At 39.7% G+C, this 197446-nt stretch carries 177 protein-coding genes, 3 tRNA genes, 1 rRNA gene, 1 other RNA gene, 2 pseudogenes, 1 riboswitch and 1 other annotated feature (1 of these 186 running past the window's edge); of the genes and pseudogenes, 100 read left to right on the forward strand and 84 right to left on the reverse strand.

What is annotated here, in order from left to right:
* Positions 1-1020, forward strand: the 3' end of a protein-coding gene (gene gyrA, locus BUB71_RS08665) for a DNA gyrase subunit A (RefSeq protein ID WP_073154452.1). It extends 1431 nt beyond the left edge of the window; the window shows 1020 of its 2451 coding nt (coding positions 1432-2451); the start codon falls outside the window, past its left edge; it ends in the stop codon at positions 1018-1020.
* Here the strand turns inward: gyrA and BUB71_RS08670 are convergent.
* A complete protein-coding gene (locus BUB71_RS08670) occupies positions 1013-2068 on the reverse strand; it encodes a YaaC family protein (RefSeq protein WP_175552321.1) in 1056 nt (351 codons plus the stop codon). The genes gyrA and BUB71_RS08670 overlap by 8 nt on opposite strands.
* Before the next feature lie 326 nt (positions 2069-2394).
* Between BUB71_RS08670 and guaB the strand changes: the two genes are divergently transcribed.
* From guaB to BUB71_RS08690, 4 genes are all read left to right on the forward strand, one after another.
* Entirely contained in the window at positions 2395-3849 is a 1455-nt protein-coding gene (gene guaB / locus BUB71_RS08675) for an IMP dehydrogenase (RefSeq protein ID WP_073154617.1), read from the forward strand.
* Between the two features lie 96 nt (positions 3850-3945).
* Positions 3946-5181, forward strand: coding sequence for a D-alanyl-D-alanine carboxypeptidase family protein (locus BUB71_RS08680; protein ID WP_084731322.1), 1236 nt, complete (start codon positions 3946-3948; stop codon positions 5179-5181).
* An 81-nt stretch (positions 5182-5262) separates the two neighbouring features.
* Positions 5263-5481 (forward strand) — a binding site (T-box leader).
* A 41-nt stretch (positions 5482-5522) separates the two neighbouring features.
* A complete protein-coding gene (serS, locus tag BUB71_RS08685; RefSeq protein WP_073154619.1) occupies positions 5523-6797 on the forward strand; it encodes a serine--tRNA ligase in 1275 nt (424 codons plus the stop codon).
* Between the two features lie 223 nt (positions 6798-7020).
* Positions 7021-7626, forward strand: a complete 606-nt coding sequence (locus BUB71_RS08690; protein ID WP_073154454.1) for a hypothetical protein — start codon at positions 7021-7023, stop codon at positions 7624-7626.
* Positions 7627-7845: 219 nt separating this feature from the next.
* Here BUB71_RS08690 and BUB71_RS08695 read toward each other — a convergent pair whose 3' ends face one another.
* The 6 genes from BUB71_RS08695 to BUB71_RS08720 form a co-directional block, all read right to left on the reverse strand.
* Positions 7846-8769, reverse strand: a complete 924-nt coding sequence (locus BUB71_RS08695) for a cation diffusion facilitator family transporter (RefSeq protein ID WP_073154455.1) — start codon at positions 8767-8769, stop codon at positions 7846-7848.
* Positions 8770-9061: 292 nt separating this feature from the next.
* Positions 9062-9598 carry a hypothetical protein gene (locus BUB71_RS08700; protein WP_073154456.1) on the reverse strand — a complete coding sequence of 179 codons (537 nt, stop codon included), beginning with the start codon at positions 9596-9598 and terminating at the stop codon, positions 9062-9064.
* A gap of 21 nt (positions 9599-9619) precedes the next feature.
* Positions 9620-9799, reverse strand: a complete 180-nt coding sequence (locus tag BUB71_RS08705; protein ID WP_073154457.1) for an AAA family ATPase — start codon at positions 9797-9799, stop codon at positions 9620-9622.
* Positions 9796-10560, reverse strand: coding sequence for an AAA family ATPase (locus BUB71_RS08710; RefSeq protein ID WP_073154458.1), 765 nt, complete (start codon positions 10558-10560; stop codon positions 9796-9798). Before BUB71_RS08710 ends, BUB71_RS08705 begins: the two co-directional genes overlap by 4 nt.
* Before the next feature lie 445 nt (positions 10561-11005).
* Complete coding sequence (locus BUB71_RS08715) at positions 11006-11800, reverse strand: alpha/beta fold hydrolase (protein WP_084731324.1); 795 nt, start codon at positions 11798-11800, stop codon at positions 11006-11008.
* A gap of 71 nt (positions 11801-11871) precedes the next feature.
* Positions 11872-12336 carry a MarR family winged helix-turn-helix transcriptional regulator gene (locus BUB71_RS08720; RefSeq protein WP_084731326.1) on the reverse strand — a complete coding sequence of 155 codons (465 nt, stop codon included), beginning with the start codon at positions 12334-12336 and terminating at the stop codon, positions 11872-11874.
* A 267-nt stretch (positions 12337-12603) separates the two neighbouring features.
* Here BUB71_RS08720 and BUB71_RS08725 point away from each other — a divergent pair, with 267 nt between their 5' ends.
* The 5 genes from BUB71_RS08725 (at position 12604) to BUB71_RS08745 (ending at position 17295) form a co-directional block, all read left to right on the forward strand.
* On the forward strand, positions 12604-13185 hold the full coding sequence (locus BUB71_RS08725; RefSeq protein WP_073154460.1) for a hypothetical protein: 582 nt from the start codon (positions 12604-12606) through the stop codon (positions 13183-13185).
* Positions 13186-13359: 174 nt separating this feature from the next.
* Positions 13360-14049, forward strand: coding sequence for a response regulator transcription factor (locus tag BUB71_RS08730; RefSeq protein ID WP_073154461.1), 690 nt, complete (start codon positions 13360-13362; stop codon positions 14047-14049).
* A 2-nt stretch (positions 14050-14051) separates the two neighbouring features.
* Positions 14052-15539 (forward strand): HAMP domain-containing sensor histidine kinase, encoded by a 1488-nt coding sequence (locus tag BUB71_RS08735; protein WP_073154462.1) that lies wholly within the window; start codon positions 14052-14054, stop codon positions 15537-15539.
* Positions 15536-16609, forward strand: coding sequence for a TolB family protein (locus BUB71_RS08740; protein WP_073154463.1), 1074 nt, complete (start codon positions 15536-15538; stop codon positions 16607-16609). The genes BUB71_RS08735 and BUB71_RS08740 overlap by 4 nt, the downstream gene beginning before the upstream one ends.
* Positions 16610-16773: 164 nt before the next feature.
* Positions 16774-17295, forward strand: a complete 522-nt coding sequence (locus tag BUB71_RS08745; protein ID WP_073154464.1) for a DUF4309 domain-containing protein — start codon at positions 16774-16776, stop codon at positions 17293-17295.
* A 93-nt stretch (positions 17296-17388) separates the two neighbouring features.
* Here BUB71_RS08745 and BUB71_RS08750 read toward each other — a convergent pair whose 3' ends face one another.
* Positions 17389-18558 (reverse strand): MFS transporter, encoded by a 1170-nt coding sequence (locus tag BUB71_RS08750; protein ID WP_084731371.1) that lies wholly within the window; start codon positions 18556-18558, stop codon positions 17389-17391.
* Positions 18559-19043: 485 nt separating this feature from the next.
* Between BUB71_RS08750 and BUB71_RS08755 the strand changes: the two genes are divergently transcribed.
* Positions 19044-19619, forward strand: a complete 576-nt coding sequence (locus tag BUB71_RS08755) for an NAD(P)H oxidoreductase (protein ID WP_073154466.1) — start codon at positions 19044-19046, stop codon at positions 19617-19619.
* A 154-nt stretch (positions 19620-19773) separates the two neighbouring features.
* Here BUB71_RS08755 and BUB71_RS19070 read toward each other — a convergent pair whose 3' ends face one another.
* A complete protein-coding gene (locus BUB71_RS19070) occupies positions 19774-20496 on the reverse strand; it encodes a hypothetical protein (protein ID WP_139279040.1) in 723 nt (240 codons plus the stop codon).
* Between the two features lie 418 nt (positions 20497-20914).
* On the opposite strand from BUB71_RS19070, the gene BUB71_RS08770 reads away from it, so the two are divergent.
* Positions 20915-22180 (forward strand): hypothetical protein, encoded by a 1266-nt coding sequence (locus tag BUB71_RS08770; RefSeq protein ID WP_073154469.1) that lies wholly within the window; start codon positions 20915-20917, stop codon positions 22178-22180.
* 319 nt (positions 22181-22499) lie between these two features.
* On the opposite strand, the gene BUB71_RS19075 is transcribed toward BUB71_RS08770, so the two are convergent.
* Positions 22500-22841, reverse strand: coding sequence for a hypothetical protein (locus BUB71_RS19075; RefSeq protein WP_139279041.1), 342 nt, complete (start codon positions 22839-22841; stop codon positions 22500-22502).
* A 385-nt stretch (positions 22842-23226) separates the two neighbouring features.
* Here BUB71_RS19075 and BUB71_RS08780 point away from each other — a divergent pair, with 385 nt between their 5' ends.
* Positions 23227-23952, forward strand: coding sequence for an MBL fold metallo-hydrolase (locus BUB71_RS08780; RefSeq protein ID WP_073154471.1), 726 nt, complete (start codon positions 23227-23229; stop codon positions 23950-23952).
* Complete coding sequence (locus BUB71_RS08785; RefSeq protein ID WP_073154472.1) at positions 23930-24529, forward strand: TetR/AcrR family transcriptional regulator; 600 nt, start codon at positions 23930-23932, stop codon at positions 24527-24529. The genes BUB71_RS08780 and BUB71_RS08785 overlap by 23 nt, the downstream gene beginning before the upstream one ends.
* A 255-nt stretch (positions 24530-24784) precedes the next feature.
* Here the strand turns inward: BUB71_RS08785 and BUB71_RS08790 are convergent, their stop codons facing one another.
* From BUB71_RS08790 to BUB71_RS08820, 6 genes are all read right to left on the reverse strand, one after another.
* Positions 24785-25495, reverse strand: a complete 711-nt coding sequence (locus tag BUB71_RS08790) for a YczE/YyaS/YitT family protein (RefSeq protein ID WP_073154473.1) — start codon at positions 25493-25495, stop codon at positions 24785-24787.
* Positions 25496-25780: 285 nt separating this feature from the next.
* Positions 25781-27508: an amidohydrolase family protein gene (locus tag BUB71_RS08795; protein WP_073154474.1), complete on the reverse strand. Its 1728-nt coding sequence runs from the start codon at positions 27506-27508 to the stop codon at positions 25781-25783.
* Positions 27509-27690: 182 nt separating this feature from the next.
* Entirely contained in the window at positions 27691-28668 is a 978-nt protein-coding gene (locus tag BUB71_RS08800) for a LacI family DNA-binding transcriptional regulator (protein WP_245815558.1), read from the reverse strand.
* Positions 28669-28937: 269 nt separating this feature from the next.
* The gene (locus tag BUB71_RS08810) at positions 28938-29357 is read right to left on the reverse strand and encodes an ester cyclase (protein ID WP_073154475.1); all 420 of its coding nucleotides are present in this window, start codon (positions 29355-29357) and stop codon (positions 28938-28940) included.
* A gap of 42 nt (positions 29358-29399) precedes the next feature.
* On the reverse strand, positions 29400-29747 hold the full coding sequence (locus tag BUB71_RS08815; protein WP_073154476.1) for an ester cyclase: 348 nt from the start codon (positions 29745-29747) through the stop codon (positions 29400-29402).
* An 83-nt stretch (positions 29748-29830) separates the two neighbouring features.
* The gene (locus tag BUB71_RS08820) at positions 29831-30382 is read right to left on the reverse strand and encodes an NADPH-dependent FMN reductase (protein WP_073154477.1); all 552 of its coding nucleotides are present in this window, start codon (positions 30380-30382) and stop codon (positions 29831-29833) included.
* Positions 30383-30713: 331 nt separating this feature from the next.
* Here BUB71_RS08820 and BUB71_RS08825 point away from each other — a divergent pair, with 331 nt between their 5' ends.
* A complete protein-coding gene (locus BUB71_RS08825) occupies positions 30714-31196 on the forward strand; it encodes an anthrone oxygenase family protein (RefSeq protein ID WP_245815559.1) in 483 nt (160 codons plus the stop codon).
* 99 nt (positions 31197-31295) lie between these two features.
* Here BUB71_RS08825 and BUB71_RS20200 read toward each other — a convergent pair whose 3' ends face one another.
* Entirely contained in the window at positions 31296-31418 is a 123-nt protein-coding gene (locus tag BUB71_RS20200; RefSeq protein ID WP_281248194.1) for a hypothetical protein, read from the reverse strand.
* A 266-nt stretch (positions 31419-31684) separates the two neighbouring features.
* Between BUB71_RS20200 and BUB71_RS08830 the strand changes: the two genes are divergently transcribed.
* On the forward strand, positions 31685-32461 hold the full coding sequence (locus BUB71_RS08830) for an ArsR/SmtB family transcription factor (protein ID WP_073154479.1): 777 nt from the start codon (positions 31685-31687) through the stop codon (positions 32459-32461).
* A gap of 118 nt (positions 32462-32579) precedes the next feature.
* Here the strand turns inward: BUB71_RS08830 and BUB71_RS08835 are convergent, their stop codons facing one another.
* The 3 genes from BUB71_RS08835 to BUB71_RS08845 form a co-directional block, all read right to left on the reverse strand.
* A complete protein-coding gene (locus tag BUB71_RS08835) occupies positions 32580-33170 on the reverse strand; it encodes a TetR/AcrR family transcriptional regulator (protein WP_073154480.1) in 591 nt (196 codons plus the stop codon).
* 77 nt (positions 33171-33247) lie between these two features.
* On the reverse strand, positions 33248-33685 hold the full coding sequence (locus BUB71_RS08840) for an SgcJ/EcaC family oxidoreductase (RefSeq protein ID WP_073154481.1): 438 nt from the start codon (positions 33683-33685) through the stop codon (positions 33248-33250).
* Between the two features lie 44 nt (positions 33686-33729).
* Complete coding sequence (locus BUB71_RS08845; protein ID WP_073154482.1) at positions 33730-34479, reverse strand: SDR family NAD(P)-dependent oxidoreductase; 750 nt, start codon at positions 34477-34479, stop codon at positions 33730-33732.
* A gap of 230 nt (positions 34480-34709) precedes the next feature.
* Between BUB71_RS08845 and BUB71_RS08850 the strand changes: the two genes are divergently transcribed.
* Positions 34710-34928: a TetR/AcrR family transcriptional regulator gene (locus tag BUB71_RS08850; RefSeq protein ID WP_084731330.1), complete on the forward strand. Its 219-nt coding sequence runs from the start codon at positions 34710-34712 to the stop codon at positions 34926-34928.
* Between the two features lie 208 nt (positions 34929-35136).
* Here BUB71_RS08850 and BUB71_RS08855 read toward each other — a convergent pair whose 3' ends face one another.
* Positions 35137-35898: a M15 family metallopeptidase gene (locus BUB71_RS08855; RefSeq protein WP_073154484.1), complete on the reverse strand. Its 762-nt coding sequence runs from the start codon at positions 35896-35898 to the stop codon at positions 35137-35139.
* A 616-nt stretch (positions 35899-36514) separates the two neighbouring features.
* Here BUB71_RS08855 and BUB71_RS08860 point away from each other — a divergent pair.
* Positions 36515-37750: an MFS transporter gene (locus BUB71_RS08860; protein WP_073154485.1), complete on the forward strand. Its 1236-nt coding sequence runs from the start codon at positions 36515-36517 to the stop codon at positions 37748-37750.
* A gap of 318 nt (positions 37751-38068) precedes the next feature.
* Here BUB71_RS08860 and BUB71_RS08865 read toward each other — a convergent pair whose 3' ends face one another.
* Both BUB71_RS08865 and BUB71_RS08870 read right to left on the reverse strand, forming a co-directional pair.
* Complete coding sequence (locus tag BUB71_RS08865) at positions 38069-42049, reverse strand: Pls/PosA family non-ribosomal peptide synthetase (protein WP_073154486.1); 3981 nt, start codon at positions 42047-42049, stop codon at positions 38069-38071.
* Between the two features lie 607 nt (positions 42050-42656).
* Entirely contained in the window at positions 42657-43088 is a 432-nt protein-coding gene (locus BUB71_RS08870) for a protein-tyrosine phosphatase family protein (protein WP_073154487.1), read from the reverse strand.
* Positions 43089-43483: 395 nt separating this feature from the next.
* Between BUB71_RS08870 and BUB71_RS08875 the strand changes: the two genes are divergently transcribed.
* Positions 43484-43879, forward strand: a complete 396-nt coding sequence (locus BUB71_RS08875) for a hypothetical protein (protein ID WP_139279042.1) — start codon at positions 43484-43486, stop codon at positions 43877-43879.
* A gap of 296 nt (positions 43880-44175) precedes the next feature.
* On the opposite strand, the gene BUB71_RS08880 is transcribed toward BUB71_RS08875, so the two are convergent.
* From BUB71_RS08880 to BUB71_RS08925, 9 genes are all read right to left on the reverse strand, one after another.
* Complete coding sequence (locus tag BUB71_RS08880; protein ID WP_073154489.1) at positions 44176-46449, reverse strand: M20/M25/M40 family metallo-hydrolase; 2274 nt, start codon at positions 46447-46449, stop codon at positions 44176-44178.
* A 33-nt stretch (positions 46450-46482) separates the two neighbouring features.
* Positions 46483-47103, reverse strand: coding sequence for a DedA family protein (locus tag BUB71_RS08885; RefSeq protein WP_073154490.1), 621 nt, complete (start codon positions 47101-47103; stop codon positions 46483-46485).
* Positions 47084-49000, reverse strand: coding sequence for an FtsX-like permease family protein (locus BUB71_RS08890; RefSeq protein WP_073154491.1), 1917 nt, complete (start codon positions 48998-49000; stop codon positions 47084-47086). Before BUB71_RS08890 ends, BUB71_RS08885 begins: the two co-directional genes overlap by 20 nt.
* Positions 48960-49745: an ABC transporter ATP-binding protein gene (locus BUB71_RS08895; RefSeq protein WP_073154492.1), complete on the reverse strand. Its 786-nt coding sequence runs from the start codon at positions 49743-49745 to the stop codon at positions 48960-48962. The genes BUB71_RS08890 and BUB71_RS08895 overlap by 41 nt, the downstream gene beginning before the upstream one ends.
* A gap of 101 nt (positions 49746-49846) precedes the next feature.
* Positions 49847-50821 (reverse strand): sensor histidine kinase, encoded by a 975-nt coding sequence (locus tag BUB71_RS08900; protein WP_073154493.1) that lies wholly within the window; start codon positions 50819-50821, stop codon positions 49847-49849.
* Positions 50818-51519 carry a response regulator transcription factor gene (locus BUB71_RS08905; protein WP_073154494.1) on the reverse strand — a complete coding sequence of 234 codons (702 nt, stop codon included), beginning with the start codon at positions 51517-51519 and terminating at the stop codon, positions 50818-50820. The genes BUB71_RS08900 and BUB71_RS08905 overlap by 4 nt, the downstream gene beginning before the upstream one ends.
* A 195-nt stretch (positions 51520-51714) precedes the next feature.
* Positions 51715-51903 carry a hypothetical protein gene (locus BUB71_RS08910; protein ID WP_073154495.1) on the reverse strand — a complete coding sequence of 63 codons (189 nt, stop codon included), beginning with the start codon at positions 51901-51903 and terminating at the stop codon, positions 51715-51717.
* 96 nt (positions 51904-51999) lie between these two features.
* The gene (locus BUB71_RS08915) at positions 52000-52284 is read right to left on the reverse strand and encodes a DUF3817 domain-containing protein (protein WP_073154496.1); all 285 of its coding nucleotides are present in this window, start codon (positions 52282-52284) and stop codon (positions 52000-52002) included.
* 723 nt (positions 52285-53007) lie between these two features.
* Positions 53008-53097, reverse strand: a tRNA-Ser gene (locus BUB71_RS08925).
* Positions 53098-53263: 166 nt separating this feature from the next.
* On the opposite strand from BUB71_RS08925, the gene BUB71_RS08930 reads away from it, so the two are divergent.
* Positions 53264-53965, forward strand: a complete 702-nt coding sequence (locus tag BUB71_RS08930; RefSeq protein WP_139279043.1) for a YetF domain-containing protein — start codon at positions 53264-53266, stop codon at positions 53963-53965.
* Positions 53966-54106: 141 nt separating this feature from the next.
* On the opposite strand, the gene BUB71_RS08935 is transcribed toward BUB71_RS08930, so the two are convergent.
* From BUB71_RS08935 to BUB71_RS08960, 6 genes are all read right to left on the reverse strand, one after another.
* Positions 54107-54499, reverse strand: a complete 393-nt coding sequence (locus tag BUB71_RS08935; protein WP_073154498.1) for a hypothetical protein — start codon at positions 54497-54499, stop codon at positions 54107-54109.
* Between the two features lie 521 nt (positions 54500-55020).
* Complete coding sequence (locus BUB71_RS08940; protein ID WP_073154499.1) at positions 55021-56166, reverse strand: ABC transporter permease; 1146 nt, start codon at positions 56164-56166, stop codon at positions 55021-55023.
* Between the two features lie 2 nt (positions 56167-56168).
* Positions 56169-57275: an ABC transporter permease gene (locus BUB71_RS08945; RefSeq protein ID WP_073154500.1), complete on the reverse strand. Its 1107-nt coding sequence runs from the start codon at positions 57273-57275 to the stop codon at positions 56169-56171.
* A 21-nt stretch (positions 57276-57296) separates the two neighbouring features.
* A complete protein-coding gene (locus BUB71_RS08950) occupies positions 57297-58232 on the reverse strand; it encodes an ABC transporter ATP-binding protein (protein ID WP_073154501.1) in 936 nt (311 codons plus the stop codon).
* A gap of 122 nt (positions 58233-58354) precedes the next feature.
* Positions 58355-59458: a sensor histidine kinase gene (locus tag BUB71_RS08955; protein WP_073154502.1), complete on the reverse strand. Its 1104-nt coding sequence runs from the start codon at positions 59456-59458 to the stop codon at positions 58355-58357.
* Positions 59455-60096: a response regulator transcription factor gene (locus BUB71_RS08960; RefSeq protein WP_073154623.1), complete on the reverse strand. Its 642-nt coding sequence runs from the start codon at positions 60094-60096 to the stop codon at positions 59455-59457. Before BUB71_RS08960 ends, BUB71_RS08955 begins: the two co-directional genes overlap by 4 nt.
* Positions 60097-60201: 105 nt before the next feature.
* Between BUB71_RS08960 and BUB71_RS08965 the strand changes: the two genes are divergently transcribed.
* Positions 60202-60939, forward strand: coding sequence for a class I SAM-dependent methyltransferase (locus BUB71_RS08965; RefSeq protein WP_073154503.1), 738 nt, complete (start codon positions 60202-60204; stop codon positions 60937-60939).
* Positions 60940-60944: 5 nt separating this feature from the next.
* On the opposite strand, the gene BUB71_RS08970 is transcribed toward BUB71_RS08965, so the two are convergent.
* From BUB71_RS08970 to BUB71_RS08980, 3 genes are all read right to left on the reverse strand, one after another.
* The gene (locus BUB71_RS08970; protein WP_073154504.1) at positions 60945-61646 is read right to left on the reverse strand and encodes an N-acetylmuramoyl-L-alanine amidase; all 702 of its coding nucleotides are present in this window, start codon (positions 61644-61646) and stop codon (positions 60945-60947) included.
* 19 nt (positions 61647-61665) lie between these two features.
* Positions 61666-62505, reverse strand: a complete 840-nt coding sequence (locus tag BUB71_RS08975; protein WP_073154505.1) for a divergent polysaccharide deacetylase family protein — start codon at positions 62503-62505, stop codon at positions 61666-61668.
* 70 nt (positions 62506-62575) lie between these two features.
* Entirely contained in the window at positions 62576-63322 is a 747-nt protein-coding gene (locus tag BUB71_RS08980) for a PIG-L deacetylase family protein (protein ID WP_084731335.1), read from the reverse strand.
* Positions 63323-63444: 122 nt separating this feature from the next.
* Here BUB71_RS08980 and BUB71_RS08985 point away from each other — a divergent pair, with 122 nt between their 5' ends.
* On the forward strand, positions 63445-63885 hold the full coding sequence (locus BUB71_RS08985) for a GNAT family N-acetyltransferase (protein ID WP_073154507.1): 441 nt from the start codon (positions 63445-63447) through the stop codon (positions 63883-63885).
* 101 nt (positions 63886-63986) lie between these two features.
* Positions 63987-64961: a superoxide dismutase gene (locus BUB71_RS18835; RefSeq protein WP_084731337.1), complete on the forward strand. Its 975-nt coding sequence runs from the start codon at positions 63987-63989 to the stop codon at positions 64959-64961.
* A gap of 52 nt (positions 64962-65013) precedes the next feature.
* Here BUB71_RS18835 and BUB71_RS08995 read toward each other — a convergent pair whose 3' ends face one another.
* From BUB71_RS08995 to BUB71_RS09015, 5 genes are all read right to left on the reverse strand, one after another.
* A complete protein-coding gene (locus BUB71_RS08995) occupies positions 65014-65763 on the reverse strand; it encodes a polysaccharide deacetylase family protein (protein ID WP_073154508.1) in 750 nt (249 codons plus the stop codon).
* 90 nt (positions 65764-65853) lie between these two features.
* Positions 65854-66435 (reverse strand): YhcN/YlaJ family sporulation lipoprotein, encoded by a 582-nt coding sequence (locus BUB71_RS09000; protein ID WP_073154509.1) that lies wholly within the window; start codon positions 66433-66435, stop codon positions 65854-65856.
* A gap of 178 nt (positions 66436-66613) precedes the next feature.
* Positions 66614-67663 (reverse strand): FUSC family protein, encoded by a 1050-nt coding sequence (locus BUB71_RS19080; protein WP_139279044.1) that lies wholly within the window; start codon positions 67661-67663, stop codon positions 66614-66616.
* 626 nt (positions 67664-68289) lie between these two features.
* Positions 68290-69345 (reverse strand): glycoside hydrolase family 16 protein, encoded by a 1056-nt coding sequence (locus BUB71_RS09010; protein WP_073154511.1) that lies wholly within the window; start codon positions 69343-69345, stop codon positions 68290-68292.
* An 841-nt stretch (positions 69346-70186) separates the two neighbouring features.
* A complete protein-coding gene (locus BUB71_RS09015; RefSeq protein ID WP_073154512.1) occupies positions 70187-72229 on the reverse strand; it encodes a hypothetical protein in 2043 nt (680 codons plus the stop codon).
* Positions 72230-72371: 142 nt separating this feature from the next.
* On the opposite strand from BUB71_RS09015, the gene thyX reads away from it, so the two are divergent.
* Complete coding sequence (thyX, locus tag BUB71_RS09020) at positions 72372-73088, forward strand: FAD-dependent thymidylate synthase (RefSeq protein WP_073154513.1); 717 nt, start codon at positions 72372-72374, stop codon at positions 73086-73088.
* A gap of 21 nt (positions 73089-73109) precedes the next feature.
* Here thyX and BUB71_RS09025 read toward each other — a convergent pair whose 3' ends face one another.
* From BUB71_RS09025 to BUB71_RS09040, 4 genes are all read right to left on the reverse strand, one after another.
* Positions 73110-73409, reverse strand: a complete 300-nt coding sequence (locus BUB71_RS09025; RefSeq protein ID WP_073154514.1) for a DUF1294 domain-containing protein — start codon at positions 73407-73409, stop codon at positions 73110-73112.
* A complete protein-coding gene (locus BUB71_RS09030) occupies positions 73406-73912 on the reverse strand; it encodes a DUF456 domain-containing protein (protein ID WP_073154515.1) in 507 nt (168 codons plus the stop codon). Before BUB71_RS09030 ends, BUB71_RS09025 begins: the two co-directional genes overlap by 4 nt.
* 80 nt (positions 73913-73992) lie before the next feature.
* Positions 73993-75159 carry a hypothetical protein gene (locus BUB71_RS09035; protein WP_073154516.1) on the reverse strand — a complete coding sequence of 389 codons (1167 nt, stop codon included), beginning with the start codon at positions 75157-75159 and terminating at the stop codon, positions 73993-73995.
* A 385-nt stretch (positions 75160-75544) separates the two neighbouring features.
* On the reverse strand, positions 75545-76693 hold the full coding sequence (locus BUB71_RS09040; RefSeq protein WP_073154517.1) for a hypothetical protein: 1149 nt from the start codon (positions 76691-76693) through the stop codon (positions 75545-75547).
* A 149-nt stretch (positions 76694-76842) separates the two neighbouring features.
* Here BUB71_RS09040 and BUB71_RS09045 point away from each other — a divergent pair, with 149 nt between their 5' ends.
* Positions 76843-77739, forward strand: a complete 897-nt coding sequence (locus BUB71_RS09045; protein WP_073154518.1) for a DMT family transporter — start codon at positions 76843-76845, stop codon at positions 77737-77739.
* Positions 77740-77760: 21 nt separating this feature from the next.
* Here the strand turns inward: BUB71_RS09045 and BUB71_RS19845 are convergent, their stop codons facing one another.
* From BUB71_RS19845 to BUB71_RS09060, 3 genes are all read right to left on the reverse strand, one after another.
* Complete coding sequence (locus BUB71_RS19845) at positions 77761-80184, reverse strand: hypothetical protein (protein WP_073154519.1); 2424 nt, start codon at positions 80182-80184, stop codon at positions 77761-77763.
* A gap of 80 nt (positions 80185-80264) precedes the next feature.
* Positions 80265-80456, reverse strand: coding sequence for an LPXTG cell wall anchor domain-containing protein (locus BUB71_RS09055; RefSeq protein WP_073154520.1), 192 nt, complete (start codon positions 80454-80456; stop codon positions 80265-80267).
* 74 nt (positions 80457-80530) lie between these two features.
* The gene (locus BUB71_RS09060) at positions 80531-81463 is read right to left on the reverse strand and encodes an alpha/beta hydrolase (RefSeq protein WP_139279045.1); all 933 of its coding nucleotides are present in this window, start codon (positions 81461-81463) and stop codon (positions 80531-80533) included.
* Between the two features lie 92 nt (positions 81464-81555).
* Positions 81556-81643, forward strand: a riboswitch (ZMP/ZTP riboswitch).
* Between the two features lie 20 nt (positions 81644-81663).
* Here BUB71_RS09060 and BUB71_RS09065 point away from each other — a divergent pair.
* From BUB71_RS09065 to BUB71_RS09075, 3 genes are all read left to right on the forward strand, one after another.
* Positions 81664-82503: a bifunctional 5,10-methylenetetrahydrofolate dehydrogenase/5,10-methenyltetrahydrofolate cyclohydrolase gene (locus tag BUB71_RS09065; RefSeq protein WP_073154522.1), complete on the forward strand. Its 840-nt coding sequence runs from the start codon at positions 81664-81666 to the stop codon at positions 82501-82503.
* A 45-nt stretch (positions 82504-82548) separates the two neighbouring features.
* Positions 82549-82875, forward strand: coding sequence for a hypothetical protein (locus tag BUB71_RS09070; RefSeq protein ID WP_073154523.1), 327 nt, complete (start codon positions 82549-82551; stop codon positions 82873-82875).
* A gap of 355 nt (positions 82876-83230) precedes the next feature.
* Positions 83231-84346, forward strand: coding sequence for an MFS transporter (locus BUB71_RS09075; RefSeq protein WP_073154524.1), 1116 nt, complete (start codon positions 83231-83233; stop codon positions 84344-84346).
* 148 nt (positions 84347-84494) lie between these two features.
* On the opposite strand, the gene BUB71_RS09080 is transcribed toward BUB71_RS09075, so the two are convergent.
* The 3 genes from BUB71_RS09080 to BUB71_RS09090 form a co-directional block, all read right to left on the reverse strand.
* On the reverse strand, positions 84495-85697 hold the full coding sequence (locus BUB71_RS09080) for a macrolide family glycosyltransferase (RefSeq protein ID WP_073154525.1): 1203 nt from the start codon (positions 85695-85697) through the stop codon (positions 84495-84497).
* A gap of 91 nt (positions 85698-85788) precedes the next feature.
* On the reverse strand, positions 85789-86322 hold the full coding sequence (locus tag BUB71_RS09085) for a PadR family transcriptional regulator (RefSeq protein ID WP_245815560.1): 534 nt from the start codon (positions 86320-86322) through the stop codon (positions 85789-85791).
* Between the two features lie 490 nt (positions 86323-86812).
* A complete protein-coding gene (locus BUB71_RS09090; protein WP_073154526.1) occupies positions 86813-88132 on the reverse strand; it encodes a helix-turn-helix domain-containing protein in 1320 nt (439 codons plus the stop codon).
* Between the two features lie 217 nt (positions 88133-88349).
* On the opposite strand from BUB71_RS09090, the gene asnB reads away from it, so the two are divergent.
* Positions 88350-90200: an asparagine synthase (glutamine-hydrolyzing) gene (gene asnB, locus BUB71_RS09095; RefSeq protein WP_073154527.1), complete on the forward strand. Its 1851-nt coding sequence runs from the start codon at positions 88350-88352 to the stop codon at positions 90198-90200.
* On the opposite strand, the gene holB is transcribed toward asnB, so the two are convergent.
* The 3 genes from holB to BUB71_RS19540 all read right to left on the reverse strand — a co-directional run bounded on the left by holB (position 90157) and on the right by BUB71_RS19540 (position 92146).
* Positions 90157-91176: a DNA polymerase III subunit delta' gene (holB, locus tag BUB71_RS09100; protein WP_073154528.1), complete on the reverse strand. Its 1020-nt coding sequence runs from the start codon at positions 91174-91176 to the stop codon at positions 90157-90159. The two genes, asnB and holB, sit on opposite strands and share 44 nt — an antisense overlap.
* 118 nt (positions 91177-91294) lie before the next feature.
* A complete protein-coding gene (locus BUB71_RS09105; protein ID WP_073154529.1) occupies positions 91295-91936 on the reverse strand; it encodes a hypothetical protein in 642 nt (213 codons plus the stop codon).
* A gap of 45 nt (positions 91937-91981) precedes the next feature.
* Positions 91982-92146: a hypothetical protein gene (locus tag BUB71_RS19540; RefSeq protein ID WP_175552322.1), complete on the reverse strand. Its 165-nt coding sequence runs from the start codon at positions 92144-92146 to the stop codon at positions 91982-91984.
* A gap of 186 nt (positions 92147-92332) precedes the next feature.
* On the opposite strand from BUB71_RS19540, the gene BUB71_RS09110 reads away from it, so the two are divergent.
* Positions 92333-92409: transfer RNA gene (locus BUB71_RS09110), tRNA-Arg, on the forward strand.
* Positions 92410-92834: 425 nt separating this feature from the next.
* Here BUB71_RS09110 and BUB71_RS09115 read toward each other — a convergent pair.
* Together BUB71_RS09115 and BUB71_RS09120 are read right to left on the reverse strand one after the other, a co-directional pair.
* Positions 92835-94058, reverse strand: a complete 1224-nt coding sequence (locus BUB71_RS09115; protein WP_073154530.1) for an MFS transporter — start codon at positions 94056-94058, stop codon at positions 92835-92837.
* Positions 94059-94535: 477 nt separating this feature from the next.
* Entirely contained in the window at positions 94536-95786 is a 1251-nt protein-coding gene (locus tag BUB71_RS09120) for a serine hydrolase domain-containing protein (RefSeq protein ID WP_084731349.1), read from the reverse strand.
* 194 nt (positions 95787-95980) lie between these two features.
* Here BUB71_RS09120 and BUB71_RS09125 point away from each other — a divergent pair, with 194 nt between their 5' ends.
* Positions 95981-96667, forward strand: coding sequence for a response regulator transcription factor (locus tag BUB71_RS09125; RefSeq protein ID WP_073154531.1), 687 nt, complete (start codon positions 95981-95983; stop codon positions 96665-96667).
* Positions 96664-97791: a sensor histidine kinase gene (locus BUB71_RS09130; protein ID WP_073154532.1), complete on the forward strand. Its 1128-nt coding sequence runs from the start codon at positions 96664-96666 to the stop codon at positions 97789-97791. The genes BUB71_RS09125 and BUB71_RS09130 overlap by 4 nt, the downstream gene beginning before the upstream one ends.
* Positions 97792-98182: 391 nt before the next feature.
* On the opposite strand, the gene BUB71_RS09140 is transcribed toward BUB71_RS09130, so the two are convergent.
* The gene (locus BUB71_RS09140) at positions 98183-98443 is read right to left on the reverse strand and encodes a hypothetical protein (RefSeq protein WP_073154534.1); all 261 of its coding nucleotides are present in this window, start codon (positions 98441-98443) and stop codon (positions 98183-98185) included.
* Between the two features lie 214 nt (positions 98444-98657).
* Between BUB71_RS09140 and BUB71_RS09145 the strand changes: the two genes are divergently transcribed.
* The 14 genes from BUB71_RS09145 (at position 98658) to tadA (ending at position 114813) form a co-directional block, all read left to right on the forward strand.
* Positions 98658-100070, forward strand: a complete 1413-nt coding sequence (locus BUB71_RS09145; RefSeq protein ID WP_175552323.1) for an alpha/beta hydrolase family protein — start codon at positions 98658-98660, stop codon at positions 100068-100070.
* A gap of 58 nt (positions 100071-100128) precedes the next feature.
* On the forward strand, positions 100129-100485 hold the full coding sequence (locus BUB71_RS09150; protein ID WP_073154535.1) for an ArsR/SmtB family transcription factor: 357 nt from the start codon (positions 100129-100131) through the stop codon (positions 100483-100485).
* A gap of 14 nt (positions 100486-100499) precedes the next feature.
* Complete coding sequence (locus BUB71_RS09155; RefSeq protein WP_073154536.1) at positions 100500-100793, forward strand: hypothetical protein; 294 nt, start codon at positions 100500-100502, stop codon at positions 100791-100793.
* Between the two features lie 178 nt (positions 100794-100971).
* The gene (locus BUB71_RS09160; RefSeq protein WP_073154537.1) at positions 100972-101721 is read left to right on the forward strand and encodes an MBL fold metallo-hydrolase; all 750 of its coding nucleotides are present in this window, start codon (positions 100972-100974) and stop codon (positions 101719-101721) included.
* Positions 101722-101913: 192 nt separating this feature from the next.
* Entirely contained in the window at positions 101914-102690 is a 777-nt protein-coding gene (locus BUB71_RS09165; RefSeq protein ID WP_422785139.1) for a class I SAM-dependent methyltransferase, read from the forward strand.
* Positions 102691-103168: 478 nt separating this feature from the next.
* Positions 103169-106294, forward strand: a complete 3126-nt coding sequence (locus tag BUB71_RS09170) for an MMPL family transporter (protein WP_073154538.1) — start codon at positions 103169-103171, stop codon at positions 106292-106294.
* 57 nt (positions 106295-106351) lie between these two features.
* Entirely contained in the window at positions 106352-107806 is a 1455-nt protein-coding gene (gene gltX, locus BUB71_RS09175; protein ID WP_073154539.1) for a glutamate--tRNA ligase, read from the forward strand.
* Between the two features lie 170 nt (positions 107807-107976).
* A complete protein-coding gene (locus BUB71_RS09180; RefSeq protein WP_073154540.1) occupies positions 107977-110346 on the forward strand; it encodes a right-handed parallel beta-helix repeat-containing protein in 2370 nt (789 codons plus the stop codon).
* Positions 110347-110504: 158 nt separating this feature from the next.
* Positions 110505-111113 (forward strand): class I SAM-dependent methyltransferase, encoded by a 609-nt coding sequence (locus BUB71_RS09185; protein ID WP_073154541.1) that lies wholly within the window; start codon positions 110505-110507, stop codon positions 111111-111113.
* Positions 111114-111324: 211 nt separating this feature from the next.
* Entirely contained in the window at positions 111325-112260 is a 936-nt protein-coding gene (locus BUB71_RS09190; RefSeq protein WP_139279047.1) for a metal ABC transporter solute-binding protein, Zn/Mn family, read from the forward strand.
* Positions 112257-112982: a metal ABC transporter ATP-binding protein gene (locus BUB71_RS09195; RefSeq protein ID WP_073154542.1), complete on the forward strand. Its 726-nt coding sequence runs from the start codon at positions 112257-112259 to the stop codon at positions 112980-112982. Before BUB71_RS09190 ends, BUB71_RS09195 begins: the two co-directional genes overlap by 4 nt.
* Complete coding sequence (locus BUB71_RS09200) at positions 112979-113806, forward strand: metal ABC transporter permease (RefSeq protein ID WP_073154543.1); 828 nt, start codon at positions 112979-112981, stop codon at positions 113804-113806. The genes BUB71_RS09195 and BUB71_RS09200 overlap by 4 nt, the downstream gene beginning before the upstream one ends.
* A gap of 79 nt (positions 113807-113885) precedes the next feature.
* Positions 113886-114341 carry a Fur family transcriptional regulator gene (locus BUB71_RS09205; protein ID WP_073154544.1) on the forward strand — a complete coding sequence of 152 codons (456 nt, stop codon included), beginning with the start codon at positions 113886-113888 and terminating at the stop codon, positions 114339-114341.
* Positions 114334-114813, forward strand: coding sequence for a tRNA adenosine(34) deaminase TadA (gene tadA, locus BUB71_RS09210; protein ID WP_073154545.1), 480 nt, complete (start codon positions 114334-114336; stop codon positions 114811-114813). The genes BUB71_RS09205 and tadA overlap by 8 nt, the downstream gene beginning before the upstream one ends.
* A 28-nt stretch (positions 114814-114841) precedes the next feature.
* Here tadA and BUB71_RS09215 read toward each other — a convergent pair whose 3' ends face one another.
* A complete protein-coding gene (locus BUB71_RS09215; RefSeq protein ID WP_073154546.1) occupies positions 114842-115093 on the reverse strand; it encodes a hypothetical protein in 252 nt (83 codons plus the stop codon).
* Between the two features lie 730 nt (positions 115094-115823).
* On the opposite strand from BUB71_RS09215, the gene BUB71_RS09220 reads away from it, so the two are divergent.
* The 7 genes from BUB71_RS09220 to BUB71_RS19545 all read left to right on the forward strand — a co-directional run bounded on the left by BUB71_RS09220 (position 115824) and on the right by BUB71_RS19545 (position 121453).
* Complete coding sequence (locus BUB71_RS09220) at positions 115824-116639, forward strand: ABC transporter ATP-binding protein (RefSeq protein ID WP_073154547.1); 816 nt, start codon at positions 115824-115826, stop codon at positions 116637-116639.
* A 20-nt stretch (positions 116640-116659) separates the two neighbouring features.
* Entirely contained in the window at positions 116660-117583 is a 924-nt protein-coding gene (locus tag BUB71_RS09225; protein WP_073154548.1) for an iron-hydroxamate ABC transporter substrate-binding protein, read from the forward strand.
* Between the two features lie 22 nt (positions 117584-117605).
* The gene (locus BUB71_RS09230; protein ID WP_245815561.1) at positions 117606-118619 is read left to right on the forward strand and encodes a FecCD family ABC transporter permease; all 1014 of its coding nucleotides are present in this window, start codon (positions 117606-117608) and stop codon (positions 118617-118619) included.
* Entirely contained in the window at positions 118616-119620 is a 1005-nt protein-coding gene (locus tag BUB71_RS09235; protein ID WP_073154549.1) for a FecCD family ABC transporter permease, read from the forward strand. Before BUB71_RS09230 ends, BUB71_RS09235 begins: the two co-directional genes overlap by 4 nt.
* A 15-nt stretch (positions 119621-119635) precedes the next feature.
* On the forward strand, positions 119636-120640 hold the full coding sequence (locus BUB71_RS09240) for an NAD(P)/FAD-dependent oxidoreductase (RefSeq protein WP_073154550.1): 1005 nt from the start codon (positions 119636-119638) through the stop codon (positions 120638-120640).
* Positions 120641-120998: 358 nt separating this feature from the next.
* Positions 120999-121090: transfer RNA gene (locus BUB71_RS09245), tRNA-Ser, on the forward strand.
* Between the two features lie 207 nt (positions 121091-121297).
* Positions 121298-121453 carry a hypothetical protein gene (locus BUB71_RS19545; RefSeq protein ID WP_175552324.1) on the forward strand — a complete coding sequence of 52 codons (156 nt, stop codon included), beginning with the start codon at positions 121298-121300 and terminating at the stop codon, positions 121451-121453.
* A gap of 1038 nt (positions 121454-122491) precedes the next feature.
* Here the strand turns inward: BUB71_RS19545 and BUB71_RS19090 are convergent.
* Both BUB71_RS19090 and BUB71_RS19095 read right to left on the reverse strand, forming a co-directional pair.
* On the reverse strand, positions 122492-123136 hold the full coding sequence (locus tag BUB71_RS19090) for a hypothetical protein (RefSeq protein ID WP_139279048.1): 645 nt from the start codon (positions 123134-123136) through the stop codon (positions 122492-122494).
* Positions 123137-123294: 158 nt separating this feature from the next.
* The gene (locus BUB71_RS19095; protein ID WP_139279049.1) at positions 123295-123534 is read right to left on the reverse strand and encodes a hypothetical protein; all 240 of its coding nucleotides are present in this window, start codon (positions 123532-123534) and stop codon (positions 123295-123297) included.
* An 827-nt stretch (positions 123535-124361) separates the two neighbouring features.
* Between BUB71_RS19095 and BUB71_RS09255 the strand changes: the two genes are divergently transcribed.
* The 13 genes and pseudogenes from BUB71_RS09255 (at position 124362) to BUB71_RS09315 (ending at position 140855) form a co-directional block, all read left to right on the forward strand.
* Complete coding sequence (locus BUB71_RS09255; RefSeq protein WP_073154552.1) at positions 124362-125546, forward strand: MFS transporter; 1185 nt, start codon at positions 124362-124364, stop codon at positions 125544-125546.
* 540 nt (positions 125547-126086) lie between these two features.
* Positions 126087-126599: pseudogene (locus BUB71_RS09260) on the forward strand (ATP-binding cassette domain-containing protein); the annotation flags it as partial.
* Positions 126600-127137: 538 nt separating this feature from the next.
* A complete protein-coding gene (locus BUB71_RS09265; protein WP_073154554.1) occupies positions 127138-127653 on the forward strand; it encodes a TetR/AcrR family transcriptional regulator in 516 nt (171 codons plus the stop codon).
* A 41-nt stretch (positions 127654-127694) separates the two neighbouring features.
* Positions 127695-128681, forward strand: a complete 987-nt coding sequence (locus BUB71_RS09270; RefSeq protein ID WP_217653542.1) for an NADP-dependent oxidoreductase — start codon at positions 127695-127697, stop codon at positions 128679-128681.
* Positions 128682-129170: 489 nt separating this feature from the next.
* Positions 129171-129386 (forward strand): hypothetical protein, encoded by a 216-nt coding sequence (locus tag BUB71_RS09275; protein ID WP_139279050.1) that lies wholly within the window; start codon positions 129171-129173, stop codon positions 129384-129386.
* 92 nt (positions 129387-129478) lie between these two features.
* Positions 129479-130654, forward strand: a complete 1176-nt coding sequence (locus BUB71_RS09280) for an MFS transporter (RefSeq protein WP_073154556.1) — start codon at positions 129479-129481, stop codon at positions 130652-130654.
* A gap of 632 nt (positions 130655-131286) precedes the next feature.
* Positions 131287-131778 carry a hypothetical protein gene (locus tag BUB71_RS09285; RefSeq protein WP_073154557.1) on the forward strand — a complete coding sequence of 164 codons (492 nt, stop codon included), beginning with the start codon at positions 131287-131289 and terminating at the stop codon, positions 131776-131778.
* Between the two features lie 519 nt (positions 131779-132297).
* The gene (locus BUB71_RS09290) at positions 132298-133518 is read left to right on the forward strand and encodes a peptidoglycan-binding protein (RefSeq protein WP_073154558.1); all 1221 of its coding nucleotides are present in this window, start codon (positions 132298-132300) and stop codon (positions 133516-133518) included.
* 772 nt (positions 133519-134290) lie between these two features.
* Positions 134291-135277 (forward strand): carboxymuconolactone decarboxylase family protein, encoded by a 987-nt coding sequence (locus tag BUB71_RS09295; protein ID WP_175552325.1) that lies wholly within the window; start codon positions 134291-134293, stop codon positions 135275-135277.
* A 241-nt stretch (positions 135278-135518) separates the two neighbouring features.
* Positions 135519-136217 (forward strand): ABC transporter ATP-binding protein, encoded by a 699-nt coding sequence (locus BUB71_RS09300; protein WP_073154559.1) that lies wholly within the window; start codon positions 135519-135521, stop codon positions 136215-136217.
* On the forward strand, positions 136217-138457 hold the full coding sequence (locus BUB71_RS09305; RefSeq protein ID WP_073154560.1) for an ABC transporter permease: 2241 nt from the start codon (positions 136217-136219) through the stop codon (positions 138455-138457). Before BUB71_RS09300 ends, BUB71_RS09305 begins: the two co-directional genes overlap by 1 nt.
* A 150-nt stretch (positions 138458-138607) precedes the next feature.
* Positions 138608-139324, forward strand: coding sequence for a TetR/AcrR family transcriptional regulator (locus BUB71_RS09310; RefSeq protein ID WP_073154561.1), 717 nt, complete (start codon positions 138608-138610; stop codon positions 139322-139324).
* Between the two features lie 349 nt (positions 139325-139673).
* Positions 139674-140855, forward strand: coding sequence for an MFS transporter (locus BUB71_RS09315; RefSeq protein WP_073154562.1), 1182 nt, complete (start codon positions 139674-139676; stop codon positions 140853-140855).
* A gap of 251 nt (positions 140856-141106) precedes the next feature.
* Here BUB71_RS09315 and BUB71_RS09320 read toward each other — a convergent pair whose 3' ends face one another.
* A complete protein-coding gene (locus BUB71_RS09320) occupies positions 141107-141646 on the reverse strand; it encodes a TetR/AcrR family transcriptional regulator (RefSeq protein ID WP_073154563.1) in 540 nt (179 codons plus the stop codon).
* Between the two features lie 209 nt (positions 141647-141855).
* Between BUB71_RS09320 and BUB71_RS09325 the strand changes: the two genes are divergently transcribed.
* Positions 141856-142401 (forward strand): DUF1697 domain-containing protein, encoded by a 546-nt coding sequence (locus BUB71_RS09325; protein ID WP_073154564.1) that lies wholly within the window; start codon positions 141856-141858, stop codon positions 142399-142401.
* Between the two features lie 244 nt (positions 142402-142645).
* Positions 142646-143101, forward strand: coding sequence for a hypothetical protein (locus tag BUB71_RS09330; RefSeq protein WP_073154565.1), 456 nt, complete (start codon positions 142646-142648; stop codon positions 143099-143101).
* 339 nt (positions 143102-143440) lie between these two features.
* On the opposite strand, the gene BUB71_RS09335 is transcribed toward BUB71_RS09330, so the two are convergent.
* The 5 genes and pseudogenes from BUB71_RS09335 to BUB71_RS09350 form a co-directional block, all read right to left on the reverse strand.
* Positions 143441-143887, reverse strand: a complete 447-nt coding sequence (locus BUB71_RS09335; RefSeq protein WP_073154566.1) for a hypothetical protein — start codon at positions 143885-143887, stop codon at positions 143441-143443.
* 181 nt (positions 143888-144068) lie between these two features.
* Positions 144069-144437 carry a DoxX family protein gene (locus BUB71_RS09340; RefSeq protein WP_073154567.1) on the reverse strand — a complete coding sequence of 123 codons (369 nt, stop codon included), beginning with the start codon at positions 144435-144437 and terminating at the stop codon, positions 144069-144071.
* Between the two features lie 47 nt (positions 144438-144484).
* Positions 144485-144883 carry an SRPBCC family protein gene (locus tag BUB71_RS19985; RefSeq protein ID WP_245815563.1) on the reverse strand — a complete coding sequence of 133 codons (399 nt, stop codon included), beginning with the start codon at positions 144881-144883 and terminating at the stop codon, positions 144485-144487.
* A 3-nt stretch (positions 144884-144886) separates the two neighbouring features.
* Positions 144887-145210: pseudogene (locus BUB71_RS19990) on the reverse strand (ArsR/SmtB family transcription factor); the annotation flags it as partial.
* A 772-nt stretch (positions 145211-145982) separates the two neighbouring features.
* Positions 145983-146309 (reverse strand): VOC family protein, encoded by a 327-nt coding sequence (locus BUB71_RS09350; RefSeq protein ID WP_073154569.1) that lies wholly within the window; start codon positions 146307-146309, stop codon positions 145983-145985.
* A 607-nt stretch (positions 146310-146916) separates the two neighbouring features.
* Between BUB71_RS09350 and BUB71_RS09355 the strand changes: the two genes are divergently transcribed.
* Together BUB71_RS09355 and BUB71_RS09360 are read left to right on the forward strand one after the other, a co-directional pair.
* Positions 146917-147585 carry a Crp/Fnr family transcriptional regulator gene (locus BUB71_RS09355; RefSeq protein ID WP_073154570.1) on the forward strand — a complete coding sequence of 223 codons (669 nt, stop codon included), beginning with the start codon at positions 146917-146919 and terminating at the stop codon, positions 147583-147585.
* Between the two features lie 67 nt (positions 147586-147652).
* A complete protein-coding gene (locus BUB71_RS09360) occupies positions 147653-148216 on the forward strand; it encodes a peroxiredoxin family protein (RefSeq protein ID WP_073154571.1) in 564 nt (187 codons plus the stop codon).
* Between the two features lie 97 nt (positions 148217-148313).
* Here the strand turns inward: BUB71_RS09360 and recQ are convergent, their stop codons facing one another.
* Positions 148314-150482: a DNA helicase RecQ gene (recQ, locus tag BUB71_RS09365; protein ID WP_217653543.1), complete on the reverse strand. Its 2169-nt coding sequence runs from the start codon at positions 150480-150482 to the stop codon at positions 148314-148316.
* A gap of 662 nt (positions 150483-151144) precedes the next feature.
* On the opposite strand from recQ, the gene BUB71_RS09370 reads away from it, so the two are divergent.
* From BUB71_RS09370 to BUB71_RS09385, 4 genes are all read left to right on the forward strand, one after another.
* Positions 151145-152194, forward strand: a complete 1050-nt coding sequence (locus BUB71_RS09370; protein ID WP_245815562.1) for an alpha/beta fold hydrolase — start codon at positions 151145-151147, stop codon at positions 152192-152194.
* A gap of 13 nt (positions 152195-152207) precedes the next feature.
* A complete protein-coding gene (locus BUB71_RS09375) occupies positions 152208-152801 on the forward strand; it encodes a TetR/AcrR family transcriptional regulator (RefSeq protein ID WP_073154574.1) in 594 nt (197 codons plus the stop codon).
* Between the two features lie 169 nt (positions 152802-152970).
* The gene (locus BUB71_RS09380; protein WP_073154575.1) at positions 152971-154161 is read left to right on the forward strand and encodes a DUF4097 family beta strand repeat-containing protein; all 1191 of its coding nucleotides are present in this window, start codon (positions 152971-152973) and stop codon (positions 154159-154161) included.
* A gap of 386 nt (positions 154162-154547) precedes the next feature.
* Entirely contained in the window at positions 154548-155903 is a 1356-nt protein-coding gene (locus BUB71_RS09385) for a basic secretory protein-like protein (protein WP_073154576.1), read from the forward strand.
* 298 nt (positions 155904-156201) lie between these two features.
* Here the strand turns inward: BUB71_RS09385 and BUB71_RS19100 are convergent, their stop codons facing one another.
* The gene (locus BUB71_RS19100; RefSeq protein WP_139279051.1) at positions 156202-157683 is read right to left on the reverse strand and encodes a hypothetical protein; all 1482 of its coding nucleotides are present in this window, start codon (positions 157681-157683) and stop codon (positions 156202-156204) included.
* Positions 157684-158296: 613 nt separating this feature from the next.
* Here BUB71_RS19100 and BUB71_RS09395 point away from each other — a divergent pair.
* From BUB71_RS09395 to BUB71_RS09410, 4 genes are all read left to right on the forward strand, one after another.
* Positions 158297-159139, forward strand: coding sequence for an alpha/beta fold hydrolase (locus BUB71_RS09395; RefSeq protein ID WP_073154578.1), 843 nt, complete (start codon positions 158297-158299; stop codon positions 159137-159139).
* Positions 159140-159628: 489 nt separating this feature from the next.
* Positions 159629-160243, forward strand: a complete 615-nt coding sequence (locus BUB71_RS09400) for a TetR/AcrR family transcriptional regulator (protein ID WP_073154579.1) — start codon at positions 159629-159631, stop codon at positions 160241-160243.
* Between the two features lie 41 nt (positions 160244-160284).
* Positions 160285-162921 (forward strand): phosphoenolpyruvate synthase, encoded by a 2637-nt coding sequence (gene ppsA / locus BUB71_RS09405; RefSeq protein WP_073154580.1) that lies wholly within the window; start codon positions 160285-160287, stop codon positions 162919-162921.
* Positions 162922-163373: 452 nt separating this feature from the next.
* Entirely contained in the window at positions 163374-164342 is a 969-nt protein-coding gene (locus BUB71_RS09410) for a C40 family peptidase (protein WP_073154581.1), read from the forward strand.
* Between the two features lie 372 nt (positions 164343-164714).
* Here BUB71_RS09410 and BUB71_RS09415 read toward each other — a convergent pair whose 3' ends face one another.
* On the reverse strand, positions 164715-165128 hold the full coding sequence (locus BUB71_RS09415; protein WP_073154582.1) for a VOC family protein: 414 nt from the start codon (positions 165126-165128) through the stop codon (positions 164715-164717).
* A 455-nt stretch (positions 165129-165583) separates the two neighbouring features.
* Positions 165584-165994 carry a hypothetical protein gene (locus BUB71_RS09420; RefSeq protein WP_073154583.1) on the reverse strand — a complete coding sequence of 137 codons (411 nt, stop codon included), beginning with the start codon at positions 165992-165994 and terminating at the stop codon, positions 165584-165586.
* Between the two features lie 440 nt (positions 165995-166434).
* Between BUB71_RS09420 and BUB71_RS09425 the strand changes: the two genes are divergently transcribed.
* The 5 genes from BUB71_RS09425 to BUB71_RS09445 all read left to right on the forward strand — a co-directional run bounded on the left by BUB71_RS09425 (position 166435) and on the right by BUB71_RS09445 (position 172526).
* Positions 166435-167070: a hypothetical protein gene (locus BUB71_RS09425; protein ID WP_073154584.1), complete on the forward strand. Its 636-nt coding sequence runs from the start codon at positions 166435-166437 to the stop codon at positions 167068-167070.
* Positions 167071-167361: 291 nt separating this feature from the next.
* The gene (locus tag BUB71_RS09430; protein WP_073154585.1) at positions 167362-168285 is read left to right on the forward strand and encodes a sugar ABC transporter substrate-binding protein; all 924 of its coding nucleotides are present in this window, start codon (positions 167362-167364) and stop codon (positions 168283-168285) included.
* An 81-nt stretch (positions 168286-168366) separates the two neighbouring features.
* Positions 168367-169884 carry a sugar ABC transporter ATP-binding protein gene (locus BUB71_RS09435; protein ID WP_073154586.1) on the forward strand — a complete coding sequence of 506 codons (1518 nt, stop codon included), beginning with the start codon at positions 168367-168369 and terminating at the stop codon, positions 169882-169884.
* Positions 169877-170851 carry an ABC transporter permease gene (locus tag BUB71_RS09440; protein ID WP_073154587.1) on the forward strand — a complete coding sequence of 325 codons (975 nt, stop codon included), beginning with the start codon at positions 169877-169879 and terminating at the stop codon, positions 170849-170851. The genes BUB71_RS09435 and BUB71_RS09440 overlap by 8 nt, the downstream gene beginning before the upstream one ends.
* A gap of 187 nt (positions 170852-171038) precedes the next feature.
* Positions 171039-172526: a xylulokinase gene (locus BUB71_RS09445; RefSeq protein WP_073154588.1), complete on the forward strand. Its 1488-nt coding sequence runs from the start codon at positions 171039-171041 to the stop codon at positions 172524-172526.
* Positions 172527-172748: 222 nt separating this feature from the next.
* Here the strand turns inward: BUB71_RS09445 and erm are convergent, their stop codons facing one another.
* Positions 172749-173588 carry a 23S ribosomal RNA methyltransferase Erm gene (erm, locus tag BUB71_RS09450; RefSeq protein ID WP_073154589.1) on the reverse strand — a complete coding sequence of 280 codons (840 nt, stop codon included), beginning with the start codon at positions 173586-173588 and terminating at the stop codon, positions 172749-172751.
* 275 nt (positions 173589-173863) lie between these two features.
* On the reverse strand, positions 173864-174766 hold the full coding sequence (locus BUB71_RS09455) for a trypsin-like serine peptidase (RefSeq protein ID WP_073154590.1): 903 nt from the start codon (positions 174764-174766) through the stop codon (positions 173864-173866).
* 211 nt (positions 174767-174977) lie between these two features.
* Here BUB71_RS09455 and BUB71_RS09460 point away from each other — a divergent pair, with 211 nt between their 5' ends.
* Positions 174978-175487, forward strand: a complete 510-nt coding sequence (locus BUB71_RS09460; protein ID WP_073154591.1) for an RrF2 family transcriptional regulator — start codon at positions 174978-174980, stop codon at positions 175485-175487.
* A gap of 55 nt (positions 175488-175542) precedes the next feature.
* A complete protein-coding gene (locus BUB71_RS09465; RefSeq protein WP_073154592.1) occupies positions 175543-175983 on the forward strand; it encodes a carboxymuconolactone decarboxylase family protein in 441 nt (146 codons plus the stop codon).
* Positions 175984-176031: 48 nt separating this feature from the next.
* Here BUB71_RS09465 and BUB71_RS09470 read toward each other — a convergent pair whose 3' ends face one another.
* Positions 176032-176679: an anthranilate synthase component II gene (locus tag BUB71_RS09470; RefSeq protein ID WP_073154593.1), complete on the reverse strand. Its 648-nt coding sequence runs from the start codon at positions 176677-176679 to the stop codon at positions 176032-176034.
* Complete coding sequence (locus tag BUB71_RS09475) at positions 176672-178123, reverse strand: anthranilate synthase component I family protein (protein ID WP_073154594.1); 1452 nt, start codon at positions 178121-178123, stop codon at positions 176672-176674. The genes BUB71_RS09470 and BUB71_RS09475 overlap by 8 nt, the downstream gene beginning before the upstream one ends.
* 272 nt (positions 178124-178395) lie before the next feature.
* On the opposite strand from BUB71_RS09475, the gene BUB71_RS09480 reads away from it, so the two are divergent.
* Positions 178396-179130 carry a PIG-L deacetylase family protein gene (locus tag BUB71_RS09480; RefSeq protein ID WP_073154595.1) on the forward strand — a complete coding sequence of 245 codons (735 nt, stop codon included), beginning with the start codon at positions 178396-178398 and terminating at the stop codon, positions 179128-179130.
* A gap of 288 nt (positions 179131-179418) precedes the next feature.
* A complete protein-coding gene (locus tag BUB71_RS09485; protein ID WP_073154596.1) occupies positions 179419-179841 on the forward strand; it encodes a hypothetical protein in 423 nt (140 codons plus the stop codon).
* Positions 179842-179884: 43 nt separating this feature from the next.
* Here the strand turns inward: BUB71_RS09485 and BUB71_RS09490 are convergent, their stop codons facing one another.
* The 3 genes from BUB71_RS09490 to BUB71_RS09500 form a co-directional block, all read right to left on the reverse strand.
* On the reverse strand, positions 179885-180841 hold the full coding sequence (locus BUB71_RS09490) for a glycosyltransferase family 2 protein (RefSeq protein ID WP_073154597.1): 957 nt from the start codon (positions 180839-180841) through the stop codon (positions 179885-179887).
* 20 nt (positions 180842-180861) lie between these two features.
* Complete coding sequence (locus tag BUB71_RS09495; protein ID WP_073154598.1) at positions 180862-181251, reverse strand: GtrA family protein; 390 nt, start codon at positions 181249-181251, stop codon at positions 180862-180864.
* Positions 181252-181342: 91 nt separating this feature from the next.
* Entirely contained in the window at positions 181343-181573 is a 231-nt protein-coding gene (locus BUB71_RS09500; protein ID WP_073154599.1) for a hypothetical protein, read from the reverse strand.
* Positions 181574-182022: 449 nt separating this feature from the next.
* On the opposite strand from BUB71_RS09500, the gene BUB71_RS09505 reads away from it, so the two are divergent.
* Positions 182023-184632, forward strand: coding sequence for a YfhO family protein (locus tag BUB71_RS09505; protein ID WP_175552326.1), 2610 nt, complete (start codon positions 182023-182025; stop codon positions 184630-184632).
* A 322-nt stretch (positions 184633-184954) separates the two neighbouring features.
* Here BUB71_RS09505 and BUB71_RS09510 read toward each other — a convergent pair whose 3' ends face one another.
* Complete coding sequence (locus BUB71_RS09510) at positions 184955-185863, reverse strand: PIG-L family deacetylase (protein WP_073154601.1); 909 nt, start codon at positions 185861-185863, stop codon at positions 184955-184957.
* A gap of 193 nt (positions 185864-186056) precedes the next feature.
* Here BUB71_RS09510 and BUB71_RS19550 point away from each other — a divergent pair, with 193 nt between their 5' ends.
* Positions 186057-186221: a hypothetical protein gene (locus tag BUB71_RS19550; RefSeq protein ID WP_175552327.1), complete on the forward strand. Its 165-nt coding sequence runs from the start codon at positions 186057-186059 to the stop codon at positions 186219-186221.
* Here BUB71_RS19550 and BUB71_RS09515 read toward each other — a convergent pair.
* Entirely contained in the window at positions 186218-186820 is a 603-nt protein-coding gene (locus BUB71_RS09515; protein WP_073154602.1) for a DedA family protein, read from the reverse strand. The genes BUB71_RS19550 and BUB71_RS09515 overlap by 4 nt on opposite strands.
* Before the next feature lie 132 nt (positions 186821-186952).
* On the opposite strand from BUB71_RS09515, the gene BUB71_RS09520 reads away from it, so the two are divergent.
* The 11 genes from BUB71_RS09520 to BUB71_RS09575 all read left to right on the forward strand — a co-directional run.
* Positions 186953-187783 carry an aldo/keto reductase gene (locus tag BUB71_RS09520; RefSeq protein WP_073154603.1) on the forward strand — a complete coding sequence of 277 codons (831 nt, stop codon included), beginning with the start codon at positions 186953-186955 and terminating at the stop codon, positions 187781-187783.
* A gap of 109 nt (positions 187784-187892) precedes the next feature.
* Complete coding sequence (locus tag BUB71_RS09525) at positions 187893-188543, forward strand: hypothetical protein (RefSeq protein WP_139279053.1); 651 nt, start codon at positions 187893-187895, stop codon at positions 188541-188543.
* Positions 188544-188562: 19 nt separating this feature from the next.
* Positions 188563-190899 carry an RNA polymerase recycling motor HelD gene (helD, locus tag BUB71_RS09530; protein WP_073154605.1) on the forward strand — a complete coding sequence of 779 codons (2337 nt, stop codon included), beginning with the start codon at positions 188563-188565 and terminating at the stop codon, positions 190897-190899.
* Positions 190900-190944: 45 nt separating this feature from the next.
* An RNA gene (gene ffs / locus BUB71_RS09535) (signal recognition particle sRNA large type) lies at positions 190945-191210 on the forward strand.
* Positions 191211-191619: 409 nt separating this feature from the next.
* Positions 191620-192987 (forward strand): ATP-binding protein, encoded by a 1368-nt coding sequence (locus BUB71_RS09545; protein WP_175552328.1) that lies wholly within the window; start codon positions 191620-191622, stop codon positions 192985-192987.
* A gap of 106 nt (positions 192988-193093) precedes the next feature.
* Complete coding sequence (gene dnaX, locus BUB71_RS09550; RefSeq protein WP_073154606.1) at positions 193094-194797, forward strand: DNA polymerase III subunit gamma/tau; 1704 nt, start codon at positions 193094-193096, stop codon at positions 194795-194797.
* A 21-nt stretch (positions 194798-194818) separates the two neighbouring features.
* A complete protein-coding gene (locus BUB71_RS09555) occupies positions 194819-195127 on the forward strand; it encodes a YbaB/EbfC family nucleoid-associated protein (RefSeq protein WP_073154607.1) in 309 nt (102 codons plus the stop codon).
* A 28-nt stretch (positions 195128-195155) separates the two neighbouring features.
* Positions 195156-195752, forward strand: coding sequence for a recombination mediator RecR (gene recR / locus BUB71_RS09560; RefSeq protein WP_073154608.1), 597 nt, complete (start codon positions 195156-195158; stop codon positions 195750-195752).
* Positions 195753-195880: 128 nt separating this feature from the next.
* Positions 195881-196855 (forward strand): CPBP family intramembrane glutamic endopeptidase, encoded by a 975-nt coding sequence (locus BUB71_RS09565; protein WP_073154609.1) that lies wholly within the window; start codon positions 195881-195883, stop codon positions 196853-196855.
* Between the two features lie 73 nt (positions 196856-196928).
* Positions 196929-197198, forward strand: coding sequence for a pro-sigmaK processing inhibitor BofA family protein (locus tag BUB71_RS09570; protein ID WP_073154610.1), 270 nt, complete (start codon positions 196929-196931; stop codon positions 197196-197198).
* A gap of 154 nt (positions 197199-197352) precedes the next feature.
* Positions 197353-197446 (forward strand): 16S ribosomal RNA (locus BUB71_RS09575); the annotation flags it as partial.

The following is a 197446-nucleotide window of genomic DNA, read 5'->3' on the forward strand; positions in this document are numbered from 1 at the left end:
GCGGACGAACGCCGTACAAAGATCAAATTAGACGCAAGCAATATTGAGGATGAAGATTTGATCCCAGAGGAAGAGATGGCAGTTTTGCTTACACATCGTGGATATGTTAAGCGGATGCCGCTCACAACTTACCGAGCACAACATCGGGGTGGAAAAGGCGTAGCAGGAATGGGGACAAGAGAGAATGACTTTGTTCAACATCTATTTGTTACCCATTCGCATAATCATCTCTTGTTCTTTACAAATAAAGGAAAAGTGTATCGCTTAAAAGTATATGAGATTCCTGAATTGGGTCGGACAGCACGGGGAACACCGATTATCAATCTGATTCAGATCGACCAAGATGAACATGTACAAGCGTTAATTCCTGTGAAGACATTTGCTCCTGATCAGTTCCTCTTCTTTGCTACAAAGATGGGTGTCATTAAGCGAACCAGTTTATCCGAGTTCGAAAACATCCGTCGAAACGGACTTTTTGCGATTAATCTGCGAGAAAATGATGAGCTAGTAGGTGTTCATTTGACAGATGGTGAACAAGAGATCATCATGGGAACAACGCTTGGTATGTCGATTCGATTCCATGAAAAAGATGTACGTGAAATGGGTCGATCTGCAACAGGTGTAAAGGGAATCACTCTTGAAAAAGAGGACAAAGTGATTGATATGGATATAGCTGTTCCTGGAAAAGATGTGCTAATTGTAACGAAAAATGGTTATGGAAAACGGACCACTCTGGAAGAATACCGTATTCAATCCAGAGGTGGAAAAGGAATTAAAACCTTGAGTGTTACAAAGAAAAAAGGTCCAGTGGTCGGGCATAAGGTTGTATCAGAGGAAGAAGATTTAATGATTGTGACGCAATCAGGCATGGTGATTCGAATGAACATTTCGGGAATCAATCGAATGGGTCGTTATACACAAGGTGTAAAATTGATGAATACAGATACAGACGAAGTTGCAACAGTTGCACGTGTTGAAATCAATGATGAAGAGGAAACATCCGAATCATCGTCTAGTTAATTTGTAGCAATGTATGATGATTATATAGATGGTCATACACCCAATGTGGAAGCCAACGTTTTACCCATTGAAATAATGGCTGAATCAAAGCTGACTCTGGGGAGTCAAGTAATAGTTCTCCCCAAAGAGGCGAGTCATAGCGTGCTAACATGCTAAGTGAAAAAAGAACGAGATAGATGACTGCGATCATCGGTAAACTGTCGCGATACGGGCGTTCATTATCGATCCAGAGGTAATGAACGCCTTTTTGATTTCGGTAAATCCAAGGATGATCCATCGACCAAACTTTTGCTTCTTGTATGTTTGTGAAAGACCATTGGATATAGATTTTTTTGTTTTTTTGAAATGATTGTTTTGGCTTATTCTCCTCAGATACATAACGTGAAAATTGATGCAACCAGCTTTGAAGTGATAAATGTACCTGATCTAGCACATCTTCTGAAACGATTAGCCAGATGGAATCGTGCTCTTGATGCAGATGGATTGGAAAAAGAGTCTTTTTTTTCGTAATCAGGGAATAGGGTGTTTGTAGCTCAGGAACCATGCCAAATAGAGATTGCGGGGTAAATCGTTCCCCCTCTTTTGATGATGACGTTAAGAAATGAAGTAAATGAGGTAACAATCCTTCTTTCTGAATCCTAACTTCATCTTGTAGAAAGCGATAGGGTTGGCGCTTTTTTTTACGTGTGGAGCAACCATGACGCATCAATGATGTAAGCGCAGGATATGTTGGATCAAAGGTGATCAGGACTGCTTTTAGCAGATTTAACATGCCATAATACAGAGTAAGTGGTTCCACCCATCCTTCTAGAGCTGATGTTGTTTGCAGACAAGCTCTCCCCTGACGAAGATAGTGGCTAAATGCTTGGACATTGTGAAATGAAAGTTTCTCTACTTCCTCAAATCCAAAATGTTGATACCTTTTCGTTAAGAATGGTTTTGCTAGATATTCATTTTCAAGATATGTAAGTTGTTCCCACAACCAAGTTTCTGGATGTTCGACATCAATGATTTGTAGTGGTGTAAACAATGGTAACGGTCCCTTCACCTTTTTAACCATCGTTGCCAGTTTATAAGCTCTTTATAGCTTATCGAGCGAGAAAACCCGAGCTTCATCTATGGGGAGAGTGAGCGTCAAGTAACATAAGTCATGTCAAGTGACTTGTTTCGATAATCTAATATGGGAACAGTCGTAAGGTCGTTTGATTCGACTTATCCACAGGTTATCCACAGTTATCCACAAAGTTATCCACAGTTTTATGTGTATTCTGTTGATAAAGTGTTTATATTGAACTTTCTTGACACATGTAAAACCGCCTGTTACACTTGCTAAAATATAAAAATCGGAACATCCTAGAGAGGACGATGGATGAGATGTGGAATGATAAATTTACAAAAGAAGGACTTACTTTTGATGATGTTCTCCTGATGCCTGCCCGTTCAGAAGTATTGCCACGTGATGTAAGCGTGGAGACGAAACTTACTGATCGAATCCGTTTACGAGTTCCTCTTCTAAGTGCAGGCATGGACACTGTAACTGAGTCAGAATTAGCTGTTGCAATCGCTCGTCAGGGTGGCATTGGTGTAATTCATAAAAATATGACAGTCCGTGAACAGGCTGAAGAAGTAGATCGCGTGAAACGCTCAGAAAGCGGTGTGATCGCAAAGCCGTTCTACTTAAATCCAGATCATAAAGTTCATGATGCAGAGGCACTAATGGCAAAATATCGTATCTCAGGCGTGCCGATTGTTGATGAACAGCAACGATTAGTAGGTATTCTTACCAATCGTGATCTTCGCTTTATCCGTGATTACTCAACTCCAATTTATCAAGTAATGACAAAGGAGAACTTAGTAACAGCTCCTGTAGGAACCACTTTAGCGGAGGCTGAGTTAATTTTACAACAACATAAGATTGAGAAGTTACCGCTTGTGGATGAGAACGGTATTCTCAAGGGGTTAATCACCATTAAAGATATCGAAAAAGCTACACTATATCCCAACTCGGCCAAGGATGATATGGGTAGACTGCTTGTTGGTGCAGCTGTTGGTGTTTCTGACACGATGAACCGGGTTTCAGCTTTGGTTGAAGCAGATGTTGATATGATCGTCCTAGATACTGCACATGGTCATCAACGTAATGTCATAAATAAAGTTGCTGAGGTTCGTGCTGCTTATCCTGACTTAGTGATTGTTGCTGGAAATGTTGCTACGGGAGAAGCAACGCGAGATCTAATCGAAGCAGGTGCATCGATTGTCAAGGTAGGAATCGGTCCTGGTTCAATCTGTACAACTCGTGTGGTAGCAGGAATTGGCGTACCACAAGTTACCGCAATTTATGACTGCGCTACTGTTGCTCGAGAGTATCAAGTGCCGATTATTGCCGATGGTGGCATTCGCTACTCAGGTGATATTGTAAAAGCATTAGCGGCAGGTGCGAATGCTGTCATGCTTGGTAGTCTATTTGCTGGAACTGAAGAGTCACCAGGAGATACGGAGATATTCCAAGGTAGACGATTTAAAGTATATCGTGGTATGGGTTCGATTGGCGCAATGCAGGCTGGAAGTAAGGATCGTTATTTTCAGGAGAATGAAAACAAACTCGTTCCTGAAGGAATTGAAGGGCGTGTTCCCTATAAAGGACCTCTAGCCGATACTGTCTATCAATTGGTTGGCGGTATCCGTTCAGGTATGGGTTACTGCGGTACACAAAATTTGCATGATCTCCGTGAAAATAGTCGCTTTGTTCGTATTACAAATGCCTCTCTTCGTGAAAGCCATCCACATGATGTGCAGATTACGAAAGAAGCACCTAATTACCATATGTAAATATTTAAATGGGTTGGATCATGTCCAACCCTCCTTTTTTTATGTAGAAAAAGATATAATAAAATATGACTTTATAAAAAGATTGGAGCGAATCATTTGCATAGTTTTTACCGTTATCTGCTGCAATCCTTTTTGCTTATAACGGTCTTGCTCCTTAGTACTTCAACAAGTTGGGCGGATAATCTGTTACCACCACAGATTGAGGCAAAGGCTTATATCCTGATGGACGAAAAGTCGGGAGCGATATTGGATCAAAAGAATATTGATCAAGCAAGACCACCAGCAAGTATGACCAAAATGATGTCAGCTCTCGTTATTTTGGATCAGATTAAAGCAGGAAAGTTAAATTGGACTGATATAGTGACTGTAAGTGATCGAGCTGCCAAAATCGAAGAGGCTCAAATTAAAGTTGCACCAAATGATAAGTTGACCGTTCGCGAATTGTATACAGCCATGCTTGTCTATTCAGCTAATGACGCGACCGTTGCTTTAGCGGAGTATGTAGGCGGTGGAAAAGAAGAGAACTTTGTATCCATGATGAATGCAAAAGCAAAAGAGCTTGGCATGACACAGACACACTTTCGTGTAAGTACAGGGCTAGATATGAAAGATTATCCACAGCCACCACAAGTTCCAGGTGAACATGTTATGTCCGCAAGAGATACAGCGATTTTGGCAAGAGAACTAATGACACGTTACCCAGAAGTATTATCAACAACGAAAATTGGGCATTACACTTTCTTTAAAGGAACCAATCGCGCTTTGACCAAGCCCAATTGGAATCTGATGTTGAAAGGCTTTCCTTTCTACTTTCCTGGGGTAGATGGAATGAAAACGGGTCATACAAATGCAGCGGGTTACTGTTTTACTGGTACTGCATTACGTAACCAAATTCGCTATATCACTGTAGTGATGGGCGCACCGATCGAGGCTAAAAGGTTCACAGAAACGAAGAAGCTACTGAAATATGGTTTTGAAGGATTTGAACAAAAAAAACTGGTTCCCCAAGGAAATGGTATTCCGAAATATGGTCATCTGCCATTGCCAAACGGGGTGGATCGAACTGTGCCCATTGTGAGTAAATCAGCCATTGAGCTACCCATTCAAAAAGGAAAAGAAGATCAATACACTTTCCGAGTTACTTATAAAAAAGGACTACAAGCTCCTTTGTTAAAAGGAACAGTTGTCGGTCAAGTTGAATTGCTCTTTCAAGGCAAGCCGGTGGAAGGGTTAAAACCGTATGACCTGATTACATACCAGCCAGTTGAGGAAGGCAGCTGGATTCGTCTCTTTTCCCGTCAAGTAGTGGATCAGGTAAAGAGTTGGTTTTAGTTGATTTTTCTTGTAAATGGGGATAAATTAGTAGTTACGAATTAGGAAAAATGGGATATAATATACTACAATATGAATCATACAAGCGCGATGAAAAGTCTAGTACCTATGAACTGGATTTCAGAGAGGCGATGGATGGTGTGAATCGCCACCAGGAGTAGCGAATCCAACTTGGAGCGGAGCGGTGAGGTCGATTGGAGACCAGAACGCATACGGGAGCGAGCCGTTATTGCGCAAGCGAGTGGATCGATGATCAGTCGATCAACAAGGGTGGTATCGCGGAAACCTTCCGTCCCTTAGGGGATGAAGGTTTTTTATTTTGGAAGAAAGTAGTGATAAAAATGTTAGATATTAAGCAACTACGGAGTCAATTTGAAGAAGTAAAAAGAAAGTTACAACACCGCAATGAGGATTTAAGTGGACTGGATTCCTTTCTCAATCTAGACCAAAAAAGACGTGAATTGATTCAGGCAACAGAGCAATTAAAAAATCAACGAAATGTTGTTTCTCGAGAAATTGCAGAAAAGAAGAAAGCAAATGAAGCAGCAGATGACAAAATTAAAGAGATGCGTCAAGTTGGGGACAAAATTAAAGAATTGGATGAACAATTACGAAAAGCTGATCAACAAATTCAACAGATTCTGCTCTCTGTACCCAATATCCCTCATGAATCAGTGCCAATAGGAGATTCTGAAGCAGATAATCAACCCATTCGCTTCTGGGGAGGTCAACCAAAGTTTGACTTTGAGGCAAAACCTCATTGGGAGATCGCCCAGACTTTACAATTGCTCGACTTTGAACGGGCTGCAAAAGTGAGTGGTTCTCGGTTTGTTTTTTATCTTGGATTAGGTGCGCGACTTGAGCGTGCGTTAATTAATTTTATGCTTGACCTCCATACAAATGAGCATGGTTACCAAGAGATGATTCCCCCATATATCGTGAATCGACAAAGTATGATTGGTACTGGGCAACTGCCTAAGTTTGCAGAAGACTCTTTTGCGATTGCTGGTGAAGAGATGTATTTAATCCCTACTTCTGAAGTTCCTGTTACGAACTATTTTGCAGGTGAGATCTTTGAAGCAACTGACTTGCCACAAAAATGGGTTGCTCATAGTTCTAATTTCCGTTCTGAAGCTGGTTCCGCAGGACGTGATACCCGTGGTATTATTCGTCTGCATCAATTTAATAAGGTCGAATTGGTCAAGTGTGTTCGTCCAGAAAATTCGTATGATGAGCTTGAGAAACTAGTAGGAAATGCGGAGAAAGTATTGCAGAAGTTAGAACTTCCCTATCAAGTTTTAAATATGTGTACAGCAGACCTCGGCTTTACTGCGGCCAAAAAATACGATATCGAAGTCTGGATGCCTGGCGCAAATCAGTATCGAGAGATTTCTTCCTGTAGTAATTTTGAAGCATTTCAAGCACGTCGTGCCAACATACGCTATCGCCCAGAACCAAAAGCAAAACCAGAATTTGTGCATACGTTAAATGGATCTGGTCTAGCTGTCGGAAGGACAGTTGCGGCGATCCTAGAAAATTATCAGCAAAAAGATGGCAGTGTCCAGATCCCTACTGCTTTGCAACCATATATGGGAGGATTAACGGAGATTCGTTAATGTAGTCTTACGGGAGGGAATTTCCCCTTCCCGCTTGGTCGATATCTTGCATCTATCTATTACTATTTTGAAATTGGATGGCAATGGGTAATAAATTTGGACAGTGGTGATAATCCATCACGTTTTATATTTGTATGAAATGAATCTATTGTATAAAAATAGGTTGTTTTGTTAACTCTTCATCTTAGAAGGATTACTCATCAGCGAATTGAGGTGATTGATCTTGCGTCTTCCTATGTTTATGGCTAAAAGGCGACAGATGATTGCGATGGGGATTGCTGCTAGTGCCGCCGCTTTTCTAACGGCCTGTTCGACTCAAGGTCAAGAATTTAGCAGTGCTACACCACCAGCAGTAAATGTAACAAGCTCTGCAAATCAAGATCTTGATTCCCATCATCAATATGAGGCAATTCCGATTCAATGTGATGACCAAGGAAATGGGATCGCTCAAAAATCAAAGGTACTTGATCAGTTGCCAAGTGACTTGGGCAATGAAAGAAGTAAAAAATTGGCTGATGGTACTGTCGTAACCTATGTAAATAGTTTGCCAAACGCCGATGAGATGAGTCGAAACTTTTTTTTAGAGCAGTTACATTGTGCGAAAGGGAGATTTTCAGTAAGTCTCATATTGAATTTGAATAAGCAGCAGACCATTCCTGAAGAGCCAATTGTCATTGGAAAGCCAGTTGATCATGGGAAAGTTGAACTGGGAGATGATCAAATCCGCTTAGTTTATAACACTGATAATCCCAAACATTTTCCAGGTGGTCATCATGTGAATTATGTGGTAACTGAAACAGATCTTTTATATAATCGGTCAGAACGTTAATTGCTCGCAAGGAAAATTTCAACTGCCATACCACTAAGTTCGCCCGAAATAGAGCTGTGCCGATCATCTCTCCCACTCGCTCGATCAATCTGTCTACACGTCTTAACTGCTCATGATCGAGATTTACGGCGACGCTCCGATCTGGATTGCAGGTATCAAGTGTTATCGCTTGATGCCTTTTTATGTATAAAAGGTAGTACAGACTTAAATTGCTTGAGGTTATTTTTTATCTAGATTTTTTTTATGTTGGTCAACCCAGGGGTTAATATGGACAAACACTTCCTTTACATTGGGGAAATCATTCATTAGTTCTGTTTGTATTTGTAGGGCAATATCGTGGCCTTTCTGTACGGACAAATAACTCGGTACACTTACTCTTATATCAATGAGTATATAAGAGCCATGTTCACGTGCACGGATGCTATCAATCCTCTTAACCTGTGGAATTTGGAGGATTCTCTTTTCATATTGCTGAATGATCTCTTCCGCAACATTCTTGTCCATTAATATATCAATTGATTCTTTTCCCATCTGATATGACATTTTAAGAATAATAACGGATACAATGATCCCTGCCAGTGAGTCTCCATAGAGTAGGAAAGAGAGCTGAGATATATCAATGAGTTGTGCAAGCAAGGCACAACCGATTCCAACGACTACAGCGATAGAAGCGTAAACATCGGATAGATGATCATAAGCTGTTGCAATGAGACCTTTACTATTCTCTTGTCTGCCAATTCGAATCGTGTATAGATAGAGCCATTGTTTCCAGATCAGTGACAGCAGACCTGCTAAAAATGGTAAGAGATGTATCTCGGGAGCTGGAGAGAAAAAAGTTTTACATGATTCGATAATCATATAGAAGGATGCAAATACCAAAATGATTGCCACCAGCGCTGAAGCGATCACCTCAGCTTTTCCATGACCGTATGGATGATCATCATCGGGTGGTTGTTGAGAGATCTTCATAGAAAATAGTGAAGCACCTGATGCAAGTACATCTGCTGCATTATGAATGCCATCTGCTAAAAGTGATGGACTTTTAAAACCAAGACCTACAGTGATCTTACCTACTGTTAGGAAGATATTGCTGAGGAGACTAATCCATGCTGCAAATAATGCTTTTGATTTAGTTAGGCTCAAACTATTCACCTCAGGTAGCTTTTTTGACTTAGGGAAACATCAAAAATCCCTTGATCCATCAGGATCAAGGGATTTTTTTAAAATTTATGTGGGTAGGTGTTTGTCTCAATTTACTCACTCATTTTTAATAAGTTTAACCATCTCCATTATATTCGTTAATCAATATTCGTCAATAAGCATTATGCTCCTTCACACAAATACAAAAGGAGTATACGAGTTCATTGGTTTGTTTATCCATAGGGAATCGCATTTTGTTTATGATATGTTTTGTCGCCCATGTTTGTGAGCACAATTATCTTGTCCGATCCTCAAATGTAATTTTAGATACTGTATTTGTATTTTTTGCAGCCCAATGAATTCGGTCTCTTAGGGGGATGAGATTGAACGGAACTTGAGCTGACCAGCAGGAGGCAATCGGAGCAAAAAACAGCTTTGTCACAGATAATGTCTGTGCATTTGGTTGTTTGATATAGTAACCTTTTGTATCTGATGTTGAGTTATCGATCATTCCTACAATACCTGTCCCATAAGAAAGCGCACGTGGAAGGTTTTGTTTAAAGCAATGCTCATTTTCTTTTAACACATGTGTAGGAATCTCAGCTCTCCCTTCCAGTTCAGCACGTATTTGAATTCGTCGGTGGTTTTCCATAATTCCACTTGATACAATGATCCCTAACAAGTGAATGAGCATGCTTTGTTGTTGACTTGCTTGTAAGATTGCCTCCCAAACAGGAGTTTCAGTAGGCTCTAATGACGGAGGTTGGTATAATGTACCTTCTAATACTGCTACTCTGCCCTCTTGCCCTATGTTCTGTATCTCATGTATCATTTGCTGATTTACAAAATTTTCTTATTCTTTGGTAGGATTTTCTGGGTCTATGTGGAATTTTTCGAATATTCGACTAGGTTTTAGGTTTATATAAGGAATTGACTGTTTATGTAATTCTGCTCTTAATCGATTTGCTATTGTTGTCTTTCCAGAGCCAGGAATTCCAAAAAAACCATATAATGTTCCCTTTTCTTTATTCATTTATCTCGATCCAAACTCTTTTTTTGTTTAAAAAAGTCATCAGCTACCACGAATGAAGACGGATTCATGATTTTGTATACCCATGACTTTGGGGAAAGTTGGGGGATTAGTACTCGCTTGTGGTTTTTGATATATACAAGATTTGGAGATTTGAATGAATTATCAAATATAGCTTGTACTCCATTTGCATAGGACATCGCTTTTGATGCATTCATAAAAAAATGATCTACGTTTTGTTCCAGATTTTGAATGGGTACTTGATGTCCCTGAGTCAACTTTGCCCTCAGTTCTGTTCTATTGTGGTAATCTTTTGTCTTAGTAGAAATACCCACTAGGTATACATGGGTGCTTGCATTGTTTTTTTGACAGATTTGTAACATCTGCTCCCAGATGGGAGGTTCGTTTTGAGGTAGATGGCTGGGTGTAAATAAGCTGCCCTCGATTGTGGCACAGAGATTGTTTTTTGTAATAAAGTCTACTTGTTGCAGTAATAGACAATTCACTTTTTCTTCGTCTGCTTTTGTCGCACCCTCATGATTAATATGGAGTTTTTCAAAAATAATATCTGGATTAATCTGAAAGAAGTAGACCCCATTACTCTTGTAACGGTTTACAAAAGATTGAGCCACCGTTGTTTTCCCTGCTCCTGGTACACCAAAAAAACAGATGATGATCGCTTGCTTCATTTGAGGGGGGCGAAATTCGCTTATTTCCTCTGGTGATAATAATGCTAATCTGATCAAATCCTTTATGATGGACATATCTGACACCCTTTATTTCTATTATACAGAGTAGCAATACAATAGAGAAATATGTATTCCATCTCGATGGATATCCTTATTTGAGCAAAGGCAACAATTCTCATTCACCAAGATTCCACCAAATAATCCAAAACAAAAGGAAAATAAACCAAAAAGAAAACGAAATTATACACATTTTAATATGATTATCACAATTGATTCGAGAACGTTTTTAGTGAATTCTATATCGAACCAGATTGATTTTCAAGAGATCGATCCTACTGGTAAAACTGTATTAAAAATGTATTTTTCTGAGTTGCAATACAATCGTTTTTCAAATATCACCATTCCTGAGTCAGTCAAACAGAATTCACTATAAGTTCTATTGTTTGGTGTCACACTCTCTTCATTGTGATAATCAGATTGTGAGAGGGTAAACCCTCCCTCATCTGACAATTAGGTTTCGCTATATGGATGGGCTTTTGATAAAATTTTCTAATGCTGATAGCAATGATTCTGGTGCTTCATACATACTCATATGGCCTACGTCCTGTAATAAAACATGTTGAATATTGGGTCGGTCAGTTGTAAAAGCCCTTTTTGGAGGTACAACACCATCGTCGCTTCCAGCAACAACGAGAACAGGTAGCTGGGTATCTTCAAGTACTTTTACGCGATTTGGGCGATCTCTCATCGCATATAGCGCTGAAATTGCGCCTGCTTCACTGGTGTGATAACCAATTTCTTTCGCATATTGAATAGCGTCAGCATTGCGTTGATGGTGGTCTTGTGCAAAGAGTTTTGGAATTAACCCGTCGACAAATGGATGAACGCCATCTTTTTGAATAGCATTTATTCCAGCTTCTCGATTTTTCTTTGATTCCTCGGTATCTGGTAAGGCAGTAGAATGAATGAACGCAAAACGTGCTAATCGATGTGCGTATAATTCGGCAAATGCAGCCGTAATATATCCTCCTAAGGAATGACCGATTAAAGTTACTTGTGATAATTGAAGTTGTTCAAGAAACGAATCAATTTCAGCTGCATATTCTTCTATACTCAGGTTTTGGTTAGGCATTGAAGATGAACCATGACCAGGTAGATCTAGGACAATGACACGACTGTGGTTCGTTAACGATGAAAAGAGAGTGTCCCAATATCGATGATCACCCATAAATCCATGAATGAGGACAATAGGGTGTCCGTTTCCTTCGTCTTTATATGTGATTGTGGTATTGGATGAGGTTTTGATCGATTTCATTATAATAGTATCCTTTCAATATGTAATTTTGGACTTATATCTTAGTATATCAAGTTTAAGGATCATTACTATCATAGATCCTCCTTGGATGATTGATTTATGATTTGTCTGCGTTTTTCCATCGCACGATTCAATCTTGTCAGTAGTTGAGCAAACATCGTAACTTCTTCCGATGTCCAATCATGTGTCAATTCATGATATGCTTTTAGCCTTTTTTTCTGTGTTTTTTGAAGCACTTCTATTCCATTCTTTGTAATTTCAATCAGCTTGATTCGAGCGTCTTGAGGATGTACAAAACGACGAATATAGTTATTCTTTTCTAATATCCGAATTTGTCGGCTAATGGTAGACAAGTCGAGTTGAAAGTGCTCTGCCAATTCGCTAAGCCCTCTTACTCGAGATTCCATTAATTCTTTTAAAATTAGATATGAGGATCGCTCTAAACTCTCTTTATTTCGGTCTAATGCTTTTTTAAAATCAGCACGAAGCATGAGCATGACAATTTCGTGATCAATTTGATTGAGATTTTCGCTCAAATTTCACTTACCTCCCTTTCTTCGACCTTTACTTGTATGATACAAGTGATTGTTTGTATGACGCAAGTAAATGATCTGTTGAAACATAACCTAAATTCTATATTACGATCAAGAAAAAGATGGTTTATTTACAACTTGGAAATAATTTAGATCATTGATGGAAACAACCTATATCTAGAATGAACAGAGATATCAAACATGATCCACATAGTTGAGCTTTATTTTACCTAGGTAGGTCACCAAATTTTATCCAAAGGAATGATAGCAGTGTTTAGATTTTCCAGCGTTATTTTTTGTTTGCTTTTATTTCAATTTATATTAAGTGGTTGTTCAATCGATGTTGCTCCCAAAAACGACTCAAAACCAATCGAAAAAAATAATCAATCTACTGCTTTAAATGATTCTTCTTCGAATGATCAACTGGAATCCCAGCCAAAAACAGAAAGCAAAACGGAGAACAAGCCTCAAGTAACAACAAAAGATCATGAAAAACAGCATAATAAGAATACACAAGAAACAAGTTCAGTAAGTACAAGTAAGACCAAAACAAAAATTGATGTAAAAATCACGAAACGATATGAAGATGGGCTTGATTTGAAGGCTACTTTAATTCCTTCTAGCAAGGCAAAAGGAGTCTGGACTACAGAGTATTGTAAAAAAAGAGATGTGTACAAAGATAAAGAAGGAGTCCTCGATTTCGGTTACGGTTATAGTGACCTAGCGGAAAACTGCAATAGTTCGAATCTGTTCGTAGAATTTGATGGAAAAGTAGCAGGAAAGACAATAAAGGTTCAAACAAACTATAATTTAAGCTCCGAGAAGATTCAATCTCATCCTGTTGAACGTTAGAACCATTTTATCAATGAGTCCGGTCAATCATTAATCGGGCTTTTTTGTTTGGCAATTAGATAAATTCGTGAATTGCTCCGCTTGCAATTATCATCAACAGGAATTTTTTGTAGACATGACTTTTTATATAACATTAATCTATTAAAAAATTATTCAAGAGAGAGGGGACTGTCGTTGATTAACCAAATATTAGTTGTCGATGATGAAAAGGGTATCGCAAATGCGATTGCATATGCGCTGCGACGAGAGGGTTATGAAGTAGACACCGCCTATAATGGGAATATAGCATTAGAAAAAGCAGGTCAACTTTCATCATTTATTATGATTCTCGATATTATGATGCCTGAGAAAGATGGTTATATCGTATGCAGAGAGTTAAGAAAGATGCAATCTAAACAGATTGGAATCATTTTACTAACTGCAAAAAATGATATTGTAGATAAAGTACTTGGGTTAGAGCTAGGCGCGGATGATTATGTGACAAAACCATTTGATATCCGAGAGTTGTTAGCTCGCGTTAATTCATTAGCTAGAAGATTGAGTGATCGAGATATGAAAAGTTCCGATATTTTGCAGGTTGGCTCACTGACGATTGCAAAATCCCAACGAAATGCAATAATTGATGGAGATCAGCTAACATTAACACCAAAAGAATTCGATCTTTTAGTCTTGTTATTTTCTAATCAAGAACGTGTGTTTAGCCGGGAGGAGCTGCTAGAATTAATCTGGGGTGATGACTATTATGGAGGAACGCGCACAGTCGACATCCATATCCAGCGTTTGAGGAAAAAGCTGGGTATGGGCGGTCAGCACATGTTGAAAACTGTTTATAAAATTGGCTATAAAGCAAGTGTAAGGGAATAGATATGAGAATTCAATTAAAAGCAGCCTTGTTTTTAGCCGGTTTGTTGCTATTTACAATGAGTCTTTTTAGTATTTTGGTATTGCATGGAATCAAGGAAAACTACCAGAATCAAACACAAGGAATGTTGTATCAACAAAGCAAAGCTGCCAACCTCTTTTTGAAACATACTTACACCCAAAATCAATTGAATTCACCAGAGAAAGTTTTGTTCTCTGAAGTTTTTATTCATCAACTTAGTTATATGAGTAAGATGAGGGTCATGATCTATGATCAAAAAGAAGAGCAAATTGCTGATTCAATGGTCACAAACTCTCAAATTATTGCCCCAGATTTAACACGTGTTGCAAAGAAAGGGAAAATCGCATATAAAATTGTAGGAAATCAACTCATATATGTAGCACCTTTATACGGGATTGATCAACAAATCGGGATGATTCAGTTCATTTATTCTCTGCAATCTTATCTACAATTCTATAGCAGTATCGAACATTTGTTTATTCGTGTGGGTTTCAGTATTTTTTTTATTAGTTTTATTATTAGCTATCTATATTCCAAGTCGTTAACAAATGCAATATCCAAATTAAAAATAATGGCAGAAAGAATTTCAAAAGGAATCTATCTACATACACCATTAAAAAGAAAAGATGAGTTAGGGAAATTAAGTCATCAAATCGTAGATATGGGCAACACGATTGCGCAGAATATTGATCACTTAAAAGATGAACAGAAGAAGTTAGAACATGCGCTTCGACAAGTAAAGATGTTGGAAAGTAAACAAAAGATTTTTATCAATAGTGTTACACATGAACTAAAAACACCGTTAACAGTGATTCATACATATGTAGATTTAATGGACATGTATCAGGATGATGAAGAATTATTAAAAGATGCACGTTACCACTTAAAACAGGAGTCAGAAAGACTTCATGGAATGGTTGAAAGGGTACTTCAACTAGCATCAATAGAAAAATATGAATTTTCGATGCGTGCAGAGCTAGTAGAACTAGATATAATATTATTAGAACAGTGTAGAAGAATGAGTCAAAAAGCACAAAAATATCAAGTTTCGATTGAACATAACATTGAAAAATCCTTATATGTATGGGTTGATCAAGAGATTGTGATTCGTATCTTTTTAAATCTAATCGATAATGCGATCAAGTATAATCGCCCAAATGGAAAGGTTGAAGTATCTACAAAGCAGGAAGACGGGAAAATACGAATTTTCATCAAGGATACAGGAATCGGTATACCTTCAGAGCAGTGGGAAAGAGTTTTTGAACCTTTTTATATCGTTCATGAAGAACGTTCGAAAGAAACGGGTGGAAGTGGATTAGGACTCTCCTTAGTAAAAGAATGGGTGACACAACAAAGAGGGACAATCGAGATTTTAGAATCAAGTGATCAAGGTACTTGTTTTCTACTTACCTTTCCAAGATTCGATCTAGATCACGAGCATATACATCTAACGAAAGAGGATAGGAATTGAAAAAGTATTTCTTATTGACGCTGACCCTGGTTTTATCGGGTTGTATAAATGCAATGGAAAGTCAACCTAAGGTGAAAGTCATAGATGATCATCAATTAGCACCTTATAATCAATTGGTGGTTCAGAAAATTGATCAAATCTATAATCAAAGTGGGGAAGATTGGAAAGATGATCTAACCCTCTTGGTCGCGAGACCGAATTCTCAACTGCCGATTGGTTCCGAGTTAGATGATGGGACAAAGACGCCATATCTAAACCTTTATCAATATCAATTAAACAATCGGCAAGCAAAGCTTGTGAAGGGAGAAGCAAGTAATCAAGTAAATGCAAGATATTCCCCTAATAAACGACATATCTTTTATCATTCCATTCAAAATATTGACCCAATCGGCAAAGGAGTTATTATTGATTTAATGAATCAATCTGTTCATCCAGTAGAAACCAAAATGGAATTGGATCAAGCCATGGGGCAATGGATAAACTCACAACAAATTATTTATGCTACTTTCGAAACAAACCAAATTTATTTGATGAACATTGCGGGTAAGAGTCAACATATTCCCATCTCAAAACCATTGGCAGTAGATGGAATTGCTAAGTTAGGTCAGTATATATATTTTGTGACCCCTGATTCAAAGCTATATCGTTTAGCAGGGAAAAAATTGAGTCTGATGAAAAATGATGTTCAAGCGTTTGCTTTTTCTCCAAATGGACAACGATTGATTCTTCGATTGGCAAAGCCAGATCACCATGAGCAAGAAAGCCTGACGATCACTGATCGAAATGGAAATGAGCAGTCACCAGTCATTCAGACAGGAGGCTCAATTGGAGAAGTAAGTTGGTCGCCAGATCAAAAAACGGTTGCTTATTCTGTGCTTGCAGATGATGAGAAAAAAAGGGGGCTTTTTATTTACAATATCCGAACACAACGAAGCACAAAAATATTAACAGATCAAACTACCTTTTCTAACCTGAGATGGAGCCCATCTGGTAAAAAATTATCGGTTACGGATACTATAGAAAAGGAAGGAAAATATACTTATTTAAATTCAATCATTTCATTTAAGTAATCAAAAGTTTACAACTCAGAAACATTTTGGATGATTGTTGGAAATACATCTTCTTTAGAATAAAAGAGTAATAAAACAAAAGATTGATTCGACATCAAAGAATGTGGAGATTTCGAATCAATAAGAGAGAACCAATTTTTGTGAGTCAATCAGGAGGTACTTGGATGATCAAAGTAGGAAAAGTAATTGTCGCTACTGCCGTTTTAGCAGGAGGATTTTTTGGTGCTTTTACAACGAATGAAGTGAGCCATGCAGCACCAGTTGTCAAAACAGTGAATGTACAGCATCAAAAGACGATTAAAGATACAGTAAACAAAGCAAAACAGGGAAAAACCATTAACAGTGATAAAACCGGAGTCGGCTCTACTAGCGCTCAGATTAAGAAGCGTTGGGGTAAACCAGATGCAGGTTCTGATAAAGAAAATTTATATTACAGCAAATGGAGATTATATTTCCAATTGGAGCATGACAAAACTGTATCTCTATATTCTAATGACAAACGATTTGATAACATCACTGTCCAAGAAGTGAAAAAAGAAGCAGGTCAAAAACCATATAAAACACGCTCTGGAGCAGATGCATACTACCTTGATTACAAAGAAGGCAAGTATACTTTGACATTTGGATTCTACTATGATGATCATGGGAAACCTAGCACATTGAAAGAAGTTTCTGTTTCTAAGTAGTAAAAATAAAGAAAAAGAAGGCCCACAGCAGAGAAGCTATGGGTCTTTTTTATGCTTAATTTGGCCATCCCCATCGTAATGAGGGGTTATTCATCATAGATATCTTTTGGATGTAAAAAGAAAGCAAAATAAATATATCAGGCACATCAATGAAATAAATCCAAATCCACCAAATATATCAACTTTGGAAGCGAAAAAACCAAAACCTACACCTATTAACATAATAAAGATTTTCTCGCCTAGATTTTGAAAGGAATCAAGGGTTGCGCGTAAGGAAGAATCAATTCTGTGATGTAGGTAACCTGTTGTGGTTGGCTCGATTAGTCCTGTACATATACAAATGATGAGTATCATGATCAAGCTTGTTATGTTGTGTATCCAAGTGATATAGAGAAAGCAAAATGTGATTGCACTAAGCATGACGATGAAAATAGTACGATAAGGATAACGGCGTATCAATATATGTGCAAACAGGTTGCCTGGTATCCTCGATATCATCATACTAGCAGAGAATAGACCGAAATAGAGAACGGGTATGTTTAGTCCTTTTAAATAGAGCTGCCAAAATTCATCGATGTAATTTAAAACAGCGCCTGTAATCATACCTGTCAGGACAGTTAGATAAATTCCTGGGTGGTTCCGAAAAAAACGCAGTGAAGTGACTACATAGTCTTTGATAGAAGTTAATTCATCTAGTTCGCTTTTGATAGGTGGTTCTACTAATGTAAATGATAAGCATAAGGCGATTAACATACTGATCAACGAGATCCAATAATTAAATTCAAATCCAAAACGATGGGCAAGAAACCCTCCAGATAATGCTGCAAGCAATGCTGATATGAGCTCTATTGCATGAAGTCGTCCTACATATTTTTCAAATGTACTTGCATTTCCTGTAAACAATAGAGAATCAAACAATAATGCTTTCTCTGAACCACTGATGGAAGCATTTCCTATACCTGCTATTAACATGACAACAGCAAAATGCCAAAAACTTGAGGCAAAGACTAAGATCAAGAATTCGAAGCACCCTAGCAATATACCTAATATGATCATCTGTTTACGACCCCAGCGATCGGCAATGATCCCAGTGGGGACTTCAAATAAAATCACAGTGAGTGAATAGATCATTTCTGCATAGACTACTTGTGCAATGGTTATTCCGTGCTGTTCCCAAAATAATCGTTCAATCACATAGGCCAAAATGAAGTGGTTGAAAAAACAGATTAAGTACAATTTTTTCGTGTTATTGAAATCGTTCACACCATTCATTCCTCTCTTTTTGAAATCCATTGACTTGGATTTCGGAGGAGGAGATCGTGAACGAGTATCGTGTCCGGTTTAGCTAGGAGGACGGATATTTGACATTTTTCTCTCTCATTTCTATATGGATTGAGTTCTCATACAGGCATTCCATGATTCTTTGGTGTTAGATAAGAGTAAGCAGATGATTCCAATTATAAGTATACAATCTAAACGCTCAAAAGTGGGGAGATAACTATCGATTTTAATGACTTCTGATCGAGGAACTTATCGATGAAATGTTAGAGAACTTAAATGAAATATTTCTGAAACTAACGAAGTAAATACAACAGAGGATAAATCCTAACAGATCGTAAGAAGGGTTCGTTAATATCCTATGATTCTTTCAAGATCCTATGGCACTTTTAAGTGCGTACTTCCCATATGTATCGATCATATTCATACTAAACGTTATAAACCTAGATTAAATGAAAGAAGGGACCAAGATGAAAGTTTTAACAGTAGTCAGTCACCCTAGAAGAAATTCGCTTACGTTTGCCGCAGCAGAAAAACTGGTTCAAGGTTTAAAAGATGCAGGACATGATACGGAGATTTTAGATTTACATCGGATTGGTTTTAACCCTGTACTCTGGGAAGCGGACGAACCCGATATTTCAGTAGAGCGCCCTCAGTACTCTCCAGAAGTAGAACGGGAAATCGAAAGAATGGATCAGTTCGATGGATTAGCATATGTTTTTCCACTTTGGTGGTATAGCTTGCCCGCCATGTTAAAAGGATATATCGACCGTGTCTGGAATTATGGATATGCATATGGTACAAGTAAACTTCATCATCAGCATGTATTATGGTTGATCCTAGCTGCTGCAGGTTCTCAAGATCTAACGAAACGAAAATATGATGAGATGATTGATCATTATCTTCATGTTGGATTAGCTGATTATGTTGGCATCCCAGATTCTAAAGTCGCATACTTGTATGAAACGTTGAAAGGCGATCCAAAACATATTGAACAATTACTGGATCAAGCGTATCAACAAGGACTCAATTATGGTAAAGAATAAAAGATAATCTTTGAAGCAGCTTCGAGGATTCAAAATAATCGTGATTCCGGAACCCATATTGGGAATATTTCGACCAATGACCATATGCACCCACCTGTCCACCCTTCTGATCAGGGATGGGCGGCGGGTGCGGTTGGCGTACTTCAGAGTAGGATCAGTTTTGAGAGACCAGGGTCACCAGACCATCATCGTTGATCTTCCACCATTCGTTGCCGACGAGGTTCGGAAACCTCAGAGCGGCGGGCAAGTGTTCCTTCCCCTCCGGTCCACTCAAGCATCCGTTGTCCGTCATCTGCTTGACCTGGAAGGTGTTCTGCGAGTGGTTGATCGTCAGATTGAGCCCGCCTCCAGAGATCCGGGTGCAGGTTTGACCGTCGATCTTCTCCGGTTCCACCTGCACATCGTCCAGGTTGCCGGGGAAGAAGTCCACCCAACCGAACTTGTTGTAGATCGACACGAGGGAAGTGCCGCGGACGAGCTCGAACTGGAGGGTACGGGCGTCCGTCACAGTGCCCTTGTGGTCGAACATCCACCATGAGCTGCCCGTGAGTTCCACCAAGGTGCTGTCGGGAAGCCCCTCGATCATGGCCACACAGCCGCCTTCCGGGCTCTGCGTCACCTGGAAGATGTTCAAGGCATGGTCGATTTTCAGGTTGAGCCCGCCTCCGGAGAGGTTGGTGTAACGCTCACCATCGATGTTCGCTTCTTTCTCACTGATGGCGAAATTGTCGTCGGGGTAGAAGATGACACTGCCGCGCCCGTCAGTGACCTCGATCGAGAGATAGTAGGAGCGATCGCTGGGCATGATGGTGCATTCGAGCTTCCTGATGGGGTACTCGTCGACGTCGACGACGATGATGTCGTTGTCGTCCATCATGATCCTCCAATGGTCAGAAACCAACCTTAGATATGTCATCTCGATTTCTCGAAGCTTCACATCAAGGTCGATGCGAATCCCGCGCGGGTGCATGTGCGGAATAGGGCGTTTAGCTATTTTCAATATAAGGAAAAACGGAAATTTGTGCAATGGTGCGTTCATTATCAAATAAACGTAGAGATAAAATGAATTTATATATTGGCGAACTGATAAGAAACTGATTAAGTGATACGAGAAAAGGAGATGCTTGATCTAGAATTGCTCAACTTTTAAGTTGCACAAGAAATTTATGATATGAATAGGGGATATTATCCAACTTTATATACAAGTATTTACAATTCGTTTAATTAGGGTTTCTATCGTTTGTAGAATTTTATAATATAAGGGTAACTCTTACATTTGAAACGAGGTGCTGTTGTTGAGCGCGCAAAGTTTATTTAAACAACTTGACTATTCCTCTACTCATTTTCCAATAGATAAGGAAGAAACGTTAAAAGCTTTGTATGTTGGTGAATTTGGTAGTTTAACGGTTGAAGAGATTAACGCAGTTAGGATGGAGATTCAACAGCATCGTTCACATTATCGAAATCTTGGTAACTTAGACGTCCAACAAAGCCGTATTGATAGTTATCAAGCGATTCAAGAGGATCAGATGAACATATGGTTTGGGGAAAGCTGGGGAGTATTGCAACAAGATGCAAGGACTTTTGAAGGATCTATATACGAGGCGATAGTCCCTACATACTCTAAAAAGGAATTCATGGATAAAAGGAGTAGTTTACAACTTCTTCAAATGGAAATTGATTTGCAACAGAATGAGTTTAAGCAAGCGATTAATCATTTACCCGCTGAACAAAGAAATTTTCTCTCGAATCGGATTAACTTTTTTAATCGAGTTCAGAATAACATCACACAAGCGTTTGAACAGAGTAAATCAAGTCCAGATGTATTATTTCGGCAAATTCCCCGTGTGAAAGAGAGTGAAGTGGCACAAGGGTTTTATGATTTAGCAAAGGGTAACGTTCATACATTACATCCAGAGCAAACAGCAACTATGAAAAACCGTCTGAGCGAGTATTTGTTTGCATCTAGTGAATTGAATCAAGTGTTAAGGGATCATTTTCCTTTTTATCTTGATCATATTGGAAATTTGCAAACTGGAGCCGAGTTAACGGATACTGATCGTGCCGTATTTCACGCATCAGATAAGATGCATGATGCAGAACGAAATTTCCGAGGAAATAAAGCAACCTCGTTAATCGCTACTGTAGGTCAAAAACTTTCCTTTGAAACCACTCACGGAAAAAATAGTCCCAATCAGCAGTTAACATCAGACCAGCAAGAAAAAGTAGCGGAAGACTTAAAAGAGATATATGAATTATTGACTATGACCAAGAATCAAAGAAATGAAATGTTTGGACAAGCAAGTAGGGCATTTGGATCTGATCCATATATGATCACTCAGTTGCAACACTCAGATCAACTATTCAGTACAGTTGAACAAAATTTGGGTCAATTGGCAAAAGCGAATTGGCATCTATCACAGCCTGAGCAAAAACAAACAGCAAGACAAAAACTAAGTGGGATGTTCCGAAAGTCATTGCAAGTTGCACAAAAACCATTCAAACCGAAAGGTCTAATATCAAAGCGAGAAAATGAATCAGGACGGGAATCAGCTCGATAACACGTATCCAAATTAGTTGGGTGAAAATGATAGAGCTTGATAGATAAAGTCATGGGATGCTTGTGATTGGGGTTCATGGAGACATTCCGATCCGGCTTGTAATGATGTGTGGCTATCTCATTTATCTAAACCTTATAAAATGGAATCGAATATTGGAGAGTATGAATGGTCGCTTGAAGATGTATGTATCATTCCATTCAAATGATGGTTTGTGAGGTTGTTTGGATAAAGGAGCCTATTCAGAGCGGAAAAAGCGATGCCCCGCGCCGCCCCAAAGGGACGGCACGGGACACAGCAGTTGATGCTCGGTTCCGGAGGCTCAGGAGGTCGCGGCGATGACCTCGCCCTGGTCGTCGAACGACCACCAGGTCAGGCCGGTGAGGTGAGGCTGACCGAAGGTGTCGGGCTCGTCGTTCCTCCCGTCGATCGAGCTCAGGCACCCGGTCACCGTCATCTTCACGACCAGGAAGCAGCGGTGCTTCGTGTCGACGATGATGTCGAGCCCGCTGCCGCTGATCCGGATGATGGGGCCCTCGATCACCTGGACGTCGTCGATGTCGGTCGGGAAGAACTGCACCCGTCCGCGCTCGTCGGTGATCTCCACCGTGGGGCTGCTGTTGTGCCCGCCGCGCTTGATCTCGTAGCTGATGGTCCCCGTCATGGGAGTCCTCCTTGGGCTAGGCATCAATCTTGACTGTTGTCTCGATTTCTCGAAGCTCCACATCCAAGTTGATGCGAGTTCCGCATTGCGGTGTATCTGCGGAACATGAACGATTGTTACCCCTCATCTAACCATAAATCTAATAAATAAGCAATCTTGTAACATTCAATTAGTTATTAGCACCAATAAATCCGATTTATACTACTTGTTCAAACTAACCTATGTTCACCACAATATCTTATGAAGCAAAGACATTTATCATCTATAGATTTGACTTACTATATAGAAACTAACTATTTCGTATATTAATTTCCGTATTGATAAAACTAACATGATTAGTTATTATAATAATAACATTAATCATATGACTAAAGGGGCTAATATCATGCGCTTACAAAAAATAGGCAATGTTTATCAATTCACTTTTTTACCACGACTTTTCCCTGTAAATTGTTATCTAGTGGAAGAAGAGAATGAATTGACATTAATTGATTGCGCATTACCATATAGCGATCAATCTATTTTGAGGACGGCAAATAAATTAGGAAAGCCTATTACAAAGATTGTGTTAACACATGCAGATGATGATCATGTAGGTGCGCTTGATCGGTTAAAAGAAGCATTACCCATGGCTAAAGTTTTGATTTCTGAGCAAGAAGCAAAATGGGTGGGATTATTAGAAACAGACTCAGACAAACCTGTTCGGGACAAGGCCTTTCCGTGTAAGACAAAACCAGATCAATTGATTGTAGAAAATGATGTGATTGGCTCTTTACGGGTTATTTCTACACCTGGACATACGCCTGGTTCCGTTTCATTTTATCAGGAGGCAAGTGAAATGATGATTGTAGGCGACGCTTTTCAAACACGTGGAGGTGTAGCAGTAGCTGGCGATACACGTTGGTTATTTCCGTTTCCAGGCATCTGTACAGTGAATCAGGAACTTGCCATAGAAAGCGCAAAAAAAATAGCAAGTCTGCAGCCATCTTTCCTAGCTACAGGGCATGGAAATATGTTAGAGAATAAAGGGGAAATCCTAGCAAAGGTCATAACGAGAGCAGAAAATAAATGGCTAAAGGAGTACAAAAATGTCTCCGAGAAAAGGGCTTGATCAACAAAAAGTATTAAAACAAGCGACTCAAATTGTGAATGAACAAGGTTTTAACCAGATTACCATTGCGGCATTAGCGAAATCATTAGATGTTCGTTCACCCTCTCTGTATAATCATTTTTCTGGGCTTTCTGATTTACAAAAGCGCTTGGCCTTATATGCTTTAGAACAGTTGGGAGATTCCTTGATGCGTTCAGTTATCGGAAAATCAGGTGATATAGCAGTTCGTGCACTTTGTGAGGCATATCTAAATTTTGCGAGAACAAATCCCGGATTATATGAAGCGATCTTACATTTTCCAGCAAAGTTTGATAGACAGGTTGAACAGGCCGGGGATCAAATCATATCAATCATAGTAGAAGTCTTACGAAGTTATGGTTTTTCCCAGATACAGATGATTCATGCAATCAGGAGCTTACGTAGTATTGTTCACGGTTTTGCTACATTAGAACAGGCAGATGGCTTTCAAATGGATGTAAGTCGGGATGAGAGTTTTGACTTTCTGATTACGTTGTATATCGATGGTCTGCACAAACAAAGAGAGGATCATTCAAATAAAAAGCCGTCTAAAAATTAGACGACCCAGACTGATGAAAAAACCTAACGATCGAGTGGAGAGGTGACCGGTAAAGCTCTATTTCGGGCGCAACTTAGCGGAATGGCGGCTGAAGCGGCATTTCTTTTCGGGAAAACTGTTCGAGTCTCCGCAGGCGGATGCCGGAGGAGGCGAGTTTTGCCCGGCCACAAAGGCTGCCAGACTGCGACAGCCGCTCATCTTTGCAAGCCTGGACCAGAGCGTCGCCGTGAACCACGATCACAAGCAGGTTCTTCATTATTCTTTTGTAAGGTTTTGGGTTTGTGGTTCTGTGATACTCTTTCTAGCTTTTGCTTTCTTATATAAAAATGTATACAATTTTATATATTGTCCAACCAAAATCGCATTTAGGATGGTACCTTCGCGAATAAACATGATTTTACTCAAGAAGATTAATCCAATACATGCAGAGATAATTAGCAATGAGCAATCGAAAGCCGTTTTGATATTACCCCATTTCTTTTTGGTACGTTTAAATACTGTATCTACAAACATATCAATCGGCATTAGAACAAGGTTAGCGCGAATCATGAGAAATAGCCCAAAGGCAAGAGCAGCATCTGCAATAATGAGCAGGATTACTTTTGCATAATAGACATCCAGTTGTATAAAATTAGTGATCGATAAGTTAAGATCTAAAAATAAGGCGAGCGCAAAGGCTGGGATCAACGAAGCAAAGTTTGTTAGCTTAAACGCTTTTGGCAACACCAAAAATGTTAACAACAACATGATGAGTTCTAGAATGAAGTTGTAAGTACCTTGGGATAGTTGAGGGAAAATCACCGTCATTGTCCGAGTTAGACCACTTTGGGGTGATATGCCAATACCCGCTCTAATGGATAAACTAACACCCAAAGTCAAGATATAAATACCGACTAAATACATGATCCATCGCTTGGTTAAACTACTATTACTTTGCATTTCGGCTATAACAGCATTCTTTTCCATTCACAACCACCCCTTTTATTCAAGAAGATATTTTTAACCTGAAATTCAAAAGCGCATGATGACAGTCATTCAACAGTGAGATATAAATTTGGTTTCATTCATTGAGCCAAGTTGTAATAGGATAGTTAAAGCGCTTTCAAATGAATCAAATTGCGCGGCTTTGTCCTTTTGCTTTTCGATCAGGATCAGAATGTTCATGGTTGAAACTTTCATATACTGTGAAGTAGAGTGCCCCTTCTTACACGGATCAAAGATTAGAGGCACTTCTTCGATAATCCAAGCGATCTATTTCATAAAGCGGAATCGATGAAGGGAAATAAACAGGCTTAAAAGCTTATTCACAACGGGTTCACCTTCATTGTGGTTACCCATTTCTGCTAAAGCAGCATCAATGGCGTCAGCACTAGCAGTTAACTCATCAACAGTCATATTTGCCATCACGCCGTAAATTTCAAGTGGCAACACACTTTTAACCGTTTTATTTTCTGTTACGATACATGCCCCCGAGTACTGATCAACTTCTTTCACGCAGTAGCACATTTCTTCACTCTCTTGTCCAACTACGACAAAATATGGTTTTGGAGCAGGCCAGAAAGTTGCTACGGCACCTCGCTCAATACGTACACCCTTAAATAAGCCATTTACAATATGTCGTTTTCCATCTGCGTAGCGCTGAATAACAGAGAGACGACTTAGTGTTTCACCTTCATACTCTGGTAAAATCTTGCCATCTTCGAAAGGTACCCAGATTTCTTGGTAAAAATCAGCATGCCCACGACCATATACATCAAAAAGATATACTTTTGCTTGTGTACCATCCTTAGAAACATCTAATGGAACGATATCTAATTGCTCTGGTGTTAAGTCATTCAAGCCTTTTTTGCCTTTTGTACACATATTTGAATAGTCAATGTCAGCATTCTTTAATAGTTTTCTTTCTTTTGCTATCAATTCACCATCTTTAAATACATAAAGTGGATTAATTTTAGATAGGCTATCCGTTAAAACGATGTCGGCAAAACGCCCTGGTGTCAAGGAGCCAATTTGATCTTCCATATGAAAAGATCGAGCAGTATTATATGACGCCATTTTGATTGCTTTGATCGGATTGATGCCCATTTCGACACATAACGAGATAATCCAATCCATATGCCCCATTTTAAGCAACCGCTCAACGGAGATGTTATCCGTGCAAAGCATAAAGTTATCTGTTGGAAACTTACGGTCGACAATAGCACGTAAAAGTGTTTTGATCACTTCATTACTTCCTACACCAAACTTAATATGGGTAGGAAAACCATAGCGAATGCTTTTTTCGATATCATTCACATTCCAAACATCATGGTTATTCGATACGCCAATAGCAGGTAAATAGTTTAATACCATGTCGGAAAGTGCAGTCACACCCCAATGTCCATTCATAAAGCCGCCTTTTTCCCTTACCCAAGCTGCTTTTTGAAAGTCATCTTTATCCCCAGAGCTGTATGTGAAATGTTCAAATTCACCCAATCCGATGACAGGTTCCATCTCTAAAACTGCTTTAGTGACAGAAGCATCTACTTTTTTGCCAGGTGCAAATGCATAGAGTCTGTAAGGCAGTTTATCGTAGTCTTTAAATAAATCTTTGGCAGCCTGCACACCTTCTTCGGCTGCTGCACTTAGTAGATCTAGACACTCAGCAAAGATTGTCGTTGTTCCACAAGGAACCATTGCTTCAGCCAAAGCAGTTGGATGTGCTAACTGAGACTCAAAATGTAAGTGTGCATCAATCAATCCAGGGATAGCATAGAGCCCCTGCCCATCAAACACATCTTTTACTTTCGTGATCGATTCATCTGGATTGAGCGCGACTATACGCTTATCATAGATAAGGATCGACCCTTGATACACTGTTTCTCCATGAACATCTAATATGTTCAAGTTTTTGAGTAACAGATCAGCTTCTTTATCCCCATGTAATATATCGAAGATAGCACGAACTTTTTCCAGATGATTGGTTTCTACTTGTTTCATCGTAAATGCTCCTTTTTGATTGTATAAGAAGAGCCGCTTGCTCTTAATTGGAAGTTAGGTTAAACGTTTTACTAGTTAGGATATTTTTTGTTAAACGTTTAACCTATAGCTTTAGTTAAACGTTTAACAAGATGATGAAAATAAACGCCACCTGAAATGAGCTGAGTATATATGCCAATGAATCAGGCGGATTTACGTTTAGCGATCGAAGGTTCTAAGATCGTAATCGGTTCAAACTTTTGTTTTCGAATCTGACTTAGAATAATCTCGGCACTTTTGATTCCTAAAGTTCGGTTTTGTAAATCTACACATGTAAGCTCTGGTGTGGAAACTTGTGACATCAGAGAATTTCCTAGGCTTAATACAGCCATATCTTCATAGATTTGAATATTTGCTTGAACCAATGCTTTGGTCAAAAATACGGCACTGAGTTCATTGAGTACAAATACACCGTCGATATGATGTTGCAGAAGTTTTGGGATTAGTTCTTTTGATAAGTCCATATCGTCTTCGATTTCAATGATCATCGGCTTTTGCTGCTCTTTGCTTACTTGCCAAAAACCGTCTAGAAAGCATTTCAGTACATGGCTTGGGAAATGTTTATGAACAAAAGCGATTCTATCTTTGCCGATTGAATATAGATGTTCTACCCCTAGTTTACCTGCTTGAACTAAATCAGGGTATAAAAGAGGAAAGCCAGTGTATGGAATATGACGGTTTGTATATACAACAGGAATTTCCCACTCCATCACACGATGAATACTCTCTTGAAAGGATGTATCAGAAAATAATCCCACAAATATAATCCCAGCTATCATATTTTCACGCATTAGTTGAAGAATCTCATCTTCAGATAAATTTAAATTCTCAACTTCATATATATAAAGATTATAATTATGTTTCCCTAGTGTTTGGCTGATCCCAGAAGTGATCTCTGAATAATAAAGGTTGTTAATCTTTGGCAAGATCACTGCTACATTAGAGGTTTCCTGACGTTTTAGCGCTTTTGCAACCACATTGGGTACATATCCAAGTTCATGAATAGCAGCTAAAATTCTTTTCTCTGTTTCTTTTTTTACCATCATATCGGAATTCAAGTATCTCGAAACAGTGGCAACGCTTACATTAGCATGTTTCGCTATATCTTTTAAAGTAACCATCTATAACCCCCTTGCCAAATAGTTAAACGATTAACTAAAACGTTTAACCTTAATTAAAAGAAATGTAACACATCGGGAGGACCGCGTCAACTGGTTGCTTTTTAAAATAAATTATAATATTTTCATATAACATCATTCCATATGATCAGCCATCCGTCGTTCGACATTAGAAATTCAACGAACTACCATACTTTAGAAGCATAGTAGTTCAATGATGCAGGATATATCATTGTTTAAATCGAAAACTGATGAGGCTAACCGTTTATTTTTTATGAGCGACTGTTTTTTTCGCTGCCACGAATCTGCTTCCACATCGTTACCATATCAATCCAACCGCGATGTTCGGCTATTTTACCATCTTCTAGACGATACCGGCGATATAAGGTTACATCGATGGTCTGACCAGTGGGCGGGGTTCCAAAGAACATACCTCGATGGGTCCCTTTGACTGTCATTCTCACAAGGACAATATTCCCTTGCCCAATGATCTCTTCCACGGTGTAGTGTTTATCAGGGAATGCTGTCAAAATCGTGGCAGCAAATTGCTTTAATCCTTCTTTTGATTGATAAGCGAGCTCTTGATAGTCATCTGTAACAAACTGATCCACACAATCAAAATCGCTTTGATTCCAAAATGTCTCAATAAATTGATGGATCATATCTATATTCATTTGTTCAATGGTTTTCATTTTTACTTCTCTCCTTGTCGTTATTTTGGTTAGGTGTGTGCTTTATTCAGCTTGAAGCTGAGGGAGTAGTGTAGCTGTATCGAACCAAGCATAATGTTTCACAATTTCACCTGCTAGGAGCTGAAATTCGTGAAACTGTGTGATCTGCACCGTTTTTCCAGTTGGCTCATGCCCATCAAAAAGACCTGAATGTATAGCTGTAATCAAGGTTCTGGCAATCACTTTTTCCCCCTGGGCTAATATCTCATCAATCGTATATTTTTGGTCGGTAAAGGATTTAGCCATTTGTGGTGCAAAGGATTGTTCAGTCCGATTTAGAAAGGTTTGATTTTTAACGTTCTCAATGAATTGGGTGACTAACTCTGAATTTTTTTGTTCAATGGATTGCATTTAAAACATCTCCTTGTGATTGGTGAGTTGAAAGCTTCAAATGTTACCAAATGGTAACATTTGAAGCAAAAAAATTTGGATTGTTAATGAGAAACAGAAGTGTTTTTCGTTAATTTTTGAGTTAATTCCAAAAAGTGTTGTATGCCAATCTGGACTCGATCTTTTACTCCCTCATCCTGCGGTACTCCGCTTTCATCGAATTGATTTGTTCCGTAACCAATTGAAATCCATTCCGAACAATTGATTCCATGTAGACACCGGATAATAGTCTGTAGATGGGTGAGTGAACTTACTCCTACAGGACCACCAGCAGAACTGATCGATAAAACAGGTTTCCCAGCCATTTGATCAGGTCTGACATGGTCTAGGGCATTTTTTAGCGTGCCTGATATCGATCCGTGGTATTCGGAAGTCGCAAGAATCAAGCCATCGCCGGATTCAACAGCTTCTACTAGGTACTTAGCATTTGGATGGAAGTCTGAGTGATCCGGTGAAAAAAGGGGCAACACTAATTGAGATAATTCGAGGAATGAGACCGAAATTTGCTTCTCTCTTAATAAAGATTCAATGTAGCGAAGGAGCTGGGTGCTTGTTGCATTTGCTCGATTGCTGCCAGCGATCATGGTTACTCTCATTGTAATATCACCTTTCCTATTCTTACTTACGATTTTAATATGTTACCTTTAGGTCACATATGATGATTCTTATTTTACATAACCATATGGTCACATGTCAAGAGGATTCAAAAAAAAGAGAAGTGGTTCATCATGTGTAATAATAGTTAGTTCAATTCATTATGAAATATTCAAAATAAATGATCTCCGATAATGGGTTGAAGGTTTAGGCTGGGTCATCTATATTGTATGTGCAACTAAATTAGATGAAAAATTCTTCATCTATGGAAATTATAACGAATCAACCTATACAAGTAGAAAGAATAGACGATATCAAATAGAAGGAGCAGAAATGATGATAAACGATTTCATTTTGGGGATCACTCTTTATTCATTACTAGGCTCAGGACTCATGGCAGGAATATTTTTTGCTTTTTCTTCATTCGTGATGAAGTCACTTGCCTCTCTTCCAACCAACAAAGGAATTGCGGTCATGCAAACGATTAACATCAAAATCCTTAATCCCTCATTCTTATTTCTTTTCTTAGGTACCTCATTCACATCATTGATCCTCATCATCTGTTCTTTTTTTAGATGGAGTGAAGCAAATACGATTTATCTTTTTTTGGGGAGTTTGCTTTACCTAATAGGCGGTTTTATTGTTACCGCTTTGTTTAATGTTCCACTAAATAATAAACTAGCTGTAGTAGACGCCAGCAGTTCAGCCGATGTTAAGATATGGAAAGATTATCTTACCATTTGGACAAGATGGAATCATGTACGAACGGTAACATGTATCGCTGCTATGGTCATGTATATCTTGGCACTTAGATAAGTAAAACAATAGGCAACGGAAGTTTATGTATTTTAATGAAATAAAGCAGCAAGCCCAGTAAGAGATTCATTGAACTACTATCAGATGAGCTGAAACCTGTTATAGATGATAGGTTCCAGACTGATGAAAACCCTTTTGAACGAGTGGAGAGGTGATCAGCAAGGCTCCATTTCGGGCGCAACTTAGTGGAATGGCAGCAGTAGCGGTATTTTCTCTTGACAAACTGTTCGAGTCTCCGCAGACGGATACCGGAGGAGGCGAGTTTTGTCCGACCGCGAAGGCTGACAGTACGCGACTGTCACACATCGTTGCAAACCCGGTTGGAGCGTCGCCGCGAACCACGATCACGAGCCGATCACGTGACTTTGTCTACACTCTGGATCTGTCATAGATGACAGGTTCATCTGTCTATGATATTATGTGACTAGTTAGTCACATCTGAAGCTTTCCATGTACTTTAAATTTGATTCTTAAAGAAGGGATTCTGAATGGAAAATGATATATTTAAAGCATTAGCTGATCCTAGTCGTCGCATTCTCTTAGATCTACTACGAGTTTCAGATGGACAATCATTAAATCAATTGTGTACTCCATTAGATATGTCTAGATTTGGAGTTATGAAGCATTTAAAAATATTGGAAGAAGCTGGATTGATTACTACAAGAAAAGTGGGTCGCGAAAAACTTCATTTTTTAAATGCAGTTCCGATTCGGCACATATATGATCGATGGATTAGTAAATATGCTGAACCGTGGGCGATTGAATTAACAACTTTGAAAAACGAATTGGAGAGTGAAACAAAAATGGAGCAAAAAACTCGTTCTGTCAATCGAATTGCAATAAAAGCGAGTCCTGAACAAATCTGGAATGCATTAACAAATCCAGGGATGACATCGAAGTTTTGGTTTAACTGTGCAATTGAATCTACTTGGGAAATAGGGTCCCCCTTTGCGCTATGGAATGGATCAGAGAAAAAAGTTGAAGGAAGCATTCTTGAGATCGATGAGCCAAATCGTTTGTCGATGAGTTGGCGATATCTTACATTCCCAGGCACAGAAAACGATTCTCCGTCACGTGTAACTTGGGAAATTGAACCCCATGCAGACTTAAAGGGTACGACCATTGTAACAGTCGTTCATGATGAATATGATCAAGCGGCAAATACCGCACAGATTTTAGAAAGTGGAATTGTAATCGTTCTCTCTGGAATGAAGACATTATTGGAAACGGGTACTACGTTGATTGATATATCAGTGGAGCCATAATTCCCCATATTATGAATAAATCTAACAGGATATGATAAAGAATAGAGGTGATATCCCATAGCGCTTACAGTTCACTTAGATTTATTTAACGGATTATACAGATTATCGCTTTAATCAATCACTTGGTGTTGTTATCTAAAAGCATTTTTAAATAAAAATATAGTTCTTCAGCAGCCTGTATAAGAGGTTGTGAATTTCGTTTGGCTCTGCATAGGACAATCGCACCTTCCATTGAAGATGTAATAAAGCTGGCAATTTGCACGGCTCGGGCTTTAGAAAATCCATGTTTTTGCAACATTTCTTGGTAGGCATTTGTACAGCCGTCATACATGGTTTTACAAGCTTTTTGCAATATAGCACTACTATTTGCAGTTTCTAAGGTGACAGAGGCGAAAGAACCCGCCTTTGTGCATTGAGATTCATCCATTTTCTTTGCTAAGTTGATAAAAATCAATTGAGTAACTTCAGCAGGATCAGTCGCATCGATCAGTACGCTTTGAATTCTGTTAATCAAAGACTGACCATATTCTTTGATCGCCTCTGCGACTAGTTCCTCTTTCCCATTTGGAAAGTAATAATATAGAGAGCCTTTGGGCGCACCACTCTCTTTGATAATTTGATTTAGCCCTGTACCATGATATCCTTGTTGTTCAATTAAGTGAAATGTCGCTTCCATTAACCGAATTCGAGAAGAATTTTTTCTTTCCAATCTATTCACCCCCTAAATATAAAGATCGGTCTATATATACTAGCTGTAAAAAAACCGTGTGTCAAATCGTTGAAAGCCTATTTGCTAAATAAAGTAAATATTTTTTGCATCAATCCAGGGCTTTGAATTCGTCCATTTTGGAAAGCGGCGATTTTCCACTCACCATTTTCTTTTACAACGACATTGGTATTAATAGAGTCTCTTTTCTTTGGAGCATTTGATTGCCATCTTAATTTGACTACACCGAGTCCATGAAAGACAGCTACTTCTGAAGTAAGAAATTCAATCTTTTTTATCTGTCCTTCGAGCATAGAGCCTCTCAAGACTCCTTCCCAAAGCTTTTGATGTGTATCTGAAATTTCCTTTCTTCCTTGTAAATGCTCTCCTTGAAACGTGATATAATCTGCATTCTCTGTAAAACATAATCCATAAGCCTTACCATCTCCTTGATCCCAAGCAATAGCCAGCTTCTTAAACAAATCTTCAATCTCTCTAATCTCTTTTTCTTTTTCCATGATAATCACTCTTTTCTATTATTTTAAGTATTTTGTTGCTGTGGTTATTTTCCACCAGAGACACGAATTGCTTCACCATTAATAAAACTATTTGCCATTGAACCTAGGTAAACAATCAGATTCGCAACGTCCTCAGGAATACCTAATCGTTTGGTTGGGAAGGTTTCAGCGTATTTTTTTAACACTTTTTCTGAGATCACTTTGGTCAGCCATTCGGATTGCGTCAATCCTGGCATAACGATATTTGAGTAAATACCATCTGCTGCTAATTCAAGTGAAAGTGATTTACTAAAACCATGAAGTGCAGCCTTACTTGCTGTATAGGCGGTTCCATTTGCCTGGCCATCACTAGCTAGGCTCGATGAAATATGAATGATTCTTCCCCATTTATTTTGTTTCATTATGGGTAAAATAGCCTTCGTTATCAGATACGTACCCTTTAGATTTAGATCAATCATTGAAAACCAAGTGTCTCTGATGCTATTTTCAATAGATGCGTCATTGCCCCCAATGCCCGCATTATTCACTAATACATCTAATCGGTTTCGAACTTCTTTTAATTCCTTCACTGCCTGGTTTATACTCGTCTGATCTAATAAATCCATTTGTAATGCTTGACATCTTCCACCTGCTTCCTGAATCTCGTGTATCGTTTGTTGTGCTTTATCTTTATTTTGGACATAGGTGATAAACACATCAGCACCCTCATTGGCAAATTTCTTTGCTGTTGCTTTGCCGATCCCTCTAGAACCACCAGTTATTAAGACTACTTTGTCTTGTAATCCATAATCCATATGATCAACATCTCCAATCAACCAATTTATTAGACCGGTCTATATAAAAGAAGGTAAATTTTTTGATTGCGTCATCTATGCAATCAAAAATAAATTATAACAACTGGTCTATATAGATAATAAAATAAGAACTGCTCATTGTCAACAAGATGATTTTTTTTACTATCTATAGTCTCTATTACTGAGATTTATAAAATGAGTTAAATCCAACTTTACGTTTATTATTAGATATAACAGAGGAATTGATTTTAGAAAGAAGATGCCATCGTACCACCCTACAAGATATTTTGCAAAAGGCAGGAGTTTCTAAAGGTGCTATTTACCACTATGTAAATAGCAAAGATGAGTTATTCGCTCTCATTTTAAAACAGAAACTTGTTCAAGTGGATGAACGATTTAATAAGAAGTTGCTACTGCTGATGACGAAGATGCACCGTTTAGAGGAATAGATGGACGTTTTCATCGATTCGCAAATGCCGATCATGTATTTAATTTAATCTTTATTTACTTACTCAGAAAAATGGAGAATCCATCTATTCGTAAAACATTGGAAAATCTACATGATCGTTCGTGTAAATGGGATCAGGATGGATCGTCGTTGGAACCATTAATATAGCACCTGTTTGTCTGCTCGGCATCTCTCAGGTGCTTATGAATTTATTTAGAATTGTAATATTCTTCAAGTGTTATTTTGTTTTGATAAAGATCTTTCGCAACTTCTAAACCCACATAGCGGATATGCCATGGCTCATATTTATATCCAGTGACTGCTTCTTTTCCTTTGGGATAGCGAACAATATATCCGTACTTCCAACTATTTTCTGCTATCCATTTTGCTTCTTTTTTATATGCAAAACAGCTTGAAGCAGCACAGCGCCCATCTTTACCTGCAACATCAATTGACAAGCCAGTCTGATGTTCACTTGTTCCTGGTTCAGCGCTAAATGTTTTAGCTTTCTTTAAACCATCGCGCTTTACATAAGAGTCAAATAGTACCGTTTGTGTTTCATATGAGCGATAACCAGAGTGTCCCTTTAAAGGATAGCCTGCAATTTCCGCAGCTTTAAACATCTTCTCTAATTTCTCTGCTGGTTCTTTTCGTAGTTGACGGATTTCTTTTAACCCTTTTGATGTAAATGGAACTTTAGGAAATACCAAGTCATTTGGCTTGTAGTTCTTTGGTGTTAATGCTAACTTTTTATTCACCAAAACCGTTATACTTTCTGGGCTGGTATCTACTTTTGGAACACTTTTGCTTTGATTTTCTTGTATTACTTCAACCTTCTGGTTTACTTCTTGTTCTACTTGTATTTTTTCAGGTCTTTTTACTATTTTGGGTGGTTCCATGGTACATCCAATTAAACACATCAATCCAATTATTATACTAAATCCTTTGAACCATCCTTTTCTTAGTTGCATAATTTCTCTCCCTTAATCTCTTAAAAACAAATATTGAACAAAAACAATTCCTTTTCATCTCAGGGATTAATATTAATAGTTTTAAGAAAAATATTCAAATGAAATATTTATAGCTTTGGATAATCATGTTTACTCTACAATATAATAATCTACCAGTAAATAGTATCTTAAATCTGTCCTTTCTTTTCTGAAATACATTTCATTGGATGTTTCGATTCAATTCATAGAGTGAGCACGACCAAGTGAAACTGCTTGAATGTAATAGATTAACCAAATATAGATGATCCCCAAATATATTTTATCAAACTGTTCAATCTCTTTTTACTTAATTGTTGGAATGAGCACACAGTTGCTTTCTAGAGAAAAATCAATGCTGAGCCACGGGCCATATGGGATATCCATTTCCTATTTCTGATCGAAAGGTTTCATAATCATGATGCAATAACCTCTGGAAAAGAAAGTATTCTATTCTTTTTAGGTAAATTATAAAATAATAACAGACTAGAAGGTTCCATTACTCACCTAGAAGAGAGGAAGTATACCTAGGCGAATTCAATGAGCAATCGGGATAACCGAAGGCCCAAATAGGGCTCACAACTCTGGGAGAACACTTGGCATGAAAATCAGGAAACTGGCTGCTGGCTGGTGGGAAGCCAACCAGTGGCTAAAAATCAAGAGCGTTCGCAGTCTGGCTCTGCTGTTCGTCTGTATGTACCCACTCCAGGCCTTGGATTTGGCCGTAATCCCTCATCTTAAAGAGAAAGGATTCGGAGACCATCAGGGGACATATATCACAATAACGGCGATCGTCCAGTGTATCATGAGCTGGTTGTTCGTCAAAATGAAGAAGCGACCCCAACAAGTCCTGTTCAGGAGCCTCGGATTGGCTTTGCTCGGGAAAATCTTCCTGATCGGTGCCATTCTGTCCTCTAAACTGTGGATGTACTACGGATATGCAGTAGTCATTGCAGTCAGCGGGACAGTGTCTGTACTGGCTAGCGGCTTGCTCTTTGATCAGGCGCTAAAGCAACAGGGTAGGAAAGCATCCTTTGCGGGCATGGCGCTGTTAACCCTGTCGAACACGCTCTTACAGGGAGCACTCGTCACAGTCCTCTTTCTGCCGCCACTGATAATCTGGGTATGGGTAGCTGTAGGAGTTTTGGCTGTCTGCCTGTGGATGACGTGGAAAACTCCGTCAGGAGGGGAAGGACCGTCCAAGGAGGAGAAAGAGCAACTCAAGCAGATTGAACCGTCAAAGGGAGCTCAGTGCAAGGGGCTAAAGCGGTGGATTCAGGACCCCTCGCTTTGGATCTTCATTGGGACGCTCGGAAGTTCACTGTTCTACTACGCGTTCCCGTATCTCCTCCCTCAGACATCTTTTGTCACAGTTGAGATGGCTGGGGTCATTCTGGGGATTGCGACCATGGGTCGTGCTTTCGCGAGCTACTTCATGACACTCATCCTCGCGGATCGACCGTCATGGAGTAATCGAATCGTGTTGGTCACTCGGCTTTCACTCCCAGGGGGGCTTGCTCTCCTGTGCCTTTCGGAAGGCAAATGGCCACTCCTCATCGCTGGCGCACTGCTGATCAGTTGCGGTGGCAATGGGCCTGCTACTCGAGTTAGCTACTTGAAGGCCCGCAACGAAGCATGGGGACATGCAATCGCGAAAATTTCATGGGACACCTCTGCGATCTTTGGGTCCATCATCCTGCTCACCTGGGTGGCAAAAAGTTACGGGCCCAACGTGGCTCTCTGGTGTCTGATGCCTGGTCTGGTGTTGGCTGTCATCATCGCATCCTACTTGCCTCTCCACAGGATGCCGCCAGAGGAAGACAAGTCGACTAAGTAGGTGTAAGGAACTTCAAGGACGCCTCCGCCTGGTCGATCAGGCTAGGTTGGGGGTGGTAAACAATTAACATACTATTCTGATGTTTATTTTTTGGAGCATTTAGTTGATCAAAAAGGTTTCTACTGAAATCGCTGAAACCCACATAAACATTGGTAAAGTGGGTGGGATGTAAGCTTACGGGTACATGTGAACGGACAATGGTTTTCTAGACTGTTGTCTTCCGCCACTCGATCACCTCTCCGCGGTTAAAATAAAAACTGCCCAGCAACTGGACAGCTTTCGATTTGGCAAATAAAAAGGGGTTTCTCTCGATTGGGTTTATTCATAATGTTGGATTGCTCTTGCAGGTGATCCTTCCCAATCAGTATGGGTAGGGAGAGATTCGCCTTTCATCAACAGAGATAGATTGCGCAGGGTAGAGAAATCATTCATTTTTGTGTCATAGAGAACAACCGAGCCATTACCGACGGTACAGAATTTGCCAATCGTAAGATGGGACATTTTCATGACACGATCTTCAAAAAGATGTGTTTGCAGAGTAGTATTGGCATTGATCATGGCATAATCTTCGATTGTGACGAGATCAAATTCCGATAGATAAGTAGATTCCATATAAACCTTTTTGCCCATTTTGACTCCAAACAGTCGCAAGGCATAACGAAGAAAAGGTGTTCCCAACAAATGAGTGATGAGTATGGGAACCGTGACATTCTCGTATAAGGCAGTAATCAGCTCGCTCCGCCAGACATACGTACTCCACAGTGGTTTCTCCATTTTTCGATAGCGACCGATGAGGAGAAGTTTTAACAACACGATTAATAATGTAGTAATGAAAGCGATGGACATGTTGACTAAGGGTACAAGGAAGATTGCCTCGATAAAGGAAAAATGAAGGATGGTATAGGTAACAGTGATTAACCACACCCAGATCATCACAATCAGAAAAGCACCTGGAAAAGTGACACGACAAAATTCGATAGCATAACGAGTCCACAGTAACCTTTTGGATGGAAGATACGTTTCTTTTTCTGAAAAGTTCGTATTGATATCACGGCGTGGGAGAAACATAGCGGGTGTACCCAGCCAAGAAGTCCGATCTGTCAATTCTTTGTTTTCGGGAGGAGTGGATAACACACCTAGTAGTGTATGGTTTCCAATTACTTCCCCTCCATTGATATGAGCACTATTACCGATAAAAGTTCGATGACCAATCACAGTCTCCGATATAGACATGCGTCCCATATGCACTTTGGGAGTGCCAATACAGGCAGCATCAGCTACAAAACTTTCACTACCAATATTCAAAAGTTCTGGTGAGATATGATTTACTGTAGATATTTCTGCTCGTTTACCAATTTTTGCTCCTAAAAGTCGTAACAAAGGAGCTGTATAAATGGTTGCATATAATGAATTGTTTAGAAAGAGGCTAAATAATAGAAATTTGTCAATTAACCATTTTCGTACATAAAAGAAAGATTGTAGCGGGTACTGCCCTTCTTTTACTCTTCGTAAGAGTAGTTTTTTTAGTAGGATAATCTGTAAAAATAGACTGATTGTAAAAAAAGCTGCACAGATGGGCACTAAAAAGAACTGCCAGTATCCAAGATAAGGAAACCAGAGATAAATGGCCATCGTTCCTGGAATCAGACTGATGAAGGGGACAGTAACAAGTACAATCATTGCTAATAAGAATCCACATAGTAATAATCCTCTATAAAAGGCGGAGTTTGTGTGAATTTTCTCTGATGTCAGTTGTTCTATTTCTAAATCGACTGTGGCACTTTTCTGAGCAGGTGATCCAATCCAGCGTTCATTATCAGGTAGATAACTTTGTTCTGATAACATCGATTGTTCGCCGAGTTGGGCACGTTCTCCAATCGATACATTAGGAGATATTACGGCATTGGAACCAATATATACTTCAGAGCCGATGTCGATCGTCCCTAGAATAAGATTTCCATCTCGGATGGTATAACCGAGTAATTGGGCACTCAGACCTATGCTGGTTTTATCACCAATGTGTATTAAATCGAACGATTGAATCTCTTCTGTGCCAATATATACATCTCTACCTATCTTTGCTCCCATCAAGCGATAATAGAGATTTAGTAACGGTGTTCCAGATATCATACTGATGGGTACAAGTGATTGAAATTGATTCACTAACCACCATCGATAGTAGTAATACCCCCACAATGGATAGGTGCCAGCTCGATATCGTCCGATAATGGTCCATTTCGTAATAATCGATAAGATGATCGAAGTAGGAAAGTAAAGAATTGTGGCAATGCCAACACCAATCAATAGATTATTCCAAGTCCATTCCCCTAAAACTCGCATCATGTACAGATAAGGGAGCAAGAGCGGCAATGTAACAAAGAGATAGCGAAAATAGATGGAGACGGCTTGAGCTAATCCAGTTATCCAATATGTGAGTGAGGAAACAGTTGTAAATTTCTTTTTAGGCTGCTCTTTTTTATCAGGGAGTAGCTGTTTTTGCTTCCCAGTTGATTCGATAAACTGAGCTAGTTTACGGATAGTCGGGTACTGGTAAAAATCTGAGATTGCCAAATTTAGCGTTAATGGTGGTTGTCTTAATTTTGAGACAACCAAAGCGGCAAAGAGAGAATGGCCCCCGAGCTCCTGGAAAAAATCACTCTCAACCGATATTTGGTGTCGGTTTAAGACATCACTCCATACAGCTGCGATCTCCACTTCTAGCTCTGTTTCTGGGGCTATATAATTTTCTGAACCGATCGCGCTTTCCTTTGATGGAATTGGCAAACTTTTGAAATCTACTTTTCCACTGATTAAAGTGGGCAATTCTTCAAGTACTTCGAGATATGTTGGCATCATGTAAGCGGGTAGCCGATCTCTGAGTTGTTCTAACAGTGCTGTTCGATTCAATGTTGAGTCAGCTTTAGGAACGAGATATGCGACAAGTACTTGGAGCCCAGGTGATTGTTCGTAGACATGGACGGCAGCCTGTTGAATCTCTTCTGTTTGCAATAATACTTCTTCTATTTCGGATAACTCAACACGATATCCGCGGATTTTGACCTGTCTGTCAATGCGCCCTAAGAATTCCACATTGCCGTCTGAATTAAAACGAACAAGGTCACCTGTTTTATATAATCTTTCCGCGTATGGACTCGAAATAAAACGACTTTCTGAGAGTTCTGCTCGATTGACATAACCTCTAGCTAAACCTGGTCCGCCAATGTGTAACTCCCCTGCTTGTCCAATTGGCAATTCCTGCAATTGCTCATCTAAAACATATACTTGGTAGTTTGGTAATGGTTTGCCAATGGTGACAGGTTGATCAACAACGCATTCAGCGTATGTAGCAATCACTGTGGCTTCTGTAGGACCATAGGTATTATACATTCGACGCTGTGGATTGGCCCAGCGTTTGACTATATAGTTGGGGCATTCTTCACCGCCAACAATGAGTAAGCGAAGCGTTGGAATGTCATCTTCCCACATCGTAAGCAAGGTCGGAACACAGGAAAGAACAGTAATTCCGGCTTGTGTTAATAATTGAGGGAGTTGGTTTCCCGCTTGTGAATAGGTTTCCGTTCTGATCACTAATGCAGCCCCATTAGCTAAGGCCATCCAAATTTCCTCAACCGATGCATCAAAGGCAATAGTAAAACCCTGGTAGACACGATCAGTCTCTGATACTTGGTAAATGGTTTGGGCGGCTCTGACCTGATGACAGACATTGCGATGTTCGATCATGACTCCTTTAGGACGTCCGGTTGATCCAGAGGTATAGATCACATAACTGAGATCGTTGGATTCGAGTTCGGTTTCGGCTAGAGAAAGCCGCTCAGCCGATTGTTTGCTGATTTCGACTGCCTGCTGAAATACGTCTACTTGTGTGCAGGTTAAGTGCATATCTTCGGTCAAGGACTGTCGGGTGATGATGAGTTGTATATCACAATCTTCCAAAATATATGATATCCGATCTGCTGGATATTCAGGATCAAGCGGTACATATGCACCACCAGCTTTAAGGATTGCCAGGATGGCGATATATTGTTCGAAAGAGCGATCAAGTAGAATCGCCACACGGCTGCCTCTACGCACTCCTTGAAGACGGAGAAAACGAGCAAATTTATTGGATCGTTCATCCAATTCAGCGTAGGTCATGATATCCTGATCAAAAACCAGCGCTGCATGATCTGGAAATAGATCGGCTGCCGCCTCAAAGATTTGATGTAAACATTCTTCTTGCAGTAAGTGTGGCATACTTAGCCCATGGTTCCACTGGATGTCAATAGATGGTTGTGGCAAATCAACTTCCCCTTTTCATCTGTATTCTGTGAAGAGTGACAGATGATGTTTTGTCATTCGATTCATAGGTGATGGGAAATTTCTAAAAAGATATATAAGAATAGTGAGATTAGGAAAAAATTTATCTCGATTTTATATGAATAGATGATATTAAGTCAATAAGTTTACAAAAAATGTCTAACCTTGTTCAATACCCTATTGGAGGAAGATTCAAACCCATATTGGTTCTCAGTGTCGATCATTTTATATGCTCCCTGACACTCTCCGCAAGCAGTAATAACGTATTTCTGGCAATAATAGAGCTGAAGTGGAGGTTGCATATTCATTCAGCAGCTTTCAATCAAGGTGGAACCGTGGGAAACAAACTCTTGTACCTTTGCGGGAGTTTTTATTATGGAAAAGAAATGATTCAAGTATATTGATCACCCAAGGGAACCACAGATATCTATGTTTTAAACATAGATGAGATGGCATTGGATTGAAGAGAAAATTCGACGTATCACTATCTAGAGATATGTACACTATTTTGGAACAAACCGAGTTATTTATTCAAAGTGTAGATGAAGCAACCGATATCGTTGAGACGAAAATGTAGAAGATATTGATGCTAATCAATGAGAAAACGGGTAACGAAACGACGTTGCCAAGGTGTTTCAACTGCACGTGGAGAGTAATGCAGACGAACATAGTCAACTGCCAGATGTTGAGGTACTCCATCTAGTACAGCAAGACAAGCGAGTGCAGTACCAGTGCGTCCTTTGCCACCAGTGCAGGCAATTTCTACTCGTTCAACTTCAGCCCGTACCCATGCCTCATGTAGTGCATCAGCTGCTTTGACGCGGTCTGTCGGTAGCCAGAAGTCGGGCCATCGTATCCAACGATTTTCCCAAGCCACGCTTGGAGGTTGATGTCCCAACAGATATAATGCGAAGGTAGGCTGCAGTCCTGAAGGTAGCGGACGTCTTAATGATCGCCCTCGAACAAGTCGGCCTGAGGGCAATTGCAAAACACCATCCAATGTAGTATCCCATGAGTCCATATTACCAATCTCCTGTCAAATCAAAATATTCCATAACTTCCGTTTAGAAAGCTTAATATCTTTATCACAAATAGGCTTTCGTCAAGTAGTAAAAGACCTGGATTCTTCATATCCCGTTCGATAAGGTAAATACCAAGTCAAATTAATAGACTATAGAAGGAAAACAAAATTATTTTTATCATACACCCCTAGTTTCTATTGAGATTATAAGAATACTATAGCAATGAAGATCACAATCGTAAATATCAATAGGGAGTTATAAAAATCAGTGTAGAAAATTCTGCATCATATTACAAATCGGCACTGTTTGGCAGTGAAATGTATGGGCTTGGCAGTGAAAAGTAAGCCAAAATATAGCTAGCAAGCGGCAAATTTAATAAGGAGGAATTTAATTGGTGGCACAAAATAAAAAGCAAATATTGGTCAATCCCGTTTTACGTTGGGTATTCCTCTTTGATGCAATTGGGACAGGAATATTTGCATTATTACTAATGTTACTCGCAAAATTAACTGGAGAGCTAATAGGAGTAGAGAGTACCATAACGATTCAAATAGTTGGTATTGGATCAATCTTCCCTGCTTCTTTTAGCTTTTGGGCAGCAAGGAAAGAGAAGTTACCTGCAATTTTGGTTCTGCTATTTGCGACCATGTGTTTAATTTGGGTTATAGGAAGTATTATTTTGATGTATCTCGTACCTTTCACTGTGATTGGTATGATTGGCATAGCGACTGTTGCTTTCTTGGTAGCATTAGGAGGAAGTTTTCTGTATTACTTTTATTACACAAGGTAACAACTCCTTATGAAACGAAAAGAAATAACTTTTCATGCAACTTTTTTGGGGATCTCTTTTCACTGAGATTGATGCAGCTATAAGCAAAACTCTGCCTTACTCAAGTAGAAAAGAAATATAAAGTTGCAACTATAGGTTGGAAGATTCCCACTTATAGTTGCTCTTTTATAAATAAAAATGATGTTACCGATTATATTGTCTTATCATTATGATAAGAAGATTGAATATGTTTAGACCTAGTTTTTTATATGAGATTTGAATTACATCTCTTACCAAGCCCTTTTCTTTTAGCCAATTCAATAAGTAAAACGCTTAATTATAAACATGCTTTCATCAAATAAACCACTTGTCATTAAATAGTTCGGTCTCTTTGTACGAATGGGTAAGTAAGGAAAACGTTCTGCAGCAAATGTAATCTGGATCGGTTGGTTTCCGATGATCTCGATTTCCAAGTTGAGTCCGTTCTTTGGAATCCCGTTCTGTTTGTAATAGAATGTTTTCATATTGCTTGGGACTTGAGATGATTCATTTTCCACTTTCACAGATTGGATCCGCTGATTAGGTATCATCAGATACAAGTTTTGTATGTTTTGGTCTCCTGATATCCGAAAATGGATCTTTCTCTTTTCTTGTATGCTTTTCTTTTGCGTTACAGCCACTTTTGGAAAATGAACCTTTTCAAGCGGAGCATTCCCTGTCCATGCCTCTTTATCATAGTTGAAAGGGAGAATATCTTTGAGTGATGTCGTAGAATCTGACTCTACGAATTGCTTTGACCAGTTATCAGGTGGACGGGTACTAACCCATTTCGCCTGTTGTTTGTCCTGATCCATCACATATAAGAGGTGGCTATCGATTGGCTTATCTGGACTTGGGCTTGTATAAAACCAGCAAATTCCCAGCAAAATGACTGCAATCCCCACCAATAGAGGAGTAGTTAACCGACCTAATTGGGCAATGATTTTGATTTGCATAAATAATAAAGCGAGAATCCATACGACTACAATCATCAAATAAGGTGTTAAAGCGACTGGGAAAAAGGTAAATAACAATGAGATGATTGGTGTAAACAACATGACTGGTAAGCAAGATAACGTTACTAATAGAACCAAAGATGGACTTTCTGATTGCTCAACACGATTTCTCAAAAGTTGCCAACCGATGATCAATAAGTGAACAAGTAGAGGTCCAGCAAATAAATAGCTTGCACCTGGTAGAAATTGTGAGCTTAAGCCAAGGAAAATCACTCCAAACAGCATTGCTGTAAATGTCATCTCTAATTGATTAATCGAGCGAAATCGATTCCAGATGAACATGCAGATGCCGATGGTAAGTGCTAGAAAACTGAATTGATACAGATTACTATCATAAACAGCTCCCGTAAATAGCGTCATTGGCTTTGCCCATAATGCACTCACCCCCATCCAGACCAAAACACAAAGAAGGGCAGCTGTCAACATCGAGATCACAATGGCTAACAGACTCACACCAATTCCTTTGATCGATATCCATTTTTTTTTAACAGCAAGTACCATCGAACCTATAAACAATAGAAGAATGAGACCCGTAATTGGGTAGACCCAATAATAAGAGTAGTGAATCACCAACCCAAAGAGGTTAAAATAAACGTAATCTTCTTTTTTAAGGTGATCTATATCGATTTCCCCAAAATGAGTTGCCATGTTCAAAGCATTTTCTCCATGTTGCTGGAGTGAACGGAGATCGAGATGTTCAATATCGTCTTGTGGTGTATGATATCCAGTCCAACCATCACCAAAGGCAAAATTAAGACCTGGTATTCCCAATTCATTGGAAACCGTCATATCGGAATCGTTCGGCATGATTTGAAATAGATTCCCTAAAAAAGAAGTTGTCACCGGATCAGAAGTCGCTTTGGCAAATTCTTGAATCATTCCACCGTTTTGTTTGCTTGTTTGAAACATGATCGATGGACCCTTTGTTCCACGTGCTTCAAAATTGATGAATAGACCAATATTTTGTGTTCGATTGGATCTTTTCCAAAACTCTCGAGCTCCCATCAATCCCTGTTCTTCACCATCGGTGAAAACAAAGTAGATATCATTTTTCAATGGAGTACTCGCTTTTAAAGCACGGATCGTTTCCAATAAAGCAGCTACACCTGCGCCATCATCACCTGCACCCGGACCATGTTGGACTGAATCATAATGAGCTGCTATCACAATTGCTTTTCCATCTTGGGTTCCTTCCAGTTTGCTGACTACATTATAGATATCTCCACCAATCAACATTTTCGGAAATAGACTTGAATAATTAGAGTGCTCCACTTTGGGATTAAGTCCCATCAAGTTTAACTGCTCCACAAGATACTCTCTTACTTTCTCATTCTGAATCGTTCCTGTTGGGTGTGGTTCTTTCGCGATCTTTTGAAGATGTATTAACGCACGCTCAGCTGAAAAATCGGTGTCCGGGGCTGTCTTACTCACTGGTTTTGGTGGTATATGCTCGGATAAACTTAACACTGCAAACACAAAGATCATAATTAATACACACACGGCTCTTGTTTTCTTAATTTTCAGTACTTTAAACATATGTACCCTCCTCTGCTGTTGTAAACTTTACGGTTATCTACTTTTTGCTGGATAGAGACGGGTTCTTATAAACCAAACGACAGCGATAATCCCTACTATTCCAATAATAACCAGAACAACATCCTGATAGATACTCATATACTCCAACACTTTCGTCCATGATGCACCTAACGCCGCTCCCACGTTAACCAAAATTGAATTCCAGATCAGTGATCCGACTGTAGTTAAGAGTAAAAAAGTGACCAAGTTCATTTTCGCCATTCCCGCAGGTATTGAAATTAAACTACGTAGAATAGGTACCATCCGGCAAAAGAAGACAGTCCATATCCCATATCGATGAAACCAACGATTTGCTTTATGAATATCTTCTTTTTTCGTTTTCAGAATGGATCCAAAGCGTTCGACGATCCACTCGAGTCGTTCTACATGTAACAATTTCCCCAAGTAATAGAGAATCAACGCCCCAGCCACTGCTCCTAATGTAGATGCAATGATCACACCGGTAATTGTGAGGTCTGACTTTATCGTCATAAAACCACCAAAGGCAAGCACGATTTCTGAAGGGATCGGCGGGAAGATATTTTCTAACAAGATCATTAGAAATATCCCCAAATACCCAAATTCCTCCATAAGCTCAATAATCCAATTCTCCATGAATCTCTCTCCTCGATTGTTTGTTCTGTTTCTTCAAATTCCATAAATAGCGATAGCGAATCAAGAGGAAGAACACAATGTGAGCGATCCAAAAACTGATGATCACAATCGCCATCTCCACTGCAATCGACAAGGCAAAGTAATTTTGCAAAGCCACAAAAGCAACGAGGCTATGAAGAGTCGCAACTCCGATCGGTAGCAAAAATAGAACTCCGAGTTGCCAAGTGATGGCTTGATTACGATCTCGCTCTGTGTAACCGATTGTCGAAACAATCGTAAAGCGTTTTGATTCTGCTACGAGATCAGCATACAGGCGAAAGTACAAGATGCTTCCGGCAGCAATAAAAAATACAATCGTTGTTAACAAGGTGATGAAAAAAATCATGCGATATAAACGAATTTGATTTTGTAGCAAGGTACCACTTACAACCATCGCGTAATTTTTATGATCTGAAGGCATAACTCTTCCTTCTTTAGCCAATGAATTGCCGATGCCAATTGTTTTTATATACTTTTCACTATAAAAACCTGTAAACACCTCTGTATGAGTGGCTGGCAGCTGTTTGAACAGTTCATCACTGACGATCAAACCTTGACTTTGCAACAATCTCCAAGGAATCACAACATGTTGTCCAGTTTTTGATTGATTGAGTTCGACATTCGACTTTTTGATTTTGTATGTTTCTTGTTTGGGATATTGATCTAATTGAGAAGTTAACAAACCCATTGCCTCGTATATACCTAAAGGTTCTTCTCGAAAACGAAAACCCGACTTACTAGAAAGAGTTTTATATTCTGAAAAAGCAATGATCGGAATCTCTTTTGATGCAACTTCAATATATTTGATCACTGTTGAAGCGGTTGTATAATGAATTCCTTTCATTGATAACTCATTTTTTATTAGCCCAAGGTTCTTTTGGTGATTTGCTTGTTTATTTTTAGCTACATAGCCAACAGCGATAGGATAATCCAGCTGAAATTGTTTGTTTAGGACATTCGTAGAAGCAAATATACCAAGTGTACAAAAACCGACTGTGAATACCATCGTCGCTAAAAACAGATGACGTGCGTTTTCTCTTAAACGGATGACAAGACTCGAAATTACAATGACATTGATTTTTCTCCAAAAGATTCCCTTTGCTTTTTTAATGAATTTCATCAACCAAATGATTCCTTGTGTAAAAAAGAAATAAGAACCTAAAATCATCATAATCACTACAGGAAAAAAACGAATGAACACGGTAAATTTAGTCGTTGTAAGAGTTAAATAGTAACTGCTACAGAGGAGTGTCACTGAGAATAGTGACAAAAAAATCGAAATCCGGGAAGTTTCATCTCTCTTTCTCTGTTCAAGCAGAGCCATTTGACCTCGATGAGCAAAAAAAGGAGTCGTCCATGACAATAGCAAAAACAGAAGGATAAAGAGGATAATCGTAATCCCTATCGCTTGCCATGGGAAATAAAAAGATAGTGGAGGTATATGCATAATCGCTGCCCCAGCCATAAGGAACAGTTTCCCCGTCACAAGTCCACAGCTGATTCCAACTACAATCGCACTTGAACCAATCAATGTATTTTCAACCAAAACCATCTGGCGAAACTGCTTACTCGTCATCCCATGCATAAACAAGATGCTAATTTCTTTCCTTCTTGCTTGTAATAAAGCCCCAATTGAATAGGCTACATAGAAGAATGCAAACAAATAATGAATCAGGTTAGCCGCTATCATTCCCTGGATTGTATTCTCGATTACAACTCCTCGATCCATTTGAGGATGGAAAACAAAGAGTGTGTATATAAAGAAAATCATCACAGAAATCATACTGCTGAGAAAATAGGCCACGTAGATGCGCAGATTACGAATCATGTTTCGGTAGATAAACTGAAAGAAAGTCACGTCTGTCTCCTCCAAGTAATGCAAGCATATCTAATAGTTTGCGAAAAAAAGCTTCTCGATCTTCCCCTTGATAGAGCTCGTTATATAATTGACCATCTTTCATAAAGAGAACTCGATCACAATAACTCGCGACCAAGGGATCATGTGACACCATTAAAATGGAGGTTGCTCTCTCTCTGTTTAAATCTAAAAGCACTTCTAGCACATCTTTTGTGGACTTTGAATCTAAATTACCTGTAGGTTCATCAGCTAATAACAGCGTGGGTGAATGAATAATAGCACGTGCAATCGCAGTACGTTGCTTCTGACCGCCGGAGAGATCATCGATTTGTTTTTGTAATAACGTCTGGATGTCTAACCGAGTAGCAATGTTATGAAGCTGTCTTTTCATTTCATCGATTGGCTTACCATCAAGAATCAAAGGAAGTAGAATGTTTTCTTCAACCGTTAATGTATCTAATAATGCAAAATGCTGAAAAACAAATCCTAAATGCTGTCGACGGAACTGTTCTATATCCTTTTGGCTGATCAGACTTACATTCTCACCATTTAACCACACTTCCCCCGATGTTGGTTGATTCATTGTACTCACCATGTTTAACAAAGTGGTTTTGCCACTTCCAGAGGGACCCATGATTCCAACAAATTCGCCTTGATCCATGGCAAAACTGACGCGATCTAACGCTCTATATGTCTGCTTTCCTTCATATACTTTTGTTAGTTGTTGTACTGTTAGGATCGCCATCTGTTTCATCCCTTCTGTGGTGTAAGTTCATCATAAAGTAAAACGAATCAACCCTACCAATTGTTAACATTACATAACCTTACCATGGTGTAAGGTTCACTTCATTTTAATAAAATCCGTACAGTGGTTCCTTGATTTACCATTGATTCAATCTCGATTTGGTGACCCAGCTTCTGACAGATTTGTTTCACTAAGTACAAGCCCATTCCAGTGGATTCTTGAAAAATCCGTCCGTTTTCTCCCGTAAAATGGGGATCAAAGACTCTGGGTAGGTCACTTTTCACGATACCGATTCCTGAATCGATTACTTCTAATATAATCTGATTTCCATCTTTCTTTCCTTGAAAGATAATTTTGCTTCCTTTCTTTTGTGTATAACGAATTGCATTGGTCGTGATCTGCGTGAGTAAAAAGGAAAGCCATTTTTCATCAGAGGTAATGGTTAGGTTTGGATCGATCACTATCTCTGGATATAACTGTTTACGTATGAATAACCTTTTTAGATCGGAAGTAACTGAGCGAACCACATGCAGTAAACTCAATGTTTCTACATAAAAATCACGATCAAATGTATCTAACCTCGCTGTATATAAAACCAATTCCAAGCCCTTGTTCAGCCGATCCAACTCATACAGAATCGGGCTAACCTGTGACTGATTCTGTTCTTGTAGTATCAAATCAATCACAGACAAAGGTGTCTTCATTTGATGTACCCATTGATGGATAAATTGTACATGTTGATCCAATTTATCCTTGTAGGTATAAATCTCTTTTTTATACCTTTGTCTAAGTATTCCTAGTAAATGTTCAAAGCTTTGTGTTAAAGGAGCTGACTGAGCTGACACTTGAAAATGGTCAAGCGTTGTAACTGGTTTGGTCAATCTCATATATAAGGATCGATGACTCAAAAACTGATAAACGAGATAGGTTGTCAATAAAAAAAAGTTGATAAAACTAGCGTATAAAATAGTTGAAGCATTTTTATATCCATCTAGCCAAAAGATCAGAATGGTTATAATCAATTGCATCAAATTCAACAAAAAGAGTGGAATATGTTCCCGAAAAAACAGCTTCATGACTGCTCACTCCATATTGGTAACATACGATATCCTTGTCCGCGAACCGTCTGAATCGCATCAACAATTTTAAGTTGATCCAGCTTACTTCTGACCCTTCTTATATAGACATTAAGTGTATTTTCATCAACAAACGCTTCATCGTCCCAAATCTTTTCTAATAGCAGATCACGTGAAACAACACATTCTATCTGATTCATCAGTAGATCCAATATTTTTGCTTCTGTATGTCTTAATTCCACTTTTTGCATGCCCCACTTTAACGTAAGCCGATCGATATCTAATTGTAATCCGTTAATTTCAATCTGCCTTTGATGTTGAAAAGAAGCGTAAGATCCGTATGTACGCCTAATTTGGCTTTTGATTTTTGCTAACGCAATTTCATGATCAAAAGGCTTGGTCAAATAATCATCCGCACCATATTCAAGCGCCATGACTTGATCCATCTTACTATCGCGAGCCGAGATAAAGAGGATGGGGCAATTAGAGATGGTACGAATACGACGACACCATTCATACCCATCATACGTAGGGAGATTAATATCCAGCAAAACCAGATGCGGTTCCGCTTCCTTAAACTCTTCCATCACCAGATTAAAGTTTTTAACTGCGTAGGTATCGTATCCATACTTTTGAATGAAGTCTGATAGCAGTGAAACAAGCATTTCATCATCTTCTACAATAAATATTTTAAACATGGTAACTCCCCTTTATATGTTTGATCGTATATTTTAGAGATCATGTGCTCATCTGTTTCTTATAGAACTTAAAATATCATTATTTCAGTTACTTATAACACAAAAAAAACTGTCTTATCATTAGACAGTTTCTTTTGGAAGTTAACTTTATTTAATTAAAGAGTAGAAGATTGCCCTTTTTGATGGTTTTCACCTCTACCGAAAATCCACTTTTTCTGGCTCGTTCGCACTTGTGTCAAACATGCTAAAGGTTTTCAGCACTAAATCTTGAAATATACTTTGAAAAGTCTCTATATCACCCTTGATGAGTGCTTCTAACATCACACAATGTTGGTCATCCTCAATACTCGTTTCAAACCAACTCAGTACCACATCTTCATACAAAGACTCAATCTCCAAGTTAGGAATCGCTAAAAAGCCCTTGGAGTACAAGGACTTTAGATCATGAACAATGTTCATGGTTCACTATCAACCGAACCTCTACACCCATCGGATTCGATTTAAAAAAATCCAGCCAAAAGGAATAACAGACGCAATCAGTGCAACGATGATTTGTATAAACGACCAGCGGTCAGCCCATGAGACTTGGGCTACAGCAGCCAAATAGCCAAGAAACAGACCACCATGAATACTGCCAACAATCGTTACCGCTAGCGGTAAATCATAAACATATTTTAATGGCATAGCGATAAGCAATAGCGCTAGAAAGGACAAGCCTTCAGTCAGACTAATCAGATGAAAACGACTCAGTGCAGTTCGAAACAAGATTGCTCCCCCTCTTTTTTTACTATCGCTAGAGTACCATTCCAGCTAGAAAATAGATTAGTTAGTTGTCACAACTTATCGCCAAAATGTTGATGATATGTTTACAAAGAAACAGCCTTATCATCCACTTTGTTCGGTGTTAGCAAATTATGTTCACATCATATCCCAATCTTCTCACTGGATATTTTCTATAATAAAGCTTGAATATACTTGGATCGAATAAACAGAAAGTATAACAAATGTAATACAAAAAATCCTGTAATTATTATCACTGTATATTCTGTAATCGAGGTAAATAGTTTATCTTGTAAAATCATAAGTCCCAATATAGTATTGATCACAGCGACTACAAAAGGAATAAAGAATAGAACCCCTAATTGTATAATGAAACTCATTCGGTCATCTTTTTGCATTATTTTTCATAATTAGATCCAGCAGTAGATACAGTAGAATTTGAAGATTGGATTCGCTGAATTTCGATCCTTAAAAAATCTGCATAAAAAAAGAGTGAATCTGTTAAGCCATAGCTCATTCGCTGCAGCTATCACCTTCAATAGAAAGTGTTTTCATTGTATTACCAAATATATAAAAGAAGCCGCCCAAAGATTGGGCGACTTCCTATTTGGTAAGTAAAAAGGGCTTTTCTAACTCAATGTTAGAAGTTTTCCCCTATTTTCCACTAAATACATACCTTCGTAAAACGCGTGAAACCTGCATAAACATTGGCAGAGAGGGTGGGATTCGAACCCACGGTACGCGTGAACGCACGACGGTTTTCAAGACCGTTGCCTTCAACCGCTCGGCCACCTCTCCACGGTTAAAATCGGGCTACAAGTAAAGATTATAGGATTTATCAGAATTGATGTCAAGGGTAAATGGATGATTTTCTTGAGAAGTTTCGTGCTAGATTTTTACTACAAAGTATACGATTCGCTCATTTGAGCTATATTATTCTAAATTATATAAAGGTGGAATTTCATTGGGTGGATGGTTTCATGTTCATTTCTGGGAAATGACATTGCGTGCGGTGATTTCGTTTGTGGTGTTATTGATGTTGGCGCGGATTTTAGGGAAGGTTCAGATTAGCCAATTAACCTTTTTTAATTACATTACAGGCATTACGATTGGATCTATGGCAGCAGATATAGCAGCAGAGTCACAAACTCCTTTTTTAAATGGACTGATCAGTCTGATCTGGTGGTCTATCTTAACCATTTTAGTTGGTTATATTAGTCTAAAATCAACAAAAGGGAGAATTTTACTTGATGGTCAGCCTTCAATCTTGATCAAACAAGGTGTGATCATGGAAGATGTCTTAAAAGCAAATCGACTGAATTTAGATGATCTGAGTATGCTATTACGGGAAAAATCTGTCTTTAGTCTGAAAGATGTAGATTATGCGATTTTAGAACCTGATGGGAAATTAAGCGTTTTAAAGAAAGTGACGCAACAGTCCGTTACAAAACAAGATATACAAATCTCCTCGCATTCCAAATATTTACCGTCGGAGATTATCTCAGATCGGAAAATTGTTGAAAAAAATCTAAAGGAATTAGGGTTAGACCAATCGTGGGTGCTTCGTGAGTTAAGAAAACAAGGAATCCAATCAATCGATGAAGTCTTCTATGCAGAAATTCAAGCAGATGGTTCCTTATTGATTCAAAAAGTCGCGAATCAATAAGGTGTAAACAGATGGCGGAGTGATCGGCAAAGCTCCATTTAGAAACGTAACTTATTTCTCAACATAGAAAATACTGCACTCCCATTATTAGTCACACTTAACAATGGGAGTGCAGTTCAAATCAATAGTCATGTTTTGAAATCAATCATAAATAATGAACCAGCTATTACTATTCGAGGTTTGAATATAAATTTCAGCTTTTTTATTTGATCCATCCACATAATCTTGGATATTCCATGAATTGCATCCATTCTTTCCGAGATAAGCATAAGTTATCCAGTTATCTGCTTTATCTGGATCATATTCCTTGATATAAAAATATCTTCCTCCATCTGACCAGTTACATACTTTTATGTAGCCTGAAGCATGTGCGTTATCAACACCTGTAATATAAGAATCAAGGGTCTTGTTATAATGCACTTTTTCGGAGGTCAACACCTGCCAACCTGCAGAATCAGCAAATACTGATGAAAACGGTATCACGAGTGCGAAAAGTAAAGAAAGAAATGGTACGAAGATCTTTTTTAGATTCATTCTGTTTCCTCCCTCTTCCTGATCATGTAAAACGGTCACAATAAATAAAATTATACTTTGGTTGATTAGATTAATTTAGTAGGGATTAATTATTGAATAAAATTCAATATAATTGTTCCATAACAATACTTTAATTAAGATTTAATCTATTCCAATATGTATTTAGAATAGATTTTTCTTGAACAAATGAAAAACCCCATAATCAATGGGGTCTCAGACCGACGAAAAAACCTAAGTTGAGAAAGCGAATTAGACAAAGTAGATGTATCATTCCCATGAGGAAATGGTTCGCAATATAGCCGACTTTCAGGCGCTACAAAGCCGCGACTGTGTAGTGAATAATAGGTGGTAGTACTGTCTGAGGCATTGCCGAGTTGATACCGCCCTGAGCGAGCAGTCGCGGCGCCTTGAATACACCTTTGTAGCCTGAACTGAAGGTGAAATGCGTAACCATGACTCTAGAAAAAGAGAAGTTCATTACTTTGACTACAAGCTGAAACCCCATAATCAATGGAGTCTTTTTATAAAAATGTTCTTACATCATCATTACGGCTAAATTTGTAGATGGCGATGAGGAAAAAGGCAGCAGCAAATGCGCAAATAATCGCTAGATGTAAGGATAATTGACTGATCGATTCCCCTAGTTGAAGTTGTTTAAGTGTCTCTAAAGTCCAGTGTTGGGGTAAGAAATCGGCAATCCGCTGAACGAAGTTTGGCATGATTTCCACTGGCCAAAAGCAACCCGCTAACATGCAAGTGGGAGTGATGATGATGTTTTGCAGGGTTGAGGCAGTCGATGAACTGTTGGAAAAAGAGATCATCACTAAAGAGATTGCCACTGCAACAAAAGAGTAGAGTATCATAACCAGCGCTAAACCCCAGACTGGTATATGTGTCTGTATATTAAATACCTTGGTCATTAGTAGGATTGTAATGATTGCTTGTATGATCATAATCGACATATTCACACAAACGTTAGCTAAGACAAATTTTCGAGCATTGATTGGTGTTGATAGAAGGCGGAAATATGTTCTATTCTCTTTCTCTTGTAAAATAGTGCCTGATAGGTTAGCTGCTGAAATCAACATAATGACTAAAAGGTATCCAATAGAACCAGTAGAAATTTGATCGTTAATGGATTCATCCTGTGTAGAATGGGTAACGACTTGCAAACTTCCTTTTTTTGTTCCTTGGTAAATTTGCTCAAACATTTTTATATCACCATTTGCTGCTTGTCCCATTTTGCTTAACTGGTCCAGATGGTGATTGAGATAACTTTCTACTTGTGTAGTAACAGCAGCACCTTTGATGGAGATTACCTCAACTTGGTTTGGCTTACCTGAATAAAGACCTTTCGTGAAACCAGGTTGAAAGCGAATCACTAAATCCAAGTTGCCAGAGGCTAGCTGATTTGATACATCTTTTTGTTGAATCTGCTTTACATTCATTTGCTTTAACCCTTGGATAAATTGAATCGTTTCAGTGGCAAGCTTTTGATGATCATCATTAATAATCCCAACATGAACACTTTCTGTCCCCATGCTTCCAAATAGTAAAAATGCGATTCCGATTGAAACCAGAGGTGTACCTAAATATAATAAGAGGGTTTTTGGTTTTTTCAAAATGAGTGAAAAAAAATGTTTCGTAAGCCATATAAAATCTTTCATGATTACAATCCCTCCCGTCTGCGTAATGAGAATATCGCGATCAATAAGCATAAGACCGAAAACCCAAGATTATATGTGAAAGTGGGAATGGTAGCTGTAAAGTCATTGGCATAAATGACTTTCAAGACTGCTTCATTTTCCCAGGTGAGTGGGGAAAGAAAGTTGATCCAGCCAGGAGTAGGGATTGCAAACCAAGAGCCACCAAGTAATGCGGATGTATTTGCAAAGATCATGATAATCGTTCTGGCGGATGCACTGTTCTGGAGGATGTAACTAAGCATTAAGCCTAAACTGGTCGCAAGAAGAACACTACTTAATAGGATCAAGATTACTATCCATAGATGATTTCCCCAGTTTGTATGAAGCACATATTTACTAAAGCCTACTAAAAGGAGGACGCAAATCCCATTTACAAATAGGCTCCCTAGCATCTTTCCAATAAATATTTCATATCGATGGATCGGAGCAAGCAAAAGTCGATCTGCTGTTCTTTGAATGTTTTCTCCATGAACTAAGGCGACTGTTGATAACGCTCCAAATAATGTAATCATCGTGCTAATCACTACAGCATAATAGTCCATCGAATTTGGTTTTTTACCAGGATTCAATGTTATATATTTTATATGTTGAGTTGGTGAAGAGGAGGCCATCAATTGTTTGGCTTGTTGCGGATTTACTTTTATCACTTCACTAATTAAATTATATTGATCAGAAAAACCTTTTAATAAGCCTTGAATAACACTAGCCGAGATGCCAGAAGTGTTATTCACATATAGATCAATTCCTTTGTTGCTTAATTCGATATAACCGTCCGCTTTTGCTTTGGCAATAGCTTGTTTCCCTGCATCTTTTGTTGTTTTTTCAAAAGAGAGATCAGATTTTTTGACTGCTGCCATAAAGTCGTGAAAAGGTTTTGTGTATGAATTTGCCTGTTCTTCATAATACAAGATGTGAATTTTACCGATTGAGCTAGTGTTTTCAAAGTTATTGGAGAGTGCAGTTCCTAAGATGAGGATCAAGATGATCGGAAAGGCTAACATAAAGATAAAAGCTCTTTTATTGCGAATGGTAACTAGGATTTCCTTTAAAGTCATTGACCAAATGTTCATGACAAGTCTCCTCCTTTCAAATTAATCACGTAAACTTCTGCCTGTGAGCGTGAGAAAGACGCTTTCTAGGTTTGGTTCTTTTTCTTGAATAGAATGAATTTCAATTTGATTTGTAATAAAATGTTGAATAATTGCATTTAAGTTGTTTACACCCATATCTGAATTGATTTTGATCTGATTGTCACTCACTTCAACACCAAGTACCCCATTGATCGTTTGGATGGGTTCTAGTTTTAGTCCATCGATGTTTTTTACTTCAACCCAGACGTCTTTTGTATCTGTGATGATCGATTTTAATTGTTCTTTTGTTCCCTCAGCGATCACTTTGCCATGATCCACGATGGCGATTTGTGAGCAGACTTCTTCAACTTCTTCCATGTAATGACTTGTATAGATAATCGTGCAACCCATCTCATTTAACTTACGAACAGAATTTAAAATATAATTTCGCGATTGTGGATCAATCCCTACCGTTGGTTCATCCATAATAATTAACTTAGGCTGATGGGCAATCGCACAAGCAATATTGAGTCTTCGTTTCATTCCGCCAGAGAAGTTCTTTGGAAAGCTTTTGTGTCGATCAGATAAACCAACAAACTCAAGCGCTTTTTTCACTTGTTCATCGAGTTTAGTACCTCGAAGTCCGTATAAACCAGCAAAAAACTTTACATTTTCATAAGCAGTCAAGTCCTCATATATGGCAATATCTTGAGGTACAACACCAATATTCATTTTTGCAAAATGTCTATTATTGGTGATACTTTTACCCATTAATTGAATCTCACCGCTCGTAGCCCGAATCAAACCGGAAACCATATTGATCGTGGTACTTTTTCCAGCGCCGTTTGCGCCGAGCAAACCGAAAATTTCTCCTTCTGCTATTGATAAAGTAAGTTGATCAACCGCAATAAAATCCCCAAATTTCTTTGTTAGTTTTGTAAGTTCCAATATATTCATTTCAATCACCTCTTTATATCACTTGAACTAAGTATAAAAAATAGAAGGAGCGACTAGGAGTGAATTCGTTCCTTCTATAGCATGATGATATTCATTTCTTTATATTAGATTTCTCATAGATTCTACAAGGGAAATAACATGGTAACAGAAAAACCGTGTGAACCATCAACAATGATGGTTCCATGAACTTTTGCTGCGCGTTCTTCCATTCCTTGAATCCCTAAGCCTTTTTTTACTTTGGATACACCTACGCCATTATCTTTCATCTCTATTTTAATTAATTTATTAAGAACATGTATTTTTACACTTACTGTTGTGGCTTTACTATATTTCATAGTGTTTGTCAGGCATTCGACTAGATTTTCATAAATGATTTTCCAATGAATTGCAGATATTTTTTCAATATTTCCTTGGAAATGAAATGAATTTTGTAAGGGAAAAGTACTAGAAAACTTATCTAACATTAGGCGAATCTGATGAATCCCTAATTGTTCTGTTTTTGGTTTTATATTTTTTAACGTTGCCCGTATTGTATCAAGACCTTCACTCAAAATGTGAATGGCGTTTTGGAGCAGTTCTGTTGCTTTCTCTTGATCAGAGTCCTTCAGCATTTTCATCGCTTTTAGTTGAATTAAAGAACCAGCGATGGCATGTCCAACCTGATCATGGATCATTTGAGAGAGTCGGTTGCGCTCCTCTAATTTAATCGTATATTCGGATTGCTTGAGATATTGATTACTAAGGATAAGCTGTTTTTTTAATACTTGGGACTCATGACGCAATTGGTCATTGATGGTTTCATGTTTCAATAAGTGTTCCTCATATTGTTTTCGCATTTGGAAAATGATTAAAGAAAAGATCAAGATCAATCCAAATATAAATTGTTCCTGTCTAGTTGAGATGAAAAAAAAGGGAGCAATCAGTATAATCAACTGAACCCACTTTTGCTTGATATATTCAAATATATACTCACAGATGTGGATGGGGATGAAGAGGATCAACCACTGATAAACGTTTTGTGACAAAACGAAGCTAACCACAGTTGAAACGATCAATAAAGTTAGTTTCCATCTTCTATCTTTTACTATTTCGATCCCAAGATTTATACAAATCATAATTAAAAGCGCGAGTATAATTTTTGGTAAATCTTGGAGAGATACTTGGATTGTATGTAATATAATGAAAATCAAAATAATGCCTTTTAATGTAATTCTTTCTGCAATCATGAATTGATCCTGCCTGTCAAATAATAGATGGCAATTTGCGTTCGATGTTCTAGACCTGTTTTACTGAGGATGGTTGTAATATAGTTCGCAACGGTACCCTCTGAGATATACAATTCTTGTGAGATTTTTCGATTTGAATATCCTTTGGCAACTAAGTCAATGACACTCAGTTCCCTCGCAGTAAAAAGCTCTGGATCAAAACCGCTATTGGAAGAATGCTGTCCAGATAAGTTTGACTTGAGTTTATTGAAAATGGATTCTTCCAAAATACTATTGCCTTGGTATACACTGCGAATCGCTTCACGAATTCGCTCAGGTTCTGCATTTTTAAGTAGGTATCCTTTTGCCCCGTTTTGAATGGCCTCTAAAATATAATGATCATCATCAAATGTGGTGAGAATAAGAGGTTTTGTCTTTGTCTGGGCAACAATTTGCTTGACAGCCTCTACTCCATTGAGATATGGCATTTGAATATCAAGCAAAGCAATGTCAACATCATATTTTAAACAATAGTCAACGGCTTCTCGACCATTTTCTACCGTCGTTAATACTTTGATCTCCTCATATGATTGTAAAATGATTTTCATTCCTTCTCTTATAAATGAATTGTCATCTGCAATAATCATGCGAATCTCCATTTGCATACTCACTCTCCGTTGTTAAACTGCTTATGCTTATTGTATAACAAACCACATAGTAAAATGGTATCCTTGAAGAATATTGACCCATAAGGGGGCGAAGAGATGAAGGAAAATTCATATACCAATATGAATTCAAAAATGTGGGATCAATGGGCGTTGGATGGTGGAAAATGGTCCACACCCATTACTCATGAGGAGTTTCAGAAGGCTGAGCAAGGAGAGAGCAAGCTCTATCTAACACCTTGTAAGTTGGTACCTAATCAGTGGTTAATCCCTTTAAAAGGTAAAAAAGTGTTAGGATTGGCAAGTGGAGGCGGACAACAATGTCCGATCTTTGCAGCGCAGCAAGCAGATGTAACTGTTTTTGACAACTCCAAAGAGCAATTAGCTTTAGAAGAGTTAGTTGCAAGACGAGAAGGTTATTCGATTGATCTGATTAAAGGAGATATGACCCAACCTCTCCCCTTTGCAGAAGATCAATTCGATTTTATTTTTCACCCTGTTTCGAATTGTTATATTCATGACGTTACTCATTTATGGAGAGAAGCATATCGGGTATTAAAAAAAGGAGGCGTACTACTCGCAGCTTTTGCAAATCCAGCAATCTATTTGTTTTCTGAAGAAAAAGGGCGTGAATTAGAAGTTGTAAACCGTTTACCATATGATGGTCGGAAGCAATCCCAAGAAGAACTGATTGAATTTAGCCATTCATTAGAAACACAAATCGGCGGTCAACTCAAAGCCGGCTTTCAGCTAAAAGATTTATATGAGGATCACCATCATGAAGGTATTTTATCTGAGTATATGCCCTGTTATATCGCGACTCGAGCAGTCAAATAACATGTCTATTTTTTCGATTTAAAATAAGCCAGGCTCCCATAGTAAATACAAGCAGCTAACTGCTTCTGATAGATCGGCTGACTAAGCAAGTTTGATTCAAAACGATTTGATAAATATCCAACTTCAATTAATGTAGTAGGAGCAGTAGAGTATTTTAAAAGATAGACATTCTTTTTTTCAGAAGGATTTGATCTAGCATTTTTAATATGTCTTAACAGCTCTTTTTGAATTGCAATGGACAACTTTTTATTTTCAGGATTTGCAGGATGATAGAATGCTTGTGCCCCTTTGGCAGATCGCCGTGGGAAAGCATTGAGATGAATACTGATCACAATTTGTGGTTTTACTTGTTTAATAAGCTGAATACGATTGGCCAAATCTTCTTTTTTACGGCGGTTTAACCTCTTTGTCCCACGATTTGCCAAGTCTTGATCTTTTTCACGAGTTAAGATAACGGTTGCGCCTGCTTCTTGATAGAAGCTGCGCAAATACTTGGCAATTGGCAGTGTAATATTTTTTTCAATCAAACCCTGCTTACTAACAGCTCCACCATCTGGCCCACCATGTCCTGGATCAAGAATGATCACTTTACCAGTTAATTTAGCAGTTTCAGCATAACTTCCTGAGCTAAATAAGCACATGGACATGAGCATAAAAATAATCGAAAAAATGAGCCATTTTTTATAGAGAAATGAGTTATTGTTCATTTTGGTTCACCTGGTTTTTCTAGCTTTGCGTGTGATCGCAAGCAGCGAAAGTCTCGTGATATATTTTTTGCTGTTTGAAATGGGTTGCAGTTTTAATCACTTTAGAGACAGGTACTAATGAAATATTAGCTTTTTTAAATACGGGTAGCATTGCTCGAATCGCTGTCATTGTATGGACTCCTTGATGTCCTACATGACCAATTCCGACACCCCAACCTTGGGTAGCAGTATGATTGATCAATTGTTGCAGTTGTCTTTTCATATATGAAACCCGGTTTTCATTATCAATAAAGACAGAACGAGCAACACAAGGGACTCCCATTTTCTTTGCTAAGGGAATCGTTATTGATTGAGGAGTGGTGACACTATCCACAACATAAAGATGTTTCTCTTTCGCTACTTCGAGGATCGCCTTCATGACCCGATAATCGGAGGTCGCCTTCGAACCCATATGGTTGTTCATCCCTTTTACATAAGGGATACTTTCTATCTCTTTACGGAGAAGTTGTTTTATTTGTTGGGTAGTAAGGTTGGTCGTGATCGCCCCTGGACCTAACCAATTGCGTTTACCGCGCATCGGTTCCATTGGAACATGAAGGATTACTTCAAAACCTGCTTGATGGGCACGAATCGCATCTGTTCTTGATGTCTTTAAAAAGGGCATGATTGCAACTGTTAAAGGGGCGGAGACAGAAAAAAGTTGATCTGTTCCCCCTTGTCCATTGCCTAAGTCATCAATAATGATGGCAGTTTCTTTTTTTATTGGTTGATTATATTTTATCGTTGCATAAGCTTGATTTTGTGTGCTAATTATCATGCATATACAAAGCAAAAAGAGCCCAAGATATTGTTTCTTCATCTTCTGTCTCCTTTTAACAGTTTCAATGAATCTATCCTTCCTCGGAACACTCGATCTTATACATCTATGATTAGTAAAGGGAAACTCGGTTAAAATGTTCTTGATGCGCAATTTGAAATTGCTCAGGTACACTAAAGCCGCCTGTTTTATAAAAACCTTTTTTGGGGTTCCAGGTTTCATATACTTTTAAAGCATGGGTAATATAAACAGCGTCATCAACATTCAATAAAGTTTCTTTTTTGTAGGGTGGTACTTTTAGTTTTGAATAATAAATAGTGGCAAGACTAATATAGTTTTGTTTATGATGGATTTGTTTATTTTGCTTGAGTTGATTTAAAGCCTTTCCTACAACTACATGATCTTTCTGCATATCGACTTCGCTAAACGAAATATGCATGGATTGAGGATATTTTTTTTCATATTGAAGAATAATTTCTTTCACTTTAGATAATTGGAAACGACCATTTTCTAAGTGATGAATATGTTGTTTTTGTTGATCAATGCCGAGTGCTGAAGATGCTTTTTGGAAGTCATGAATGCGTAGGTTTGGAAAATCCTTTGCTGAAACTTTGTTTTTCGCTGCTTGTTTAATTTGTTTAAAGGCACCACTTTTTCGCCCATCACTTAATAAAACCAGATGAACCTGAGAATGTTTATGAAGATAATTTCGAATGGCAACACCAAAAGATAAGCTCTCATCATCGGCATGAGGACTATAAAAGATTACCGTTTTGGGTTCACTATCTGTTGAACAGCCTTGCAAAAATAGAATAAATATAGACATAACGATTTGTATGATCCATCGCCATCTCATCATCTTTTCCCCTCAAACTATCTAAAGATCATAGCTTTATTTTTCCATATGCAAATTCTTTTATACGATTAATGCAGATTAGTTTTATATATAATATATAAAACTAAAGGAGAGGTTGATCAAACATGACAAACCAATCACAGCCAATCATTCGATTGATGAAGACAGATCAAGAACTGATGTTATCTTTTCCTGTATTAAAACAATTACGTACACACATTCGCGAAGAGAAATTTATTGGCACTATTCGGAGACTTGAAGAGCAAGCAGGTTATCAGCTTGTCGCGGTCTTAGTAACAGATCAAGTAAAAGCGGTAGCAGGCTATCGGATTACTGAAAACCTTGCATGGGGGAAATTCTTATATGTAGATGATTTGGTAACAGACGAACAAAGTCGTGCAGAAGGACATGCAGGTCTACTAATGAATTGGTTAGAAGACGAAGCAAGAAGGAAAAATTGTAACCAATTCCATCTTGATTCTGCTGTACATAGATTTGGCGCTCATCGATTTTACTTAAAAAGTCGGATGGATATTACATGTCATCACTTCCAAAAAGAACTGTGATCTGTGAAATATATAATTTTCTATCCTATTCGAAATAATCCTCGCTTCAATTCATAATTAAAAGTAATTATTCATATTATGAATCGAAGGAGGAGAGCCATATGCAGTATGCAGATTGGTGGAAACGGCCCATTTTAGATTCGATATATATGTATCGTGAACAATTACAGAAGTTAAAACATAAATATCCATCACAATTAAAAAATGAAACATCTCAACTTCGTTTGGAACGGTTGGAAAAAAGGTTAACGCAATTAGAACAGGAGTTGCAAAAATCGTTTCTAATGAACCCATATGTTTTATATCAATTTCAACTAAGTTTAACTCGATTTCAGCAAAAGTTTACCAAATGGTATGATCAACTACAAAGGCAACCGATTGCTCAGATTCAACAAAATGAAGATACAAGTGCGGAGGGTAACGCTGAAGATCAAGCAGAAACGCTCTCTGCTGTACCAATTGGCCAGCACCGGTTACCCCCTCTTCCCTATTCTTATGATGCATTAGAACCGTATATTGATGAAAAGACTATGCATTTACACCATGATATTCATCATAAAAAATATGTGGAAGATTTAAATATTGCAGAACGAGAGATGCAAAAGGCAAGACAGACGGGTAATTTTTCACTTATTAAACATTGGGAGCGAGAGGCAGCCTTTAATGGGGCTGGACATTACTTACATACAATTTTTTGGTATGTGATGAGCCCGAAAGGTGGAGGAAAGCCAAGGGGAGAATTATATGAGCAAATCAAACACGATTTTGGAACCTTCTCCCAATTTAAGAAGCATTTTTCTTCAGCGGCTGAAAAAGTCGAAGGAGGCGGTTGGGCGATCTTAGTCTGGAGTCCTAGAGCACATCGATTGGAAATACTACAAGCAGAAAAACATCAGAATCTATCGCAATGGGATGTGATTCCTTTATTAGCACTTGACGTGTGGGAGCATGCCTATTATCTAAAATATAATAATAACCGGAAAAAATATATTGAAAACTGGTGGAATATCGTCCGTTGGAAAGAAGTGGAGAAGAGATATCATACCGCGAAGCATGTACTGTGGAAACCTTTTTAATAAATGTTAATCAGGGTTGCTCGAGGTGGTGACTGATTGAGCAACCCTATAGTTAATGTGTAACACTTTTACCTGTAACTCCTTGGATCAATTGTGATACTGTTACAAACTGATAACCTTCTTTTTTTAAAATCGGTATAATCCGTTTTAATGCTCGGACCGTTACCATTTGTGTATCATGAAAAAGAACAATATCGCCATTACTGGCGTTTTTCGTCACCTTATTCACGATAAAAGAGACTGAAGGATTACGCCAGTCCTTTGTGTCTTGATCCCAACTCCATAAGATTACTTGTTGTCGATTCTTCTTGGCTAATTTAATAATATCTGCATTATAGTATCCCTCTGGTGGTCGAAAGAGAACTGGACGTCTACCTGTTGTCTTCATGGTAATTTGTTGAGATAAATCCATTTCCTTTTGGATACTTTGACTAGATAAACGTTGTAACTTTTTATGATGATAGGTATGATTGCCGATCTCATGACCTTCTGAAATCATTCTCTTGACAATATGTGGGCGTAGCTTTACTTTCGCTCCCATACAGAAAAAAGTGGCTTTCGCATGGTACTGTTTTAGTATTGAAAGGATTTCAGAAGTTACCATTGGATGTGGACCATCATCAAAAGTAAGCGCGATCCACTTTTTCTTCATTGGTTTTTCCCAGATAATTTCGCCACGCTGTTCATAGTACTTGCGTCCTTTTGGGTCATCAAGAAACTGATCAGCAAAACTATGATCCCAACATCCAGCTATTACAAGTGTGAGACAAAGCATGACAACCATCCCATATCTATAGGTCATGTTCATCTTCCTCTATTGGTTGTTTTAAATAAAAAACTGCTGAACTAGCGAAAGGTCAGCAGCCACATTGATTGGTAACATTTTGCCCCTTTATCTAGCTGTTGGGAATGTTCGGTAGAGCATCTCTGATAAATTCTTGGTTAAACCGTGGATTGGATGACCATTACGCACTTGACGTGCATAAGTGTTTAGGTGACCCACAAAATCAGGATTTGTCGATACATATACATGACGTAGTCGTGGATCAACTTTTCGAGCTTGTTTGGAAATCTTGTGTTCAAGCGACTTGGTCATTTTTTCATTTCCATGGTGACCACGTAAAGCGACAGCTACATATGCTTTGTTGCCATTGATGACAGCTGTAGCATTTTTCACTTCTTTTAAGTGAGTGACTCTCTTTGCCACATGATCTGCTAACCGATAGTTCGTTGCAGTAGTATGAGTCGTAGTACCCATCCGATTATAATGGGTTGGCTGTTGGGGATAATTTACTCGATTAAAAGGAACTTGATCGCGTCTGTTACTTACACGATTTATATTTTGGTTCGCTTTAGTCCGAGTTTTTTGTGTTGTAGGGTGTTGTGCCCCTTGTTTAGACGTTGTGGCACAGCCCGTCATGATGAGGAAAAGTGAGCAGAAGAGCAATGAATATATCTTTAGTTGCTTAATCAATGTAGATACCTCCATCTTTTGTTTTTTGTAGTATGGTTTTAGGAGGTTATCTTTATACATCTATGTTATTATTACATGTTTTTATCTATATAGAACGAGGAAGCCCGCCCTCGTCTGTGAAGACGAAGACGGGCTCCTTCTTGTGGGAGAAGACAGCCTCTGGATGAGGCGTCTCAGGTCACTGCGACGGCTGACGGAACGCCGTGTCCACTCGCTGGAAGCCGTTGTGCAGCTCCTGCTCCAGAACTCGCGCGAACTCGACGGGCGAGCAGCGGCGCACGAGCTTGCAGAACGTCAGTTCGTACAACGTGATGGCGCACAGTCCCATCGTGGTCCCGACGAGCGCCGAAGGGTTGACGACCAGGAAGTAGAAGAGCATGAAGCCCGTCATGGCCACCATCCCGCCGACGAGTCCGGCCCAGAGCGGGATGAGCGACTTGGCGTTCTCCGACTTGAGCCACAGCAGGAAAGCCAGCATGAGCACGCCGACGATGGCGCCGTGGATGAAGTGGAGTCCCAGCTCCGGGTAAAGCATCCGGATGTACTCGGTGGGGTAGCCGGACGAGTCGATCCGGGTGGTGACGACCGTCTGCTTGGCGATCAGGATGGCGATCCCGATGACGCTGATGAGTGTGCTGCCGAGCATGAAGTCGAGCCAGTCGAGCTTCTTCTTCGCGCGGCTGACCACGCAGAAGAGGAACATCATGCCGCCGGCGAAGAGGGGCAGCATGATGATTCGCCCGGTCGGGCTGACCTCGGGGACGGCGTGGAGCATCGCGTAGAAGAGCATGGCGATGAATCGAGAGCCCGCTGCTGCGAAGGCGCCGATGGCGAACCCGACGATCGCGATGATGGCCGGCGCCCTCCAGGTGTGCTTCTTGGTCGACGTCTCCTCGGACCACTGACCGACCATGAGCGGCTGCTGGTCGTCCGTGTCGTGCTGGCTGCCTTCCGAGGGCTGCTCGTCCGGCGCCTTCTGAACCGGCGGCACCTTGACGTGCTCCCAGTCGTCCGAACCGATCTGCTCGTTCTGAACGTCCGGGTCGTGCTGACCGCGTCGATCGGCCGAGGACTGAGCATCCTTGCCGAGCTTGACTCCCGTCTCGGGTTGCGGGGAGCCGATGGGCTCGTGATGGGGCGTCTCCGGCGTCAGTTTGTCGTTGCTCACTGTTTTTCTCCCTTGAGAGTGGTGCATCTGCACCTCGTTCCGAAACGTTTCCTCGATCAATTCGAGTTCCTAGGTAATACCTCCTATGCCTAGGGAATAAATCGTTGTGCTGTACCATTAGGATAACATAATTGTGATTGTTATGCGTATGTTTGAATTTATTCAACTCAGGAATTTATTTGCGTATAGACTGTAAAACACAAAACGCGACAGCCACACATCCTGCAAGCCCAGATCAGAACGTCGCCGTACGATCTTGTAACTTTGTCTACAAACTAAACCCACCTCCATAGCAGAGGTGGGCATTGTAGATAAAGTGATGTTTCCATCATATTTCACGCTTCGCCTTCATTTCAGGATGCGTTGATGTCTTCAAGGCACCACGTCTGCCTGCTCAGGACGGTATCAACTCGGCTATCGCGTCATAGTGAGACTTTGCAGCGATAGCTGCTTAGCAAAACTTGTGCACAGAGTGTGCAGACCGTGCTACCACCTCCTACTCTTCACTACACTTAACAAGGCTTTGTAGTGCCAAGTAAAATGCGGGTTAAGGAGCATTTTCCGTCCGCAGCGAAATCACGATTTCTCCTTCTTCAGCCCAATTGTATGCCCTCTCCTTTTAATCAATTGGGTTTTTCATCAGTCTGACCACCTCTATCATAGAAGTTGGGTTTAATGTGTAAGCATTATTGTTTGCCTTCATATTCCCAGCCAGCGACCCAGCTGATCCAGATAGTTGCTTTTGAATTTGGCTCTGCAACTGAACTTGGGTCAAGAGAGCTTTCCGATTGGATGATCCAAGACATGGGTTCATCTGGAATATTATTTGTCGATTCTGTTTTACCAGAACCAGATTGTTTCACTTCTTTTCCATCAAGGTAGAATTTGATTTTACCTGGTGTCCATTCTGTTACGGCAGTGTGCCATTGATCAAATGAGGCTCCTGTTTCATAACTATCCTGCTGTCCACCACCTTTTGGATGAACAAATCCAGCGATTTTCTTATCTAGCTCTAATTCAGGGAAATCGATTTCACACCCCTTACATTTTTCCTCATTATCTGCCCAAAGGAGCCAAGCCAGTTTATATCCAGGGGTTTTGGTTGTTTTAAAACGGATGGCGTAGCGACCATATTTTTTCCCTGCCATTTTTTTTGGAATCATCGCTGCTACGTGGTTTTTCTGACCATCGTTAAACATATCAATTTTCATGACACCGTCTCCATTCTCTTTCACAATGGAAACCGTTTTTTCTGGATCATAGACTCCACCAAATTTATACTTTTGACCAGTAGGACATCGATTTGAACCTTTGTTACATAACCCAGCAGTGTCATCGTAAGTATTGGGATAAGCACCCCAGTTACTTTGCGTTGGTTCAGGTAGCCCTTGACAGCCCTCTTCCTTACAATCTTTAAAAGAGCCTTTAGGCAACGTGACCCCTTCAAAATCGTCGCTGAAGACTTGCTTCCATCCAGGTAGATCCCCTTTTGGCATGTTAGCGTCATTGTTTGGTACATTTGTTTCATTTTCACCACTTGGCTGTTGATCCTCATTAGATTGGTTATTTGGGGGATTATCTGATGAATTTTCTGGGTTATCTTGGGAGATAATTTCCTGCTCGGGATCAATATACGGATACCATTTCCAGCTATGGAGAGTCTCTCCTTTTACTGCAAAACTGTACATGGGAATGACAGATAGAACAAGAGCGATGGCAATGATGAGAAAAGGTTTTTTCATCTACTCACTCCTATAAAAATATTTAGACTTAAAAGCAACTTACAAACATTATACTAATATAAAATCGATATTCAAAGAAATGTTTGATGTTTATATATATAATATATAGTAATCATTATTAGATTTACTTATTGTGTGATTTTATTAAATCGATATTGATCCGGATGAACTAATCTTCATTTAGTTTCTAACCCTCCAAAGAAAGATAGTACGGGTTGTTTAGATTGTTCGAGTTTTGTTAAATGGCTCTATAAAAATATCTAAATATTCAGTCTTCAGAGACAACTTTTCAGCAAATTCATAAAGGAAGAAGATCGCTGGAAAGGTGCAAAGGTTAATAAAGATTTATTGAAGAAGTTGAAAAAAGTTGATCTCAACTTCTTGTATGCTGGCAACAGCCATGTAGGAATGTATATGGGTGGAGGGAAAATTGTTCACAATTCCAATCCTAAACGTGATGAGAATATATTCGAACTACAAGGTTATGCCTAAATCTAAGGAATCAAATGCATCGTAAAGTAAAGGCTAGGGGTGGTACCTAGCCTTCGTTTGTAGACAAAGTCATATAATGGCTCATGCTCGGGGTTCTCGGCGACGCTCCGACCCGGGTTTGCAAAGATGTGGGTCTATCCGCGTTCTGTCAGCTTTCGCGGCCGGGCAGCCGGGTGACGAATTGTTCACTAGCAAAACTCGCCTCTTTCGGCATCCGCCTGCGGAGACTCGAACAGTTTGCCCGAAAGGAAAATGCCGCTTCAGCTGCCATTCCGCTAAGTTGCGCCCGAAATGGAACTTTGCCAATCACCTCTCCACTCGCTCAACTAGGTTTTTCTTCAGTCTGACACTAGGAGCGATCCCTAGCCTTTTTAATGGCTTTATGTTCACTTTTGGTAGATACGTTTAAATATCGGTTTATTGCCCAGATACTAATCAATGAAAGACCAATAAACATAAATAGCCCTACCCAATGAACTCCCAGCCATTTGGGACTGGGTACATCTTCAAAGATCATTTGAAATAGACTGCTAAAGAGCATAACCGGAAAACCGAAGATCGTAATCAACACGATTAAACGATTACTTTTCATATTTGTATGATTTTCTACCATTTGTTCTAATTCACTAACCGTATCGTACAGCTCGTTTAACTGTGTTTGAATCGCCCAACGCTTTTCAATCGTATCTCGGAAAAGCTGTAAGTAGTAGTCGTTAGAAGAGAACATAGTGGTTAAGATGGTGTGACGAATTTTGGTTTTATTTAGAGTTAGCCAGTTATTGATTTCGCGGATTTTTGCGCTTGAAAGAGCTTGACCTTCAAATAACCAGTTTTGAACTTTGTTCATAATCATGATACATTCACGGTGAATTTCCTGAAAGGCAATAAAACGTTTTACAATTTTTTGCATCTCTTTTCGGTAGGTAGTTAGGTCAAGATTTTTATTGTTCCAATCATCTAGAATAAAGACTCCTTCAGGGTGGATGACAATAAAACCAGAAGGTATTTCTAGGAAATCAAAGGACTCTGGTGAAGGTAATGGATAAATAGGGGGGACTTGATCTTGATATTGTCCAGAAGCGCAGACTGCCAAATAACGTTGCATCGTTGGCGAAGTAACTAGGATTTGTTGTTGTCCTAGAGAGTTCCATTTTGCAGCAGTAAGGTATTTTTTGTTAGATAAGATGGGTTTGCATTCATAAATCCGACAAGGTGCTCCAATCGATCCATCATGAAAGAATGGATTTACTGTAATTGACTTTGCTGGATTGTAAAGTTCCCAGATCGCACCTACGACATCGGACCATTCTAACTTTGAGCCAAATGTTCGTTCATCGATCATCTTTGGAGCTGTAATTGTATGATACGTATCCCATCGGTCATTCCAAGGTTGTGTGGCGATAAATCGATCAGGTGAAATCTTTACTTGTGGACGTGTCCCAAGCCATCGTTCATTTTCTAAATCCTCTAACATCTCCCATAAATCTCTTAGATGAACTTTTAAACGAGCATCTACTTGAATGACAATATCTCTGCCTGTCCCTTTTAATTCTGGACGGTGGATAGCAAAAAATTGAAATCCAGATTGAAGCCAAGAATGTTCTTCTTCATGAATTAAGAAAGATTTTAGCAATCCAATGTAGGTGTTCTCTGTAATGATAAAAGCATTTACCAGCATTGTCTTTTCTGAATCAATCATAGGTAATTCTAATTGAGTAATTGTTGCTTTTTTAAGTCGTAGTATATATTTTTGATATTCCATTTTTAAATAGGACAAAGCGCGGTTAAATTCATCGATATGTTCCAGAAAAGGGAGGTTATAGGGAGGGACATTTTCAATTAGAAGAGAAACAGCTAAGGAGATACATGCTTTTAGCCCATCTAGGACATTGTTTGGATCTACGATTGTATCGATTTTACCATAACTGTCCATCTGCTCTTCAATGATATAAAAACTATGAGCTAGCGCGCTATGAAAACAACCCCAAGACTCAAAAGGTTTTCCTGTTGTTTTAACATCACCTAGTTCCCAGCGGATGGAGTAATCGATCCAATCATATGGAAAATCCTTAATGGGAATGCCTCGATGTCGACAATAAAAAATAATAAAGGAGAGACAAGCATCAGGAGAGAGGTCTTCAAAGTAAAATTCATAATTCTTAATCGTAATATCTTCAAAGAAGAAGGATTCATCGAGGTAATAGAGCATTTCCGAAGTAGATTCAAAAATATCTCCTTGAGCGTGTGTAATGAGTTGATCTGTATAGTAGGCAAGAACCTCATCCCCAAAAAAAACTTGATTTCTAGATTGAGGCATCTGCTTCGTTTCATAAAAGATATGAAGATGATTTAATTCATAATATAGTTCTTGAAGGCATTCGGTTAAATTCATGATGAACACCTCAAATCTGTTCGTCATGGAGAGAAGAAAAGAACATTGATACATCTATACCCATTCCCTACCCTAGACAAACTGTTTGAATATGCCCATAATAAATTTAGCATTTGAATCCAAAAGATGGAGTGAGTGATTGATGTCGTTTATACAGGTTTTGGATCAAGGTTATGTACGTTTAGTAGATAAGATGGGTTCAGATTTAACAGTTGTGAATGCAGCGAGGGTATCCTATGCGAAACAATCAAAAGAATTAACAGATCGAGATATTCGTTTGATTCGTTTTCTTGCTCGTGAAGGACATACTTCCCCTTTTCGTCATGCAGTCTTACAATTTGAAATCTACGCCCCACTCATGGTCGCACGTCAATGGTGGAAATATGTAGTCGGATCAGCTCATATGGAGGGGACAGGCGATAGTTTAGATGCTTGGAATGAATCAAGTCGACGTTATATTACGGAGGAACCAGTCTTCTATGTTCCAAGGAAAGATGAATGGAGGAGTAAGCCGGACAATTCTAAGCAGGGTAGTGGTCAACCCATTGAGTGGGAAAAAGGTGAAGCATTTACAGCCTCATTGATGGAGTACATAGAACAAGGACTGGAGAAATATCAAGCTGCTTTAGATGCGGGGATCTGCGCTGAACAGGCTCGGCTTTTCTTGCCAGCGTATGGTCTTTATGTACGGTGGTATTGGACTGCCTCACTTCAAGCAGTCTGTCATTTCCTCAGTCAGCGCTTGGAGCATGATGCACAAAAAGAAATACAACTCTATGCGAAGGCAATTTTACAATTAAGTGAAGCGCAATTCCCAAACGCCATTGCACAGTTTATCAAAAAAGAAGAGGTAAAATAAACTCACCATTAGAGGTGAGCTTTATTTTTTAAACTGAACCAGTATTGATAACCATTCCATAGGATTATAGTAGATCATCGGATACAGTAAGATCATGTTAAGTAGAATCAAAAAAGGGATGCCAATAACAAAAGTCCAATGTTTGGTTTTGTGACGAACCAAGCGCATTCCAGCAAAAAGACCAACGGCTCCACCGATCAGAGCGATCATAAAAAGTCGCTTTTCTGGAACTCGCCATTTTTGGTTTTTTGCTTGACGCTTATCATAGACCATCATAAAAAAAGCAATTAAGTTTATTATGATTAAATAGATAATCATCATGCCACCAAATAGAAGAACCAGGCTTTCGCCAAAGTTAAGAGAATAAGTTTGACAACAATGTTACTGATAAATCCAACCACTGTACCAGCAGCTACTTTTGCTGCTGTCTGGACGGGTTTTTTATAGTAGATTTCAAGTGCGAAGACAGTAATAAAGGGACCTAACAATACACCAAAAGGCATCCAAAAGAAAAAGATAATCCCTAATGGTGCTGCAACAAGCGTTCCTTTAGAGCCGCCTAATTTTTTTGCTGCAAAGCCAGCCGATAACCAATCGAGCGACATCATGGCAAGCACAAGTCCAATCATTAATAACCAAAACCACCAACCAAGTGGTTCACTGTCGATTAGAAAATGATAGACAAGGAAACCGGCCATCATCAAAGGAGCATCAGGTATACCAGGAACGACAAGTCCAAGGTAAGATAAACAAAATAGCAGGATAACGATACCCCACCAAAGCACACTCCAATCAAAGGAAAAGAAACCAAAATCAACGGGCATTCATTTTTCTCCTCTCCTGAAGAACCTAATTCAAATGATAGTAGAAGTCTATACAAAAGTCTACTTGGTCTTATATGGTGCTAGTGAGTTGATCTCGTCTCATCAAGATGAGGGAATTTTAAGAGCCACCGTTGGAGGGTATGGTAAGCATGAGAACGAGGAGTTAGCCATTGTTTGAGGGAAAAGAGTTTACGGAGAAGAAGTTGTAGGTTATTCAATAGGTGGTATTCTTTTGACCATTTCTCATTTTGAAATAGCTTATATTCTATTTCTTGATAGAGGTTTTCAATGGTGATGGATCTTCGTTTTGCTTCATCCGCAGAGAAGGGATAGAGTTGACAGAATTCGTTAACTAAAAAATCTACATAAAATTGATCCCCATGATGCGAGGAGATTTGTAAGTAACGAATCATATCGATTTTCTTGTCCAGAAAGCTCCATTTAAACGCTTGTTGATATTCAGCTCCTTGATCTAACAAAGAGAAGTAAATCTTAGTCCACTCTAATGATGAAAAATGACATGAGAGGAAGATCTGAATTCGGATCCTTGTCAGGAGAAGGTTCCAAGATTCTATTTCTAGTTGTAAAAGTTGATCTTGTGAGCTGTGAAACCAAGTGATGAATTCTTTAGGTGAATGAAGTGAAAAGTTGTGTTTGATTTGTAACTGTTGAAAGAGATTATATGAAGGGAAATAATGGTACCATTCACTTAACTGATTTTTGAGCGGAGATTGATCAGGGATCAAAGGAAGAAGATAGGAAATGAAATATAAAAATTGTTGAACCATTTGTACTTGTTCGTATCGTACTCTCCAATGCGGGGCAAGTTTTCTTTTTTTTGTGTTCAACATTTTTTGTATAGATAGATCCCACTGTTTAAGTTCACGTGGCAAGTGCTTAAAAAGAGAAAAAAATTCATGCACACGTTGTTGTGGGTTGATCCAACGATAAGTAGCTGGTGTGATGGGATGGCAGAGGATTAATAAGGTTGAGAAAGAGAGCATTTTTTCACTGATTTCAATAGGCGAAAAGATATGAAGCTGCCTGGTTTGTTGAATCGTATCATGACATACTTTAATCCAGTATAGCCATCTCAGATCATCTGAGTGAAATTTGATCCGATTGAGCAAAAATTCAATCAGTAGATTCCATTTACTTTTATTTTTCGGAAAGGAATTTATATCATTATCATTTAACCAATCGCTTATGGCTGTGGGAGAAGACTGTTTTATCAATTGATCAATCATAGAAACCCCCTGTTGATCAAATAATTATTTTTCTTTTATTTTCCTTTTTAGCAGGATATTGGAGATTGATATTGAAATAATTTACAGTAAAGTAATACAAATTCCGGATACATACCGGGTCTAATTAATCGGATAAGCTATCATCACTCTCTCGATAGCAAGTCTGACTTTGGGGTGATCTTATGGTGAAATGGATTGGTACTTTTCTGGTTATTTGCAGTGTATTTGGTGCACTATTTACTTTTACCCATTCGAGTGATTCTTCTAACTTGTTAGCAAATGATCAAAAACAAAAACCAAATCCGTCTCCTTGCACGTTTTGTAATATCAAAATTGGTTAATGAAGCAAAAAAGGCCTTCTCATGATTGAGAAGGCTTTTTTGATTTACAGCGTTTGCTTACGCTGAAAGTATAGATAGAGTAATGACCCACTGATTAATAAAAGAAATCCAACAAAAATGCCTGTAGGTGCTAGACCGGCTGTTTTAGGCAGTGGCCCACCTAGCTTAATTTGATCTGTTGCTGGTGGTGTAACATAGTTATTCTCTGATCCAGAGGTACTATTGGGATTTTGCTCATTGCCCGCAGTGGCATTTGGGTTTTGCTCATTATCAGCGGTGGAGCTAGGGTTTTGCTCGTTACCAGCAGTGGCATTTGGATTTTGCTCATTACCAGCGGTGGAGCTAGGGTTTTGCTCGTTACCAGCAGTGGCATTTGGATTTTGCTCATTACCAGCGGTGGAGCTAGGGTTTTGCTCGTTACCAGCAGTGGCATTTGGATTTTGCTCATTACCAGCGGTGGAGCTAGGGTTTTGCTCGTTACCAGCAGTGGCATTTGGATTTTGCTCATTACCAGCGGTGGAGCTAGGGTTTTGCTCGTTACCAGCAGTGGCATTTGGATTTTGCTCATTACCAGCAGTGGAGCTAGGGTTTTGCTCGTTACCAGCAGTGGCATTTGGATTTTGCTCATTACCAGCGGTGGAGCTAGGGTTTTGCTCGTTACCAGCAGTGGCATTTGGATTTTGCTCATTACCAGCGGTGGAGCTAGGGTTTTGCTCGTTACCAGCAGTGGCATTTGGATTTTGCTCATTACCAGCAGTGGAGCTAGGATTTTGCTGGTTACCAGCATTACTATCTACATCACCATTACCATTCTCAGGAGTAGACTGTTTTTTCTCTAACTTTAGCTTACGATAACCGTTAATTGATTGATCTTTTGTTTTACCTGAATAACTAATTTCAAGGTAGTGTACTTGAAGATGCATTTTCGAATTTGGAATGGTAAAAGAAAAAGTAGCCTTGTTACTATCCTTCTCTTCTTGGACAGTTTTGTTATCCCATTTAATCGTCCAATTCCCTTTTATGTTTTTTACATCTTTTAGAGAGGCAGTAAGGATCAAATCTTTGTTATCTGCAAATTGACCGGATAATTCGATCGTTAAACGCTTACTTTTTGCTGGTTCAGCAGATGCTCCGACTGGAAATAAAGCGGTGATAAATAAGAAAACGAGTGCCCAAATTGAAAAGCGTCGCATCTTTTCACCTCTCATAAGTATAAATTTATTAAAAGAATATCAAATTGAGCGTAGTTTGTAAATTAATATAGAAATCCCTTGTTTTAGAATGATAGAATGCTTTATAAAATAGAATACCGATGATTTAATCGATGATTGGAGGTTTTGTTTTGCAGGGGAGTCGAAATATCATCTTTATTATTTTTGCTATGTTTCTTTGGGGATCGATGATTTCACTGATTAAGGACTTGATTGGAAAGATACCACCTTTCACATTGACAACACTTATTTTTTTGATTGGGTTGATTTTCGTATTTCCCTTTGCCTATAAGCAAGGATTTAAGACGAGTCAGATTGCACATCGAAATCATGTGATTTTTGGTTTAATGGGCGTAGTGCTTGGCTTTGGCTTACTTCACATGGGGCTTCTTTTTATCTCTGTCCAACATACTTTAATGATTCAATCATTAGCTCCCGTTTGTATACTTGTTTTAAGTTGGTCGATTCTTACTTACCGTCCTAACGAGTTTGCTTGGTCAGGGATCTGTGTAGCGCTGATAGGTGTTTTTTTAACGATTCAAATTTCCGAAATATCAATGGTTGAAAGTAGTTGGCTTGGTTATTTATTAGTGATTCTAAGTGTGATTTCGTTTTCATTCTATGTCTTTATAGGAAAACAGCAGATGTTTTTGTATAAAGCCTCTGTAAGTCATGTAATTGGTATGATAAATGGATTGATCTTTCTATTACCGATCACAGTCATTGAGCTTTGGTTAAAAGGACTACCTGCCATCACATTGAAAGATGGTTTTGAGATCATCTACTTAGGAATAGGGCTTGCTGGCGGTGTTCTCTGGTTTTGGTTGACTGGATTACGTGAGATAAGAATTGATCAAATTTTATATTATCTTTTCTTGATTCCTTTTTTCGCAGTCATCTTTGATTTTGTCCGTCATGGTTCGCTCGAAATTTGGCAATGGCTGGGTGAAATATTGATTATAATAGGTGTTTGGTTAGGTGCAGCAAAGCATACTCAAAAATCAAAGAAAAAGCCAGCTTCCTCATGAGAGAGGAGTTGGCTTTTTTCATTATTTTCCTTTTGCTTCACGGCGAGCAGCCCAGACTAAGCTAGCTCCTCCAATTAGCAATAAAAGAAGTCCGTAGAGCAAGGAAGTAGGTAAAGTACTTGCTGTTTTAGGTAGTGGCCCACCAACTGCACTTCCGCTAGGTGGTTTCGTCGTATCCCCTGTCTTATCGCCACCAGCTACTTTGCCGCCTTGATCACTAGGTGGTTTCGTCGTATCCCCTGTCTTATCGCCACCAGCTACTTTGCCGCCTTGATCACTAGGTGGTTTCGTCGTATCCCCTGTTTTATCACCGCCAGCTACTTTGCCCCCTTGATCATTAGGTGGAGTTGGCGTTTTAAACTCAACTTTTTTCATATATGCACCTAAGTACTCGATTGTTTTGATTTGTGGAGGACAAATGGTGATGTTAGGTTTTTTCTTAGGCTTTTCTTTTGGTTTCTTAGGTTTTTCTTTGGGCTTTTCTTCTTTTGGTTTTTCTTGTTTTTGGTCATTGAGCAAGATAAATGAATGTTGGTTCAATGTAAGGTTTGAACGATTCAGTTGTAAATCGCTATTTTGTTCGATCGAACCGAGAGGTTGAACTTTTGGAAGTTGATCATCGTTTAATTGACCTTCATCACCTTTAAATTTCTTTTCAACCTGTTGTTCATCTTTATTTTGTGTTTCCGTCTGATCTGTTTCTTGTTGTTGACCTTTTATTTCGGCCTTGATCGTAGCATTTAATTCTAGTTTTTGATCACTGAAAGATTCTTCTTTAATCAGTGGAAGAATTTCTGATTTTGATTTTCCACGGAAAAGTACAGAAAGTTTGGTGGAACCAGAAGGTAGTTCATTTTTCTTGAAAGTGACTGTAGCTTGGTTTTTCCCTTCACTTACAGTTTTACTTTTACTACCCAGATAGAAGAGGAATGCGCCGACTGGTTTTTCAGTACCACCTGTTTTTGCTGTTACAGTAAAATCGCCGTTTTTCTGTTCTGTTGTAGTAACTAACAGTGGAACCAATTTTCCTACATAGTGAACCGTTTTATCTTTACCATCTACTTTGCCTTTAAATTCAATTTTGATGGGCATAGATTGATCTTTGTTCATCACATCTGCAAAAGTGAGCGCTACTTCTGCTTTTTTCGTTGATTGTACTTGTTCTTTTGTACCTACGCGTACAGTCCATGTTCCATCAGCGGAGGTCGCATTGTTTAATTTACCTTTGACATACAGTTTTTGATCTTCACCTGCAGAGACGGAGACGTTTATATCACTTTTCTCATTTGGTGATGTTTGATCATCTTGAATGGTAATGGTCAGTTGATATTTAGCTGTTACTGTTTGGTTACCTTGTTTCCCTTTAAAGGTAATGGTCAAATCATATTTTCCGGCCTTGATATCTTTTTTCTTGATGGTAAAAGTAGTGGAAGATTTATCTGTTTTGGTTACTTGTTGATTACCAAAAAGAAAATCCCAAGTTCCAGTGGCTTCTTTTCCTTTATCGTCGAGCTTTGTTGTGATGACAAAGTCACCAGCTGCATTTACTTTCTTAGAAATTTTAATTGGAACCGTTAACTCTTTTGGAGTTTGAGGGTCTTTGGGATCCTTTGGATCTTTAGGGTTCGGATCTTTAGGATCTGGATTTTTTGGTGTTTCTTCAGTTTTCGCAGGGAAGAGGCTTTTCTTTTCTTGTGTATTCGTATACAAACTAATCAAATCAGCATTGATTGTATTCGAGGATTGTGAAATTTGATTGGTAACCCCTACTCCCAGATAGGTTGCTTTAACAGTAAAGTTAAGATTTTTCTTATCATTTGCATCAAAGAGTTGATCTTTTTTCACGATGAAACTGGTTTCTTGAAGATTAGCTTTATTAATGATGATCTTTTTCTTACCAGTTATGGTAAAACTCCAATCTCCAGGTCGTGTCTTATGTTTGGCTGTTACGACTAAATTGTCTTCATTTGGTTTGACTTGGAGATCAAAGATTGCGGCCTTTTTCTCGATGGTGACAGTGTTTTTTCCAACACTTACTGGTGAGGCAATCCCTTTCTTATAAGTAACATCTAGTTTGTTTTTCGTTAAATCTTTGTCAATTTCTGAGATTGGAATCGTTCTGACTTCAGCAGACGAAGCATCCTGATTGAGAATTGATGATTTCTTATCTCCTCGCCAAGTAGAAGAGAGTACATAATTTTTTTCTAGATTTTTTTGGTTATGCAGATATTGTTCAATGATGAGTTGGTATTCTTTTAGCTTGGCTTTGGTATCTAATTCTCCAGGGTGAGCTGCTGAAGGGTCCTTTAGAATCGGCTGTTGGTTTGGTTGGAGTTGATTGTCAGTGCCTTGTGTCGTTGGATTATCTTCTTCAGCCCAAGTACTATATGGTAAAACAGCAACAAAAAGAAGTGCAAAAATCGTTAATAAACTTAGTTTTCTCACCCTTAACACTCCTTCCTCTTTGTAGAAGAGTAGTAGTTTTAATATGATTGTAACAGAATTTATTTAATTAATAAATGTATTTAATAACGGTCTCGCCACCAAAGCCAACCGAGTAACAGAATGCCCAATATGAGAATGGAAGCACCAATTAAGACCATATTTGGATAATCTGTTGCTGTGTTTGGTAATTGATTATCATCTGCGAAGGCTTGAATTGGCAGAAGAGTTAATAAATAGGGAAATATAGTTAATAAACGAAATGTTTTTTTCATTTTATTCACCTCAAAATTAATTCATATATAATAATAAAAAAATATTTCATAACAACCTTCCCGCTTGGAAAAGCCTATAAACCTTGTTTTATCTTGATTGGGTCGCCTTTATTTGATTGATTCATCTCCAGCGAAATCTCGTTTAAAAAATTCTTTACTACTTGTTCATATCGTTTTCGATTATGAGGAAGCGAATTTCCATGTCCAGCGCCTTCAATGAAGACTAACTCTTTTTTACCCACCTTCTTCGCATCATAAAGTTGTTTTGACATTGATGGTGGAATAAACCAATCATGGCTGCCATGGATGAATAAAATTGGGAACTTGCTGCTAGCAGAAGCCGTGATTGGCTTAACTTCTGAGAGTTTAAATCGAGCGAACAGATACACCCAGCATTGGATCAGATAGTAAACTGGAAATAGTGGAACTCGATAGAGACGACGTATCTGGTATTTGACTAGTTCCGAGAAATCAGCATAGCTACAATCAATGATCATAAACATGATTTCATCTGATAGGCGTGAATATTCTAATACTGTACCTCCGCCTAGTGACTGTCCATGAAAGCCGATTCTTACATTTCTTCCTTTACGAGTTCTTAGCCACTCCACCCAGCGTTCAATGTCATATTTTTCTTGAACACCATACGTAGTATAGCGACCTTCACTTTCACCATGCGCCCGTTGATCAATCACCAAAAGATTAAATCTTTTTTTGAGGAAAACAGAGGCAAATTGCATGGACCAAGGATAGGCGACTGTATATCCATGAACTATCATCACAACATCTTGTTGCTCGGGAAATGCATCGATATAATAACCATGCAATTGATGACCATCCTTACTTTTGATGGTAACCTCTTCTTTTGGTAATAGAGAAAATTCCTGTCGAGAATATAAGCCTCTATTCTCCACAATCTGAAAACAACGATCAGCCAATTGTTTTTTTGTTTGGGTGATTCGATAAAAGCCATAAAGACTAATACTAATGACGACGATCGTAAACAATCCTATGATCCAAATCAACAGATTTTCGAGAATCTGTATTACAAACTCCTCCTTTTATATTGGAAAGTAACGGCTTTTGTATATATAATAATACCGATTGCAGTGACTGGCGATAGAAAAGTGGAACTGACCACGGGGAAACTGCTATCTTAGAATCTGCCGTTCGCCTGGGCAATAATGATATTGTTGGAGGTGCTATAATGGCAAAGCCATTGATATTAGATGGGTCTCGGGTAGCAGAAGCAACCAATCAGAAGACGATGCAACGGGTAGAGAAGTTGCGTGAACATGGGGTTATACCATGCTTAGCAACAATTCTTGTCGGTGATAATCCAGCATCGGAGACATATGTACGAATGAAAGGGAAAATGTGCGAACGGTTGGGCATGAAGTCATTACGCATTCATTTGCCTGAAGAGACAACCACTGAAGAGCTCTGTCAGCAAATTGTGGAGCTGAATCAGAATCCCGAAGTACATGGTATATTGCTTCAGCACCCTGTCCCGAGTCAGATCAATGAACGGAAAGCTTTTGATACGATTGCAATTGAAAAGGATGTAGATGGTGTCACCAGTTGGGGATTTGGGCAAGTATCAATGGGATTTGGTCAGTTCCCTTCCTGTACCCCTGCGGGGATTATTGGCATTCTGGATTATTATCAAATTCCAATTGAAGGGGCCCATGCTGTAGTGATCGGACGGAGCCCTATTTTGGGGAAACCAGTGGCAATGTTGTTGCTAGAGCGAAATGCAACGGTTACGATCTGTCATTCAAAGACACTAGACTTGCCTAGTTGTTTACGAATGGCTGATATTGTCGTAGCTGCGGTAGGAAAGCCGCACTTTGTACAAGGTGATTGGATTAAACCAGGTGCTGTCGTAATCGACGCTGGATATAATGAGGGTAATGTTGGTGATGTTGATTTTGAATCCTGTTCTAAAGTGGCTGGAGCCATTACGCCTGTACCAGGAGGACCAGGTCCCGTCACTATATCGTATCTGATGAAGCATACTGTAGATAGTGCAGAACGTAGGGTATGACTCATGATCAATCGGGGTAAGGTAATCATGGGTAGGTGATAATGGATGGATAAAAAACGATATTATATATCGATTGATACAGCAGCAAATGCAGGACAAATTCATGAAATGCCAGTCTCAGATGACCCTTACTATGATTATGAGGTTGAAGCAACCCCAGAGCAGATAGCTCAATTAGAAAGTTTATTTGTAGAAATGGAAGAAAGTGACTTTCGATCGTTTCTGAAAGCACATATTCCTTATGAAACACAGGAACGGATGCAAGAGAGTTGGACGGAGGATGCTAAACTTTCTGCCATCTACCGGATGATTTACAAACTTGGTACAGATCAAACCAAAGTAGCGATTGAACAGGCAGGATTGCCTCATTGACATGATGAAAAAAGCATCTTCCTTCTTAAAAGGAAGGTGCTTTTTTGTATGAATTACTTCTCATAACTGATTGAAACAGGAGTTGAGCAAGACCTGTGCAATGAATAAGTAAAACAGTGAATATATTAGGGTCAAGAATAAGATAACTAGATGTGAAGAGGATTTGTATCATAATTTGAACATGATGGAGAATCATATTGAGTAAAAATCAATTATAGTTGAACAATTAATAGTTTTTAGTTAACCTTTAGTAAACAGATAATTGCGATGCCAAGATTCAAGAATGATATCTGGTCCGTCCTGACGGAGAAGCTAGTCCATTTGGCTTCTTAGGAACCAAAGAGCTAGGGGTTCAATGAACAGCAAACAATTAAGTATTGCTGCAGGAGCAGCGATCGTCTTTGTGATGAGTTGGTACGCCTCATCGCTTGCCCTCGTCCTTCAAAAAAGAGGATTTAGTGAAGACGAGATCGGGATTATCATCGGTGTCACTCCAATCTGTCTCATGGTTGGAGCGCTGGCTGCGGGGGTTCTCCTCCACAAATTCGGAACAAAAACAGTCGGATTGACACTCCTGCCATTCTATCTGGGAGTTAATCTCGGATATCTGTGGGCAACCAGCTATGAGTGGCTGATCGTGGTCCGTCTGGGACATGGTCTAGTCAACGATGCACTGATGGTGGTCATTAGCACCTATCTCCGCGAAACCACACCTGAAGGCAAACAGAAACGCTTAATGGGTTGGTTTTCCACAGTTACCTACGGCTCCGCATCAACTGCTGCAATGATCGGTACAGCACTGGTTACTTCTTCTCAGAAGTGGATGTGGGGAAGTGCTGGGACTGGCTTGATTGCCACCCTCTGTCTGGCACTTTTCTTCTTTTCTCATTCATCGGTTCGGCGAGCTAAGGAGGCCAAAGAAGGGGGTCAGAGTAACATCCTGCACTTGGTCATTTCTACAGTTGTGATTTCTGTAGTCGCCTGCTGCCAGATGGCAGTGTTCACTTATCTTCCACAGCTCCCGATAAACAATGGGGAAAAGATCGGTGGACTTTCAGTGTCCATCCAGTACTTTGCCTGTGGAGTAAGTGGTTTCCTTCTGGTACGTGTATCGGATCGACTCGGCGATCTTCGAACAGTCGGTTACGGCTTGTTCTTGATCATGATAGGCAATGTCCTGATTCCTACCCGTCAGACGCCTCTGATTCTGATTGCTGGTCTCGTTTTCGGGATAGCAATTGGTATAGCGATCATCTGCCTGAAACAAGTTGCCTTTCGCGCTTCCGGTCAGCGACCGATCGGCGTATCCATTCCTGTTGTCATGATTGGATTAGGGCAGGGCTTTGGAGCTATCGGGTTCTCCCGTCTGAATAGCCAGTGGGGTTTCGACGCCATCTGGTACATCACTCTTCCCATCCTGATGATCAGTATCATCTCCTTGTTTGTGCTGCATGCTCGAGCACATAACTGAGGAGTCAATTCGAAATGCTACACATCTCGCTCAGAAGCTAATACCATCCCCTAACTCGTGTTGCAACATTGAGCACGTAATGGGGATGGTAAGCCTACATATATACAGGTGGATATCATGATTTATAATATTTTGAATATATGATGTGTTAATGATTTAACCCTATCCTTCGTTTATACGCGAATATTTCATCAACAGCTCGTTGATAGCCTCCTGCCGCACGAAATGAATCGCCAATTTTCTTGCATACCTCATGAATAGCAGAATCTTCGAGTATGCGCTCTGCCTCCTCTCTAAAAATATCAGGAGTTAACCCATCTTGTTTTAACTGAACCCCTGCACCAAGGTGTGCCACTCTTTGTGCAATGATGGGTTGATCAGCACTTTGAGGAAATACAATTAATGGTACTCCATAATACAACCCTTCAGAAGTGCTGTTCATTCCACCATGTGTGATGAATAAATTAGCATGTTGCAAGACTTCGAGCTGTGGTACATAATGACGCACAATAAAATTCTCAGGAATATCCCCTAATTCCCCAATTTGCGTTTGACTGCCAACAGACAGAATAACCGTATGTTTCGTGTTGGCAAAAGTAGCAAAACAAAGCCGATAGAAATCCATTGCCTGGTTAATCACCGTGCCAAGAGAAATATAAATCAGACTATCTGTTTTCAAATTAGAAAATTCATTTTGATTAGATGACCGTGGTGTAATAGACGGTCCAATAAACTTGTATGATTCATCAAAACTGTCTCCTTCTGGTTGGAAGTCCCTAGTCGTATAGACAAGAGTTAACGGAGCTGGATTACAGAATACTTCGTATGGTGAGTCGATTTTCACATGATATTTCCTTTGCACAGAATGAACCAACTGCTGAAAGTTTTGATTTAAACGATCATTGAGTGCTGCGGGGGCATGGTGTGCAAATTCATCCAACATCTTGTTAAAGATGGTTTGCTTGAGTACAAAGCTTGTACATGAATTGATTGTAGGCAAGTTAAGTATTTGCGCAAGCAAACGACCACATCCGAACATAGAGTCGTGGATCATGTAATCAAATCTTTCATCCTTTGTCTGCTCCAAAACACTGGGGATCACGATATCGGCTGTACGTAGAAGACCATTCACTCTGGAGAGAAGACCAGATCTTCCGCCTTCTAGAAACGCTTTTAAAAATTTATTGCCATCAAATGTACGTACAGAAGCGCCCATCGCTTCCATACGGTCATCGTTAGCCGAAGTAAAATAAACAACCTCTTCTCCGCGGCGAACAAGCTCTTGAACAATACCAAGAGTGGGGTTAGTATGACCTTCAGCGCCTGTATTGACAAATAAAACTCGTGACATAGTTATCACCTTTCATAAGTAATTGTACATAACTGGAAATGGCTTCTCATAGCGCTATTGATAGTCGCAATCTGTAATTTGTTGAGTAGTCTCAATGATTATCAACTGATAACGCTTTCTTTACTTCTTGAATCTTTTCCTCGATCCATCGTTCATTAACTTCAACCTGTTTAGAGCGAAGATCAAGAACGTTTAAAATATGTGGCTTTTCCACATCTGGTATTTGATTGAAATGAACAATTTGGGCTCTATTATCTTCAATATGCCGACGGATAAAACATAAATGATCTTTATATTGATGCAAAATAATGAGTTTGACGTCATCTTTTACATTGCAAAAATTTGAAAGCTTAATTTGAAAATGCAAATCATAGTCTGCTGTATACGCTATCGGCTCTTCCATCAACAAATAAAATTGATGTTTGCCAGTTTGAGTAATTCGATATGGTTTTCTCTTTTTTCCCCTACCTTTGTGCGTTTGCTCATCCAGAACTTGCTCAATTAGCCCCTCATCTTCTAATCTGCGGATCAATGGGTATAAAACACCCCAACTAATTTTACGTAATGGACCGACCACCTGATTAAGAATCGTGTGTAACAAATAGCCGTGTAAATTACCACCCATTAATTCACCAAGGATATATAACTCGTAAATTGCGTTTCCTCCTCCCATTCAGTAGGGTTTATAACATTTATTATATCTTTAAGATATATTTTATTCAATATATTTAATAGATATATATTGTAAGGTCTTATGATCTTTAGAAATATGTATTCACACGGAATCTTCCAGTCCTTTCTTTTTCAAATCCAACGACAACGGACGACATAAATCCTAAGTACATCTGACTTTGCTTTTTGGGCTGAGTAGGTGACTGGGATATTGATCCTAAGGGAAACAAGGTATGAAAGTCCAATACATCATCACCATTAAATTATTGAGAATATTCGGTTATTAATTTCAACTCGCATCTACTTTAATGAACTATACGCTCCCAGTGATTAAGTTTTATTTGAAAAAGAAGCATCTTCCGTCTAAGGAAAGATGCTTTTCATTGTTTAAGTACCTGTTGTCTCAGTTGGTGTATCCGTTGGTGGTTTGGTTACATGCACCATCAACCATCACCTCCATCTAAGAGTCGAACTCTTACTGATTGAAGTTGCTGTGAATAATCGAGATAATGTTCATCATTGCCGAGGTGTTTGAAGCATTCGCTCAATTTTGCTAAGGCTTCTTCTTCTTTTTCTAGATACTTGTATTTTTGAGCTAATTCCAAACCTTGTTGGTATTGATGGCTCGCTTCTCTAAATAGCAAGCGCTTTCGATAAAAATCTCCATAGGCTATAAATGCACCTATGAATTGTAACATATCCCTTATCTTATCACCATATTGTATTGATTTCTCTAAGTATTCCTTTGCTAAATCTATATCTCCTTGTCTTTGTGCAATAATACCAAGTTGTTTATACACGGAGATAATCGGGCGCTTTTTTGTAATTTTTTCTTTTAAATCAAGAGCCGTGCGATAACAGATTTTGGACTCATCTAGCTTATTCATATCAAAGTTGATATTGCCAAATGTGTTCCAAAGCGCAAAAGAGCGGTCATACATGTGATTGATCCGTGCAAGTTCTATTCCTTCTTTGACAAGTGCAATCGCTTTACTATACATCTGGTTCTTATTCAGGATACGTGATTCGAGATCAAATAAACTTAAAGCGCCATCCATTGTTTTGGCCCCATGCTGCGCTTCCTTAATCTTTTGAATCGTTTGTAGCGATCGCTCGAGTAATCCCATCTCTTCAAGATAGATCGCTTTATTTGTCATGAGAGAGTAGAGAACATACTCGCGCTTCTGATCTGTTTCAAATTCTCGAATTCCTTCTTGTGTATAATTCAGTGCCTCTTCTAAATTATTTTCGACATTTGCAATTCTACCTAATTTATTCAGGCAAATGGACTTTAAGTTTTTATGATTAAAGGATGATTCTTGGTTGATATACATGATTGTTTTTAAAAAAAAGGTTTTCGCTTTTTTTAATAGTTTCTTATGGAAATAACATTTTCCTTTTAAGTAGTTAAGAATTGGTTTATAACGGTCATCATCATTAACTTGTAGTTCTTTTAATTTTTTTAATCCGATATCAGGCCCTAAAAGGTCAATATAGTTTTCCACAGAAAGTAACTTTAGCTCAATGCGTTCATGCCGCTCTTGTTCTTCGGATAAGATTTGAGGAAGTGCTTCTAAATTGGTACCTAGGCGTTCGGCATAGAGTTTAACTTTCTCTTCACTAACATGGGGGTGTCCATTTTCAATTTTGGAAATAGTAGCTTGCGATAGTCGATCATCTTCAAAGAATTTCATCGCTCGCCCTTGCTCATTACGGAGCTTGCGTAGGATTTCCCCATACTGATATGAATAGAACTCAGCCAATGGTCCACATCCTTACCTAAGGGATATACGTTTAGAATACACTATTTCTATTAAAATGGAATGGTAAATATATTCTAAAATGTGTAGATTTTAATATCAAAAATCACATTTCCATTCTGAAGAAAAAATAAAAAGGGATAATTTGAAGTCACGCTTTACGCTTTGCCTACATAAAATAGGGTAACGCCCAGTTGCTGGCAAGGGAGTGTGGTGAAAGATGTGTGGAATTACGGGTTGGGTTGATTTTACTCGTAATATCAGTCAGGAGAAAGATAAATTATCACGAATGAATCAAACACAAAAGATGCGTGGGCCTGATGCAGAAGGAGTTTGGGTATCGAAGCATGCTTTGTTAGGGCATCGACGCTTAATTGTGATTGACCCTGAGGGCGGACTGCAACCCATGATTAAGCAAGTTGGTGGAAGACGTTACATTATCACCTATAATGGTGAGTTATACAACATGGATGAAATACGAAAAAAATTAATCAATTGTGGTTATACTTTCCAAACAACATGTGATACAGAACTTGTGCTAGCTGCTTATGCAGAATGGAAAGAAGAATGTCCGACTTATCTAAACGGCATTTTTGCATTTGCAATCTGGGATGAATGTAGAGAACAATTATTTTTTGCCCGAGATCGATTAGGTGTAAAGCCATTTTTTTATATACAACAAGGAAGTAGCTTCCTATTTGGGTCAGAGCTGAAGTCAATACTGGCTCATCCTCAAGTGGAGCCAGTTTTAGATCGAACAGGAGTAGCAGAAGTACTTTTGATGGGACCTGCACGTACACCAGGTCAAGGTATATTTGCAGGAATTCAGGAATGTAAGCCTGGGTATTGGGGGTGTTTAAGTCGAGCTGGTTTGCACATGGAGCCATATTGGGAGCTAAAAAGTCAACCTCATACAGATGATTGGGAAACAACAGTTGAAACTGTTCGAGAACTTTTCTTTGATACGGTTCGCCGTCAATTGGTTTCAGATGTGCCCATTGGTACAATGCTGTCAGGTGGGCTTGATTCAAGTGCCATTTCAGCTTGCGCTGCACAGGTATTTTCTGAAGAAGGTAGAGGGGAACTCGATACATTTTCGATTGAATATGCAGATAATGAGCATTATTTCCAGGAGAATGAATTTCAGCCCAATCGGGATGCACCTTGGGTACAGAAAATGGTTCAAGCGATTCAATCGAATCATCATGAAATTGTTTTAAGCAATGCTGAACTGATTGATACATTAAATCAAGCATTATCTTCGCGGGATCACCCTGGAATGACAGATATTGATGCATCATTATTGCTTTTTTGTCGTGAGATCAAAAAAGTTTCTACGGTTGTTCTGTCAGGGGAATGTGCGGATGAGGTATTTGGTGGGTATCCCTGGTTTCATCGCGAAGAGTTGATCCATGCTGATACATTTCCATGGTCAAGGCATCAAGCGGATCGAAAAGCTTTTATTTCCCCGGAAATCAAAGTAATGATTGAACCAGATTCTTATGTAGATGCAAGGTATCAAGAAGCATTGAGCGAGGTTCCTCGTTTGACTGGTGAAGAGAGTGCGCTAGATGAACGGATGCGAGAACTGTTCTATCTGAATTTAACACGTTGGATGCCTACACTATTAGATCGTAAGGATCGGATGAGTATGGCAGTCGGCTTAGAGGTTCGCGTACCTTTTTGTGATCATCGATTGGTTGAATATGTATGGAATGTGCCATGGTCGATGAAAGCCTATCAACAGCGAGAAAAGGGGCTACTACGCTATGCGTTGCGTGATTTGCTTCCAAAAGAGATTGTGGAACGGAAGAAAAGCCCCTATCCCAAAACACATCATCCTGGATACGTCCAAGAGATGAAAAGTCGAATCACTTACCTACTTCAGCAAAAGGAAGCTCCGCTATTCCAACTGATTGATCGACGACAAGTGGAATCCTTTATGAAACAAGATGTAAGTAAGGTACATCTTCCTTGGTTTGGACAGTTGATGAACGTACCTCAACTGTTTGCGTACTTTCTACAGCTTAATCAATGGCTTGAAACGTATCAGGTACAGATTCGCTTGTAGGTGTGCTTAATTCAAGAACGAGACGTTCCATAATGTTTTTTGGCTGTAAGAAGGTATTTTCTAATTGCATACGAGCGTTCATAATTTGTTGAAATCCTTGTATCAAGGGTTTAGGTTCATTTGTGAACGCTTGTTTTTTTATGTCCTCAAACCAAGAAGGGAACAAGAAAGTTTGTCCGCTTTCCATAAAGAGTAGCAATTCCCGATCCCATAATAAAAGAATATCAAGCAATAATGGTAGATGATTTTGCTCTAGTTCCTGCTTGAACCATTCGGATTCCAATTGCAGCAGTGCTTGGCTCTGACTTTTCAGTATTGCTTCGTTCCATTTGATGATCTGAGTAATGCGTCTTTGCCATTCATTGGGATCAATACTTTTCTCCTCTGATGGTAGAGTCAGATGAAGATGAGCAAATAGCTTGGCGAGTTCAGTAGAAAGTCCATATTGTTGCCATTGTTGGCTACGGATATGGGGAGATAGTGATGGGAAACGGATTTGCTGACATCGAGAACGAATGGTTGGTAGCAGTGACTGGACTTGATCAGTCAAGAGGATAGCTACCATTGGAGTAGCTGGCTCTTCTAAGAATTTCAGCAAGCTGTTTGCTGCTTCTGCTCGCATTTTCTCAGCATGATGAATCATGACAACTTTGGGCTTGGATGAAGAGGATTTGTAGCGAAATGATTGCTGTAACTGTCGTAGTTGATCAATTTTGATCAATGAACCTTCAGGCTGAAGTGTGACAACATCGAGGTGGTTTCCATGTTCAATCTGACGACAGCTACGACAACTCCCGCAAGCATCATCTCTTTTTTCTTCGCAATGGATCGCCTTGACAAGCTCTTTTGCAAACAATTCCTTTGCTGTGTCATGAGAACCATAGAAACAATATGCATGCGCAATGCGTTTATTTCGCAGGGCTTTTTGAAAAAAAGAAATCACTTGTTCTATACCAGTAAATCTTGTGAATGACAATTTGTCCACCTCGCGTTTCTGATCCCATTGTACCAGAACGGGGTCAGATGAAAACAGATCAGTGGATCGAAGAAAAGCGCATATTTGATTGTATCCTCATCTCCATGTAGATGAGGATTTAGCGAAGATTATGTAATTCTTTTTCAATACTTTGCAGTCCTGACTCCTTTTCGAATTGTCGATGAAAGGGTAGTACATATTTTTGATGAAAAGAATTTTCTAGGTCAATGGGGGTAAGGAGCTTGATTTTATCTAGTGCGAGGTCATCTGTTAAACGGTGGAATGAGCGCTGATTTTTTACCAAATTCCCAGCTCCACTGATTAATTCAAAAGTAAGTTTGTAAATCGGACTGGAAAGAGAGTAGCGGTGCAGCTTTAAATATTTACTTACCTCAGCTTCTAGGGTAAGAATTTTTTCCTGTCGCTCATTTGTTGGAAAATAGATGAAATCCTGTACTTGACGATACATATCGCTCACATAATCCATCAATTTAAAGTAGACTTCTAATCTTCTACGGAAAATTTCATCACGAATCGTGATCTTATTCGTTCGCTGTGTGCTATAGATTGTCGCATAGATCATCCCGATAAAAGTAAGCGCAGAGATAATGCCAGTAATGATTGCGGCATTTACCTCGCTCGAAAACAAAGGGTTGTTTGAAACCCAATTTTGAATCCACCAGCGAATGAAAAAAAATAAAAATGCAAAAAAAAGAAGCGTAAATAAACCGATGAAGATTCGTTTGATCCAAATCGGCATCTTGTTCGCTCACCTCACTGTTGTATCATATGGATCATGTAATGCTTAATTTGGAATCCAGCGATGATCACAATTGTGACAGATGAAGCGATCATCATCTTCCTTGATCACATCAGAACCGCAGCGCGGACATTTTTTTGGCTTTTTATGACCATCGCCTCCCCAAAAAAAACGTGCGTAAATATAAACCGATGGTTCAAATATTTTCATCGATCCATCTACCTCCAGATAAATAGTCAGTATGACAAATATATCTTTATCAAGCCATTAATCATTCAAAATTCCGTGACATTTATTTACCCTGAGTAGATATAGATGAAACAAATTCAAGTAGATGATTAAGTAACGCCCATTGAAATCAATAATCCTTCTGGTCTATAATATAATTTACAATATGCACTCGTAGCTCAGCAGGATAGAGCGACGGTTTCCTAAACCGCAGGTCGGGGGTTCGAATCCCTCCGGGTGCACCATTCATATTGCAGTACTATCAAGGGGTTTGGGGAATTAGTGCAGGATGGATTTTGCTTTGAAGACGAGAGTTGCAAACGAAATGCAACCTTTAGTTGAGTAAAGGAGTATAGTAACATTTCATGAGGAAGAGACATGAGTGTACATTCATTTATTGAAAACACTCCTTTTTATTGTTAGAATATTCTTATATTTATTGATGTGTCAGAGCTCATGGCAGCGAACATTCGTCAATGGATTCTTTTGGGAATGGAATTGAATTCGCTAGTAATGTCAAACAAAAAACAAAAAAATCTTGATGTGCGCGTTTTCAAGATTGCAAACGTCGAGATGAAACTGCAATCACGACGTTTGCAGGATATGTAATTGCACATTTTAAAGACGTTGAGGATACAATGGATTGGTGAGAACGTAGAAGCAGATTAGTTTATTTACCAACTTCACTACTTGATATATTCAGTTTCTTTCTACCAACAGTCCAAATTAACAAGCTTGCTCCCATTAGCAAAATGACACAAGTATAGTATGGGCTTTGTGGATAAAAGTGATAGAGGTAGGTTCCAAGTAAAGGTGCGATGATGGAGCCTGCCGCATTAGCTGCTGTAATCATTCCGGCAATTTTCCCTTGTTGCGTTTTATCAACCATTAATGAAGCAGCTGACATAGAGGCAGGTAAAGCCATACCAGTACCAATGCCGATCAGCAGGAAGGAAATAATCAAATAAAAAATCCCATAAGTGATGGAAATAAGGAAAAAACCAATAAAGACAATTGGTAAGCCTATCCTGATCAGCGTGATCGGCGACCAGCGAAATCGATTAACAATGAGTATTTGTGTAAGAACAACGGATATACCAGCGATGGTAATCAAGATCGTGACATAACGTGTTGCCGCTTTTATGGAAATGTGTAAGGTATCTTGAATATAAAAACCAGAAGTCACTTGCAATATGGATAATGCCATCGTAAGTAATAAACTACAAGCCAGTGGTAACCACACTTTGGAAAAAAGAATGGGTTTTGCTGTACTTTCATTTTCATCACTGTAGATATGTGTTTTTTTGTTGGTTAGGGATATCCAAAGCCAGATCGTAACCCCAGCAGTTAAAAAGGCAGATATATAAAATGGCGTTGCCATATGGAATCCAACAGTGAAAGCTCCTAACATTGGTCCTAATACAAACCCTAAGCCATTTGCACTACCAATTAGTGCCATTGCAGAAAGTCGTTCTTTTCCAGTTGTGATGTCAGCCATATAAGCTTGTCCTGTAGAAGGAATGGCTCCAAAAAATAAACCTTGGATGAGTCGAATGAGCAACAAGAGCAAAAAAATCTTTTCTATTCCTATCAATGTCGGTTTGGATAAACCCATCTGCACCAAAATTCCAAAAAAGAACATTGTAATAGTAAATCCAGTCATGCCGATCAAAAGAATTTTTTTGCGTCCCAAAGTATCACTTTTGCGTCCTAGAAAAAGACTTCCTATGATGGACATGATGGCCGTGATGGAAATGAGCCATCCAGCTTGTATTTCTGTTAGACCCATGCTACGCGCAATCGGTGCCATTAACGGATTATTTACCGCAACTCCCATCCAACTAATGAATATTGATGAGAAAATAATCCACTTGGGATGAATCAAATCAAACACCTCGAATCCTTTTCTTGTTCTCTTTCACCGTTAATTTACAGATGAATTGTCGAGAACTGATGCAAATCTTTTTCTGTTTTAGTGGATCTTTTGGTTATTCGATCAGTCACCATATAATGGTTTAGTTATTTTTATAGAACATAAAAGAACCTCTCTATCTTAGAGAGGTCAGACTGATGAAAAACCTACATTCTGGTTAAAGAACAAGAAAATCAACATGGTTAAAGGAGGAGATGGTTTGCAATGTAGCCGACTTTCAGGCGCTACAAAGCCGCGACTATGAAGCGAAGAATAGGCGGTAGTACTGTTTGAGGCGATAGCCGAGTTGATACCGCCCTGAGCGAGTAGTCGCGGCGCCTTGAATACATCTGCGTAGCCTGAGCTGGAGGCGAAATGCAAACCTTGACTCCCAGAAATGATAACCACTTATACTTTATCTACAAGCTGAACCTCTCTATCTTAGAGAGGTCTTCTATGTTAATGCTTTTTCGATACCGCTTTTGCAATTTCTCTAAAAGCAGTGATCTCTTCGTAATCATTTAAATCATTGTCTGGATCAGCAGAAACTTTAGCGATGACTATCCCTGCATCTTTATTTACGTAAACATACTGCCCATAGACCCCTATCGCTGAAAACTCATATCCCAGCTTTGCCCCTTCTGGAACCCACCACTGATACTGATAGCCAAAGTGAGGATAAGAGGCATTAGGCTGTAAATCTGCATCAACGGGTGTGGTTGCTTCTTTTATCCATTTTGCGGAAACGATTTGCTTGCCATTCCACTTACCATTTTGCAAGTATAACTGACCAAGTTTCGCAAAGTCACGAAGTGGTGCATTGATGAAGCTCAGACCTACATCATTGTTGTGTAAATCTTGGTTTAAGTAAGCATCGCTTGTCATGCCGAGTGGTTTCCAGAGCTTTTCGGAAGCTACCTCATGCAGTGGTTTTTTGTTCACTTTCTCTACTAGGGAAGTAAGGACTTGAGAATCTGCACTCTTATAGTTGAACGTATGTGGTTGGCCGCTTTTCAATTCTTTAATAAAGTCCTGGATGGGCATTTTGTTGAACACTACATCTTGCAACATGCGCCAGATATCCGAATTTTCATTGTTATAATCCTCGTTCCAAACTATCCCTGAAGACATTTGAAGGACATCGCGAATGGTAGCTTCTTCATAGCCTGAACCTTTAAGCTCAGGAACATAATCTGTGACGATGTCATCAATACTCTTAATTTTGCCTTCATCTACTGCGATTCCTACAAGGGTAGAAACATAAGACTTCGCTACTGACCAAGATGTGAACCGGGTACATTCATTGTTGTCGTTAAAATACTGTTCGTTCACGATCTTACCATCTTTGATTACAAGAAGACCGTTTGTTTTACTACGTTTCATTAAATCTGTGAACTTGCGAGTTTCCCCTTTGAACTGATAAGTAAGCTTGTCAAGACTAACATTTTTACCCTTTTTAAATGGCTGAATCTTGCTGCCCGTTTTGATAATAGAATGGGGTAGGATTTTATCCATATTAACAAAATTCCAAATCATTTTACTCTCATCAAATATTGTTGCCATTTTAGATACATCGTACGTATCACTGATTGGATTTCTACACTGTTGGACAGGTTTATGCACAGGATTAGCTGTCTCAGCTGAAGCGTTCAGTGCCAAGCTAAAAATGAATGCAGAGGCTACAGATAAACTTACAATCTTTTTCTTCACGCTGTCTCTCTCCCTCAGATGATATGATTTTGTAAAGAGAATCTAAATGAATCGTTCATCATTCACAGTTGATAATTTACAAAACAATTATCGAGAACTGATGCAGATTTTTCCCAATTTGTGTGGATTTTTTAGTTATTTGAGTAGACACGCTATAATAATAGAATCTCCTGTATTGGAAGGATGAGATTGGAATGGAACCAAAATTGTTGATCGTAGAAGATGAGACTAATATGCTGGAAGAAATGCAAACTTACTTACAGCGAGAAGGTTTTCAAGTCCATACTTGTCAAAACGGAAGGGAAGCACTTGAGCTCGCCCAGTCAGAACAACCCGAACTCGTTGTTCTCGATTGGATGCTACCTGAAAAAAGTGGTCTTGATGTTTGTCGTGAATTAAGACAAGTATCGAATTGTGGAATTATTATGGTCACAGCGCGATCAGAGGAATCGGATAAAATCGTTGGTTTGGAAATTGGCGCAGATGATTATTTGACAAAACCTTTTAGCTTACGAGAATTGGCTACGCGCATCCGGGCTTTACTTAGGCGCATGCATGGCTCCGAAAATAAGCCACAACTTTTGAAAAGGGACAACTTGACCATTTCAGAAGCAAAATGTCAAGTATACAAAGATGGACAAGAAATACAACTTACACCAACCGAATTTAAAATTTTATATACTTTGGCAGCACGTCCTGGAATTGTTTTTAGTCGTCTACAATTATTAAAAGTCGCTCTAGGGGACGAATATATGGGTTATGAACGGACGATGGATTCCCATATTCGAAACCTTCGTAGAAAATTGGAAGACCTCCCTTCTAATCCACGATATATTCAAACGGTATACGGCTTTGGCTATCGATTTGGTGAGCAAACATGAAAATGACAGTACGCCAAAAAATCTTTGCTTACATGGGACTACTCGTTTTGATCATCACCCTGTCTCACATTTTTACCTATCAAATTTATATGGACTTTGTATTTGACGGTTTTCGCAAAGGACAATTTGGAGCTGCTTTTTTGAACGTCTCGCTCAATGATCAAATTGAGATGTTGAAGGCGTATGTAATTGATAAAATGAAACTGATGGGGGTTGGAATCGCTATATTTTTTATCGCAACAGGTCTATATTTTAGTCATTGGATATCGGGAGTTATTACACTTCCACTTAGAAAACTGATGACTGCTATTGAACAAGTTGGAAAAGGGGATCTCAATGTGAACGTTCCTATGGAATCTAGGGACGAATATGGGAAAGTAGTTCAGACATTCAATGATATGACGCTTCGCTTACGTGAAGCTGAGAATGTACGAAAGAGGATGGTTGCGGATGTTGCTCATGAGCTTCGCACTCCGCTTTCAATTATGCAATTAAAGTTGGAAAATACGCAACAAGCAAGTCAGCATATCTCTCCTGAAATACTGTTAAGACTTCATGACGAAGTGATCCGTTTGAGCTTGTTAGTTGATGATCTTCATGTTTTATCTTTAGCCGAAGCAGGGCGATTGACGTTGAATTGTAAACCAATTGATTTGAGGGAAAATCTGCAACAAATTGTGAATGATGTAAAGATGGAGGCAGAAGAGAACGGATTGAACATTTGCTTCACTTCTAACGCAAAACCTGTGATTGTAAAAGTCGATGCCAGACGAATTACACAAGTATTTATCAATTTGTTAACCAATGCAATACGCTACACGCCAAAAGGTGGAATGATAGCGATTGATATCAAAACGAAGGTTGTGGATCAACATAAGGTTTATACATGTATTTCTGTAAGCGACACAGGAATGGGTATCCCTAAGGAAGAACTTCCTCATTTGTTCGATCGTTTTTATCGGGTTGAAAAGGCTCGTTCACGGCATACAGGTGGAACAGGAATCGGATTGTCCATTGCTCACCAATTTGTGAAAGCTCATGGTGGTTTTATCAACGTCGAGAGCCAACTGGATGAAGGGACAACATTTGCCGTTTACTTGCCTTCAGGAGATTGTCAAGAATGACTCGATATTAGGGGATTGTAAAGTAAATGAAATCATACTTTATTTTTCAGATAGCAAAAACCCTGACTTTTAACTTTAGTGGTTGAAATCAGGGTTTTGTGTCGTTTCAGTTAACTCATGTTCTTTGGATGGAATCCATTACAAACTCATCATCGGCTGTTTTTTATACAGGGACGCTTTCCGGAACCTGGACAATCCAAAAAGGATCCAATATGTCTTTTTTGGGAGATGCCGCATCATATACGCTTGATTCCAATCGACGAATGGTCTCTATGATCTGGCGAAATGGTGTTTGGATTCAGATGTAACGAGAACCTAGTACATAGTAGATATTTAGTTCGAAATAAGCCAAGCCCCGCGCGGTCCGCACGGGGCTTGAACTTGGAAGGTGTCAGCATGCAGGTAGCAGCGCCTTGATCTGCTCGATTGCCGCTTGAACAGTGCTTGCATCCCCGTCGGAGATGCCATCGATGAGTTGCTTGAAGGGCTCCTCCATCTCCGGATTCAGCCTGCTGTAGTAGGGGATGGAGTACGTCTCCAGCATCCAGATGATGTGAGCTCTGGTCTCCTGGATCAGGGAGTCGGCGGCGAGACGATCCAGCAGATCCCGCAAGACGACCACATCATGCGGATGGGGGTATGCGGCTGTCACTTGCCCTCCTTGTTGATTCGGTTCCGAATTCCCAGCATAAAAGTCATAAAAGTGGGTGGCTATGTTCAGTTGTCTCATTATATCGAAGCATGAATTTGCAAAAATGTCTAGGTCATTCGAACCATCTTTTTTAGATGGTTTTATTGTTGCAAAAAATATTCATATGTAATATATTTATTACATATGAAAAATACATATGAGAGGAATGAACCAGATGAAGCGGATCGGAAAGCGTAAATTTGTCATTTTGATGGGAATCATCCAGTTATTATTTGTTGCATTATTCATGCCGACATCAATCTTTGCTCAAAATGTAAGCAGTCATGAGGAGCCAATCAAATTTCAAGGGGAAGGTGTCATGCTAAATGGAACGGTTCTTGCCCCTACAAAAATAGGACGCCACCCAGCCATCGTGATTGTGCATGGGTCAGGAAAAGGAGATCGAAATAAGCTGCGGGATCATGCAGAGATATTTGCGAAGAAGGGTTATGTGACGTTGATTTATGATAAACGGACAAAAGGTTATTCTACTTTTAATCGTTCGTATGCTCTGCTTGCTAAGGATGTAATCGCTGCTGTACAAGCGTTAAAAAAACGTCCTGATGTTGATCCAAATAAGATTGGTGTATTTGGAGAGAGTGAAGGTAGCTGGGTAGCGCCATTAGCAGCCACACAGTCTAGTGAGATCAAGTTTGTAATCACACTTGGAGCCGCTACCGTTTTACCGATTGCGCAACAAAATTGGAGCATCGAAAATATGTTGCGTTATCAAGGAATTACTGATCAATCGATGATTGGGGCTGTCAATCGAAATGGGGTCAGATTTATTGTAGGTTCATCATTGTTTCCCGAGGCTACTTATGATGCGATTCCTGTGCTACAGCGTTTGAAACAACCCATTCTCGCTATTTGGGGAAGTGAAGATCGTCAGTCCCCTCCCGCTGAAAGTGCTGCGATCATGAAGGAAACATTTTCTCAAGTGAGAAAGGATAACTACACCCTTGCCTTTATACCGAATGCTGATCATGCAGCCCATCAAACGCCCGATGGATTTAAAAGACTACAACCACTCGCACAGGGATATGGTGAGGTCATGACGTCTTGGCTAGATCAGCTCTTTTTAAGCAAAAAAATACAGCCTTTATCAGGGGTTGTTCAACCCAAACAAGCATTTTCCACATATGTAGATGCAGCGAAAACGCATTGGTATGATTCTGTTCAGTTTCAAGGAGCATTACTACTATTTCTTTTGATCGGCTTTTTTGGATATGGAATTCGGTTACGTCGGCATCGGCAAGATCGTTTATCTAAGATGATTCGTTGGATACCTCGATTGGTAGCAATCACAGGGGGAGTTGCAACGATTGGTTTTGTCTGCTTCTTTTTCTATATCTGGATAAAAGCAGGTAAACATATCGGTCCCGTTTTGATGGGTCATTCTCTTGTCTGGTTGATCATTCAAATATTTACTCTTGTTGCCTGCTTGTTTAGTATCAGCTTGTTTTTTATTCTGCATAAACATTGGACAATTGCATCAAAAATAGAACGAATTCGCCTAAGTTTATTAACTTTAGGCAGCATATTGTTTGCCTTTTGGGCTGCTTATTGGAAATTACTATTTTTTTAACCGTTTTATCATAACAAGCTATTGATTTTATGTTTCATATGACATATATTTATTACATATGAAACATAAAAAAATTGATCAAGTGCCAACAGGTGACCAAATGTTAAAGATGCTGGAAGCATTGGCAAATCCACACAGAATGCGCATCATCGCTTCATTGACCCATGAACGAAGCTATGTGAGTGAACTGGCTCGTATGCTACAAATGAGTCGACCATTGCTCTATATGCATCTCCAACGTTTAGAGAGTGCTGGATTGATCACGAGTAGCCTCGAACTGTCGTCTGATGGGAAAGCGATGAAGTATGTGGAAGTCAGCCCATTCTTCTTACAGCTAAGTCCAGAGCTAATCACCGAGGCAGTCGAGACATTGACGACAAAAGCACCAAATAACTCGGGCAAAAAAAGGAAATAGGAGGTCGTTTATCGTTGAATCAAGCAAATGATTGGTATGGATACTTAGGGATGGGTTTGGGTATGTTACTTGCAATTATTGTAGGAGTGTTGTTGATTGTATTGATCATACAACTCTTTAAAAACTACCAACTAAAGACAAAAACAGCAGTAGAAATTGCACGTGACGAGGCGTATCGTAAACTTTCCGAACAGAGTCTTGCGGTTCAGGAAGAGACAAGCAAAAAACTAGGAATCTTAGAACAAAAGCTAGCACAAATGGATACTGAACTAAAAGAAGTTCACCGGATGATCAAAGAGGTTGAATAATTATCGGTTGCCCATTTTATTATGGGCTTCTATTATGTAAAAAAACCAATATAATCTTGACAAAATAATTTTTATATGTTATGATGTTTGATTATAATATTTACATAAAAGGAATTTCGGATTATGATAGTAAGACCCGGCCGGGTAAATGATGATTTACTTGGGAGCGTGAAAGCTGATGAGTGTGGGTCAAGGATTGATGATTATTCCAATTTCTGCGCCTGTTATGGGGAAAATGGATACGGTTTATCCCATTTTATTTTGGGACGAGGATCAAGTTGTGTTGGTCGATACTGGATTCCCTGATCAATTAGAACAATTATATTCGGCATTTCATTCCGCCAGATTAAAACCAGCTCGTTTAAAGCGAATCATCATGACACATCAAGATATAGATCATATTGGGAATTTACAAAGTCTACTAGAAGATTCCACATACCCGATAGAAGTCTATGCACATAAACTAGAGAAGCCCTATATTGAGGGGGAGAAGAGAATCCTTCGCTTTACTGATCAAGCAATTGCTTCTATTGATCAACTCCCTAAAAGTGTACCTGCTTCATTTCGAGAAGGGCTAAAAAGAATCATGCTTCATCCTCCCAAAGCCCCTGTCTCGCATACAATCTCTGATCAGGATCATTTTGCTTGGTGTGGCGGATTGATCGTCATTGAAACGCCAGGACATACACCTGGACATATTAGTCTCTATCATCAAGCGTCTAAGATGCTAATCGCAGGAGATGCGCTGATTGCTCGAGATGGTCAGTTGCATGGCCCTGATCGAGTAACATCTCTCGACCATCGATTAGCACAAGACTCTGTAAAAAGATTACTTGACTATGAAATTGAGTCAGTTCTTTGTTATCATGGAGGGATTTATGAAGGAGATGTGCAAAAGCGATTACAGGAAATTGTGGATGAAGGCTAGGTCTGATAAGCAGATTGAATAGACTGATCGATATATAAAAGCGGTCGGTTATTACCTGCTTTTTTTCTAGTAAATGATTTAGAGAAAAATACGCGCAAAAAGTTGTAAAGCTTCACATCGCTGCATAATGATGTAACTTGAAACTAGTTTGAACTGTCGATATGATAGAGCAATCAGATGGGAGGGAGCAATGTGGACAATCCAAAGATTTCAGCCGAGCAACAGTTTGCGGATAAAGCAGAGAAATATCGAGATGAAGCGGTATTTGCTGTAGGCAATGATTTAACCTGGATGGTTGAATGCATTCCTTTGACTGGATCGGAAAAGTTACTAGATATTGGGGCAGGCGCAGGTCACACAGCTTTAGCATTTGCCACGCAGGTAGCCGAAGTATACGGTTTAGACGTAACACCTGCAATGGTCGAAGTAGCGACAAAGTTAGCTGCTGATCGTGGAGTAAAGAACGCCACCTTTCAAGTGGGAGATGTAGAGAGACTTCCTTTTCCAGATCAGTTTTTTGATATTGTCACTTGTCGGTTGGCTGCCCATCACTTTGTAGATATTCAGCAGTCGTTTAAAGAAATCACACGGGTGTTAAAGCCAGGCGGAAGTTTCTTATTGGTTGATCATTATGCTCCTGAAGAAGAAGAACAAGACCATTTTATCAATCGATTGGATCAATTACGCGATCCTTCACATGTACGGGAATATAAATTGTCAGAGTGGCGATCTTTTTTTGAAGAGAACCAACTGGAATATAGAGAAGTAAAGCATTGGCATATCTCTCTTCAATTTGATAATTGGGTTGAACGGTCAGCCACTCCTGAGGACACACGACAAAAGCTCATTCAAATGTTACAGCAAGCTACAGCAAAGCAAAAAGAGCTATTTCAAATTGAACTGGATCAAACAGGACATCCGAAATCCTTCAGCCTGTTATCTGTTTTGATACAAGGTGTGAAATCTTAACAAGCGAGTGAGAAAGCGTCACCTCCAGCCACGATCATGAGCCAGAAAGTGATGATGTCTACAAGCTGTGACCTCTCTTATGAGGTCTCAGAGTGTAACAAAGCCACGCGATCGGCGGCTCGTGATCGTGGTTCCCGGCACGCTCCGACCCGGGCTTGCAAAGATGTATGGCTGCCGCGTTCTGTCAGCTTTCGCGGTCGGGCAAAACTCGCCTCCTCCGGCATTCGCCTGCGGAGACTCGAACAGTTTGCCCATATAGAAAATACCGCTTCAGCTGCCATTCCGCTAAGTAGCGCCCGAAATGGAGCTTTGCCGTTCACCTCTCCACTCGCTCACTAGGTTTTCTTCAGTCTGTGACCTCTCTTGTGAGGTCTTTTTTATTGTACAAAAATCGAAAATTATTTTGATGGTAGATTTTTTATATAAACTCCGCTGGTTATTTATTAGAATGTAGTAGATAACGAGTGGGGGTTTGAATATGCAGTGGATATTACGAACGAAATGGATATGGGCAATTTTATGGGTAGTACTTGCCATTGGGATTTCTGCTACCATGCCATCACTAGATCAGCTCGTTAAAGAGAAAGGTCAGCCTACTGTAGGTGAAACTTATAAGTCGGGTTTGGCAGCAAAGTTGCAAAAAGAATTGAATAAAGGTAAGCAAGGAGGAAGCGAGTTTGATGCCATCCTTGTTTTCCATCAGGAACGTGCATTTTCTAAAAATGATTTTAAACAGGTAGAGCAACTGTTAAAAGAGATGAAGCAGAAGCCATCTTTACATATTAATAGTATTTTAACTCCATTTGAGCATAAAGAGGCTGAAAAGCGTTTGTTATCGAAAGATCGCAAAACGTTAATGGCGATTGCGACAGTAAGCAAGCCAAAGCAATATACCATTCAGGAAATTCATGATCAATTGAAACAAGAGATCAATCGTAGCAAGATGGACACCTATATTACAGGTGATAAGTTTATTATGGAGGATTATGCGCAGACATCGATTGATGGGGTGAAGAAAACTGAACTCTTTACGGTTATCTTTATCATTGCTGTATTAATCTTTGTCTTTCGGTCGCCTATCGCTCCATTCATCTCACTGATCATTGTAGGGATTTCATATCTTGTATCGATTGGAATCGTTGCCAATCTGGTTGAATATTTCAATTTTCCCTTTGCGAACACAACGCAAATTTTCCTTGTTCTAGTCCTATTTGGGATCGGGACGGATTATAATATCTTGCTCTTTATGAGATTTAAAGAAGAGCTAAAACAATGGGATAAAATCAGTGATGCCATCCACGCAACCTATCGCACTGCCGGTAAAACAGTCTTTTTCAGTGGTTTAGCCGTGTTGATTGGCTTTAGCATGCTTAGTTTCTCAAAGTTTGGCATCTACCAATCGGGTGTAGCTGTTGCTGTAGGGGTTGTGATTTTATTAGCGGTTCTCTTTACAATTGTTCCGTTTTGTATGGCGATCTTTGGAGAAATCCTTTTCTGGCCATCGAAAAAATCTTCAGAGCATAAAGAGAGTCGTCTCTGGAAGTGGTTTGGTCGATTCTCAGTAAAGCGTCCCATTCTTTCTATTGTCATTGTCATTGCCATTACCTTACCTTTCTTTTTTGTTTATCAAGGTAAATTATCATTCGATAGCTTACAGGAAGTACATCCAAATTATGAATCAGTAAAAGGATTTCGCTTGGTCGCTCAATCATTTGGAGCTGGACAAACACTACCAACCACCGTACTGCTCAAATCTGATCAAGCGCTTGATTCAGCAGAAGGATTAGGTTTTTTAGATGAACTACAGGAGAGATTAGAGCAAATTCCGGGTGTAAAACTTGTCTATGGACCAACCCGTCCAAATGGACAGAGAATAGACAAATTATATGCAAAAGAGCAGACAAAGCAAGTAAATAAAGGCTTGGACCAATCAAACAAAGGGCTGCAACAAATATCGGGTGGTCTAAATCAAGCCGCAAGTCAAATTCAGGCTTCTACAGCTGGCGGATTTGATAATGTTAACAAACTGATCACAGGTACAGACTCGATCCGTCAGGGTTTGGGACAAGTAGGGAAGGTACTCGGTCAGATTCAAACGGGTCTTCATCAAGGGGCAGCCGGTGCAAGTCAGTTTTCTACTTCTTTAAACCAATTAGATCATGGAATTGAGCAATTAACAGATTCAACCGAACAAATTTTATCGGGCTATCGGCTATTGGCTAAGGAAATGGGAAAAGCTGAAAGTCGTATGAACCAACAGATAAAAGCGCAATCCACCGCATTAAAGCAGGCTGCCGAACAAATCCTGACATCTGTTAAAGAGATGGAGCGGAAAAATCCTGAGTTGGCGCAGAGTGAAGAGTTAGCAACGATTCGCGCAACTGCAGAAAAACTAAAAGAGCAGGCTGCCCATCCCACGGCAGGGGCATCATTTTCACAAGTAGTGGAGCAAATGAACCGTGCCAATCAAGGGCTAGCCGCAGTGGTCGCAGGAGAAAAGAAATTGCAGTCAGGAAGTAGTCAGTTGAGTAGTGGAGCGAAGCAGTTGGCAAATGGGCTAAAGCAAGGAGCCACTGGACAGGCAGCTGTAACTGCATCAATTGGGAAGATGGACCAGGGATTACTAGCGGTCAATCAAGGACAAAAGCAATTAAATACAGGATTGAAGCAATATGCAGCGGGAATGAAAGAGTTACAGCAGGGATTAAGTAAAAGCTCTAATGGCCTGAATAAGATATCGGGTGGATTAGTAAAAGGAAATCAATATCTAGCTGAGTTAACAGGTGGATCATCAATTGAGAGGTTCTTTGTTCCAAATGAAGTGAGAAAAGGGGATAGTTTCCAAAAAGCATTAGACCTTTATATGTCAAAGGATCGTAAAGTGATCAAGTATAACATTGCTCTATCAGTTGATCCATATTCTCCAAAAGCGATGGATTTAGCGAAAGAGATTGATAAAACGGTTAAGGAGTTTGCCACATACACACCATATAAAAACCTACAAATTGGAACGGGCGGTGTATCGGCTAGTAATGATGATCTTCAACATATCTCAGCAGGTGATTTTTCGCGAACGGTCAACTTTATGTTGATTGGTATTGGGATTATGTTAATCCTTCTTTTCCGTTCATTCTGGTTACCTGTGTTCGTCATGTTAAGTCTGGTCGGTTCCTACTATACCGCCCTCTCATTTAGCGAGCTGGTTTTTTCGCATTGGTTTGGTGGATTGGGACTCTCTTGGACAGTGCCATTTTTCTCCTTTATTCTGATCATTGCTTTGGGAGTTGACTATAGTATTTTCTTATTGATGCGTTATCAAGAATCGATACGTGAATCAGCAAGTGCAGCAATCTTGCTGGCGATGAGAAAGATCGGAGGCGTTGTCATCTCCGCCGCCATCATTCTATGTGGAACATTTGCTGCCATGTATCCAGCCGGCGTAACGACACTGGTGCAAATATCTACTGTCGTGATACTCGCATTATTACTCCTCGCATTTGTTCTGTTGCCTTTATTTATTCCAGCAGGAATTGCATTAATGGAAAAACAAAGTCTTCGTGAACAACAGCATCGTAAGCAGATTGAACAGGATGCTTACTTATAACCCGCCGATAGTGATATACTAAGCCAGTAAAGTTTGGACGAGAAAGAAGGGTAAAACATGTCAGTTCGTATGCGTTTTGCTCCCAGTCCTACAGGACACTTACATATAGGTGGGGCTCGAACAGCACTATTTAATTATTTATTTGCGAAACAACAAGGTGGAAGTTATATACTTCGGATTGAAGATACTGATCTCGCCCGGAATCGAGAGGATGCACTTCAAGGCATCATCGATGGTTTCCGATGGTTAGGGTTGGATTGGGACGAAGGTCCAGAAATGGGGGGAGATTATGGTCCCTATAGTTGTATGGAGCGATTAGAACTATACCAACCCTTTGTCGAGCAACTGTTAGCAGAAGGTAAAGCATATAAGTGTTACTGTAGCAGTGAACAGTTGGCTACAGAAAAAGAAGCTGCCAAAGCAGAAGGTCGTCTCTATCGCTATCCAGGAACATGCCGTCATCTAACAGAAGATGAGCGAACATATAAGGAAAAAGCAGGTGCTGATTATACCATTCGTTTTGCTGTACCTGCTTCCGATTTACTTGATTTTGATGACTTAATTCGGGGTGACGTTCGTTTTACTACCGAAGACGTTGAAGATTTTGTAATTGTAAAATCAGATGGAATCCCAACTTATCATTTTGCTGTAACCATTGATGATCATCTAATGGAGATTACGCATGTTGTTCGTGGTGAAGAGCATATTTCCAATACACCCAAACAGATTTTGCTCTATCGTGCGTTTGGTTGGGAAGAACCACGCTTTGGACATCTACCGCTTATCTTAAATCCAAATGGGAAGAAATTATCAAAACGCGATGGTTCGATTATTCAATTTATAGATCAGTATAAAGAACTCGGCTATCTACCAGAAGCAGTGATTAATTATCTGGCATTATTAGGCTGGTCGCCAAGTGATGAACATAGCGAACAAGAGCTCTTTACAAAAGAAGAATTGATCGAACAATTCTCATATGAACGGGTCAATCGTTCAGGAGCAGTCTTTGATCCTGAGAAGTTAGCTTGGGTTAATGCACAGTATATTAAAGCTTCAGACCCTCAGCGGATTGTTGAGCTTGCTCTTCCTTATCTAGAAAAGGAATATGATAGAAAGTTGCCGCTTGATTGGGTTACTTCGCTTGTGACGCTATATCAAACTGCCATTCAAGCAATCCATGAGATTGTAGATGTATCGAGAATTTTCTTTCAAGATCAGGTGGAATACAATGAAGAAGCCAAAAAACTTCTTCAAGAAGAGCATGTATCGATCGTTTTACAAGCGGTAAGGGCAAATTTAGCCGCTTTGGGCACAGATGAATATCTAGCGCCACAAATTAAAAAAGCAATTCGAAAAGTCCAGAAAGAGACCGGCTACCGTGGAAAACAACTCTTTCTACCAGTTCGTGTCGCTACTACAGGAGAGAGTAAGGGACCAGACCTGAACGAGACATTAGCCTTGTTAGGTCAGGACACTGTGTTGCAAAGATTGGAACAAGCGCTCTCCACTTGATGAGAAGCAAACCCGGATCGGAGCGTCGCCGTGAACCACGAACACGAGCCGATCACGCGATTTTATCTATAATCTGGAAGCACTACCTTTGGTGGTGCTTTTTTATATTGTTTATGCATATTCATATAGTTGAGATCGAAGTGTGCGGAAGAAACAAAGGAGAGGTGCTTATGAGTCGGGAATCATTTTATCCTTCATGGTCTAAGCTAAAATCTTCAATTGATCAGATCAAGAAGCGACGAACCTATTTGAGCGATTTTCCAGCATTGCCCGGTGAACGGGATGACTGTGGACGGTTTCAACGTGCCATAGCGAAAACACCGGTCGGTGGGGAATTAGTGGTTCCTGACGGCTATTATTTCGCAGATAGTTTGACTATCCATAAAAATATTTCTGTCATCTTCCAAGGTAATGCAACAATTGAAGCAACCGCGCCTAACCGTGATATTTTACGAATAGAGGGCTCGAGAGATCAGCGGAATTACATATTGTCCAAGCCCTTAAAAAGAGGGGATCGGGAAATCTTATTATCGACTACGCCATCATTTCAAGAGGGCGATGTCATCATCCTGACAGACGATACTCGAAGAAATGCGGATCAACAGATGGATATGAATACTGAAATTCATGAAATAGAAGCAGTAGTAAATCAAAATCAAAACCTTGTCCGAAATGCAGCAATGGTTTTAGACTCTGATAGAGATGGAGTAGTCGATCAGTTTTCAAGCTATTCGAACCATCCATTAAGTGAAATCTTTCAAGCATCAAAAGAACTGCAAGCACAAGTGATTCAGTTACCCAGAGTCGCGGTGCCCACACGTGCTGGAATTGTGCAAAGTATTCCACTGCAACAAGATCAAGTCTACACATTTCAGGTGGAAACAAAAGTAGCAGAAGCATCTGGAGATTTTGAAGGATCCTGTTATCTAGTCTGGTATGATCGAGCGTCAAAAATAATCGGTAGAGAATATGTCTCAGACTTTACCCCATTTAATTGGTCAACGATTCGCCTGCACAATATAAAACCTCCGGCAGGTTCAGCATTCTGCAAAATTTTTCTAGAAGTGGAGACAGAGACGCCAGGTTCATATGGAACGATTTACTTTCGAAACCTGAAGTTTCAATCCGCCTCCACACGGCTGATTTTACGTGATTTTGTCCGGCTGCCCAAACAGATCTCTACAAAAGGAGTTAATATTTATCGGATTCATCCACTAAATAATATCAAGGTTAAAAATTTTAAATATCGACTGAAAGAAGGTTCTGAGTCAGGGAATGGGCTGACCTTACAGTATATTCGTGGCGGGATGATCGAAGAGATTCAAGGAGATCGAGGCGCAGGATCTGGTGTACAAATTCTGAAGTCCATGCATATAACGGTTCGTGATTTTCGATTTCTCAAACCACAACATACAGGAAGCGGTCAAGGTTATGGTGTGCAATGTTATGGAGGCTGTAGTCATATCTTGATTCAGAATGGATATACACTAGATTGTCGTCATTCCGTTGATTTGGATAGTACATTTGATGCGACTATCGAACATGTTTTTGACTACAATTCACAAGGTGCCGCTTTTGTCATGAGTCATAACGGATGTTGTAGCGATATAACATTTCGTGGTTGTCAAACCCTTCATTCGATTGGTTCAGGATTTGTCGCAGATAGTCAGGGATTCGCTGATCGACGAAAATGTACCTTCCACAATTTTCGAGTGATCGATTGTACGGCTGTGATTCAAAATCCTACGACAGCAGCTATTTACTGGTATTCACCATGTAAGAATGCCGTTGTTCGCGATTGCACATTACGATATGATGGCGTGAAATTGCCTGCAGTCTGGTGCAATGCAGGCATTCGTATTTATCCTGTAGAGTCGGATGTTACAATTACAGGTTGTGATATTACCGGCTTTCGTCGTGGTGTGGCATTACAAGTCGGTGGTAAAGTCCAGTTGGTAAATGAAGATGATTGTGCGATTACAGTGCGCGACTCGCGGATTAAAAATTGCCAATCGGCATTTCTCTGTTATCAAGGAAAAGAAAGGCGAGTATCTCTATACAATATCGATTGTCAGAGCATTCATTCATTTTTACTTGAGCTTTCGGGTACTGGATCATTTAAAGAATTCGTGATTGATGGACTCTCCGTGCAAAAATCCCCTAAATGTCAATTTACAAATCAGCCAAAACAGATTTATACCGTTGGAAATCAAGGTTATATCAATAACATTCGCAGTGACCGAACAGCCCGTTTTCGGGCAGAGAAAAATTGGAGAATATCGCAAGACCAACTATTTTTAAACGGAAATAGCTCATCCCTTCTGCTTGAAGGATCGGGCTTTCCATCTGCGTCTGACCCCATTCCTGATGGCTGGGTGGAAGGACAGCAACTAACATTGGTCACGACTCAGGGAGAATGGGTAATCAAACAAGGCGCTAACATGCTTCTATCCCATAGTGGCCCTGAACTGATCTTAAATGAACGACGACGTACATTAACATTGATCTGGCAATCAGGAAAATGGGTAGAGAGGAGTTAGTCTATATCCAATGGAAAATCGATTGTAAAACTTCCTATTTTTCACTCGATTTAATAAAATAAGAAAATGTGTTATTTCGTTTCATTCTTCATTTTTTCGTTGAGGCAGGGAAGAATGAAAATATTTAGCATGTGGATCAAGTGAAGGGAGATACAATCATGTCGTGGAGACAACGAGTTCAATTTCTCTCGCGTTTTTTACAAAATCCCAAGAAAATTGGTAGTGTGACACCAAGCTCTCGGTTCTTAGTTGAAGCATTATTAGACCCAGTCGATTGGGCAAAAGTGAAAACAATTGTAGAATTAGGAGCTGGAACGGGGGTGTTAACAAGGAAAATCGCTAGACGAATTCGAGATGATTCCCATGTCTACATCTTTGAACAAGACTCCAAATTGGCACAGGCATTAAAAGCTCGTTATCCGCAGATGATCCATTGCAGTGATGCAAAACAATTATCTTTCGAATTGGAGATGAATGGAGTACATCAAGTTGATTGCATTATTTCTAGCTTGCCATTTGCTAATTTTTCAATGAAAGAACGAGTAATTTTACTCAAGGGAATTCAACAAGTGCTAGCTCAAAAAGGAGTTTTTATTGCCTATCAATATTCATTACAAATGCGTGGGCTATTTGAAGAATATTTTCCTCATGTCGACACCAGATTTATTCCTTTTAACTTGCCTCCTAGCTTTGTTTACATCTGTCGAAAAGATCCATGTATCCACTTAAAGTTAGATAGGAAAAAGAATACTCTTTTAACCATATGAACAAGGGAAATCTCGATCACTCCGTCAGTGATGGAGATTTTTTTGTCCATCAATGATGAGTAAGCGTCTCGCTGGAGGAAATGCTATCACTTTAGGGATAAAATTCTGGTATGATAAAAAACGTAATAATTACGATTTACATTTAGTTGCATCTAAAATATAATAAAAACAAGCTAAACAAAAAAACTATTATTCATTGGAGGTTTACCTTGTGTTCATTAGCAGAAAGGTTTGGTACATGCTTTTACTCATAAGTATGATCATCATCAGTGGTTGCCAAACTGCCCAAATTCCTACTAAACAACCTGGAAAGTTACTCATTTATACAAGTATTTACCCGATAGAGTATTTTGCGAAAAGAATTGGTGGAAATCAAGTACAGGTTCATAACTTGGTACCACCTGGAGTTGAGCCTCATGATTTTGAACTGTTGCCTAAGCAGCGTGCTGCTTTGCAAGAAGCTGATCTCATCTTGTACAATGGCGGTGGATTTGAGAATTGGCTAGAAAAGGTAAAACAGAGTGATTCCAATCAAAAGCGTTGGGTTGAGGTTTCGAAGGGATTGTTGACTATAGCTGAACGAGAAGGAGCTGAACATGAAAAAGAGGAGCATGGACATGGTGTTGATCCACATATCTGGCTGGATCCAGCCTTAGCAAAGAAGCAAGCGGAGCAAATTACACAAGCACTGATGAAAGTAGATGAAAAGCATAAAGATACTTATCAAAAAAATATGGATCAGCTTGCCAAACAATTTGATCAATTGGATCAATCGTTTCAACAAATGGTAAATCGGGCTGGAAAGAAAGAATTTGTTGTTTCTCATTCCGCTTTTGCTTATCTGGCAAAAAAATATGGATTAGAACAAATCGCAGTTTCTGGCATTTCACCAGTTGATGAACCAAGTGCAAAAGAACTAACATCCATTGTCCAAACGATGCAGGCACATCAGTTAAAATATATTTTCTTTGAAACACTGGTACATCCCAAAGTTGCACAAACAATTCAGCGGGAAGCACATGCAACTGTACTTACACTTAACCCTTTGGAAGGTTTAACAAAGAAAGAAATGGACCAAGGATCTGATTACTTTACAGTGATGGAGCAAAACCGTCAGAATCTAGCGAAAGCATTGGAGAGTCAATGATGAATGGACAAGCATTTCTTCAAGTAGAAAATGTTTCATTTGGATACGGTAAACAATATGTCTTAAAAGATGTTTCATTATCCATGTATTCGGGGGAATATACGGTATTGATCGGTCCAAATGGTTCTGGAAAGTCAACATTGATCAAATTAATTTTAGGGCTTTTGCAGCAACAAGATGGACAGATTCAAATTCAAAGAAGTCGTGTAGGATATGTGGCACAGCAAGCAAATCGCGGTTTGGCTGATTTTCCTGCTACTGTTCGTGAAGTTGTGGCATCAGGAAGCTATGGACAAATTGGACTTTTACGCTGGATGGGATCAAAGCATTGGCAAGGAGTTGAACGAGCACTTGATCAGGTAGGCTTAACAGAATTCGCCAGTCGAAAATTAAGTCAATTATCAGGAGGTCAGCAACAAAGAGTATATATAGCTCGTGCATTGATGAGCAATCCGCAATTACTAATTTTAGATGAACCCACAGTAGGGATTGATGTACAGGCAAAAGAACAATTTTATCAACTTTTAAAACAGCTTCATCAACAAGGATTATCTATTTTACTCGTTAGCCATGATTTAGATGAAGTAATCAGTGATGTGGATCGTGTTCTTTGTCTAAACCAATCGATTTATTTTTATGGTTCGACACAGGAATTCTTACGAGAACAAAAAGAATTATTACCTAATTTATTTGGTGTTTCCACAATAAGGAGTATTCTATGATCTTTACATTTTCATTTATGCAACAAGCATTCATTGCAGGAGTGATTGTAGGCTTTTTATCGCCTTTAGTTGGCTTGTTCCTTGTTGTTCGTCGTCTTTCTCTTATTGCTGAGGCTTTATCCCATGTGAACCTTTCTGGGATTGCGGCAGGTTTATTGGTGCAAAAAAATTTCCCGGCGTTCGCCTTTCTACAACCACTATATTTTGGCATGTTCTTTTCGCTTGTTGGTTCATTATTTGTAGAAAGAATTCGTCGCTTATATCGCACTTATCAAGAATTAGCGATCCCGATCATGCTTTCTTTTGGCATGGCAGTTGGTGTCATCTTTATTAGTGCAAGTGGTGGATTTAATGCAGATGTAGCAGGATATTTATTTGGCAATATCTTAAATATTACGGTGCAAGAAGTGAAGATGATTTCAATTGTGGGTTTGATTGTACTGTTGGTCATCGTATTGCTGTACAAAGAGCTATTTGCGCTCAGTTTTGATGAGGAATATGCTCGTCTGATGGGGATTCGGCATCATCTGATTAATGGTATTTTTATTTTATTGGTCGCACTTGTGATCTCAATCAGCATTCGCGTTGTTGGTAGTTTACTGGTATCTGCTCTGATGACAATTCCAGTTGCTAGCAGCTTGCAGATTGCAAAGAGTTTTCGACAGGCATTGCTATATGCAATCATCTTCGCCGAGTTAGCTGTGATGATTGGTTTAATTGGTTCATATTATTTAAATTGGGCTTCTGGCGGAACGATTGTACTTGTCTCTGTGTGTATCTTTTTTATGACAGTTGCGGTTCGACGCTGGATTTTTAGAGGATAACTGAGAGTTCTCGATTCGCATTTTTGCCCACTTTCGGTTACAATATGGACTAAATCGAGCCGGTTTTGGGGGCGTTAATATGGATCTGAATCAGGCACTCACGATTTTAAAAGAGAACGGCTATAAATATACAGGTAAACGAGAGTTGCTCGTAAATATTTTCCAAGAACAAGGACGCTATTTAACTGCGAAAGAAGTTCTTGATTATATGCAAAGTGATTTTCCGGGCCTCAGTTTTGATACGGTCTATCGTAATTTATCTCTGTTTGAAGATTTAGGAATCATTGAGGCAACAGAATGGAATGGGGAGCGCCGTTATCGATTTCAATGTGATGGGGAGACACATCATCATCATCTGATTTGTACGCGATGCGGTCGAACACAAACATTGCAAGTTTGTCCCATGCAAGCGATCCTAGGGCAGCCGGATAACTTTGAAATAACCGGTCATAAGTTTGAGATATATGGAATCTGTTCAGGATGTTCAAATGTAGAAAAGCATTCATCAGGAGAGCTAATCAATCAGCATGGATAAGAGGCAGCCGTATTCTGATGAATACTATATGGATGAGGCGATTCAAGAAGCGAAAAAGGCAGAGATCATAGACGAAGTGCCGATTGGTGCAGTTGTGGTCTATCAGGGACAAATCATCGGAAGAGGTCATAACCTTCGTGAAACCTCCCATGATCCTACTTCACATGCCGAGATTTGTGCAATTCGAGCAGCAGCAGAGTTCATGGGTGACTGGCGTTTAGAGGAATGCGATATTTATGTCACCTTAGAACCGTGCCCGATGTGCGCTGGGGCGATCATCCAAGCACGTATGCGAACTTGTATCTATGGTACGGTTGACCCAAAAGCGGGCTGTGTAGACACACTGTTTCATCTGTTAACAGAGGAGCGATTTAACCATCAAACCGAAGTGGTTCGTGGAATTCGCCAGCAGGAGTGTGCAGAACTACTCAAGCTTTTCTTTCGGAAATTGCGTAAAAGGAAAAAAGGTTAATGTATGAAAATAAGCGAATGGTACTAGTCTATTTTCTAGAAAAGATCATAAACCGGTTATAGAAATTGATCAATATGAGAATGGTTTGTAATAGGTCATCATGTGGTAAATAAAATGCGAAAGTGGTTTTATCTGCCATTGGATATAGTGGTAGGTTCGTGAGGAGCAAATTAAAGTGATGAATGGCAATAATACGAACGACAGCTTTACCCCCATTGAGTGTGGAGCTGAGTGTTGCACCAATAATGCGTGCAGCATCTGTCTCGTTTGCTGCACGCATGGATGCCGTCACTGCGACTACGACTGATCTAACGTCGGATTGATTGTTGTCATTCATATTGGTAAATGAGAGTGACCGTGGGATACCCCGCGGTCACGTGTATAAAATAGACATAATATTCACCCTTTTTTGGAGAGGATTTTCTTTTTTTATAATAATCATCAAGAATATGAGAGTGTTTTATAAAAGCTGCCTAAAGGGTGGCTTTTACTATGGGTGCATGTATTTTGCTTTGAACTACTACGACCTACAGAGGTGGTAGATTCCTGCGAACACCAGACCAACGTCCAGTTATCTTAGCAGGCTCTACCCGCCGTCCCAGCGGTGAAAACAAAGTATGCTCTGCTATGCTCCCTACTTTCGCTTGGTTTTCGCAACTTCGGTGAGCTGGGTGGTTGAAGATTTTACGTTACTGACCCTTTCCAGCAACAACCCCATATCTTCAGTTTTCAAAAAGCTACAACTATTCTAACAAAAAAAGTGGTTCTAAGGATCCCCGCAAAAGGGATACTGAACCACGTCCCATTCACCTCACCGCTTGTAGAAGTGGGAGTACTCTTGGACGGATTTGGATAGATTTAAATTTTATAAATGTTATTGATATTTATAAACGTTATTGATAACGGAATAAATTTATATGTTGACAAATAAAAAGTGACACGATACTATCTAAATGATAATGATAATCAATTACAGCGTAAGCGGCAATAAGAATAGATCGGGGGTCACTATGCAGAGTTTGAAAACAGAGCATTTGCAGATCGCTTATGGTTCTCAATTAGTTATAAAAGATTTATCAATCAGTTTACCTCAAGGGAAGATCACAGCCATTATCGGCTCGAATGGATGTGGCAAATCGACTTTTCTTAAAGCGATTTCAAGGATTATTCCAATTCAAGCTGGTTCTGTGCTACTGGATGGAAAAGAGATTCGCTTGCAATCGACAAAGATACTTGCTCAAAAAATGGCGATTTTACCACAAATTCCCGAAGCTGTTGAAGGATTAACTGTTGGGGAGCTCGTTGCCTGTGGGCGGTTTCCCTATCAAAAGGGATTTGGACGTATGTCAAAGTACGATCTGGATTATGTGAACTGGGCTTTGGAATCAACAGGAATTGCACATTTGAAACATCGTGATGTAGAGGCTTTATCAGGTGGACAACGACAACGCGTCTGGATTGCCATGGCACTTGCACAGGAAACGTCGATTATTTTACTTGATGAACCGACCACATATCTTGATCTATGCCATCAGTTAGAAATAATGCAACTCCTGGAGCAACTGAATCGAACTGAAAAGAAGACCATTATTATGGTACTACATGATTTAAACCATGCTGCCCGTTTTGCCGATTATATGATTGCTTTAAAGGAAGGCATCGTTGTGAAAGCGGGGCAGCCAAGTGAAGTGATGACCACAGCAGTATTAGCGGAGGTTTTTTCAATTGATGCGCAGATCGGGAAAGACCCCAGAACGCAAAAGCCGGTCTGTCTCACCTATGATCTTCTTCCTGAACAGGTGGAACAGAAACAAATCAGTTTATAGATAAAGGAGTAAAAGAAAAGATGTTCAGAAAAAAGCATATCTGGATCAGTCTTCTTACATTAAGTTTTATCTGCATTTTAACCGCCTGTGGAGGACAATCCCTTTCAGATTCAAAAAGTGGGGAAATGAAAGATTTCCAAACGGAAAAAGGTGTCGTGAAAGTTCCTGTTCATCCTAAACGAATTATTGTCGCCACTGAAACGTATGCAGGAGATGTACTTGCTTTAGGATTCACCCCGGTTGGTGTGATGCAAAATGCAAAAGATAGTAAAATTCTAGTTCCTAAATTAAAAAATGTTACCACTATTTCGCCAGATAATATTGAAAAAATTGTTGAATTAAAACCTGACCTGATTATTACGGGTACACATAATAAAAATATTGATAAGCTCTCTAAAATAGCCCCTACTGTGGCATTCACTTATGGAAAGCTAAAATACTTAGATCAGCATTTAGCAATTGCAAAATTATTAGGAAAAGAGAAAGAAGCGCAAACTTGGGTTGAGCAATGGAAAAAGAAAACGGCAAAAGCGAGTAAAGAGATTAAAGCAAAAATCGGGCAAGATGCCACAGTGATGGTGATGGAGGCCTATGAAAAAGAACTGTATGTCTACGGTGATAACTGGGGACGTGCAACAGAAGTGATTTACCAAGCACTTCAATTGAAAATGCCAGAAGCTGTTGTGAAAGATGCGATGGGACCTGGATTTTACGCCCTCTCTGCTGAAGCGATTCCAAAGTACGCTGGTGATTATATCTTCCTAAGTAAAACAGGAACAAAAACGGATACCTCTTTTAGTGAATCTAACTTGTGGAAAAATATCCCTGCCGTAAAGAACAATCGTGTTTATGAAACTGACGCCAAGTCCTTCTATTTTAACGACCCTCTCACATTGGAGACTGAACTCGAGTTTATCAAAGATAAGTTACTAAACTCGAAGTAAGCTAGTAAAGGAACTTTGATATATGGTAAGCATGGAAACCAACAAACGCGCAAGAGGTTTAGTTGTTCTATTGATTAGCTCTGTACTATTGTTGCTGAGCTTTGTTTTCTCCATTTCTGTTGGAGCAGCCAACATTGATTTTACGACCGTTTGGAAAACGATTTTTCAGTTTGGATCTCCTTCCGATGAGGTTCGTTCCATTATTATGGAAGTCCGCTTACCTCGGCAAATTGCCGCGATTTTGGTAGGAGCCGCTTTAGCGGTTGGAGGCGCTATTATGCAAGGAATCACTCGAAATCCATTAGCTGAACCGGGGCTGCTCGGCTTAAATGCCGGCGCCGGTTTTGCCCTTGCGCTGATCTTTACATTTATACCTGCTGTTGGTTATCTGGGTAAGATGGGGGCTGCCTTTGTTGGAGCTGCGTTTGGCGCTATCCTGGTCTATCGTTTGGGATCTGTTCGAGTAAATGCTAGTCCTGTTCGGCTTATATTAACAGGTGCGATTGTACATTTCTTTTTGCTTGCATTAGCTGAAGGAACCGCGATTCTATTTCGAATCTCTCAAGATATCTCATTTTGGTATATTGGACGGATCACAGGGGTTAACTGGGTTCAAATTGAGTATATTGCGCCGGTGGTACTACTCGGAATCTTCATCGCGCTAATCTATTCACGGCATCTAACCATTTTAAGTCTAAATGAAGAAGTTGCCAAAGGATTAGGTCAAGACACGACGGTTACGAAGATAATTCTGATGGGTGTAGTTCTGATGTTAGCGGGAGTTTCGGTAGCTGTTGCTGGAATGATTACTTTTGTAGGGTTAGTGATCCCACATATGGTTCGTTACCTCGTTGGCGTCGACTATCGTTGGGTGATTCCTTGTTCAGCATTTTTAGGTAGCCTTTTTATGATTATTGCTGATACGATTGGGCGAATCATTAGCGCTCCGTATGAAACACCAGTCGGTGCGATCATTTCCCTCATTGGTGTTCCCTACTTTATATTTTTGGCGAGAAGGGGGAGTAAAACCACATGAGCGAAAGATGGCAAGGTAAGCGATGGTGGTTGCTGGGGTGTGGAATGTTCTTGCTCATTCTGATTTTCTTTATCAGTGTAGGAACCGGCAATGCTTCCATCTCGCCTATTCAAGTGATTCGTACTTTATTCGGCAACGGTTCAGCAGCAGATCAATTTATATTATATGACTTACGTTTGCCTCGAATTTTGGTTGTGATTTTGGCAGGTGCTTCATTGGCAATATCTGGCGGAATACTGCAAAGCATTACACGTAATCCTTTGGCTGACCCTGGAATTTTAGGAATTAATTCTGGCGCGGCTCTTATGGTCGTTCTGATCCTTGTTGTTTCGAATACTCAGCCGCTGGCATTTGCCTATTATCTACCAATTGTTGCTCTGATCGGAGGTTTGGGTAGCGCTTTTCTCATCTATTTGTTAGCTGTGAAAGCTGGCGAAGGTGTATCACCACTAAAGATGGTCTTAATTGGCATCGGAATAGCATCAGCCGGATCAGGTGGTTCTTACATCTTTGCCTCTACCTTACACCGTAATCAATACGACTTCTTTGCCAAGTGGATGGCGGGAAATATCTGGGGAGATGACTGGCCTTTTGTATGGGCACTTCTTCCATGGGTTCTTATTTTAATACCCGCTACATTGTGGCGAGCGAATAAGATGAACATCTTACAATTGCATGAGCAGGTATCGATTGGCTTAGGACTTGCAGTAGAGCGAGAACGAAGAATTCTCACTTTATTTGCCGCCGCCTTGGCATCGGCTGCAATTTCTGTTACAGGTGTCATTAGTTTTTTAGGACTGATCGCGCCTCATATTGCTCGGAGACTTGCTGGGCCCAGACATCAATCCTTTCTGCCACTCACGGCAATATTGGGCAGCAGCATTTTGCTACTTGCCGATACCATTGGGCGGGTTGCCGTTGAACCAGATGGAATTCCTACAGGAATTGTGCTTGCTTTAATCGGAGCCCCATACTTTATGTATTTATTGCGAAAAAATTAAGTGGGAGGCAAAAAGATGACGCAAACGATTTATGACGTGACGATTATCGGTGGTGGGCCAATTGGCATGTTCAGCACATTTTACAGTGGGATGAGAGATTTGAAGACAAAGTTAATTGAAAGTCGAAATGAGCTAGGTGGACAAATCAGCATGTTTTATCCACAGAAAATCCTTCGTGATATTGGAGGAATTCCTGAAATCGCTGGTCAAGACCTTGTCAAACAATTAACCCAACAAACGCAGACATTTCAACCGACCATTGTGTTCAATCAATTTGTATCAAAGCTGGAAAGTTTGTCGGAGCGTATTTATCGCTTAACAAGTACAACAGGTGAAACCCATTTGACCCGAACCATTGTGTTAACAGTAGGAGCAGGTCGTTTTAAACCCGTACCGCTCGAAGTCAAAGGTGCAGAGCGTTTCACTGCACAAACACATTATTTTATTCAAGATCTATCAAAATTTCGTGATCAGCATGTTGTCATTTCTGGTGGGGGTAATGGTGCTGTCGATTGGGCAAATGAACTAAAGCAGGTGGCAAAATCAGTTACCGTTATCCACCGCCGGGAAGACTTTACAGGTCATGAATCATCTGTAAATGAAATGAAAGAAACATGTGATGTCTTTTCAGACTATCGGTTGCTACGTTTAGATGGAGAAGATCATTATCTGCAAAAAGTGATCATTCAATCAAATAAAACGGGTGAGAAAAAGGCACTTCCCGCTGACGAATTGATCGTGAATCATGGAATCCATGGTAGTTATGGCGGAATCGCTCATTGGGGACTACAGATGGAAAATAATCGCTTTGTCGTCAATGAAAATATGGAAACCAATTTACCAGGCATCTTTGCCGCTGGTGATGCGGCAATCTATCCATCAAAGCTAAAATTAATCATCGGCGGCTTTACAGAAGGCCCCAAAGCGATCAATAGCGTAAAAAGATATCTTGACCCCAAAGCCCTTGAGATGGCGATGTACTCGACTCATCATGAGAAGCTATTGGAATTAAAGAAATAACAAGCTCATACGCTGCTTTCGTTGTAACCATTCATAGTACGTTCTCAGGTCTAACTTTCCTTGTTTCACGTTGTTTATGATAAATTGTTTGTTTATCAATGATCCAAATGGACAAACAGCTTGCTAAAGTTGCTGGCACTAGCATCGATAAACTGTGTGACATCTCAATCATAAGTAAATCATGCCAATTGGTGCATGTGCCGCTCCAGCTCCAAAAATCCCATCTGATCCTCCTGGCCAATAGATAAACTAGTTGCACCAGACAGTAATTGATATTTTCATTCACTGTTATCATAAAGAGTTAAAGTAACAACTTTGACTTATGTAAAAAATTCCTGTATAATCTGTTGTCGAGCATGGAGAGGTGTCCGAGTGGCTTAAGGTGACGGTCTCGAAAACCGTTGTGCGGCGCATACCGCACCGTGGGTTCAAATCCCACCCTCTCCGCCAATATCAAGGTTTTCGGCGATTCTAAGGGGTTAGAAAATCGCCGCGAAAAGGCAAATTGCAAACGAAATTGCAAACCTTTAGTTCGTTAAAGTGATTGTATCGTTTAATGCCTTGGTCATTTCAATCACCTCTTTCTCCTCAGCCGTTAACACGGAGAGCGCCCCGCCATATTCTTTAATTTTTTAATCATTCCTGTTGGAGTTGGCGGTGAAAATGTCTGTGAAAGGTGTTTGTAATCAGTTAACGATTAGCGAAAGAAAATATTATAGGCTAAAAAAAACTGGAATCTTGGTTCCTCCATTGAGAGAACGGGTAGATGGAGGAAAAGCAACAAAATTGACTTTAGAGGCGATCTATAAATAATTTTAATCGTTAATATTATTGAAAAGTGTTTAATAAATTGGTATCGATTTGAATGTTTGATAATTGGTCTGTGTATTGATGAATGAATTACATCGCTTACATTTTAGTGTGTAAGGAGGTAGTAAACATGGGCGGTTATCCAGGTTTTTAGTCATTGCTATCATGAACCTAAAAAAATTTGCGCCATCTGATGATAGCGAATTTCTTCATCCACATCGATTTTTTGGTTATTTGCTCAAAATTTTATCTTTCAACATACGAAAGCACTTCTGAAAACCATTTTCAGAAGTGCTTTTTCTTCAGTTTAAACCTTCTGTCGTTAGCAGAGGGTTCTTTTCAATTAGCTAATGCTAAAAACTATTTTGGGGTTGTATGGATTGTTTGCAATCATTGTTAGATTTTGTTATTTCCTTTCATTAATTCAGCTTGTTCTTGCTTAGACACTTCATTAATGGGACATAGACGACTTGAGCAATTGGAACGAATCGTTCTAGCGATTGATTGTGTGTGTAAGGAATTACCAGCCGACAGGAAAGATTTGATCAGACAAATATTGGACAAAGCCTCAAACACTTACATGGGAAGGATAGCGCAAAAGATTAAAATTTGTGAGAGGCAAGCAAGGCCATGGAGAACAGGATTGTGAAATAGCTGATATTATAGATTGGCGATAATGAAAAACGAATGGTTTGCTAATAGGGGTCACAGTACATGCCCATCAAGCTAATCAGTTTGAAAGGAATATGAATCGTAGTGCATAGAAATCCATGCTATACATCTCGAATAAAAAGTATAACAAACAAGCCGAAAGGCTCGTTATTTTTTTGTGAATTAAGCGATTTTCGAGCGAGATAGGGTATAAACATAGGCAACGCCCAAAATCTTTTAAAGACCAGAAGTTATATAAAACTCGATTTACCTGTGATTCACACTGTAGCTTGACGGGCATGTATGGTGACTCCTTAGTTAATGGATGTGGAACGGACGACGCCCTCCCCGTTTGAGTTGGCTCAAGTGGAGGACGTCGTTTATGTCTGTTCAGGCAGCTTGGGTGATTCGTTGCTCGTATTTGTCCCACAGGATCGTGCCAGCGTCAGGCCACTCCTCCGGGGTGACTACGAGGACCTCGTAGCGGTGACCATCGTATTTGACAGTGCGATCCACCTTGCCAATGGCGCAGTTGGCCTTCCACGACTGTGGATTTCGCTCCCTGTCGATCCAGCGGGTCGAGGTGAAGCCATGATTGGCGAGGATCTTCATGCTGGAGAATGTAGCGGCTTGGAAGTAGCCGCATCCGCGGCTCTGTGCACTCGAACGGTACCGTTCGCCGACGATGAACATGATCTCGACCTCGTTCGCTTTACATCCGGGATGAACGGTGTACAGGTCAAGTCCGATGACGGTGCAGTCGAGCCGTTCGATGATGTAGGGAATGAACTCCTCCTCCCTGTGCTTGCGGAGGAGCTCGCGGACGATCTGCTCGAAGTCAGCCTCCGTGGTCGGATGCTGGGGGACGTTCTCCCAGGAAACGAGCAGGAATTCGAAGCTCTTGTCCCCACCGAGCAACTGGAACAGCGAGAGTGCGTCCTGTTCTGTCATCAGGCGACGACGAAGGTCGCCGAAATCGGTCAGAACATTCAGCGGAAGCTGCTGGGCCAGCCCGGAAACCGTCTGCTCAGACACTGGTTTCTCCATCCTTGTTTGGAGTTGTTGCATCAAGCCGAAGTGCTTGATTCCCAATGGGCTTTCCACTGGGTAATTGGCGTTTACGTAAATCATTTAAGCAGAAGATGGGGGAAGAGTCAAATAATTTCATGAATTTGACTTGTGTTGATGGAATCCTAATTTTTGGTTGAATGACAGCATTGATTGATGAATTCAGCAAGACAATGGCTATATGACTTTTGGCATAGTACTTGAATATGAGGGGTCACTGTACTAGATGGTATGCTGTTAAAACGCCGAACGGCGACCGCGGGAATGTGCCCCGTGATCGCCGTTGGTTTGCGCATGGAACCCCAGCGCCACTTCGCCTTCTCCGCTATTTGTCCCATTGGGACAAAAATCATTGAATTTAACATGACATATCTCACATAGAGTCAATCCATTGTGCAAGATGTTTGCTAACAATGGATAGGAGCTTTGAGAGAATAGATGATGGATCTGGCGTTGTCGCTTTGTGGACAAACATAGTTGGCAACAATCGTTATCTCTTTTTTTGATTGCTCTTTTTTGTCCATCGGAAAACCCACGCATTCTTACACCTCTATTTTTGTTTATTGTAAGAGAAGAAGCAGAGTGCCGATAAATTGTATTGTACTAAATAGATCATCCACGAAGGTTTATTTTCATGGAGATTTTGTCGTTCCACTGGTCAGGTCCAGTTCAGGGTGAAATCACCCTCAACTCCCGCGATCCTGAGTGATGTCTCCTCCGACGGTAGAGCCGACGATCTGCTGGGAAGCGTCACCGACGGTGCTGCCAGTTGCCTGACCTCGCAGTCCACTAATCAAGTTCATGAGCTTACGAAACATGGAACCTCCTGGAGCTCATATCGAACGAGTTGATGTGTCTATACGCTATGTTTATCCTATTATAGAATAAATTTATATAAGAAACGATCACATACCAAGAAAGTTTAGTTAAAAAGTGATCTGTCGCATCAATGACAGATGTGATGCCTTTCTTGCTCGTTCCAATACTAATTGTTCATAACAACAGTTACCTAGGCATGCGGAAAATCGTACAAGTGGATTCGATTTTCGGAAAGATATGATAAAATAATGTGGGTTTCGCCAATCGTCCACCAACTAGTAGGAGGAAATCAAAGCACGAGTTTGATGCGACCTAGTGCATCAAATGGCTAGGAAGACAGAATCGTTTCATCAAGGTACTCGAGAGAGGATATATGTACCGAGTCATCGAATGGATATTGCGTATCAAGGGCTATCCGAGGAATGTAGCGGTCTCCGTTTTGGCCACTTCTCTTGTGGTGGTCAATCAGGCGCTCCTTAGTATGCCCCTCCCGCTGGTGTTGGAGCTCCAAGGAATCAAGGAGCACACCGGAGTGGTGATGGCAGTATTCGCTGTTGCCGCTGTGATCGGAAGCTTTCTGGCTGGAACGCAGTCTATTCTCTTTGGCGCGCGTTCCACGGGACTACTCGGGCTCGTGCTGATGGGCGTCGGCTCGATCGGCTATGCCTTCGACAGCCTAACGGTCCTGATCATTGCCCGAGTCATTCAGGGCTATGCGTTTGGATTATCGCTAGCCGCGATCGGAATGTTGCAGTGGGTCGGAGTCAGTAAGCCAGAGCAGGGTAGAGCAACGGCTGCTGTGTCGGCAGCGAATGCCTTTAGTTGGTTTGCTGGTCCGATTAGCTTTTGGCTCATCTCGGAACTTACCAATGTCGTCGCTGACAATCGCCTGGTCTACTCTGTCTGGGTTGCTGTTGGCTTGATGACCATGCTCCTGGCTATCCGGATTCTACTCAGTCTGGAGAGTCGACCAAAGCAATCGAAGGTACATGCTCGGACAGTGAGAGAATGGGTAGCCAAAAATATCCATGGTCCTAGCTACGCGACTAGTCTGCTGAACGTCGGGATGGTGGTATTCTACTGGCAATATATGTCCTATATGCCGATGTATTCGTCATATGGGAAGGATATCATCTTTCTAACGGTCGCTCTGTCAGTGATCGCTGCTCTGGTAACGGGAAGATTTGCGGACAGCCGTCATCTGATTCTGCTGTCACGGGTTACAATGGTTTTGTCGGTGTTCTTCGTTATCCATGGGGAATTCTGGTCGCTGGTGGTTGCAGCGATTCTGATGTCCTTTGGTTATCGAGCGAATTGGAACGGCACTGTACAAAAGATGCAGTCCCAGCTACCAGAGCATCTCAAGGCAAACGCAACTTCGGCATGGCAGACCTCTCTGAATATTGGGAATGCCATCGGGTTCTGGATTGGAGGAAGTGTGGGTAGCGCGACGAATTACACCTCACAGATGTGGTGGTTCGCTCTACCGTTCGTGGTGTGCTCTGCCCTAGTAGCTCTTCCGTGGAAGAACTGTAGCATCCGACGCAGACCGCGTTGAAATTCGTAGACACTCTTCCCTTTCTACCTAGGGAAGGGTGTTTGCATTTTATATCGATCCGATTGGAGGCACAGAGTGTATAATGATACAGTCCTACGATTCAAGGAGAAAAAGTAACCGCAGATCCAGTTGGGCTGGACTAATCCAATGGCAGGCGATTTACATTAAATAGCCCGATCGCACGGTCGGGTTATTTCGTATAGAGAAGTGGAAAATAGACTAAAATCAGGAGTGTTGATTTGCATTATTTTCCCAATGAAACAGGGAGGAAATCGTTCGAAGTGGAGGAAAAAGCAGCCCTTTTTCATTGGGCGAAGAAAGCTCCTTACCCCGCTTTGTTCTGAGTAGCGGTTGTGCTAGCATCGATACGAGCGAGGACTGTCTGCACACAGGAGTGCACAAGTTTCGCTAAGGGGGCAAAGCTCCAAGTCTCACTATGACGCGTAGCCGAGTTCCACAGCTCCTGAGCGAGGTGCATTCGCCATAAAGCGAATGCACGCTGCGTCTTGAACACATCTTCGTAGCCCAAAATGGAGTCGGAGCGCGGACGGTGACGTTGGCATGGTCACACAAGAGCCATTTCTTTGGAATCAATCAATCCGTGATAATTTGATCTATGCAAGAGTGGATAAGATTTCTGAGCAGGAGTTGAAAGAAGCATTGAAGTCAGCTCGTCTTAGCGATTTTGTTTCGAATCTTCCTAATGGTTTGGATACGATTATTGGAGATCGAGGGATTCGTTTATCTGGTGGTGAAAAACAGCGCTTAGCCATCGCTCGTATGCTCTTAAAACAACCTAAAATTCTTTTGTTAGATGAACCCACATCTGCGCTTGATGCACTAACCGAAGGTGAGTTGCAAAAAAATTTGGAACGTCTATATCATGATAAAACAGTTATTGTTGTTGCCCATAGCTTGGCGACTGTTAAAAACGCGAATCGAATTTTGGTACTCCATCAGGGTAATATTGTTGAACAAGGAACTCACAGTGAACTGATGACTAAAAAGGGCATGTATAATCAAATGTATCAAGAAGAAATGAGATTGGAATAGCCGAGCACATCAAATATGATACTGTTCAACAATCCAACTGATATACTAGAAAAATGTCGTTCCATTCATTTTGGAAGTCATATCTTAAAATTGCACATGCATAACGCCACTCAATAGTTTCATACAAACTAGTTATTGTTTTGGGAAGTAGGTCAATACCCAAGTAAGAAACCTCCAAATTGTATATTATTACGTGTACTACGCCTATTATACATAAATTTGGAGATTCGGGTCTGTTAATATACTTGAAATTGAAATGGCAATAAGAGATTTTTCGTTTATATAATGGAAGAGTGTTTTATTGCCATTATTCGGTTATCACCTCATGTATTTATACATAAGTGTGATCAGCTATTTTAGTTCAAGAATTCGAAATAGGGTAAACAAGCAAAAATGCGCTATGTTTTTATATCAAATTTAAATATTGATTCCATTCGTTATGCAGATATTATACTTGACGATCGTTCGGTAATTATATAGTATAGTTAGCGAACGATCGTCTAAATATGTTAGATAGGAGGAAGGAAATCTGTCTACAATGAAAAACCGAATTCTGGAAGTTGCTCAAATTTTATTTAGCCGCTGTGGATATGCAGGGACATCGATTAATGATATTGCTCAACAAGTAGGAACAAGTAAAGCTGGGATTTATTATCATTTTCGTTCAAAAGAAGCCATTCTAGATGAGGTACTATCACAACCAATGAAAGATTTATCACAATTAATCGAACAAGCGAAAAAAAATCATTTTAAAGAGGAACAATTACTTCGTGCTTATATCAATGGAATTGTGAAATCAGGAAAAGTCATGTATGAATTGTGGAACGATCTATCGATTCAGGATCAATTACAACATCATCAGATTAATGAACAATGTGAAGAATTGGTTTATCTATTAGCAGGTTCACAACCTTCCGAATCAGATTTGGTTCGTGCTCGTGCTGCTATGGCTGTAGCACAAACAGCTATCCAATTTATTGCTAATGGTGATGGTTCAATAGATAAAAAAATCCAAACTGAATTGCTGAACGCAGCTCTTCGTGTCCTGAATTAGTAGACTATTGGGGTTAAATAGGAAAGGGAGAATATAGAAAAATGAAAAAGGATATACCCACATTAATGAAAGCTATTCGGTTTTATGATCACGGTGGACCTGAAGTACTTCGATATGAGGATGTTCCTGTTCCGGAAGTTGGAGAGGGGGAGGTGTTAGTTCGGATTCATGCCGTAGGATTAAATCCCGCAGATTGGCGTGGCAGAGCAGGATTTCTTGATCTACCACCAGAGGTTCGACCCAAGCTACCTCTTCCTTCAATTCCTGGTTTTGATATATCTGGAGAAGTTGTGGCTTTAGCCACTGGGGTCAATCAATTTGAGATAGGTGACTTAGTGTTTGGGATGGTTCGATTTCCTCCTTTTACATCAAAAAGGGGTGGAAAAGCGTATGCCCAATACGTTACAGCTCCTGTAGAAGATCTATCTTTAAAGCCCAAGACGATTAGCCATCTGGAAGCAGCAGCAACTCCTATGTCGGCGTTAACTGCTAAGCAATTATTGGATAATATCGATCTACATGAAGATCAGACTGTATTAATTAATGGGGCTGCTGGTGGTGTCGGACACTTTGCTGTACAACTTGCAAAATTACAAGGAGCCAAGGTCATCGGTGTTGCATCTAGTCGTCATGAGAGTTTTTTACGAAAACTTGGAGTAGACGAATATATTGATTATACAAAGTGTGATGCTTCAGATGTTATTCAAGATGTAGATATTTTATTTGATAATGTAGGTGGTCAAAACAGTTACAAAATGCTTCAAGTTCTCAAGCGTGGTGGAATATTAGTACCTGTCAATTATGGGTTTCACACTCCTGATCAACTAAAAGAGTTGGGGATTATATCTAAAGGTAAAAGTGTAGTATCAAACGGTGCTCAATTGACGGAAATTGCACGTCTCATTGATTTAAACTACATTCAAGTAGCAATTGATAGTGTTTTTCCTCTCGCAGAAGCTGCAAGAGCTCATGAAAAAGGGGAAAGTGGACATTTGCAAGGAAAAATTGTTTTATGTGTTATTGAATAAAGATTTAACATTTTTAAAGGTATAGATTTACAAAATAAATAACTTACAAAATCAGTACAAATAATTTATTAAATAATCAAATAAAGTTAGCTACCCATTTTTTTGATCTAATTTTTCTACCATACGTATTACATTCAACTAAACCTAGGTGAACTTTGTAGAAACAAAAACCTTATAAAACCAAGGGTTATGCACTCATATGAACCTAAAAAATACCTTTGACGCTGAATAAACCGTTGTGCGGCGTATACCGCACCGTGGGTTCAAATCCCACCCTCTCCGCCAATGACAAATCATCAGTATCAATGGGCATTAACCACATAACGCACTTATCGCATATAAGCGGTAGAGTGCGTTTTTCATTTACATAGACCGTTAAATTCAAACCTTATTAGGGGAGAGTTTAATGGGTAAAGAGATAGGTAAAAAGTGCAGAAAGCGCGGTCAAAAGAGGAATCAAATTTCCGTTTCGAAAGGGTTTTTAGAGGTTTGAGTTCTTCGGTCTTAGAACCGCTTCAAACGGAAGCAAAGAGAGAATCTGCACCAGAAGCAAATACACTAACGTTAGAAAGGCTATTCAATCGGTATTATACTGCTCGACAAGTAGCAGGAGCAGCAGGTAGAACCTTGCACGACTACATAAAGCATATGGAATGGTTTCGGCGAATCGTACAAATTGACAATTCATATATTTCGTTGTTTTAATGAAGAGGAATTATATCCGCATCAGTTTGCCTAACACAAAGGCAAACTCCAGAGTGAAAATTTTGCTCTGGAGAGACCTGGAAAGGAGCCGAATGAATCGGCATGCACGACTACGTCGTGTGCAGAAGATGACCTTCGTCAATTCGGCACGGGCGCACTTCGAGGACAAACCTCTCCCCAAGCAACTTCAGCTCAGAGGAATGCAAGATCTCTTCGATGTGCTGATGGCTGTAGGTGCGTGCGTCGCGCTGCTGTCTCACCTTTTTGTACTATTGGTGGGAGAGCGGATCGGCATCAGGAAGCTGACCGTGATTGCGTTCTCGGTGACGAGTACGCTTCCGTTCCTCATGGTTCTGGCATTGGAAAATCACGATTCGACGCTGATACTGATCTTGAAAGTGTTCAGCACTATCGCTGGAGCGTTTGGGGTCGCCTGTGTAGGAGCGATGCTCCGCGCAGCTGCCGGTGATGACCCGGTGAAACACCAACAAGCGGTGACGGGTAACACGCTTGCCTGGGCTGTGGGTTCGGTTCTGGGCAATTCGACCTTTCTCTTGGTCGACCCCAACCTCAACCCGGTCTGGCTCTGGGTCTGGGCAGGAATCGACTTTGGTCTCAACGTGATGACCATTGGCTTGATTCTGCGGATTCCAGAAGTCCGACCGAAGGTTGTAAAGAACCAAAAAGCAGACAAGATCACGAAAAAAGAGCGAGCTCTCCTGGTGGGTCGCAGTATGTCGTGCGTCGTGACCTACATGGCCTTCACCATGGTCTCAGCCTATGCCTCGCTGTTCATCGATCAGACTTGGCTGGCTTGGGCGCCGATGGTCACCTTGCTGGTAATGGTTCCCTTGGGATCATGGCTGGCTGTGCGGCTGCAGAAGTGGCTTCGCAAGATGGCAGTTGAGGGGGCATCAAGTCCACTGTGGCATTGGTTGAACGTCGATCCCAAGAATGGACTGATCGAGAAGATGTCGATCATGGTCGGTCTCTTCATTACGTGCTGTGGCTTTGCACTCGCAGCGAGTGCTCCCTATCAGCTGGTGGTGCTCGTGAGTGCCATCGTCTTGTTGGGGCTAGCCGAAGGACTGGTGTCCAATCCGCTGGGTTTCCTGATCAAGCGGAGTACGGAGTTTCAGACAGCACAGGCTGGAGCACATCACTTGTCGGTAGCAATCGGCGTGTTGTTTGTCGCGGGCATCGGCAGGCTCTTTGGTGAGAGTGGCATGTTCTGGCTGTGCGGCGTCCCTTCGCCATCATCAGCCTGATCACCATTCCGTTCATGAAATTCTCACCAATGTCTGACAGGGAAGAGGCAACATCCATCGAGAAGAAGAGGACTTCATCAAACTAATTAAAAATAATAGTACGAAATTCCCTAACAATCCATTGGTCACTCCGCCAGAGTGTGCTAATTATATGGGGGTTTCGTGCGACATTAATTATCATAATATTCAAATAAAAACGACCAAGAACAATTGTGGATTATTACAAACATATAGAGTTGTTAATCAGCTATATAGAATGGGTTTTATCTGGATGTTAAAACGATTGATCGATGGAGGAACTTAAAAGAGGATATATTGAGCAGATTGATGCTTATATTTGCCTGCTATGTGATAAGAAATTGAAGCATAGCGCTTGAACGATTGCGCATAGCAGATAAGTACTGGCATAAAACGCCTAAATTCTTTGATATATAAGGGATTATGTGATGTTTATTAATCTGACGACTCATGAATGTCTTAAAAATGTCAAATTTACATACCATACCGAATGATATGATTTTGTGCGAATACATCAACTTCATACCCAAATATACTATACCTAGTTATTTTTCGTTAATGAACTCATTTCAGAGGATATGAGCTGCAGAAAATTTAGGGAGGAGACAAAACATTTGTCAAAACAGAGTAAAAAAATTGCTAAAGATATATTAAAAAATCCAAATGCCACAGAAGCACAGAAAGAAGTCGCACGACGACACCTAGAAGAGATGGGTGATAGTAACTCCTACAGTGAAAATCTAGCCAAAGGCATATTAAAAAACCCAAATGCCACAGAAGCACAGAAAGAAGTCGCACGACGACATCTGGAAGAGAGAGGACTGGACAGCAGCTCCAATGGTAATAGCGATGGTAAAAGTTGTCTACTTGCTGGTATCATTGTTGGCAGTACGTTATTAGGCGCAACAGGTTTAGCTGCGTATGGAGTCTCTACTCAAATAAAAGTACAGGAACCAATACAACAGCCTATGGTTGATGGAAAAGACATCTCAAAGACATTAGCAACTTCCCATCAAAATCGCACTAGCTTAAAAAATGCTGCTAATTTTGATATTGAACTGATAGTTCCTAATCATCTGCTAGAAACAAATATTTTCACACGGTAATATGTGTAAATCCCGTTCATCCGTTGTTGATAAAGAAACATATCTTTTCGTTATCCAAAAGCATCAGCTAACACTCAAGAAATGATCAACTTTCGGTCTTAGTAGAATTCAATATGAAGATCGTAGTTGAAAGAAGGTAAAATCGAAGGCAATGATCAATGATCAGATCGCTTTATCTACTGTGCCAAGAACGAAGTTCAAAATAAAATGAGAATGGGGCTCTGCTCTCATATCCACAGTATGTTACAAAAAAGCATGGAAAAGATCGTTTTCAGCATTGATATCATACCATTCGTTATGGTATGATATCCACAATTCTAAATAGGGCGAGTTGGAACTGTATAAGAAAGATGAGAAATCATCCAACTCCTTTGCTTGCTCTTGTGTAGAATCGCAGCTTGTTAGGGCAAAATTTTCAAATGAACAAATTGAAGGTCGAGCCAGGGTTGTATGAAAAATGAATGGTGTACTATCCCTCTTATGAAAGTAAAATCCAGAGGAAGAATGGAGTGAATTAAAATGGATTTGTTAAAACCGTATGGGAGAATCTCATTAATAGCTATCGTTTTTATTATGGCATTTATGTTGAATTTAGGAAGTGTATCAGCAACAGAGGAGAGAACTGTACTCGATATAGCTTATGGAAGAGGTGAAGGTTTTTCTTCTACATGGCACCAATATGGGGACGCAAATAAAGTATTGGGTAGTGTACAATGTTCAGAGTCTGATATGCATACTGGTAAATCCAATTTGCGTTTATTTCTGACAGCAGTCAATGAAAATGGAAAAAGTGCAAGTGGAAAAACTGTAGAAATAGCTTGCCATAAAGGATATGATAAAAATAAATTTGTTGCATTCTCCATAGATGGATTGAAACTTAAGGATGGAAAAAGGTACAAATTAAAGTTTCAAGTTACAAGCCCTACTTCAAAAGGAGAAAACGTTCATATTTATTCTATCGTAAAGCCTGTTAAAGGAGATGTACATCAACCTAAACCAAAACCTAGCAAAACTCCGACGCCAAAACCTAGCAAAACTCCAACACCAAAGCCTAGCAAAACTCCAACACCAAAGCCCAGCAAAACTCCAAAAAACAATAAACCAGTAGACACTGGTATGTCCGCTAAATGTAATGCAATCAAAGGTGATAAATATGAATTTCCAGGGGCTAACTGTTTTCAATTAGGGAAAAAGAGTCCTTATGTAGAAGTTTTGGATGAGCTACTGATTAAAAATGGGGCAAAAGGAATCGTGAAAGGTCCCCAATTTACAGAATCTGAAATAAATGCTGTACGAGCGTTTCAGCTTACTCATTCTAGCCTAAGTCGTATGCCAGATGGTTATCCAGGAGAAAAAACATGGGATAAACTAGTAGCAGGAGCTGCGAGTAAAGATAAAAAGTCTAATGGAAATTCGAAAGAAACGAAACAACCAACAGATAAATGTAAAAAAATTGTATATACTGGGAAAGCTCCTAAGTTTCCTGGCGCAGAATGTTTTGTGTTAGGGAAAAATAGTCCTTATGTGCAAATACTAGGGGAAATGTTAACGAAAGCTGGATATGGTAAAGGTGGTAAAGGATTTTACAAAATAGGCCCAACTCCTACCTTTACCGAAGTTGATCGATTATCTTTACAAAGATTCCAAGCTGATCACCGAGAGTTAGCAGGAGATGCTGACGGTTATCCAGGTTCATTAACTTGGAAAATATTAACAGAAGAAGCCGGTCTATCAAAATAATTGAATTTCAAGGATATGGATAAACAGGCTATCGCAAGGTCTAGATAGCCTGTTTCTAGTGAAATAGAGAAAATGAGGATTGTTCTTTTAACTACGTTCGAAATATTAGACTTGAACTACCGCCATCGTAGAGGTGGTAGTCGTTCAAGTATCCGAGATTTAGGAATGTGAATGGGAATCCTCCTCATTTTCATGAGGAGATGAAAGCGTACGTTGCTCAGTACGCCCTATTGTGATCCCCGTTTTAATGGCGAGTTTGGAGGCACCAAAATCGCTGTCACATCCTATACAGATGTGTGGATTGAAATCCTAATACATTTGCTTTGACATAACGATCTTTATCTCTTGACATCAAGCCGTATTATAAGATACGATCGTCCTAATTAATAGAGAGAGACTCTGTTTATTAAAAGAGGATCAGGGCATTCAGGAAGGCATCTTCAAGCCAGTCTATCCTGATCAGATTGAAAGTTATCTTGTTCCTTTTGCAGGGCATGGATAGACCCATGCAAATGATTGCTTGCTCAGGACTACGATGAACAGCGATGTATCGGGCGCATTGTTTCGATCCATGTTGCCTATCTGGATACCATTGAGCGTGTGTTGGGAGTTCCCTTAAATTCCTTATATCGTACTGATGCAGATATGGTCAGGGGATGGGTGGAAACAATAAGATGGTGCATCGAACTGATTCGATTAAAGATTTTTGTTAATGGCCTTTCATAACCAATTAATAAATAGAGAAACGGTTTATTTAAAGGAGGAAAACCTAATGAAAGATGAAATGAAGAGCAAAATGAGTGACGGAACACAAGTGAATGCCTGGCAAAAGAAAGTAGCGATTAAGCGGCCGACGAAGGCTCGAATTCCGCTGATGGATCTATCAGAGCTGTCGAAAAATCAGCGCATAGCGGCGAGTATCGGAGCGTCGAATGTCCTTCGAATGCTTGCGCACCATAGCGATTTGACGGAGGCATGGCTGGAGTTTGGAAAACACCTCACGACCAGTGGAAGGGTGTCTATGAGAACGCGTGAACTTCTGATCTTACGAGTCGCGCTTCACTCTTCATGCGAGTATGAGTGGGCCAATCACGTTATTGGAGCTCTCGGTGCCGGCTGGACCAACGCTGAGATTACCTCCCTTGTACAGGTACAAGTTGCAGATTCATGGTCCAACGCTGATACAGCGGTACTTAACTTAGTCGATGACCTTTGTGCTGACAACTGCGCTTCTGAGACGACATGGAAAGCACTGACTGCTACGTACGATAAGGAAGAAATCATCGAATTGCTAATGCTCATTGGCTTTTACCGGATGAACGCCGGATTCTTGAATTCACTAGGTGTGCAGGCTGAGCCTGGACGTCCCAAGCTCGGTCAATGTATATCCTACGAAGCACCCATGCCTCGGCAAAAGCCTGCCACCAACTCCTCAGATCAAGTACGATCAGCGGCGAAACCAGACGGGACGTGGCATTTGAAATATTACCATCCAGCCACAACTATGGAACTTCGACTCGTGATCGTGGCAAAGGAGGGTGTACTGTCCGGCTCAGTCTTCGATATGAAAACGGATGCCAATGTGCCAATCTCAGAGGGGAAGGTACACGAGCACCAGGTATCGTTCACAACTTCTATGACGGAACCGTATCCAATAACCATGACATGGGAAGGGATGATCAACAACGATTTTCTTGAAGGCACAGCCACGATCACCGGTGGTGGTTCTTTCCCATTTGATGGCAAGCGGGTTAGATAGGAGTCAGTACAGTAAAAATTGTCACTACACTAAGGATTAAAAGTAATAAAGACCCAAAGATGAATCATGCTAAGGATTGATTTTTTGGATCTTGTTATCTCATTTTATATGGTCTAGTGGCAGATGCAGTAAGAATCCAGACCGCTAGAGGCTAATCGAACCCTTCTTCTCGAAGAGTACATGCGATTTGTCAACGCATACTACTCTAAAAATGTTTTTAATAAATAAGGAGAGGATCTATATGTTTATTCATATTTTAAACTTAAAGAAGAGCTATCAATCAGGTGTGGTTACTACCGAAGTTTTGAAAGGAATTGAGATGAAGCTGGAAAAAGGGGGAATTGGCGTTATTCTTGGTCCTTCCGGTTCAGGAAAATCGACACTAATGAATATCATCGGTGGAATTGATCGTGGTGATAGTGGTAGTGTTGTCGTAGATGGAATTGAAGTAAATCAATTAGATGACAATAAACTGACTACATATCGACGTGAACAAATCGGCTTTGTCTTCCAATTTTATAACCTCGTTCCCAGTCTTACTGTTAGCGAAAATATTGAGGTGGTTTCTCATATCAGTCATTCTCCTCTTAATATGGATGAGGTTTTAGAGGCTGTTGGAATCAAGGACAAAAAACATCGCTTCCCTAGGGAATTGAGCGGTGGTGAGCAACAACGCGTCTCCATTGCTAGAGCGATTATTAAGAATCCAAAGTTGTTACTTTGTGATGAGCCAACTGGTGCACTTGATTATTCTACCTCGCGAAGTATCTTACAGCTCTTGCAGCAGGTGAACGAAAAATATGGTACCACCATTTTAATGATCACTCATAATACTGCGATTGCAGCAATGGCGGACAGGGTCTTTAAATTGCGGAGCGGGGAAATCGTAGCAGAATCGGTAAATCAGATTCCTGTTCCAGCAGAAAGGATTGAATGGTGATGATCCTGATAAAGAAAGTATTACGGACCATTTGGACAGATAAAGCTCCGTATTTAGGTTCCATGTTTTTAATTGCTTTTAGTTGTATGCTAATGGTAATGATGAACCTAGTATCCAAGAATTTGAACAACACATACTCAGCATATAAGTCAAATCATGTGATGAGTGACGTTGAAGTTTATCTTGATACCGAACTTGACATGGCAGATATGAAGAAACGTTTCAATGTCAAAATAGAACAGAGTGGTGTTACGGACTATTCGTCTAAAGATGGACAAATTTTAAGGATATTTAGCTTTAACACTCAGATCAATACTCCTGCCGTATCCAGTGGTAAGAAATTAGAAAGCGGAGAAATTCTTCTTGATAAGCTATATGCGAAAAAAAATGGCTATGAAATCGGCGACATCGTGCAGATTGCTGGAAAAAAGTACAAATATGCAGGGGATATGACCTTGCCAAACTATATTTATGTCGCCAAGTCCAAAGATGAGGTGATTCGTGATCCCAAAAACTTTGGATTAGCAGTAGTAGATAAGGATGATTTTGAAAGTATTCCCAATGCGACTCCTTTCTATGCCATTAAGTTTAATAACTCCAATAACCTAAAGGCTCAGGAAACCGCAATGAAAGGCTATCTTAGAGAGAAAGGGACTAAAATTATAAAATGGGAAAATACCGAAAAAAATTATAGTGTGTCATATGTTCTTGTGAAAATCAATCTAATGGGCAAATTAAGTATAGTAGCACCTTCCATGATTTTGCTACTCACTTGTGTTTTGACAGGGATTCTGATGTGGCGACTACTCAATCGCGAATCCGTTATCATTGGAACATTATATGCACAGGGCTATAGAAAAAAAGAGCTTATGCGTCACTACTTAGTATTTCCATTGATTGTAGCGGGAATGGGAGCAATGATTGGTACGATTGCAGGAGTTTTCATGATAAACTTCTTGTACAACTTTATGTTAACGACATTCCCCATGCCCAAAGAGCCAATTGTATATGACTTAGGGATATTGATGTTCAGTTTGCTGTTGCCTGTTGTAATACTTTGCGTCAGTACTATTATTGTGGTCAACAGAATGTTTAAAATCCGGCCGTCACAGCTGATGAAGGGCAATAAGAAGAACGACAAAGCAAACTTTATCGAACGGAAACTTCGCTTAGATAAGTTCAAATTTGTGACAAAATTTCAGATTCGTGAGCAGGTTAGAAGTCTTTCGAGAACGATTTTTCTACTGTTTGGAATTATTGTGGCAACTATGTTTTTGCAGTATGGGCTTACCATGAAAAGCTCGGTTGACTATTTACTGAATGAAGGCATAAGCAAGCTGTATCATTTAAAATACGAATATGTCTTTAATGAATACAAGAGAGGTGCACCACCCAAGGGGACTGAGCAATTTAATACGATGTATGCAATTATGGACGACGAGGCGGAAACCAACTTCTATATTACAGGACTACCTAAAAACTCTACCAGAATCTTATTGAACGATTTGAAAGGTAATAAGCTAACTCCCGACAAAGTGATTATCACCACGCCATTGGCAAAAAAGATGGGGCTTACAATCGGCGACACAATTCGTTTTTATAACTTTGAAGATGGTAAGAAATATTCGATTACGATTGAAGAAATTGCGGACACTTACGGCGGTGAGTTTATATTTATGCCCCTTTCCGAGCTAAACGCCATGTTGGACTTGCCTTCAGACACATACATTGGTATCTTTAGCGATGTAGAAATGACCTTTGCCAAAAAGGAAATTAAAACCACAAAGTCAATGGATGCCATCAAAGCAGGTTTTCATTCTTTAATTGACCAAATGGGCATTATGATATACAGTTTGACAATTTCGGCGTTTGTCATAGGACTTGTGATTATATATCTTGTCACAGGGTTGGTTGTTGACGAGCATAAAGGAACAATTTCGCTTTTTAAGGTATTAGGATATAAGAAAAAAGAGATTAATAAGCTGATTCTTAATAGCAATATCTTTACTGTAATTATTGGCTATATTTTGGGTGTACCTTTGCTTGTAGGGTCAGTTGATGTCATGTACCAGGCTCTTGCTGAGAGTTTGCCGATGGTCATTCCTGCGAAACTAAATATTTGGTATATCCTGCTAGGTTTTGTCATTGTAATGCTAACTTTTGAGCTTGCTAAGCTTATGAGCCGCAAAAAGATAAATCGCATTGCAATGAGCGATGCGCTTAAATCAGGAACAGAGTAGTAGCTCTCAGAAATTGAACCCATTTTAGAAAAAGACTGGTTCTGAACTGAATACGTTTATGATCTTTATCTCTTGACATCAGGAGATCTTATAGGATACAATCTTCCAGATTAATAGAGAGAGATTCTGTTTATTAAAGGAGTTCAAAGGATGGCGCGAATTGTAAAAGAACATGAATACAAGAAGAAGCGCAATGAAATTCTCGATGCTGCACAGCGGCTTATCTATACCAAAGGTTACGAACGTATGACTATTGGAGATATCCTCACTGATTTACAGATTTCCAGCGGGGCATTCTATCACTATTTTAAATCAAAGCCTGCTGTGCTAGAAGGGTTCATTGAACGTATAAAAGAAGAAGTGGAAAGTCCGTTTCTCCCCATCCTCCATGATCCTCACTTGTCCGCCCTAGAAAAGCTCCAAGGTTTCTTTAACACGCTTGACAATTTGAGACTTGTACGCAAGACGGATGTGGTTGAGCTGGCGCATATCTGGTACGACGATAGCAATGCTATCGTTCGTCAGAAAGTGGACGAGGCTGTACTTAAGCAGCGAGTGCCCTTGCTGAATGAGATTATTCATCAGGGCATTCAGGAAGGCATCTTCAAGCTAGCCTATTCCGAACATATTAGTGAAGTTATCCTGTTCCTTTTGCAGGGAATGGGAACAACTCACGTCAAGTTATTGCTTTCGCTGACTCAGGAGCACGATGAACAGAGATGCATCGAACGCATTGTTTCGGTCCATGCTGCCTATATGGATGCCATTGAGCGTGTGTTGGGAGCACCCTTAAATTCCTTATATCGTGCTGATACAGAGGCAGTCAGGGTATGGGTAAAAGCAATAAAAGATGGTACACCGAACTGATTCGATAAAAGATTTTGTTAATGGTCTTTCATAGCCAATTAAAATACAGTATGCGTTGTACAGGGGAGATTGAAATTACAAGGCCTCAATGGAGCGATACACCATACAAGGTCATTTCATTTCAGCCCATCGTATTCTCCAGGGTGGATATTTCGATCTATCTAAATTCGAATATATAAAATAATTATGATTCATTTAATGATACCATTCGGTATGGTACTATTAATGATGAAAGTTTTTCTCCATGAAAAGACATGGAGTTCGTTATTGAAGCAACCAAGGAGGAATTTGGAGTTCTCGTAAAGAGGACAAAAGAAAGCGATGGCACAGCTATAAAAGTTAGGAAGCCATGGGCAGTTGGTTTAAGAACTTACGGAAATGGCGATCACGTAACAGTCTGATCGCTCTGATCGCGTTCCTTCTGTACAGTATGGGGAACTCATACCTAGTGTCGTCCTTGGTTCGGCTGCTGAACCGGCAAGGGATGAAACAGGAAGTTCCGTTTTTCTATGGGGTTACGAGTGTGATGGCACTCCCCTCGTTGTTCCTTGTAGGAAAATGGATCGATCGCTGGGGATCTCGACAGTTGACCATGTGGTTTCTTCCGATCTGGATTCTTATGCCAGTCGGATTTGCCATGTGTGATCAATTGTGGCAACTTCTCTGTGCAGGGGTCTGCCATAATATGGTCGCTCTGGGATTAGGACAAGGGCTATTCAAGCAGTTCTTGGATTTTGTTCCTCAGGATCATTCCAAAGAAGCTGTTAGTGTTTCGCTGCGTTGCGAGTTCATTCTCATCGCAGCGGTCACGCCACTTGGAGCTTGGGTAATTTCTTCCCAAACTTTGCTAGAGTGGGCAGGAGTGGCGGTGATCTGTGGATTTGCGTCCTTGTTTGCTTCCACTATGATCTCAGGTGTCGCTGAGCAGAGCGGCGGCGACTCTCAGTCTAGTGAGATCTCTGAGAAACAAAAAAAGAAGTTAAGCAAGCTGAACTGGAAAGAGATATTTCTAGCCAGTTCACTTATGACTATCCCACTCACCAACGGGATTTATGGGATGTACTTGCCTTTGTACATTCCTGGACCGATGCTGTCTGCCTGGTGTATCACGTTCCAATCGATAGTCTCTGCTTTCTCAGGGGGACTTGTGATCAAGATCACCAAAGGATGGTCTGAGTACCAAGTACTCCGTGTAGTCCATATCATACAAATTGCAAGTCTTTTAATCATATGGAGGTTTTCAGATGTAGTGCTGCTAGTACTCAGCTCAGCCATCCTTCTTGGTGTAGCTTCGAATGCTTTTCTGCTGGGGTTCTTACAGCCTCGGTATGATGAAGCACCTTCGGAGGAGAAGGGGAAACAAATGACACGCAATGCTCTCCCGGCAAGGTTGGCAACACTAATCGGCCCTTGGGGATCTGGCCTTGTCGTCAATCGATGGGGCTATCAGCTGGTGTGGTGGGTACCGATTCCGCTTCATCTGATTGCGCTCCTTTACGAGTGGAGTGAACAGAGGAAACGGGGACGATAAGCAGCTTCCCCCAAACCGTTTGCTAGTTGCAAGCGGTTATGATAATAAAATACCGAATATTCATAATATGTGATATATATAGTAAGACATTAACATATGACATATTTATGCTTAGATGAACATCTTAACGAATTGGTTGAAGAATTATATAGTAAAAAATAAAGTCAGACTGTGAGCGTGACATTTTCTCTCAGCAATCTGACGATTTTTAGGGACATTCGTCCAGTTTGAATGTTTTTACCCAAAAAGAATTATTTTTTGGGGATTAATTGGGAGATTGTCATAAAAAGTTGTTGAAGATCCTTTCCATTAATCGGAGGAATTAAATGTTGTGCGCCTATAAAGATCATCAAATAGATTTGTGCCAGTAAATCGGTATCAACTCGATCCTTGTAAACACTTGAACATAAATCTTTCACATAGTTCATTCTGATTGTATCAACACGTTGCTGATACGACCGAATTATTTTGTCATGTGCCGCCCATGCACGAATTTTAATTTCAAGGGAGCCATTTTCCAAGTTTGTAACTAGCTCCGTTAATCGGTCAAGTTTTTCTCGTGCAGTCTCTTCCTTTTGGCTTAAATGAATTAGTTGTTGAGTCGAATTATCCTCCCAAAATTGAAGCAACGCGAGAATATAATCTTGGCGGTTTTTGAAATGGTGATAAAATGAGCCTTTTGTAAGTTTTAATCGGGAACTAAGTTCATCGATTGTTAATTTCTCATGTCCATCTTCTTTCAGCACATTAATGCCTTCATTTAACCATAAAAGTTTTGTTTTACTAATCATTTCTCGCTCCTTTGAAAATATAATGCCATATTCAAAAGTCTGATGAAAGAGTATTTGGTAATCATTTCCCGTAATAAATAAGTCAGGAACCTAACTAATTATCGTTGGTGAAGTTGGTTTCTATTTATGAGTTAAAATGATTATAATATTAAATGGTGTTGTAATAGGTTTTAGCTCTAATCATCAAGCATATGAATAGGGGGATGATCATGGTCTATGTCGCATTGCTTAGGGGAATCAATGTTGGTGGGAAAAATAAAATTGACATGAAGTTACTTAAACAAGTTTTTGAACGAGTAGGTATGAGCTCTGTAGTAACATATATCAATTCAGGCAATATTATTTTCACAGTGGATAGTCAATCCAAAACTGCGATATCCCATATTTTGGAAGAAGCTATCCATACACACTTCGGATTACAAATCAAAGTTTTAGTCCGTAGTTTGGATGATATGAAAACAATCATCCATTCCCTTCCAGATTCGTGGACGAACGATAAACAGATGAGAAGCGATGTGCTGTTTTTATGGGACGAAATTAATGATGAATCAGTGCTGAATCAGTTGGTGATCAAACCTGACTTAGATACGGTGAAATACGTACCTGGAGCCATTCTATGGTCGATTGAAAAAAAATATATTACCAAATCTGGTATGGCTAGACTCATTGGTTCAAAGATATATAAAAAAATTACAGTTAGGAATGTAAATACAACTCGTAAAATATATGAACTAATGCAGGCATCAAAGGCATGAATGATACATACTAGCGTATACACATTACCCAGTAGATTGGGGATATCCAACTATCACAACCTTTACAAATGCAATAATTGGAAATAGACAGATATAGAACTGATATTGAGCCTATAGGAATCAAAATCATTGAATGTTCTAGGTCGTTTAGAGAATAAATATATGATATAATTTATTAATTAATAGAATTTATTCAATTTAGTAATATTTAATATGCTATTTTAGAAGTGAAAAGAGGTAGAACATGACAAGTGAAAATAAAAATATGGAACACGAAATGCCTAAGCCAAATCCAGATCTTAAAACATTAAGTCCTCTAATTGGCACATGGAAAGTATCAGGTGAGACACATGGAGAAATCACTTATGAGTGGATGGAAGGGGGATTTTTTATTATTCAAAAGATTGAACTTGAAAGTCATGGACAAATCATAAAAGGCATCGAGATCATCGGACATGAACAAGACTTTCAATCTGAACCAAGTAAGGAAATCAAATCTCGTTACTTTGATAATTCAGGTAATACCTTTTCCTATGTTTATGAACGAAAAGGGGATCAGCTTACGATTTGGTTTGGGGAGAAAGGGTCACCGGCATATTGCAGCGCCAAGTTTAGTGAGGATGGAAATACCCTCTCAGGTGCTTGGATATATCCAGGTGGAGGCGGATACACATATACTGCTTCAAAAATTGATAAATAAAAATAGGGTGTTGGATAACCTATCTGCTGCATTTTCCTTTTATAAACTAAGACAGGGAAGGGTATGGATTTGTTTTGTGATACAGAAGTATCCAATTTCAGTACAGTGAAAATCATACTTAATGGTGTACAAACGAATAAACTAGAACCGCAGACGGATCTAGTTACCATGAAAGTTTCAATCTATATATAACCGTAATGAAAGCAAAATAAGCGATCACTTAGGCTTATGTTAAGTGTTCGCTTATTTGTGATGTATTTTCTTAAAACAGGAGTTGATGAGTGGTACGAAACCTATGAATTTCATTGGTGTCAGGTATTCCTGTCGCTTTGTTCCCTCTTAGCGAGTCATTCCGTTAGTTTGATTTAGTTGATGTAATCTGCTAGGTACGATCAGGGTTATATCAGTATGAGTTGGTGAGTTTCGTTGAAGTGTATGCAGATTGGTCTTAGGAGGAGCCTGGGTATTTTGATCGAGCTTATCGACAATCGGGGAGAGTTTTTTTTCGCTGGTAAGTTTTTGAACTGCAGCATGTCCACCATAACCCAAAGCAGCTAACATTGAGCCCAAAACAATACTAGCAATCAAGCAATTATCTCCACTCCCACTTTGACCCGATCTTTCTTGTTCCATAGATTTTCTTAAAACCTGGTCTCCTATCTGTAGAGCCCTTGCTTTGTCATGGTCACCACGTTCTGATGCTCTTGCTGCTTCTTCTTTTGCGTCACGAAGAATTTTTTTTTGTGAGTTTCTTATGTTCTCGTAGTTATCTCTATTTTTAGGCATGGTGGGTGTCAACCTTTCATCGTTTATTTCTCAATGAATTGATAGATGAATTTGCTTAATCATGCACCTATTGATTATAAAACATTTCCTATACATTGTCTTTTTGTATTTACGATCACTAAGAATTAATTCGGATATTATATACTTAGGTTTTTATATTTAATTGTTTTATTGATTAATCTTATGAAAAGGGAAAAAATAAATAGTCTGTGTGAATAAGAACGAGTGCAGCAAGTAATACAAAAAATGTGATGGCGGGCATTGTTTTCCCGATCGAATCTTTAACTCTGATATGGGCAAGTACAGCAAAGAATAGATTGATGGTAAGCCAGAGACCCGACCAAGCGACGAGCCAGTCTTGCCAATAACCAATGATGAGCCCAATCGCTCCGATTAATTGAACAACACCGGTAATGGTACGCAGCCATTGAGGAAGTTTGATTTCTTGAAAGATATCAACCCAGTATTTGACTCCTAAGACTTTACTGGTTCCAGAAAAGAGAAAATATGCGATGAGTAAGCTTTGTAGAACAATGGATAGTGCAGACATGTTTTTTCCTCCTATAAGTTGAGTTGATAGTGTGGTATGAAATCTGGTTATAGTTCTGCCAATACTTGATCGAGCTTTTTAGCCATGAGTGTCCAGCCCTGCTTTGCTCCATGATACGCATGACCTTCATTTTCAAATCCAATTTGCTCTAGATGAAGATGTGTCGTTCCGTCCATTTCTTTTAGTGTCCATGTCACTGTTGTGCTTTCTCCAGCGGTTTCCCATGTGTAAAATAATTTATTCGGTTGATCGACAACAAGTACTTCAGAATGAACGATTCCATCCCACACAGGGTTCGGCTCTGTTCGAAATTGAAATTTATGACCAACAATCGGTTTAAAGTCATTTTCCATGACCCATTTTGCAAGTTTCTTTGGGTCTGTTAAAGCTAACCATACACGCTCGATAGGTCTGTTAAAATGAAAATCTAATGAAACTGTGGGCATATTTTGTTCCTCCTGTAATAGTTGATTTAAGAGTGATATGTTGTCATTCCAAAATTTTGTGTAATAGGTTACCCAATCTTGAATTTCTTGTAGCGGTTCTGCATTTAAACGAAACCGGGTTTCCCTACCCACTTTTCGACTGGTGACAAGACCTGCATGTTTGAGAATCGATAAATGTTTCGAAACTGCTGTACGACCCATTTGAAAATGACTTGTTAATTCATAAAGAGGCATTTCTTCTACTTTTGCTAATAGGTGAAGGATGTGACGTCGTGTAGGATCAGCAACAGCATCATAAACATCCTTTGAGTTTTCATTTTTTTTCAATTCAACCCTCCTCCTAGCGTTACTTTGTGTAATGGACACTATTTGGTGTCGTAAATCTTAACTTCATAATAGGACACTATTTGGTGTCTTGTCAAATGTTTTTTCATTTTCTTGAAGTAATTTTTTTAATCAACCAGTATGATTGCGCTGAATATACAGAGAAAGATAAGGTTGAGCAAATCGGTTTCAAATTTTGGATCAACTGATAGCCTTATCTAAATACAAAAAGCCCTCTACGATGGAGAGCTTTTACTTATTCCTTTTATTCCATTCAACGTCAGTGGAAAATTCCTCACTACTTTTGTTCTTTCATAGTAGGATGGAGTTAGACCCTGTGTACTGTGATAAGATTGTGAAGCAATGGTAGGCATTGGTAAAGCTGAAGGCAGAACGAGGAACAAACCCTCCTTTATATTGAGGAAGGTTGTGATTGATGAAAAACCCAATTGATGAAAAGAAGAGGTTCGTACAATTGGGTAGAAGAAGGAGAAATTGTGGAGTCAATATTTCCTGCGGAGCGACTTTCTGGCGCTACAAAGCCGCGTCTGTGTAGCGAAGAATAGGCGGTAGTACTGTCTGAGGCCATAGCCGAGTTGATACCGCCCTGAGCGAGCAGCCGCGGCGCCTTGAAGACATCTTCGTAGCCTGAAATGGAGGCGAAGCGTGAAATATTGACGGAACCTTTACTTTGTCTACTAGCTGAGACCCTCCTCTATATTGAGGAAGGTTGTGATTGATTACTCCTATAGGGACGGATACTAAGCAAAGCGGGTCAGTTCTTCTGGATTTCAAGAATTTCTAAATAGTGTGGGTTGTACATGATTCCCAAGATGTTTCCAAATGGATCAACCACTGAAGCAGTAACGAATCCTGAATCACCACGAGCCATGAGTGGTTCATAACGACGATCAATTATACCTAACTCATGTTGAAAATCACCTAAACGAAATTCAATATAAACCAGTTGACCATCTGGTCCTGAGCGCTCAAAATAAGGCTCAATATCTAAAAACTTGGTATACCATTTTTTTGCTGCGAGCACATCATCAGCCCAATAGCTAATAGTAGCAAATCCTCGTAATGTTTTTGTGTTACTCATCACAATATCTCCTATGAGTGAAGTAAGAGCAATTCATATGTTTTCATATATCCTATTTTAATGAATATCACAAACAAACGAGTGGCGGATTATTTTCCAAATGATACCATCAGCTCAGCTTGGAGGCGAACACGAAGAGCTTGGTGGTCTAACAATAGAGATATTGGTGGAGTATCAGGGATCGATTGAGACTTGAACTACTACCACCTATAGAGGTGGTAGATTCCTGCGAACACCAGACCAACGTCCAGTTATCTTAGCAGGCTCTATCCGTCGTCCCAGCGGTGAAAACAAAGTATGCTCTGCTATGCTCCCTACTTTCGCTTGGTTTTCGCAACTTCGGTGAGCTGGGTGGTTGAAGATTTTACGTTACTGACCCTTTCCAGCAACAACCCCATATCTTCAGTTTTCAAAGAGCTACAACTATTCTAACAAAAAAAGTGGTTCTAAGCATCCCCGCAAAAGGGATACCGAACCACGTCCCATTCACCTCACCGCTTGTAGAAGCGGGAGTACTCTTGGACGAATTTGGATAGACCAATCAAGAAATTAAGATAGAAAAGAGATCCAATATAAGCTACATTTATCAAACAAAAAGGTGAGATGCATGTTAACAGATACTGCTTTGTCTCATGTGATTCATATATTTCCATTTTTAAAAGTGCTTTCCCCTCGAGAATGGAATGATGCAGAGCCTTCGATACAACTATTCCCAGCTAAAACCCGTTTCTTTGAAGTACAAGCCTCTGAAATCTACAGCATGTTCTTGCTTCAAGGAAAAGCCAATATCACAGTAATTGACAAAGATGGAACAGAAGTAGTTTCCAATACACTTGCAGCAGGGGAGGTTTGTGGACTTCTAACACTCAGTGGACTAAGCGGAAGAGATTATCCAGGATCCATTGTATCCATCACAGAAGTGAAAGTTTTGTTCGTCCGTAAAACTAGTTTTATAAAATGGATTCTCCAATATGAACCGATTCGTCATGCTATATTTGGCGGTTTGTTGAACGGAATGCTTCGCATGAGTGAACGAAAGCAAAAACAAGATGGAGAGTCACTTGAAAAACGACTCGTAAAAACACTATTACAATGGAGTACCGAACATAATAGCGTCATTTATATCACACATCTAGAACTAGCGAAAGAATTAGGTACTGCTAGGGAAGTAGTAAGTCGTTACCTACAGCGATATCGGAACAGAAATTGGATTCAAACAGGTCGTGGATGGATCAAAATCTTACAAAGAAAGCAACTAGCAACTCTCGTTATGTGACTAGGTTACAGATTAAAAATTAACCTCCTACTACTATAGAAGTAGAACAAATATGGAGGATGAGAAGATGGGAATTCAATTGCAACCTGGTACGATTGCCCCAACATTTCAATGCATCGATCAAAATGGTAAAACAATTTCACTAGAAAACTTTCGCGGGAAAAAAGTATTGTTATCTTTCTTTCGCTTTGCTGCATGTGCTTTATGTAACTTACATGTCCATCAGCTCATTCAGCAATATCCAAACTGGCAAAAACAAGGTTTAGAGGTAATAACTTTTTTTGAATCACCACAGGAAAATATACATGCACATGTAGGTTCGCAACAAGCTCCCTTCGCCCTTATTGCAGATCCAAAAGCAGAAGTCTATGACCGTTATTATGTAGAGACTTCAGTAGAGAAAATAGAATCAATCATGAAAGACAAAGAAAAAGTTCGATCTTTAACAGCAAAAGCGGAAGCTGCTGGATTTGCACTGACTCATGAAGCAGGTTCCAACTTTTACCGTCTTCCGGCTGAGTTTCTTATCAATGAAAATGGAGTCATTGATATTGCGCATTACAATCAGTCGGTTGAAGATCATCTTTCATTTGAAGTAATTAATCAGTATGTGAATACCAATTCTATATAAAAGTTTTCTTAATCACATATAAATCAATATCGAACTCCCATGGTTTATATTCACTATATACATCCTAGATTCTAGCTTCGAACTCAGCAAAGCGGGTTCATTGGGAGTTCAATTTAGCACCATCCTTCAACTGCGCCTTTGCAATCACAGCTTTTATCTGGAAATACGTTACTTCATCAGGCAGCGCTTCTTTAATTGGTTTCAGTCTGGAAGCCCCTAACGATTGGATCGTTTGAAGAATTATATCTTGGTATTTTTCTGGGATTAGTTTGTCCCAAGTCATCACATAACCTTCGCTGTGACAACGTATCAGATGGTCTTCAATCGTATTGGCTGATAGATTACGGATGGAAGCTATTTCTTTAATAGATTTACCAGATTGAAATAACTCGAAGCTGACGAGATGACTTGGGTTGCTATCTTTTGGTCTTTCAGGTGTTTTGTTTTGTGCTTTCTTCTTGCGTTCTGTAACAAAAGAAGTTGTAACTGTTAAAATACGTGATCCGTACTTCGAGTTTTTATGTTGAGTCATGCCCGTTATGGATAAAAGCTCAGTTTGATCTTGTGGAATCTGATCAGCAATGGCGCGAAGGGTGGCATCAGATAATATCATGTAAGGAGGCAGTTTTTCTTCATTTGAAAACTCTTTACGAAGGTCATCTAAACGGTCCAATATCATAGGACGTTGAGTATGTATCGTATATTGGCTCCAATTCGATTGAGAAGCAGCTTGAAGTGGCTGAAGATAAACATTTCGTTCTCCTTTGATTACCTGGATTGCTTTTTCTGTAAGTTTGATGACTGGAAGATAACCGTCGTAGGGTGTATAGCTTTCTAAGTACCCTTCTGCTTGTAAAACGAGTCCAAGTTGTTGTAGATCTTTTTCCGTATAATCCTGTAGAATCCCATATGTCGTAAGTTTATCAAAGCCCAGTTTCAGTACCTTTTTCGATTTTGATCCCTTCAATACTTTTGCCACCATGGAAAGTCCAAAACGTTCTTTCATGCGATGAATGCATGAAAACATTTTTTGCGCTTCAATCGTAAAATCTTGGGCGCTTGATTTTTGTTTCGCTAAACAGTTATGACATTTCCCACAAGGCTGCTCGATTGGGTCATCAAAATACTTAATAATCGTATTTTGTAAACAGGTTTGAGTGAAACAATACTGGTTCATAAGCTGTAACTTTTCAAATTCGAGCTCTTTTCGTTCCTCACTCAATTCGGATTGCTCAATCAAATACCTTTGAATGTGCATATCCTTCCCTTGATATAGTAAAATGCATTCACTCTCTTCCCCGTCCCGACCTGCGCGACCTGCTTCCTGATAGTAGTTCTCTATATTTTTAGGTAGATTGAAGTGTATAATATACCGAACATTATGTTTATTAATTCCCATCCCAAAGGCATTGGTGGCGATAATAATAGGAATTCTGTCATAGGAAAATGCTTCTTGAGCTTGTTCACGCTGATTTTCGCCCATTCCTGCATGGTATCGTCCAACTAAATAGCCTTGTTCCATTAAATATTGATAAAGAGAATCTACCTCTTTTCGAGTAGAACAATATATGATACCTGATTGCTTGGGGTGTCGTTTTATATAACTTTCAATAAAGTCGATTTTGTGTTGGTCGTGCAAGACTGAAAACCGCAAATTAGGTCGTTGAAAGCTAGTGATTACAGTATTTTCTATTGGAATTTGCAGAATCTGTAGGATATCTTGACGCACTTGGACCGTCGCTGTTGCTGTCAAAGCGGATATGACTGGCCTTCTAGGTAGACGTTTAATCATATTGCCGATCCCTAGATAGCTTGGACGAAAATCATGTCCCCATTGTGATATACAGTGAGCTTCATCTACTGTTACGAAAGAAACAGGAACCTTCTGTATCATTTGAAGGAAAGATTCGTTTTCCAATCGTTCGGGTGCAAGATAAACAAGCTTTACTTTTTTTGAGCGTATCTCTTGAATCCGAAACTCCATTTCAAAACGATCCACCGTACTATTTAGATAGGTGGCAGGAATTCCTGATTGATTCAAAGCATCTACTTGATCTTTCATCAAAGAGATCAACGGTGAGATAACAAGCGTAATTCCGTCAAGTAGGAGCGCTGGAATTTGATAGCAAAGGGATTTCCCCCCACCTGTAGGCATAATTCCTAGCGAATGTTTACCATCTAAGGTTTGGGTGATTAGTTGCTTCTGCCCATCCCTAAAAGAAGTATATCCGAATACATCTTTTAATAATTGTTCGGCTTGATCCATTAACCTCATATTTCCATACCCAACTCCATATCTTCAGTTCTCAACAAGATAATACGATTCTAGCAAAAATGGTTGTCCTAAACATCCCATTCAGCTCACTGCTTCATCAAACTTTAATGGATATTTAAGGAACCAACAGGATCTTTGCAGGATGCAAGGAGTAAAAGAGTGATCCTGTCAGGAATGTGGAACAGAACTTTGAGAAACGAAAAGAGCAATCGAAAAGAAATGAATCCATTATTTAACGACGAAATATTCATCAATGGGTGATTTATACATAATATGTGTAAAATTATAAATAGTGGGTTATTTCATTATATCAAAGGGAATACTGTTATGGGGTTCTTAATATTTTAGTGTAGAGGAGGAATCAAGATGGGTGTTCTCATACTTGATCAAGAAATTTGTATCAATGGTGAAAAAAATGAAATTATATTTGAATGTAGGATCTAATCATCTCACAAAGAAATGAAAGATAACAAAAAGTTGTCCATTGATTTTGGACGACTTTTTTAATGGATAATCGAGCATGAGTTGATTTTCATTTTTTAAAGCTCAATGAAAATACCTATTGACAATTATGTAAAGATAGAGTAATTTAACATTAACAATGAATGAATTGTTCATTCATTGTTAAATTAGACAGAAAGAAGAGAACAACGATGAGTAACTTAATTACTTCAGTCATTTTCCGAAAAAGAAACCAGCGTCAAAATGAGAAGTTTTTGCAGATATCTACACCTAATGGGATTGATGAAGAAGCGTTCATTCAGATAAATGAACAAGATCAATGGATTTCAATACGTGGCGAAGATCGAAATCAGCCTATCCTTTTTTTTGTACACGGTGGGCCTGCTTCAAGTTATTCGATTTTTCAACCGTTGCTTCGATCTTGGGAAAAGTATTTTACAATCGTGCATTGGGATCAACCTGGAGCTGGAAAGACATTTGGTCGAAATGGAATAGTGGATAGCGAAAGAATAACCTTTGATCGACTCGTTAACGATGGAATCAAAGTGGTAGAATATTTAAGAGAGCGGTTAGGTCAGCAGAAAATGATTTTGATTGGTAGTTCTGTGGGAAGTTTAATCGGTATTTTAATGGCGAGTCGGCGCCCTGACCTTTTTTATGCATATGTGGGAACAGATCAAAACTCACCTGATCCAAACCAGATTGGTTATCAGTTGGCAAAAGAAGCATTTATAAAATCAGCCAATCAAAAAGGTTTACAGTTATTGAATCGACTGGGTTCGAATAAAAAAGACTGGAATCAGCAAGATTATGATGCATTTAATAAGCAATTGGTCAAAACGATCAAAGATGTTCCAAATATGATAACAGACTTAATATTACCGTCTATGCTATCATCACCTAAACATACGTTACGCGATATCATCGATTATTTTAAAGGAATGAATTATTCTTCCGCTCAGTTATTTGAAGAACTTATGCATTTCTATGATCATCATATGATTATTTCGTTTGAACTTCCTGTATTTATATTTCATGGAGATACTGATATTGTGACTCCCACAGCTACTGCTAAAGAATATTTTCATACGATAAATGCACCACATAAAGAGTTTGTCCTTATTCGTCAAGCAGGTCATTTAGCTTGTTTTGCTAGACCTGACCAGTTTTTGAAGGAACTATTATCACGTGTGTTACCTATTGTAAAATCAGAAATCAAAGCATATAACCAATTTTGTTAAAGGAAGGGTTCAATTGTCGCCACGCAATAAACAACAACTTGATCAGATTAAGGGTGAACGCCAGGAACAAATCAAACAAGCAGCGATTAAAATTTTTGCAACAAAAGGGATAACAGGTACAAAAATGAGCATGATTGCTGCAGAAGCAGGTATAAGTGTAGGTTTAGCTTATCGATATTTTAAATCGAAAGAAGAGCTTATTGAGATTTTGGTTCAAGAGTTGCTAGAAATCGCTAATGAGCGACTAGAAGAAACGAAATTTTTGCCTGGAACCCCATTACAACAGATTGAAGCATTAACAAAGCACATGTTTGATGAAGAGCATCGATATGCTTTTATGTTGATCAATCAAGTCAAGAAGGCGGAAAATGTCTCAGAAAATGTAGCTAAGCAATTGGAAAAGTTTTCGTCTAGGTCTTTATATGATAAAATGGTTCCCATTTTTAAAAAAGGGCAAGCCCTTGGGCAATTACGTAATGGTGATACTAAGAAAATGATCGTCTGGTATTTTTTTGTAGTGAATAGCTTGCTTGTTCAGCAACATGGAGACGAGGAGTATGGCATGCCACATGTTGATTTTCTCATTCAATTAATCAAGCATTCATAATTGAAGACAGCTTGATCATTATCGATTTCTGTATCCTCTATCCGTTTGAAACTTTCTAATGATAGCTCTCTATGAGACTTTGATTACATGCCTTAATTTACTAATAATTGGTAAACAATCACCTGGATAAATCATTATAAACTAGAGAAAAACATAGGGAGTTATCATTTTGAATCTGAAAACAAAAAAAGCCATCATTGTAGCTGGGTTGATTTTAATTGTAGGTAGCATCATTTTATATATTCAAAATGATGATTGGTTGTTACAAAGAAAAAGAAGTGTAAAAATTACCAAAACTAAAGATGTGAAACAGATTAGCAGTATTGCCATAAGCGGTGATCATACAAATATAACGCTTCATCAAAGTGATACGGATCAGCTAACTGTACAGATGCAAGGGCAGGTTCCAGTGCGTGATCAACCTGACCTACATATGAAGATTGACGATCAGGAGTTATCGATTATATTGAAAATGAAGTGGGGAAGTAATCCTTTTTCCTTTAAGCGTAATTTTTCAACACGGCTGAAAGTATTTCTTCCCAAGAAGGTATATCAAAGTATTCAGCTTTCTGCGGTAGAGGGGGATATCGATACAACCGATTTACCTTTGCAGTCGCACAGGATTGAACTAGAGTCAAAACAAGGAAAGATTGACGCTTCCCATATGAAGACAGATACCCTGATCACTGAATCAACAATAAAGACACAATTAAAACAAATTGAAGCAAATGGGATCTGGATAAAAACCGTTAGTGGAGGACTTAAGATCAGAAATAATCAAGAGAAAGAGACTCCTGACCATCAGATGAAAATCGAAAATATTGGTTCATCTGGAGATAAAGTGAGATTATCTGGATTACAAGGAGTCGATCAAGAAGTGAGCGTTGTCTCTGATACTGGTTTAGACTTGGATTTTCATCTGATAAAGGCTCGTTTGCTTCACTTGACAACATTTAGCGGCAAATTAACCATTGATGATTTTCAAGGATATCAGTTGACTGGCGATTTAAATGGTACAAAAGCCACCATAAAGAATTTGAATGCGCAAGTCATTTTAAAAGGTGAGTCTACTCTTACAGTAGACCCTATGCTCATTTCTCAAGGAGATCATCAACTTACCTTTGAAGATGGGGATGTTCATGTGAAGTTTCGTGATATGCCGACTAATCTCTTTGTTGCGCTTCAGACAGAAGAGGGTCAGATCAAATCGAATCTTCCTATTCGTATCGATCACTCTCTTACCAAGAAGAGTGTCTATGATCGATCAATTGTTGGAGATGTGCGCCGTGATCCATCTAAACCCTATGGTCAGTTACTGATCCATACGCGTAAGGGAAATATACAGGTGGATGCAAAATAAAATTTATTTTATTGCAGAGTGTAACAAAGTAAAGGTTTCGTCAATATTTCACACTTCGCCTCCATTTCAGGCTACGAAGATGCCTTCAAGACGCCACGACTGCTCGCTCAGGGCGGTATCAACTCGGCTAATGCCTCAGATAGTACTACCGCCTATTCTTCGCTACACAGCCGTAGCTTAGTAGCGCCAGAAAGTCGCTTCGCAGCGAAATATTGACTCCACGAATTCTCCTTCTTTTACCCAATTGAACGACCTCTTTCTTTCATCAATTGGGTTTTTCATTAGTTTGAAATAAAGTTTATTTTATTGATAATTAATCCATTTTATATAATAATATAAAAATATAAATTGTAAATTAACAAAGCAACTAGAGGAGGCATAATTGATTGGTAGTAAATCGTAATGCTCGATTGCTCCTTTTATCTCTGATATGGGTCTGTTCAATCCTTGTCGTGCAAACTTCAAACGTTTATGCAGGAGAACAACCATCATCTTATTCTTTGGTCTTTGAAGATAAAATAGATGCAAAGTATGAATCGCTTATCAGAAACGAATTTCGACGTGTGTATCCAAAACTAGTCGCCACTTTTAACCCAAATGCTCCTAAATTGGTTAAAGTAAAAGTTGACAATAGTAAGCCAGAATGGGCAGGATATTATAGATTTGATCAACCAGATACAATCTATCTAAATATGAAAGCTGTACCACAAGAGTTAGATGCAAGTAGCTTTCGTGTCATCGACCATGAATTGGCTCATTTGGTTCAGGCGTATGATCCAAGTACACCATTATGGATTGCAGAGGGAATGGCTGACTATGCTACCATCCTCTTAGGAGATGGCATGACTGATATCTCTATTCCTGTTCATCCAAAGCCTGGATCAACTTTCCAATCCGAAATTGAAGAGAAGAAATATAGAGAAGCGGCGCGTTTTTTAATCTGGGCAAAGAATTATAAACGAAGCACAATCATTGAGGAGATCAATCGATATGCTCGTCAAAAGATCAATTTTACAGGGTCTGACCAATTATGGGAGGAGTATTTTAAGAATCCTGTTACAGTTGAAAAAAATCCGCAATGTTATGCGAAAGGAGAAAAAAACTGTCCTGACTTAACGAACGGGAAAAATGAGAGCTATAATCCACTTACAAAAGAACCAGAAGGTCTCGATCAGGCAATTGTTAAAAAAACCGCTTATTTAAATCAAAAGCCAGGCGCTTCTAATTCAGTTGCTCAAGTAGAAGCAGCTTCTTCTGTTCAGTTAATTTGTCAAACAAACGGTTCTCCTATTCTAGGAGATGATTCGCAAGTTAATCAATCATGGACATATATCAAAGCAGGTAAAAACAAAGGGTATATTCCTACCATCTATTTAAAAATAAATCCAGCAGGACCGATTATACCTCCTTGTCCAAATCCATCCATAGAAAACAACACTGAAGTGCGCCATCTAGTACAATCAGACACAACTCTTCACAAAAAGCCAGATCAAAATTCAGCTATATTAGCGAATCTTAAAAAAGGAACCGAAGCTAACATACTCTGTGTGAAACCTGGTAAGCAAGTGATATTTGGTAATAGAATACAAAATGATTGGTATCATGTTCAGACTGGTAAACAGCAAGGATATCTTTCTGCCCTATTCATCCATACCAAAAAAGGCGAATCGTTCCCCGAATGTGGAGGGAAATCGAAAAAAACATCTGAATCTCAGAAGGCCAAGGGAAATGCAAATCAATAGGAAAGGTAATTACACAACATCCGATCACGGGCAATTGTCCGTGTTTTTTTATTTGCACCATTCATCTAAAATATACTGACTGATGGCTTATGATCTCCAACTGGCTGAGTAAAGGAGTTAATACTCGCTTCTTAAAAAACTACACCAGGAGGTACAAGATCGCTTATACATCCTGGTGTAGCAGCAGGTGAGCGGGATGCCCACCTGCTGTCGCCCGGAACTTCCGGACTTCGACCAACTTGAACAGCCGATCGCCGTGTTCTGCCTTACTCAGTTGTCATGTTATTGACGCGGATGGTCAGTCGAGGTAGCCGTTTTCCTGGGCGATCTGGTAGAGCCTCTCCCAGGAGACGGTCTTCTCATCCACGTTGTTGTCCGAGCCGTTGATGCGGACCGAGACACGACGGGGAACGTAGATCGTCCCGTTGTTGTCCGAGCCGTTGATCGAGCCGCCCTCCAGCACGATGACGTTGAAGGCGTTGTCCGAGCCGTTGACGCTGATCCGACGGCAGAGACCGCTGAATTTGCTGTCCGACCCGGATCGGCTGAGGCGGTCCGCCGCCGCGTCCATCAGCTCCCGACGGTAGAACTCGTCGGAGTTGCTGGAGCTGCCGGTGCTGCCGACGTTGTTGGAGCTGCTGATGCTGCCGACGTTGCCGAACACGTTGGTGATGTGGGTCATGTTGCCACGCGGCTCGACCGGGTAGATGCGCGGCTCGGAGCTGCCCGGGTTGCGCATCGACATGTCGCCGCGCCGCAGGAACTGGTCGATCGTGGTACCACCCAGGTTGCTCGGCGAGTCGTAAAAGCCGCCGTCGGACGCGTAGTTCCGGCTGGTGTAGCCACGCGGGTTGAAGCCGGTCCAGTCGTTCGAGCCGGTCGCGTTGTCCTCGGTCCAGTAGCGAGAGACGCGGGAGATCTGGCCGGTCTGCACCTTGTAGATGTAGTCGTCGAAGATCTCCTGCCAGCGCGGCGCCAGCGTCTTGGCGAACACCTCGGGCAGATGCGTGTACTCGTCGATCACCTTCGGCCAGGCCTTGTGACTGATGGTGCTCGCCCAGACCAGGGCCTCGTGCAGGTTTTCATCGAGCTGGCTGAAGTCGTAGCCTTCCCACGGTCCCTTCACCCCACTCTTGGTGAACGGGTTGAAGTACGACCGGCTCTCGATGCCCAGCGCCTGCTGAAGGGTCACCGGCCGGCGCCCGTCGACCTCGCGCTGCCAGTAGGTGTCCCGCTCGGCGAGGTGGTTGACGTACCACATCGTCTGCTCGACGTCGATCGTGCCGGCCTCGCTGCCGGGGATGACCCAGGCGCCGTCCTTGGCCTTGTTGACCGCCGTCTGAACCTGACAGTGATCCTCGATGAACGGTCGCAGATCGGCGTAGTTGTCCTTGACCAGGGCGGCGAGCAGCTCGGGAAGGAACATCTTGTCCGGGGTCTTGGTCTCCTCGACCTTGACCTCGATCTTCTGCGGCTGCTGCGGCTGGACGTCGTTGCTGCGGAGTCCCTTCGCGAGCAGCACGCTGATGGCCTCGGCCAGATCGAAGCGGAAGTCGTTGTTGTACCCCTTGTCCGCGTTGTCCGGGAGGACACTCGCCAGCTCGCCGGCAAGGTCGAAGACGTCCATGTTGCTGAACTCGGTGACGGGTCGCTGACCCCACGCGCTGATCAGCTCGTTCTTGACCTCGTCGGTGAGGTCGAACGTGGTCTCCTCGATCTTGATCTTGCTCTTCGCGAAGCGGAGAACCAGCTCGAACGTCTTGGTGGGGGTGTTCCCCATGACTTTCTCCTTCAGGTTCAGAACACGAATGGTACACCTTGCTCAGGAAAGACTGAACTCTGACCAATCCTTTCATTGATCAGTGGCTGTGTCCACTTAGAAAGGATTTTGTATCCTTTTACTAGATGTGGGCTCGTTTCAGTCATACTCTATTAACAGCTAATCATATTCGAATAAATCAGTCAAACCAAAAGAGGGGAATTTTTGATCATATTTAGACTTAGGAATATGGTGAACAATAGGCATTCATTGACCCTAATTATCTAGACAGACATATAGTAAGTAAAAAAGGGGGAATTATGATGAAAGTTCCTTCAAGGAAACTGATTGCAGCGGTTATCGCGATTGGATCAGGTTTACTTTTTGTTGGCGCTTTGCTTAGCCTCATTAACGAAATGGGTCCACCTGAATTGTAACCATATAATGTCTTAAAATGGGTTACAGGGTTCATACCATTTATCCTTCAATGAATGATCGTTTCTATTTTATTACCGGTATGATTGTAATTACTCACTGTTTGTCTAATTTTTTTGTTAAGTTTGTTCATATTCCGTTCATATTTCTCATTTAGGATATATGTAGATCTTATTCTTTATGAGAGAGGGATATATAGATGAAGATACATGCAGATGTTTTCCATGTGACTGGAGCAAAATTGTACTATGAAGTAAGAGGTACTGGACCGGTTCTTTTACTCATTCATGGTGGGGCAAGTGATGCCAATTCGTTTCATTTTATTGTTGATCAACTAGCTCAAACATATACTGTGGTTACATATGACCGCAGAGGTCATTATCGCAGTCAAATAATAGATTCCACTGAAGAATATGAAGTCTCCACTCATAGCCATGATGCACACTTACTTTTGGCTCATCTTACAGATCAACCTGTATATGTTTTTGGCAGTAGTTCTGGTGCGTTGATTGGACTTGACTTCATCATTCGTCATCCTGAGCAAGTGAAAATGCTAATCCCTCATGAACCTCCTCTGTTCCAAATGCTTGCCGAGGATGATGTGAAACAGGCTAGCAAAATGATTCAAAAATTACAGACAGATTATCAACAATGGGGTGCTGCAAAAGCAATGAATCGATTTGGACAAGCTTTAGGTATGGGAAATGAGGAGGAAGGGATGATAGAATCAGTACCGGAATTTGACGGAAATGCTCATTATTTTATAACGAAAGAAGCAATAGCTGCGCTTAGCTACCAATGTGATTTGACAACACTAAAAGCATTGTCTTCATCTATTCTACCTGCGGGAGGAAAGGAATCACGCCAGTATTTTCCTTACATTTGCATTTCATTGCTAGCAGGCTTTCTTGAAACAGAGGTGATCGATTTTCCAAGCAACCATGTTGGTTATGTGATGGAACCGAAGAGATTTGTAAGAAAGCTAGAGCAAACATTAGGAATGTACAATATCAGACTGAAGAAAAACCTACATTCTAGTTAAAGTGAAATGAAAATAAAGCTTGTTAAAAGGAGGAGATGGTTTGCATTGTATCCGACTTTCTGGCGCTACAAAGCCATGACTGTGTAGCGAAGAATAGGTGGTAGTACTGTCTGCACACTCCGTGCACGAGTTGCAGCTAATGCTGCAAGTCTCACTATGACGCGATAGCCGAGCTGATACCGCCCTGAGTGAGCAGTCGTGGCGCCTTGAATGCATCTTAGTAGCCTGAACTGGAGGCACCATCCTTTTCAATAAAACGGAGTGCATAAACCTTGACTCCCAGAAATAATAGGGACCCTATACTTTGTCTACAAGCTGTATATACAATTACCTTTGCAGCTTGTAGACAAGTCATATGATCGGCTCGTGATCGTGATTCACGTAGAAGCAATCAAGATATAATCGATCAGAAAAATGACAACTTTGTCATATGACAGGGTTGTCATTTTGGGTTGATTGTGCTATTTTGATTTCATAAGGAGGAACTATATGCCAACGGATACTTTCTATAATCTGAATGAACAGAAGCAACAAAGAATCTTTGACGCTGCGATCCAAGAGTTTTCTAAAAGACGTTTTAGTGAAGCATCCATTAATCAAATTGTAAAGGCTGCTGGGATCTCAAGAGGGAGTTTTTATCAATACTTTAAAGATAAAGGCGATCTCTACCTTTACATTTTGCAAGAAATAGGAAACGAAAAAAGGAAGGTGATGAAGCAAGTAAAGGCTTTACACCCAAATGCCGATTTTTTCACTTTTTATCTACAATATATAAAAGTTGCAATGGAATGGATCTCAACAAATCCGGCATACCATGAAATTGGTATGTTAATGGAATTTGATGATCCTCAATTGATGAAGGAATTGATGCATCGATCTGATGATCTAACTGATATTCGCGAGTTGTTAGAATTGGATCAGCGGCGAGGCTTGATTAAAGAAGAGTTAGACACTGGCTTATTACTTGAAATGATCTATCAACTATCGCTTCATTTGGTGAAGAAATTTTATCAGACTGGTTCAACTGAGGAATTTGTTAAAAAACATCATGAATTGATTTTGATTTTAAAGGATGGAATTGTGAATAAAAGTGAACGAAGTTAACATTGATGAGTCACTATCATGTGAAAAAGGAGATTATCTCTATGGGTTCCTATGTGCTTGGTTTTCAAGAGATAGAGTCTGGTAAGTTGATGGAAGTTGGAGGAAAAGGGCTTAATTTAGGGGAGCTTTCGAGAATTGAACAAGTATCTGTACCTGGAGGATTTTGTGTTACGACACAGGCATATAGAAAAATGTTTGACGCACATGCTGAACTGTCATATTTGTTAAATGATTTATCTCATTTTACGATTCAAGACAGCGAACAAATCAGTCATGTTAGTCAACGAATTCGCCAGATCATCGAAAGGACGAGCATGGATGAGGAGATTCATGCAGCAGTAGTCCACTATTTGAATGAGCTAGGGGAAAATCATCCATATGCAGTTCGGTCCAGTGCTACAGCAGAAGACCTGCCGACAGCTTCCTTTGCCGGTCAACAAGATACGTATCTAAATATTATTGGACAAGAAGCCATCTTGGAGCATATCAAGAAATGCTGGGCTTCACTCTTTACAGATCGTGCTGTCACTTACCGAATTCAAAATCGATTTGATCATCGCAAGGTTTATCTATCTGTTGTAATTCAGCGGATGATATTTCCGCAAGCATCAGGAATCTTGTTTACAGCTGATCCTATTACTTCACATCGTAAAATCGTCTCGATTGATGCTAGTTTTGGATTGGGTGAAGCACTTGTATCAGGCTTGGTAAATGCAGATGTTTATAAAGTGCAAGATGGAAAACGGGTTGAGAAGAAGATTTCCATGAAAGAGCGAGCGATCTATCCCATCGCAACAGGAGGTACGCAAGAGCGTGAGATTGAGCTGAATATGCAGCAACAGCAAGTACTAAGCGATAAACAGATTCTACAGCTTGAGCAGATTGGTCGGAAGATTGAAACTTATTTTGGTTATCCGCAAGATATCGAATGGTGTATCGATCATGGGCAATTTTATATTGTGCAAAGTCGTCCGATTACGACTTTGTACCCGGTTCCAGTAGTAAAGGATGGCAAACCACATATCTATATGTCAATTGGACATCAACAGATGATGACCGAGGCATTCAAACCATTAGGGATTGCCTTTTTTTCTGCGCTATCCGAGCAATTTTTTGCTGTTGAAGCGGGTGGTAGATTATTTCTCGATATTTCATCTGATATGGCTTCTATGGTCGGACGAAAAATCTTATTGGCTGTGATGAAAAACAATGATCCACTCACATATAGTGCGCTGGTTAAATTAAGCAAGCGAAAAGAATTTCTTCGAGCGCTTCCGCGTGGTAAGCGTATGATTAATACAAAGCATGATGGGCTCTCATTGCCGACGTTTATACAAATGATCAAACAATATTTGCGTCATAATCCTGAGATCATTCCAAAGCTGATCGCCAAGTGTGATCAATCTATTCATGAACTTCAGGAAAATATTGTGCAGGTTTCTGGAGAGGAAGTATTTCGCTTTATTATTGAAGATCAACAAGAATTAAAAAGAGTGATGTATGATCCACAAAGTTTTGGCGTCATCATGCTCGGAGTATATGTAGCAAATTGGCTCAATAAGAAAATGGAAAAATGGTTAGGCGAAAAGAATGTTGCCGATACCCTGTCACAATCGGTTCCACATAATGTGACCTCAGAAATGGGGCTTGCTCTACTTGATGTAGCTGATGTGGTAAGAGAATATCCGTCAGTCATTGAATATTTTTCTCATGCGAATGATCAGACTTTTTTTGAAGACTTGAGCAGATTACCTGGCGGGCAACGTGTGAGTGAGGCATTTCGTGCTTTTTTGGATATATATGGGGTACGCTGTCCAGGTGAAATTGATATTACATCTCCTCGATGGTATGAGAAGCCCACAGCACTCATTTCCACGATCATGGGTCATATCCAAAATTTTGAGCCTCATTCGCGTACGATTATATTTGAACAAAAGAGAATCGAAGCAGAAGAGTTTGCAGATCATCTGATTGAACGATTAAAGCGATTACCAGGAGGAGCTCGTAAAGCGAAAAAAACGAAAAAAATGATTCGTATTTTGCGTAATGTGATTGGCTATCGAGAGTATCCGAAATATGGCTTTATCAGACGTTATGCAATTTATAAACAAGCCTTATTAAGAGAGGCGACGATCCTTCTAGAAAAAGGAATCATCCAAAATCAAGAGGATATCTATTATTTATCATTTGATGAGCTGCGAGAAGTGGTGCGTACGAATCAGTTAGATTATAGGATCATTACAAAACGAAAATCCGCATATGAAGGGTATGAGAAATTAACCCCACCTCGAATTATGACTTCTGATGGTGAAATTATTTCAGGAGAATATAGTCGCGAACATGCACCAGAGGGTGCTTTGATTGGATTACCTGTTTCTTCTGGTGTAATGGAAGGGCGAGCCCGGATTGTCTTAAAAATGGAGGAAGCTCAGATCGAACCAGGAGATATCTTGGTGACCAAATTTACAGACCCCAGTTGGACTCCTCTTTTTGTGTCGATCAAAGGATTAGTTACAGAAGTAGGAGGACAGATGACGCATGGCTCCGTGGTCGCGCGTGAATATGGTTTACCTGCCGTTGTAGGAGTGGAAAACGCCACAAAGTTAATAAAAGATGGGGATATGATTCGGATCAATGGAACAGATGGATATATTGAAATCTTAGCTTCAACCAAGTAGGAAGGTAGGATGGTCATGACGGAGCCAGCTTTTAATTGCCTATTAGAAAATGGTTCACAATCAAGCTAACATTTTTGGAGCCTATTATGAAGACATCCGCGCCGCTAGAACGGGAAGTATCCTTCATTTTATGGGACTTTTGCTTTAAGGAAAAGGTATCTTATTTGTTACAAGCTACAAATTCTTGTTTTAATAGAGATTTGTAGCCTTTTTGCTTGCGCTATTGTGATGCCTAGATCAATTAACGAAGCTGATCGGTATAAATATGATCTACCATCGCTTTGATCGTTGAACACTCGGATTGAATGGTATTTCTGTTACTCGCTTTTCAGAATCAGAAGACTGATTAAGATAATTAATATATAAATAATTTTTTTATATGAATTTCAAATAACATTAATGTATAATCTATATATTACATTCTATTTATTTGCACAAGGAGGATGGATAGAGTGAAGAAAAAGATTGCTTTTTTTTCCATGTTAGCAATGTTGTGGCCTGTCTCAGTTTTTGCAAACCCTATCTTTGTGAATACCCCTTCCGATCAACAGTTTTCAGCGTATACAGTAGGCAATGAAAGTAACACTGATCCCTACTATTTATCAGGTGGTCAATCACTTGATTCGTTAATGACCGGAGATCAGTCTGGTCTTGTACAATCTTATGGACAAGAAAATGGTAATGGCACATTCTCAATACCACCTTCCTCAGAACAAACGCCGATCGTCTTAACAGAAAATGGGCAACCAGTGAATATGGATAATCCATATGAAGATGGATTCCAAGGTGACAGCGGAGCGCCAGAGGGTAGTGGAACAAAAGGTGATCAAGGAGAGCAGCCAACAAATAAAGATAAAGACCCAAAAGGTCAGGATAAAGACCCAAAAGGTCAGGATAAAGACCCAAAAGGTCAGGATAAAGACCCAAAAAGTCAGGATAAAGACCCAAAAAGTCAAGATAAAGACCCAAAGACCAAAAAGGAAAACACTTTTTCTAAAAAAGATGTAGCTGATTTGAAAAAGAATTATACAAACAATGGGAAAATTGACTACAAAATGGGTGGAAATAAAAAACCCACAGAGAATCAGCAGGGAGTATTAGATTGTTCTTCCTTTGTTCAATGGGCTATGAAAAAATACCAAGGGATTAGTTTGCCCAGACAAACGGATGAACAGTATCTAAATACAAAAGGAAAGACAGTCAAAGATCCCAAAGATTTAAAACGTGGTGACCTTGTTTTCTTCAAAAATACCTATAACTGTAGTGATTGTAGAAAAGGAATCACGCATGTAGGAATTTACATTGGAAAGGGTAAGTTCATTCACAACTCTTCGGGTAAGGGGCAAGCAACCGTTAGCAATCTCAACAACCCGTATTACAAACAGCATTATTATGGTGGAAAAACAGTTAAAAAGAAATGATCAGGTAGAATCATAGAAACAAAAGGCGTATCCATTTATATAGGATACGCCTCAGCTTGTAGACAAAGTAAAAGTTCAGTCAATCTTTCACGCTTCGCCTCCATTTCAGGCTGCGAGAAGTCTTCAAGGCGCCTCGACTACTTGCTCAGGGCGGTATCAACTCGGCTAACGCCTCAAACAGTACTACCGCCTATTCTTCGCTTCATAGTCGAGGCTTTGTAGCGCCTGAAAGTCGCTCCGCAGTGAAATATTAACTTCACGATTTCTCCTTCTTCTACCCAATTGTACGACATTGTCTTTTTAGCATATAGGTTTTTCATCAGTCTGAGGCGTATCCATTCATACTGGATACGCCTTTTGTTGTGAAGATGCCTAACTTTGATGAGAGATTTGCCAATGAATGCCAAAGCGATCCGTTACTTGTCCATAGCTTTTACTAAAGAATGTTTCTTGAAGATCCATTGTTACTTTTCCACCAGCTTTTAGCTGATCAAAAGTATGCTTGATCTTTTCAATATCATTGTCCATATATACAAGATGAATGTTATTCCCTTCTACAAATGGTGAGCCTGGAAATACATCTGAAAATAAGATTTGACTACCATTGATGTTTAAATTACCATGCATCACCAAATCTTTTGCTTCTTCAGGGAGCTGATGATTAGGATCAGGTGGAGCTTGTCCAAAAGTCATCACATTTGGAATTTCAGTTTGAAAAACATCTGCATAAAAATCGATTGCTTCTCGACAGTTTCCATTAAAAAATAGATATACATCTAGTGACACACATATCACTCCTTATTTCATTCGTTTCAATAGAATGCCCTTTGCAATCGATTATTATTAGAAAAACGTAAATAAAGATAAGATATATGCAAATATTCTAGTAACACAATGGATGATCGTAAATCTCTGAAATATGGGATGTATCCAAAATGAGCGAGATTAATTGGCACCGTTGACATATATCTATGTAGCTAGAACCTGTGACAAAACATGAAATATTGACGAAACCATTATCTTTATTTACAAGCAGGAATATATAAGAGGTTGTCAATTTAAAAGAAGCTCATTGTCAGTTTTATCAGGTAAATCGAATGGAAATGAAAGGAGTGTTGCAGTATCATCAAATCCCTTTAGGGGATCTAAATCTCTTTATTTTAAACTTATATTTGCTCTATGACACAACAGACCGAGCGGGGAAGTCCCACTCGGTCTGTTGGAAGTTCAGGGGATAGGGTTTACGAACCCGACCCACCACCGTGTTTGCCGAACCCTCCACGTTCGATCTTCCCCCCGCTGGAGGGGGCTCCCTTTTGGATGGTGCCGGACTGTGGCTTTATGGTCGTACCGCCCGTCGGCTTCTGGCCGACACGAGGGATGGTTCCTCCCTGCTGGGTCGCGATATAGTAGTGAAAGAAGTGGACGTGGGAGCCGCCGTGGCTGTGCTCCTCATCCTCGCACTGGTCGTCCTCGACCCTCTCGCCGGTCCGCTGATCGACACAGATCTCGACGTAGTCGGGGTTCTCCTCATCGGTACCACAGGATGCAGTGAGCGTCATGGCGACAGCGACTGCCGCACCCATTGCGATCAACCGTGCGTAATGACCATCCTGTTGCCAGGAGGGTTGCTTCCCCTGCTTCCTCTTCATATTTCTCCCATACGGGTAGATTTAGCTCCAGGGCCTTTCGGCTTGGACTTCACCTAGATGAACCTTTCTTTCTCTCTGCTAGGTGAAAAAAATCAATCCTTGTTAATCATAATATACATAATCAAAAGGATAAGGGAGGGGGAATGTGGTAAATGGAAATGTTCATATTTTTTGCAATGACTAAGGTATCATGACAGATTGCCCAATTCCTGGTGAAGAAAAGCAGAGAGGATGAAACGACGAAGGATTTTACATTCCGTGTTCGAGGGAGATGTTGATTTATTTTTTGATAAAGTTGTACAGAGGGTACACGATGAAGAAGTGATTAAACAAACCTTAGAACGTTTTGAAACAGCCGTAAAAAAAGTAGTACATTGCATTTCTTGAGCTAGAGATTATTGATATATTGATAATAAACCATACAACAAGAGGTATATTGCATGAGTAATCGAACAAATGATATTGATGTGCAACAGTTTGTTGCCTTGCGAGATCGAAGATTTGAAAAAATGGACTGGGAAGAATGTAATCAAGATTTAGAAACACTATTTCAAACAGTTGTCGATGGCTTTCCAGACCAGAAGCTATTTACACCCAAGCTGACAAAGGCCCGGGCAGCGTTTTCAAATGCTGTTGTAGGATGGAAAGAAGCATATGATCAGAAAGAGCGTAAAGGAGAAACGATTGATCCAGAGCATGGAGAAGTAGCCTTACAAGTTATGAGTAAGTGTGTGAGATATCGAAATGCACTGAGGAAGTTAATCGATTTTTATCAAGATAACATTGATCTTGCTAGCCCCCAGTATCTTCGTTCATTAGAATTTGTAAGGGAACAACTTAGTTTTACTTCGGGACAGTTGGAATATGTAGCCCAGGAATCAAAATTGCCTAATGCTAGGGAATTTGGAGCTTATTTGAGCCAAAGCCATGTTCATGAATCAAAATCTCAAGAAACAATCGACTGGGATCATCAGACAGCACCTGAAAAACTAGTATCCAAAATCAAGAACTATGAACATCAATTTCAAAGAAATAAAAAGCCGATAATCCGTCAAAATCAAGAACGTTCTAGATAAAAGCGAGCTACAGATTAGCTCGCTTTTTCCAATATATAATTCATTGCAGTAAAAATTAAATCAACGTATACTGAAAGAATATAATATCTAAATTGAAAAAAAGTTCATCGGAAATGGGGTTAGCTTAGCACAAAGATCATTCATATTTATGAATCAATGTCTACATAACTTTTCTTCTATAGTGGAGTTTGTTCCGCCTAGAAAAGGGAATTGATATTGATGTTTCGGTTTAGCTTCTTTTGTAAATGAAAGTAATATTAGGAATTTTTTAGGTAAAAAGGAGTGATATGAGTGAAGAAGTTTCTAGTACTTTTGATAACGGTTACATCAATCCTAAGCCTGGCAGCTTGTGGTGGTGGAAAGTCAAGTGCAAAGAAAGTTGCAATCATGACTCCATATCTTTCATCTGTTACAACAAATGAAATGGTGAAAAAGGTTAAGGCAGAAGGTGAGAAAAAAGGCTGGAACATGCATGTAGTCGATACAAAAGGTGATGTGGGGCAATTGGCTAGCCGCATGGAAGATGAGATTACCAAACATGTAAATGCCATTGTCATCGTAAGCATAGATCCAAATCAGATCAAAGCGCAGATTCAGTCAGCTAAACAGGCAAAAATCCCCGTCTTTGGCTGTGACTCTGGTTCAATAGATGGCGTTGTTGCCAATGCAACAAGTGATAATCAGAAAATGTCTGAAATGATTAGTCAGTATTTATTCGAGAAAATGGGTAAAAAAGGGAAATTAGTCGTGCTTACTCACCGTCCGCATCCAGGTGTATTAAAAAGAACACTGAAATTGGACGAGATGTTAAAACAAAATACTGGAATTACCAAAGTGACAGAGCAGCATATACAAGTCCCTGGGCCAATTGAGAGTGCGCGGAAGCAGACGGAGAGCCTACTACTCGCAAATAAAGAACCAGGTTCGATCACCGCAGTGTGGGCTGGATGGGATGAACCTGCAATCGGAGCAGCACAAGCGATTCAAGCTGCCAATCGCAACGATATCATTGTGACAGGAATAGATGGCAACAGCCAAGCAATTGAAATGATCAAAAAAGGCTCTCCACTGGTCGCTACTGTAAAACAAAATTTTACGGGAATGGCTGATATTATTGTGAAGCAGATCGATTTAGTGTTACAAGGAAAACAAGTAGAAGGTAAAGAGTTATATGCTCCAGCCTCATTGATTACGAAAGAATCCTTGAGCAAGTAAACGTTGAAAAGAGGAAGGGCGGCTCGTATACGATTGAGCCGTCTTCTCTGCATTGAAATGGTAGGAGAGGGGGAATGAACGTTGCTTCAAGCTAAACAGATCGCAAAAAAATTTGGAAATCACTATGCACTATTGAATTGCTCCTTATCCATCGAAGCTGGAGAAGTACATGCATTAGTTGGAGAGAATGGTGCAGGGAAGTCAACATTGATCAAAATTATAACAGGTGTCTATGGGCATGATGAGGGAGAGATTTTGTGGGAGAATCAAGTTGTTCACATTGCTGAACCCAAAGATGCCAAGCGTTTAGGCATCCATGCTGTCTATCAGGATCGTCATTTGATCCCTTTCTTTACTGGTTACGAAAATCTATATTTAGGTTTAGAATATCCTAAAAACCCTTTGACTCAGGCCATTGATTGGAAGTCATTGCGAAATCAAGCAGAAGATTTGCGTCAGGAGCTAGAGATACCGCTTGACCTTAGAAAGACTGTATCAGAAATGAGTCCGCCTGAGAAAACCATGCTTGAAGTATTAAGAGCGATGATGCTGGATTGTCGCCTACTCATTCTTGACGAACCAACCGCATCCTTAACAGATCAAGAGTCTGAAAGACTTTTCCAATTAATAGAGCGCTTAGTCAAGACAGGTAAATCGATTCTATATGTATCTCATCGTTTGGAAGAGATATTTCAGATTTCTGACCGGATCACAGTCCTGCGAAATGGACAAGTAGTACGAACCGAGAAAACACCTGAAGTAAATCAAGAGCAGATCATTCAAATGATGACAGATAATCAATGGAAAAGCTCGCTCGTTGAAAATAAAGAGATTGATCAATCAGCAACTTTGGCATTAGAATTGGAAAACTTGGTAACAATTGACCACAGCGTGAAAAATGCCAGTCTTACTGTAAGAGAAGGTGAGATTGTAGGCGTATTTGGTCTTGCTGGTTCAGGTCGAACTCAGATGCTAGAAGCAATCTATGGTCTACGAGAAATCGAAGCAGGAGTGGTCAAACTGTATGGAGAGACCATTCAGCGTTTTACACCAAATCTTTCTTTAGAAAGAGGATTGGTTCTGATTTCTGAGGATCGTCGTAAACATGGGCTTATCATGAATATGTCGATTCGTGAAAATATGACACTCCCCGTTTTAAAGCGGTTTTCTAAAGGGTTACAGCTTCTGTCAGTAAAAGAAAAAAAGGCAGTCTCTACATGGATGGATCGATTGCAGGTAAAAGCAACGCATCCCGAGCAAGCTGTTGAAGAGTTAAGCGGCGGAAATCAGCAAAAGGTTGTCTTTGCGAAAGCACTGCTTACGGAGCCACGTCTATTTTTATGTGATGAGCCTACGCAAGCGGTTGATGTAAGGACACGAAGTGAGATTCATCAGTTATTAAGAAAACAGACCAAACAGCAAAAAGGAGTCCTCTATGTCTCTTCTGATTTACAAGAGATTTTAGATATAGCAGATAGAATCTATATTTTCTATCAGGGTTCCACGATTGCAGAGATGGAAAATAAAGACTTGACACTGGAAAAGGTGTTACAGATTAGTTTTGGTCAGACACAGGGTGGTGATCGTACAAATGGATAATAGTTTAAAATTACAAAAGCGCACACCTTCATTTTTAGAAATTCTTCGATCCTATGGAACATTGATTGCTGGCTTGTTAATTGTCCTCTGTTTTTGTATCTTACAACCTGATACATTTGCAACTCTGGATAATGCGATAACGGTAAGCCGTCAGATTTCGTTTTTGGTTATGATTGCATTAGGTGCAACATTGATCATGGCAGTAGGAGAGTTTGATCTTTCGATAGGTGCAATGGCAAGTTTGGGTGGAATTTTTGCCGCGCAATTAGCGGTCGCTGGATACCCAATTTGGGCCGCTTATCTCATTACGCTTGTCGTTGCTTTCATCATTGGTTTTATAAATGGTTGGATTGTAACGCGGTTTCGAGTCCTTTCTTTTATTACTACATTAGGAATGGGAACCATCTTAGGCGGATTTACGTTCTGGTTAAGCGATGGAGCGACCATCTTTGAAGGAATCCCCGCCTCTTTTCGCTATATTGGGCAAGAGAAATTATTTAATCTACCTTTTCTGTCCTTTATCATGCTCATATTAACCTTGATTTTCTGGTATCTCATGTCTCAGACTACTTTTGGTCGAAAATTATATGCAATTGGAGGAAATGAAGCGGCTGCCCGTGCATCGGGAATTCGAATTCGTCTCAATAAGAATATGGCTTTTGCGTTATGTGCTTTATTAGCATCATTAACTGGCATTCTAATGGCTTCTCGACTTGGCTCCGCACAACCGACAGGTGGAGATGGTCTATTTTTGCCTGCATACGCGGCTGTTTTCCTTGGTATGACCACATTTAAAGAAGGAATTCCAAATATCTGGGGCACTTTCCTGGGGGCAACGATTTTAGGCATCCTTGAAAATGGTTTGACGATTATGGAAGTACCACCTTTCTTACAAAATGTAATCACCGGTTTAATCGTCATCGCTGCAGTTGTTTTGCAGAAAATAGGGCAGAGCGAATCCAGATAGTGAGTCTAGAACTGGTCTATGTGAACAAAGATCATGAGCAGATCACGTGACTTTGTTACATTCTACTCGATCTTAATTAGATCGAGCTTTATTCACCTGAATTATGTATAAAATCTTTATTAATTAACATATAATAACTTTTCATATGACATTATATACTGCATTTGATGAGAAAGGATGAAAGCGATTGTCATATATTGCTTCATTCGATATTGGAACAACAAATACAAAAGGAGTTCTTTTATCTAGAGATGCAAAATTGCATTTTGAAAAAGATATAGCGATGACCACCATGCAAGATGATCAGAAAATTGAACAAGAGCCTACGCAGTGGTTTGACGCTATTGTTCAGATTGTCGCTTATTGGTTGCAACAGGGCGTGCAGCCAACAGAAATTGCCTTAGTCACATTTAGTGGTCAGATGCAAGATTGCATTCCCATTCGCCAGTCAGGTTTGCCTGTTCGCCCAGCGATCCTCTATTCAGATAACCGAGCACAGCAGCAAGCGATTTCATTAAAAGAGAAGATTGGAATGGATTCTATTCAGACTTTGACAGGAAATCATCTGAATGAGACTTTAACCTTTCCTAAGATACTATGGTATAAAGAAGAAGAGCCCGAACTGTTTTCTCAGACAGAATCTATATTAATCAACGCAAAAGATTACGTGATCCGTCAGCTATCAGGTCAGAATGTGACAGACCCTACCTCGGCATCTACAACAGGTTTATTCAATCTGAAAGCGCAAAAATGGATTGAAGATTGGTTAAGTCTTTTTGATATCTCAAGTCATATTTTACCAAAGATTTATCAATCGGATGAAATTGTGGGGCAGGTTACAAAGGAGGCAGCTGGTAGAATCGGTTTAGCAGAGGGTACACCTATCTTATGTGGTGTAGGAGATGCTGGAGCAGCTACAATCGGAGCGGGTGTAACACAAATAGGCAAGTTATATGCCTATATAGGTACGACGGGATGGATGGCAATGTTAACTGATCAAGTTCGTCAAATGCCAGTAGGTGTATTCCATCTCGCTTATATAGAACCAAAACGTTATATCGTTGTACCACCGATTATGAATGCCGGACTTGTACATCAATGGGCAGCCTCTGTTTTTGCAACATCAACAATTGAGCAACAGAGTGCATATGAAGAATTAGAAGCTGCTATGCAGTCTGCGAATCGAAAGACAAGTCAGTTGCTTTTTCTTCCATACTTAAATGGTGAGCGTTATCCTGTTCAAGATACGAAAGCAGCAGGCATTTACTTGGGAATTCGCCCTACTACAACTAGAGCGGAGATGAGTTGTGCTGCTTTGGAAGGCGTTGCAATGGCAATGAGACAAGCAATGGAACAGCTAACAGATGGGAAGCCTATTCAGCAGATTACACTGATAGGAGGAGGGAGTAAGAGTAAGATTTGGAATCAAATTATTGCTGATGTACTAGGAGTTGAAGTGCAAATCCCAGTAGAGCCACAATATATCCCTTCGCTTGGCGCGGCAGCGCTTGGATTTGTGAAGTTAGGTTGGACACAAAATGTAACAAACTTTCTTCGATCTTCTTCACAAAATATGACTCGATTTTTTCCAACGGAAGAGCTACAAGAACATTTAGAGAAAAAATATGAACGATATAAGAGAATCTATACCGCATATAAAGATTTGTTTGTTTGATTTCATATATATGTATATAAAACCGGATGAGGTGAATCACTTCATCCGGTTTCTCGATAGTTAGTAGGCTTTTCACTAGTAATAAAAAGTTAAAGGACTCACGAAGACTCTCTTCACATTGATAGTGCCTCCTTGATCTGTCCTTAGTGTTAACTGTTGTTACATTGTCGTTAGACTTGTTGGCTATGACAAGGAGTATCCATGCTTACGGGTGAGCACTTACTAAACCTTTTTGTGACGTTTTAATTTGGGCCAGCGATGCGCATCAACATATTGAATCATGGTCTGAAAGATAATTGCCCATTGATATTCATTCAAGGTTCTGATTGCTTGATCACGAGTTGTGTGTATCGAGCGAAGTAAATGTGTAAATTGGCGTGAAGTAAAGATCCCTCTGAATGCGAGATGAATGGGCAGATTTGGAGAAGCGAGTCCATAGGATGCCAAAGCAAAAAAGATTCTTGCTTGATGGATCGGAATGAGCGATTCTTTTCTCCGTTTAACAATGAGAATGGCTGATTCAACACTTGGTGGTGGCGAGAAATGATGGGCATGAATCGTTTCCTTTAATGACAGTTGAAATTGCATGCGCCAACAGAGAATTTCAGGGTTGGTTGTATTTTTAGCTGTTATTCGTTTCCCTGCCCCTTTTTCTAATACAAATACTGCCTTGGTTAATGATGGGTGTTGAAGTAACTTTCTTAGAATAGGTGTAGTAATCCCATATGGGATTGAACTAACAACAGTGAAAGGATAACGAGGCAGCATAAACTGTAAAAAATCCTTGTGTATCAGATTGATATTTGGGATATTACATATTTTCTTGCTTAGTTTTTCTATAAATTTATGATCAAGCTCGACAGCGGTCACTTTTGTGACTTGCTTGGCTAACGGCAAAGTAAGAGCCCCTAAACCAGGGCCGATTTCAATCACATGCTCATTTCTTGTTAAATTTGCTCTTCTGATGATCGTCTGAATCCAAAATTTATTGTGTAACAGGTGTTGACCTAAAAAGCGTGGTGTATGGGACTTTTTCTGTAATTTTTTTTGTTTTTTCGGCATGCAAAAAGCACCTCTTTCATTCGTATAATGACGATGAAAAGGCACAGCAAACAGATCCAGTGAAATAGCTATAGCATCACTGAATGGGGTTGTACTGTACCTTTTTTTATCGTATACGAATGAAAAAGATGCCTACGTGAAACATAGAATAGCAAGCCTCCACAAACAAGTAGATCATACCTTCTTGTTATTAGATTTAATTAATACTAAATCAGGTTAGCATAAGGAAAAATTCTTGTAAAGAAGTAAATTTCCCCCTCAATGGGGGAATTGTTTCAATGTAATGATTGCATTTGTCGCCATTGATTGTAATTTTGGATCACTTCTTGTGTAATTTTGGGTCCGCTGTTGTTCTGACTATCTGGGTCACCACCAACGCCATACGCATGAACAGCCACCGCACAGACACCGCATTTTTGATTTAACGAATGATAGACAGGTGCGCCACTTTGACCACCATAGGTATCATTTTGATAGAATAGGCGGTGATCTGAAATCTTGCGAATTTGATTATCATGTGTCCACATGGTTCCTTTGGGTTTATCTCCTGGATAGCCTCGTACAGTATCTGCATCTCCCACTTTATATTGTGTATTTAACCCAATCGTACCAGTAGTTGAACCTGGATTGCCATCAAGAATAATGGCAGCATAGTCATAATCAGGTGACTCTGATTTTATCCATTGCTCTGTTGTATGAACTTGAATTCCACGATAAGTACCAAAAGGTGCATCAGAACCATTGCGACCAGGCGTTACTTTGATATCCGTTGACCAATTTCCACCTTCATAAACACAATGTCCTGCAGTTGCTAGCACATTGCGATCAATTAGAAAGCCTGTACAGGTATAATTTTTCCCATCCTGTTTAAATTCGATTTGAGCAATCGCTGCACTAGGCCAATCTTTTGTACTGGTTACTTGTGTACGATCATCTCGACCAATAACGGATTCTTTGTCTGAATGGGTTTTGGCTGCGCCTTTATTTAAGGTTTTACTTAATTTCTTGTTTTCTTCAGGAATATCTCTTAAATCAAGCGTGCCTTTCATAGAAGGTATATAAGTCATTTCAGTTGAAGGATGAAGAGGTTTTGCGTAGGTCAGAGAAATAGGAAGTAATAAAGAAAAGGCAAAGCCAATGATCAATCCAATTGACCATAAACGAGATTTAGATAGCATCAAAGCAACTCCTTTATTTCAAGTTATAGAATAGGACATGAAGTAAAAGGAAATAGGAACATATACTAAGTTTGATTGAGATAAGAAGTGGAAGGGCTTGAAACAGTACATTCTATGTAGGGGGTATGTGTATTAGAATCTAAGATTGACATGGTTGCTCAATATGTATATATTAGAGATAGATGTTATCTATAATTTGGAGGACTTAGTCATGCATTACAGTGTAGGGGTGGAATATGCACTTCATTGTTTGTTTCATCTTGTTTCACTACCTGTGAAGAAACCAATCGGTATTAAGGAATTAGCATCGTTCCAAGGTGTTTCAGAATCATATCTCTCTAAAATTTTTACTAAGCTGGTCAAAGCTGGTCTCATCCAATCCATACCTGGTGTAAAAGGTGGATATGAACTCGCAAGAAGACCCGAACAAATCTCTTTTTGGGATGTTGTCGAGGCGATTGAGGGAAAGCAGCCAGTCTTTCAATGTCGAAATGTGATCGCGAAAAGCGTGATTCATGCAGGAGAAATGGAAGACACATCTGATCATGGAGAAAGTGCAGCTCACTGTCGAATTAATATTACCATGTTGCAAGCTGAAGAACAGATGAAGCAGTTTTTAAAAGAGAAAACATTACAATGGCTGAAAGAAACGTTAGATCAAGAACTTGCGCCTGAGATACAAGAAAAGACAAAGAGCTGGTTTTTACAAAGGTTGGGTTAATTTTTTTCGTCAAATTATAGATAACACTTATCTCTAATATAGGAGGATCAATCAAATGGAAGCACGTATGAAATTGCACGAAATCAATCCAAAAGCATATCAAGCAATGTTAGGTTTAGAAAGATACTTATCACAAACAAAGATCGATCCCATTATAAAGGAATTAATAAAAATCCGTGCCTCGCAATTAAATGGCTGTGCGTTTTGTATCGATATGCATACAAAAGATGCTCGTAAACTGGGGGAGACAGAACAGCGCATATATGCCTTAAATGCATGGCGGGAGACAAATTTCTTTTCACCTGAAGAGCAAGCCGTCCTTGCATTAACAGAGGCAGTTACACTCGTTGCAGAAACACACGTACCAGATGATGTCTATCAGCAAGCGAAGCAGTTTTACAATGATGAGGAACTATCTGAAATCATCATGGCGATTGTAACGATCAATGGTTGGAATCGGATTTGTGTAACCACTCGTCGATTGCCAGGTGAATAAATGGAAAGACTCCCTTGCTCAATAGGGAGTCTTTATTTATTACTTCTATTAAATGGATACATTTTGTTGCTGGCATAGGTGGATAAAGTTTGTTAGTAATTTCATACCATCATCAGTGGCAAATGATTCTGGATGAAACTGAACGCCATAAATAGGATATTGACGGTGTTCGAGTGCCATTAATTCTCGTCCATTCACAGCAACTGAAGATTCAGTTTGATCTACTTCTGCTGTGATGATCAAATCAGTTGGAAAAGGCGACTCTAAATCAACCATTAAAGAATGATAACGCATTACTTTGGGTGTATCATCAATCCCTTTAAAGAGCGTGTCCTTTTTTAGTAGCTGAAGTCTGCTGAGTTTGCCATGCATTGGCTGTATTGCTTGTTTTATTGATCCGCCAAATGCATGGACGATTCCCTGAAAGCCAAGGCAAACTCCTAATATAGGTAAACCACTGGTACCATAGTCTAAAATAACGCGTGAACAGTTGCCAAAGTACTGTGGGTCCATTGGTGATCCAGGCCCAGGACCGATGATGACAGCATCATATGCACCGTTTGATAGGTCATTGAGAAAAGCTTCATCATTACGCTTTACGGTTAGTTCGATATTCTCCAACTCTAACAACATATGATATAGATTGTAAGTGAAGGAGTCGTAGTTATCGATTAATAGCAGTCGAAGTTTATACATTTGATGTCACCTTCTCTGCTAGGGATTGAAGCGTTTGTTCCATTGCTGCTAATTTCTTACGAACTTCTGCATATTCCTGATCTACTGTTGAATCATAAACAACACCGCTTGAGGTTTGTGTAAAACAATCTTTTCCATTACAGAAAAGGGATCGGATCGATAAGCAGAATGCAGCATCACCATTGAGGCTAAATCGACCTACAGCTCCACCATAAGGTCCGCGTGGTTGACTTTCATTGCGGTCGATGATTTTAATGGTTTCAATTTTAGGAGCACCTGTCACCACTCCTCCTGGAAGGATGGCTGCCAAAAGATCATATGCACTCTTATTTTTTGCTAGTTGTCCTACGATGTCGCTAACAATGTGTTGCACATGACTAAAGCGGATAATATACATTAAGTTAGCGACTTTTACACTTCCAGCTTCACAAACACGTGATATATCATTTCGATGGAGGTCGACTAGCATATTATGTTCAGCGATTTCTTTTGGATCGGTCAACAGCTTTCTTGCTAATGCTTTGTCTTCTTGATCGTTCTGACCTCGCTGTACAGTCCCTGCGGCTGGAGTGGTGAGAACACTACGATTAATGCTTGAAACTAACTTTTCGGGGCTTGCTCCCATTAGCTCATATTTACCAAATTGAAGGTAAAACATATATGGACTTGGATTAATCTGACGCAATTTATGATAGACAGCCATTTTCTCGCCATCAATGTGATAGAAAGTTTTAAAGCCAACTTCACTCTGAAATGAATTACCTGCTCGTATTTCTGCTAATGTGTTTTGTACAGCTTGTGCATGACCAGCTACTGTTTCGCTATGTCCAAGTTGTTTTAATGCCTGTAGCTGGGTCGGAATATGATCGTGTGCCATTTCTTGAATTAAATCTTTGATGTAAGCACTTCGATCTTGGTCATATGTGTAGTAATAGAGCAGATCCGTTTCTGTATCATAGAGCAGCCCATCTAAATAAAGTCCAAAGTGAAAAGTTGGGAAATCAGGATGTTCTTTTAATTGGAGAGAAGGTTCAAAGTAATTGATCGCTTCATAGCTAAAATAACCAATCAGTCCGCCTTGATGTGTACTAGAGTATGTTTGAAGTGGGAAATTCTTTTGGAGAAACTGATATGGATTGATATGTTGGAATAGGATCTCCGTCTGTTGTTTAACACCAAAAGTCTGATAGATTGCGTTTTGCTTTCCAACAATTCGGAGCTGATCTCCAGTTGCAATCAATTCTAATACTGGATCAAAACCAATCGTATAATATCGATCTTGATGACGAGGGCTAGACAAAGATTCAAATAAATAACAAGTTGAATGCCTCTTTTTAAGAGAGTAAAACAATTTGTAATAGTCAATATTTTCTCCGAGCAATATTTCCTTTGGTCTTCGTCGAAACCAACTTAAATCGACCGAACTTTCTTTCAATTTACTCATCTAATCACTACCTCACCTTTTCTAAGCTAAACTCATCTAGGAATGTACCTATAGTAACGAAGCATGATAAAACTGTCAAGAGGTGGTAAACAAGCGCTACATTTCAGGGAAGTCAGATTTCATAAAATATATAAAACCCATTTACATAGTCGGTTTAATATGTTTATATACTAAAGGAACAATGTAATCCCCTTGGGGAAATCCCCTTGAGTTCCATTCGCAAATGGAAGCAACCAAACACAGTTGGAGCGAAAGAAAAGAAATAACTGCAAATGAAAAGGTTCTTCGCATTCGTAAAAATGCTGTTCCTCCTGTTCTCGAAGTATAGGTTCCTTCTTTTCGGGAAGAAGAAGTTTCTTCCCTCTGGGAAGACGCTCTTCGTTTTTGCTCACCCAGACGATGAGATGCTCGCTGTAGCGGCAATTCTTTGGATCATCGCCAATGGTGACGAAGTGATTGTCTTTACCGCCTCAAAGGGAGAGGGTGGGCTGACCAACGATCTCTGCCTTCCTCATGAACTGGGCACGGTTCGTGAAGGTGAGCTGATGAAAGCGATGTCGATCCTCGGTGTTTCACGCGTGTACTTGCGCGATTACGGGGACGGAAACCTGCCTGATCGGCGACGAGAGATCACCGATGATCTACTTAATGTGATTCGAACGGAAGCGCCAGATCAAGTCGTCACCCTTCCGCCTTCGGGTGTGACATGTCATCCTGACCATATCGAAATCCAAGAAGCTACTCACGATGTGGTCAAGTCACAGTCCAATCGAATTCCGCTCTTCTATCGGGTGATCCCCAAAGAGAGTGCAGGAATCGTTGACGTGGAGCATGACAGTCTGCCCATCACGCACCTGGTTCCCGCTTTTCCGTTCAAGGAGCAGACCTGGGCGGCGATGAATGCCCACCGGACTCAGAAAGAAGCCATGAGTACCATCTTCCCGGCTCTTGCAGAAAATAACAAAAACCTTCTTTGGGATGAGGAGTACTACTCTCTTATTCCATAAAATCAAGCGCCCCTTCTCCTGTTCTCAAGGAGAGGGGGCGCTTGATTTTACCGTAGATAAAGGGAATTGTTTTCGATATAATGGGTTTGCATTCATGAAACAAAGGTTATAGAGAAGGGTATACATCTTCGCATCCTAAATCGAAGATATTCTTATTTCAATTATACAAACTTTCCATAACCATGACTCTAATAAATAAAAAGAAGTATGATACTTTGACTAGAAGCTGATTTCTTGTAAGACAATAGTCTTTTTGCTAGATGAATATAAACAAGAGGATGTGATGGTTTGAAAAACACCGCTGAACAATCCCCGAAGTTTGTTTTTCTCCCCGATGATGATCCACAAGAAGAAGTAGAGAAAGAGCCTCAACCAAAGAAGAAGCGAACTCCGATTCGAAATACATTAGCTGTGATTACTTTTATCGCAAGTATTGCTGGAATTATTGTTGGGCTATTTAATGGCCCGGTAGGAATCGGGATATCTGCAGCAGGATTTCTGATTTCTATGTTTCTTCGTGGAGGGACACTCCGCTTAGCTCGATATGGGGTCATATTTGGTTTATTAGGAATTATTACGGGAATCATTGCTAGTATCGTTCATGTAATTTTAGCTGTTACACCTGTTGTGTTACCTGCGATTAAAGCCTTAGGTTTAATTGGAACCAGTCTTCAATTTTTGCTGTCTCTCTTTGGTGTTTCTACACAGTAATCAATAGTGCCCAGCGCTTGTTTTAAGGTTGGGCATTGTTTTATTAATGGGCAATCCGTTGTTTTTGTTGTTGCTTTTTAATTTGACCTGAGACATTATCCTCTGCGATCACATAGTGTGGACGTTTTTTAGCCTCATAGTAGATTCTTCCTATATATTCTCCAATTACGCCTAAGAATAACATTTGAATCCCGCCTAAGAGCAGAACTGCTGAAATAATCGTAACATAACCAGGCACATCAACTCCGTGAACAATTGTTTTGATCAATATATATAGCACATAAAGTAAATCAATTGACATTGTGAATAAACCCATGTAAATGGCTACACGCAATGGACGGTTATTAAACGAGATGATTCCATCGATACCATAATTTAATAATTTAAAGAAAGTCCATTTACTCTGCCCTAAAGCACGATCTACATTTTCATATTCAAGCAAGTGTTCTTTAAAACCAATCCATGAGAATAGACCTTTTGAAAAACGATTGTACTCGCTAAGTGCTAACAATGCGTCAATGGCGCGACGACTGAGCAAACGAAAATCGCCTACTCCATCAGTTAACGTAATATGATCAACAAAATGATTAATCAATTTATAATAAAGTTTTGCCGTGAAAGACCGTGTCCATTTTTCATCTTTGCGATTCCGTTTGGCAATCACCTGATCATAACCTTCTTGATAGGCCTCAATCATTTTTGGAATCATAGAAGGTGGATGCTGCAAATCGCTATCCATGATGACGGCTGCTTCACCTCGTGCATAAGTTAAGCCAGCTAACATAGCAGCTTCCTTCCCAAAATTCCGGCTAAATGAAAGATAGCGAACGCGCTGATCTTTATTACCCAACTCCTGTAAAATATGAAGAGTACGATCTTGGCTTCCATCATCTACAAAGATGAGTTCAAAATCAAATTTTTTCATCACTTTTTGAATTTCATCATAAAAGGCATTTAGTACATCTTCTTCATTAAAGCAAGGCGTAATGATGGAAATCATGGTGAAGATCCCCGCTTTCTTTAAATATCATTTTGAGTTTTTAATATCTTTTTAGAAACAATAAACGTAAATGGAATCGCAACAAGTGAAGCAAGTAAAGGTGAAATATCTTTATCCCAATTTAAAATACTGACAAAAAAATACGCACTACTTGTAGATACACTAATATTGACAACATATGTTAAAGGGAACTGAAAAAATTTCTTTAAAGTTGGTTTGGTTTGATATGTAAAATAAGAATTCATAAAAAATGAACCGATCATGCTAATCAAAAAAGCGAGAATGTGAGCTACTAAATAATTCAATCCAAGCAGATGGATAAAAAATAAATAGAGTAAGTAATAATGAAGTGTATTTAACACCCCAACAATAATAAATCGAAGGAGTGGCTGTTTCCAAATTTCTAACATACTTGTGCCAACTTTCTAGGTGAAATCAAACATGTTTATCAAGCGTTAATTTGTTCAATCGTTACAGTGAATGATTTGCACTGGTCGATTTTCACTTCCATTCAGCATTTTTGAGTTGCGCGTTCTTACTATTTATATTTTTCTGTTTCGCTTCTAATTGCTCAATCGGAAAAGTAGGTATTGAAAAAGGCAATGGATCTTTCATGACAGCTGCATTGAGTTGTTCAAATGCTGTGTTGCTTACATATGAATGATAAAGAAAACCAATCGGTAGGGAAAGCTGATTTTCCCATATTCTATACTGACCATACGTCTTTAACAATGAATAATTAAATGGTTATCTTTTGGCAGAATATAATATTTATTTGCTAAAACAGTTTCAAGAAAGTGTCGATGATCTAGATTCTGAAAGAGACTCGTCGTATTATGTTGTAGAACATTATAATCCTTTTTTATAAATCGATGAACAGTTCCAGAAAGAAGACTATTATATGCACCAAAACCATGATATCCCTAAATCATGGATGAATTAAATGTATCAAGCCACCTTTAGGATTTATCTAGCTATTATAAATGCAGAATAAAACATTTGTGTTCAATTTTTAATTTAGTATATTATTCCATTTATCCTTTATTTAAAAGTAATAGAATTTAAAGCGTTATTATGTTAGATTAATGTGAGATTATATTAAATCTTAGGGGGTTTCAAGCAGTTTTAAATTGCTATCATCTATGGAAAGTAAAATAATAAAACCTAATCATAGGTTATATTTGTTTTTTTCATATCTTACTCTATTCATCGCAGCAATGATGGTTCATCTATTTTTTTTAATTGGTAAAAACTATCTTAGTGAAGCATGTTGCGACTCATTTACTCAATTGTCCCATTATTACCCCTTTTTGCAACATACATATGGTCAAGGTAACTTTTTTTGGTCATGGGAAGAGGGGTTAGGAGGAGACGTATTTTCAGAATATCTCTATTATTATTCGACTAATCCTTTTTTCTGGTTAACGATGCCATTTGACTTGTCTTCACTGCAATCTACGATTGAGATGAGACTTTTTCTTAGCATAGGGAAAGTATTTTTGGCCATGATTTTGCTGTTTCATTTTCTTCGTTATCTAAAACGTAGTTATACAGCAGCTGTGACAGGTGCATGTATTTATGGAGGTTCTTATTATTTTTTAATATTTTCACTGCGTTTTGACTTTATGGTTGACGGTATGGTCTGGCTGCCGCTTGTTATCTGGGGTTATGAACGGCTTGTGCAAGAAAATAAAAAAAGTCTCTTTGTTTTATCGATTTTCTTGATTATTAGCTCCAATTTTTATCTTTCCTATATTAGTTCTATTTTTCTTGTTTTATACGCATGTATGAAGTATTTTCAGCTCCATCAATCATTTCGCTGGAAAAGTCTGATCAAACATTATTTACAATTAGCTGGTTATTATTTGATCGGACTGGGACTTGCGGCGTTTGCATTTCTTCCAGCAGTTGATCGCTATTTGCATGTAGATCGCTTCTATGCACATGTAAACATTCCTTTGTTATTTGATGCTCCTTTTTATAAGAACTTGGTTAAGAATCTTTTCCTAATGACCGGCAAGGAAGATTTTGTTGTTATATTTCCTATCCTTGTTTTGATCTTAGTGTTATATGGGTTTCAAATGAGATCAGCAGCAGGAAAGTATCATTTTCGATTCTGTCTATTCATTGCATTTTTAGTAATGATCCCCTTTGTCTATTCTCTATTTAATGGATTTTCATTTATGGAGTATCGGTGGCTTTATTTATTTGTTTTTTCTGTTGCCGTAGCTTCAGCATTTTTGCTTGATGATTTATTAAAGCGGGGTCATCGCTTGGCGATGCCGATTCAACTACTTATCATCATCATCTTTACTTATATTACCTATACAAAAATGAAGAAATGGAAACATTTTTCTGGCGATCAGCATGTTCTAGAGGCACTTCTTTTTTCATGGGTTGCGATTATTGTATATCTTCTCCTCTTTTATCTGAAGGATCGTATTTCAAAGAAATGGGTTGCGAGTGGAATTGTTCTGATTCTAGTAGTCAACATAGGTCTAACTAATGATGTAGCTATGCATTTCTTTGCTGGTGACCCAGAGTTATTAGACAAAAAGTTGGATCAACGACTTGCATGGTATGGTCAGGCAAAAGATCAACAGATGTTTCAATCATTGCAAAATGATGATCGTCAGTTTTATCGGATTACATTAATGAATCGTATAAATGAAATTAATGAAGGATTACTATATCATTTTAAAGGGTTTGGTTTATACAATAGCTTACTATCAGGTGATATTCATCGATTTTTTAAGAATGAATATAATATTCTACAGGTGAATATCCCAAGCCAAGTTAATAAATTAGATAATCGGTTGTTCCTAATGAGTGGTCTAGCAAATAAATACTATGTAATCCATAAAGATAAATCCTTCCGTCCATACGATTATTCGCTATTTCGCACTGCGGGAGATTATACAATATGGAAAAACAATCATCCCTTATCGATTGGTTTTCTTTATCCATCCGTGACCGATTATCGTACATTTCATCAGTTAAATGCATCAGAACGTGACCAGCTCTTTTTATCTGCGGCTGTTGTGGATCATCCTGAAAAGTTTTCTTTGCCTAAGTTTCAGCCCAAGGTTCTTCAAGTAGAAAGAATTCCTTATCATCAAATTAAGCTTGAGAAATCAAACGCTTCACTAAAAGGGAACCGACTAAAAATTGAGGAAAACGGGAAATTATGGATTGAAAATCCATTTTATCAACGTGCAGGTGAATTAATCGTCACCTTTAAAATGAGTAAATGGAAATATAAAAGATACCGAATGGAGTTAGGGGATAAGGTATTTAACCATTTTAAAGGTAAATACAATTACCCCAAAGAGGAAATTTCAATTCATTTGGGTGAGACAAAAGATTGGAAGAGAATCCCACTAAAATTATCTCCTGGTCTCTATCAAGTACGTGATTTAACATTAACATTTCAAACCTATCAAACTTATCATGAGTTGGTGCAACAGCGTCAGCAAGATGAGTTAAAACAAGTCAAAATGGGAAAAAACGGCTATCTAACCGCTAAAATAACAGCAAAGACAAAAGGGCTCCTCTTTCTGTCGATTCCATATAGTGATGGTTGGAAGATCAAGGTAGATGGAAAGGAACAAAAGGCATTAAAAGTAAATACAGCTTTTTTGGGAGTGCCAATAGAACGTGGTACACACCAGATTGAGCTTGCCTATCGTACCCCATACTTATACATGGGCATCACAATATCGGTGATCACATTAATATGTTGGCGTGGCATTCTCCTATACCGACGGCGAAACAGAGTAAAATCTAAGTAACTAAGGCTTAGAGGTGTTAGACTGCAGAAAAACCAAATTAATAAAATAGGAGGTCATACAATTGGAAGAAGAAGGAGAAATCGTGGTGTCAATATTTCGCTGTGGAGCGACTTTCAGGCGCTACAAAGCCACGTCTGTGTAGCGAAGAATAGGCGGTAGTACTGTCTGAGGCGATAGCCGAGTTGATACCGCCCTGAGCGAGCAGACGTGGCGCCTTGAAGACATCTTAGCCCGAAATGGTGGCGAAGCGTGAAATATTGATGGAACTATTGTATCTTGTCTAGAAAACAGAACCTCTAAGTAACTAAGACTTAGAGGTGTTTTAATTGGAATATTGATAGATTGACGTTCGTTTCTTTAAGTGATCAAATTGGCTTTCAACCGAATGAATTCCTAATCCAAAGTAACCTTTGCTGGGATTCCAACTGCTGTAGATTTGTACCGCTTTTAAAATATCTTTTCGATCTTCGAGTTTCTTTAGTTTGACCATTTTTTTGTTTTTTTTCACGATATTCTTCATTTCTGTTGCAATCGAGATATAGTAGGCTTGCTCCTGAATTTGACGGCGCCTGACCAAGTCGTTTACCACTTTTCCTACCATGGCATGGTCAATGTGAAAATCATGTTGTGACATGGACTTAAAAGTCGCGTTTGGAAACATATGAATCCAGCTTTTTACGATAGATTCTACTTGTTTTCTAGGGAATCGACCATTCCGAACCTTATAAAATGCTGTCTGTTCATAAGGAATTCCCATTGCCGTTGTCGCAAGGAAAAATTCTCGGACACGAGCTCGACCAAATTGATTTGGGTTTAAGAAATGAAAGTGTTCCTTTTTCGGACTGTGGATACGGTGATGAATTGGACAAAGGATCGGTTTGCTAAATGGTTGATCTCGACGACCATTGACAACATATCTTGCAGTGGAATATTCACCAAGAGAAAGTAAAACCACATAGACTTTCTTATGTGCAGCAAGATCATTTTTAATCGGTACACCAAAAGTTAATACTTCGTCATCAGCGTGTGGGCTAAAATAGACGACTACATTTTGACTCAAGCTTGGATGAAAACGGGATAGTGGCGTTCGTTTTTTTAGTTCAGAAAGAGTAAATGTATGCTTGGGAATGTAGAAGGGAGACTCTTGTGGTAGTTGGCTTTGCCCAAGACAACACATAATGAGAAGTATTGCTAATAAGGTTACAAATTTTTTCAGTTGTTCTTCATCCAATCTCTATTAATTATTTGATACATTCATATATTAAAAGATCGATTTTGTATTTGCAAATAAATGAATCATCTAAGTGGCGTTAACATATATAATTCTACCAAAAGATAAGATGAATTAACTCAAAGATAATACTTGTATAAGACATCTCTCGGTAGAACATGCTAATTGAAAATAAATTAGAGAGGTGTAACAAATGGAAGATCATAAAAATACCCATCCACCGGAGAATGAGACGCAGCCTCAGCAAGGGATTGATCAAGAAGAAGTAAAAAATAGCCCCCTTGATCAGGAGACTGAAAATCGAATCTCTGAAAGCATTTCTGAAGGAATGGTACAAGGAGATATTGATGGTTTTTAGCGTTCACGTCGCCAAAACCAGATAACCCCCCAGATGGCAAAGATGGCAATGAGCACATAAAAGACTTCTGAATAGATCTGCATATAGCTAATAATCGTTTTCCATTGTGAGCCAAATGCAGCGCCAAGCTGAACAAGGATTAGATTCCAAATGAGAGTACCTAGGGTGGTAAAGAGTAGAAATAGTGGAAGGTTCATTCTTGACATACCAGCGGGAATAGAGATTAAACTGCGAATTAAAGGAACCATTCTGCAAAAAAATACTGTCCAGGTGCCATAACGATGAAACCAATTATTGGCCTTGTGAATATCTTCTTTTTTAAGACGGAGAAGATATCCCCATCGTTCGACGATTCTCTCTATTCGGTGAACATCTAACACGCGTCCTAGACCATAGAGTAGTAGAGCACCGACAACAGCTCCGATTGTGGAAGCAATGACAACACCAGTAATCGTTAAATCTGATTTTACCGTCATAAATCCTCCGAAACTTAAAACGAGTTCAGAAGGGATCGGAGGAAAAATATTTTCTAAAGCAATCATCAGAAAAATACCAAAATAACCGTATTCTTCCATAAATTGAGTAATTGAATTTTCCATGGATTTTTACCACATCCCACTTATCTGCTGTAAATGATTCTAGTTACTTTGTTTCTTTATCATCATCAAGTAGTTGCCTCATCTTGTCAATCATAGGATAATTGACTTATCTATACAGAGGGAGATGAAAAAATGTCGAAAGAGCTCACTTCATCAACAACCTTACATAATGGCGTTAAAATGCCGTGGCTTGGTTTAGGGGTCTGGAAATCACGAGAAGGCGGAGAAGTTGAAAAAGCAGTAGAGTCGGCTTTAAAGCTCGGTTATCGCAGTATCGATACCGCTCGGATTTATGAGAATGAATCAGGAGTAAGCCGTGGTATTGAAGCGAGTGGCGTGGCTCGTAAAGATATTTTTCTCACGACGAAAGTATGGAATACTGATTTAGGATATGAAGAAACTTTACGTGCTTTTGAGGATAGTAAGAAGCGTTTACAAACAGATTACTTGGATTTATATCTTATTCACTGGCCTGTTGAAAATAAGTTTGTCGATGCATGGAAAGCTTTAGAGAAGCTATATGAAACGGGTGAAGTTCGCGCAATTGGTGTTTGTAATTTTCATATTCATCATTTAAAGACGCTAGAAAACCATGCTAATTTGGCTCCGATGGTGAACCAAGTTGAATTTCATCCATATTTAACTCAAACAGAGCTACGCGCTTATTGTGAACAGCATCAAATTCAATTTGAAGCGTGGAGTCCTCTTATGCAAGGGAACTTCTTAAAGGATGAAACGATTCTTTCCATTGCTGACAAGTATCAACGTACACCAGCTCAGATACTTCTACGTTGGGACTTACAGCACAATGTGGTAACAATTCCTAAATCTGTTCGTGAAGATCGAATCAAAGAAAATACTCAAATATTTGACTTTGAATTAACACAAGCAGATATAGACATCTTAGATCAACTGAATCGCGATCAGCGCTTTGGTGCTGATCCAGATAATTTCAATTTTTAATACCTATCTCATGATGGGACCCATCTGATGATGGGTTCTTTTTATTTTCGATGAAAATGATAATCTGTGATAGAATTGTTTAAATTATAAGCCTAGAATGGGAGTTTGCATGATGAAAAGAGTGATGTTAACTGCTATTATTTTTATTTCGTTAGTTGGCTGTTCAAATATTGGAGCTTTATTCGATTTTGGAGCATCTGAGAAAGCGATTGGGCAGATTTCACAATTGGTGAATCAGCGTAATGCAATTCATTCAAAATTGAGTGCAGGCCTCGATAGTTCAAATATGCAGTGGACAATTAAGAAGCTAGAACAGAGTTACCAGCAAGGAAAAAGTGATCCAAAGTTATTACAAAATTTGCTCAACCAAATTAATCGATCAAAAACATCGACAAAAGAACGATTAAACCGTACAAAGGCAATTTATAGTCAAGCCGCAGAATTAAAATATAATTTGCATGACCTGCCTAGCGAAAGAAAAAAAATGGCAATCCATGCATTAGATGCATTTATTGATCTAACGGCAAAAGAGATTGAACTTTTTCATTTTAGTATTAAAATGGACGAGCAGAACGAAACTTATTATCAAGCTATGGGAACAGGGAAGCCATTGCCAAAGGATGATTATGAACGGTTACGGCAAGAGCAGATTAAGCGTAATAAAGAGATTAAGCGCTTATCTGACCGATTTAACCGGGTTTGGGACATTTTTAATGTTGAAATAACTGGTCAAAAAGTGAAGGACCCTGGAGCTTTCTAATATAGAAAGGTGTTGAGTAATGAGTATCTCGAAAGAAGAATGGAAACTCGAACAAAAAAGAGTAAACCATGTGGTTGAATTAGCAAAGAAAAGGATTGGAGGACTAGGTGGATATATAGCGGAAGTGCAAAGTGACATTGTGGATATACGAAAACATTTTTGGGATGATGTAACGGTAAATCTGGATGATGCGACTGAAGCTGCGGAGACAGCAGCTAGTATGAAGCAGCAGTCTGAATTGCTGGCGGAGCGTGAACGCAGTTTTCGCCATGTCAACACGGAGATTGAACGTCTTCGCCGTATAGAGGATTCACCCTATTTTGGACGGGTGGATTTTCGTGAAGAAGGGGAATCAGAAACGGAATCTATTTATCTGGGTATCGCGTCTATGATGGATGAAAAAGGTGAAGATTTTTTAATTTATGATTGGCGTGCCCCCATTTCTAGCCTTTACTATGATCATTCACCTGGACATGTCTCATTCCAGGCGCCAGAGAGCGAAATCAAAGGTGAAATGACCACCAAACGACAGTATGTCATTCGCAGGGGCAAGATTTTGAGTCTCTTTGATACAGGACTGACAATTGGAGACGAATTATTGCAAGAAGTATTGGGAAGGCAAGCAGATGCGCAAATGCGTAGTATTGTCGCAACCATCCAGAAGGAACAAAATCGTCTCATTCGGGATGAAAAAAGCCAACTTTTAATTGTTCGGGGGGCAGCCGGCAGCGGAAAGACATCTGCTGCACTGCAAAGAATTGCCTATCTACTCTATCGTTATCGTGATCAATTACAGGCAAATCAAATTATCCTTTTTTCCCCCAATCCGATCTTTAATAGCTATGTTTCAAGTGTATTGCCTGAGCTCGGTGAAGAAAATATGCAACAAGCTACTTTCCAACAATATTTAGATCGACATTTAGGCAAGGATTATCAAGTAGAAGACCCTTTTCAACAAGTGGAATATACTTTGACAGCTCAACAAGATGTAGACTATCAGATACGAATAGATGGGGTTCATTTTAAATCTACAGAAGAATTTTTACAAATCATTGATGATTACCTTGTCCACTTAGGTAAAAAAGGACTTTGGTTTCAAGATATATGTTATAGAGGGGAGCCGATGGTTACCAAAGAAGAGATCAAAAGACAATTTCTCTCTTATGATACAACGCGCTCGATTCCTTTGCGTATGGATCTCTTGAAAGAGTGGTTACTTGAACGTCTGTCGATCAAAGCGAAACAAGAAGAGAAGGCGGACTGGGTGGAAGAAGCGATCGAATTATTACCAGATGAAGTTTATCAACAAATTCAACAAAGAGTACAGCGCAAGGAAAGATTTTCAGAAGAGACATTTGATGATTTTGAACGTCAACGAAAGATGTTAAAAGAATATGTTGTGAAAAAGCAATTTAAGAAGTTGTATCAATCGGTCAGAAGACTACATTTTATTGATTTTCGACAAACTTACTTAAATATATGGCAGCAGGATGGACAAACCGATTCGCGACTGCCACATGACTGGTCAAGAATTGGGATGCAAACAGCACGTATGTTTACCAAGAAGAGAATTCCTTATGAAGATGCAACCCCTTTTCTATATTTTAAAGGACAAATTGAGGGATTCCCTAAGGACTTGTCAATAAGACATCTCTTTATTGATGAAGCACAGGATTATACACCATTTCAGTTTTTATTCTTAAAAAGAATGTTTCCGCGTAGCAAGATGACGATTTTGGGAGATTTAAATCAGTCTATCTTTGCACATGCAAGTGATGGTTTTCAGTCGATTGGAACACTATTTCCTGAGCAAAGAACAGCAGAGATCGTATTACATCGTACGTATCGATCAACTGAACCCATTGTTACGTTTACTCGACAGTTTATACCCGATGGGAAATCTATACAGCCATTTGCAAGAGATGGGGCATTACCTCGTTTGGTTCATGTGCGGCAGCCGCAAGCATGGATCAAGGCGATCGTAAAAAGTGCAAAGGAGCGTTTAGAACAAGGTTTTAAAACAGTAGCGATTATTTGTAAGACGGCTGCCGAAGCAGATGAAGTATACCAAAAACTGCATCCTTTGCTTGAAGTGCATTTGATCCGAAAAGAAAGTAGCAATTTTGAAACAGGAGTGCTGATTATTCCTTCATATTTAGCAAAAGGTGTTGAATTTGATGCAGTGATCATTTATGATGCATCTTTGTCTGTATATAACAAAGAGAGTGAACGAAAGCTTTTCTATACAGCTTGCACAAGAGCCATGCATGATCTGGAGTTATTCTATATGGATGAATTAAGTCCATTTGTGCAGGAGGTAGATTCTAAATCTTATCAGCAGGTCGAGTTCGATTAAGACGACCTTGCTTTATGTAAATCTTTTGTGGTATAGTGGTGTTTGCCGCGCTAGATGGGGAGCTCGCCGTGCCCTGTAACTCGCAATCGGCGTAGCGGGGTTGAATTCCTATCTGAGGTCTAGATTGTGTGAGGTCTGGTCTCTGTCGAAAGTGTTGACGATTGGGTCCCGCGCAACGAATACTTCTGAACCGTGTCAGGTCCTGACGGAAGCAGCACTAAGGAAGAGCATTCGTGTGCCGTGGGAGTGCCTGATTTGAGCTGGAGCCAGAGAGTCCGCTTGGGCGATTTAGATCAAAGGTAGGTGCGCGGTACATATTATTTGTAAATGAAGAGTGAATCATTGCTCCATCATATATGAAATGAACTTAGTCTACATAAGACCCTATGAGCTGTAATGCTCATAGGGTCTTTTACTTATCAGGAGGAGAAGTGAATATTTGGATAGACGAAGACGAAATCGTGGAGTCAATATTTTACAGCAGATACGGTGTCTTGAAAACATCTTCGAAGCCTGAAATGGAGTTGAGGCGTGAAATATTGACGGAATCATAACCTTTGTCTATAAGCTGCGGTGTTATGGTCATTACAGCTCGTAAGGACTTTGTATAGTACGGGAAATTTTAGAAGAAAGAAGGAAGAAAACATTTGAAGAAGAATTTAAGAAGATGATGTATCTGGATGATATTGGAAATTGATTGCGAAAGTGGAGGGGTCGTCTGTGTCCATCGCATATCGCATCGACAAATTAATCGAGGAAAGTTCTTTCTTGAATGAAGTACCAGGAGCTTCTGTTGTAATTGATAAGACAGGAGTGATTCTTTCCTCAAACGGACCATTTCAACGCTTATTACAACTGAACCGAAAGCAGATTATCGGGAAGCAGTTAACACAATTTGTCCTCTTTCCGAACGAACTGTTGTCCCAACAAGATGATGGCCTACATTGTCAAGGACAATTAGTATCCCAGAAAGTTTCGCCCATTCCGGTAAATATAGAAATGAAAGTGAAGATGGAGAGAGGGAAAAGTTATTATGTTTTCTCCTTTCATCCAGAATATTATTTTCAATCCGTACTTAGGCAAGCATTTGCTTCATTGCCGATTGGAATCGTTTTCGTGAGTACAGAACGCATGATTTTTGATCTGAATGAGACGGCTTGTTCATTGTTGGAGCTGGATCGAAGAGAAATTCTCTACTCAACAATTCGTCAAGATTGGTGTTCGGTCTTCCCGCCTGTTCATCAGTCGATCGAGCAACATGAGGTGATTCATAAGACAGCAGCAGGAGAACGAGATTTGTTAGTTACGACCAAGCAACTTGTGAATGAGCAGAAAGAATCACGGGGTGCGCTTTATTTATTGGAGGATATTACAGATATTCGCTCTTTAGAAAGGCAAATTCTTTATTACAATCGATTGGCAACTATCGGGCAAATTGCGGCAGGAAGTGCACATGAAATTCGTAATCCACTTACTTCGGTAAAGGGTTTTTTACAGATGTTTCAGCAGCAATTGCATGAGGGTGGTCATACCCAGCATGACTTATATATTGAGTTGATGCTAAAAGAGATTAATCGAATCAGTCGTCTGGTTGGCGAGTTTCTCTGTCTTAGCAAACCAAGGCAAATCGAACGAAAGCCATTAGATTTGTTTCAACTCATCCCTGAGCTAGCTCCTATCATACGAAGTGAGGCGATTTTACATAATATTGAGCTTGTGATTGAGCCCTTAACAAAACCCGTTCCATTGGTTTTAGCCGATGCAGAATTATTGAAGCAGGTATTGCTCAACCTAAGTAAAAATGCCATTGAAGCGATGGGTCATGGTGGTGAATTAAGAATTTCTCTTGATCATCAAAAAGAACAAAAGCAACTTTTCATCCATTTGATAGATACTGGACCTGGGATTTCGGCACATTTTATGAAGCAGATTTTTAAACCATTTTTTACAACAAAAGAAAAAGGAACCGGTTTAGGTCTTTCGATTTGTAAACAAATTATGAAAGAACTAAAAGGGGAAATTTTGGTCGATTCCAATCAACATGGGAGTACGTTTTCGATTAGCTTACCAGTAGTAATGGGAGATTAGATACGCTATGATAGAAAGGACTTGTCTGGTTCCCAGGTGAGTCTTCTTTTGTTTTGTAGTATGATAAGGATGTTGTAAAAAGATACGCAGGCTTGGAGTGTTGACAGTGTCCTATCGGGCTTTGTATCGAGTTTGGAGACCCCAACAATTTAAAGACTTAGTCGGGCAAGAGCATGTAACAACAACTTTGCAAAATGCGCTCAGCTCTGGACAATTGGCTCATGCCTATCTATTTCATGGGCCTCGTGGGACAGGAAAGACAAGCGCAGCAAAGATTTTAGCGAAAGCGGTTAACTGTGAACAAGGGCCTGCCGCTGAGCCTTGCAATCAATGCAATGCTTGCCTCAAGATCACAGAAGGTCAAATGATGGATGTAGTGGAAATTGATGCTGCATCTAATCGTGGTGTTGATGATATCCGAGAATTGCGTGATCAAGTTCGCTATACTCCTACAGAAGCACGCTATAAGGTGTATATGATTGATGAGGCACACATGCTGACAATGGAGGCCTTTAATGCACTGCTCAAAACATTGGAGGAGCCCCCATCTCATGTGCTTTTTATATTGGCAACCACAGAACCGCATAAATTATTACCAACGATCTTATCGAGATGCCAACGCTTTGCTTTTCGACGAATCTCTTTTGATCAGATTGTCGCTACATTGGAGAAAGTGTGTCAGTCTGAGCAGGTGAACTATGAGCTAGGTGCACTGCGATTGCTAGCTCGTGCGGCAGATGGAGGCCTACGAGATGCTCTTAGCTTGCTAGATCAAGCTTTTGCATTTGCAGAGCATAAGTTAGATGAGTCGATAGCCACAGTGGTTACAGGTTCAGGGACAAAAAGCCATATGTTGCAGCTCCTACAAGCAATTGGTCAACAGGATGTGGCAAAGTCGATTAGTTTATTGGAGCAATTCATTTCACACGGAGCAGAAGCAGGAAAAATATTAGATGATTTAATTTATGCTTGTAGGGATTTATTGCTTGTACAGACAGCTCCTCAGTTAGATCGACTACAGGGTATTTTTGATAGCCATGATGAAATGCAGGAGCTTCATTCGCTTTGGTCTAGGCAAGATTTATTGACGATGTTGGAAATTTTGCTTTCTTATCAGCAGCAGATGAATCGGGTAACACAATCAAATCTACTGCTGGAAATGGTTTTGATTCGGCTTTGCCAGAAAGAGCCCAATCAGCAAGTCGAATCAACTGATCTAGATCTTGATATGTTGAAAAAAATGCAGCATAAAATAGACCAACTACAGCAGCAAATCAATGAGCTTCGTTTGCAGACTACGACGTCATCTCCATCTACCCCTCAAGTTGTCAAAACGAATCACCCATCAACTGATACAACGCCGCCTCAGGCAAAAAGTGAAGCTACAACTGTTGCTGTTAGCAGGAATCGGCAGGCGAAAACGAATCATTCACCTGATGTGTTTCAGCGTGTAAAAGCCGAGTGGCAACGGATCTTGCAACGGGTGAAAGAATTAAAGATTACGGTACATGCTTGGTTGGTAAACGGAGAACTAAAGGCGGCGACACCAGAGAAGGTTATTCTTGTTTTCTCAAGTGAAATTCATCGTCAGCAAATTGTAGAGCGTGCTGAGAATCGTAAGGTGATTGAGCAAGCGATTCAAGAAGTATTAGGTCAGCCGTTTCAGCTAGAGACAATTATGGCTGATCATTGGCAAGAATCGAATGAAGAGGCAGCTACAGTACAAGATGAAATGGAGCCTCCGACACCTCCTGTCGTTTCAAAAGCACGTCAAATTTTTGGCCCTGACTTAATAGAGTGGCTTGATTAAGAATTTTATGGAGGGATCATAATGAAAAATATGAATCAGATGATGAAACAATTTAAAAAAATGCAACAACAGATGATGAAGGAGCAAGAAAAGCTAGAACAACAAGAGGTTGAAGGAACTGCCGGGGGTGGGGTTGTCAAAGCGATTGTAACTGGAACAAAGCAAGTAAAATCGATTGAAATTGATCCAGAGGCTGTTGATCCAGAAGATGTTGAAATGCTTCAAGATTTGATTGTTGCTGCTGTCAATGAAGCAATGAAAAAAGTAGATGATTTACAAGCTCAAAATTTAGGTAAGTTGACAGGTGGATTGCCAAAAGGATTGTTCTAATTTGACGACCAAGAAGGTGTGAGATCAGATGTATCTTCCACAGCCAATTTCAAAATTGATTGAAGGATTTATGCGTTTACCTGGTATTGGGCCCAAAACAGCACAGCGGCTTGCTTTTTTTGTTTTAACCATGAAGGAAGACGATGTGTTAGATTTGGCTAAAGCGCTTGTTCGAGCGAAGCGTGATCTGTCAACTTGTTCAGTATGTGGCAATATCACCGATCAAGACCCTTGTCATATTTGTTCTGATAAGAGTCGCGACCAAAGTGTAATCTGTGTTGTCCAAGATACACGCGATGTAATAGCAATGGAGAGAACGCGTGAATATAGAGGGCTTTATCATGTGCTACATGGCGCCATATCGCCGATGGAAGGGATTGGACCTGAAGAGTTACAGATTCCTGAGTTGCTGAAACGTGTGAGCAATGAAGAAGTGCAGGAACTCATCTTAGCAACCAATCCAAATGTTGAAGGTGAAGCAACGGCGATCTATTTGTCAAAGTTGGTAAAACCTTTTTCATTGAAGGTGACACGAATTGCCCATGGGCTACCGGTTGGTGGAGATTTAGAATATGCTGATGAGGTAACTTTGAGTAAGGCATTGGAAGGGCGACGTGAACTTTAGCTGTGGATCGAACTGGAAGCTTGATTTGCTTGTCTTAACTTCACGATTCCTTGCATAAGAATAGTAGCGGCAGAACCAACTTGGTTGGCGACGCCGCTTTTTCAATTCTGATCAAGGAGAGTTTTGTTGTGCGAACCTTTTCGGTGTTGTCTTTACGAGTCTGCTTATCAAATGAAAAATTGTCTAATTATCGACATTTGTTTAGCGCGATTTCTGCCCTTTGTTTTTTCGCGACAGTGCCGTTGCAATTTGCATTATTAGATTGGATTCAGACTACAAAAGGAACTTGGTTGATTATTCAAGGGAAAATCGATAACTGGCCATTGCTTTGTTTTGCTCTTTCTCTTTCCTTTATTCAGTTAGTGAGTAGCGCTCTTTTTCTTTTCTTAGGTGCGATTACACTTTTTCGATATGAGCGAGACAGGTGGTATTTAACATCATCCGCACAAAGTTTGTCTTATTTCCTCGCATGGATACAAAGCCTCACAATTCTGGGTACGATCTTAACACAAGTGTTTACCGGTTCCTGGTACGCGCAGTTACTCCCCTATTTACCGCACTTATGGATGATCATGGTCTTTGTGTCTATGTTTTATCCATTTGATCAATCCTCATTTCTTCAACCTTTACCGCGAAAACATCTGTTAAAAGCAGTTGTGATCTGCATGGGTCTATATGTATGTGTCTTTTTTCTGCTTGATCATTACATTACAAAACCGATTGCTGAATGGTTTTCTCTAGAATTGTCCTCTTGGAGAGAACAAAATATTGACCAATCGATCCAACAGGCAGGAAAAATAGGTGGATGGGCAATTCTTTCTCAGTGGTTATTTATTGGATGTATAGGGCCGATTGCGGAGGAAATATTGTTTCGTGGACTGCTGCAAGGTTTGATTGCCAAACGTTGGGGACATTTGCTTGGAATTCTTCTTCCAGCGCTTTGTTTTGCCTTATTTCATGTAGATATTCCCCTATTCTCTCCCTTATTTGTATTAGGTTTGATCTTAGGATGGTTGCGTTATTATTTTGGAGTGCTTTGGGTACCCATTGCCTTTCATATGCTCAATAACTCTATTTCTGTTTGTTTAGATCTACTTTCCTAGTTCTTTTAGGAACGATTTTTTCATAAGATCAGTCATGGATATTCTCTAAAAGTGGGACAAGGAGGACAGGGCAATGTTGGATATCAAATGGTGGCTTTTCATTGCTGTTTTGGGTGTGATACTGATTATGGTGATCAGCCGATCGATTACAAAACCACTTGGTTGGCTTTGGTATTGTATCCTTTATTCCGCAGCAGGTGCAATTGTACTATTTCTTCTCAATTTAATCGGACAGCATTTTCAAATAGAAGTGCCGATCAATCCACTCTCAGCATTGATAGCGGGAGGGCTTGGTATACCTGGGGTTGCCTTCTTGGTTGCATCACAGTTGATGATTTTTTAAAAAAAGTGTTGACATCATTCGACGTTATGTGCTAATCTACTATCTGTCGCCGCTAATAAGCGACAACACATCATAAAGAGATACAAATGATGAAGCACTTTGATAACAGAAGAGTGAACATGTGACCTGTAATTCTTATTGAGCAAGTCAAACTTTAATGAAGAGTTTGATCCTGGCTCAGGACGAACGCTGGCGGCGTGCCTAATACATGCAAGTCGAGCGCGGGAAGCCTCTTCGGAGGTGGAACG

The sequence above is a fragment of the Seinonella peptonophila genome (assembly GCF_900129355.1).
GTDB classification, from domain to species: domain Bacteria; phylum Bacillota; class Bacilli; order Thermoactinomycetales; family Thermoactinomycetaceae; genus Seinonella; species Seinonella peptonophila.

What these genes read in the sequence shown, in the direction of transcription:
- BUB71_RS08940 (WP_073154499.1), bottom strand. Translation starts at nt 56,166, where the DNA reads ATGAAAGATTTTATATGGCTTACGAAACATTTTTTTTCACTCATTTTG.
- BUB71_RS09295 (WP_175552325.1), top strand. Translation starts at nt 134,291, where the DNA reads ATGAAAGATGAAATGAAGAGCAAAATGAGTGACGGAACACAAGTGAAT.
- BUB71_RS09025 (WP_073154514.1), bottom strand. Translation starts at nt 73,409, where the DNA reads ATGATGATTATCTATTTAATCATAATAAACTTAATTGCTTTTTTTATG.
- BUB71_RS19550 (WP_175552327.1), top strand. Translation starts at nt 186,057, where the DNA reads ATGGAAGATCATAAAAATACCCATCCACCGGAGAATGAGACGCAGCCT.
- BUB71_RS19100 (WP_139279051.1), bottom strand. Translation starts at nt 157,683, where the DNA reads ATGGGGAACACCCCCACCAAGACGTTCGAGCTGGTTCTCCGCTTCGCG.
- BUB71_RS09070 (WP_073154523.1), top strand. Translation starts at nt 82,549, where the DNA reads ATGGATAAAAAACGATATTATATATCGATTGATACAGCAGCAAATGCA.
- BUB71_RS19070 (WP_139279040.1), bottom strand. Translation starts at nt 20,496, where the DNA reads ATGATGGACGACAACGACATCATCGTCGTCGACGTCGACGAGTACCCC.
- BUB71_RS09080 (WP_073154525.1), bottom strand. Translation starts at nt 85,697, where the DNA reads ATGTCACGAGTTTTATTTGTCAATACAGGCGCTGAAGGTCATACTAAC.
- BUB71_RS08795 (WP_073154474.1), bottom strand. Translation starts at nt 27,508, where the DNA reads ATGAAACAAGTAGAAACCAATCATCTGGAAAAAGTTCGTGCTATCTTC.
- BUB71_RS09195 (WP_073154542.1), top strand. Translation starts at nt 112,257, where the DNA reads ATGATGAATGGACAAGCATTTCTTCAAGTAGAAAATGTTTCATTTGGA.
- BUB71_RS08825 (WP_245815559.1), top strand. Translation starts at nt 30,714, where the DNA reads ATGATGATAAACGATTTCATTTTGGGGATCACTCTTTATTCATTACTA.
- ppsA (WP_073154580.1), top strand. Translation starts at nt 160,285, where the DNA reads ATGGGTTCCTATGTGCTTGGTTTTCAAGAGATAGAGTCTGGTAAGTTG.
- BUB71_RS09010 (WP_073154511.1), bottom strand. Translation starts at nt 69,345, where the DNA reads ATGAAAAAACCTTTTCTCATCATTGCCATCGCTCTTGTTCTATCTGTC.
- gltX (WP_073154539.1), top strand. Translation starts at nt 106,352, where the DNA reads ATGTCAGTTCGTATGCGTTTTGCTCCCAGTCCTACAGGACACTTACAT.
- BUB71_RS19985 (WP_245815563.1), bottom strand. Translation starts at nt 144,883, where the DNA reads ATGCCCACAGTTTCATTAGATTTTCATTTTAACAGACCTATCGAGCGT.
- BUB71_RS08735 (WP_073154462.1), top strand. Translation starts at nt 14,052, where the DNA reads ATGAGAATTCAATTAAAAGCAGCCTTGTTTTTAGCCGGTTTGTTGCTA.
- BUB71_RS08985 (WP_073154507.1), top strand. Translation starts at nt 63,445, where the DNA reads ATGACAAACCAATCACAGCCAATCATTCGATTGATGAAGACAGATCAA.
- BUB71_RS09065 (WP_073154522.1), top strand. Translation starts at nt 81,664, where the DNA reads ATGGCAAAGCCATTGATATTAGATGGGTCTCGGGTAGCAGAAGCAACC.
- BUB71_RS09290 (WP_073154558.1), top strand. Translation starts at nt 132,298, where the DNA reads ATGGATTTGTTAAAACCGTATGGGAGAATCTCATTAATAGCTATCGTT.
- BUB71_RS08810 (WP_073154475.1), bottom strand. Translation starts at nt 29,357, where the DNA reads ATGAAAACCATTGAACAAATGAATATAGATATGATCCATCAATTTATT.
- BUB71_RS08755 (WP_073154466.1), top strand. Translation starts at nt 19,044, where the DNA reads ATGAAAGTTTTAACAGTAGTCAGTCACCCTAGAAGAAATTCGCTTACG.
- BUB71_RS09555 (WP_073154607.1), top strand. Translation starts at nt 194,819, where the DNA reads ATGAAAAATATGAATCAGATGATGAAACAATTTAAAAAAATGCAACAA.
- BUB71_RS09170 (WP_073154538.1), top strand. Translation starts at nt 103,169, where the DNA reads ATGCAGTGGATATTACGAACGAAATGGATATGGGCAATTTTATGGGTA.
- BUB71_RS09300 (WP_073154559.1), top strand. Translation starts at nt 135,519, where the DNA reads ATGTTTATTCATATTTTAAACTTAAAGAAGAGCTATCAATCAGGTGTG.
- BUB71_RS09460 (WP_073154591.1), top strand. Translation starts at nt 174,978, where the DNA reads ATGCATTACAGTGTAGGGGTGGAATATGCACTTCATTGTTTGTTTCAT.
- recR (WP_073154608.1), top strand. Translation starts at nt 195,156, where the DNA reads ATGTATCTTCCACAGCCAATTTCAAAATTGATTGAAGGATTTATGCGT.
- BUB71_RS09355 (WP_073154570.1), top strand. Translation starts at nt 146,917, where the DNA reads ATGTTAACAGATACTGCTTTGTCTCATGTGATTCATATATTTCCATTT.
- BUB71_RS08845 (WP_073154482.1), bottom strand. Translation starts at nt 34,479, where the DNA reads ATGGATTATGGATTACAAGACAAAGTAGTCTTAATAACTGGTGGTTCT.
- BUB71_RS09495 (WP_073154598.1), bottom strand. Translation starts at nt 181,251, where the DNA reads ATGTTAGAAATTTGGAAACAGCCACTCCTTCGATTTATTATTGTTGGG.
- BUB71_RS08870 (WP_073154487.1), bottom strand. Translation starts at nt 43,088, where the DNA reads ATGGACTCATGGGATACTACATTGGATGGTGTTTTGCAATTGCCCTCA.
- erm (WP_073154589.1), bottom strand. Translation starts at nt 173,588, where the DNA reads ATGCCGAAAAAACAAAAAAAATTACAGAAAAAGTCCCATACACCACGC.
- BUB71_RS09200 (WP_073154543.1), top strand. Translation starts at nt 112,979, where the DNA reads ATGATCTTTACATTTTCATTTATGCAACAAGCATTCATTGCAGGAGTG.
- guaB (WP_073154617.1), top strand. Translation starts at nt 2,395, where the DNA reads ATGTGGAATGATAAATTTACAAAAGAAGGACTTACTTTTGATGATGTT.
- BUB71_RS08950 (WP_073154501.1), bottom strand. Translation starts at nt 58,232, where the DNA reads ATGAATATATTGGAACTTACAAAACTAACAAAGAAATTTGGGGATTTT.
- BUB71_RS09265 (WP_073154554.1), top strand. Translation starts at nt 127,138, where the DNA reads ATGAAAAACCGAATTCTGGAAGTTGCTCAAATTTTATTTAGCCGCTGT.
- BUB71_RS09240 (WP_073154550.1), top strand. Translation starts at nt 119,636, where the DNA reads ATGACGCAAACGATTTATGACGTGACGATTATCGGTGGTGGGCCAATT.
- BUB71_RS19095 (WP_139279049.1), bottom strand. Translation starts at nt 123,534, where the DNA reads ATGTTAAATTCAATGATTTTTGTCCCAATGGGACAAATAGCGGAGAAG.
- BUB71_RS09455 (WP_073154590.1), bottom strand. Translation starts at nt 174,766, where the DNA reads ATGCTATCTAAATCTCGTTTATGGTCAATTGGATTGATCATTGGCTTT.
- BUB71_RS09215 (WP_073154546.1), bottom strand. Translation starts at nt 115,093, where the DNA reads ATGCGTGCAGCAAACGAGACAGATGCTGCACGCATTATTGGTGCAACA.
- BUB71_RS09330 (WP_073154565.1), top strand. Translation starts at nt 142,646, where the DNA reads ATGACAAGTGAAAATAAAAATATGGAACACGAAATGCCTAAGCCAAAT.
- BUB71_RS09315 (WP_073154562.1), top strand. Translation starts at nt 139,674, where the DNA reads ATGGGCAGTTGGTTTAAGAACTTACGGAAATGGCGATCACGTAACAGT.
- BUB71_RS09320 (WP_073154563.1), bottom strand. Translation starts at nt 141,646, where the DNA reads ATGATTAGTAAAACAAAACTTTTATGGTTAAATGAAGGCATTAATGTG.
- BUB71_RS09040 (WP_073154517.1), bottom strand. Translation starts at nt 76,693, where the DNA reads ATGCGACGCTTTTCAATTTGGGCACTCGTTTTCTTATTTATCACCGCT.
- BUB71_RS08955 (WP_073154502.1), bottom strand. Translation starts at nt 59,458, where the DNA reads ATGATTGCAGAAAGAATTACATTAAAAGGCATTATTTTGATTTTCATT.
- BUB71_RS09125 (WP_073154531.1), top strand. Translation starts at nt 95,981, where the DNA reads ATGGAACCAAAATTGTTGATCGTAGAAGATGAGACTAATATGCTGGAA.
- BUB71_RS09570 (WP_073154610.1), top strand. Translation starts at nt 196,929, where the DNA reads ATGTTGGATATCAAATGGTGGCTTTTCATTGCTGTTTTGGGTGTGATA.
- BUB71_RS08705 (WP_073154457.1), bottom strand. Translation starts at nt 9,799, where the DNA reads ATGAATAAAGAAAAGGGAACATTATATGGTTTTTTTGGAATTCCTGGC.
- tadA (WP_073154545.1), top strand. Translation starts at nt 114,334, where the DNA reads ATGGATAAGAGGCAGCCGTATTCTGATGAATACTATATGGATGAGGCG.
- BUB71_RS08745 (WP_073154464.1), top strand. Translation starts at nt 16,774, where the DNA reads ATGATCAAAGTAGGAAAAGTAATTGTCGCTACTGCCGTTTTAGCAGGA.
- BUB71_RS08995 (WP_073154508.1), bottom strand. Translation starts at nt 65,763, where the DNA reads ATGACCTATAGATATGGGATGGTTGTCATGCTTTGTCTCACACTTGTA.
- BUB71_RS09030 (WP_073154515.1), bottom strand. Translation starts at nt 73,912, where the DNA reads ATGCCCGTTGATTTTGGTTTCTTTTCCTTTGATTGGAGTGTGCTTTGG.
- BUB71_RS09220 (WP_073154547.1), top strand. Translation starts at nt 115,824, where the DNA reads ATGCAGAGTTTGAAAACAGAGCATTTGCAGATCGCTTATGGTTCTCAA.
- helD (WP_073154605.1), top strand. Translation starts at nt 188,563, where the DNA reads ATGAGTATCTCGAAAGAAGAATGGAAACTCGAACAAAAAAGAGTAAAC.
- BUB71_RS09230 (WP_245815561.1), top strand. Translation starts at nt 117,606, where the DNA reads ATGGTAAGCATGGAAACCAACAAACGCGCAAGAGGTTTAGTTGTTCTA.
- BUB71_RS09360 (WP_073154571.1), top strand. Translation starts at nt 147,653, where the DNA reads ATGGGAATTCAATTGCAACCTGGTACGATTGCCCCAACATTTCAATGC.
- BUB71_RS08860 (WP_073154485.1), top strand. Translation starts at nt 36,515, where the DNA reads ATGAAAATCAGGAAACTGGCTGCTGGCTGGTGGGAAGCCAACCAGTGG.
- BUB71_RS08830 (WP_073154479.1), top strand. Translation starts at nt 31,685, where the DNA reads ATGGAAAATGATATATTTAAAGCATTAGCTGATCCTAGTCGTCGCATT.
- BUB71_RS08800 (WP_245815558.1), bottom strand. Translation starts at nt 28,668, where the DNA reads ATGGTTACTTTAAAAGATATAGCGAAACATGCTAATGTAAGCGTTGCC.
- BUB71_RS09370 (WP_245815562.1), top strand. Translation starts at nt 151,145, where the DNA reads ATGAGTAACTTAATTACTTCAGTCATTTTCCGAAAAAGAAACCAGCGT.
- BUB71_RS09150 (WP_073154535.1), top strand. Translation starts at nt 100,129, where the DNA reads ATGAAACATAAAAAAATTGATCAAGTGCCAACAGGTGACCAAATGTTA.
- BUB71_RS09340 (WP_073154567.1), bottom strand. Translation starts at nt 144,437, where the DNA reads ATGTCTGCACTATCCATTGTTCTACAAAGCTTACTCATCGCATATTTT.
- BUB71_RS08700 (WP_073154456.1), bottom strand. Translation starts at nt 9,598, where the DNA reads ATGATACATGAGATACAGAACATAGGGCAAGAGGGCAGAGTAGCAGTA.
- BUB71_RS19540 (WP_175552322.1), bottom strand. Translation starts at nt 92,146, where the DNA reads ATGAAAATATTTGAACCATCGGTTTATATTTACGCACGTTTTTTTTGG.
- BUB71_RS09520 (WP_073154603.1), top strand. Translation starts at nt 186,953, where the DNA reads ATGTCGAAAGAGCTCACTTCATCAACAACCTTACATAATGGCGTTAAA.
- BUB71_RS08905 (WP_073154494.1), bottom strand. Translation starts at nt 51,519, where the DNA reads ATGTTTAAAATATTTATTGTAGAAGATGATGAAATGCTTGTTTCACTG.
- BUB71_RS09420 (WP_073154583.1), bottom strand. Translation starts at nt 165,994, where the DNA reads ATGAAGAGGAAGCAGGGGAAGCAACCCTCCTGGCAACAGGATGGTCAT.
- BUB71_RS09335 (WP_073154566.1), bottom strand. Translation starts at nt 143,887, where the DNA reads ATGCCTAAAAATAGAGATAACTACGAGAACATAAGAAACTCACAAAAA.
- BUB71_RS09515 (WP_073154602.1), bottom strand. Translation starts at nt 186,820, where the DNA reads ATGGAAAATTCAATTACTCAATTTATGGAAGAATACGGTTATTTTGGT.
- BUB71_RS18835 (WP_084731337.1), top strand. Translation starts at nt 63,987, where the DNA reads ATGCAGTATGCAGATTGGTGGAAACGGCCCATTTTAGATTCGATATAT.
- BUB71_RS09400 (WP_073154579.1), top strand. Translation starts at nt 159,629, where the DNA reads ATGCCAACGGATACTTTCTATAATCTGAATGAACAGAAGCAACAAAGA.
- BUB71_RS08790 (WP_073154473.1), bottom strand. Translation starts at nt 25,495, where the DNA reads ATGGAAAAGAATGCTGTTATAGCCGAAATGCAAAGTAATAGTAGTTTA.
- serS (WP_073154619.1), top strand. Translation starts at nt 5,523, where the DNA reads ATGTTAGATATTAAGCAACTACGGAGTCAATTTGAAGAAGTAAAAAGA.
- BUB71_RS08815 (WP_073154476.1), bottom strand. Translation starts at nt 29,747, where the DNA reads ATGCAATCCATTGAACAAAAAAATTCAGAGTTAGTCACCCAATTCATT.
- BUB71_RS09015 (WP_073154512.1), bottom strand. Translation starts at nt 72,229, where the DNA reads ATGAATTTAACCGAATGCCTTCAAGAACTATATTATGAATTAAATCAT.
- BUB71_RS09270 (WP_217653542.1), top strand. Translation starts at nt 127,695, where the DNA reads ATGAAAAAGGATATACCCACATTAATGAAAGCTATTCGGTTTTATGAT.
- recQ (WP_217653543.1), bottom strand. Translation starts at nt 150,482, where the DNA reads ATGGATCAAGCCGAACAATTATTAAAAGATGTATTCGGATATACTTCT.
- BUB71_RS09280 (WP_073154556.1), top strand. Translation starts at nt 129,479, where the DNA reads ATGAATCGGCATGCACGACTACGTCGTGTGCAGAAGATGACCTTCGTC.
- BUB71_RS09180 (WP_073154540.1), top strand. Translation starts at nt 107,977, where the DNA reads ATGAGTCGGGAATCATTTTATCCTTCATGGTCTAAGCTAAAATCTTCA.
- BUB71_RS08785 (WP_073154472.1), top strand. Translation starts at nt 23,930, where the DNA reads ATGTCTCCGAGAAAAGGGCTTGATCAACAAAAAGTATTAAAACAAGCG.
- BUB71_RS09130 (WP_073154532.1), top strand. Translation starts at nt 96,664, where the DNA reads ATGAAAATGACAGTACGCCAAAAAATCTTTGCTTACATGGGACTACTC.
- BUB71_RS09305 (WP_073154560.1), top strand. Translation starts at nt 136,217, where the DNA reads ATGATCCTGATAAAGAAAGTATTACGGACCATTTGGACAGATAAAGCT.
- BUB71_RS08980 (WP_084731335.1), bottom strand. Translation starts at nt 63,322, where the DNA reads ATGATGAGATGGCGATGGATCATACAAATCGTTATGTCTATATTTATT.
- BUB71_RS09145 (WP_175552323.1), top strand. Translation starts at nt 98,658, where the DNA reads ATGAAGCGGATCGGAAAGCGTAAATTTGTCATTTTGATGGGAATCATC.
- BUB71_RS08780 (WP_073154471.1), top strand. Translation starts at nt 23,227, where the DNA reads ATGCGCTTACAAAAAATAGGCAATGTTTATCAATTCACTTTTTTACCA.
- BUB71_RS08855 (WP_073154484.1), bottom strand. Translation starts at nt 35,898, where the DNA reads ATGCAACTAAGAAAAGGATGGTTCAAAGGATTTAGTATAATAATTGGA.
- BUB71_RS09075 (WP_073154524.1), top strand. Translation starts at nt 83,231, where the DNA reads ATGAACAGCAAACAATTAAGTATTGCTGCAGGAGCAGCGATCGTCTTT.
- BUB71_RS08970 (WP_073154504.1), bottom strand. Translation starts at nt 61,646, where the DNA reads ATGAACAATAACTCATTTCTCTATAAAAAATGGCTCATTTTTTCGATT.
- BUB71_RS09440 (WP_073154587.1), top strand. Translation starts at nt 169,877, where the DNA reads ATGGATAATAGTTTAAAATTACAAAAGCGCACACCTTCATTTTTAGAA.
- BUB71_RS08715 (WP_084731324.1), bottom strand. Translation starts at nt 11,800, where the DNA reads ATGAAATCGATCAAAACCTCATCCAATACCACAATCACATATAAAGAC.
- BUB71_RS09325 (WP_073154564.1), top strand. Translation starts at nt 141,856, where the DNA reads ATGGTCTATGTCGCATTGCTTAGGGGAATCAATGTTGGTGGGAAAAAT.
- BUB71_RS08840 (WP_073154481.1), bottom strand. Translation starts at nt 33,685, where the DNA reads ATGGAAAAAGAAAAAGAGATTAGAGAGATTGAAGATTTGTTTAAGAAG.
- BUB71_RS09465 (WP_073154592.1), top strand. Translation starts at nt 175,543, where the DNA reads ATGGAAGCACGTATGAAATTGCACGAAATCAATCCAAAAGCATATCAA.
- BUB71_RS08945 (WP_073154500.1), bottom strand. Translation starts at nt 57,275, where the DNA reads ATGAACATTTGGTCAATGACTTTAAAGGAAATCCTAGTTACCATTCGC.
- BUB71_RS08935 (WP_073154498.1), bottom strand. Translation starts at nt 54,499, where the DNA reads ATGAATCTAAAAAAGATCTTCGTACCATTTCTTTCTTTACTTTTCGCA.
- BUB71_RS09425 (WP_073154584.1), top strand. Translation starts at nt 166,435, where the DNA reads ATGAGTAATCGAACAAATGATATTGATGTGCAACAGTTTGTTGCCTTG.
- BUB71_RS09480 (WP_073154595.1), top strand. Translation starts at nt 178,396, where the DNA reads ATGAAAAGGTTCTTCGCATTCGTAAAAATGCTGTTCCTCCTGTTCTCG.
- BUB71_RS09225 (WP_073154548.1), top strand. Translation starts at nt 116,660, where the DNA reads ATGTTCAGAAAAAAGCATATCTGGATCAGTCTTCTTACATTAAGTTTT.
- BUB71_RS08710 (WP_073154458.1), bottom strand. Translation starts at nt 10,560, where the DNA reads ATGTCCATCATAAAGGATTTGATCAGATTAGCATTATTATCACCAGAG.
- BUB71_RS09310 (WP_073154561.1), top strand. Translation starts at nt 138,608, where the DNA reads ATGGCGCGAATTGTAAAAGAACATGAATACAAGAAGAAGCGCAATGAA.
- BUB71_RS08885 (WP_073154490.1), bottom strand. Translation starts at nt 47,103, where the DNA reads ATGGAGAATTGGATTATTGAGCTTATGGAGGAATTTGGGTATTTGGGG.
- BUB71_RS08900 (WP_073154493.1), bottom strand. Translation starts at nt 50,821, where the DNA reads ATGAAGCTGTTTTTTCGGGAACATATTCCACTCTTTTTGTTGAATTTG.
- thyX (WP_073154513.1), top strand. Translation starts at nt 72,372, where the DNA reads ATGTCGTTTATACAGGTTTTGGATCAAGGTTATGTACGTTTAGTAGAT.
- BUB71_RS09035 (WP_073154516.1), bottom strand. Translation starts at nt 75,159, where the DNA reads ATGATTGATCAATTGATAAAACAGTCTTCTCCCACAGCCATAAGCGAT.
- BUB71_RS09235 (WP_073154549.1), top strand. Translation starts at nt 118,616, where the DNA reads ATGAGCGAAAGATGGCAAGGTAAGCGATGGTGGTTGCTGGGGTGTGGA.
- BUB71_RS09055 (WP_073154520.1), bottom strand. Translation starts at nt 80,456, where the DNA reads ATGAAAAAAACATTTCGTTTATTAACTATATTTCCCTATTTATTAACT.
- BUB71_RS09185 (WP_073154541.1), top strand. Translation starts at nt 110,505, where the DNA reads ATGTCGTGGAGACAACGAGTTCAATTTCTCTCGCGTTTTTTACAAAAT.
- BUB71_RS08895 (WP_073154492.1), bottom strand. Translation starts at nt 49,745, where the DNA reads ATGGCGATCCTAACAGTACAACAACTAACAAAAGTATATGAAGGAAAG.
- BUB71_RS09085 (WP_245815560.1), bottom strand. Translation starts at nt 86,322, where the DNA reads ATGGGTGGTAATTTACACGGCTATTTGTTACACACGATTCTTAATCAG.
- BUB71_RS08975 (WP_073154505.1), bottom strand. Translation starts at nt 62,505, where the DNA reads ATGAAGAAACAATATCTTGGGCTCTTTTTGCTTTGTATATGCATGATA.
- BUB71_RS09205 (WP_073154544.1), top strand. Translation starts at nt 113,886, where the DNA reads ATGGATCTGAATCAGGCACTCACGATTTTAAAAGAGAACGGCTATAAA.
- BUB71_RS19075 (WP_139279041.1), bottom strand. Translation starts at nt 22,841, where the DNA reads ATGACGGGGACCATCAGCTACGAGATCAAGCGCGGCGGGCACAACAGC.
- BUB71_RS09475 (WP_073154594.1), bottom strand. Translation starts at nt 178,123, where the DNA reads ATGAGTAAATTGAAAGAAAGTTCGGTCGATTTAAGTTGGTTTCGACGA.
- BUB71_RS09350 (WP_073154569.1), bottom strand. Translation starts at nt 146,309, where the DNA reads ATGAGTAACACAAAAACATTACGAGGATTTGCTACTATTAGCTATTGG.
- BUB71_RS09395 (WP_073154578.1), top strand. Translation starts at nt 158,297, where the DNA reads ATGAAGATACATGCAGATGTTTTCCATGTGACTGGAGCAAAATTGTAC.
- BUB71_RS08880 (WP_073154489.1), bottom strand. Translation starts at nt 46,449, where the DNA reads ATGTTTAAAGTACTGAAAATTAAGAAAACAAGAGCCGTGTGTGTATTA.
- BUB71_RS08965 (WP_073154503.1), top strand. Translation starts at nt 60,202, where the DNA reads ATGAAGGAAAATTCATATACCAATATGAATTCAAAAATGTGGGATCAA.
- BUB71_RS09105 (WP_073154529.1), bottom strand. Translation starts at nt 91,936, where the DNA reads ATGCCGATTTGGATCAAACGAATCTTCATCGGTTTATTTACGCTTCTT.
- BUB71_RS09470 (WP_073154593.1), bottom strand. Translation starts at nt 176,679, where the DNA reads ATGTATAAACTTCGACTGCTATTAATCGATAACTACGACTCCTTCACT.
- BUB71_RS09255 (WP_073154552.1), top strand. Translation starts at nt 124,362, where the DNA reads ATGTACCGAGTCATCGAATGGATATTGCGTATCAAGGGCTATCCGAGG.
- BUB71_RS09525 (WP_139279053.1), top strand. Translation starts at nt 187,893, where the DNA reads ATGATGAAAAGAGTGATGTTAACTGCTATTATTTTTATTTCGTTAGTT.
- asnB (WP_073154527.1), top strand. Translation starts at nt 88,350, where the DNA reads ATGTGTGGAATTACGGGTTGGGTTGATTTTACTCGTAATATCAGTCAG.
- BUB71_RS09490 (WP_073154597.1), bottom strand. Translation starts at nt 180,841, where the DNA reads ATGATTTCCATCATTACGCCTTGCTTTAATGAAGAAGATGTACTAAAT.
- BUB71_RS09160 (WP_073154537.1), top strand. Translation starts at nt 100,972, where the DNA reads ATGAGTGTGGGTCAAGGATTGATGATTATTCCAATTTCTGCGCCTGTT.
- BUB71_RS08960 (WP_073154623.1), bottom strand. Translation starts at nt 60,096, where the DNA reads ATGGAGATTCGCATGATTATTGCAGATGACAATTCATTTATAAGAGAA.
- BUB71_RS08820 (WP_073154477.1), bottom strand. Translation starts at nt 30,382, where the DNA reads ATGAGAGTAACCATGATCGCTGGCAGCAATCGAGCAAATGCAACAAGC.